This is a genomic window from Zooshikella sp. RANM57, from assembly GCF_050749885.1.
GTDB lineage: Bacteria > Pseudomonadota > Gammaproteobacteria > Pseudomonadales > Zooshikellaceae > Zooshikella.
The window spans coordinates 1-230,686 of sequence record NZ_JBOIUB010000002.1 but is presented as its reverse complement, the minus strand read 5'-3'; the positions used below and the strand labels follow the sequence as shown (position 1 = coordinate 230,686).

General features: G+C 41.3%; 156 protein-coding genes and 1 tRNA gene (1 of these 157 cut by a window edge). 78 read left to right on the top strand and 79 right to left on the bottom strand.

Features of this window, described 5'->3' with window-relative positions:
- From ACQ96U_RS05740 to ACQ96U_RS05725, 4 genes are all read left to right on the top strand, one after another.
- Positions 1–165 carry the final stretch of an OprD family outer membrane porin gene (locus tag ACQ96U_RS05740; RefSeq protein WP_431720290.1) on the top strand. It extends 1,407 nt beyond the left edge of the window, so the window shows 165 of its 1,572 coding nt (coding positions 1,408–1,572); its start codon lies beyond the left edge, outside the window; it ends in the stop codon at positions 163–165.
- A 168-nt stretch (positions 166–333) separates the two neighbouring features.
- Positions 334–600 (top strand): MoaD/ThiS family protein, encoded by a 267-nt coding sequence (locus tag ACQ96U_RS05735; RefSeq protein ID WP_431720289.1) that lies wholly within the window; start codon positions 334–336, stop codon positions 598–600.
- Positions 601–604: 4 nt separating this feature from the next.
- Complete coding sequence (locus ACQ96U_RS05730) at positions 605–1,381, top strand: HesA/MoeB/ThiF family protein (RefSeq protein WP_431720288.1); 777 nt, start codon at positions 605–607, stop codon at positions 1,379–1,381.
- Between the two features lie 329 nt (positions 1,382–1,710).
- Positions 1,711–2,337: a type II secretion system protein N gene (locus ACQ96U_RS05725; protein WP_431720287.1), complete on the top strand. Its 627-nt coding sequence runs from the start codon at positions 1,711–1,713 to the stop codon at positions 2,335–2,337.
- Between the two features lie 144 nt (positions 2,338–2,481).
- On the opposite strand, the gene ACQ96U_RS05720 is transcribed toward ACQ96U_RS05725, so the two are convergent.
- The 5 genes from ACQ96U_RS05720 to gspD all read right to left on the bottom strand — a co-directional run bounded on the left by ACQ96U_RS05720 (position 2,482) and on the right by gspD (position 8,114).
- Positions 2,482–2,877: a hypothetical protein gene (locus ACQ96U_RS05720; protein ID WP_431720286.1), complete on the bottom strand. Its 396-nt coding sequence runs from the start codon at positions 2,875–2,877 to the stop codon at positions 2,482–2,484.
- A gap of 145 nt (positions 2,878–3,022) precedes the next feature.
- The gene (gene gspM, locus ACQ96U_RS05715; RefSeq protein WP_431720285.1) at positions 3,023–3,493 is read right to left on the bottom strand and encodes a type II secretion system protein GspM; all 471 of its coding nucleotides are present in this window, start codon (positions 3,491–3,493) and stop codon (positions 3,023–3,025) included.
- The gene (locus tag ACQ96U_RS05710) at positions 3,490–4,632 is read right to left on the bottom strand and encodes a type II secretion system protein GspL (RefSeq protein WP_431720284.1); all 1,143 of its coding nucleotides are present in this window, start codon (positions 4,630–4,632) and stop codon (positions 3,490–3,492) included. Before ACQ96U_RS05710 ends, gspM begins: the two co-directional genes overlap by 4 nt.
- A gap of 6 nt (positions 4,633–4,638) precedes the next feature.
- Entirely contained in the window at positions 4,639–6,171 is a 1,533-nt protein-coding gene (gene gspE / locus ACQ96U_RS05705) for a type II secretion system ATPase GspE (RefSeq protein ID WP_431720283.1), read from the bottom strand.
- A complete protein-coding gene (gspD, locus tag ACQ96U_RS05700) occupies positions 6,168–8,114 on the bottom strand; it encodes a type II secretion system secretin GspD (RefSeq protein ID WP_431720282.1) in 1,947 nt (648 codons plus the stop codon). The genes gspE and gspD overlap by 4 nt, the downstream gene beginning before the upstream one ends.
- A gap of 136 nt (positions 8,115–8,250) precedes the next feature.
- Between gspD and ACQ96U_RS05695 the strand changes: the two genes are divergently transcribed.
- From ACQ96U_RS05695 to miaA, 4 genes are all read left to right on the top strand, one after another.
- Positions 8,251–8,922, top strand: a complete 672-nt coding sequence (locus ACQ96U_RS05695; RefSeq protein WP_431720281.1) for an expansin EXLX1 family cellulose-binding protein — start codon at positions 8,251–8,253, stop codon at positions 8,920–8,922.
- A 47-nt stretch (positions 8,923–8,969) separates the two neighbouring features.
- Positions 8,970–9,374: a nuclear transport factor 2 family protein gene (locus tag ACQ96U_RS05690; protein ID WP_431720280.1), complete on the top strand. Its 405-nt coding sequence runs from the start codon at positions 8,970–8,972 to the stop codon at positions 9,372–9,374.
- Positions 9,375–9,720: 346 nt separating this feature from the next.
- Complete coding sequence (locus ACQ96U_RS05685) at positions 9,721–10,461, top strand: MIP/aquaporin family protein (RefSeq protein WP_431720279.1); 741 nt, start codon at positions 9,721–9,723, stop codon at positions 10,459–10,461.
- Between the two features lie 371 nt (positions 10,462–10,832).
- A complete protein-coding gene (miaA, locus tag ACQ96U_RS05680; RefSeq protein ID WP_431720278.1) occupies positions 10,833–11,807 on the top strand; it encodes a tRNA (adenosine(37)-N6)-dimethylallyltransferase MiaA in 975 nt (324 codons plus the stop codon).
- 839 nt (positions 11,808–12,646) lie between these two features.
- On the opposite strand, the gene ACQ96U_RS05675 is transcribed toward miaA, so the two are convergent.
- Together ACQ96U_RS05675 and ACQ96U_RS05670 are read right to left on the bottom strand one after the other, a co-directional pair.
- On the bottom strand, positions 12,647–13,300 hold the full coding sequence (locus tag ACQ96U_RS05675; protein WP_431720277.1) for a DNA-3-methyladenine glycosylase I: 654 nt from the start codon (positions 13,298–13,300) through the stop codon (positions 12,647–12,649).
- On the bottom strand, positions 13,278–13,727 hold the full coding sequence (locus tag ACQ96U_RS05670) for a hypothetical protein (RefSeq protein WP_431720276.1): 450 nt from the start codon (positions 13,725–13,727) through the stop codon (positions 13,278–13,280). Before ACQ96U_RS05670 ends, ACQ96U_RS05675 begins: the two co-directional genes overlap by 23 nt.
- 109 nt (positions 13,728–13,836) lie before the next feature.
- Between ACQ96U_RS05670 and ACQ96U_RS05665 the strand changes: the two genes are divergently transcribed.
- On the top strand, positions 13,837–14,226 hold the full coding sequence (locus ACQ96U_RS05665) for a SirB2 family protein (RefSeq protein ID WP_431720275.1): 390 nt from the start codon (positions 13,837–13,839) through the stop codon (positions 14,224–14,226).
- Positions 14,227–14,288: 62 nt separating this feature from the next.
- Here the strand turns inward: ACQ96U_RS05665 and ACQ96U_RS05660 are convergent, their stop codons facing one another.
- The gene (locus tag ACQ96U_RS05660) at positions 14,289–16,997 is read right to left on the bottom strand and encodes a collagenase (RefSeq protein WP_431720274.1); all 2,709 of its coding nucleotides are present in this window, start codon (positions 16,995–16,997) and stop codon (positions 14,289–14,291) included.
- A 455-nt stretch (positions 16,998–17,452) separates the two neighbouring features.
- Here ACQ96U_RS05660 and ACQ96U_RS05655 point away from each other — a divergent pair, with 455 nt between their 5' ends.
- The 10 genes from ACQ96U_RS05655 (at position 17,453) to ACQ96U_RS05610 (ending at position 27,607) form a co-directional block, all read left to right on the top strand.
- Positions 17,453–18,181, top strand: coding sequence for a WbqC family protein (locus ACQ96U_RS05655; protein ID WP_431720273.1), 729 nt, complete (start codon positions 17,453–17,455; stop codon positions 18,179–18,181).
- The gene (locus ACQ96U_RS05650; protein WP_431720272.1) at positions 18,165–18,902 is read left to right on the top strand and encodes a class I SAM-dependent methyltransferase; all 738 of its coding nucleotides are present in this window, start codon (positions 18,165–18,167) and stop codon (positions 18,900–18,902) included. Before ACQ96U_RS05655 ends, ACQ96U_RS05650 begins: the two co-directional genes overlap by 17 nt.
- Before the next feature lie 17 nt (positions 18,903–18,919).
- Complete coding sequence (locus ACQ96U_RS05645) at positions 18,920–19,780, top strand: NAD-dependent epimerase/dehydratase family protein (RefSeq protein WP_431720271.1); 861 nt, start codon at positions 18,920–18,922, stop codon at positions 19,778–19,780.
- Positions 19,773–20,759, top strand: a complete 987-nt coding sequence (locus ACQ96U_RS05640; protein WP_431720270.1) for an ATP-grasp domain-containing protein — start codon at positions 19,773–19,775, stop codon at positions 20,757–20,759. The genes ACQ96U_RS05645 and ACQ96U_RS05640 overlap by 8 nt, the downstream gene beginning before the upstream one ends.
- Complete coding sequence (locus ACQ96U_RS05635; protein WP_431720269.1) at positions 20,737–21,426, top strand: metallophosphoesterase family protein; 690 nt, start codon at positions 20,737–20,739, stop codon at positions 21,424–21,426. Before ACQ96U_RS05640 ends, ACQ96U_RS05635 begins: the two co-directional genes overlap by 23 nt.
- Before the next feature lie 3 nt (positions 21,427–21,429).
- Positions 21,430–22,401 (top strand): hypothetical protein, encoded by a 972-nt coding sequence (locus tag ACQ96U_RS05630; RefSeq protein WP_431720268.1) that lies wholly within the window; start codon positions 21,430–21,432, stop codon positions 22,399–22,401.
- 17 nt (positions 22,402–22,418) lie between these two features.
- Positions 22,419–23,378: a hypothetical protein gene (locus tag ACQ96U_RS05625; RefSeq protein ID WP_431720267.1), complete on the top strand. Its 960-nt coding sequence runs from the start codon at positions 22,419–22,421 to the stop codon at positions 23,376–23,378.
- 53 nt (positions 23,379–23,431) lie between these two features.
- Positions 23,432–25,174, top strand: coding sequence for an ABC transporter transmembrane domain-containing protein (locus ACQ96U_RS05620; RefSeq protein WP_431720266.1), 1,743 nt, complete (start codon positions 23,432–23,434; stop codon positions 25,172–25,174).
- Positions 25,164–26,951: an ABC transporter transmembrane domain-containing protein gene (locus ACQ96U_RS05615; RefSeq protein WP_431720265.1), complete on the top strand. Its 1,788-nt coding sequence runs from the start codon at positions 25,164–25,166 to the stop codon at positions 26,949–26,951. The genes ACQ96U_RS05620 and ACQ96U_RS05615 overlap by 11 nt, the downstream gene beginning before the upstream one ends.
- 143 nt (positions 26,952–27,094) lie before the next feature.
- Entirely contained in the window at positions 27,095–27,607 is a 513-nt protein-coding gene (locus ACQ96U_RS05610; RefSeq protein WP_431720264.1) for an N-acetyltransferase family protein, read from the top strand.
- Between the two features lie 105 nt (positions 27,608–27,712).
- Here the strand turns inward: ACQ96U_RS05610 and ACQ96U_RS05605 are convergent, their stop codons facing one another.
- From ACQ96U_RS05605 to ACQ96U_RS05590, 4 genes are all read right to left on the bottom strand, one after another.
- Positions 27,713–28,324, bottom strand: a complete 612-nt coding sequence (locus tag ACQ96U_RS05605; RefSeq protein ID WP_431720263.1) for a hypothetical protein — start codon at positions 28,322–28,324, stop codon at positions 27,713–27,715.
- Between the two features lie 382 nt (positions 28,325–28,706).
- Positions 28,707–29,738, bottom strand: coding sequence for an asparaginase (gene ansA / locus ACQ96U_RS05600; RefSeq protein ID WP_431720262.1), 1,032 nt, complete (start codon positions 29,736–29,738; stop codon positions 28,707–28,709).
- A gap of 143 nt (positions 29,739–29,881) precedes the next feature.
- A complete protein-coding gene (locus ACQ96U_RS05595; protein ID WP_431720261.1) occupies positions 29,882–30,391 on the bottom strand; it encodes a hypothetical protein in 510 nt (169 codons plus the stop codon).
- A 65-nt stretch (positions 30,392–30,456) separates the two neighbouring features.
- Entirely contained in the window at positions 30,457–31,170 is a 714-nt protein-coding gene (locus ACQ96U_RS05590) for an SDR family NAD(P)-dependent oxidoreductase (protein ID WP_431720260.1), read from the bottom strand.
- A 621-nt stretch (positions 31,171–31,791) separates the two neighbouring features.
- Here ACQ96U_RS05590 and ptsP point away from each other — a divergent pair.
- The 7 genes from ptsP (at position 31,792) to ACQ96U_RS05555 (ending at position 41,919) form a co-directional block, all read left to right on the top strand.
- Positions 31,792–34,323: a phosphoenolpyruvate--protein phosphotransferase gene (ptsP, locus tag ACQ96U_RS05585; RefSeq protein ID WP_431720259.1), complete on the top strand. Its 2,532-nt coding sequence runs from the start codon at positions 31,792–31,794 to the stop codon at positions 34,321–34,323.
- 63 nt (positions 34,324–34,386) lie between these two features.
- Entirely contained in the window at positions 34,387–36,165 is a 1,779-nt protein-coding gene (gene ptsG, locus ACQ96U_RS05580; protein ID WP_431720258.1) for a PTS glucose transporter subunit IIBC, read from the top strand.
- Between the two features lie 273 nt (positions 36,166–36,438).
- The gene (locus tag ACQ96U_RS05575; protein WP_431720257.1) at positions 36,439–37,092 is read left to right on the top strand and encodes a 50S ribosomal protein L11 methyltransferase; all 654 of its coding nucleotides are present in this window, start codon (positions 36,439–36,441) and stop codon (positions 37,090–37,092) included.
- A gap of 422 nt (positions 37,093–37,514) precedes the next feature.
- Entirely contained in the window at positions 37,515–38,510 is a 996-nt protein-coding gene (locus tag ACQ96U_RS05570) for a penicillin-insensitive murein endopeptidase (protein WP_431720256.1), read from the top strand.
- A 93-nt stretch (positions 38,511–38,603) separates the two neighbouring features.
- Positions 38,604–39,692: a HEAT repeat domain-containing protein gene (locus ACQ96U_RS05565; RefSeq protein ID WP_431720255.1), complete on the top strand. Its 1,089-nt coding sequence runs from the start codon at positions 38,604–38,606 to the stop codon at positions 39,690–39,692.
- 112 nt (positions 39,693–39,804) lie between these two features.
- Entirely contained in the window at positions 39,805–40,662 is an 858-nt protein-coding gene (locus ACQ96U_RS05560) for a substrate-binding periplasmic protein (protein WP_431720254.1), read from the top strand.
- A gap of 96 nt (positions 40,663–40,758) precedes the next feature.
- Positions 40,759–41,919 carry a tyrosine-type recombinase/integrase gene (locus ACQ96U_RS05555; protein ID WP_431720253.1) on the top strand — a complete coding sequence of 387 codons (1,161 nt, stop codon included), beginning with the start codon at positions 40,759–40,761 and terminating at the stop codon, positions 41,917–41,919.
- A gap of 132 nt (positions 41,920–42,051) precedes the next feature.
- Here ACQ96U_RS05555 and ACQ96U_RS05550 read toward each other — a convergent pair whose 3' ends face one another.
- Genes ACQ96U_RS05550 through ACQ96U_RS05535 form a run of 4 tightly spaced genes read right to left on the bottom strand, consistent with a single transcriptional unit; the run spans position 42,052 to position 44,423 of the window.
- On the bottom strand, positions 42,052–42,516 hold the full coding sequence (locus tag ACQ96U_RS05550; RefSeq protein WP_431720252.1) for a DoxX family protein: 465 nt from the start codon (positions 42,514–42,516) through the stop codon (positions 42,052–42,054).
- A gap of 19 nt (positions 42,517–42,535) precedes the next feature.
- Positions 42,536–43,306, bottom strand: a complete 771-nt coding sequence (locus ACQ96U_RS05545) for an HvfC/BufC family peptide modification chaperone (protein ID WP_431720251.1) — start codon at positions 43,304–43,306, stop codon at positions 42,536–42,538.
- Positions 43,303–44,160 (bottom strand): MNIO family bufferin maturase, encoded by an 858-nt coding sequence (gene bufB, locus ACQ96U_RS05540; protein ID WP_431720250.1) that lies wholly within the window; start codon positions 44,158–44,160, stop codon positions 43,303–43,305. Before bufB ends, ACQ96U_RS05545 begins: the two co-directional genes overlap by 4 nt.
- Positions 44,160–44,423, bottom strand: a complete 264-nt coding sequence (locus ACQ96U_RS05535; protein WP_431720249.1) for a BufA1 family periplasmic bufferin-type metallophore — start codon at positions 44,421–44,423, stop codon at positions 44,160–44,162. The genes bufB and ACQ96U_RS05535 overlap by 1 nt, the downstream gene beginning before the upstream one ends.
- Positions 44,424–44,614: 191 nt before the next feature.
- Here ACQ96U_RS05535 and ACQ96U_RS05530 point away from each other — a divergent pair, with 191 nt between their 5' ends.
- Positions 44,615–45,541 (top strand): tRNA-dihydrouridine synthase, encoded by a 927-nt coding sequence (locus tag ACQ96U_RS05530; RefSeq protein ID WP_431720248.1) that lies wholly within the window; start codon positions 44,615–44,617, stop codon positions 45,539–45,541.
- A gap of 84 nt (positions 45,542–45,625) precedes the next feature.
- On the top strand, positions 45,626–45,922 hold the full coding sequence (locus ACQ96U_RS05525) for a DUF2970 domain-containing protein (RefSeq protein ID WP_431720247.1): 297 nt from the start codon (positions 45,626–45,628) through the stop codon (positions 45,920–45,922).
- Positions 45,923–46,108: 186 nt separating this feature from the next.
- On the opposite strand, the gene ACQ96U_RS05520 is transcribed toward ACQ96U_RS05525, so the two are convergent.
- Entirely contained in the window at positions 46,109–46,249 is a 141-nt protein-coding gene (locus ACQ96U_RS05520; RefSeq protein ID WP_431720246.1) for a hypothetical protein, read from the bottom strand.
- Between the two features lie 372 nt (positions 46,250–46,621).
- On the opposite strand from ACQ96U_RS05520, the gene ACQ96U_RS05515 reads away from it, so the two are divergent.
- The 4 genes from ACQ96U_RS05515 to ACQ96U_RS05500 all read left to right on the top strand — a co-directional run bounded on the left by ACQ96U_RS05515 (position 46,622) and on the right by ACQ96U_RS05500 (position 52,301).
- Positions 46,622–48,280 carry a nitrite/sulfite reductase gene (locus ACQ96U_RS05515; RefSeq protein ID WP_431720245.1) on the top strand — a complete coding sequence of 553 codons (1,659 nt, stop codon included), beginning with the start codon at positions 46,622–46,624 and terminating at the stop codon, positions 48,278–48,280.
- Positions 48,264–48,758 (top strand): DUF934 domain-containing protein, encoded by a 495-nt coding sequence (locus ACQ96U_RS05510; protein WP_431720244.1) that lies wholly within the window; start codon positions 48,264–48,266, stop codon positions 48,756–48,758. The genes ACQ96U_RS05515 and ACQ96U_RS05510 overlap by 17 nt, the downstream gene beginning before the upstream one ends.
- Before the next feature lie 244 nt (positions 48,759–49,002).
- Complete coding sequence (locus tag ACQ96U_RS05505; protein WP_431720243.1) at positions 49,003–50,172, top strand: cation:proton antiporter; 1,170 nt, start codon at positions 49,003–49,005, stop codon at positions 50,170–50,172.
- A gap of 146 nt (positions 50,173–50,318) precedes the next feature.
- On the top strand, positions 50,319–52,301 hold the full coding sequence (locus ACQ96U_RS05500) for a cation:proton antiporter (RefSeq protein ID WP_431720242.1): 1,983 nt from the start codon (positions 50,319–50,321) through the stop codon (positions 52,299–52,301).
- An 84-nt stretch (positions 52,302–52,385) separates the two neighbouring features.
- Here ACQ96U_RS05500 and ACQ96U_RS05495 read toward each other — a convergent pair whose 3' ends face one another.
- The 3 genes from ACQ96U_RS05495 to ACQ96U_RS05485 form a co-directional block, all read right to left on the bottom strand.
- A complete protein-coding gene (locus tag ACQ96U_RS05495) occupies positions 52,386–53,135 on the bottom strand; it encodes a substrate-binding periplasmic protein (protein WP_431720241.1) in 750 nt (249 codons plus the stop codon).
- A gap of 50 nt (positions 53,136–53,185) precedes the next feature.
- Positions 53,186–53,959: a substrate-binding periplasmic protein gene (locus ACQ96U_RS05490; protein WP_431720240.1), complete on the bottom strand. Its 774-nt coding sequence runs from the start codon at positions 53,957–53,959 to the stop codon at positions 53,186–53,188.
- A 127-nt stretch (positions 53,960–54,086) separates the two neighbouring features.
- Positions 54,087–54,887, bottom strand: coding sequence for a substrate-binding periplasmic protein (locus tag ACQ96U_RS05485; RefSeq protein ID WP_431720239.1), 801 nt, complete (start codon positions 54,885–54,887; stop codon positions 54,087–54,089).
- A gap of 241 nt (positions 54,888–55,128) precedes the next feature.
- On the opposite strand from ACQ96U_RS05485, the gene ACQ96U_RS05480 reads away from it, so the two are divergent.
- A complete protein-coding gene (locus ACQ96U_RS05480) occupies positions 55,129–55,617 on the top strand; it encodes a GNAT family N-acetyltransferase (protein ID WP_431720238.1) in 489 nt (162 codons plus the stop codon).
- Here the strand turns inward: ACQ96U_RS05480 and ACQ96U_RS05475 are convergent.
- Entirely contained in the window at positions 55,600–56,256 is a 657-nt protein-coding gene (locus ACQ96U_RS05475; RefSeq protein ID WP_431720237.1) for an OmpA family protein, read from the bottom strand. The genes ACQ96U_RS05480 and ACQ96U_RS05475 overlap by 18 nt on opposite strands.
- Positions 56,257–56,589: 333 nt before the next feature.
- Positions 56,590–56,982 carry a hypothetical protein gene (locus ACQ96U_RS05470; RefSeq protein ID WP_431720236.1) on the bottom strand — a complete coding sequence of 131 codons (393 nt, stop codon included), beginning with the start codon at positions 56,980–56,982 and terminating at the stop codon, positions 56,590–56,592.
- Between the two features lie 312 nt (positions 56,983–57,294).
- Here ACQ96U_RS05470 and ACQ96U_RS05465 point away from each other — a divergent pair, with 312 nt between their 5' ends.
- The 4 genes from ACQ96U_RS05465 to ACQ96U_RS05450 all read left to right on the top strand — a co-directional run bounded on the left by ACQ96U_RS05465 (position 57,295) and on the right by ACQ96U_RS05450 (position 60,585).
- Positions 57,295–58,074 carry a substrate-binding periplasmic protein gene (locus tag ACQ96U_RS05465; RefSeq protein ID WP_431720235.1) on the top strand — a complete coding sequence of 260 codons (780 nt, stop codon included), beginning with the start codon at positions 57,295–57,297 and terminating at the stop codon, positions 58,072–58,074.
- Positions 58,075–58,458: 384 nt separating this feature from the next.
- On the top strand, positions 58,459–59,025 hold the full coding sequence (locus ACQ96U_RS05460) for a DUF4360 domain-containing protein (protein WP_431720234.1): 567 nt from the start codon (positions 58,459–58,461) through the stop codon (positions 59,023–59,025).
- Between the two features lie 220 nt (positions 59,026–59,245).
- A complete protein-coding gene (locus ACQ96U_RS05455; protein ID WP_215819292.1) occupies positions 59,246–59,878 on the top strand; it encodes a DUF4360 domain-containing protein in 633 nt (210 codons plus the stop codon).
- A gap of 74 nt (positions 59,879–59,952) precedes the next feature.
- Complete coding sequence (locus tag ACQ96U_RS05450; RefSeq protein WP_431720233.1) at positions 59,953–60,585, top strand: DUF4360 domain-containing protein; 633 nt, start codon at positions 59,953–59,955, stop codon at positions 60,583–60,585.
- 172 nt (positions 60,586–60,757) lie between these two features.
- Here the strand turns inward: ACQ96U_RS05450 and ACQ96U_RS05445 are convergent, their stop codons facing one another.
- The 12 genes from ACQ96U_RS05445 to dhbC form a co-directional block, all read right to left on the bottom strand.
- On the bottom strand, positions 60,758–61,534 hold the full coding sequence (locus ACQ96U_RS05445) for a 2,3-dihydro-2,3-dihydroxybenzoate dehydrogenase (protein WP_431720232.1): 777 nt from the start codon (positions 61,532–61,534) through the stop codon (positions 60,758–60,760).
- Positions 61,535–61,863: 329 nt separating this feature from the next.
- Positions 61,864–63,834 carry a TonB-dependent receptor domain-containing protein gene (locus ACQ96U_RS05440; RefSeq protein WP_431720231.1) on the bottom strand — a complete coding sequence of 657 codons (1,971 nt, stop codon included), beginning with the start codon at positions 63,832–63,834 and terminating at the stop codon, positions 61,864–61,866.
- A 194-nt stretch (positions 63,835–64,028) separates the two neighbouring features.
- Positions 64,029–64,811: a 4'-phosphopantetheinyl transferase family protein gene (locus ACQ96U_RS05435; protein WP_431720230.1), complete on the bottom strand. Its 783-nt coding sequence runs from the start codon at positions 64,809–64,811 to the stop codon at positions 64,029–64,031.
- Complete coding sequence (locus ACQ96U_RS05430) at positions 64,811–65,608, bottom strand: ABC transporter ATP-binding protein (protein WP_431720229.1); 798 nt, start codon at positions 65,606–65,608, stop codon at positions 64,811–64,813. Before ACQ96U_RS05430 ends, ACQ96U_RS05435 begins: the two co-directional genes overlap by 1 nt.
- On the bottom strand, positions 65,608–66,702 hold the full coding sequence (locus ACQ96U_RS05425) for a FecCD family ABC transporter permease (protein WP_431720228.1): 1,095 nt from the start codon (positions 66,700–66,702) through the stop codon (positions 65,608–65,610). The genes ACQ96U_RS05430 and ACQ96U_RS05425 overlap by 1 nt, the downstream gene beginning before the upstream one ends.
- Positions 66,702–67,853 (bottom strand): FecCD family ABC transporter permease, encoded by a 1,152-nt coding sequence (locus tag ACQ96U_RS05420; RefSeq protein WP_431720227.1) that lies wholly within the window; start codon positions 67,851–67,853, stop codon positions 66,702–66,704. Before ACQ96U_RS05420 ends, ACQ96U_RS05425 begins: the two co-directional genes overlap by 1 nt.
- Before the next feature lie 10 nt (positions 67,854–67,863).
- On the bottom strand, positions 67,864–68,934 hold the full coding sequence (locus tag ACQ96U_RS05415; protein ID WP_431720226.1) for an ABC transporter substrate-binding protein: 1,071 nt from the start codon (positions 68,932–68,934) through the stop codon (positions 67,864–67,866).
- Between the two features lie 8 nt (positions 68,935–68,942).
- Complete coding sequence (locus tag ACQ96U_RS05410) at positions 68,943–70,406, bottom strand: MbtH family NRPS accessory protein (RefSeq protein ID WP_431720225.1); 1,464 nt, start codon at positions 70,404–70,406, stop codon at positions 68,943–68,945.
- Entirely contained in the window at positions 70,403–74,410 is a 4,008-nt protein-coding gene (locus tag ACQ96U_RS05405; RefSeq protein ID WP_431720224.1) for an amino acid adenylation domain-containing protein, read from the bottom strand. Before ACQ96U_RS05405 ends, ACQ96U_RS05410 begins: the two co-directional genes overlap by 4 nt.
- 8 nt (positions 74,411–74,418) lie before the next feature.
- Positions 74,419–75,357 (bottom strand): isochorismatase family protein, encoded by a 939-nt coding sequence (locus ACQ96U_RS05400; RefSeq protein WP_431720223.1) that lies wholly within the window; start codon positions 75,355–75,357, stop codon positions 74,419–74,421.
- Between the two features lie 150 nt (positions 75,358–75,507).
- Positions 75,508–77,256, bottom strand: a complete 1,749-nt coding sequence (locus ACQ96U_RS05395; RefSeq protein WP_431720222.1) for a (2,3-dihydroxybenzoyl)adenylate synthase — start codon at positions 77,254–77,256, stop codon at positions 75,508–75,510.
- Positions 77,256–78,491, bottom strand: a complete 1,236-nt coding sequence (dhbC, locus tag ACQ96U_RS05390; protein WP_431720221.1) for an isochorismate synthase DhbC — start codon at positions 78,489–78,491, stop codon at positions 77,256–77,258. Before dhbC ends, ACQ96U_RS05395 begins: the two co-directional genes overlap by 1 nt.
- A 339-nt stretch (positions 78,492–78,830) precedes the next feature.
- On the opposite strand from dhbC, the gene ACQ96U_RS05385 reads away from it, so the two are divergent.
- Positions 78,831–80,075, top strand: coding sequence for an MFS transporter (locus ACQ96U_RS05385; protein ID WP_431720220.1), 1,245 nt, complete (start codon positions 78,831–78,833; stop codon positions 80,073–80,075).
- Positions 80,076–80,142: 67 nt separating this feature from the next.
- On the opposite strand, the gene ACQ96U_RS05380 is transcribed toward ACQ96U_RS05385, so the two are convergent.
- The 3 genes from ACQ96U_RS05380 to ACQ96U_RS05370 form a co-directional block, all read right to left on the bottom strand.
- Positions 80,143–81,864 carry a methyl-accepting chemotaxis protein gene (locus tag ACQ96U_RS05380; RefSeq protein ID WP_431720219.1) on the bottom strand — a complete coding sequence of 574 codons (1,722 nt, stop codon included), beginning with the start codon at positions 81,862–81,864 and terminating at the stop codon, positions 80,143–80,145.
- A gap of 242 nt (positions 81,865–82,106) precedes the next feature.
- A complete protein-coding gene (locus ACQ96U_RS05375) occupies positions 82,107–83,846 on the bottom strand; it encodes an acyl-CoA dehydrogenase family protein (RefSeq protein WP_431720218.1) in 1,740 nt (579 codons plus the stop codon).
- A gap of 144 nt (positions 83,847–83,990) precedes the next feature.
- Positions 83,991–84,761: a substrate-binding periplasmic protein gene (locus ACQ96U_RS05370; protein ID WP_431720217.1), complete on the bottom strand. Its 771-nt coding sequence runs from the start codon at positions 84,759–84,761 to the stop codon at positions 83,991–83,993.
- 274 nt (positions 84,762–85,035) lie between these two features.
- Here ACQ96U_RS05370 and ACQ96U_RS05365 point away from each other — a divergent pair, with 274 nt between their 5' ends.
- The 13 genes from ACQ96U_RS05365 to ACQ96U_RS05305 all read left to right on the top strand — a co-directional run bounded on the left by ACQ96U_RS05365 (position 85,036) and on the right by ACQ96U_RS05305 (position 107,972).
- Complete coding sequence (locus ACQ96U_RS05365) at positions 85,036–85,332, top strand: hypothetical protein (RefSeq protein WP_431720216.1); 297 nt, start codon at positions 85,036–85,038, stop codon at positions 85,330–85,332.
- A gap of 534 nt (positions 85,333–85,866) precedes the next feature.
- Complete coding sequence (locus tag ACQ96U_RS05360) at positions 85,867–86,580, top strand: ricin-type beta-trefoil lectin domain protein (RefSeq protein WP_431720215.1); 714 nt, start codon at positions 85,867–85,869, stop codon at positions 86,578–86,580.
- A gap of 471 nt (positions 86,581–87,051) precedes the next feature.
- Positions 87,052–87,648: a transcriptional repressor LexA gene (lexA, locus tag ACQ96U_RS05355; RefSeq protein ID WP_431720214.1), complete on the top strand. Its 597-nt coding sequence runs from the start codon at positions 87,052–87,054 to the stop codon at positions 87,646–87,648.
- A 45-nt stretch (positions 87,649–87,693) separates the two neighbouring features.
- The gene (locus ACQ96U_RS05350) at positions 87,694–88,725 is read left to right on the top strand and encodes a tripartite tricarboxylate transporter substrate-binding protein (RefSeq protein WP_431720213.1); all 1,032 of its coding nucleotides are present in this window, start codon (positions 87,694–87,696) and stop codon (positions 88,723–88,725) included.
- A gap of 18 nt (positions 88,726–88,743) precedes the next feature.
- Positions 88,744–89,565 (top strand): substrate-binding periplasmic protein, encoded by an 822-nt coding sequence (locus tag ACQ96U_RS05345; RefSeq protein WP_431720212.1) that lies wholly within the window; start codon positions 88,744–88,746, stop codon positions 89,563–89,565.
- Between the two features lie 159 nt (positions 89,566–89,724).
- Positions 89,725–94,086: an amylo-alpha-1,6-glucosidase gene (locus ACQ96U_RS05340; protein ID WP_431720211.1), complete on the top strand. Its 4,362-nt coding sequence runs from the start codon at positions 89,725–89,727 to the stop codon at positions 94,084–94,086.
- 145 nt (positions 94,087–94,231) lie between these two features.
- Positions 94,232–94,540, top strand: a complete 309-nt coding sequence (locus ACQ96U_RS05335) for an isoamylase early set domain-containing protein (protein ID WP_431720210.1) — start codon at positions 94,232–94,234, stop codon at positions 94,538–94,540.
- 46 nt (positions 94,541–94,586) lie between these two features.
- Positions 94,587–97,139, top strand: a complete 2,553-nt coding sequence (glgP, locus tag ACQ96U_RS05330) for an alpha-glucan family phosphorylase (RefSeq protein WP_431720209.1) — start codon at positions 94,587–94,589, stop codon at positions 97,137–97,139.
- Between the two features lie 310 nt (positions 97,140–97,449).
- Positions 97,450–98,964, top strand: coding sequence for a glycogen synthase (locus ACQ96U_RS05325; protein WP_431720208.1), 1,515 nt, complete (start codon positions 97,450–97,452; stop codon positions 98,962–98,964).
- 13 nt (positions 98,965–98,977) lie between these two features.
- Entirely contained in the window at positions 98,978–101,050 is a 2,073-nt protein-coding gene (locus tag ACQ96U_RS05320; protein WP_431720207.1) for an alpha amylase C-terminal domain-containing protein, read from the top strand.
- A gap of 4 nt (positions 101,051–101,054) precedes the next feature.
- Positions 101,055–101,429 (top strand): hypothetical protein, encoded by a 375-nt coding sequence (locus tag ACQ96U_RS05315; RefSeq protein WP_431720206.1) that lies wholly within the window; start codon positions 101,055–101,057, stop codon positions 101,427–101,429.
- A gap of 960 nt (positions 101,430–102,389) precedes the next feature.
- Positions 102,390–106,892, top strand: coding sequence for a glycosyl hydrolase family 18 protein (locus ACQ96U_RS05310; RefSeq protein WP_431720205.1), 4,503 nt, complete (start codon positions 102,390–102,392; stop codon positions 106,890–106,892).
- A 126-nt stretch (positions 106,893–107,018) separates the two neighbouring features.
- On the top strand, positions 107,019–107,972 hold the full coding sequence (locus tag ACQ96U_RS05305; RefSeq protein ID WP_431720204.1) for a sulfotransferase domain-containing protein: 954 nt from the start codon (positions 107,019–107,021) through the stop codon (positions 107,970–107,972).
- Positions 107,973–107,996: 24 nt separating this feature from the next.
- Here the strand turns inward: ACQ96U_RS05305 and ACQ96U_RS05300 are convergent, their stop codons facing one another.
- Complete coding sequence (locus ACQ96U_RS05300) at positions 107,997–108,350, bottom strand: cupin domain-containing protein (protein WP_431720203.1); 354 nt, start codon at positions 108,348–108,350, stop codon at positions 107,997–107,999.
- Between the two features lie 231 nt (positions 108,351–108,581).
- Between ACQ96U_RS05300 and ACQ96U_RS05295 the strand changes: the two genes are divergently transcribed.
- Positions 108,582–109,604, top strand: coding sequence for an acyltransferase (locus ACQ96U_RS05295; RefSeq protein WP_431720202.1), 1,023 nt, complete (start codon positions 108,582–108,584; stop codon positions 109,602–109,604).
- 107 nt (positions 109,605–109,711) lie between these two features.
- On the opposite strand, the gene ACQ96U_RS05290 is transcribed toward ACQ96U_RS05295, so the two are convergent.
- The 3 genes from ACQ96U_RS05290 to ACQ96U_RS05280 all read right to left on the bottom strand — a co-directional run bounded on the left by ACQ96U_RS05290 (position 109,712) and on the right by ACQ96U_RS05280 (position 113,921).
- Positions 109,712–111,592, bottom strand: a complete 1,881-nt coding sequence (locus ACQ96U_RS05290) for a putative Ig domain-containing protein (protein ID WP_431720201.1) — start codon at positions 111,590–111,592, stop codon at positions 109,712–109,714.
- Between the two features lie 449 nt (positions 111,593–112,041).
- On the bottom strand, positions 112,042–113,322 hold the full coding sequence (locus ACQ96U_RS05285; protein ID WP_431720200.1) for an HD-GYP domain-containing protein: 1,281 nt from the start codon (positions 113,320–113,322) through the stop codon (positions 112,042–112,044).
- Positions 113,323–113,708: 386 nt separating this feature from the next.
- Entirely contained in the window at positions 113,709–113,921 is a 213-nt protein-coding gene (locus ACQ96U_RS05280) for a hypothetical protein (protein ID WP_431720199.1), read from the bottom strand.
- 713 nt (positions 113,922–114,634) lie between these two features.
- Here ACQ96U_RS05280 and ACQ96U_RS05275 point away from each other — a divergent pair.
- Positions 114,635–115,429 carry a cupin domain-containing protein gene (locus ACQ96U_RS05275; protein ID WP_431720198.1) on the top strand — a complete coding sequence of 265 codons (795 nt, stop codon included), beginning with the start codon at positions 114,635–114,637 and terminating at the stop codon, positions 115,427–115,429.
- Positions 115,430–115,675: 246 nt separating this feature from the next.
- On the top strand, positions 115,676–116,242 hold the full coding sequence (locus tag ACQ96U_RS05270; RefSeq protein ID WP_431720197.1) for a PEP-CTERM sorting domain-containing protein: 567 nt from the start codon (positions 115,676–115,678) through the stop codon (positions 116,240–116,242).
- A gap of 112 nt (positions 116,243–116,354) precedes the next feature.
- On the opposite strand, the gene ACQ96U_RS05265 is transcribed toward ACQ96U_RS05270, so the two are convergent.
- The 3 genes from ACQ96U_RS05265 to ACQ96U_RS05255 form a co-directional block, all read right to left on the bottom strand.
- A complete protein-coding gene (locus ACQ96U_RS05265) occupies positions 116,355–116,720 on the bottom strand; it encodes an SH3 domain-containing protein (RefSeq protein ID WP_431720196.1) in 366 nt (121 codons plus the stop codon).
- A gap of 174 nt (positions 116,721–116,894) precedes the next feature.
- Positions 116,895–118,847 carry a M48 family metallopeptidase gene (locus ACQ96U_RS05260; protein ID WP_431720195.1) on the bottom strand — a complete coding sequence of 651 codons (1,953 nt, stop codon included), beginning with the start codon at positions 118,845–118,847 and terminating at the stop codon, positions 116,895–116,897.
- A gap of 34 nt (positions 118,848–118,881) precedes the next feature.
- Complete coding sequence (locus ACQ96U_RS05255) at positions 118,882–119,475, bottom strand: LemA family protein (RefSeq protein ID WP_431720194.1); 594 nt, start codon at positions 119,473–119,475, stop codon at positions 118,882–118,884.
- A gap of 254 nt (positions 119,476–119,729) precedes the next feature.
- On the opposite strand from ACQ96U_RS05255, the gene nhaD reads away from it, so the two are divergent.
- Entirely contained in the window at positions 119,730–121,133 is a 1,404-nt protein-coding gene (gene nhaD, locus ACQ96U_RS05250; RefSeq protein ID WP_431720193.1) for a sodium:proton antiporter NhaD, read from the top strand.
- A gap of 111 nt (positions 121,134–121,244) precedes the next feature.
- Here the strand turns inward: nhaD and ACQ96U_RS05245 are convergent, their stop codons facing one another.
- The 11 genes from ACQ96U_RS05245 to ACQ96U_RS05195 form a co-directional block, all read right to left on the bottom strand.
- The gene (locus tag ACQ96U_RS05245; protein WP_431720192.1) at positions 121,245–121,550 is read right to left on the bottom strand and encodes a hypothetical protein; all 306 of its coding nucleotides are present in this window, start codon (positions 121,548–121,550) and stop codon (positions 121,245–121,247) included.
- A gap of 50 nt (positions 121,551–121,600) precedes the next feature.
- A complete protein-coding gene (locus ACQ96U_RS05240; RefSeq protein ID WP_431720191.1) occupies positions 121,601–121,966 on the bottom strand; it encodes a hypothetical protein in 366 nt (121 codons plus the stop codon).
- Between the two features lie 58 nt (positions 121,967–122,024).
- On the bottom strand, positions 122,025–123,179 hold the full coding sequence (locus tag ACQ96U_RS05235; protein ID WP_431720190.1) for a hypothetical protein: 1,155 nt from the start codon (positions 123,177–123,179) through the stop codon (positions 122,025–122,027).
- 62 nt (positions 123,180–123,241) lie between these two features.
- Positions 123,242–125,281: a hypothetical protein gene (locus ACQ96U_RS05230; RefSeq protein ID WP_431720189.1), complete on the bottom strand. Its 2,040-nt coding sequence runs from the start codon at positions 125,279–125,281 to the stop codon at positions 123,242–123,244.
- Between the two features lie 27 nt (positions 125,282–125,308).
- Positions 125,309–125,836 carry a hypothetical protein gene (locus ACQ96U_RS05225; RefSeq protein ID WP_431720188.1) on the bottom strand — a complete coding sequence of 176 codons (528 nt, stop codon included), beginning with the start codon at positions 125,834–125,836 and terminating at the stop codon, positions 125,309–125,311.
- Positions 125,837–126,064: 228 nt separating this feature from the next.
- Complete coding sequence (locus ACQ96U_RS05220) at positions 126,065–127,042, bottom strand: hypothetical protein (protein ID WP_431720187.1); 978 nt, start codon at positions 127,040–127,042, stop codon at positions 126,065–126,067.
- Positions 127,043–127,356: 314 nt separating this feature from the next.
- Positions 127,357–129,573 carry a hypothetical protein gene (locus ACQ96U_RS05215; protein WP_431720186.1) on the bottom strand — a complete coding sequence of 739 codons (2,217 nt, stop codon included), beginning with the start codon at positions 129,571–129,573 and terminating at the stop codon, positions 127,357–127,359.
- 320 nt (positions 129,574–129,893) lie between these two features.
- Complete coding sequence (locus ACQ96U_RS05210; protein ID WP_431720185.1) at positions 129,894–130,229, bottom strand: hypothetical protein; 336 nt, start codon at positions 130,227–130,229, stop codon at positions 129,894–129,896.
- 672 nt (positions 130,230–130,901) lie between these two features.
- Positions 130,902–133,037, bottom strand: a complete 2,136-nt coding sequence (locus ACQ96U_RS05205) for a transglutaminase TgpA family protein (RefSeq protein WP_431720184.1) — start codon at positions 133,035–133,037, stop codon at positions 130,902–130,904.
- Positions 133,030–134,016, bottom strand: coding sequence for a DUF58 domain-containing protein (locus ACQ96U_RS05200; protein WP_431720183.1), 987 nt, complete (start codon positions 134,014–134,016; stop codon positions 133,030–133,032). Before ACQ96U_RS05200 ends, ACQ96U_RS05205 begins: the two co-directional genes overlap by 8 nt.
- Positions 134,016–134,936 (bottom strand): AAA family ATPase, encoded by a 921-nt coding sequence (locus ACQ96U_RS05195; RefSeq protein WP_431720599.1) that lies wholly within the window; start codon positions 134,934–134,936, stop codon positions 134,016–134,018. Before ACQ96U_RS05195 ends, ACQ96U_RS05200 begins: the two co-directional genes overlap by 1 nt.
- A gap of 615 nt (positions 134,937–135,551) precedes the next feature.
- On the opposite strand from ACQ96U_RS05195, the gene ACQ96U_RS05190 reads away from it, so the two are divergent.
- The gene (locus tag ACQ96U_RS05190) at positions 135,552–136,013 is read left to right on the top strand and encodes a carbohydrate-binding protein (protein WP_431720182.1); all 462 of its coding nucleotides are present in this window, start codon (positions 135,552–135,554) and stop codon (positions 136,011–136,013) included.
- Positions 136,014–136,121: 108 nt separating this feature from the next.
- Here the strand turns inward: ACQ96U_RS05190 and ACQ96U_RS05185 are convergent, their stop codons facing one another.
- The 3 genes from ACQ96U_RS05185 to ACQ96U_RS05175 all read right to left on the bottom strand — a co-directional run bounded on the left by ACQ96U_RS05185 (position 136,122) and on the right by ACQ96U_RS05175 (position 137,751).
- Complete coding sequence (locus ACQ96U_RS05185) at positions 136,122–136,292, bottom strand: hypothetical protein (RefSeq protein WP_431720181.1); 171 nt, start codon at positions 136,290–136,292, stop codon at positions 136,122–136,124.
- A 158-nt stretch (positions 136,293–136,450) separates the two neighbouring features.
- On the bottom strand, positions 136,451–137,146 hold the full coding sequence (locus tag ACQ96U_RS05180; RefSeq protein ID WP_431720180.1) for a B3/B4 domain-containing protein: 696 nt from the start codon (positions 137,144–137,146) through the stop codon (positions 136,451–136,453).
- On the bottom strand, positions 137,143–137,751 hold the full coding sequence (locus tag ACQ96U_RS05175) for a LysE/ArgO family amino acid transporter (protein WP_431720179.1): 609 nt from the start codon (positions 137,749–137,751) through the stop codon (positions 137,143–137,145). The genes ACQ96U_RS05180 and ACQ96U_RS05175 overlap by 4 nt, the downstream gene beginning before the upstream one ends.
- A gap of 170 nt (positions 137,752–137,921) precedes the next feature.
- Here ACQ96U_RS05175 and ACQ96U_RS05170 point away from each other — a divergent pair, with 170 nt between their 5' ends.
- Complete coding sequence (locus ACQ96U_RS05170; RefSeq protein ID WP_431720178.1) at positions 137,922–138,830, top strand: LysR family transcriptional regulator ArgP; 909 nt, start codon at positions 137,922–137,924, stop codon at positions 138,828–138,830.
- A 197-nt stretch (positions 138,831–139,027) separates the two neighbouring features.
- Positions 139,028–139,309: a hypothetical protein gene (locus ACQ96U_RS05165; protein WP_431720177.1), complete on the top strand. Its 282-nt coding sequence runs from the start codon at positions 139,028–139,030 to the stop codon at positions 139,307–139,309.
- A gap of 279 nt (positions 139,310–139,588) precedes the next feature.
- Here ACQ96U_RS05165 and ACQ96U_RS05160 read toward each other — a convergent pair whose 3' ends face one another.
- The 3 genes from ACQ96U_RS05160 to ACQ96U_RS05150 all read right to left on the bottom strand — a co-directional run bounded on the left by ACQ96U_RS05160 (position 139,589) and on the right by ACQ96U_RS05150 (position 141,992).
- A complete protein-coding gene (locus ACQ96U_RS05160; protein WP_431720176.1) occupies positions 139,589–139,879 on the bottom strand; it encodes a hypothetical protein in 291 nt (96 codons plus the stop codon).
- Positions 139,880–139,954: 75 nt separating this feature from the next.
- Entirely contained in the window at positions 139,955–140,542 is a 588-nt protein-coding gene (locus ACQ96U_RS05155; protein ID WP_431720175.1) for a DNA-J related domain-containing protein, read from the bottom strand.
- A gap of 1,009 nt (positions 140,543–141,551) precedes the next feature.
- Positions 141,552–141,992 carry a hypothetical protein gene (locus ACQ96U_RS05150; protein WP_431720174.1) on the bottom strand — a complete coding sequence of 147 codons (441 nt, stop codon included), beginning with the start codon at positions 141,990–141,992 and terminating at the stop codon, positions 141,552–141,554.
- Between the two features lie 822 nt (positions 141,993–142,814).
- Here ACQ96U_RS05150 and trhA point away from each other — a divergent pair.
- A complete protein-coding gene (gene trhA, locus ACQ96U_RS05145; RefSeq protein WP_431720173.1) occupies positions 142,815–143,432 on the top strand; it encodes a PAQR family membrane homeostasis protein TrhA in 618 nt (205 codons plus the stop codon).
- Between the two features lie 138 nt (positions 143,433–143,570).
- Here the strand turns inward: trhA and ACQ96U_RS05140 are convergent, their stop codons facing one another.
- Positions 143,571–144,050: a YfbM family protein gene (locus ACQ96U_RS05140; protein ID WP_431720172.1), complete on the bottom strand. Its 480-nt coding sequence runs from the start codon at positions 144,048–144,050 to the stop codon at positions 143,571–143,573.
- Positions 144,051–144,407: 357 nt separating this feature from the next.
- Positions 144,408–144,854: a DUF1842 domain-containing protein gene (locus ACQ96U_RS05135; RefSeq protein WP_431720171.1), complete on the bottom strand. Its 447-nt coding sequence runs from the start codon at positions 144,852–144,854 to the stop codon at positions 144,408–144,410.
- Between the two features lie 1,171 nt (positions 144,855–146,025).
- On the opposite strand from ACQ96U_RS05135, the gene ACQ96U_RS05130 reads away from it, so the two are divergent.
- Positions 146,026–147,723 (top strand): pre-peptidase C-terminal domain-containing protein, encoded by a 1,698-nt coding sequence (locus ACQ96U_RS05130; RefSeq protein WP_431720170.1) that lies wholly within the window; start codon positions 146,026–146,028, stop codon positions 147,721–147,723.
- A gap of 117 nt (positions 147,724–147,840) precedes the next feature.
- Here ACQ96U_RS05130 and moaB read toward each other — a convergent pair whose 3' ends face one another.
- Positions 147,841–148,383 (bottom strand): molybdenum cofactor biosynthesis protein B, encoded by a 543-nt coding sequence (gene moaB, locus ACQ96U_RS05125; protein WP_431720169.1) that lies wholly within the window; start codon positions 148,381–148,383, stop codon positions 147,841–147,843.
- Positions 148,384–148,633: 250 nt separating this feature from the next.
- Here moaB and ACQ96U_RS05120 point away from each other — a divergent pair, with 250 nt between their 5' ends.
- The 6 genes from ACQ96U_RS05120 to ACQ96U_RS05095 all read left to right on the top strand — a co-directional run bounded on the left by ACQ96U_RS05120 (position 148,634) and on the right by ACQ96U_RS05095 (position 156,577).
- Entirely contained in the window at positions 148,634–149,392 is a 759-nt protein-coding gene (locus ACQ96U_RS05120; protein ID WP_431720168.1) for a substrate-binding periplasmic protein, read from the top strand.
- A 210-nt stretch (positions 149,393–149,602) separates the two neighbouring features.
- On the top strand, positions 149,603–150,577 hold the full coding sequence (locus tag ACQ96U_RS05115; RefSeq protein WP_431720167.1) for a hypothetical protein: 975 nt from the start codon (positions 149,603–149,605) through the stop codon (positions 150,575–150,577).
- Between the two features lie 125 nt (positions 150,578–150,702).
- Positions 150,703–151,455, top strand: a complete 753-nt coding sequence (locus tag ACQ96U_RS05110) for a (Fe-S)-binding protein (RefSeq protein ID WP_431720166.1) — start codon at positions 150,703–150,705, stop codon at positions 151,453–151,455.
- 75 nt (positions 151,456–151,530) lie between these two features.
- The gene (locus ACQ96U_RS05105; protein WP_431720165.1) at positions 151,531–153,018 is read left to right on the top strand and encodes a LutB/LldF family L-lactate oxidation iron-sulfur protein; all 1,488 of its coding nucleotides are present in this window, start codon (positions 151,531–151,533) and stop codon (positions 153,016–153,018) included.
- Between the two features lie 21 nt (positions 153,019–153,039).
- A complete protein-coding gene (locus ACQ96U_RS05100; RefSeq protein WP_431720164.1) occupies positions 153,040–153,750 on the top strand; it encodes a LutC/YkgG family protein in 711 nt (236 codons plus the stop codon).
- Positions 153,743–156,577, top strand: a complete 2,835-nt coding sequence (locus tag ACQ96U_RS05095) for an FAD-binding and (Fe-S)-binding domain-containing protein (RefSeq protein ID WP_431720163.1) — start codon at positions 153,743–153,745, stop codon at positions 156,575–156,577. The genes ACQ96U_RS05100 and ACQ96U_RS05095 overlap by 8 nt, the downstream gene beginning before the upstream one ends.
- 135 nt (positions 156,578–156,712) lie before the next feature.
- Here ACQ96U_RS05095 and ectB read toward each other — a convergent pair whose 3' ends face one another.
- The 6 genes from ectB to ACQ96U_RS05065 form a co-directional block, all read right to left on the bottom strand.
- Positions 156,713–157,999, bottom strand: coding sequence for a diaminobutyrate--2-oxoglutarate transaminase (gene ectB, locus ACQ96U_RS05090; RefSeq protein WP_431720162.1), 1,287 nt, complete (start codon positions 157,997–157,999; stop codon positions 156,713–156,715).
- A gap of 49 nt (positions 158,000–158,048) precedes the next feature.
- Positions 158,049–159,428, bottom strand: coding sequence for an MFS transporter (locus ACQ96U_RS05085; RefSeq protein WP_431720161.1), 1,380 nt, complete (start codon positions 159,426–159,428; stop codon positions 158,049–158,051).
- A 169-nt stretch (positions 159,429–159,597) separates the two neighbouring features.
- On the bottom strand, positions 159,598–169,827 hold the full coding sequence (locus ACQ96U_RS05080) for an amino acid adenylation domain-containing protein (protein WP_431720160.1): 10,230 nt from the start codon (positions 169,825–169,827) through the stop codon (positions 159,598–159,600).
- A gap of 11 nt (positions 169,828–169,838) precedes the next feature.
- Entirely contained in the window at positions 169,839–198,626 is a 28,788-nt protein-coding gene (locus tag ACQ96U_RS05075) for a non-ribosomal peptide synthase/polyketide synthase (RefSeq protein WP_431720159.1), read from the bottom strand.
- Positions 198,627–199,986: 1,360 nt separating this feature from the next.
- Positions 199,987–202,179, bottom strand: coding sequence for a M64 family metallopeptidase (locus tag ACQ96U_RS05070; RefSeq protein WP_431720158.1), 2,193 nt, complete (start codon positions 202,177–202,179; stop codon positions 199,987–199,989).
- 373 nt (positions 202,180–202,552) lie between these two features.
- Positions 202,553–203,200 carry a class I SAM-dependent methyltransferase gene (locus tag ACQ96U_RS05065; RefSeq protein ID WP_431720157.1) on the bottom strand — a complete coding sequence of 216 codons (648 nt, stop codon included), beginning with the start codon at positions 203,198–203,200 and terminating at the stop codon, positions 202,553–202,555.
- Between the two features lie 207 nt (positions 203,201–203,407).
- On the opposite strand from ACQ96U_RS05065, the gene ACQ96U_RS05060 reads away from it, so the two are divergent.
- From ACQ96U_RS05060 to ACQ96U_RS05050, 3 genes are all read left to right on the top strand, one after another.
- Positions 203,408–205,642 (top strand): M4 family metallopeptidase, encoded by a 2,235-nt coding sequence (locus ACQ96U_RS05060; RefSeq protein ID WP_431720156.1) that lies wholly within the window; start codon positions 203,408–203,410, stop codon positions 205,640–205,642.
- A 318-nt stretch (positions 205,643–205,960) separates the two neighbouring features.
- A complete protein-coding gene (locus tag ACQ96U_RS05055) occupies positions 205,961–207,412 on the top strand; it encodes a C10 family peptidase (protein ID WP_431720155.1) in 1,452 nt (483 codons plus the stop codon).
- A 199-nt stretch (positions 207,413–207,611) separates the two neighbouring features.
- Positions 207,612–209,030, top strand: a complete 1,419-nt coding sequence (locus tag ACQ96U_RS05050; RefSeq protein WP_431720154.1) for a S28 family serine protease — start codon at positions 207,612–207,614, stop codon at positions 209,028–209,030.
- 106 nt (positions 209,031–209,136) lie between these two features.
- Here the strand turns inward: ACQ96U_RS05050 and ACQ96U_RS05045 are convergent, their stop codons facing one another.
- Both ACQ96U_RS05045 and ACQ96U_RS05040 read right to left on the bottom strand, forming a co-directional pair.
- Complete coding sequence (locus ACQ96U_RS05045) at positions 209,137–209,664, bottom strand: hypothetical protein (RefSeq protein WP_431720153.1); 528 nt, start codon at positions 209,662–209,664, stop codon at positions 209,137–209,139.
- Positions 209,665–209,772: 108 nt separating this feature from the next.
- On the bottom strand, positions 209,773–210,183 hold the full coding sequence (locus tag ACQ96U_RS05040; RefSeq protein ID WP_431720152.1) for a MerR family transcriptional regulator: 411 nt from the start codon (positions 210,181–210,183) through the stop codon (positions 209,773–209,775).
- A 180-nt stretch (positions 210,184–210,363) separates the two neighbouring features.
- Between ACQ96U_RS05040 and ACQ96U_RS05035 the strand changes: the two genes are divergently transcribed.
- Positions 210,364–211,476 (top strand): AAA family ATPase, encoded by a 1,113-nt coding sequence (locus ACQ96U_RS05035; RefSeq protein ID WP_431720151.1) that lies wholly within the window; start codon positions 210,364–210,366, stop codon positions 211,474–211,476.
- A 20-nt stretch (positions 211,477–211,496) separates the two neighbouring features.
- Here the strand turns inward: ACQ96U_RS05035 and ACQ96U_RS05030 are convergent, their stop codons facing one another.
- From ACQ96U_RS05030 to thiD, 3 genes are all read right to left on the bottom strand, one after another.
- Complete coding sequence (locus ACQ96U_RS05030; protein ID WP_431720150.1) at positions 211,497–212,447, bottom strand: T3SS effector HopA1 family protein; 951 nt, start codon at positions 212,445–212,447, stop codon at positions 211,497–211,499.
- Between the two features lie 172 nt (positions 212,448–212,619).
- A complete protein-coding gene (locus tag ACQ96U_RS05025; RefSeq protein WP_431720149.1) occupies positions 212,620–213,342 on the bottom strand; it encodes a glycosyltransferase family 25 protein in 723 nt (240 codons plus the stop codon).
- 123 nt (positions 213,343–213,465) lie between these two features.
- Positions 213,466–214,287, bottom strand: a complete 822-nt coding sequence (gene thiD, locus ACQ96U_RS05020) for a bifunctional hydroxymethylpyrimidine kinase/phosphomethylpyrimidine kinase (RefSeq protein WP_431720148.1) — start codon at positions 214,285–214,287, stop codon at positions 213,466–213,468.
- Between the two features lie 297 nt (positions 214,288–214,584).
- Between thiD and ACQ96U_RS05015 the strand changes: the two genes are divergently transcribed.
- Complete coding sequence (locus ACQ96U_RS05015; protein WP_431720147.1) at positions 214,585–216,063, top strand: FAD-binding protein; 1,479 nt, start codon at positions 214,585–214,587, stop codon at positions 216,061–216,063.
- A 332-nt stretch (positions 216,064–216,395) separates the two neighbouring features.
- On the opposite strand, the gene ACQ96U_RS05010 is transcribed toward ACQ96U_RS05015, so the two are convergent.
- Positions 216,396–216,878 (bottom strand): hypothetical protein, encoded by a 483-nt coding sequence (locus tag ACQ96U_RS05010; RefSeq protein ID WP_431720146.1) that lies wholly within the window; start codon positions 216,876–216,878, stop codon positions 216,396–216,398.
- A gap of 213 nt (positions 216,879–217,091) precedes the next feature.
- Here ACQ96U_RS05010 and ACQ96U_RS05005 point away from each other — a divergent pair, with 213 nt between their 5' ends.
- Positions 217,092–217,673 (top strand): hypothetical protein, encoded by a 582-nt coding sequence (locus tag ACQ96U_RS05005; RefSeq protein ID WP_431720145.1) that lies wholly within the window; start codon positions 217,092–217,094, stop codon positions 217,671–217,673.
- Positions 217,674–217,818: 145 nt separating this feature from the next.
- Positions 217,819–217,909, top strand: a tRNA-Ser gene (locus tag ACQ96U_RS05000).
- Between the two features lie 102 nt (positions 217,910–218,011).
- On the opposite strand, the gene ACQ96U_RS04995 is transcribed toward ACQ96U_RS05000, so the two are convergent.
- The 3 genes from ACQ96U_RS04995 to ACQ96U_RS04985 form a co-directional block, all read right to left on the bottom strand.
- Entirely contained in the window at positions 218,012–219,550 is a 1,539-nt protein-coding gene (locus tag ACQ96U_RS04995; RefSeq protein ID WP_431720144.1) for an NINE protein, read from the bottom strand.
- A 208-nt stretch (positions 219,551–219,758) separates the two neighbouring features.
- Positions 219,759–220,208, bottom strand: a complete 450-nt coding sequence (locus tag ACQ96U_RS04990) for a DUF4399 domain-containing protein (protein ID WP_431720143.1) — start codon at positions 220,206–220,208, stop codon at positions 219,759–219,761.
- A 281-nt stretch (positions 220,209–220,489) separates the two neighbouring features.
- Positions 220,490–225,367, bottom strand: a complete 4,878-nt coding sequence (locus ACQ96U_RS04985) for an NAD-glutamate dehydrogenase (protein ID WP_431720142.1) — start codon at positions 225,365–225,367, stop codon at positions 220,490–220,492.
- A 454-nt stretch (positions 225,368–225,821) separates the two neighbouring features.
- Here ACQ96U_RS04985 and ACQ96U_RS04980 point away from each other — a divergent pair, with 454 nt between their 5' ends.
- The 5 genes from ACQ96U_RS04980 to ACQ96U_RS04960 form a co-directional block, all read left to right on the top strand.
- Positions 225,822–226,784 carry an AAA family ATPase gene (locus ACQ96U_RS04980; protein WP_431720141.1) on the top strand — a complete coding sequence of 321 codons (963 nt, stop codon included), beginning with the start codon at positions 225,822–225,824 and terminating at the stop codon, positions 226,782–226,784.
- Between the two features lies 1 nt (position 226,785).
- Positions 226,786–227,718: a DUF58 domain-containing protein gene (locus tag ACQ96U_RS04975; RefSeq protein ID WP_431720140.1), complete on the top strand. Its 933-nt coding sequence runs from the start codon at positions 226,786–226,788 to the stop codon at positions 227,716–227,718.
- Positions 227,715–228,230 (top strand): DUF4381 domain-containing protein, encoded by a 516-nt coding sequence (locus ACQ96U_RS04970; RefSeq protein ID WP_431720139.1) that lies wholly within the window; start codon positions 227,715–227,717, stop codon positions 228,228–228,230. Before ACQ96U_RS04975 ends, ACQ96U_RS04970 begins: the two co-directional genes overlap by 4 nt.
- Positions 228,200–229,225, top strand: coding sequence for a vWA domain-containing protein (locus ACQ96U_RS04965; protein ID WP_431720138.1), 1,026 nt, complete (start codon positions 228,200–228,202; stop codon positions 229,223–229,225). Before ACQ96U_RS04970 ends, ACQ96U_RS04965 begins: the two co-directional genes overlap by 31 nt.
- Positions 229,225–230,686: vWA domain-containing protein (locus tag ACQ96U_RS04960; RefSeq protein WP_431720137.1), on the top strand; the 1,462-nt coding region annotated here is incomplete at its 3' end. The genes ACQ96U_RS04965 and ACQ96U_RS04960, both read left to right, overlap by 1 nt.

Sequence of the window (230,686 nt, the reverse complement as noted above, 5' to 3'; positions counted from 1 at the left end):
GAAAAGAATACCGAGCAAGAAGTGGGAGGTTATATTGCCTATACCTTGCAGTCAGGCTTACTTGAAGGGTTAACGTTGGGCTGGCATTTTGCTCGATGGCAGGGCTTTGAAAATAATGAAAACAGCAGTCGTTTTCTGCTGACCTATAATTTGGCTAATTTTTAGACGATATTAAAAGGGGAAGACTTTAACTTGCGATTGGACAAAGATTTGCCTAGCATATAAATCCTTCACATTATGTATGCCCTTCACGAATTATTTTGTAGCTGTCTCTGCTATGAGTGATGCGAGAAGGGTTAATTGTTTTGAGGCTCACATGGATAGGTGCATAGCATGAAGTTAACGGTCTTTTTACAAGGACAACTACGTCTTTTAGTTGGTAAAGATCAAATTGTTTTATCACTCACTAAGCCTTCTCTTTCAGCTGCATTGCAAATGCTTAGTGAATTTCCTTTTGGTCATCGTTTATTAGCAAAAGATGGTTCAATTTCTCCAAGCATTCTTTTTTTTCTGGGCGATCAACAGATAAGGGCAACAGATGATGTGTCTTTTGCGGAAGGAGACACTCTGACTTTACTCTCGCCGATTTCTGGGGGCTAATGCGATGCAGCAAGAAATTATTGATATGCCGCCACTTAAGCATGACACACTGTCCCCGCTTACACCTGAAGAACAAGCTATCTATGAGTGGCAGATGTGGACACCAGGTTTTGGTGAGCCAGGACAACAAAAATTAAAGTCTACCTCTGTGCTGATTTCCCGCGTGGGAGGATTAGGCTCTATTGTTGCCTACCAACTTGCGGCTGCAGGTATCGGCAAATTAGTGCTGGCGCATGGGGGACAAATTAAACCTTCAGATCTCAATCGACAGATTTTGATGACTTATGAAGGACTTGGTCGATCTCGGGTAGCTTCAGCGAAAGAAAGGTTGCTGCAATTAAACCCTAGATTAGATATTCAGGCTTTTGATGAAAATATTAGTTCAGAAAACTGCACAACAATTATGGCTGAGGCTGACTTGGTTATTGATTGTGCGCCACTGTTTGCCGAACGATTTGCCATGAATGATGGTGCACTGGCCAAGGGTATTCCCCTGATTGAGTGTGCAATGTATGAGCTTGAAGCACAATTGACCACAATTATTCCTGGACAAACCCCTTGTTTACGCTGTATCTACCCTGAAACGCCCCCGTTGTGGAAACGTGAGTTTCCAGTTTTTGGCGCTGTATCAGGTACAGTCGGCTGTATGGCGGCCATGGAGGCGATAAAACTCATTAGTGGTTTGGGTACGCTGCTGACCAATACCCTGCTCACCATCGATTTACGTACTATGTCTACACGCAAGTTACAGCTCAATAGAAATATGCAGTGCGCTTGCTAACAGTCCACTTTGTCCAAAGGATAAGTTAAACACATCTATGATGTCGTTCAATTTTCTGAAGGATCAGATTCTCCCCTTAGCCACGGTGGTTTAGCCTACCGTGGCTCTTGCTTGCTTTGTTAAAGCGTTCTAACCGGTGATGTAAGTATATTAGAATTTGAAATATAAAAATAATTTTTATATTTCAAATTTATTAGTAATGGTGGGTGACTAATTTCACAAACGAGTGAATTACGCATTTTAGGGCGCTTTATTAAACCGTATAGTGAGCGCCAATCACTTATGACGGGAAATGTCATATCAAAAAGACTTGTAGAGGTTGATGGATCATGTTCATAGCATCAAAAAAACTAAAAATTATAGATTATATTACTGCTTTGACCGTTTTTTCACTTGCCCTCACCTTTGCTTATTCTGCTATATCTATTAACGCTGAACAGTCGCCCGTACTTAGTATTAGCTCATCACTGGATACGACTTCTTTCCAGGAAACAACCATTCAAGCTCCGAACTACAGCAATACTGAAATTCCAACCAATTTATTTGGTGTAGTCACACAAGACAAAAAAGTAGTTATGCCTAAAGTAGAGCCTAAAGAAACGAAGCTTGCGATTACATTAGAGGCTGTTTTTCACTCTTCAAAAGAAACGGATTCCGTTGCAGTCGTTAAAGTTAATAAAAATGATGAAAAGTTAGTTAAAGTGGGTGATGAAATACAAGCGGGTATCATTATTAAAAATATCAATAAAAGTCAGATCGTTTTTTCCCATAATGGCAGTCTGGAGCGTTTAGCAATGGCAGATTATGACCAAAGTGGAAAAGCAGGCTCAATGTTAGCCTATCAGTCAAGTGCAGATTTAAACAGAGCAAATCAAGGGTCACTTAATCTTGCAGGTAAAACAACGCAGGAAGATAAAATAAGAGCTCGATTACTCAATCTTCGCTCAAGTCTTTAAATGACTTTCCCTTTAAAATCACATTAAAAATCATACTAAAAAAGCCAGCTATAAACTTAAAAGCTGGCTTAATAAAGAGCGTTTTTATAGTCATGGATTGAATACAAAAACACTCACTGTCACCGTTATTGTTATGGGTATAGATTACCCTTTATTTTTAAAAACGATTATATCTACATATAAATCGTTGAAGTCTTTATCTCCCGCATTAGCCCCACCATCATTTGTTGCAAAACTATAAGAGTGAATATAAGGAGAGCCTTTATAGACGCAGGCTGACTCACAAGGAAGTATGCCTGCATTGGGTGTTAATTCTACGGTATATGTCCCATTTCCTCCAGAAAGGAACGAACCTTCACCAATTCGGGTTATTTCACCGCCACTGCTGCTTTTACCTTTAGCTTCAAAGACTGAACGGCCATTGGAATCCTTAATAACAACTGATTGAACACCACTGGACTGAGCATAAGCAATAACTTGTACCAGTTTATCTTGTGGATCAATGTTAATTATTTGATTGCCTGTAACTGGGTTTGGCATGATACATTCCTTCCTTGTTTACAATAGTTATCATTAGGAAGGTAGTATGGTATTCGGCGGATATGACACTTTAGATAATTAATAAATAATATTGTATTAATAAAAAGCAGACAGTTGATGAAGTAATAATCTCCTTTTTGTTAAGTTAATATAGCACCACTCGAATATTTACTTTTCCGCTTTCCTGACGGCCTACAGAAAGACTTTTAACCATGAGCATATCTTGCTGTGTTAATTGTTGAAGCCAATTCATACTCGCATTAAAAGGGATGTTATTAAACCATACGGTGAGCTGCTCTTCTGATGGCTCAACCCGTTGAATCGTCAGCTTTAACGCTTCAGCCCGTTTGATAATTCGTTGTCTTTTTTGGGGCAAACTAACCAACTGTTCTGTTGACTGTAATTGTTGACTTATTTTTACTAACTGCTGTTTGTGCTGTAAAACATAATTAGCGTTTTCTTGCCAGTATTGCCACTCCTTATTAGCGGTATCAACAGCATTAAATGATGGCATAATAATATAATCAATTAAAACATAAATAAAAATAAAAGCACCTAAGAGTTTTAAGGCATTTTTTTCTTGTTGAGAAAACCCTGCCCAGTACGCTTTAATCATAATAACATACTCATAAAAACGATGGCTTTTACACCTTCATTTTGTTGGTTAGCCGACTTTAATTCAATAGAGATATTTTGTTGCTTGCTGGCGTTTTCAATAAACTGATCAATGGTGTTAATAGTACTTGCTTGTAATACTACATTAATGCCTCGGTCTTCATGGAAATTTATTGATTGAAGTGAAACACTGGTTTTAGGAAGTTGCGTAATGGTTTGTTGAATATGCTTCAACAGGACAAAAAGGGGTTGCTTCTTGGGACTTCTGCGGTTAAGAAGTCGCTCTAGCTGTAACTTTGGCTCTGTAAGCTCAAGACCAGGAAAAAGTTTTTGGGTAAATTGTGTGATTTTATCTTGTAGGGCGGCTGTTTTTTGTCCAATTTGATGCGCTTGCCAGTAATTAAAACCCGTAATAGCGATCAAAACAATGAGTGTAGCGACCAGTGATGCACGAAACTGACGTATAAGTGATGGTGCTACAGTACTCTCACCGCTAAAAGGTTTAATTAACGTTGATCGGTGCCTAAAGTACATTTCCACTAGCTGTTGGAAATACTCATGATCGTCAAGAATAACTGGAACTGTGTTTTCTAATTCACCAAACAAGCTTAAGAGCTGTTTATCATTAGGTAAACAGGTAAACCCTTTACTGCAGTTTAAAATATAACTGTTATTTAATTGAATCAGCTGCCACCCTAAAAGACAGGTAAAGGGGACCTCAGGTAATACTGTGCAGTTTGGGAGTGTAGTCAACAAGGATAAAAGTTGTTCGAGGGTATTTTTTTCGATTGCACAGATACATAAATAGCTTTTATTTTCGGCATAATGTATGGCGAAGGCATATTGTTCAAGTGTGCCACATAATTTTTCTTCAATTAAAAAAGGTGCTGCTTGAATATTGTGCTTTATGTTTTTGGAGGGAGGTTCACTAAACCAGACAACAGTATGCACTAAGGGAAAAAATACAATTGTTTCTTTAATGACGGTTAAGTTTATGTTTTCATTTATTTCGGTTAACCGGCATTGGCTAGATTGTAATTGTTTATCATGTCGATCATAAATAGCGTAAGATATGGGTTGTTCAATGAGTTCATTGAATGGCTGTGTCTGCGAAGAAAAACGAATAAAAAGCCTGCTCATAATACATTAACGGTCCTGTGTTACTCGCATAACTTCTTCAAGCGTTGTAATTCCCTGCTGTACTTTACCTAAACCATCATCTCTGATTGATAGGCTATGTTGATGCGCATAAGCTTGCATTTCTTGTTCTGCAGCTTGTTCGTAAATCATTTTTTGCAGTACATGATCAACTACAATAACTTCGTAAATAGCGAGACGTCCCCGGAAACCTGACATATTACACTGATCACAGCCTGCAGGAGTGAAAAGTAAAAAAGGTGCCGCATTATCAGTAAGACCAAACTGTTCTCGTGCCAAAGGCGATGCCGGCTGTTGTTGCTTGCAATGATCACACAACCGTCTCACCAGCCGCTGAGCGATTAAGCCAATTAAACTGGTCGCCAGTAGAAATGATTCAATACCCATGTCTCGTAATCGAGCAATCGCACCTACTGCCGTGTTAGTGTGTAAGGTTGATAACACTAAGTGTCCTGTTAAGCTGGCTTGGACTGCAATATGTGCTGTTTCGCCATCACGAATTTCACCCACCATAACCACATCAGGGTCTTGCCGTAAGATTGAGCGTAATCCCCGCGCAAATGTCATATCCGTTTTTGGATTCACCTGGGTCTGACCTACACCTTCAAGATAATACTCGATAGGGTCTTCCACGGTTAAAATAGTCCGGCTTTCAGTATTGAGTGTGCTCAGAGCGGAATAAAGTGTCGTTGTTTTACCTGAACCTGTAGGACCTGTTACCAGAATAATGCCATGTGGCGCATGCAGTAATTGACTAAATGCCTGAAAGGGTTGTTTTTCTAAGCCAAGGTTATTGATATCTAACCGACCTGCCTGTTTATCCAGTAAGCGAAGAACAATACGTTCATTGGTGGTTGCTGGTAGCGTTGAAACCCGGATATCAACTTCACGCCCTGCGATTTTCAGCGAAATACGGCCATCCTGGGGAATTCGCTTTTCCGCTATATCCAACTTAGCCATGACTTTGATGCGGGAAATGAGTAAAGGCGCTAACTGTCGTTTAGGCTCAAGAATTTTCCGCATGACGCCATCAACCCGAAAACGAATGACAACTCTTTTTTCAAAAGTCTCGATATGAATATCGGAGGCTTGCTCATGTATAGCTTGAGTTAATACTGCGTTTATTAAACGAATAATGGGTGCATCATCTTGTTGCTCAAGAAGATCTTCACTTTCTGGCACTTGATCTGCCAGCTGAGCTAAATCGACATCATCACCCAGCTCTTCCATGGCTTCACGGCTTTCCGCAGGACCTTGGTATAGTTGACTCAGTAGTGCAGTGAAATTGGCTTCTGAAACCTGTGCATATTGTAAGGGGTATAGCTTTAATTCGGTGATAGCAATACGCAGTAGTTCACTGTGTACAGCAGGACATAAAAAGGATTTATAAGTACATAATAATGGTGGTGCTTCGTTTTGTGGAATAAGCAACACGCCATGTCGTTTCGCATAGCTGTAAGGTACAACGGGATCTTGAGTGCTACCAGATAGTGTTTCTAGATCGATATTACAATGAATCATGGCTTATTATTCGGTTTAACGGCGGAATCAGGATAACTTCTATGGGCATTACCAAACCGGGATGCTTCAAAACGTTTAAACACCTCATTTAGCCGCTGTTGAAAAGAGCGGTTGTTTGATTTCAGATTGTGATAGCGCGTATGAGTTATATGACTAACCTGCTGTTTGTTTTGAATAATCGTTGGTCGAAGAAATACCATCAGGTTACGTTTGGATTTTTTGGTGCGTTCGCTTTTAAACAAATAGCCAATGATGGGCAGATCACCTAAAAAGGGTACTTTGATTTCGTCCTCTTCCTGTTCATCACTGATTAATCCCCCTATGACGAGAATAGTGCCACTTTCGACCAACACACGAGTTTTAATGGAACGTTGATTGGTAATAATATCGGACGCTTGAGTGGAGTCCGTGACACTGGAGATTTCTTGAAATACCTCAAGGGTTACTGCATCACCTTCATTGATTTGGGGGGTGATTTCCAACTGAATACCCACATCCTTACGTTCGATTGTCTGGAAAGGATTTGTCGTACTGGATGATTCACTGGTTGAACGGCCTGTCACAAAAGGCACGTTCTGCCCCACCGTGATTTTAGCTGTTTCATTATCCAGCGTTGATACTGTTGGCGTTGATAAGATATTTACGGCGTCATCAGTTTGCAGTGCGCGAATAAGGGCACGCAGTGAACCATTATGATAAATGCCTAGTGATAGCCCGGAACGGAGGCTAACAGGATCGCCAGGAAAAGCATCTAAGGATTCAATATTACTGAGGGCATTACGTATTCCGCCAAACACGCCTTCATTATTTAAAGCGCCAGGTGCCGTATTCCACTGAATACCTAATTCATGACTGGTTTCTTCTCCCACCTCAACAATAAGGGCTTCGACCATAACTTGGGCGCGCCGAATATCGAGCTTACGTACAACACTCTTGAATTTTACCATTAAGGGAGGAGGTGCGGTGATGATTAGTGCATTAGTGCTGTCGTTAGCCTGAATAGATATTTCCGCGCGTTCAATACCAATATTTTTTTGTTCTTTTTTAAAACCACCTGCCAGGTTTTGCAGTATAGGGGCGACTTCTGAAGCTTTAAGATAATAAAGATACACCACTTCAGTATCACCACTCCCCGTTTGGGGTTTATCAAGCAAAGTAATCACATTTTTTAATTGCTGCTTTTTAACTTGTTCACCTACAAGCAGAATACTATTGGTTCGGTCATCTGCAGCAAAACTGACCCCTAATGCCTTGGATGTGTTAGGCCCTCCCCCTTTAGGCACTAAATTAGTTAATATACCCACAATAGCCTTAGCTTCAGCATGTTTCAGTGTAATAATCTCAACATCAAGTCCACCTTCTTGGTCAATATGCTGAATAATTTTGAGTAGCTGGTCGATATTCGCCATTCTGTCAGACAGAATTAACGCATTGCTTTCTGGGTAGGCGACAAGCAGACCAGATTGGGGAATAAACGGTTTTAGTAAACTGGCAAGTTTATCGGCGGCGATATTTTTAGGTTTGAGTACACGTACTACCATCTGATCACGTTGAGGTGTGGCAGGTAGTTTATCAATCATGGGAAGCGCAGAATGTTTGGCCTGTGTATCAGGAATAATTTTTATCACTTGTCCTGATGTTACAGCAGTAAAGTTATGTACTTGTAGGACAGATAAAAAAACTTGATAGGCTTCTTCTGGCGTTAATGCCTCATGAGAAATAACATTTATTTTGCCTTTTACTCTCGGATCAATGACAAAGTTTTTAGCGGTACGCTCAGCAATCCACTTAATAAATGTGCGTATATCGGTATCTTGCATATTGATGGTCACCGCTTCACTACTGTTTGCTTCATCAGTATCTGCAGGAAACACGACTGAAGGGTTGATCACAAAAAATGCAACAACTAACACGCAAAAAAACTTCAAAATACACAACTTCATAGCACTACATACCCTTTACCAGTAACATGCTGCACTTCATTTCGTCAGGGTATTGCCTGGATAAGCCATTGTTTTCAGGTTAGCAATAAGGTTCTGGTATAGCCAATAAGTCAGTGTTGGTGTTGCGGGGTATTGAATGTTTGGAATACGACAGTGTTTGAGCTACGTGTCACTACTATTTTTGATGTTTACTGTAAATCAGTCACAGGCAAATGCTTGGTTTAATCAATCGTATACAGGCCAAGCAAGTTATTATCATGCGAATGGTACTGGCAATTGTGGCTTTTCCCCCTCCCCTCAGAATCTCAATGTCGTTGCATTAAATAACCGTGATTATCAGCGTTCAAATAGTTGTGGTGCCTTTATTGAAGTGGAAGGCCCAAAGGGAAAAGCGATCGTGCGCGTGGTTGATCGTTGCCCAGGATGTAAGCCAGGAGGGTTAGATTTAAGTAAGCAAGCCTTTCAACAGGTAGCAGAATTGCGACAAGGGCGAGTACCAGTACGTTGGCGGTTCATTCCTGGTAATGTCATTGGTAATATACAAGTTAAGTTTACAAAAGGTACGGGGGGACGTTTTTTAGCGTTGACTGTACTAAATCATAAGTTCCCTGTTCACTCAGTTGCTTTACGTAATGGTCAGGGTCAATGGTTTGAGTTACAACGAAAACCTTACAATATATTTGTTCGCCGTGCCCGCTTTGGTCAAGGTCCTTTTACTTTAAGATTAACGGATATCCGTAATGAGGTACGATTGGCCCCTATCCACATCAAACGTGGTCAACATGTGACAACGGATGTACAATTTTAGGTATACTGTATAAATATACAGCTTAATGGCTAGGAGGTAGAAAGATTATGGAAGTGACTGATGAGAAGTCTCTTCAACCATTCAAGCAGCTCATGGATGAGTATGATCAGAGTTTTTATAATAGAAATATTGATAAGTTTCGGTCACTACATGTCTCTGATAATGGCGTCGTTTTCTTTGACAATCACGCTAACTGTGACTCCAGTAACTACAAGGCTCATGAAGATAAGGTCGCTAATTTCTTTCAACATGGCGATATTGGGAGCTTGATTCGCGAAAATGTTCGTGTGTTTATTACCAGTGATATGGCGTGCATTACCGCAATGCTTCGGTATTCCTCAAAACCCTATCCAGGAGTAAGAACGACGTATGTTCTAGAGCGTGACAGTGGAGCGTGGAAAATTCGTCACATGCATCATTCGTTTGATCCTAATGAACTCAGTGACTCATAACAGTACTAAACTAAATACATAATAACTGAGAACATAGCCCCTCTGTTAGATACAAACACTAGGCGCTTTTCACTTTAAATAAGCCATCTTCAATCAATGAAAAATTAGTAAAGCACATAAATACTAAATCCAGTGTATTGAAGTGACTAACACACTTCGTAGGTTTTTATTCTCCTGAAACTTCAGCTATTCGCTAACGATCTCTTCAAGAAAATATTGTTTCTCACCGCATTTGCAGGTTAAATGTGCGTTGCATGGATTGACGATAATTGTCGTATAAAAGTTGTTCAATAATAATAGCCCCGTATTAAAAGAATAATGGGCGATCCTGCTTGGGAGAATAATAATGACACCATTTATTGCAGAGTTAATAGGAACGTTTTTTCTTATATTATTAGGTGCAGGCGTAGTTGCAAATGTCTGTTTACAGAAAACGATTGGCCATAATGCGGGCTGGATTGTTATTACATTTGCGTGGGGGTTAGCCGTTTTTACAGGTGTAATCGTTGCGGGTCCCCATAGTGGAGCACACTTAAATCCTGCTGTAACAGTCGGTTTAGCCATTGCGGGGTTATTTCCCTGGACATCTGTTATTACCTACTGTGTGGCACAAATGTTAGGTGCTGCTTTAGGGGCATCAGTTGTCTGGTTAATTTATAAAGACCACTTTGATGCTACAGATGATCATCAAACTAAACTTGCTGTTTTCTCGACAGGGCCGGCCATACGTAACCTTCCCAGAAACTTTTTATCCGAGTTGGTGGGTACCTTTGCTTTAGTCTTTGTCATCTTGTATATGGCAGGACCCAGCCTCCAGCTGGATGGTTTGAGTCAGGCGAAGATTGGCCTAGGCTCTATCGGTGCACTACCTGTGGCGTTGTTAGTGGTTGCCATTGGTATGTCACTGGGAGGCACCACAGGTTACGCTATCAATCCCGCCAGAGACCTGGCGCCACGTTTAGTGTATTCAGTTTTACCCATTGCGGGGAAAGGCAGTAGTAACTGGAGTTATGCTTGGGTGCCTGTGTTAGGACCGTTAACCGGTGCAGGGATTGCCAGTATGCTCTATTTGCTGCTTTCTCATTAAACTAAGTTAAAGTTAAGCCTTATCTTCTAACAGTAACCTCTGACTTCTGTAGTCAATATTAATCGTTAGAGGTTACTTATTCTCCTGCAACTTTTTCTCAAAATCTGCATAACGCCCATCGAACACGCCGTGAATCCATCCCTGGAGGCTTGGTTGCCGCTTCCTTGCGGCAAACAGTTCGACGAGCGTTATCCAGACTTTGTCTACCATTGATATACATTGGAATATTAAACACGCGGGCTATTGGTATACTCTTTATCTGTAATTAACTCTTTCGATAGCACTTGCTTCAGTATAAATAACTTTGTTAAGTTAGCCGGCGCAGTACACTCTGTTTATTAAATTGACTTTGATAGAGATTTTTCTGGTCCATGTCTTCTTCTCTCAACTCAACCCATATTGCGGCTGTCAAAAGCAATCCTGATCAAATCAATCTTATTGTAGTTTTAGGGCCTACCGCTTCAGGTAAAACCCATTTAGCTGTGCAGGTTGCGGATTGGTTAAAAGGCGAAATTGTTTCGGCTGATTCACGACAAGTGTATCGAGGAATGGATATTGGCTCAGGTAAAGATCTTGAAGAGTTCGGCTCATGTCCCTACCACTTAATTGATATTGTGAATCCTGGTGATGAATACAATGTTCATCGCTATCAGCGGGATTGTTTTAGTGTCATACAAACCTTATGGCAAAAAAACACCTGGCCTGTAGTGGTTGGCGGAACAGGTTTGTATATTGAGTCAGTGATCAATGGTTATCGCTTTGTTGATATTCCAGAAAATCTTGAACTTGATGAAGAGCTTGAGGGGCTTTCAGTTGAGCAGCTACAGCAACGGCTTTTGACATTGAGTCAACATCGTCAGCAATCATTACATAATTCATCTGACTTACAGCATCGCGCCCGCCTGGAACAAGCAATAAAAATTGCGGAAGCTGAATTAGCGGGGATCTCAATACCTAAGTTACCCACCATTAATCCGCTATTAATTGGTATACGCTGGGATCGGCCTTTACTCCGTAAGCGAATTACTGAGCGTTTAATGCAACGGCTTAACAATGGCATGATTGAAGAAGTGGAAGGTTTACTGCAACAGGGGGTGACCCACGAAATGCTGGACTGGTGTGGCCTTGAGTATCGTTTTGTCAGTTTATATTTGCAAAACCAGCTGAACTTTAATGACATGAAGCAAAAGCTCAATTCTCAAATTCACCAATTTGCTAAACGACAAGATACCTGGTTTCGTCGTATGGAACGTCAAGGCTGGACGATTCACTGGCTAGATGCCAAGCAGGATATTACCCAGCAGGCGCAGTCTGTTTTAACACAAAATCACTTATTTATGCCTTGAGCATTTGCTTTACACATAAATTCAACCATTGCAAATCGATTTTGCAATACCTAAATCATTATTAAGTGAGCGTTTGGGATATTTCAACGTATATCCGTGGCAGATAAAGGCTGGATAATGCACATCGAACTATTTGCCGCATGAATGCGGTAATCAAGCCTCCAGGGAAGGATTCACGGCGTGTTTGAAGGGCATTATCCCGACTTGGACAAGGGACGCGATTGTTCTGGTGTTTACGCTATTCATGCTCTTCAATTAATAGTCTGCACACTAATAAATATATTACTTGTTTTTTCTATACAATAACTTTGGAAGTAACCAAACCCATTGTACTGTTCCACCTATGAAATAAGGTAACCAAATCGAAAAAATATCAATATAAAAACTGTTGGCTGAGTTGATTGATACAGCAAGTGAATATATGTACACAAAAATAAGTCCAGACGGAAATGAAATAATAGTCATTATTCCTGCTATTAAAAGTCCAGCCTCAAAATGGTATATAGTTCCACTCGGTGGAGGATCATGAAGCACATAATATAAAACAGCACTATTTAAAATAATCCACACAGTAAGGATGTTTTTTCTTAATGCCTTCATATCATGATTTTATTGAATAATATTTGAAGAAATGCTTTCATATGCCGATGATTTATTTAACATTCTTTTTATTGATTCCCAAGAAAATAAAGACACATTATATAATAATAACTAACAATAAAAAAATAAGAAACTCGATATTGATTATGAATCATATTGGCTGTTGCATACTTATCTACTCAAAAAACATCTTACAGTGTAATTCATGTGATTATTAAAAATGATAGCAACTATTCAAGTTAAAAAAAGAATGCTTGTCCCAGCGATTCACACTCCTGATGTTGTGGACATATCACCAAATGGTCGTTGACCATACCTACTGCTTGCATAAATGCATAACAAATGGTACTCCCGACAAATGAAAAGCCCGCTTTTTTGAGTGCCTTGGACATGGCATCAGACTGGGGCGTATTCGTGGGTGCCTGGTCCAGGCTTTGCCAATGGTTTTGAATGGGACGGCCATCAACAAATTGCCAAAGAAACTCACTGAATGACTGCGAGTTGCTGGATTGAATAGCCAAAAAACCACGAGCATTTTTGATGATTGACTCAACTTTAAGACGGTTTCTAACAATGCCTGGATTTTGTAAAAGTTGTTCAATTTTTTGTTGATTATATTGAGCGATTATTTCTGGGTTAAATTGATCATATGCTGTTTCATAATGCTGTTGTTTACGCAAAATAGTAATCCAGCTTAACCCGGCTTGTTGTCCATCCAGGCAGAGTTTGGCAAAGAGCTCTTGATCATTTTTAACTGGACGTCCCCAAACTTGATCATGATAGCTGACATAGAGTGGATCTGTACCACACCATGGGCAACGTTGTGCTTCATTATTCACTGCAACAGATGTTTTTGAAACTTTGGATTTTTTAGGCGTCGTTTGCTTTTTCATTCTGCTCATCAATTAATTGATTACTACAATAGTCACCTAATTGGGTCAATGTGGAGATACACCCCTGCCCTGACTTGTTTTGTTCTGCACAAAATACCGTTGCCCAGGTTACCATGGCGACATTTCCTTCTTTGTAAGGCGTTGCTTGGCAAAAAGCCAATGTATCCTGGGTGTTATCAAAGCATACCTGCATAAATAATTGTGCTTTTATTAAACAACTCATACTAAATGAGCTACAGTCACCCGCACGTTTCGCTGTTTCTTCTGCACACTCAGTTGCAGTATGCGTTTGGGCAAATTGGGAGGCATAATCCATTGTCTCAGTGAAATCGCCTTCCTGACTTTTTATCCAGGAGGTAAACCACCAAATGCCAATACCTGCTAATACCGCTACAACAACCAAGATACCAAGAATCCATTTAATCATATTGTCTTGCATACCTGTTTGGATGAGTTTGACATATTAAGCATGAATATGTTGTATACGGCTAACTAAAAGCGTTTTTATATCAATAAAATGAAGATAAGGCGAATTAATGAGTTATCTTTTGTGGAAACACGTTCATTTAACCTGTGTGGCTCTCACCTTTATTTCATTTAGCGTTCGAGCCTATGGCATGCTGACCGTTTCACCTTGGCTCAATAGCCGTGTAGCACGTATTTTACCACATATTATTGATACCGTGCTGTTAGTGAGTGCAATCGTTTTGACAATAATACTCCAACAGTATCCTTTCGTTCAGGGTTGGTTAACGGCTAAAGTCTGTGCGTTAATTGTTTATATTGTACTGGGAACAGTGGCGTTAAAACGAGGTAAAACCTATCAACGACGGCTGTTTGCGCTTATTGGGGCTTATTTAGCCTTTTTTTATATCGTGGGTGTGGCATTAACACGTAGTCCTTATTTAGGTCTATTATCTCTTTAAAATAAGAAAAAAGGCGATTGCAGATAAACTACAATCGCCTAATCGTTTTGCCTTAAAACCTTTTACTTGCGGAGAGGCGGTCTTGCCGTACTATAACGACGTTGTTGCAATGGTGAATGCGCTAAGTTATCACGAGGGTTAGAAACTGATGCAGGTTGAACATCGCTTGCCACATAACGATCAGCTGCAATCATGGGACTTGTTTGTGTTAACTTGCTATCGCGCCATGTGGTGAATTTATCACCAAAGTGCTCACCCAGTTTTTCCAAACGTTCTTTGTAAATGGATGAGTCTTTTTCACGTAAAGCACTGGCCAGATCCAAGTATTGTGTGGGTGTATTTTCGTCTAAATACCAGTGTAGTAAGTAAGACCAGCGGTATACCATATCATCACCTTTATCATATGACGTTTGTGCAATATCGGTAAAACCTGGACGACGGGCTGGCGTGTAGCCTCGCATAACGCTCATACCACGTTTGTTGCTTTTACCATGCGCCATATACTCCGCTAAGCCTTCTGCCCACCATGTGGTCAGTTGAAGTGGGTGGTGACCAAAACGACCATATTGATTAAAACGGCTATCCAGGTAGTGGACATATTCATGGCGTAAATTCCACACTTGCCACTCACTTAAATCATGGCGTTCATAAGCATAGAATCGAGCCTGATTACCTTTTTTCGAAGGATCACCTTCAATATAAATTCCACCATTGTCCGTAGAGACCTGGAATAACACGCCACCGTATTTATGCCAGTCTTCTGGACTATTGAAAATCACCAGTTCAAGATTTGAATTATTGTCATCAGCAACAGGTTGTTGGTTCGTCGCACTCGTGAACTTCTGGTGGAAGGTAGCTTCCATATCTTTTAATTCACTACAGATATAACCAAGTTGTGCCGTTGTTAACTCCTGGGCTTTCACCTTAAGTGTTGAACTACAGGTGTGTTCAACAGGTAATACCTCATCTACTTTGTAGATATGGCACAAGCCTGGAAAATCTTTTTCACAGGCTTGTTCAGCGGTGGTATTACGGTCGTAGTAACGTGTTTTGTTTACGTAGTAGACGTAAAAGTTACTCTTTAATTCTTCTTGATCGGCATAGTGTTGATATTGTCGTACTAAATCTGCCGCATAGTTATCGAGCTGTTTATTCCAGTCTGCATCGTCGCGTAAATATAAATTACCCAGCGCTTCAATAGCGTTAAAAAGTACGAAGGCATCTTTACCCTGCCACAGTCCTTGCTCACTCGCGCCTAGTTTAGCAACACGCTCCGCTAGGTTGGCTTGCTTAACTTTATCCTTGACTGACTTATAAGCATCTTCACGAGTATTTTTGGCATGATAACCCATTTCGTCGACGATATTCAGGGTTTCGAACATGCTATCCGCATGACGTTTGATATCACTGATGCCATCCTGCTGATAATGCGTTAATAATTGTGCTACAACATCGATATGTGATAACAGTTGCTCTGCAACCCTTGCCTGACGGAATAAGCCACTTATAGCAACCACATAGCCTTCTTGGACTGCTGCGGCTTTTTCCTGCATAGCATAAAAGTCCGACATTTGAGTTACAGTCAGTAATGCGTTATTCAGTAGCACTAAATCCGCGACAGGGATTTCTTTCATATTGCCATAATAATTGAAGGCGCGGATGTAATAGAGCAGCTTGTCTAAATCACCATCGGCGATATCTCCACTACGGGCAAGAAAATCAATCGCCAGGGCTACATCATGCAAGCGGTTAGATGCACCATGATTAAATGTTGGAGAGAAAAAGTCATTACTTAAAACTTCTTTTACATTGGCAGAGAAATCATCTTTTGACTGGTAATGATCAACAGGTTTTTCAGGTGTTTTTGCAGTAGGGGTTGATGGTTTATTTGGAGACTTATTATCAACCTTTGGTTGTTTTGGCTTTGTTGTTGGATTTTTATCAACAGGTGTCACAGGCTGTTTTGTTGTTGGATTGTTGTTAACGGGTGTGGTGGGTTGCTTAGGTGTACTTGGGTTGTTGGTGGTGGGGGTAGTTGGCGACACTGGTTGTGTGGGCTTGTGGTCTATAAAGTTAAGCATTAATTGCACGGTAGCCACTTTAGATGTGCTGCGGCCATCAGTAGCCTGGAATTTAAACTCATCGTAGCTGGCTTGGTTACTTTGAGGCGTATAAGTATAGCGCCCTGTTTTGCTATCAAGTTTAAGTTTCCCATGTTTAGGGGCTTGAACAACCTGAAAGGTAATTTGATCCCGATCTTTATCTTGAGCCCAAACATGGCTGTGGTGAGGTGCAAAAGATGTCAGTTGTTCAGCCTGACCTCTTGCTTCTGGCGCCTGATTGTTACTGTGGCTTGAGTTGTTGGTATTTGTGGGCTTAGTAGGTTGTACTGGTTGTTTCGTATTTGTGGTTGGATTAGACGTTTGTTTAACCGTAAACCTTAATTGCACTGGCGCTGGCGTAGACCATAATTGCCCATCAAATACCCGAAAAGAAAACTCATCATAGTCAGTAGATTGCGTGGGCTGGTAAGTATAACGTCCTAGCTTAGGGTCTAATGTAACCTTACCGTGTCGAGCGGGCTTAACAATTTCAAAGGTTAACGTTTTACCTTCTGGGTCTTGACCCCAAACCCAGCTTTGGTGTTGGCCGGCTTGACGAATGGTTTCACTTTGGCCGCGTACTTCTGGTGCTTGGTTTGCGGCCCATACAGCTACAGATAGCTGACTGAGACCCACTAATAATACAGTGGACAATGATTTATATACCATGATGCAATTCCCGCTAATTCTATTTATACCCTTTTGAACGATGGACTACATCGTTGAGAGTATTTTTGACTTGTAAATATCTAGAAAAGCGTGCCAACCTACGTACATCCGGGCTGGAGCTTGTCCAGGCAAGTAGGCGACACTGGTTGTGCAAGTTAATCAAATCACAAAAAAAATGTAATCAAGCTTTTATTAATAATGTGATGTTGAGCAAATTTATTAAGGGGCAACCATACTAGCCTGAACAATAGTGCTTTTGAATTCAGAACCTCATAAAGCATTTGCTGGATTTAAATGGTCATGGGTGGGCAAATATCAGGCACGAAAATTACAGCTAAGCACAAACTTACGCTGACATACAGGTTTAACAGGAATGAACTATAGTATTAAAAATAGCGGTTATACTTTAACCATATTTAGGTTGTTTAATATATGCTTAATTAATGAGCACGGTAATGAAAGTAGCCATAATGCAACCATATCTGCTACCTTATATTGGTTATTTTCAGCTAATTAACGTTGTAGATCAATTTGTGATTTATGATAATATTGAATTTACCAAAAAAAGCTGGATTAAACGTAATCGTTTTTTATCAAATGGTCAGGCAAAGTATTTTTCTATCCCTATAAAAAAAGATCATGATCACTTACCTGTTATTGAACGACAACTTACTCCAGACGCACAAGGTAATTTAAATAAGTTGGTGCGTCAGTTTGAGCAGGCATACCATAAAGCCCCCTATTTTTTGCATGTTTTACCATTACTTAAAGATATTTTTACGATCAAAAATTATAATTTATTTTGGTTTATTTTTTATTCTTTAACTAAAACGCTTAGCTATTTACGCATTACGACACCAGTGGTTGTTTCTTCAACCATTGACCTGGCTGATCATAGCTTACGATCAGAACAAAAAGTAATTTCTATTTGCCAAGCATTAGGCGCTTCAGACTATATTAACCCAATAGGTGGAAAACTGCTCTATAACCATTCTGATTTCAACAAAGCTGGCATCGGACTAACTTTTTTAAAACCACATTCAATAGAATATGCACAGTTTGGAGGTGATTTTCTACCGTGGCTATCGATTTTAGATGTAATGATGTTCAATTCCGTTGAGCAAATACAACAATTGTTGCAACAGTTTACTTTGGAAGCAGCATATTATGACCAACCCACTTGATCAACTTGTTGCAGCCTATGACGAAAGTAACCCATATTCATTTGATAATGAGATTATGTTGAGCTGGTATGCTCATCGCATTTCCCTGCTAATCGGGGTTGTGCCTAAACTTTTAGAGCTTGGCATTGGACACGGCATTGCTTCATCAACGCTGTCTAAACAGGCCGATTCTCATACGATTATTGAAGGTTCAGAAACCATTATTGATCGGTTTAAAAAACAATTCCCTGAGTGTAAAAGCAATATTATACATAGTTATTTTGAAGACTACTTACCTGATAATGACACATTGTTTGACGTGATTATTATGGGGTTTGTGTTGGAACATGTGGATGACCCTCATGTTATTTTAACAAAATATAAACGATACTTATCACCTAAAGGAAAACTCTTTATTGCAGTGCCCAATGCTGACGTATTAAATCGGCGATTAGGCTTCATTATGGGGATTCTTGATGATTTAAAAATGCTCTCTCCTAATGATGTTGCCCTTGGACACCAAAGGTTTTATAACATAGACAGTATTTGCCAAGAAATCCAACGAGCCGGTCTTTTGGTTACGGCTAAAGAAGGCATTTACCTAAAGCCTTTTACCAGTGAACAAATGAGATCACTCACGTTAAATCGCTCAGTTTATCATGCACTTTGTCAAGTAGGTATCGATTATCCTGACTTATGTTGTGGTATACTGATAGAAGCCTGTGCAGACCGAACCACATAAAAGGAGCTGTATAGAGTATGAAGATTCTACTTGTAGGTGGAAGCTCTTCGTTAGCACAACAGCTTATCCCCCATTTGTCATGCTATGCAGATATTATCACTGCAGGTAGGCACAATTGTGATATTTATTTAGATTTACAAAACCCTGAAGAAAAAGGTATAGCCCATAAAATAGGTGACATGACCGTACTTATACATATAGCGGCTTATTTTGGCAAATCACTGAAAGATGATCAAGAAGATGTACTAAAGGCTGAGACAGTCAATGCGCTGGGCACCTATAAGGCATGTTTACTCGCTGAAAAATTAAAAGCACAGCATGTTATTTATATATCAACTATTTTTACTCAGCTTGATGACCATTCTCCTTTTTTTAACAGCTATGCCTTATCAAAAAGACATGGTGAAGAGCTTGCAGCATTTTTTTGTGCTCAATATAAAATACCATTAACTATTTTACGTCCTGCTCAGTTTTACGGGAGTATCCTGTGTAAAAGACACCAGCCTTTTTTTTATAAACTTTTAGATGATGTTTTTCTAGGTAAAACCATTACGCTTTATGGTACTGGTAAAGCAAAACGTAATTATATTCATATTGATGATGTCGTCCAGGTTATTGACAGAGTGGTAAAACAACGTGTAACTGGAACGTATCAATGTCTTTATCCTCAGAATATAAGTTATAAAGAGCTTGTTCAAACAGCTATAAATGTATGCCAAAGTAACAGTAGACTCATTTTTAATACCCAAAAAGCAGATGGATTTGATAATACATTTTGTTATACCCCTTCTCTCTATCAGCAGATTGGATTTGAACCACAAATTACTTTAGCTGATGGAATTAAAGACTATCTAATAAATCATAAAAACTATGGATGATCAGACCGCTATCTTAGTCACAGGTGCCAGTGGCATTGTGGGGTATGGTATTCTTAAAACGCTTAAAGATGCACCTTTCCCTCTGAGGTTATTTGGTTCTTCTATTTATACAATGTCAGTTGCTTGTCAATTTTGTGATACTTTTTTAAAGGCACCTCGTACTGAGGATAGTGGATATTTGGACTGGCTGTTAGCGATGATCACGAAGCTTGATATTCGTGTCGTGGTGCCAGGAATAGAGGTTGATATGTTTTTTTTAAATAAACACCGTCAACAACTCTCCAAAATCAATTGTTTTGCATTACTCAATCAGGAAAAATTAATTGACCTTTGTCGTGATAAATGGACGTTTTTTGACTTTCTGAGTGGTTATAAACTTTCATGTCTTATTCCTACCGAAACATGGAATGGTAGTATAAATTCATTAACCCAAGTCTCTTATCCTTTATTATTTAAACCCAGACAAGGTTATGCAAGTAAGGGGCATAGACTGGTTAAAAGTAAGGCTGAGCTTACTGCTTTACCCTCCTCGTTTGTTGATACATATATCGTTCAACCTTATATCGGTAATAAGGAACAAGAGTATAGTATTGCAGTGTTTGGTGATGGAAAAGGTGGTTTCTTTAATAAATTGTGTTTAAGACGTACATTATCGCCCATGGGCTATACAGACTTCGGTCAATATGTTGAGCTGGATAATATTGATAGTACATTAAAAGAACTATGTGCCATTTTAAAACCACTGGGTCCTACAAACTTTCAATTCAGACTTCATGATGGTGAGTTTAAGTTACTTGAGGTCAACCCCCGCATATCATCTTCAACGTCTATACGTGCTTTATTAGGCTATAATGAGGCTGTAATGGCACTCTCTTATTTCCTTAAAGGGCAAGCGCCGTCATTACCCGTCATAAAACCCGGCTATGTTGTACGTTACATAGAGGACTGTGTTTTTTATGAAGATGGGCATCATTTCTGACATACATGGTAATTATGTAGCATTACAGCTAGTACTTAATACATTAGATACTGAAGGTGTTGATGCTATTTATTGCTTAGGTGATATTGTGGGTTACTATCCCCAAGTCAATGAATGTTGTGCTGCTCTCAGAGAACGACAAGTCCAGTGTATTATGGGAAATCATGACTGGTATATGATCGATGGATATTGTGCACGCTCTAAAAGTGTTAATGAGTGTATCAATTACCAACGCTCAGTGATCGATACTGATCATTTAAGGTGGTTGGGATCTTTACCAATATATAGAACGTTTGATGATATACATATGCTTCATGGGGGATGGAGTAACCCTTTGGATGAATATTTAAAACCTGATGCAACTTATTTTAAAAAACTGCAAGGACGATTTTTTTTCTCTGGTCATACTCATAAGCAAATACTGTGTGACTATGATGAATACGTTTATTGTAACCCAGGTTCAGTTGGTCAGCCCAGAGATGGAGACCCCAGAGCGGCATGCGCTATTTGGGAAAATGGAGAGGTGAATTTACTCCGTATCGATTATCCAGTAGATGATGTTTTTCAGTTGATGGAAAACGCAGGGTTTAATGATTATTACTATGGGTGTTTGTTAACAGGTGCTGCTCATTTATGCAAGTTACCTCCTGATTATAAAAGAACATAGGTTATGTTTGTTTGGCAAAAGCTTGGACGCATTTTTGACCCTCAACAGGCTAAAAATATCATTTGGCTAAAACATTTTGCTCAATCCCCTACACTTTTGAAACTAGATAGTACCTATCGTATTTTTTTTTCGGGCCGGCCAACGCCAGATCGCCAAGGTAATTATGTTAGTTACACGGGTTATTTAGACTTAAATAAGCATGATTTATTTGATATCCAATGTATTTCAGCTCAGCCTGTACTGAGTCTTGGCAAGCTAGGTTGTTTCGATGAGTTTGGTATTTACCCTGCCTGTATTATTGCTCATAACAATCAGTATTGGCTTTATTATGCAGGTTGGACTCGGTGTGAGGCTGTTCCATTCAACGCAGCTATTGGTTTGGCCGTAAGCCATGATGGACAACACTTTGAACGTTTAGGCGATGGCCCTGTTATCGGTTATACCATTGATGAGCCTTTTGTCATTGGTAGCCCAAGAGTACGAATCTTTAATAATCGGTGGTATATGTGGTATAGCGCAGGTGTTGAGTGGTTACCAGCTTCATCACTGTCTGCTCGGCCTGAACCCATTTATAAGGTTCGTATGGCGACATCTGACGATGGTATACACTGGCAAAGGCAAGGTAAGTCAATCATTCCAGATGTACTGGACGAACACGAATGTCAAGCCAGTGCAGATGTCACTTTCTTTAGCGGGTTATACCATATGTTCTTTTCATATCGATATACCCTCAATTTCAAAAATGCAGCACGTGGCTATCGGATAGGTTATGCCTATTCAACAAACTTAGTTGATTGGACTCGGGATGACTCGCAAGTGGGTATCGAGCCTTCCACAATAGGTTGGGATTCAGAAAGTGTAAGTTATCCGCATGTATTTAAACATGACAATACACTGTATATGTTGTATCAGGGTAATGATATTGGCAAAACAGGGTTTGGACTTGCAAAGTTAAGTCACTATCAGGCTTCATAATCAATAATTAAGACGGTATGAAATGGCGTAAATTAGGGTTAATTTTTAACCCAAATCATCATAAGTTACCTTTTGGCTGCTTTGGCTATGCACAAGCACCACAAGTATTATTATTTGAAAATAGGATTCGTATTTATTTTTCAACTCGAAAAGTTGATCATAATGGTAAGTACTTAAGTCATATTGCATTTATCGATATGGATAAGTCACTAACATCAGTCATACACCTTGCTCAGCATACAGTGTTAGAACTTGGAAGTTTAGGGTGTTTTGATCAACACGGTATTTTTCCACTTAATGTACTTCATCATGGTAATAGAATTATTGGTTATACCAGTGGTATACATCGAAAACAGTCGGTACCAATCGATACCGCAATAGGTTTTGTTGAGAGTTTTGATGGCGGTGATACTTTTCAGAGACTTGGCCCTGGTCCAATTTTAGCGTCAACACTTCATGAGCCGTGTATTATCGGGGACCCTTTTGTAAAGGTTATTAATGGTCAGTTTCATATGTGGTACATTTTCTCTCCTGAATGGTTACCGGCATCAACACAAGGTACAACGCCAGAAAGGGTCTACAAAATAGCCTATGCATCGTCTGTTGATGGACTTACCTGGCAGCGTAATGGACAGCCAATCATAGCCGATAAGATTAATAAACAAGAATGTCAGGCCCTTCCTTCACTGATTTTCTTTGATCACCGATTCCATTTATTTTTTTGTTATCGTCATGCTATAGATTTTCGTTCTAACCCGTTGAATAGTTACCGTATTGGTTATGCTTATTCAGATGATCTTATCCATTGGCATAGAGATGATGAGCATGTGGGGATCGATGTATCCAAATCAGGTTGGGACGCTCAAATGCAATGCTACCCACATGTTTTTGCCGCTAATGGAAATATATACATGCTGTATAATGGCAATGAATTTGGCCGGCTGGGATTTGGTCTGGCTATATTAGAACAGGGTTAATGTGTTTTGTTTTTTGATATCGAATAAAGTCAACTCATCTAGGTTGCCTGGTAATGCTTTTATTTTGGAAGTTACGATGGTTTTTTCAACAAGAGCGTAAACGTTATCTTGCCGCGATCAGTGCCCTCCTTGTTATTTCTGGTTTAGTGATGATTCCGCCTAAGTTGGCTGGGTATATTGTAGATCAGATCAACCAACAACAATTAAATGCAGATCAGTTAATACATTACTGTGGAGGCTTAGCCTTATTAGCAGTGCTTATTTATGGACTACGCGTACTATGGCGGATTTGGCTTTTTGGAGCCTCGCATCACTTAGGCGCCATACTACGCCAACAGCTATTTAATCGATTAGTCTATTGTCCTCCTGTTTTTTATCAACAACATCAAAGTGGAGACTTACTTGCGCATGCCACTCAAGATGTGGATGCCGTTGTTATGACTGCCGGTGAAGGCGTTTTGGCGATGATTGATGGTCTTTTAACAGGCATCATTGTGTTATTTATCATGTCATTTTTTATCTCGTGGCCGCTAACGCTTGTTGCTCTTTTACCCTGGCCTGTAATGGGCTTTTTTATATACCGTATAAGCCAACAACTTTTTTCTGCTTTTCATACATCACAAGCAGCATTTAGTGACTTGAATGATTGTGTTCAAGAACAATTGTCGGGTATCAGGTTAGTTAAAGCCTGTGGGCAAGAACAATATGCCCAGCAGCTTTTCAAACAACAAGCACGTAATGCTACAGAGGCTTCTTTTGCTGTTGCTAAAGTTGATAGTCAATATGATCCTGTTATTACATTAACCATTGCAAGTTCTTTTTTATTATCTGTGGCTTTTGGTGGCTGGTTGGTTGCGAACAACAAGATAACACTGGGTGAGTTGACCAGTTTTACAATGTATCTTGGCTTTTTAATATGGCCTATGTTTGCTTTTGGATGGTTATTGAACATTATGGAACGTGGAGCCGCAGCCTACGAACGTGTTCAAAGCTTATTAGATGACGCAAAACCAAGACCTGAAGGTAAAGTATCTTTTTCTGCTGATACGATCAGAATCAATCTTGAGCTACATGATTTTCATTATCCCGCCAGCAATACATGTGTTTTACATGCACTTAAAATTCAGGTCGTCCCTGGTCAAACTCTAGGCATTTTAGGCCCAACAGGTTGTGGAAAAAGTACCTTGTTAAAGCTTATTATGGGTTTATATCCATGTGATAACTTACAGCTGAACTTTAATGAGTACAGTTATCGTGAATGTACGACACATAGTTGGCGTAAGCATATTGCCTACGTGCCGCAAGACCCCTTTCTATTTTCAATAAGTATTGCTGAAAATATTGCGTTGGGAAAACCTGATGCATCATTTGAAGAAATACAACAAGCTGCTCAAATGGCTGCAATTCATGAAGATATTTTGCTTTTTCCACAAGGCTATAATACACAAGTGGGTGAACGAGGTGTTACGTTATCGGGGGGACAGCGGCAACGATTAGCCATTGCTCGAGCATTATTATTAGACGCTCCATTGCTTATTTTAGATGATGCATTATCTGCTGTAGATGTAAAAACAGAGCAAGCGATTCTGTCTAGTTTAAAACATGTACGACAAAATTGTACCACCATTATTGCTGGACATCGGATCAGTGCCATTGCCGATGCTGATCAGATTATTGTTTTACAGCATGGTAAGTTAATAGAACAAGGTCAACATGATGCATTATTGGCTCATCAAGGGTGGTATGCGCAAGCATTCCGATATCAGCAATTAGAGCAACGGATTAATGCCGGCTAAACAAAATACGACCTCCCTTTCTCTTTGGCTCGTTATTATACGGTTACTCAGTTTTAGCCGGCATCTCAATCACCATTGGAGATGGGCTGTAAGTTTGTTATTCCTGGGTACAGTGGCCCAGGTGAGTGGCCCTATTCTGGTCAAAATATTTATAGATGATTATTTAACGGTGGGTCATTATCCGTGGTTACCTTTAGTTTTACTGACCACTGGCTATATTGTGCTTCATATTACAGGGGCTGTTGCTGCCTATTTTGAAACAATCACCTTTCATCAAATAGCACTTAAAGTCATTGAGCGAATTCGGCTTGAAACATTTGCCAAGGTGTTGGATTTGCCTTTACGTTTTTTCGACCAAACATCCACGGCTTGGGTCATTTCAAGGGTAAGTAACGATACAGAGGTAATAAAAGATTTATTTGTTCATGTGCTCGCAAGCATGTTGAAAAACACAGTTTTAGTCATAGGCATATTTATTGCCATGGCCATATTAGACTGGCAACTGATGCTTATTGCTGCAACAATTTTACCCGTAACTGTAGTGTGTATGGTTACGTATCAACGGTTAAGTGCACCCCTCTTCCAACGAGTAAGAAGTTTATTAAGTGACATAAACACTCGGTTGAATGAATCCATTCAAGGAATGACACTAATTCAAGTGTTTAATCAACAGTCTCGTTTTAAACACTACTTTTCCAATACGGCACTTGCGCATTATCAAGCGCGACTAAAAACAGTTTTACTTGATGGATTGATGCTTCGTGCGGCGATTGATTTACTCGCAATGCTCGTGCTTGCAGGATTATTGTTTGGCTTTGGTTATCAAGCACTGTCATCCGTCGCTGAAATTGGTGTGATTTATGCGTTTATAAACTATGTCAATCGTTTTACAGAACCACTAATAGAAATGACACAGCGACTGAACTTGTTACAACAAGCTATTGTAGCCGCTGATCGGGTTTTTCAATTATTAGATCAACCAGGTATTATTACTCAGCAATTACCAAAAACAAATAACACAGTCAAAGAAATAATCCATCATACCCATATTGAATGTAATCAGATTTCGTTTGCGTATGAGTTAGATAACACTGTGTTAGATAATATAAACCTTTTTATTCCAGAAGGAACATTTTGTGCGATTGTTGGCCATACAGGTAGCGGTAAAAGTACTTTGGCTAGTTTGCTTTTAGGTCTTTATAACCCAATCAGGGGAGATATTAAGATAGGTGGACATTCATTATTGGCGATTAATAAACAGGTTTTGCACCAGTACATTGGTATTGTACAGCAAGACCCTTTCTTATTTAGTGGAACAATTCGAGATAATTTAAGTTTTGGCATAAAAGTAGATGAACATGATTTAAACATGGTGATCAAGTCTGTTGGTTTACAGGAAACACTGAAACAATTACCGAATGGTCTTGAAACTCATATTGGAGAACGAGGACTCAATCTTTCTACAGGACAACGCCAGCTTATCTGTTTAGCTCGAGTATTATTGAGAAAGCCCAAAATACTTATTTTGGATGAAGCAACAGCAAATATTGATAGTGAAACGGAACAGCAAGTTCTGGAAACACTACAGATGCTGCATGGTAAAATCACCATAATTGCGATTGCACATAGGCTATCCACAGTAACACATGTAGATAAAATTTTTGTATTAGCCAAAGGCAAGTTGGTACAACAAGGACATCATTTTTGTTTACTTAAGGAAAGAGGGGTTTATAGGGATATTTATGAATTGCAGCAATTTGGCGATATTGAAGTTTGAAATTTTTATTGATGTTAGGATGGTCTAAATGCTGATTTATGGATTCCGTTGTCACTTGTTATATTTTTAATGTAAAGCTTTAAACAGGGTGCAACAAAGCGGTAATATTTAAATAAAGAGAAAGAATAGTTAGGAGTCTACTTGTGAGTTCAGCTTTTCAACTTGATGATTCTCAAATGTTACTTCGTTGGGCTAAGCCAGAGGATATTCCTCTTATCCACTCGATGATTAAAGGATTAGCCGACTATGAACAACGCCCCCATGATATGGTCGCTAGGCCAGAAAACTTGCATGATTGCTTATTCGGTAATTCTCCCCTTGCGGAAACTATTCTTGCGTTTTATCAGGATCAGCCCGCTGGCTTTGCTTTATTTCAAACTTTATACAGTACCTTTTTAGGTAAACGTTATATTTACTTAGAAGATATTTTTATTCTTCCTAGATATCGAGGTAAAGGTATCGGAAAACACCTTTTTACTTCGTTAGCTACTATCTGTCTATCACGTGGTTATGCTGGTCTAGAGTGGAGTGTACTTGACTGGAATGATCCTGCAATTGGCTTTTATAAAGCGATTGGGGCTACAAAAGCATCAGGGCATTTGTATTATGCTTTGACAGGAAATGCACTTCGTCGCCTAAGTAATAAAACAAATTAATAAACTCGGGTAATTATCTGAAATGTAACAGCTTACTAAGATAGCAAAGTGCATTCGTGATGCACTTTGCTGCCGTATTTTACATAATAAAGCGTTTCTTCTTCCTTAGATCATTCGCTTAATAAGATTCTCATTACGCTTAGGGCGCCACAATAGTAGAACCGATATCATCAGTCCTAAGCTAAAAGGTTCACTGACGACACTAGCGGCGAGTAACTGTACATCATCAATAAGCAAATGGCCTTTACCTGGAATACCAAACCCTTGAAAACCAAATGCTTGATTTAAGGGAATCCCATCCACACCAAAGGTAAATGTAAATGTATGCCACTTACCTGCCTCTCCTGTGAGGCTTAAATGGTCAGAAACTGATATGCCGTTTTCCATCATAAGAAATGTGGCTGCCACATTCTCATCCGTAATCAACCATTTAAACTGAAGTTTATCCCCCGCATGCCATGTCAGCATATTATTTAATAAAGCACTGCTTGTTGGTAAGCTAGCCATATAAGAGCCTTCCGAAGCTTTGTAATGTCTTCCATCTTGTGACACTACATCTTTTACAGCTTCAACGGGCTTAGGATTAGCATCATAATACCAACCATCATCAATATCAGCTGACTCAAACCCACCATTTCGAATAATTCCAGCCTGCACCGCCGATATACTCAAAAATGCCATCGCAAAAACCGCAAAGCTGGCAAGTTGTTTTTTCATGATCCTCTCTCAAGGTAAAAAGTCCATATTTAGTACATGAAACCAACTCAGGTAAAATGCCACCCGCACCTGCCAGCATTTAATTTTTATCATCGTCCTTGTTGGCAATACAGTGTGTGGCTCCATCCCTGATGTTGAACATGTCACCACGCAGCTTTTCACTACAACTGAATCACATATGAACACACAAGCAACTTTTATTTACTTTTACAGAGCCTAATAAAGGCCTGCTGGTGTTAATATGTACAATTACACTTCAGTAGTAGTACTACGCGTAACAGTATTTCACATGCAGTAGAAAAAAACTGTCGTAAATTCCACATTTTAGCCCAGCTACTTTATATATTGCTTAATTATTCACTTTGACTGTAATTGCATGTTATTAGGACTGCGCGGTTAACTCACCTCTTAAATCTTGTTGGATAAGCTGTTCCACTTGCTGAGATGAATAGCCTTTACCAAATAAATAAAATAATTTAGTGAGCGCGGCTTCAGGGGTCATATCATAACCACTGACCACCCCCGCAGCGGCCATACCCGTTCCAGTCGCATACCCCGTAATATTGACTCGTCCAGACCAACACTGTGTACAATCCACTAATACTACACCTCGCTGATGAGCCTCTTGTAACGCGGCAACAAATTTAGGATCAGCACTTGGTCCATTACCCACCCCATAGGCTTGTATCACAGCACCTTTAAGTGGAGCCTGTAAAAAGTTGCTGACGACTTCAGCCGTTATTCCAGGAAAAAGCCATAGAATACCCACATAAGGATCCATTTCTTTATGTAAGCTTAACCCGCCATGTTCTGATGTAGGCTCAGCACGCTTCAGTGGGTGATTGACTTCTATATTGATACCGGCAACAGCCAAAGGGGGAAAATTAGGCGATGCAAAAGCAGATAAATTATCGCAATGTGCTTTTACTGCACGACAACCACGGTATAAATTTTGGTCAAAATAAAGCGATACTTCAGGAATTGATTCATGAGCGGCAATAAGTAAGGAGTTCGTTAAATTTCGAATGGCATCAGTCCTAGGCTCAAGCATGGGAATCTGAGACCCCGTAAATACGACGGGCTTATGTAAATTCTCCAACATAAATGATAATGCCGATGCGCTATACGCCATTGTATCTGTGCCATGAAGCACAATAATGCCATCATATTCATCTATTCGCTGAGCGACAACTTCAGCAATCATCACCCAGTTACGTGGTGTCATATTGGATGAGTCTAACAAGGGCGAAAACTCATAGATGTCATAATCTGGCATGATATCGCTATGAAACACTGGGTTATTTTGCATCATTTCAGCTAAAAAACCGGGTGCAGGAGCCCAGCCATCAGCTGTTTTTTTCATACCAATGGTGCCACCCGTATAGGCGATAAAAACTTTCTTCTTGCGAGACATGCATTGCTCCACGATTAATGGCTTACCATTGTGTCAGTGACACAGTAGACATAACCTTGTCACGGTTATTTTGACGCGCATTGTAAAGAGGCTGAAAATAAATTCCTACCCCACTAAATACTCAACAATGGCTGTGTAATCATTTACACCTGAACAGCACGTCCTAGATAAACAGAGCCTTCATTTACACGAATAGCCAATTCCGGCAAAATTTTTAACAATACGGCTTGCGGTGATAGGTTATTTTCTCGGGCATGGTCCAGCCGATGAAACAAATCCTGCAACTCACCTTCCAGAACATGGGCTCCATCCCCTGCCAGTGTAAAGAAAAAATCATTGCCATACTCTTCGTGCTCGTATTCCACAGCATTAAAGTATGAGAAGAAACGCTGAGCACCTGCCTTCGCGAGAACATGAATTAAGTCACTTGACGCAATTCTACCGCTGTCTAACTCCCACCAAATACAGGTTAAACCACTGTCTCCCACGGACTCTATACAATCAGGGCTGGGTACTTCAGCAATTTCAAGAGGCCGAGGATTGGTTTTTTCCAGCGAGGTTTCACTCTTTAACTGGTTTAACAGCACTGCTACCCGGTTACGGGTAGCATCATCATTAAAGAGCGCATGTAGGGCCACAGATAGTGCAGACATAATGAGTGTCTTCCCAAATATCAATTTTAGCGTTTATTACATATCCCTGTTAGATTATTAGGAATTTATCGTTTTATTTTATTAATGACTATATCTGCCGTATAACAACTGTCCATCTCCTGTAAATTTAACAGTATTATTTTTGCGACTTCATCTGGATGCATGTATTGCTCATACTGATCATGAGCAACCGCATTATTTTGCCAAAAGGCTGTTTGCATACCACTGGGATACACGCCGACTACTTGTATGTTAGTTCCTGACAGTTCAACACGTAAAGCTTCCGTAAAACCTCGGCATCCCCATTTCATTGCACAATACACGGTTTCGTTCGCTTTACCTACCTGAGCAGCACTAGACATAACATGAATTAATGCTCCATTTGTATCTTTATTGTGATTACGCATTAAACCTATAGCGGCTTGAGCAACTAACATCATACTAAGCAAATTATCATTCACCATATGCTGTATAGTTGACTGATTATAACTTGCTAAGGGGCCAAACTGACCAGAGCCTGCACAGCAAAATACCTTCGTAAAAGGTGCTTCCCAAGTAGCAAGCTTAGAAAATACTTGGCTTACTTCTTCTTCACAAGATAAATCCACGACAAAAGGCGTAACCCGTTTATACTGTGTCACTAACCGCTCAAGCTTATCAGCACTCCGACTCAATGCTGCAACGTGATATCCCTGTGATGCCAATTGAGCTGTCAAAGCAGCCCCTAGCCCACTGCCTGCCCCCGTAACAATAACATTTTGATGTAATTCAGCTAACATCAGCGCCTCACTAATATATACATTCAAGCCTAATAGGCTTTGGACTTTACTATTGCTTCTTGTTCTACGCTATGCCACAGATTATGTATACTGGTTTTTGCATGCACTAACAGTTATAGAGCCTCTTCTCTTTATATCAGTAGATCTACATTACCGTCTTGCGAAGATTGACAATAATGCTGCGCTATTTCCGTATTGTGTTAGTGAAGCTAGGTCCATTACTATAAACCACGTTTCCCTATTCCATCATCTGTTACCCAAAGGACTTTTTTCGAACCAAGCACTTTAAAAGTACTCATATCATTTATATTTAAATTAAATATATCTTTACAAATCCCCCGCCTTTTTTACGTAAGTATCTTTTAGGCAACACAAATCATAGTTTGTCTTCCTTTGTAATACTCCTGTTACAAAGCTGAGTTTTGTTACGTATATCCTTACACTTTGTTGCCTACCTCATCCTGCTTAATTGCGATAAATCAAGTATTTTAAGAAGCACGGTGCCTACACTGAATTTACTAAATTAAGCAGCATTTAAAAGACTGCATATAACAATATCCGCAGCATGCCTTGCCCAAAAATGGCTTTTAATCCGTGTGGGTATGGAAGGAGATGTTAATAATGCCCCAAGCAGTTTCTGCCAAGAAAATTGTCCTTAAAGCCCCCTTTACGGGATATTTACTTCCCATAACTGAAGTACCTGATCCAGTGTTTTCACAAAAAATGGTGGGTGATGGTATTTCTATTGATCCTGTCACTAGTTGCTTACTCGCACCTTGTAGCGGTGAAGTAAGTCAACTTCATTCAGCTAATCATGCGGTAACTATTGCTACTCCAGATGGTATCGAAGTAATGATACATATTGGATTAGAAACCGTAATGCTGAAAGGAGAAGGCTTTAAACCCCTCGTTAAAAAAGGGGATAAAGTAAATACTGGTGATGCACTGATTGAGTTTGATATGGATATTGTTGCCACAAAAGCAGCAAGCCTGCTCACTCAAATTGTTATCACTAATAGTGACCAAGTTGCTAAATTCCAATACGCCGAAGGCCCAGTTGAAGCCAGTCGCGATACAGTATTAACCCTGCACTTAGGTGAATATACTGAATCTGCGACTGAGGCATCTAGCCAGACAGTGACTACCGAGTCTTTTGCTATTCCTAACCCCTCTGGTTTACATGCCCGCCCAGCTGCAGTGCTCAGCAGTATTGCCAAAAAGTACAAATCAGCTGTTCACCTCCATAAAGGAGATCAACAGGCTAATGCTAAATCTGTTGTGGCTATCATGGGTTTGGATGTAGGTCATAATGAACAGGTTTATCTTTCTGCTGCTGGTGAAGATGCTGAAGCAGCCTTAGCAGAAGTCAAGAATGCCATGCTAGACGGGCTGGGAGAAAAAGGTGCGGAACCCGTTAAGAAAAAGCGGGTACCACATGGTGTCAAACCTCACCCTGAAACCAGCGATGATCCTAACCTGCTATGTGGCGTAAGCGCCTCTCCAGGCCTGGCTCATGGCTTTATTGTACAGAAAAAACAACAGCAATTTGATGTACCAGAAACAGGTGAAGCACCTGCTATTGAACGTCAGATGCTGCAAACCGCTATTGAACATAGCAAGCAACAGCTTTTAGCCCTTCAACACAAAATGGCCGCTGACGGTGATGCAGAAAATGCCAAAATATTTGAAGCCCACTGTGAGTTACTAGACGATCCAGACTTACTTGATATTGCTAATGACGCCATTGACCAAAACAAAAGTGCTGCTTTTGCTTGGCAAGTTGCTGTCAACACGCATGTTAAAGTCCTGTCTTCTCTCAGCAATGATTTAATGGCACAGCGTGCTAACGACCTTAGAGATGTTGGCCGTCGAGTATTGGGTTGTTTGTTGGGCGAAGAAGAAAGCCACATGGAGCTTCCAGAGAATGCAATCTTGGTCGCAGAAGATTTAACCCCTTCCGACACTGCTAATCTGGACCGTAGCAAAGTCATTGGCTTATGTACTGTACTTGGTGGCACCTCTTCACATGCAGCCATTATTGCTCGCTCTTTAGATGTACCCTATGTTGCAGGACTTAATGAACATTTACTTGAAGTTGCTAACAATACACCTGCCATTTTAGATGGTGGCAAAGGCGAGCTTCGCTTAAATCCTGATCAAGCTACCATTGATGAGGCCATTGCCCGCAAAAAGGCAATTGCTAAAAAACGCCAAGCGGATTTAGCAGCGGCTAATAATCCAGCTGTAACTGTTGATGGTCACCGTATTGAAGTCGCGGCCAACATTGGTAATGAGCAAGAAGCCGTTGAAGCCGTCAAGATGGGTGGTGAAGGTGTTGGTCTGTTACGTTCTGAATTCCTTTACCTTGACCGCACTACTGAACCCAGTGAAGAAGACCAGTTTGCTATTTATAGCAATATAGCGAAAACCCTTGGAAAGAATCGTCCACTGATCATCCGTACGCTGGATGTGGGTGGTGATAAACCCCTACCCTACCTGCGCTTACCTGACGAAGAAAACCCATTTTTGGGTCAACGAGGTATCCGGATTGGCCTTGCCTACCCCGATATTCTCCGTACTCAAATTCGGGCAATCTTAAAAGCCGCAAATGGCTGCAAGATGCGCATTATGTTTCCAATGATTGCCAACCTTGATGAACTCCGTCAGGCAAAAGCCATCATTCGGGAAGAACAAGAAAAACTGAATGTTGGTTCCGTTGAAATAGGTATCATGGTTGAAGTGCCTGTTACTGCAGTGATGGCAGAGCAATTCGCCCGTGAAGTTGACTTCTTCTCAATTGGTACTAACGACCTCACTCAATACACCCTTGCGATGGATCGGGGACACCCTGAACTGGCTGCAAAAATTGATAGCCTCCATCCAGGTATTTTACGTCTCATCAAGCAAACCGTTGAAGGCGCTCACCAGCATGGCAAATGGGTAGGAGTATGTGGTGCTGTTGCTTCTGACCCTCAAGCAGTACCTCTTCTTGTCGGGCTGGGTGTTGATGAGTTGAGTGTAAGTGTTCCTTGTATACCAGAAATAAAAGCTCAGATTCGAGAGCTTAAGCTGGCCAGCTGCCAACAACTGGCTGAAAAAGCGCTCAATCTAGAGTCTGCAGCCGAAGTAAGAAAAATTAATTTAGAAAAATGAAGTGAGCAGTACAAAACAAATTAAATAAAAAAGCAGTTTCCTTGAAAAAGGAAGGAGGACACGATGATCGACTTCAAGTCTTCTTTTGCATTCTTGCAAAAGATCGGTAAGGCGCTGATGCTACCCGTATCAGTGTTACCGGTAGCAGGTATTCTGTTAGGTGTTGGTGCAGCCAACTTTCCATGGCTTCCTGAATTACTCTCTCACGTAATGGAGCAAGCGGGTGGCGCTATCTTTGGTAACTTGCCACTCATCTTTGCGATTGGTGTTGCCTTAGGCTTAACCCAAAATGACGGTGTTGCCTCTCTAGCAGCAGTCGTTGGCTATGCTGTACTGTTGGGTACTATGGGTGTAATTTCTGCCGCTAATGGTGTTGATACCAAAGCAATTATGGGTATCAACTCAATTGATACCGGGGTATTCGGTGGTATTGCCATTGGTGGTATTGCGGGTGGCTTATTTAATAAGTTCTACCGTATTAAATTACCTCAATACTTAGGCTTTTTCGCGGGGAAACGCTTTGTTCCCATCGTTACTGCATTTGCTGCGATTTTATTAGGCGCCGTATTAAGCTTCATTTGGCCCCCTATTGGTGGCGCCATTAAAAGCTTCTCTCATTGGGCTGCAAGTGAAAGTCCTGGACTTGCTTTCTCCATCTACGGGGTTGTCGAGCGCTCATTAATCCCATTTGGTTTACACCACATCTGGAACGTACCTTTCTTCTTTGAAGTAGGTGAGTTTGTTAACAGTGCAGGTGAAACTGTTCGCGGTGAAATCCATCGTTATATCGCTTACGATCCAACTGCAGGAAACTTAGCCGGTGGCTACCTGTTCAAAATGTGGGGTCTACCTGCTGCAGCCATTGCGATCTGGCATACTGCTAAGCCTGAAAACCGCGCTAAAATCGGTGGTATCATGGTGTCTGCTGCATTGACTTCATTCCTGACTGGTATCACTGAACCCATCGAGTTTGCCTTCTTGTTTGTTGCTCCTGTTCTGTATGCTATCCATGCATTATTGGCAGGTGCTGCTTTCTATACCTGTATCGCACTGGGTATCAAGCACGGCACAACCTTCTCTCACGGTTTGATTGATTACATCGTACTATTTAATCAATCTTCTAATGCGCTGTGGTTCTTGGTAATTGGTCCTATCTGGGCTGCCGTATACTACTTCGTATTCCGTACAGTAATTGTTAAATTCAACTTGAAAACGCCTGGCCGTGAAGATGAAGTAGAGCACACGCTGGAAGAAGCACATGCTGATGGTGCCTTTGCCTTCTCTAAGCAGCTTGTTATCGCTTTCGGTGGCAGAAAAAACATCACTAGCCTTGATGCATGTATCACTCGTTTACGGATCTCTGTCGAGGACGTAGCTAAAGTAGACCAAGCAAAACTGAAAGCACTGGGTGCTGCAGGCTGTGTTGTCGTGGGTAACGGTGTCCAAGCGATCTTTGGCCCTCAATCTGAAAACTTCAAAACAGATATGGAAGAATACCTGAAAAGTTCATCAGGTGATGATGAGGTCGTTGCACCTGTAGCCAACTCTGCTACAGCTACTGGAGGAGTAAGCAACAGCCCAAAGGCGCTTGACCCCAGCGTAGCAGAAAAAGTTAAAAACTTTATTCTAGCGTTGGGGGGAGCCTCAAATATCCGTAACGTCGAATGCTGCGCAACAACACGTCTACGGATGGAAGTAAAAGATGGCAGCGCTGTAGATACAGCCGCCCTTGAACAAGCAGGTGCAAATGGAGTTGTTAAACTAGATAACAACAGACTGCACTTACTTGTTGGCTTAAATGCTGAAGCATTTGCCAAAGAAATGAGTAACCAACTCGCATAACTACTTGGAGCATTAACCTTTGAGGGGCATTAGCCCCTCTTTTTTTTGTTTACAGATTTTTATATCAACTGATTTGTAATTCTCAAGTAAATGTGATTACATAATGATGTTCATTTGTTAGGTCAAATATATTAAAGCGGGTGAAGTCTATTCTCCATCCGTTATTTTTTTATTCTCATTTTATCTTTCCCTGTTTAGCCCCTTTCCCCTAATCTTACCCAAGTAAGTCAGAATATAAGTGAAAAAAGACCTGATTAAACACAGGGAACAGCCATGCGTATTCCTGAAAATATTTCGCAAGAGACTTACTGCCAACTTTGGCTTGCGGCTAACCAACAGCGTTTTACCAACAGTTATACTGTTGCCAATATACCTATCATCGTTTACCAACAGGTTTTTTGCCCTAGTACTGAGTTAACCCACTCCACAAGTTTCCTCTTAAGTAAATTACCAGATCTTTCTGAAAAAGTTGTACTCGATATCGGAACAGGAAGTGGTATTTTAGCGCTATATTCAGCATTCCAAGGAGCGAAAAAAGTCATTGCGAGTGATCTTGATCCTGTAGCCATTGCAAACTGCAAAGAAAATATTGCTAGACATCAATTAGATAACATTAGTGTTTACCAAGGCTATCTTTTCGAAGCTCTTTCAACAAATAACAAACTGTTTGATGTAATTATTGCTAACCTTCCAATCCTTGAAGGCGGCTGGGATTACTTAATGACTAACATAAAAAAACTATATGATGACTTCTTAAATCAGGTTTGCTTCTATCTAACCCATAATGGTCAATGCTATTTTAGCTTTGCAAGCTTTGGCAATCATCAAGTGTTAACTGCATTAGACTCTTCTCCCCTAACCTGGCATATGCATCAAACCCACAGATTTGGTTGCTGCTGGCAAGTATTTGAAGCAACAAAAGCTTAATGATTAACATTAAAAGCTTAACCAATATCAACTTTCTTCTTTTACTCCAAACCTGCTTTCACATACATTGATACTCATTAGAATACTGTGATTACACAGCTCAAGTGAGACTTAGCTTTCATAATTTTAGAGATATTAATAACAAATCAACTAACCAGTTTTATAAAAAAACAATAATTTTATAGTCTGTTACATACTTCATATACATTCCTTTATTTTCTTAGCACTCTATACACCTACCAACTCTATTAACACTGCACATATCAGTAAAAGCGTGCGTTAACCCTATATGACAAAAATCACAAACTATTTAAAACCAATAGACAATATTATGGGTGATTTGTCGTATCGTTTTTCTCGAGTGTTTGCGATTCTAATGATTTATTTAACCATGAGTCGCTGTTGGCAATAGGTCTTAATTTATGCAATTGAAGTTAACAGCGGGCAGAGCATTACTTAAAAAAATTACCCTGGTATTGCTGTATGCTTTTAGCTTAATCGGTTTTAACGCATATGCTGGCCAGAGTATTAAGGTCAATGCTACTGCGCTTAATGTGAGAAGTGGACCAGGCACTCAACATAAAATCATTGGTCGAGTCAGTCAGGACCAAGTTTATGTTTCCATTGCTAAAACCAGTGGCTGGCACAAAATCTGGCTCAATAATCAAGCAGGCTGGGTTTATAGCCAGTATGTTGTTTCGAGCAGTTTGCCAAATGGCGTTGTTACAGCAACACAACTAAAAGTACGGAGTGGCCCTGGTACTTCTTATCGTGTTGTAAACCTAACCAGTAAAGGTGCTGAGTGGGCTTATTCAATAAAACGAGGCTCTTGGTTTAAAATATTTTTTAACGGTAATGAACGCTGGGTTCATGGCAAATACCTGAATGGTGTTAATAGCGCTCGTCCAAAGTCTAAAACCAGCTTTATTCAAATGCCTACAGGTGGCAGAGGCTTTTACACTTATACTGCAGCCAAACGTGCTTGGGGAAAACCGCGTTTAATCTACGGACTACAGCGTGTTGCCGTGGCTTGGAAAAAAGAAAAGCCTACCTGGGGAGAGATAGGTATTGGTGACATTTCCTTTCAAAAGGGCGGCCTGCTTCGAGGCCATGCAAGTCATCGCAAAGGGATTGATGTCGATATTCGACTTATAAGAAAAGATGGACTGCGCCAAGGCTCAAGTATTTATAAAGACAATTACTCGTATAAGCGAAGCAGAGAATTTCTAGACAACTATCTTAAGAAATACTTCAAAGTTAACTTAATCTTTTTCAATGATCGCAATATGTTCAGCATGTTACCAAGGTATGCAGGTAAACGTCGGGGAGAATGTCGACAACAACCTGGTAAGTCTGGTTTATCGTACGTCATGTGTTGGCCAAACCACCACGATCATTTTCATCTAAGAATAAATTAAAGCTATGACATTTTTCCGGGTGAACAATCAACAAGGGTTCATCGTAAACATGTATTTTAAAGGAAGAGAGTGTCTCAGTAGTAGGAGAGTAACATGAACCTGAACATGAAGCTTAGCGCAACTGTGTTATGCTCTTCGTTGATCAGTACTGTAGTTGGTTTTTATTTGGGACATTCAAGCTCTGCAACAACAGCAACGGAACAGGTGCCTGCTCCACTGGTTCAATCAGAGACAAATGCTAACGCATGTTCTGAACCTAATTCAGCCACTATTACATTGGCAGAAAACAAACCTGATGTATCAACGCCCGATGCCCCTCCTGAAAAAGCAGCACAAACAACAGAAGTTACAGAGCCACCCAAGGCGTTAATGGCTAAAGATTTATTTGGTCAATTAGAAGAAGCGCTTAACCAGCCATCACCCTATGCAGAAAGTATTCAAAGCGCTCTACAAGCACAACTGCTATATGAAATGAGCCATAACCCTGCAGCATTAAGCTGGGCCATAACACAGTTTAAAAATGGGTTAAGTACTGAAACAGGTCAAATTTTAGGTGCATTACTTGGCGTTATCCAAGATCCTGAAGTTGAAGCGGCATCCATAGAGCTTGTAGAGGGAAGCTCCTCAGAAGAAAAAATTGCAGGACTTGAGCTCATGGCGCGTTTAGGTATCTATGGGGAGAAGCAGCGCAGTCACGTTATGAAACTTCTTTCAGGTGAAACAAATAAAAATGTTATGGGTGCTGCCCTTTATGCACTGCCTAAACACCCGACAAGTCCTCAAGAAACGACTCAAATAATTAATACGTTAAAACCATTAACACAGAATGACGATCCAGAACTGCGTCGGCGAGCAATGATTGCTGTCGCTAACTGGGCAAATGATCGAGAAAAACTTGATCCTGTCGTTGATGCATTGAAAGACAATTCTGCAGATGTTCGTGCTGGAGCAGCATTTGCACTTGCACAATCGCGATACTCCGATCAATCTGTAGCCAGTGCTCTTGTAGATCTTGTTAAAAATGATGAGGAAGATTGGGTTGTGCGTGAAATTGCTTGGCAAACACTAGCAGACCTTCCTATGTCTGAGTCTCACTATAAAATCTTTGAAAAGTTTCAGGCTGAGTTAGATGCTTCTGCTGAAGTAGAAACGGCATCAACCACTGAGCCTGTAGCGCCTTAAGCAGGTAAAACAAGCTACGACTATAATTAACTGCTACTCTGATAACTCATGGAGGAGGAGTCATTGTTAGTATATTTAGTTAATTTGAAGCCGTTAATAATTGAACCCCTGAATGAGCACTCATTGGCTTTCCATAGTTTTATTTCTATTAACTACATCTATAGGTAGTGCAGCAGAAACTGACAAGCCGAATACAATTAGTTTTTGCTACATCCCTAAAGCTAATTTCCCTTTTGTGCTCAACACACAAGATGAGCCTATCGTTACCTCACACCCTGGTATCAGCATACAAATTATCCGACATCTAGCACAGAAGTATCATTTTAAAGTGATCCATGTCCGCTCACCATGGAAACGCTGTTTAATGCAATTAAAACAAAATAGCGTTGATGCTAGCTTTCACTCTGTTTATCAAGCTAAGCGTTTAGAGTTTGGGGTTTATCCATTCAAAAATGGCCACATTGATGTTTCGAGGAAAATGATTAGTAACAGTTATCACCTTTTCAAACTTAAAGATGCATCAGTTACATGGAATGGACATTCTTTCCAAAACTTAAATGGACCTCTAGGAGCAACTTTAGGGTTTTCAATTGTTGATACACTCAACGAAATGGGCATCGATGTCGTGGAAGATTTCAGTCTGGAAAGACTGTTACTGCGTGTAAAGAAAGAACACTTAGCAGGCTTTATCGGTTTTTATACCATAGCAAAACCACTGTTAGAGGAAGATGATCGCTTCAAAGATATTGTCATGGAACCCATCCCTATCGAAACAATCCCCATGTACTTAATGTTTTCAAAACAAATGCAAATAAACTACCCTACATTTGTTGAGCAACTTTGGAATGAGTTAAGCGTAATTCATGAACAAGGACTATACCGACAATGGATGCAAAGCTACTTTGATTATGATGCATGCAGTGACCCTGACTCAGTCAGTAAGTGTGTCAAACAAGCTGGCGAACATTAAGTAGTTTAACAATTATTTATCGTGTTCTTGTCGTTCGGCTCACATCTCCCTAATATAGAGCACTTTGAGGATTAAATGAGTTAACGCACGAAACGAATGAAGCCACTTGAACTTAGCATCACTGCTTTAGCAGAAAGCTCTACCCTATCCCCTTTACCCACTAAACCATCGTTAAATAATGGAATTGGCGCTAATAATGATGTAGAAGCCATTACAATTTTTCTTCAAGCACGGGCTGGTCGCTCAGAACACACTCTGCGCCGTTACCAGCGGGAGTGCCAGCGTTTCTTAGCTTGGCTCAATTGGCAACAAGGTCTTACGCTCAAGCAACTTACTTTAAAAGATTTGCAACAGTATCACCATTTCTTACAAGACCCACCTTTACGTTGGCAATACTGCACGAGCCAAACGGCATACACTATTGCAGAACTTTTTCCATTTTCAGTCAAAAATGGCAGTGGCTTTGACAATATTATGCGTGTTGTTGCGTCACTATTAAGTTTTTTACATCAGCAAGGTTATTTAGATCGAAATCCTGCTTCAGGGATGCAAAAGCTTGGCGATAAGTATGCCCGAGGGCATGGTACACAAGGTGCCTACAGCTTAGATGAATGGTCTTTTATTTGCCATGCAGTGCAGCAGCTGCCTAAAGCCACTCAACGACAACAGCTGTATTATGAGCGTGCTCGCTATTTTATCAGTATTGCCTACGGTACTGCCGCAAGGGAGCATGAGTTATGCACTCACACTCATGACTCTATTTACAAAACTGACTTTGGTTATACATGGGAAGTGTTGGGCAAAGGATCATCTCGGCGAAACATCCCTCTTAATGAGATGGTGATGGAAAGTATCTATCGATTTCGACGGATACATGGCGCACCAGAGCAATTAACCGCATTTGATACATTCCCTTTTGCACCATCAGTTAAACCTATTAAACAGCAGTCACCACTCCTCTATGGAAACAATATCAGCACACGCCAGTTAAGGACCTTTTATAAATCATTAATCATTAGCCTAATTGAACAACAAGCCAATGTTGACTCTCATATGGCACAGTCGATTATTAGCAAGGGATTTCATGCTTTACGACATACAGCGCTAACCCACTTACTGAACCAGCATAAGTTGGATTTGGAAAAAGTTAGAGTGTTTGCTGGTCACAGTAATGTGAATACGACTGCAGGGTATATATTAACTGAGCGTGAAGAACTTGCGAAACAAACTCAATATCATGGCTTAGAATGGATATAACACATTCACTGGCATGAACCTTAATGCTCCTATTCATTAATAAACCTACTCCATAACAAATATTGTTCATATATCTAAATATTAAAAATGTTAGGATGGTCTAGATTGAGTTTATGTAAAAAAGGCGTCTCTTTACGCCTTTTTATAGGTAAACACATTCTGATTCTGCCCAAAACGTCGAGTAAGTAAATAATCCAACGATAAAACACCACCCCCTCGACTCCACAAACTTGAGAGTATTAGCAACCAAAAGTAATGTTCTGTGGTATTAGGGTAGACAAATATCTCTATAATAAGTGTCATCATGGTTAACCCTATTGCCGCAAAGCGAGTACCTAGTCCAAGCCATAGTAATATCGGTAGTGCTAATTCTGCAGACATAGCTAAATAGGCAGCAATATCAGGAGACAGCAGAGGCACATTATATTCGTACTCAAACAAGAAAATAGCTTGGTCAATGCCTTCAAATTTGGTTATGCCAGACTTCCAAAAAACCCAACCAACAAACAGGCGCATACTCAAGTCTATGACAGGTACCACATATGTATTACTTTTTTGGCATAACCAACAATAAGCACATACCCACTTATTTGACATTTCTTACACTCCCCTTTTCTTATGCCACTACAGGCAATACTTCAGAAATAATTCCAGATCTCACATACCTTTGTAGGCTTCCAGCCAAATCAAAATCAATACTACTTAGAAGGGCATATTCATAAGCTTGATTTAATGAGGCTGTATGGCTAATTTTTTGTAAAAAATACCACTCACTGGATGTTACAGGTTCAATAACAAACTGCTCATTTTCTCTAAAAACAATTAAATACTCCTCCTGTTCCATCAAGAGCACTGTAGGTGGATCAACAACAGCAGGCTGATTCGCCTGCCAGATGGCCAAAATAGGAAACTTAGACATCACCAGCTGTACACTAGGCGCTAAAGACAAATGAATATCCAATAAGTCCTTTTTTTCAAATGAAGCTAATAAGTCAGTATTAACCGGTTTAACTTTTGCGAGTAAAAAGGCAATGTGTGCTGCCCATTCAAGATGTGCAACATCAGGCAAATAGGGATACTCATTAAACGCAGCTTGAAGAGATATAAAGTCAGCAAGCTGTTCACCATAATGGTTAAGAGCTGGTTCTTGGGGCGGTTTTTGTTGAATAAAGCGATGACATAAAGATGTAAAACACGATGAGCCAATAAGCCTTTCCAGCACAGGAAATATACTGTGTAATGATTGCGTAATATTAGTCAGGACATTATTACGATAAAGTCCTAACCTCTCAGTCCTATCTGTAATTACCTGCGAATTGAGTAACTGCGTATCACCGGTCAACAGCCATTTAGCAAATTGACATTGCCAATCATGAAGCGCAGTCATAGGCTTTTATCCAAGATCTGTTGTGCTTTTTTGGCTTCAGCCAGCAAACAGCTTAAAGAGGGCAAATCCGTATCCCACTCAATTAATGTGGGTATAGGCCCCCATTTTTTGATGGCATAATGATAAAGCTGCCAAACCTCATCACTCACAATATCACCATGGGTATCCACTAAGACCGTTTCTGATTCCAAAGTTACCGCGGTATGCCCGGCTAAATGAATTTCCGCAACCCATTCTGCTGGAATGGCATCAATATAAGTCTTGGCAGAAAAACCATGATTTTTGGCATTCACATAAACATTATTAATATCTAATAAGATTAAACAACCCGCTTGTTTCACCGTAGAAAGCAAAAACTCCCATTCAGTCATTTCATTACCTGTCGGTTGCAGGTAACTGGATACATTTTCTATCGCAATGGGTTGTTTAAGATAATCCTGTACTTGACCAATTCGCTGAACAAGATGAGCAATTACCTCGTGATTTTGCGGCAAAGGCAGTAAGTCTTGAAAATACACCCCCTGTTGTGAAGTCCAGCATAAATGCTCTGAAACCAGTGCAGGCTCGTAAATAGTTATTAATTGCGCCAGCTTAGCTAGATGAGCCTCAGACAGTGGATCAGTTGATCCTAACGACAACCCTACTCCATGCAAACTTAAAGGATACTGCTGACGTACTTTTTGTAACCAATGCGCTGGTGGGCTATCAATATCAAAATAATTTTCAGGATGTACTTCTATCCAACCAATATCCGGAGGTTGACGAAGAAAGTCTTCATAATGAGGTTGTCTTAAGCCAATGCCCGCCATTGCAGGAAGTTTCCTGCAATGGTCTTGCTTAGGTGCCCTATCCATTATTTGTCTTTAGGTTCAGTACTTCCCCCAACGATTTTATTACAGGTCCCTTTTGGTACCAGTAACCACTCGTTAGGATCACTATCTTTAGTCGCTGAACCTGCACAAGAGTGTCCATTAGCACCACAATCATTCTTGCCCGCTTTGACTACACCATAACACTTTTCCATCTCTGGTTTTGCCGCTAAAGCAGTCGTTGAAGCACCCGACATCGCAACCAATGTACCCACGGCTAAAGACAATACAGCTGTTTTCTTCATCATAAGACCCCTATTGAGTAGCTACACAAAATACGGTGTAACTGAGCAACTATGTATTATTGACTGATATCAATAAAACTCAGAACTAAGGACCTGCCTTGATGAGCAAAGCTTTCATAACAAAAAAAATTTTGTTCTGCCATTGCTTGCTTTACCTAATAGGTTAAGATCCCCCTTTTTTTATGGGCTTGTTTATGCGTGTATTTCTCGCCCCAATGGAAGGTGTTGTCGACTATTTGATGCGTGACTTGTTGACTTCACTGGGTGGAATTGATTTGTGTATTACTGAGTTTGTGCGAGTGGTTGACCAACTCCTCCCTGCACGTGTGTTCTATCGTTTATGCCCCGAACTGCATCAACATGGAAGAACCCATGCTGGTGTACCGGTTAGGGTTCAATTACTTGGGCAACACCCCGAGTGGTTGGCAACCAATGCACAACGTGCTGTCGAACTTGGCTCTCCTGGTATCGATTTAAATTTCGGTTGCCCAGCCCGAACGGTAAACAACAGCCGTGGAGGAGCTATCTTGCTGACTGAACCCGAAGGGCTTTACCGCATTGTTGCTGCGGTACGTAGTGCTGTTCCAAACGGGTTCCCAGTTAGTGTTAAAATGAGACTGGGCTACGAAGATAAAACACTGGCCTTAGAAAATGCCTGTGCAGTGGCTTCTGCAGGCGCAACCGAAATCATTGTCCATGCACGAACCAAAACAGAAGGTTACCGTCCTCCTGCACACTGGCATTGGCTAGCAAAAATTAAATCTGTTATCCAAATCCCTTTAATCGCCAATGGCGAAATATGGACCGATGAAGATGCTAGACAGTGTCAAATACTCTCCCACTGTCATGACTTAATGATAGGCCGCGGAGCCTTAGCACTCCCCAACCTGCCAGCCGTGATAAAAAAGCAACAATCGCCTATTAACTGGTCCCAAATCAAAGATCTTTTATGGCAATATACAACGTATGATCTGCAGCATGAAAAAAGCCGCTACTATCCTCATCGTATAAAACAGTGGTTGGGTTATTTACGTCTTCAACATCCAGAAGCACAGTGCCTATTTGAACGTATTAAGCGGCTAAAAACGACAGATGAAATTGTTGAGATCATCAAGGGATAAATTATAGGTTGACGCCTCATATACTATTTGGATAAAAAAAGTAAATGATTAACGCTCTTCAAAAAAACAATGGATAGTAAATTGATGCACACGGAACGTCATACAATGAAGGCTACAGAAAATTCTCCTCCATCAAACTCAAACCAAAAACCAGAAAAGCAATCTGCAAAAAACAACATAAATCAGGATAAGCCCATTAGCTTTCTTGAAGTATTACAAAGTGTGTTTGCCGCAGCATTTGGTGTACAAAGCCAGAAAAAAAGGCTAAAAGATTTTAGTAAAGGTAAACCCATTCATTATGTGCTGGTAGGTATATTATTTACCACACTATTTATTCTCATTATGGTAGGGTTGGTTCAGATTGCACTGAATGCGCTGTAGGCAACATATAAAAATAGAACCAAAAATATTCATTCAGAAAAATAAAACTATGACTTAACAGCTGTCATTAAGAAAACGACTATCGCCTCTCATCGGCAGCTGTTTTGACATAACGTAGACAACGGCTTATCACTTCACCAAATTATCATTGATGCTTAACAAATACTTGAAAATAATGGAAAAATGTTATTGTCCGCTCACCCAATAAACCATGGCTGTAACAGCAATGATAATCAACGCAATGACGGCAATCGCATCAATACGGCTATCAGTGTGCTGCGAAGTTTCCTCTTTCATCGACTCTTCTCCTTGACTTATTTTTTTCATTATTTTTATACCCTCAACCTTGGGTATGCTTCTTCCTTAAAACCAACAACAGTGTATCTTAGATATACGCCACATGTACACTACCTGAATATTGATTGATTTAGCTTCACTGTATTGTCAGAAACTGTTCCATATCCACGCTAACCAAGTAGCCCCCTCACTTAACTTTTTTGCTATACATCACTATCTATACCAATTAATTCTAGATATATAGAAAAATATTCATTTATAGAATATATCGGTTCTGCTAAGTTACTCATATTATTTTGACTGCCGCCTTGTAACTCGTTTGGTACTAATAACGCTTTAGGCAAGAACGCCTTGGCTTGTTATACCCATTCACCAGATTGTACAGGCTGAAAAGCGAGCATTATGTATAAATACGACGCATACGATAAAACCATCGTCGCTGAGCGAGTCGCTCAATTCCGTGATCAAACCCAGCGTTATCTAGAAGGAAAACTGACTGATGCTGAGTTTTTACCTTTACGCCTGCAAAATGGTCTGTATATCCAGCGCTTTGCACCCATGCTACGTGTTGCCATTCCCTATGGTATGGTGTCAGCTCGGCAGATACGTAAACTGGCTGAAATTTCTCGTCAATATGACAAAGGCTATGTCCACTTCAGCACACGACAAAACGTGCAGTATAACTGGCCAAAGCTAGAGAAAGTCCCCGATATTTTAGCCGAGTTGGCAACGGTTGAAATGCATGCCATCCAAACCAGTGGTAACTGTATTCGCAACACAACCACCGATCAGTTTGCTGGTGTGGCGGCTGATGAACTGGTTGACCCTCGTCCTTATTGTGAAATCATTCGTCAATGGTCAACCTTTCACCCAGAGTTTGCTTATCTGCCGCGTAAGTTCAAAATTGCTATCAATGGCGCTAAACAGGATCGTGCAGCCGTTCAAGTCCATGATATTGGTTTGCATGTTCAGCAAAATGATCAAGGCGAACTGGGGTTTCGGGTACTGGTGGGCGGAGGCTTAGGTCGAACCCCGATGATCGGCACTGAAATTTGTGATTTTCTACCTGAGCGACACTTGCTGACTTATTTAGAAGCCATTTTACGGGTTTATAATCGCTATGGTCGCCGCGATAACAAGTATAAGGCGCGGATAAAGATTCTGGTTAAAGCACTTGGTGCTGATGCTTTTCGTGCAAAAGTCGATGCAGAGTGGCAACATCTGAAAGATGGACCTCAAACCTTGACTGAAGCTGAAGTAAAGCGGATTAGCCAGCATTTCAGTACCCCTGACTACGCAGACTTACCCGTAGAAAGTACACAGCTTCAACAGTACCTGCAGCAAGATCCGAACTTTCGCCATTGGTATGAACGTAATGTGACTGCCCATAAAGTGTCTGGCTATGCCATCGTTACTTTATCACTCAAAGCAACAGCCCAGGCTCCAGGTGATGCCTCTGACCAGCAACTTGAAGCCGCTGCAGACTTAGCCGAACAATATAGCTTTGGTGAAATCCGTGTCAGCCACCAGCAAAATCTAGTGCTGGCGGATGTCCAACAAGATCATTTATACACACTGTGGCAGGAAGCCTTACGATTTGGTTTTGCAACACCGAACATTGGCCTACTTACTGATGTGATCTGCTGTCCTGGTGGCGACTTTTGTGCGTTAGCCAATGCCAAATCACTGCCCATTGCCGAGGCGATTCAGCGTCGCTTTGATGATCTGGATTATTTACATGACATTGGTGATTTAGACCTTAATATTTCGGGTTGTATGAATGCCTGTGGTCATCACCATGTAGGTCATATTGGTATTTTAGGGGTTGATAAAAAAGGCGAGGAATTTTACCAAGTTCAATTGGGTGGATCAGCTTACAATGATGCCAGCTTAGGTAAAATTTTAGGTCCCTCCTTTGCCCGCGATGTCATGCCTGATGTGATTACTTCCATTATCGATGTTTATCTTGCACATCGTACATCAGAAGAATTGTTTATTGACACCTATCGTCGTATTGGCATCCAGCCTTTTAAGGATCGTGTTTATGCCAGTAATAATTAAAAATCAAGAAGTTATCAGTGATACTTATACCTTTTACTCAAGTTATACCTCAGGAGACGTACTTGCTGAACGCAGTATTATTCCCATTGATGACTTTTTAGCAAATCCTACACAATTTGAGCAACACTCAGGTTCAGTCGGTGTTTGGCTTGACAGCCACCATGAGCCAGAGGTACTTTCACCTTATATTCATCAACTTGCGGTCATTGCGATTAATTTTCCATCATTTACGGATGGCCGTGGCTATTCTATTGCCCGGATATTACGTGAACGCCTAGGCTATCAAGGAGAGTTAAGAGCAGTAGGCGATATCCTCCATGATCAGCTGTTTTATTTAAAACGCTGCGGTTTTGATGCATTTAAACTTCACGCAGAAAAAGATCCAGAAGAAGCGCTACGGGGACTTAATGCCTTCTCAGTCAGCTACCAAGGTGCCAATGATCACCCCCAGCCATTATTTCGCCGCCGTTTACACTAAACACTAACACACTCATTTCTCTACACGATTAAGAGCCATACTGAGTATGGCTCCATTATCAACTACAGTTAAAAATGCCTGCTAAGTAGTAGCAACTTTATGTACATTTTGTTATTAAATAATTTCCTATATGCTAGAAAAAGACGACAGGCTATGGCTACCATACGCTTTTAAAAACAGCAGCTGAGCACTATGGTTATGGTTTTAGTGCAAAGCCGATAATGAACAAGGCGAAGAGGCAGGTATGGAGAACGGCTCGCTAGTATTTTCTTTTTTCCTCATTTTTTCTGGTGCTGCACTGTTCGCAACGGTTGCCCTCTATACTCGACAACCACTACTCGTGGCGTATATTGTACTGGGTGCGCTATTAGGCCCCTATGGACTACAATGGGTTGGTGATACCCGCCTTTTATCTGACATCTCACATATCGGCATTATCTTTCTGCTCTTTTTATTAGGGCTGGACATGCAGCCGAGTCATCTGGTTGGCATGTTAAGTAAAAGTTCTGTTATTGGAATAGTCAGTTCGATTATTTTTGCTGCTAGTGGCTACTTAGTTGCCATTGCTTTTGATTTTACAACCCTTGAAGCCATTATTATTGGTACTGCAATGATGTTCTCCAGCACCATCATTGGCATCAAATTACTTCCCACCACCGTCCTCCATCACCGCCATACAGGTGAACTTGTGGTAAGCATTTTATTACTGCAGGATGTCATCGCCATTATAGTGTTGCTATTTTTATACAGTCACCAACAACAAGACAGTAGTGGTGCACAATTAGCCATTGCGCTGGCCGCATTACCCGTATTAATTCTTGTTGCCTGGTTGGCGGTCAAGTTCATTATACTGCCAGTCATGCAACAGTTTGACCGTATTCATGAATACTTATTTCTAGTGGCTATTGGTTGGTGTCTTGGCCTCGCTGAGCTTTCAAGTTATGTTGGACTGTCTGCAGAAATTGGTGCATTCATTGCTGGCATCACTATTGCGACCAGCCCTATTGCTCAATACATCGCCATCAGTCTCAAACCATTACGTGATTTTTTCTTGATTTTGTTTTTCTTTTCCGTTGGCGCGAGTTTCAATCTAACCCTTTTAGATGATGTGATCATACCTGCATTAATCCTCAGTATTGTTGCCTTATTACTAAAACCCTGGGTCTTTCGCTACCTATTACAATGGCTCAAAGAACCACTACACACCTCATGGGAGGTAGGATTTCGTTTAGGGCAAGTCAGTGAGTTTTCCATACTCATCGCCTACATCGCGGCAAGTACCCAGCAAATAGGTACAGAAGCCTCCCATGTCATACAAGCAACGACCATTATAACCTTCTTGGTTTCTTCCTATGTGGTTGTCTTTAACTTTAAAACGCCTATTGCCGTTTCTGATCGATTACGCCGAGACTAATAAAGTCATTATGATTGAGTAACTTAGGAAGTATTTATTCAACATTTGTAGTCTATATCCTAAATCCAGTGTTAACGTGTTAGCTTCTTCTTTTCTTCGGAAGATTTCCTTTATTCGCCTAGGGTAAATTGGTTAGCGGAAATATTATGGACTTTTCACTCTTGAACCAGTTACTGGTTATTTTTATCTGCTCTGTTGTCGCTATTGCTGTTTTTCACCGATTACGATTACCCGCGACCTTAAGTTACCTTATTGTCGGTGTATTACTTGGACCCGCCGCCACTGACACCATTGCCGAATCGGAAAATATCGCACTATTAGCTGAAATGGGGGTCGTATTCCTACTCTTTTCTATTGGTTTGGAGTTTTCTTTTGCCCATATGTGGGCATTACGGCGAATTGTATTTGGGCTTGGCGGCAACCAGGTTTTACTTTGTGGAATAGGCATTGCCATTATTGCTTTTATACTTGGTTTACCCCTCCCTATCGCATTGATTTTAGGTGCAGGTTTAGCGCTTTCATCCACAGCCATTGTATCCAAAGAGCTAACCAGTCGAAATGAACTTAAATTACCCATTGGTCAACAAACAATGGGAATATTAATTTTCCAAGATATTGCTGCCGTATTTTTTCTTATTCTTATCCCCGTTTTAGCAGGCAACAGTGAGCAAAACTTATGGGTAGCATTAGGTACAGTACTCGTTAAAAGCACCTTGCTTCTGGTAACCATGCTATTAATTGGCCGCTGGATTCTACCTCACCTGTTTCATGAAATCGCCAAAGTACGCTCTGAAGAACTCTTTGTGTTAACCGCACTGGTCATTGCCCTATTAGCGGCTTGGGTAACCCATTCTATGCACCTTTCTATGGCACTGGGCGGCTTTCTCGCTGGTATGATGCTTGGTGAAAGTCATTATCGCCACCAGGTAGAGCATGATATCCGTCCTTTTCGCGATGTACTGCTAGGTCTATTTTTTGTATCTGTGGGTATGATGCTGGATCTGTCTCTGTTTCTACAGCATTGGTTACTGATTCTCCTATTAACCACACTGTTACTGGTCTTTAAAGCCAGCATTATTACCTGGCTTGCTCGAAAACATTCAGATGCTCCAGGAACAGCATTAAAAACGGGACTGTACCTCGCACAAGGTGGTGAGTTTTGCTTAGCCTTAATCGCCCTTGTCAACCAACATGATTTATTAACCAATACCCAAAGTGCTGTTGTATTATCAGTCACCATTCTTTCTATGTCTGCTACACCTTTTATTATCCGCTATAGCCATTGGTTCATTCACAAACTATCCAGCCAAAAAACACCAACGACCCAAAGTGAACCCAATGCTATTGCGGCCGCATTAGAGTCAGTCACCAATCACACCCTAATATGCGGCTATGGTCGGGTAGGTCAGTCTATTGGCCGCTTTTTAGATAAACAAAACTTACCTTATGTGGCGATGGATGATGACCCCGTTCGGGTAAAAGAAGCCTGTCAGGCTGAAAGAAAAGTCTTTTTTGGTGACTGCCGCCGCCCTGATTTATTAGAAGCCGCAGGACTTGACCGCGCTAACTTGGTTGTCATTTGCGTTGATGTTAATGAGAATGCCGAAAAAATTACCCAGGCCATCCGCTTAAAGAACCAACAAATCCCTATTATTGTGCGGACACGTGACGATACAAGCTTAGAGGCACTTCGTCATGCTGGAGCCACAGAAGTTATTCCTGAAATATTTGAGTCCAGCTTAATGATGATAAAACACGTTTTAGTGATGCTGGGCACCCCTTCAGAACAAATTCGTGAGCAAATAGATGCGGTTCGTCAGGAACGCTATCAAATGCTCCATGGCTTATACCAAGGTGAGCGTACATCTATAATTGACAAAAAAGGTCTGCCCCGAACATTCCTACATGGTATTCAGCTACCTACGGATGCAAGCAGCCTTGGCAAGACGTTAGAATTCGTTGATTTAGAATCGCGCTGTGGTATCGAAATTCACCACCTGAAGCGACATGATATGGAATTAGATGATTGGCGAAACCAGCCGCTTTTGGTTAACGACATCGTGGTTATCTCAGGCAATCACGAACAACTAGAGCAGGCAGAAAACCTGTTACTCACCGGTTATAGCTAATCTACACCGCATCATATTACACCAACAGAAATCCCCCCAAGATGATATATGGGGGGAATACCAGGTCATAACAAATTAAACGACTTATGGGCGATATTTTCCTAATAATACATCTTCCATGATTTGATCATGTCTACCACTGGCAACCATCTTTTTTAAGCCTTTATTGAATTTCTCTAACCAGTATGCTGCTTTTGGGCTTTTTTTGGAAATAAGCAAAAACCAATCTGCTTCTCTTATAGGGCGAGGATGATTGGTCAACAAATCACGGCTAGTATGTGGAAAGTTTTCAGAAAGTATTTCATAACCAACCTCAGGCTCAATGACAAAGAGTTGTATACGCCCTGCCAGTAGCTTATGAAAATTTATAACATCCGAGTTTGCAACATCTATTCGTAGTATATTTTCTTCAATCGCTTTTGTTAACCCTTCTCCATAGTAATAACCCCGTGTGACACCTAGTTTATAACCACTCAAATCCTTCCACTTTTGCCAATTAAATGGCATGTCTTTACGATGAAAAAAAACAGTTCTCAACGTTAAAACGGGGTCACTGTATAAAAAATACTTCTCTCGCTCCTCATTTTTCCCCCACAGTAATGTGGCATCCCAGGTACCCTCTCTCGCCTCCTTCATGGCCCTTTTCCAGGGATAAAACCCATATTTTACTGTAATGTTTTCCTGAGCAAATGCTTCCGTTACAATATGAGAGCCCGCACCATAGTATTTATATGTTTGCGACATAAAAGGAGGCCACTCACCATTGGTAATACGAATAACCTCTTGCCCCCAAATACGTTGAGTACCAATGGCTAAAGCTAGAATAACGCTCAAATAAAAATACTTTACTATTCCCATATTCAGTGAGTTAAAAATCATGCTTGTTACGGGCGATATTTACCATCAATACTATCACTTAACATCTGATCATATTTCCCTGACTCTTTAAGTTTTTTAAGTCCACGATTAAATGCATCAACATATTTTTGTGCATCTTTGATATTTTTATTGATGATCAAATGATAATTGGTTGTTCTTATTGGACGAGGGTGATTCGTGAGTATATTTTTAGTGCCCTCAGGAAGTTTATCCGCTATTAACTCATAGCCTACCTCCAAGGTTGAGGGAAATAAATCTATTTTTTCTGCCACTAACTTTTTAAAATTATTTAAATCTTTAGAGGTACGAGACACATTAATTTTCTTTCTTTTCTCCGCTTCTTCAAACTCATCACCATAATAGTAGCCAATAGATGCCCCAATTTTATAGTTCTTCAAATCATCCATTGTTTTCCAGTCAAATTGCAGATCTTTACGGTGAAAAAAAACATCTTTTAACTCAATAATAGGATCCGTATAAATAAAGAAAGCTTCACGTTCTTTATTTATACTCCATCCGACAGAACCGCTCCACTCTTTACCAAGCTCGGCCTGTTTAATCGCACGCTTCCAGGGGAAAAAACCATATTCAACCGTCATCCCTTCATTTTTAAACGCTTCTACAACAATATGAGAAATCAGCCCTTTGTGCTTGTAGTCCTCTGACATATAAGGAGGCCACTCACCATTAGTCAGCTTAATAACATCTTGCCCATAGGCCAACCAACTCAACGATAATAAAAAATAGCTTAAAAATGCAATTTTTAATACTGAATACATACTCACTGACTCCACATAAGTTAGCTATCTTCTCATTTTAGCTACCTTTTAAGTTTAGCGTGGAATAACCAAGTATTTAGGAATTTTAAATACTTGTAGCTTTCTTGATTTAATCTTCTTAAATTAACTAGTTATTTTTTTGAGGAAGCCGATAAGCTCCTTGAATAACATCATCTAAAATACGATCATACTCTCCTCGACTTTTTAACTCCTTAAGCCCCTTATTGAATAATCGCATCCATTGCTGACTGTATTTTACCTTTTTAGAGAGTAATAAATGAAAGCTCGTTTCACGAAGTGGTTTGGGGTGGCTGGTCACTAGTTGACGAATCCCCGGAGGGAAATGTGTATTTAACAGTTCATAACCAATTTCCGTATCGATTACAAATAAGTCCATTTTCCTTCTTAACAGTTTCTTAAAATTATCTAAATCGGTGTCCTGACGAATAACCTCAATCAGTTGACTTGATTCAGCTTGTTTAAAATCTTCACCATAATAATAGCCACGAGTGGCGCCCACCCTTTTTCCTTTAAGGTCTGACCATTCTTTCCAGTCAAATACAGTATCAACGCGATGAAAAAAAACCGTGCGTAAAGTAATAACGGGATCACTATAGTAGAAGAGTCGCTCGCGTTCCTCATTCCATGTCCAGACTAACGAACCGTCCCATTCTCCTGCAGCGGCCAAATTCATGGCTTTATCCCACATGAAGAAACCATACTGAATATTAATGCCTTCAAGCTCAAAAGCCTGTGAAACAATATCAGATGCGGCACCGTAGTTTTTATAATGCTCAGACAAAAATGGCGGCCATTCACCGTTCGTCAAACGTACTACGTTTTCTTGAGACGATGCAGCATTGGCAAAAGCGTAGAGCAGTCCCCAACCACAACAAGTCAACACAATGACCTTATACAACAACTTCACAGGTAGACCCCGGTTCGTTGAAAGATATACAGAAGTATATACCCCCCAACAGATCATCATTTAGGTTTGACAAAACTCTTTGAGCCCCAGGAATATAATGCCCTAGAGGTATAAAATTGATTCGTAAAGGGTATATGCTAGTGTTTATAAAGTAACCTTAGCAGTAGCACCCAATTGAGAGAACAAAAAAACAACAAGTAATCTGTTCTTTTTGTGGGTAAACAATGAAGTATTAACGTGAATGAGTGAGCCATTAATAATTCGCCCTATTGATACCACCAGGGCAGAAGTGAAAAATACGATCTGCTCACTGATTGACAATAGCTTTGCCAGCTCACAGTCATTTTCTTCTCAAAGAGCATCTGCTTGCTTATTAGCCAATAGCTTGGGATGGGGAATATTCCGTAAACAACAACTATATGGTGCTATTTTTTGTGAACATGTAGCACCAAGGGTTATTTATATTCCCTTACTGGTCGTATGGCCACTCTATTTTCGGCAAGGAATAGGCAGTGCGTTATTTTTCTTCTTATTAAAACGCTTTCCTACCTGTCAGTTTTATGGAGATGTCGCTCAGCATAATATTGCAGCTATGCGCTTATATACCCGGCAGTTTAACTGCCAGGTTTTATCAACATGGGGAAATACCGCTTCAGGTCAAATGACCACACTCTGGCATCCTCCCCGTATTACAGCTGATAAGTATAAGCGACTAGTACTGAACACCTGACATTGGCAGTAGGTTAATCTCAACACGACGGTTTTGTGAACGTCCCTGAGGGTTTCCATTACTGGCAATAGGTCGGTCTGGTCCCACACCATAGTAACGAACACGATTAGCCAGCACTCCCTGATTAATCAAGTAGCTGGACACACTACGCGCACGATTTTCAGAAAGTTGCATATTATGCGCACGTCCGCCTGTACTATCAGTATGACCAACCACTTCAACAATTGACTGATCAAATTCACGTAAAACCATACCCACAGAGTTTAAGGTACGATAAAAGCCTGCTTGGATATTGTAAGAGTCAGTATCAAATGTAATGTTGCCAGGCATAATCAACGATAACTGATCACCATTTCGAACGACTCTCACACCTGTACTTCTAAGATGCTGACGCAATGCATCTTCTTGACGGTCAGCGTAATATCCCCAACCAGCACCTGCAGCAGCACCTATAGCTGCTCCAGCTAAAGCACCACGTTTACCGTTTGCCAGAGCACCTACAGCAGCACCTGCCAACGCACCAATACCACCGTACTTGGAAGTTTTATTAAACTCAGCTTCACCAGTATAAGGGTTTGGTGATTGACAGCCTGTTGTAAACACAGCAGCAGCCGTTAGTGCTAAAACAGTTTTCTTCATTGATATTACCTAATTCATTTAATGCACGTTATTTATATCAAACTTTTGGGCTTAGCGAATAGACCCCAAATGATAGCAAAATGCGAACCTGTAACTTACAAAACGTGTAGTAGTTCGCTTAACTATTAACATGCATATACTGCAAAGTGTTCCAGATAAAAGTAAAACAACTGTATCAAAACAGTATAAGTATAGCGGGTTAAGTATAAGCATCCGCCAATTTACATGACATATTTATAAATACAAGCCAATGTCGATATATCCCCTAATAGTTAACACTTTAACAGTTATATCACCAGCATTGTCGCCTTGTTTAGAAAAAGAAAAGATAGACTACTCTTGTGACCGTTTAACACAAATAGCCTGTGCATCTACAAATGCCTGCCCTAAAGACCGCTCTATGCTCGCTTGTAAGTCATTTGTAGTCTTCCCTGTTGTTTTGGCCAGCTGCTCCAGCATTGCTTGATGGCTGATCGAAGGCTGTTGTTGTCGGATGATAAACGCCTGCTGTAGCCACTCATGGGTTTGTGCAGGGAGATCATTCAGCATACGATTGGCGACACAGGGACAAACCCTGGGATCACCCGCATTATCTGCAGCGCGTTGACATTGTCGCTGATGGTCCTGCAGAAAATAGGCTCTATACTTCGGATCCAAGTCAGGCTGTGGTGAAAATAACTGACATCCCGAAATCACAAACGCTATAACAGCACTCATCCACTTCATCGTGGTATTACTCCATCAATGTTAAATCATATAAAGGTTACTATGAGTCAACAGTAACCTCACCAGGCTATTCCATGCAAACTGCCTTATAATTACCTAGTATTCCAAACAATGTTTGTTTACGTAGTTAAAGCAAAAAAGTAACACTAACCAATAGGCCTCTATTGTGGTCAATACTAAACCATCATTCATCATCTGTATTTGAGAACAGATACCCAATACAGTCATAATGAATGAAAGCCATGCACTACCAACAGTAAAATACAAACATTTTAAGTAACACGATTGAAATAATGATTTAATGATTCGCCAATGAATATACGCATAGGCCTGCATTTGTGGTTATTACTTATACTCTTTAGCAGCTTTCCTCTTTTTGGAGAAACGATCAGCTTAGCTATCGCAGCATGGCCACCTTATTATAGTCAACAGCCTCCTTATGGGCTTCACGCTCAACTACTCACTAAACTACTCGCCTCTGAAAACATTGAAGTCAATTTTGTTTGGTACCCTGATTGGAAAGCCGCGCTTAGCACCAGTCGTGCAGGGCGACATCATGGAACGCCGTCTTGGATTTGCACCCCAGAGCATGCCCAGGATTTTATAATCACCAATCCTGTCTTCGTTGATAATATTGTGCTGATGCATTTAAAGGATGTACCTCTGGAATGGCATAATTTGGCTGATTTGCAGTCACTTAGTCCTTTTGGTGTCACAAAAAGTTACGCCTATAGCCTCGATTTTCAGCACGCGATTAAACGTTATAACTTAAAACTCCATGAAGTCCGAAGAGATGAATTATTATTTAATTTATTACTTAAAAAGCGTGTTAAGGCCGCACTATTCAGTGAGGAAAATGGAAAAGCTCTACTTAATAGGCTCCCCTCTAAAAAACAACAGTTGTTTGAATTTCATCCACAACCCATTGCTCAATCATTTTTTCATATTCTTATTAGTAAAAAGGTACAAGGTAGTAAACAACTTGCAGATAAAATTAATCGACAAATTAAAGCTCAAGCTTATTTATTACCCAGGGTCATCAATGAAACAGACCGTTTTAAACTTTGTCCTTTTTTACAAAAACAACATTAAGGGTATAAATACATATTTAAATACCGCATTATTGTCTAACAGTAAGACTGCTTACTAATATAAATAGCTTCTTCCGCTTTTTATACTATTTTCTTTTATTACCGCAGATAAACACCACCCATTCATTTTTAACTTTACGTTACTTCATAGCGTTAAAAATGCCACATATAAATCTATACATCATTAGATGTATTTTGCAATTTTTCTTGACACAAATCACAAAACAATTAGGCTACATGCTCTGTAATAACACTCATCGCAGCTTTTATTAAAAAATAGCTCGATAGGTGCATTAATAAACAATGCACTCAGAGTCAACTTACAACCTCTGTATACACTGGATTATGTATACAACATAGGGTTATAAAAACAAGGAGTAGCAAAATGAAAACGCTAGCTTTAATTTCTGCTTTAGCACTTTCAACTTCAGCGCTTGCGTTCGATGATGGTATTGGGATTGACCCTGGCCAAGTCCGCTTTCTTGGCGGCTGTTCTGGTATTGTTGATACCAACCCTGATCAATCATTTGATATTATTTTTGATCAACAACCCTTAGCAGAATCCTATACATCAAGTCACATGCGTAAAACATGTGTCATTAAATTTCCCATTCGCGTTCCCTCAGGCTTTCAAATCGCCATCAGTAAAGTAGGTCTGGAAGGTACTGCAGATATTAAGTCTCAAGGAAAAGGCTTGATCACTCTACGTCACCGTCTTGCAGGCACAACGGGTGATGCCGCCATTCAAGAATTTTATCCTGCACCTTTCACCCAAAACCTTGTCATCAAAAAAGACTTTGTAGGTTACACTTACAGCCCTTGTGGACAAGATGTCACCTTCAAAACTTCTGTTACAGTAGAAGCTAAAAATGGACGCGTAGTTATTGACGAAGCGGCTGGCAGCAATGCAGTGGTAACCTATGGTTATCAAATGGTTCAATGTCAATATTAATGTAAAAGGATAATATAAACACATATCGGATACTCATAGCGACTGTTTTAACTTTTTACAGGACAATATAAATTGAAGACATGCTCGCAAAAGGTATCCTCTATTGGCTAGCAACTGCTGGCCAATAGTGTAAAACTCTACTCATACACTACTCTTACCTACCCCCGTCTATTTACATAGCGGTGTGTAGAACACAGGGATACTAGGAGGATATAGGGCAATGCGTTATAAGGATTTAACTCTTTTCAGTTGTGTTTTCCTTGCTGCATTAATCACTAGTGCCCAAAATCAAGCTTATGAATTAGCCAACTCAGACGCAACGCATGGATTGATTAGTGAATTTAAACTGCTTGGTAAAGGTTGTGAAACTGGAACAACAATAAATTATGATGAATCAACAGGCATAACACAGTTAGCGTTATCTCAGCTGCACACCACGATTAATTCAGAGAAAAAAGAAGACAGAACAATCTGTCTGATAAAATATACCGCAGAAATTCCAGCTTATAAACAGGCGATAATTACTCCTGCCATCATCAAAGGCAACATCAATATCAGTGAGTATAGCAAAACAACCATAAGTGTTAGATATCGATATGCTGGTACAGTGGGACCCGCCTCTATCTGGGAATTTAATGGCACAGCTAATGGCGAAGTGGTACTAAAAAAAGGTCTAACCACTGAAAAAAGTAGCTGTGGCCAACCACAATACTTAAAACTATCCATTGTACTTGAGTCACGCAGTCTTGACCCAAATTTAACACTAACAACACCTCAAACAACAACTATTAATGAGGTTCTCATACCACCGATTACGTTAGAAGACTGTACACCTGATTCAGAAAATATTTAATCAACGATCCAAGATAATAATAAATTGTTAACTAGGCATTGTGTGTAAATTTAGTCGTAAAGGAAAGCAGTTCAATGACCTTTTACAAAACACTTCTTATGTGTACCCTCACTACCCTATCGCTCACTGCTAATGCGATAACGCCTGAAATTGGTGATGTATCAATAGAAGGCGAAAATACGGGCGACCATGCAGAGCCCCCACCTTCACCTGATGGCGCAGCAAGGTACCAAGTGACTTACTGCTCAAAAAATGGAACTATAATTGATGCCAACGATGATGGAAGCATTGATATTATTTTTAACCAGTTTTTTGCACAAGCTGCTGGTCGAAGACCAGCCATCAGCAATTGTACCATCAACATTCCTATTAAAATCCCTGCAGGTTATCGTGTAGGGTTTAAAAGTTTAGGGGTTGAAGGAACAGCACAATTTAATCGTCATGGTGCAGCCAAAGTCGATATCCGTAGACAACTAAATCATCGTCGTATGCCTAAAACACAACGCACCTATTATTATGACTATGGCAGCACCCAAGACATTGTGTTGACTTCTGAAGGTAGAACCCCTTACACACAGTGTGGTGAACAGTCAGCCAATTTAAAAGCTAAGCTTCAATTGAGTATTAAAGGCAAAGACTCAATTATTCATATTGATGAAGGTGCCGCTAATATTACCTATAAACTGGATTATAAACGTTGCCGTTAATGGTATTTTGAAGGGCACCACTGGCAAGACAAAGGCTGGTTAATGTTCGTCGAACTGTTTGCCGCAAGGATGCGGCAAACTATCTTAATAAAAAAAAATGGCCTCCAGGGAAGGGTTCACGGCGTGTTCGTCGGGCGTTATCCAGACTTTGGACATCGGTGATTTTGGTTTTTTAACATCCTAAAGTTGCCCCACCATCAACACGTAAATCATGCATGGTAATATGACTCGCATGGTCAGATAGTAAAAATAAAATTGCCTGTGTAATATCATCCACAGTTGCAATCTTTTGTAATGGAATACCCAGCCGATAGTTCGCTAAATCCCCTTCAATCACCCGTTGAGGGCCCGAATCATCTGTCCATAATTGTCGTTGCATTTGAGTATCCGTAGACCCTGGTGACACAATATTACAACGGATATTATCAGCGGCTAATTCTAAGCCTAAACATTTAATTAAACTGGTCACCGCTGCTTTTGATGCTGCATAAGCCCCCATGTTAGCTCTAGGCACTGAGGCGGCGTTAGAACTCACAGCCACAACCGCACCTTGTTTACGTTGCTGCATCCGTAATGTTACGGCACGGCAAAGATGAAATACTCCGGTTGTATTAACTGCAAATGTTTTATACCAATCTTCGTCACTTAGCGTATTTAATGCTCCCATTCTTAAAATGCCTGATGAGCACACTAATTTATCAATAGCACCAATAGAATCTTCAATATGCTGAATAACCTGCTCAACTTCATGACTGTTGGCAACATCAACCTGATAAGTAGAAAGGTTTATCTTGTTCAGCCATTTTTTTTCAGAAAGTACATCGAGTGCGACTTTGTCATTGTCTAATGCAATAACCTGTGCACCTTTATCCAGCAAGTGATTTACCGTAGCTAAACCAATACCATTGGCTGCTCCTGAGACAACAATAATATCTTTAGAAAAGTTCATAGTATTTTTACAATTCGGAAATATACTTTTTTTATACCTAATACAATGAAGATCAGAGTAGCGTGGAAACAGCGTTCACAGAAAAAGTGTATTATTAGAGGTGCCATTAAGCATGATTCCAAAGGCAGGAATATCTCTACTGAACACGCCGTATATCCTTCCCTGGAGGCTCGGCTGCCGCATCCTTGCGGCAAACGGTTCAGTAGAAATAATTCAGCCTTTTCCATCCCAATAAACATTTTGCAATAGCAAACGCATTTAGGAATGCCGACATAAACCAGCCTGTAAAAGGTATAAGTTAGAATTCATACCCATCGCGAAGGGTATAATTAAAACGATAAACTCACTCCAGCATAAATCGTTCTACCCCGCTCAGAAAATCCATAATCTGAGTCATAATCCTGGGTTTTATCTTCTATATTGGTAATGCCAGTTCTTAACTGTAAGTCTTTGGTTAGTTGATACGTCATACCAACATCCGTCAGCGCATATCCTTGTAGATCAACATCACCTTTGCCTTTAATAGAATCTTCCTGCTCGCCCACATAATGGGTTCTCACAAAAGCTCCCATGGCATCCGTTACTTGCCAATCCAAACGCACATTGGCATTTTCACGAGGGCGTTTATGAAGTATTTCATCCGTATTTTTATCGCGAGCATCAGTGTAAGTGTAATTTGCACTTAAAGACACAGTACGTGTTAAATCCACCCCAGCACTTAACTCTAAGCCATCAATGCGGGCCGCATCTACATTCTCATAAGTTATAGTATCATTCACTATTTGTGAGCTGGACTGGCGTTGAATCAGGTCATCAATATCGGTTCGGAATATTGTCGCCCCCACGTGCCAGCCTGGCTGCTGGTAATTAAAACCTAACTCATAACTGGTAGCCACTTCTGGATCTAAATCTGGATTACCACGTAAATAACAACTACCACCGCAGCTTAATAATCGATATTCCTCAGTTAGCTGCAATAATGAAGGCGCCTTAAAGGCTTTACCCACCCCACCTTTAATCGTTAAGGCTGTTGTTGGCGTATAGACTAAATAACCACGGGGTGAAAAGTGAGTGCCAAAATTTTCATGATCATCTAGACGGCCACCTAAGGTGAAAGACCATTCTGGGTTAATCAACCACTCATCTTGTAAAAATACGGCTTTTTGAGAAACGGTGGCTTCACCCGAAGTTTTAAAATCCCTAGCATTTTCTAACTTAGTATGACGATATTCAGCCCCCGTTGTCACCAAATGATCACCAAACAGTTTAGAAACAAAACCATCCACGGTTTGGTTGGTTTGCTCCATTTTACCCGCACCTGAAGCACCACGTTCGGTAAAGTTCATATCCTCTCGATAATAACGCAGTTGTGAGTCACCCCATGCCCATTGACCAGAGTGAGTTAAACCATAAGTATAACGACGAATTTCCTGGTCTGTTATACTGCTTTTACTACCTTGTAAAAATTCGCCATCACGCTCATCCTTATTATGGGTGATATCCAAGTCTAATGTTTGCTGATCATTTATTTTCCAGTTTAAATTACCCGCTACACTGTATAATTCTTTTTTCTCAATAGGTGATAGCTTATCTTCCTGTGCATTCGCGGTGGTGGGGTCATCCTGATAAGGTGTCCAGGCATCACGATGCTGGGCATCGACACTCAAACTGTAGAATAATTTATTTTCAACCAATGGACCTCGTAAACTGATGCTATTCCGAGTTTCATTGCCACCATCACTGCCAAAAGGCGATGAAAAATCAATACTGGCATTACCTTGAAACTGGTTTGTGCCCTTTTTAGTAATGATATTAACCACACCCCCTAATGCTTCTGACCCATAAAGCGCCGACATGGGTCCACGCACAATTTCGATACGATCAATGTGATCAACAGGAATAGTTGATAAATCAAAATCATTACCACGAATCAATGACACATTAGAATCAACACGGCGGCCATTCACCAATACCAGCGTATAAGCACTGCTAAGCCCACGGATATTGATTCCACGACGACCATTACTTCCCTTTTGTTCCAGGTGAATACCTTCACTATGTCGTATGGCATCACTGATGTCTGATACTGGTGTTTCCTGTAATTCTTTGCCCGTAATCACTGACATCGATGCCGGTGCAGTGGTTAATTCATGGGATGTTTGGGTTGCTGTAACAACATACTTATCCAACTGCAAAGCATCTTCAGTAATCTCTGCAGCCACTGATTGATTAGCGATCGCCGCAACTACCGCGAGCGCGACGGGAGATATACGAACTGAGTTACCTGTTTTAGACGACATAAGCACCATCAACTTCTTTGATATGAGCCTTTATCTCGCATTGCTACCTTTTGTAATATTAAATCACACAAGGCGGTTGCGACCCGGCAATTAACTGCTAAAAAATGTCTGTAACTCAGGCTTTCACGGATACATTATAATGTTTTTAATACCCCAATTTTTTTCAGGGCTTCTTTTTATTAGCCATAAATAGGTTAACCACTATTTATACACATAATCAACGTACAAATAAAACCTTCTTGGTATGAATATGTACCTCGAAAACAATCACCGGCTTTATAATTTCCAGATAAATCTTCTGTTAACTGCAGTCGAAAAGATTGTTCTATCGTATTTAATTCAATAAGCTCTGCGGCTTCAAAACCAAAAAACTGTTTTACGTGTGGGTATAATGCTTTATAAAGGCTTTCTTTGGCGGAAAAAGCCAGGGTTAAAAACCAATTAAATGGACAGCCCCATTTTGCACAATTGTTTTGTTCCGTCAATGAGATAATTTGCTTAGCGATATCCTTGGCGATTGTTGGATTAATCTCTTTTTCTAAGTCAACCCCTAACGCAGTCACATTTTTTTGGTCTGCCACCACAGCCAGTGCAAGATGATCACTATGGGTAATAGCGCCAACAATGCCATCAGGCCAGTGTGGACTACGATCTTTATTCACGGGGATCATCACTGGTGGGTTAACGCCAAGAGTATACAACGCTTGTTGTGCACTGTAACGGCCTGCCATAAATTCAACTTGCCGTTTTAATACCGCCTTTTTTTGACTCTCAGGTAATTTGATACCTAACTGGGAAAAAGCAGCCAAATAGACTTCTTCTGTTTTATAATAGCAGCCCCCCGAAAATAAAATATTTGTTGCCGTTAAAGATATAAAATCAACAAATATTGGTTTTTGTTGGGCTTCGATCAACGTCAATGCTGCGGATTGTTGCAATTGCTCACTTATCACAGGTTCAAGCGTTTCCCTGATCATTAAGCCACCTCTTTTACCGCAAGCGATTTAGCCACAACAACAGGAACATCATCCTCTGGAGATAACAGAATATCGGCTTCAATATCATAGAGTTGCCTGACTAGCGCTGACGTTAATATTTCTCGGGGAGCACCACTGGCCACCACTTTTCCATCACGCATTGCCACCAGATTATCCGCAAAACGAGCCGCAGCAATCAGGTCATGTAATACCAGCACCATGGCTTTGCCCTGTCTAGCCAAAGTCCTGACCAGTTGCAGTACCTCTAGCTGATGACCCGGATCTAGCATGCTCGTTGGTTCATCCAGTAATACAACGGGTGTTTGCTGTGCTAAAACCATTGCCAGCCAACAGCGCTGACGTTGTCCTCCAGACAAAGCCTGTAATGAACGATTAGCCAGGTCAGACACGCCCGTTTTTGCCATAGCCTCCTGCACCGCTTGCTCATCATCAGAAGACCACTGCCGAAATAACCCCTGGTGAGGATGACGCCCAAATTGAATCAACGTTAACACGGACATCTCTCCAGGCGCTTCAGGAGACTGTGGTAATAAAGCCAGTTTTTTTGCTACTTGTGCTGGGAGGAGCTGCCAAATGTCCTGTTCATTAACCCATATCTGCCCCTGAAAAGGGCGATGTAGTCGCGCCATACTTTGTAATAATGTTGATTTTCCACAGCCATTAGGCCCAACAATGACCGTCACCTCTCCTGCCTTAAGCTGAAGATCAACATTATCGACGGCAAGGTAGCTACCGTAGTTAACCTGTAACTGTTCTACTTTAATCGCAACGGTCATTAGTGTTTTACTTCCTTCTCCTGCAATAAGACCCATAGCAAAAAAGGCCCGCCTAATAAGCTGGTAATCACCCCAACAGGGATTTCATTAGGGGCCAGCACCACACGCCCTAAAGTATCAGCAACAATCACCAAAGTAGCGCCCAACATGCAGCTATTACCTAACCCCAAAACCTGAGGTGGCAACCACCGAGAAATCAAAATAGGTGCCGCAATAGCGACAAAGCTAATTGGCCCACCAATACCAACCCCAAGCCCTGCCATCACTAATGCAAGGGCCAATGCCGCAAACTGTACTTTACGGACCGCAATACCCAAAGACTGGACATGCGATTCCGTCAGCTTAAATAAGCGCAAATGCCAAGCCACCCCAATAGAACTAACAAGACAGATGATCAACAGCAGGCTGGCAGGCATCAGTTCGGTGTAATCACTATTGGCTAAATTACCTAAGGTCCAACTATGTACTGCACTGGCATGCTGCGCTGTTGCTCTGGAAATCAGCAAGTCATTCATCGCCCGAGTAAAGTAGGCTAAAGCAACGCCAACGAGCAAGATCTGATAACCACGGCCACCAATACCACCCGCCAAAAATGCCAATATAATTCCTACCAGTACTGCACCTAAAGGTGCCAGCCACCAAGGCCCCAGCATATTCACCGGGCTTAACAGTAACCCCAGCAACAGCAAAAATGTGGCACCTTCATTAACACCTAATACTTCTGGAGAAGATAACCGATTTTGAGTAACTTGCTGTAATAAAGTACCCGCAGCAGCCAATGCAACCCCTGTTACAACTCCCGCTAATAACCTGGGCCAGCGTATCTCCCACACTAATAACTGCTGAGCAGATTGTCCCTGCCCCTGACACAGTAACCAAAAGTCATGAACACCAATCGTGACTGAACCCTGTGTCAAAGTGAAAACCGCTGCAATCAACAGTACCAGCCACAGTAGCAGGTGAAGATACAACGCTCGCCTGGAGAAAATAACAGTCCATTGCGCCAATTGAAGATACCCACAACCGGCCTTTTTAAGCCTTGGATAATGGAAGTTGCTTGTATCACGCGCGAGAACATTATGTGGCTGAGTCATTAACGTCTCCCCCCTGATCCCATGGGCTGTAATCGTTGACTACGTACCAACCAGATCAATAATGGCGCACCTACCGCCACCAGCATACTGCCAACAGGTGTTTCAAAAGGCTGCATGACCCAACGGCCAAGAATATCCATCGCCAGTAATAAAGCACTGCCTAAGCCAAAGGCCATTAACAGCAACCCATGGGTAGACTCTCGCACCAACAACCGCGCTAAAAAAGGGGCTAATAGCCCTAGAAAAGCAATAGGCCCCGTCAATGCCACTGCACTCCCTGCTAACAAAGCAATGACCACGGATAAACCCAGCCGAATCCGGCTTGGGTGATGACCTAGCGCCATCGCGCTCGCATCCCCCAGCTGCAAAGCCGCCAATGGTCTTACCAATAACAGTGCTATCATCATGCCTATTACGGTAAAGGGCAAAACAGCCAGTACCCTAGCCAATTCAACACCGGCTAATGAACCCAAAATCCAAAAGCGAAATTGATCAAAAACGGTTTGTTTAGTCAGTAGCAGCATGGCCGTTAACCCCTGCCCTGTTGCATTCACAGCAATCCCCACTAACACTAAACGTAATGGCGATAATGAGGCTTGCACACGATGGCTGGCGATAACAATCACCATATTGCCAGCTAGCGCCCCCACTAAGGCACCCACCATATAGGGCAATCCGGCTTCTGCCGAAAAGAAGACAATGGCCGCCACCACACCTAAAGCTGCACCTGCATTAATGCCTAGCAACCCCGGCTCGGCAATGGGGTTACGGGTAATGCGCTGCATCAGTGCCCCCGCCAAACCTAAACTACCCCCCGCCAGCATGGCTGCCAGTGTTCGCGGCCAACGGATTGTCTCCATCACCATTGTGACGGTTGGTGAAACTTTCACCACCGACTGTTCATAACCAGGGACTGCCACCCATGACCAAAGCCATGCCATGCTATCCTGCATACTGATATAGCCCGCCCCCACTAACATGGAGGCAACGATAAGTAATACATTGACGACAAAAACCAATAGCAGCCGGTTTACCCACGTACTATGGCTTTTTCTGGATAAACCCAGAAGATGCTTAATAACTAAAAAACAGCGCCAGAAACCTGAGCGCTGTGTCAGCAGAGAACGATCAACTACTTTTTCTGTGGACATGGATGAATCCTTATGACCCTGCTGTCATGCTATCCGCCACATCCTTGAGTACCGCCATTGCCGCTAATGGTCCACCCACACTGGTCCATAGAGAGCCGTCCACATTGACCACGTGCTTATTTTGTACCGCTCTTAACGACTGATAAACCGGCATTCGCTGCATTGCTTGCATCGCATCTACCGCTTTTCCGGATACCGTCAGTGTGCCAACAAAAAGCCAGTCACCATCGATCAATGACAGTGCTTCCAAGCTCAGCGGTGGTGAATGCCCAGGTCCAGGCTGACGTTGAGCTTCAGGGCGTTTTAACTGAAGATCAGCCAATACCTGGCTGACAAAGGCACCCTGCAACATATAACCGGGTCCTTGGGGATTCCAGCGTACCACGCTGACCGTTGCCTGTTGCTGGTCTCCTAGCTGCTGCCGAATAGACTGAACCTGCTGTTGATAATGCTGAATAAACTGCTCAGCCGAAGACTCTTTTCTTAGCCATCCTGCCACACGCTGTAATGCTGTCTGCCAGTCTTCCGTAGCGTGATAACTCACCGCCGTTGGTGCCACTTTTCTCAATTGTTTTAATAACTGAGGGTTATTCAATCCCCCCACTAAAATAAGGTCTGGCTGCAATTCAACCAGCATATCCAAACTGGGTTGACCTAAGCGACCCACCATACGGATATCGTGTAGCTGCTCATTGTCAGCCAGATAACGAGGAATTCCTGGTTGACCACGGCCTGCGGTGGTACCAACAGGACTGATACCTAATGCCAGCAACATATCCAGGTCCATCTCACTGAGCACCACCAGTCGCTGAGGCGCTTTTGCTAATGTCACCTCATAACCTGTTACATCGGTAAATGTGTGCCATATCTGTTCATTATCAGCTTTTTGTTGGGAGGTTGATTGACTCACCGTCGATGATGCGGACTCTTCTTGCTGGCAACCAGCCAAGACTAACCCAATGAAAAGCCAACCGAGTGTTAACATAGCACGTAAGGCTGTTAGTAATGGGCTGCCTTGATGGCTCCCTCCCATTGATTTAAAGCTTTGTTGAAAACATACCCCTTGCATCACATCTCTCATTATCAGGTTCATTTTGATTTTTTTAAGGGCTTATCTGAAACACTATGGGCTTCATCTTGTAAGGTTTCAGTCAACGCGGCTTCAGGCAACAACGACTGCAAACGCTGACGAAACCCTTTAGGTAACTGTTCCGTACGCTGCCACATCGTTTTTAACCATGCTTTATCCGCCAGAACGCTATCAGGCAGTTTAACCTCACGTTGCAAACCTGAAAGAAACAGTACCCCGTCCACCATTCGCTTAACTTGAGGGGGCTGCCCCTTACTCACCACCGTTTGTTGTTGATGCCCCGCACTGATGGCAGCAAAGGGCATTGCCCCCAGCCAACCTTGCTGTGCCGTGATAACTTGCGGCCATTTTGGGAATGATTCCTTCGTATTTTCGAGGGAATCCAGTAACCGATGTTGTGCAGCAAACTGAGTGATATCGGTAGTCCACAGCATATAGCTACGCCCTGGCTGGTGTTCGGCCAATAGCTCACCCAGTGTGGCCTCATCAAACGAGGCTTTTGTTTGCTGTAACGGATTTTGGGGATTACTAACAGCAGCGTCTTGTTTCGTTCGTTCACGCACCACGGGCTGCCGGGTAAGATGGTAACCACCAAAGATCAACAAACCTTTGCGCCCTTTCTTCAGCACTTCAGATTCAATGCGTTGGTAATAACCTTGATCCCGCTGTGCTTGGCGCACACGCCAGTCATCAGCCTGTTTAATCTGCGTCCAATCAAAGGCTGGTTCCGCAAGGACAATACGAAGTTGCTGGCTTTTTGGCCGCTGCTGGTTAAGTTGACGTACTGTTTTAAATAGCTGCTGATAACCCGTAGGCTGCCATACCACAAAGTTCAGCGAGTTTCGCCAGGCTTGTGCTAACTCAGCGTCGGTTACTACAGCTCCTGCCACATAATCATCAACCACAGACTGATAGGCCGCATTACCAAACTCCACCACAATGTCATCAACAACCGTAGCCAGCTCATCTGCACGTAACAGGTCGATAAACGCAGCAATCACATCAGAATGCCAGTGCATCTCAGACAATCCAACCAAGTCATAATGATCAAATAACGTTGCTATCCCCTGTGCGGCGGGTTGAAGGGATGACAAGGCAGTCTTCTCCGTGTTGGTGGGTAGGTTGGCGGATGATATGTGCTCTGGTGAGCCGTTGAGTTCAGCGTCATCTTTAGCAGGGTTACTTGAACCTTGCTCAGCAATAAACTTCATACAACATGCTTTATGAGTCGTCGTTCGAGTATCTTGACTGGCGACGGCATCCTGCCCTCGCAAACTAAGCATCTGTCCCGCATCATTTGAAGCTCCTTTGAGTGGAACCTGGGATAAGGCAGCGGTGCTATCAGAACTAAAACGTACCTGCCAACCTTGAGGTAACACGAGCGATACTGGCCAAATAGCTAAATCCCCCTGCTGATTTTCCACAACTTGATAGTGGGCCATAGGTAAGTCAAACACGCTCATACCACATCACTCCCTGGTAAGCATTTTGTTAACGTCTTCCCTATCAGATCGACCATCGGCGGCTGCAACATCATGCCATGGGTACAAGGAATATCATGGCAATTAAGCTGCCCTGTCACATAAGGCTGCCACCCCCTGTAATCCACATTGATTTCTGGGCGAGGCCCTGTTGCCCGAAAAAAGACGATGTCGCCGTTAAAAACACGGTGGTTTGAACTTCGGACCAGATAACTGTTTTCAATCACTACCTGGGTAATGGCCTGCCAGGTTGATTCCGACAAACTCGCTAGGGCGCTACCCTGCTGCTTTAATAGCGTTCTGGTTTGGCTGGGTGTTAAGCCTTCAGGAAATCCTGCGTCTGGCTCATAACCTGCTATGCGTAACAGCGCTTGCAGTGCCTCCTGTTCTCCCACTGCCAACATATCACGCCATTGGTCTGAAGGATAAGCATCGACCAACGCCAGTAATGAAACCTCTTCTCCTTGCTGCTGTAGCTGCGCCGCCAATTCATGGGCCAGCATGCCACCAAAAGACCAACCCATTAGCTGATATGGGCCTTCAGCTTGTACCGTTTTAATCATAGCCAGATAGTCACTGGCCATAGCCGCTAAAGAGCGCTCATTTTGAGGCTGATTACCCTTTGTCGAGGACAATAACGGTGCTTGTAATCCATATACTGGAATATCTGCTGGCAAATGGGGTAACAGCCCGCTATAACACCAGCACAATCCACCTGCTGGATGAATAACAAATAATGGGTATTCTGTGCCTTGTGTCCGCAAGGGCAGCAACATTTCCAAACCATCATTCAGTGGTTTGTTGTCAGCCAGTGCAGAAAGCAATCCTTTCGCTGTAGGTTTGGCAAACACCGTACCCAGCGGAATCTCTATACCCAACTCCTGTTGCAGGCGATTAATTAACTTCACCACTGAGAGTGAATTCCCGCCAAGCGCAAAAAAGTTATCGTGAGGACCTACAGCTGATATACCCAAAACTTCAGCCATAACGGTTATGAGTTGCTGCTCTTTGAAAGAAACCGGCGCATCCTTTACCTGTGCACTAAACTCAGGATCGGGTAGCTGCTTGCGATCAAGCTTACCACTGGGTGATAGCGGCAATGCAGAAATGGCGCTAATGATGGGAGGCACCATATAGTCTGGCACCTGATTCGTTAATTGATTGCGAACCTGAGTAATCAACTCATCCAGATCCGTCTCAATCGCTGCGGTTGGCACAACATAACCCACCAACATAGGCTCATTACGGGGTGAATATTTGATGGCAACAGCAGCCTGCCCCACCAGAGGGTGTTGTGCCATTACCGCCTCAATTTCACCCAGTTCAATCCGTAATCCCCTTAACTTAACCTGTTGATCCATGCGACCAAAATATTCCAGCTCACCTTGTGGATTCCAGCTCGCTAAATCACCCGTACGATACATTCGCTCGCCCTTCTCTACGAAGGGGTCTGGTACAAAGCGTTCCGCCGTCAGCTCTGGTTGACGCAAGTAGCCTTCAGCCAGATTGCGACCAGCAATATACAGCTCACCTTTAACCCCAATAGGCGTTGGTTGTAACTGTCGATCTAGAACATACAGTCGGGTATTCCAAATGGGTTTGCCAATAGGTACCGATGAGGTGTTCTGCTGTTGTGGACAGTCCCAATAAGTCACATCCACGGCCGCTTCTGTCGGGCCATAGAGGTTATGTAATGTCGCTTGCGGCAAGCATTGATAAAACTGGGTAATGGCTTCGCGGGGTAATGCTTCACCACTACACATAACCTTTTGCAAACTCGGACATTTGTGGGCATCAGGACAGTCTAAAAAGGCTTGCAGCATAGAAGGCACAAAGTGCATAACATGAATAGATTGCTGCTGAATCAGTGATGCTAAACCCTGCGGATCTTTGTGTAGTTCTGGCGATGCGACGACTAAGGTTGCGCCTGTCATTAACGGCCAAAAGAACTCCCACACTGAAACATCAAAACTGGAAGGTGTTTTTTGTAAGACCCAAGTACCAGCGCCAATAGCATATTGGCCTTGCATCCATAACAACCGGTTAACAATCGCACGGTGAGAAACAACGACCCCTTTAGGCTTACCTGTTGAACCTGAGGTATAAATTACATAGGCAGGATCGGTTGCCTGTAATGGCTGAACCATTTCCTCAGCCTGGGGCCAGTGACTTGGTAGATTGTTTACACCATCATGCAATACATCATCGACATAAACACAAGGAAAACTGAATAATCCTGCAAGCGATTGACAGGTCAGGATGAGCACTGGCTGTGCATGTTCCTGCATGTAATTGATACGTTCAGCGGGGTAATCGGGATCAATGGGTAAATAGGCACCACCGGCTCGAATGATGGCTTGTTGAGCCACAATAAGCTCCAGACTTCTGGGAATCGCAAGTCCGACAAACTTACCCGGCCCTACCCCTTGTTGGATAAGGAAGTGGGCCAGCTGATTAGCCTGTGCTGACAACGCTTGGTAACTCAGCTTTTGGTTTTCAAATACGACAGCTGTATTACTTGGCGAAGCATTTGCTTGTGCCTGTAATAAATCAGTCAGTGTCGTTTCAGGCACCTCCTGTGCGGTCTGATTAAAGCCATTAATCAGTAAGTCAAACTCACCAGGTAACAGCATACCCAGACTTGCCAATGGCTGAGAAAGATCAGCCCGGCACATGTTTTGTAGAAACAGCTGAAATCGCTTCAAAAGCAACGCCAGGTCAGCGTCACTATAACCACCAGGGTTACCTTCTAAGACCAACTGAAAGTGTCCATCCCGGACAAACAAGTAAATGGATAAATCATCTACAGGTCCGGCCGCCACATTATGTAAAGTGGCGGTCTCCCCTAAAAAGTCACTATCCCCTTCAAAAGGCAATACATTCACCAGCGTATTAAATAACGGCCGCCCTTGTTGTATTAAACCAAGGTCATGCTGAATCGCTTCGAATCGATAGCGCTGATGACGACGTGCCCCCATGAACTGTTTAGCTACTGTATTCATCAACTCAGCGAGTGAGGTTTCAGCTGTTAATGTGATGCGTAAGGGGACAACATTCACCTGCATAGTGGGGGTTCTTAAACTCACAGAGCCAAAACGCCCCATCATCGGCACGCCAAGTACTAAGTCTTCAGTATCCGTCATACGCTGCTGAAAACCTGCCACAGCGGCATAAAATACAAACTGCCAATTGATATCTGCATGCTGACTGAGTGCTTTTAAGTGCGTGACCAGCTCATCTGGAAGAGTTACCTGCTGGCGATGTGCACGGGAATGGGCATCTGCGGAATAGCGACGTACACTCAACGAGCTTGGCGCTGGTAAAGTCGCAAACTGTTGTTGCCAGTAGCGTTTATCCTGTTGGCACTTTGCTGACTGCCAGTAATCTTGGTCTTCCTTTAACAGGGCAGAAATTGGCTGAAACAGGCAGGGTTTAACTACTGATGAGGTGACTAAAGCACGGTAGATTTCCGCAACACGCGCAATCAGTAACGAAAAACCATAGCCATCAATAGCAATATGATGGATCCCTTGATACCAGAAGTAGCGATCTGGAAATACTTTAATAATGGCCTGCCTAACCAGTGGCCCCTGCTGTAAATCCATGGGTGTTGATACATCACGTTGCATCCACTGCAAAGCGTCAGCAATAGGATCAGCCGCACAACTACAGTCAATCACCACCACATCAACCTGACGACAAGGGTCAACGGTTTGCTGTGGCATTTCATCAATTAATTGAAATCGACAATGAAGCGAGTCGGCTTCCATCACTGCGGACTTGATCGCCTGCTGTAGGTAGTCCAGATTTAATTGCCCACGAATATCAAGGTACTCTCCTGTATTGTATACAACACTTTGAGGGAAACGCTGTTGAGCATACCAAATCCCAGCCTGAGCACGGGTCAGGGGTTGCCACTCCTCCCTCGTCATAGGTTTGGTATGGGTGTTGGACAGTACTGTGGCTGCTTCTGTTGTCGACGTCATCTTTTACCTCACACAGAAACGGCTGGTGAACCTGTGACTAACTGCTCCCAACCCGATAAGGTAGGGTTTTCTGCAAGGTCAAGGAGCGTGGTTTTTACCCCTTGTTGTTGCCACTGTTCTAACAACGTCATTACCCGTATGGAGTCCAACCCTAATTCAATTAAATTATCATCAGGTGCCAGCTCATCCAGCTCAACATCTAACCATTTAGCAACTTGCCGTTGCCAGTTATCCATGGTTTTTGTGGATATTTTCTGCTGGGTTATTACTGTACTTTCTCTTTCAATATTTTCTTGCTGTGCACTGTGTACAGTGACATTTACGTTATGTGATCGCGCATTATGCGCATCATCTGTCGTATGATCAATATTATTTTCAACTAAACTATCCAACAAAGAAGCCGTAGATAACGTGTAACCACAACGTTGTGCAACATAATTAATTGCATTGAGATGCTCATCGTAAGAAAAATCCGCAATCGCATCTGTAATAAAAAATGCCTGAATATCGTTCATAAAAGCATCTGCTGCAGTCAGCTGACAACCAATATGAGCATAAACACCACAAATAATAAGTTGATTCCGTCCTTGCTCATGCATTTGTTGCAATAAATCTGTTCGCTGAAATGCACTGTAGCGCCATTTAGTTAATACATGATCATCCGCCTCTGGTGCTAGCTCGCTAATAATCGCTGTCTGGCTAGGATCATCCGTTAAACCTTTACCCCAAAAATCTTGCAATAAAGCACGCTGTTGTGGTGTTTGGTTACCCGGTTGAGCTGAATAATAAACAGGCACCCCCAGTGGTTTTAATTGCTGTTTTATATGTTGGATATGCTCAATAACTGATGCAATCAATGACGAGTTTTCGCCATAAAAATCAAGAAAATATTGCTGCATATCATGCACCAGCAATACAGCACGTTCTGGGTCAACAGTCCATTTCACTTTATTTGCTTTATAGCAATCTGGTGAAGGAATTTTATATGTGTTAATGCGTGGAATAGCCACAACAGCCAGCCTCCAACTATCAATAATTTTTTACAAAAAAAAGAAGAACAAGCAACCTGGAAAACACAAAGCAATAGTAATCAATACTTATCCCAGCACTAACGTATTTTCAGTTTCAATCAGTGTGCGTAATTGTTTTTTGTTTACTTTGCCTACAGGTGTTTTGGGAAATTGTTTAATAAAAACAAACTGATCGGGGATTTTGTAATTAGCAACACCTTGTGCCAATAAAAATCGCTTTAATTCAATTTTTTTGGGAGGAGCAATGGGTTGATTATCTTCTGTCATCTCAGACACAACAATAAATGCACAACTTGCTTCTCCCAATACATCATCAGCCACTGCAACTAACGCCGCATCTTGCACAGCAGGATGTGTCATTAAATAATTTTCAATTTCTTCGGCAGCAATTTTTTCACCACCGCGATTTATTTGATCCTTAGCACGCCCTTCAACCACTAAATAACCGTGTTCAGTTAAACGAACACGATCCCCTGTACGGTAATAACCATCATCAGTAAATGCTTTTTGGTTATGTTCTGGTGCCTTAAAATAACCTTGAATGGTATAAGGTCCCCGGGTTTGTAAATGACCGATTGTGCCAGTAGGAACTACCTCATCATTATCGTCAACAATACGAATCTCATCCGCCAGAGACATCGGCTTTCCTTGTGTATGAATAATGACATCATCACTATCATCCAGACGCGTATAATTCACCAACCCTTCCGCCATACCAAACACTTGTTGTAATTTACAGCCTAAAACAGGCTGTATCTGTTTGGCTACTTCTGGACTTAATCGAGCGCCACCCACCTGTAAAACCTCAAGACAACTGATATCCCACGACAATTGTTGTCTAGCATTTAACCAGACATTTACTAAGGGTGGCACTAAGGCCGTCATCGTAACCTGCTCTTGCGCTATCCATTGCCAACAATGGTCAGGCTGAGTATCTGCCGCTAAAATAACGGTTCCACCCGCATAAAGTGTTCCCAACGTACCAGGCGACGATAAGGGAAAATTATGAGCTACAGGCAACACACATAAATATTTACTTTGGGACGTCAGCCGACATACATCAACACTCGCCTTTAAGCTATAAATATAATCATCGTGTGTTCGGGGTATTAATTTTGGGGCTCCCGTGGTACCACCGGATAATTGCAATAATGCAGGGGTACTAGGATCAGGTTCAGGTAAAGCTTGAACAGCCGATATATTCCCTGTATTTAATAAATCATTAAAAGATAAAAATTCTTCTGCTTCACCCACCACGATGACATGTTTGACAGTTGCCGCTTTAGCCATAACCTTTCTGGCTAATACACGATAGTCAAAACCATGACTTTTATCGGCAATAAAGTAGGCTTTAGCCTCGGCAAACTCACAAAAATAACTTATTTCTGCCAAGCGATGACCGGGTAATGCCATAATAGGCCAAGCCCCTAAGCGAAATAATGCAAAACAAATAACAAAAAACTCAGCCCGATTGGGTAATTGGACAACAACGCGATCACCTGCTTCGATACCAAGCTCAATAAGTCCTGCAGTCAATTGATCAGCCAATTGATCCAATTGTTGATACGTCCAACGATGGTTTGCATCAATAATAGCTAATTGATGACTTTGGCACTGAGCATGTTTTCGTAACAACTGACCAAACGTCATTCCCTGCCAATATCCAGCCTGGCGATAACTATCGGCAACCTCTGGCGACCAAACAGGTACCGCTTTTAAACGCCTATCCATATATGTGCTACCATTTTTTTGCAAAAAATAATGTGAGTCTTTTACAGCAGAGGCTTTTGTTTCTCTCAGCCCAACAATTTCCATCAAGCAACCTCAGCTACATGAGACAACCCCACAGCATTGAGCATCGTTTTAAATTTAGTGGCCGTTTCATTTAATTCATGTTGTGGAATTGACCCTGAGACCACACCTGCTCCCGCAAATAAACGCAAATGTAATGCCTCTACTTCAGCACAACGAATCGTTACCACCCACTCACCATTACCTTGGCTATCCATCCAACCCACCATGCCAGTAAAGAAACCTCGATCAAAAGGTTCAATTTCAGCAATCGCATCCCGCGCATGGTTCGCGGGGAATCCACATACGGCAGGTGTTGGATGAAGTGCTGATGCCAACTCCAAAACCGTTGTGGTTGAATTCGCTAATTCACCCGAAATATCGGTTGATAAATGCCAAAGTGTTTCGGTATGAATCAATGATGGCTGTTCAGGTACTGAAAGTTTTTTACAAAAAGGGGTAAGCGCAGCATGAACCGACTGAATAACCAGTGCATGCTCATGTTGATCTTTTGTTGACTGCAGTAATGTATTAGCACGATGCTGGTCTTCATTTTTATCAGCACTACGTGCTGCAGAACCGGCAAGAGGATTAGTCCGAATCGTGGCACCTTGCTTATTAATCAACAATTCAGGGCTGGCACCGACAAGTGTTTTATAATGAGCACTGTGTTGTTGCTGATCAGCAGGTAAGGAAACCGCAAAGGTATATCCCGCTCGATTATGTTGTGCAAGCTTACTTAACAGTTGAGGCATATCCAACTGTTGAGATAATGTAATATCCAGTGCACGAGATAATACCACTTTGCTTAAATCCGACTGTTGAAAGCGCTGTAATGCACTTTCAACCCCTTGCATATACATTTCAGGCAAGGGCGTATGTTGAATTGCATAATGATTATTTGCACTTGAAACATGACTCTTTACATCTACATCATCTGCCGTATGGTTAGCGACTTCAGGTAAAGGTTTACCCCAGCTAACCGTTTCCGGTACCCATAACTGCATTGGCGCATCCACAGCAAAGGGAATTGCGCCCACAATGATTGGATTTTCATGACCACGTGCTTGTGCATCAGCCAATACCCCCTGTATGGTTGAAAGCACAGCATGATCATTTAAGGCCAAATTTACAGTGGCCTGATTACCCGACGTTAACAACGAGTAATTAGCCGTCGTAAAGAAAAATGGGGTTTGTTGCTGATGAAACTGTGCAATTAAATCAGCCCCAGTTTTTGTGGAACGCTTACTCTCTTTCATGGAAACCTCTTAGCATACAACGACGATCTGTCTTATTTATCCCGTCTAGCGCTGAGGGGGAACACAACAGTGTGTACCATGAATATTATTGCAAATGATAATGATTATCAATAAAATTTTACGACTGAACTGTCCTCTTGTTGCTTAAATGATGATATCGCCTTCAATGACGACAAGTAGCCTCAACTAAGAGTCCAATATTTACAATGATAAGAATCCAATGGCTAAACATGTCATTAAAGCAAAGTAAACGTTGCCTAAAGAGCACCTACACTTATGTATTTAGAGAACAGTCGTTACCCTTTTTCGATAAGGTATACAACAGATAGCAGGTAGTTAATGGATAATAAAGCGTCTTTAGCCGCACCCTCAGAGCGAGTCATTATTTTGCTGATGGTGCTTGTACAATTTATTAATATGGTTGATTACATGATGGTCATGCCTTTGGGTCCAGACTTTGCCAAGGCATTGTCTATCCCAGTGGATGAGGCAGGATTTATTGGTGGTGTCTATACGTTTGCGGCAGCCTGTATGGCACTGCTTTTAGCCAATCGGCTTGACCGCGTGGACCGCCGCTTAGCACTTTTATGTTGCTTAGCGGGATTAGCCATCAGCACCTTTTTAGCCACACTGGCCACAGGTTTTTATTCACTCATTGCCACACGTATTGCAGCAGGCTTATTTGGGGGACCCGCTGCGTCCCTGGCAATGGCTATTGTTATCGATCATGTGCCAGATGAACGCCGTGGTAAAGCAATGGCTCTGCTAATGAGTGCATTTCCTACCGCCGCCGTTATTGGTGTGCCATTAGGGCTGGAACTGGCCCATTGGTTTAATTGGCAAGCGCCCTTTTATCTTGTCAGTATCAGTACACTTTTTGTAATGATGCTTATTTTCTGGGTATTACCACCACAAAGTGCACATTTGGCTGCAGCCCGAAAAACACCACCCTTTAAAATGACCACAGCCTTAACAGACCCCATCATGAGACAAGGATTGAACATTACAGGCACCGCCATTTGTGCCAGTTTTTTATTTATACCTCACCTTTCGCCTTATATACAATTCAACTTGGGCTACCCCCGAGAAGAAATTGGAACCTTATATATGATTGGCGGGCTTGCCACCTATATCATTATGCACGTCACGGGTCGTTTAGTAGATCGTTTGGGGCCAGTGTCAATCACCTGGTTGGCCGCAGCCGGTTCTTTAACCATCATCTTCACTGGATTTATGCCGCCAGCCGTTTGGCCTGTTATGGTCACCTTTGCAGGCTTTATGGCGTGTAATGCGATGCGAAATGTAGCCGTACAAACAACGAATAGTCGAATACCAGCCCCCCAGCAAAGAGCCGGTTATATGGCCGCCCAATCAGCAGTACGCCATTTAGTCAGTGGTTTTGCGGTTGCCATTTCGACACTGATATTAACCACCAATGAAACTGGGGCATTAGAACACATGACAAATGTCGCATGGCTTAGTGTTATATTAACCATTATGCTACCTTGGCAAGTCAGCCGCCTACATCGATCATTAACATTGCGCAAACAGCAACAAGCAGAGAAACGCGCTTTAGCTACATAATTTATAACGCCCTTAAACACGCCATGACTCCTTTCCTGCAATCCTGGTCGCGGCGTGTTAACAGGCCCTAGTTTGTTTTAAACTGTTTAACCACTGACTGGAGTGTCTCAGCTAACGAAGAAAGATCATGACTCTCTTTTGAAATTTGATGTGTCCGGTCAGCATTGAGTTGCGTTTTATGACTAATATCTTCAATAGATTGGTTAATTAACTCTGCAACACTGCTCTGCTCCTCTGCCGCACTGGCAATTTGCATATTCATACTATTAATTGTATTCACCGCATTGGCTATATTTTTCAGTGATTCTTCTGCTTTTGTCGCACGTTGAACCGTTTCGGCCGCATAGGAACATCCTTCATCCATTTTACTTACCGAATGGGTTGCTTGTTGTTGAAGGTTGCGAATCAATGTTTGAATTTGTTGTGTAGATTCATGGGTTCTTAAGGCTAAGCTTCTTACCTCATCGGCAACCACCGCAAATCCCTTACCTTGTTCACCTGCCCGAGCCGCTTCAATGGCTGCATTTAATGCTAATAAATTTGTTTGTTCCGCAATACTACCAATAACGTCTAAAATTGATTCAACGTTAGCTGTTTCTTTGGCTAACTGTTTTATCACTTCACTGGTATTTTCAACACTGGTCACCAGTGTTGAAATCGATTCAGTGACACCAGAAACAATATCATGCCCTTCTGTTGCCTGTTGATCTGCATGTTGGGTAGACTCTGCCGCTACATGAGCATTTTTTGATACTTCCTGTATAGAACTCACCATTTCTGTAATGGAAGATGCAATTTGCTCGATGCCACTCTGTTGCGATTCAGTATCTTTCGCTGTCTCAGAAGTATTACTGGACAACGTAGCGGACAACTGGGCAATATGCATGGACGACTCAGTCACTTTACCAAGCACCTTCCGAAAATGCTGGCTCATTAACTCAAGTTCTCTCAATAACTGACCAACCTCATCCTGTTGCTCCTTATTGGCAACAGATACTGTTAAATTGCCAGCCCCCAATTGCTGAGCAGATTCAATAGCCCGGTTTAAATTTTGCCGGATATTCTGTGCAATAAAAAAGGCTAAGACTGTTCCAATTAACACAGCAAGTGTTGAAACAAAGACAGCACGTATAATCGCATTGGTTTCAATTTGTTCTGATTCACGAATAATCTCAAGTGCTAAGCGTTCAACACCGCTCATCAACCCCACAATATGCTTATCAATAATGTCCTGTGTACCCTCTAATTTGTGTATTTCTGTTTCCATAACGTCTTCTGAAGTCTGCCCATCGGCAAAGAAGACTTGTATTTTTTTATCAAAATCTGTTACTTCCAGCTTTAATTTTCCGAACTCTTCACGAATATTTTCAATATTTCGTTCTACCGGCTTTGACCAGTTTTGTTCCTGAAGTTTAACAATGACAGCATCAATTGCAGCCAAACGTTCTCCCATATCCACTGTTGAGGTTTTGATTAATTGCTGATTACGCTGCAGTGACGCTGCTGACTCTGGTGCTTCCTCCAAGACAAAGGAAGTCACCATTCTGTTTTCTATTGCTAATCTTAGTGCTCGCTCTAAGTAAATATTTTTTTTCTGCTGCAAAGAAGACACATCGTTTGCAGCACTTAATAATGAGACTTCTTCTCTAGCAATCGCTTTCAACTTATCGGATAACATCATCATTTGCCTTAAGCTATAACCCGCAACACTCACTACAAAAAGCAATAATAATGTAGATAACGACAGTATTTTGGTGGATATTTTAAGATTTCTAAAAAAATGTAACATAACCGTCTTCCCTGACGTGACTTAGCTGCAGACCTACTGTTCCAAAAGTTGGCATTGTGACTGAAAGTATAGTTCGCATTACTCAACGATGTTTTTATAGTGCAGGATTTTATCAACTAACGCTAATTAGCAAATTAGCTTCCTATTATACAAAACCTCTCTAAATACTTTTTATAAAACACAATGTCCGGTATTCGGGGAAGAACCGTTAATCAATCTATCGAATCCTCCAATACGGAAAACTAATCCTTTATATATAAAGCATTCTCAATAATACGTTTGGCTTCGACACCATAAGGTAATGTCCCATACTGATGATGACCTTCAGTCAGTCTGCTTTTCAAAAATGCGTCGGCAACATAAGTTTTTCCATGCTGCAGCAATAAACTCGCTTGTAATAAAATGGCCATTTGCTCTACAACACTACGTGCACAAAACTCAGAATGTTGAGCTTCTTTTAGTTGAGACTTCAGTTTTTTTAACATCAAATCAAAACGTAAGTCACACCCTTTTGCCTGGGAAACAATATGCAAAAATACATCAAGTACTTTGGGTTGCTTGTTTATTGCACGTAAAATATCAAGGCATTGGATATTTCCAGAACCTTCCCAAATTGCATTGACAGGTGCCTCACGATACAACCGTGGCATAATGGTTTCTTCAACAATACCCATGCCACCAATACATTCCATGGTTTCATAAGTATGCTGCACAGCTCGTTTGCAAACCCAGTATTTACCAATAGCCGTCACCAGACGAATAAATAATTGCTGCTCTACATCATCAGGTTGGTCTAACGCAAACGCTAAGCGCATGCCTAATGCCAATGCCGCTTCAGACTCAACGGCAAGATCAGCGAGCACATTCATCATTAATGGTTGATCTACCAACAAGCGGCCAAATGCCTGACGCTGTCGAGCATAGTGGATAGCCTGCGCTAACCCCTGTCTCATTAATGCAGCTGATCCCATAATACAATCAAAGCGAGTGAGTGATACCATATCAATAATGGCATTTACCCCCCGCCCCTCTTCGCCAATCATCCAGGCAAAAGCTCCGCGAAACTCTACTTCGGAAGAAGCATTGGATAAATTACCCATTTTATTTTTGAGTCGCTGAATATAAAACTGGTTTTTTTCGCCATCAGGACGCCATCTCGGTAATAAAAAACATGATAATCCAGACTGACTTTGTGCTAACACTAAAAAAGCATCACTCATCGGTGCAGAACAAAACCACTTGTGGCCTACTAACTCATAGGGTTGACCAGATCCCCCCTTATTCAAGGGCTTGGCAATTGTTGTATTAGCACGTACATCAGAGCCACCTTGTTTTTCAGTCATGGCCATGCCAATCGTCACCCCTTTTTTCATAAAATAAGGCTTGTTATCAGGATCATACTGTTGCGCATACACTTTAGGTAACCATTCAGCCGCAATATTTGGCTGTTTTTTTAACGTAGGAACAGCAGCAAAGGTCATTGTTAATGGACAACCACTGCCAGGGTCAGCTTGTGTATGTAAATAGGCTATTGTGGCTCGAATTAAATTTGCGTTTGAATAATTGGACTGCCATGGTAAAACATGGTGTCCATATTTGATGGCTGTCGTCATCAATTGATGATACGCAGGATGGTAATTAATCTGATCAATACGATACCCATATCGGTCATGAGATTGAAACTCTGGTGTAAATTTATTTGCCAAAAAACCCGCTTGTTGTAATTCCTGGCCCACCTTGGCACCATATTCCAAACAAATAGATTCATTAATATCTATATCTTTGTTTGCTATTAATGATTGACTGAACAAACAAAACCAATGTTTTAAGGCGGGGTCAGCTGAATAAACATTATAGTTTTCTAGCGGTGTAGCTTGATTAAGCACCTCATGAGTCTCTGCACACCTTCGGAATTCAGATAATTCATTTTCCTGATGAGTTTCATCCATATTTATTTGTGCGTCCATAGTTTGACTCGTCATGATTACCCATACATCCCTGATAATAAATTACTTTTGCTCATCGGTTCGTCGATTATTTTAACGCAGTTGTCTTATTCTAAGTCTGCTTTACGAACACCTGATGACAATCCAGTGCAGCAAATCAATACAGCTATAATTAACTGTCTACTGCTTATCCCTCTTATCCTTCAGTAGATAATCTCCTTGGCGAGAGCCTAAAATAAACTGATCAACTTTACCTTCCTTCCGTAGTAAACCTAACCCTTTATTAAACGCTTTAATTCTGTAACTATTTTGCTTATTTTTCTTAGATAACAGCATATGATAAACATAAGTGGTAATTATTTTGGGGTGATAAGTAATTTTGTTGCGAGCCGATTTATCAAAATGAATATTAAGAAGGTAAAGACCGAGGTTAAGGTCCATCGTTGTTACTGGAATTCGTTCATTAAGCAATTTATCAAAATTCATTTTATCCAAAGGCACTCTTTCCATTTTTAAATGAACGCCATTATTCACAGCCTTATCAAACCATGTATATGAAGCAGCAAGTACGCCACCAATGGTTATATCTTCTAAGTCTTTCATCGTTTGCCATTCAAACGAAGTTGAGGTCAAATGAAAAAAAACAGCGGGTCCCTCAATAATAGGGGCACTATAGTAAAAGTCTTTGGCCCGTTCTTCAGTGTATACCCAAATAATCGTACCATCCCAGCGACCAGACTTTGCATACTCATAACTACGTGCCCATGGAAAAAAACCATACTCAACGTTGATGCCTACCTGCGCAAAAGCCTCTTGTACTATATGGGCTGCTACGCCATTATACTTTAACTCTTCATCCAGATAAGGAGGATACTCACCTATTTTTATTTTTTCAGCCATAACACCATGGTTTACAATCAAACACATGATAATAAGTAACACTTTTGACATGTAGACATCCTAAAGCATTAGCAGCCCTTTTCCCTTGGTAGATTTATTGTTGCTACTTGATTATGGTTAGTATAACCTCTTTCTAATTGAAGATCTGTTCATCAAGAACAATCGCACCAAGTTAAATTCAACTAGTCATCAAAAGATTAAATATATATAATAAAAACTGCTAGTATTACTTTTTTACCAACATTAAATATACTCTACATTTTTAATTATTATGGATACCCAGCAACAATTTAATAAAAAATCACCTATTCGGTGCTTAAAACTAGTGACACTACTAGTCATATTATTTTTACCCTTTCATAGTAGTGCCACCTATGCTGATAGCAAATGTGTAACCATAACCAAAAATCTATGGGCTATTAGCCTTAGCTGTCGAGGATGGACTACCGAATGTTATGTCACGTCTAGTGGGGGATACAGTCATCGAAGCGCAGCTAAAACCTTTGACTCGGCTGACAGTGCACAACGCTTTATCAATCAGCTCTCTAAATCCATTCGTCGTATGAGTCCACAAGTAACACCGCTTGATTCTGAACAGCACACACCTTGTACGGATGATTAATGAGGGCTTAGCGCCCTCAATTTTTTATATGCTCTTAACCTATGTAAACCCTCATTATTCTCTCTACGCAACAATCCAACTACACAATAATTCAAAAATGTCTTATCAATGAGACAATTTAATACAAACAAAACACACAATTACAGCACTAACGTTTTGTTAATAAAAGTAACAGCTATAACCAAGAGAAAAATTAGTAAAAAGTTGACCATAAAGGGAACTTTTCTAACAACCTATACTACCGTAAAAACACGGCTAAACATATTTTATGTATCCATATAAATTTATTCAAAAAAGCACGATTGATAATAATATCATTTCGTATAATTAACTTATTTCCTATTTATTCCCCCTTCGATAGGTATAAATCACTAGCATTACAGCAAAGTAATGCGTAATATTACGTATTCCACTTACAAATAATATTCCATACATTTAATTGTGAGTTCAAATCACCAAAAAACAAAAATAACAAATTATAATTTTTAATATTTTTTTATAATTTGTATTATTTATATAAGTTGAAGATCGCCTATGCATAAAAAAGAAAACAACGCTCGTTTATCCTTTTATTCTATCTATACATTGTTTGTATTACTTATCACGCATACTGTTTCTGCAGAAGCCCGGGATTATTTTCAAATTGAGTCAAATAACGGTTACTGCCTTGATGTTAAAGGCAACGGTACAGGAAACCTAACACCTGTTATCCCCTACAACTGTCATGGACGAGACAATCAACTCTGGTTTTCGGACCGCCGTGGACGTATCCATCCTAAGTCTGCTCCTCATATGTGCCTTGAGGCCGGCAATCCCAGACAAGGTAATACCACATTCATTTACACATGTAATAAAGAGAAACACCAACGCTGGTACTGGAGCGGTCCTTACCTACATAACCGACGAAATTCTGATTTTGTGCTTGATCACTTTGTCAGCAGAGGACAAGTCGGTATATGGCAATTTCATGGTCGGTCAAATCAAAAGTGGCGAATGATTAGACAACGGGTAAACGATGGTTATCCTTATAATAGATTTCCTGAAGATCGTTATCCTCCTCAGAAACGATTCAAACCACACTATAGCTGCTACAACTATGATATTAATGCAGGACCTATTTGGGATAACCAAGATGCTCAATATAAGTGTCCACGTGTCTGTCAACAACAAAGAGGCAAGTGGACAGGTCACTGGCGAACCACTCAATGGGGACAAGCATCCGTTTGCTCGTGCAAAATTTGTGACTAACCTGAGCGGGTCGTACTAATACCTCATATTTATCCCCTACTTTTTCATTTTTGCTGGCTACTCTAGTGAGTAGCCAGTCACATCCCAAACAAAAGCCAATACCACCTTACCGCTATATACCCATAGCTTATAGATAACAGCGCTGCAGAATAGCTCAAAATGTCCTGAAAAGTCTTTCTGTATTTTTTGCGTGTTTTAACTTTCACATGATACACCCAATCTGTAGTATAATCAGACGCGCTATGTCTTAATAACAAGGACTGCCTCTCGCGCATTGGCTTGCAACCATTTTCACTCTGTATATAATCACAGTAACTGTATAAAATACCAGGCGAATGGAGTAAGGTTATACCATTAAGCAAACACTTGATGTATATGCCTTTTCACTAGGTATTGGATATTAGAGATGCCCTTTAGTGGATATAAACAAACACACTTTGTTGAGCAAGCCTTGTTAATCAGGACAGTGTAATGACCAAACTAACAGCGCGGCAAGCTGAGATTCTGCAATTTATCAAAGAGCATATTGAAGCAACCGGTTATCCACCTACACGAGCAGAAATTGCTAAGCAACTGGGTTTCCGTTCTCCTAATGCTGCTGAAGAACATCTAAAAGCCCTTGCGCGTAAAAGGGCAATTGAAATAATCCCTGGAACGTCTCGAGGTATTCGTTTACCTGAGGGTAACCTGTCAGGTCTGCCTATTGTAGGGAATGTCGCAGCAGGAAGTCCTATCCTGGCGGCTGAACATATCGAAAATTACTGTGCCATAGAACCTGGTTTTTTTAACCCTAAAGCAGACTACTTCTTGCGTGTAAAAGGCATGAGTATGAAAGATGCGGGAATTTTTGAAGGTGATTTAATCGCCGTTCATAAAACCCATGAAGCACGCAATGGCCAAATCATCGTGGCACGCATTGCCAGTGATGTGACGGTAAAACGCTTTCATCAACTGCGTAATAAGGTCACGCTTTACCCAGAAAACGATGACTTTACCCCCATTGATGTTGATTTGAAGCGCGATGAGTTCACGATAGAAGGGCTGTGTGTAGGCGTTATACGCCACTAACTCCTGCTATGCTTAGAGGGTGATCATAACAGGCAGGTTAAAGGTATGCTGTCATTAGTCACTCTCAAGCGACCTACACAACCACCGCAAGCTAAGGCCTTTTTTGCCAAAATTACAACCCCCCTTTGTACCCAATATCCTTATCTCTGTGTCTGTTTAAGCTTACTCATCTCAACAACGAACTTCGCGCTTGCAACAAGCAACATTCGTATTATTGTTCCTTATGGTGTTGGTGGAGGCTCAGACCAACATAGCCGGGCCATGGCTCAAGCATTGGAACATACCAGTGCACTGAAAGTGTATGTTACAAACCGTCCCGCTGATGGCGGAGCGGAAGCATTTAAAATTTTTTTTAGCCAAACACCTGATGGTACCAATGTTCTTCAAGCCACTGATAACCTTGTCAGTAACTATGTAGCTGGCTATATCCGCTACCATCCAACGAAAGATCTAATCCCTATTGGCATTACCCAGCTTACCTACAACCAAATCTATGTGCGTAGTGATGATACCCGTTTCAGTAACTGGGAAAGCTTTGTAACGTTTGCTCAAAGTCATGCGCCTATCACTGTAGCAAACGTAGGTAATACGGGTTCAATGGAATATTTAATGCTTAATCAGCTTCAACAGAAACTTCATCTTTCCATTTTTCAAGAAAGCTATGACCGCCCTCAATTACGCTATCAGGCACTATTAAATAAGTCAGTGGATGCATTAATTGAACAGCCAGGTGATGTTAAATTTTTACTTGAAAAATACCAGATAAAGCCAATTATCAGTTTGGTGAAACAACGACCTTCAGGATTCCTCGATGTACCCGCCTTAGGTGATATGAAGCTTGCCATTACCCCTATGTTTCGGTTTCGAGGATTTTTCCTCCACGCCACCACACCGCCAAAGATAGTTAAACGCATAACCCAGCAGTTTCAAAAAGCATGGGCTTCACCGTCCTTTCAACAGTTCAATAAAGATAATTATATGGACCTAATACCACACTATATGGAACACCACTCAGCCGTGCAATTTATTGATCAACTTATTATTCAATATCAACAAAAAACACAAAAGACCCCATAAAATTAATGGCTATATGTAATGACTTCAACCTTGAATTTTTATATACAACTTGTCAGTAAAAAAACGAAGCTGCAAAGGTCCTTAATTAAGCTTATTGTGCTCTATTGGTTTCTGAGTTTAGCTAAACCTATATGGGCAAAAACAGTTGTACTGGGTGCTGAGGAATGGTATCCCTATGTATCTCCCACACTTGAAGACAAGGGATTTACTGGACGCATCATTAAAGAAGCTTTCGCACTGTCTAAAATTGATGTAGAACTCCGCTTTATGCCTTGGGCCAGAGCATTAAAAATGGCACAGGAGGGTGTAATTGATGGAACCTTTCTCTGGTATAAAACCCCTGAGCGGGAACCCTTTTTTTACTTTAGCCAAGAACCCGTTACGACGATTACAGCGGTTTTTTTTCATTTAAAAAAATTCGAATTTACCTGGGACTCTCTTGATGATTTAAAAAAATATCGTATTGGTGCTGCGATTGGCTACCATATTTCTGATCAGTTTGATGAGTATGACAAAGCCGGTAAAATTAATGTACACCGCATTAAATCAGACACCCAAATATTACAAATGATGGTTCGGGGCCGGTTAGATCTATTTCCTCAGGATATTTTGGTCGGATATGGTCAAATATACCAATCATTTCCAAGACATATCGCTTCGCTCTTTACCAATAATTCAAAACCACTTACTTCCCGCCCTGCTTTCTTGTTGTTAACGAAACAAAACCCTGCCAATCAGGAATTAATAAAACTATTCGATAAAGGCCTTAAAACATTGAAAGACAATGGCCAGTACGACGCTTATTTTGACAAACTTATCAGTGGCAATAGTCTTCCCTGAGCCTCCTCCCTTTTGCTCACCATTACTTTATTCTCGTCATGATACCGTATCATTACTTTTAAACAGACTGCCCTATACTTAATCTGCCCTATAGTAAAAACAGTCACCCCCTCGGAGTGATTCGTTGAGCCAAGGATGCTTAGTGAGCATTCAATAATCATGAATGAACGACAGTTTGGGGATAAATACAGCGTTATGATTCAGTCTGAGGAAATTATTCAACACCCATCGCCAGGTGAACATATCGTCCACTATACAGGCGACATGATGACATTTCGTTTATCTGTACCCAACCATTGGCAAGGAACGGCCTGGCTACGCACCAATATTGGTCATGCTGATATCAAGCGTCTAGAGATTATTAATGAAGTCGACTATCAAGAAACCTCATTAGGCCGTGACTGGTTTGATATTCCCATGAAGCAATGTGCCAATGGTGAATACCAACTTATCTTGGGTTTAACTGAAGTGGGTCACTTTGAGGCTAAAGCCTACTTCCTCCCAGGCAAGAAGAAAGATCCCCTATGGCCTACCGGGCATAACACCATTATCAATGTCGATACGGCTGAAGCCTGCTGTGCCAATATCATTTACAACGCCTTCGTCCGTCAATTTGGTCGTAATAAATCTGGCCTCGGTTTTGGTCATCCTATCTCAGATAAACAGCTTAATGACTTTGACAAATCTGGATTCACCGTCATTCCCCCGTCAGGCACTTTCCGTGATTTACGGGGTGAACTGGACTTCATTATTAACGAACTGGGTTGTCGTCATATTTTACTGCTCCCCATTCACCCTACCCCGACAACCTATGCCCGTATGGGGCGCTTTGGTAGCCCCTATGCTGCGCTTAGTTTTACTGCCGTTGATCCAGCGCTGGCAGAATTTGATCCCAAAGCCACCCCACTTGAGCAGTTTATTGAGTTAGTTGATGCCATTCATGCCCATCAAGGATCACTGCTACTTGATATTGCCATAAATCACACTGGATGGGCGGCTGGTTTGCATGAAAGTCATCCACAATGGGTGGCTCGCTCCCCTTCAGGTAAAATCGAAAACCCTGGTGCCTGGGGAGTTATTTGGGGAGACCTGACAAGACTTGATTACGGCCATAAAGATCTTTGGCAGTATATGGCTAACATCTTTCTAACCTGGTGCCGTCGCGGTGTTGATGGTTTTCGTGCCGATGCAGGCTATATGATTCCGGACGCTGCATGGCGATATATTATTGCCAAGGTGCGTCAACAATATCCCGATACCATCTTTTTATTGGAGGGACTCGGAGGCCCTATTGCCAGTACTCGGCAACTTTTAAATCACGCTAATTTTAACTGGGCCTACTCTGAATTATTCCAAAACTATGACCGTAACCAACTTGAACACTATCTACCTGAAGCGCTGGACATTTCTCAACGAGATGGTATCACCGTCCACTTCTGCGAAACCCATGATAATAATCGCCTTGCGGCAACCTCTCCGCTTTGGGCCAGACTACGCACCACGCTATGTGCAATGCTTTCTCCCCAGGGCGCCTTTGGCTTTGCAAATGGTGTTGAGTGGCTTGCGACAGAGAAAGTGAGTGTTCATGGCTCACCTTCACTGAATTGGGGAAGTATCGACAATCAGGTAGCCCTAATCCATCGTTTGAGTGCTTTACTTAAACACCACCCTGTGTTCAATCAACAAGGTCAACAGCATATGCTGCAAACAGGGCCTGGAAACTTTATTGTGGTACACAGGCACCCAAACAATAACAGTCATCATCTTCTTATTGTGGCCAATTTAGATACTGAAGCATCATGTCAGGCTTGTTGGCCGAAAGACAGAGCCCTCATGGAGGCTCCCCCCTGGTATGATTTACTGTCAGGAACAACGTATCATCCTATCAATGATCGGGACTTACAAAAATTAGATCTTAAGCCAGGACAAGTGCTCTGCCTGACCGATCAGCATGCCATGATTACCCAGCTCAGACAGTATGAAAAAAACAGTCACCTGCCCTCTTCTCAGTTAATCAAACAACGTATACAAAGCAAAGTACTGAAACTGTATCAGCATTATCATGGTTGTCAGGACCTGCGAGAATTTAATCTGGATTACTACTGCCAGTTACTGCAAAAAGACCCTCGAGCATTTTGTACTGCTATTACTCCGTTTACCGAAGAGCCCTATGTCATCACCTGGCAGTACCCTCAAGATCAATGGCGTGAAGTCATGATTCCCCCACAGCACATGCTACTCGTTCGCTGTCCTTATCCTTTTCACCTGACCATAAACGAGTCAAACAAAACTGTATTTATCAAAGAACGAAGCTTTGCTTTTGGCGCACATTACATGACGGTTATTGAGCCACTCAATACACCAACACATCACCAGCAACGTACACTCAAAATTAAACTGTATACGACAGATAATGTTATTTCTTGTGAGGTCCCTCTCTGTTATTTAGCTGAAGGACAACATGTTAAAGCCCGAAATATCTTTTTCCGCAACCAGCTCCTTGATCACCCTCACTTATGGCTAGGAACCAACAATCGTGGTGGGATGTCTCGTGCCAGTAGCCAATGGGGATTTCTTCGTAGCCGCTATGATGCCGCTTTAGCCGCCAACTTACATCCAGAACACCCAGATGATCGTTGGATTATGCTGGCCAGGATACGCGGTTGGCTGAATTATCAAGGCTATACCCAAGCTATTAGTCAGGCGTGTCTTGATGCCTTTGGCTGTCATCACAGCCATGGTGGCTATTGGTTATTTCATCTCCCTGTTGGCCAAGGCCAGCATGTCTTATTGAAGATTGGTATGGCAATGATCCCTGAGCAAAATGCTGTACAGTGGGTCATATATCGCTGTCACCAGGATGATCACCATGATCGCCTTGCTGACCAATCGGTTATTGATTTAGTGCTGCGTCCTGATATCGAAAACCGTAATTTCCATGAAACGACGAAAGCCTATACCGGTCTGGAATCCAGCTTTCCGAAAGCCATTCTACCGAACTCGCAAGGCTTTCGCTTTACCCCTGATCCACACCATCAGCTCACACTACACAGTACTCAGGGTAAATTTCATGTATCCCCTGAATGGCACTATATGGTGTATCGACCGCTAGAGGGTGAACGCGGTCTGGATGCCGTTTCAGACTTATATTGTCCAGGATATTTCGCTATTCCTATGGCTGGAGGTGAAATGGTGACGATCACCGCTCAAATTACCTCAACGGATGAGTCACCCAAACCGTACGATACATTGCCTGTGTTGCTTGAAACCATCACTGGCTGGACTAAACAATTTCCAAGTACCGAACCTTTGCCTAATGTGTTAAAGCCCTCCCTTCAACAATTCATTGTTCGACGCGGCAAATTACAAACGGTTATTGCTGGCTATCCGTGGTTTTTAGACTGGGGACGTGACACCTTGATTGTAGTGAGGGGAATTATTGCTGCAGGGGATTGGGCCACAGCAGAGTCTATTATTTTGCAATTTGCTCAATTTGAAGACCAGGGTACATTGCCCAATATGATACGCGGAGGCGATGCCTCCAATCGAGATACCTCTGATGCCCCACTGTGGTTATTTGCAGCGTGTAACGACTTGTGGCAAGCCTCTGGCCGAGACGATATTTTTGGTCGAGATTGTGCGGGTCGCTCGCTTCATCAAGTACTGGTGGATATGGCAAATGGTATTATCCAAGGTACCCCCAATCAGATAAAAATGGATGAGCAATCAGGACTCATTTTTAGCCCCTCGCATTTCACCTGGATGGATACTAACTTCCCTGCCGGTACCCCAAGGCAAGGCTACCCTATTGAAATACAGGCATTATGGTTTGCCGCATTACAGTTATTAGCTCAAATTGCCCCTAATACACCACGCTGGGCAACATTAGCTGACCAAGTGAAAAAATCCATTACCCAATATTATTATTTTCCAGATGTAGGGTATTTAGCAGACTGCCTGCATTGTGTGCCTGATACCCCAGCGGCAAAAGCCGTAGCCGACAATGCCTTGCGGCCCAATCAACTTTATGCCATTACACTGGGCGCTGTTAGTGACTCAGACATCACCCGTCGTATACTTGAAGCCTGTGAGCAGTTACTGGTGCCTGGTGCAATTCGAACCTTAGCTGATCAACCGGTACATCCGCCCTTAGCCATTACCTTTCATGGCAAACCTATCAATAATCCTCAACATCCTTATTTTGGTCACTACCGTGGAGATGAAGACACTTGCCGAAAACCGGCTTACCATAATGGCACAGCCTGGACGTGGGTATTTCCGGCCTATGCTGAAGCCTGGGTTGAGTGCTATGGTCCTCAGGCTATTCCTACGGCATTTGCCTGGTTAGGGTCAGCTTCCTTATTAATAGATGAAGGCTGTGTGGGACAGTTACCTGAAATTATTGATGGTAATCGTCCCCATCAACACCGAGGTTGTGATGCTCAAGCCTGGGGTGTGAGTGAACTTTTGCGCGTGTGGCGAAAACTGGAAAAGCTTATGATTGAAAATAAATCAAAATAACCCAGCAGAAATTGATTATTTATTCACTATTTATCCATCGCCAAATGTTAAAAATTTTGTTGTATAGCCCAAGGTATAATCTACACTCTTTCATTGAGTCATAGACAAGCCAGTCATACCTGGGTTGTTATTGGGGAACGCAGCAATGAGTTTAAAAAAACAATATTTAAAATCTAAGCCCGTTTGTAAAGTTACATTTCGTATACCTAAAGACGCTATGTCAGATGCACATAATGTATGCATCGTTGGGGATTTTAATAATTGGTCAACCAACAATACACCAATGAAAAACCTCAAAAATGGCGACTTCACAGCCACACTTGAGCTACGTCCAGGTCAAGAATATCAATTCCGTTATTTTATCGATAATCGCCGCTGGGAAAATGACCGAGAAGCTGACAAATATATTTTTAATGCTTACGCCAATTGTGAAAATTCTGTGGTGATTGTATGACATTGATTATTCTTTCTTTGTATGTGTCACACAAGGCTATTACCTCATGAAAATGATCACCAGCTATCAGGTTTACCCTCAAATTCCAGAGCCACTGGCCTTTCTGGAAACCCTTTCAAGAAATCTCTGGTGGTGTTGGACACCTGAAGCCATTGAACTCTTTCGTCGTATTGATCCTCATCTTTGGAGTAAAGCCCAACATAACCCATTGGCCTTTTTAACCTATATAGAACAAGATCGATTAAATGCACTCGCTAAAGACCGTAGTTTTCTTGCTAATTTAAATAAGGTCAAAACAGAGTTTCATGAGCGTGTCATTACGCGTCAAACGCCACAAGAAAGCCCATTTGGTGAAGAAGGTTGTATTGCCTATTTTTCAATGGAGTTTGGTATTCATGAGAGCCTCCCCATTTTTGCAGGAGGCTTAGGTGTACTCGCGGGTGATCACTTAAAAGCCGCCTCGGTAAACGATATTCCCTTGATTGGGCTGGGTTTAATGTACCGCTATGGTTACTTCCGCCAATATCTCAATCAGGATGGCTGGCAACAGGAAGATTACCCGCAAACTAACTTATTTCACCTGCCAATGGAAAAAGTCAAAGGTAAAGATGGCCAAGACCTGGTTATCAGTATCCCTGCACCTAACCATCCCATTCATTTTCAAACCTGGAAGTTACAGGTTGGTCGTGTCACTTTATTGTTAATGGATACCTATATCCCAGAAAATCCAGCCGAAATAAAAGAAATCACCAACCGTTTATATGCCGCCGAACACAATACACGACTTACCCAAGAGGTTGTGTTGGGTATTGGTGGTATGAAAGTCCTGGATGCAATGGACATTAACCCTTCAGTGGTTCACCTGAATGAAGGACACTGTGCCTTTGTTAATCTTGAACGCATCAGTCAGGTCATGCAAAAAGAGCAGGTTGATTTAAAAACCGCTATGGAAATAGTACCCCGCACTACCGTGTTTACCACGCATACACCGGTTCCTGCGGGTCACGATAAATTTTCTCCAGAACTTCTTGCCCCTTATTTTAAAGTGTACAGTGAGCTGTTTGGTTTACCTGTTGAACAATTGATTCGTTGGGGACAAGAAAAAGATGACCAGCAACATGAACCCTTTTGCATGTCCTTATTTGCCTTACGTATGGCGCAATTTTGTAACGGTGTCAGTGAGCTTCATGGCCATGTGGCCCGCCACATGTGGACCCACATTTGGCCTAGCCGTGCAGATGAAGAAGTTCCCATTGGCTATGTAACCAATGGTATTCATGTCTCCAGTGTGCTCTCCCCCGAAATCGTTATGTTGTTTGAGCGACACTTAGGGCCACAGTGGTACCTTGCCTCCCAAATGAAAGAAAATATGGCCCGAGTGGATGATATTTTTGAAGAAGATTTATGGCGTGCCCATGAGCTTAGCCGTTCACGACTCATACGTTCTGTACGTGAGCACATGTCACAGCAATATGGTCGTCGTAATGCCTCTCGCCGAGTCATGCGTGCCGTAGAATCAGTGTTGGACCAGGATGCACTGACCATCGGTTTTGCCCGTCGTTATGCAACCTATAAACGCGGTAACCTTATTTTTCGTGATCCAGACCGGTTACAAGCCATTATCAACAACACGGACCACCCTGTACAATTTGTTTTTGCCGGTAAAGCACACCCCAAAGATCATGAAGGGAAAGAAGTTATACGACAGTTAATTCACTTTGCAGAACAGGAACGTTTCCGCCATAAAATCGTTTTCCTTGAAGACTATGACATGCATACTGCACGACTGATGGTGCAAGGCTGTGATGTTTGGCTGAATAACCCAAGACGCCCCATGGAGGCCTGTGGCACATCGGGAATGAAAGCAGCCGTTAATGGGGTGCTTAATTTAAGTATTTTAGATGGCTGGTGGTGTGAAGGTTTTACCGATGACCGTGGTTGGCGAATTGGTAATGGTGAAGAATATCATGACCCCGATTATCAAGATGCAGTTGAAAGTCAGGCGCTTTATAATGTTTTAGAAAATGATGTCATACCTTGTTATTATGATCGTAAACCGGGTGGCATTCCTAACCAATGGGTTTATAAAATGCGTGAGTCTATAAAAATGGCCATGGCTGATTTTTGTAACTTACGGATGGTGAAAGAATATACCGAACGCTTTTATATCCCAGCCCATCAGCGCCTGCAATCCTTACGTGAAAACCAGTGGGCTGAAGCTAAACAATTGGCTGTCCAGCATTCTCGCTACTTACAACACTGGCAGCATATTCATATTGAGTCACCCACCTGCAGCTCCAGAGGTCCGTTTAGGGTTAATGATACATTTAATGTGTCAACTGTCGTTCACCTGGGTCAACTCACTCCTGATGAGGTCGAAGTCCAGCTTTATTATGGACTGCTCCATGGTGCAGATGATCTGTGTGCAGGACATGAAACCCCGATGATCGTTGCCGAAGACCGTGGCGATGGTTCCTATCTGTATCGTTGTGATATTACCTGTGATGGTTCCGGACAATATGGTTTTACTGTTCGAGCAGTTCCCCAGTTTGATGATTGGCTGCGGTTTCAACCCCACTTACTGACATGGGTTAACTGAGACTAAAGATTAACTACATAACATGTTATGAGACATTGTCAGTTAGCACGCGCTTTAAAAGTGCTTTTCATTCCGCAGTACTGACTATGTTTCATAACTGACTATGTTTCATAACGGTTAAAATGCCACAGAATAGCAATATTTCTTTGCTAGGATACCTATCAGTCAGGTAACACTTTTATAGCCACACAGTCACACATGAACTGTTGTCTATTATTATACCTAGACACTTAATTCTGGATAATTAACTTTTTTTCATGATGAAACGTGCACACGAAGTGATCCCGCAGATGATGCCATGGAGTTTTGAATGAACGGCGGCAGGAAAAATCCCCGTGTTTTAATTGTCACACCGGAGGTGACCTATCTTCCTGATAGAATGGGCAGCTATGCACAGTATCTGACCGCAAAAGCGGGTGGTTTGGCTGATGTGTCAGCAGCCCTTATCAGTGCTTTATTTAATCAAGGTGCTGATGTTCATGTAGCCCTACCTGATTATCGCGCTATTTTTAAAGATCGTTTGGCACCTTTTTTACAAAAAGAATACCACAATTTACGACAGACTGTGCCTGATAATCGTTTACATTTAGCAGAAGACCGAGTCTTTTACTATCTAAATCGGGTTTATTCTGCGTACTATTTGGAAAATACCAAGTTATCATTAGCCTTTCAGCGTGAAGTCATTAATAACATTATTCCTCGCGTACAACCTGATCTTATTCACTGTAACGACTGGATGACGGGGCTTATTCCTTCCTTTGCCCGAAAAAAAGGCATTCCTTGTTTATTCACCATCCATAATATTCATAGTGTAAAAGCCACAATGTCACATATTGAAGATCGTGGTATTGATTCGGCCGAGTTTTGGCAACATTTATTTTTTGAAGATTATGCCGATTGTTATGAGAATGCACGAGAATCAATCCCTGTTGACTTTCTGACCAGTGGTGTGTTTGCCGGTCACTTTGTAAACACCGTTAGCCCTCGATTTTTAGTGGAAATTGTTGAAGGTTATCATCACTTTGTCCCTGACAAATTGCGTCAAGAACTCATTAACAAATACTATGCAGGTTGTGCTTATGGTATTTTAAATGCACCAGACCCAGCGTTTAATCCCCGCACAGATAACAAGCTACTTTTACAGTATGATGCCGCATCACATGTAGCAGGAAAACGTCATAACAAGCAGCATGTACAACAGCAACTAGGACTACTTGTTGACCCCAAAGCTCCGCTTTTATTCTGGCCATCCCGCCTTGATCCTATTCAAAAAGGCTGTCAACTGCTAGCCGATATTATTTACCATTTGATTTCTGATTACTGGCCACAACGGCTACAAATTGTTTTTGTCGCTGATGGCGAATACCAACGAGTATTTCGAGATATTGTTCACTTTCATGGGTTTCAGGAGCGTGTTGCTGTTTGCGACTTTAATAATACCCTTGAACATCAGTGTTATGCTGCTTCTGATTTCGTATTAATGCCTTCTTCTTTTGAACCTTGTGGATTGCCACAAATGATAGGACCCATCTATGGTTCTTTACCGATTGCACACGACACAGGTGGTATTCATGACACCATTACGGATTTAAATACGCGTAAAAATAGAGGTAACGGTTTTTTATTTAAATATTATAATCCCGAAAGTTTACGTTGGGCTGTTGACCAAGCGATGCGTTTTCATAAACGTTCCGTGGATACCAAAGCCAAGCAAATTCACCGTATCATGGAAGAAGCAATCACCTCCTATAACCATTCCAATACGGCTAAACAATATATCAATCTTTACGAAAAGATGTTACGTCGTCCACTCATTAGTAAATAAGTAGATTTCAAGGATGAATACGATCGTCAACGCACCCTCAATGTCTATACATCATTTAATTGATACGATTATTCACAATGACCCTTGGTTAGCGCCTTACCGTAGTCAATTAACGCATCGCTTAATTGCCATTGAAGCCAGGCGTCAACAACTATGTCACAACCAAAACGAGTTGATGGATATAGCCAGTGGCCATGAATACTTTGGCCTGCACTTTCGCGATCATAAATGGCAATTACATGAGTGGGCTCCCAATGCCACCGCTATTTTTTTAGTGGGAGATATGAATCAATGGCAAATATCTTCTGAATTTCAATTTCAACGTATTGATGATCATGGTCATTGGGCACTACACCTCCCTGAAAATGCCCTGCAACACGGTCAACATTATCGTTTACATATGGTGTGGTATGGTGGTGAAGGCCCCAGAATTCCTGCTTATGCTCGACGCGTCATACAAGATAACCAAACCCTTATTTTTACCGCGCAAGTCTGGCATCCCAAATCCCCCTATCAATGGCAACATCCATTCAAGCGCCCACAGACTGCCCCATTAATCTACGAAGCCCATGTCGGCATGGCTTTAGAAGAGGGAAAAGTAGGCACTTATCGCGAATTTACCGAACAAACATTACCTCGAATCCACGCGGCTGGTTATAACACCATACAACTTATGGGTATTCCTGAACATCCCTACTATGGTTCCTTTGGTTATCATGTTTCCAGCTACTTTGCCCCCTCATCACGCTTTGGTACACCTGAAGAGTTAATGGAACTGATAGATACTGCCCATGGGATGGGAATTGCGGTACTCATTGATTTAGTTCACTCCCATGCTGTCGCCAATCATGTAGAAGGCTTAGGCTTATATGATGGGACAGCCTACCAGTTTTTTCATGAAGGGGGACGGGGACGGCACCCAGCCTGGGACTCTTGCTGCTTTAATTATGCCAAACCTGAAGTACTTCATTTTTTACTCTCAAATTGTCGTTATTGGCTGGATACGTTCAACGTGGATGGTTTCCGTTTTGATGGAATTACCAGCATGCTTTACCACGACCATGGACTCGGCCAAGCCTTCACCTCATATGATCATTACTTTAGCCACAATGTTGATTTGGATGCCCTAGCCTATTTAGCCCTAGCCAACCAGGTTATTCATAGCCTCCGTCCTGATGCGATAACCATTGCAGAAGACATGAGTGGTATGCCGGGTCTTGCCCTTTCCACAGCACAGGGTGGAATCGGCTTTGACTATCGCTTTGCCATGGGCATTCCTGATTTATGGATAAAATACACTAAAGATATACGTGATGAAGACTGGTCAATCGTTCATTTATGGCATGAGCTTATTAACCGTCGCCATGACGAAAAAACCATAAGTTACACAGAAAGTCATGACCAGGCTTTAGTCGGTGACAAAACACTTATTTTTCGTTTAGCCGATGCGGCAATGTACTGGCATATGAATCGAGATGATGAGCATTTACTCATTGACCGGGCAATGGCATTACATAAAATGCTTCGACTGGTAACCTTGAGCACTGCAGGTCATGGTTATCTAAACTTTATGGGTAATGAATTTGGTCATCCAGAATGGATAGACTTTCCTCGCGAAGGTAATCACTGGTCATATCATCACGCACGCCGACAGTGGTCACTAGCCGATAATCCCAATTTAAAGTACGGTTTACTCAATAATTTTGATCGTGCCATGATAGCAGTTTGTAAAACTTATGATGTACTACGTTATAGTACTGTCCATATCCTGTGGGTTAGAGATGATGATAAAGTCCTGGCATTTGAACGCCAAGGGTTAGTTTGGGTATTCAATTTTCACCCTGAAAAGTCATTTACCGACTATTCAATTCCTGCCCCTGCAGGTGAGTATGAAGTTATTTTAAGCAGTGATGATGCTGACTTTGGCGGACATAACCGTATTGATACCCATGTTATTCATCTGACATTGCCTGTTGAAGATTCATCCATTGAAGGCCATCCCCAAAGACTTCACCTATACTTACCTACACGCACTGCCATCGTGCTTAAAAATCGTCAGTATTGGTCTACTCAAAAAACAGGGTGAGAAAATGTTTCTCAATCGAAAAATAACGCCCTATGTTGAAGAACGCAGTAATAAGCTGTTACTTACAACAGAAGAATTACCAAGCTGTTATCGTATTAAACACATGTACAATATGGTGCAAATTACCCGTGCAGTTGAAATATCCAAAAAAGGACTGATTCGAGGCTTTTTAGAACGCAAACGTAATGAATATGAAGAAACCCTTGATGAGTTAATGTTAATGGCACCTGAAGATGCAAATGCCATCATTGGTATAAGAGTATCAACAACCACTCAACAATATGCTAAAGCGACTTTTTTATATATTACCTACATAGGTACACCCGTTTTTTATATTAAACAACATAAACTGCCATCAAAAGCAATTAATCCTGTTTAAACCAATAACGTTTATTTGTACCTTATCACTCTAGTAGAGCAAAAAAATAATTATTCAACAAGCTAATCGCATAGCAGAGATTATTTATAGTCTCTGTTTTTTTATGCCATGAAAGCAACAACCCATGTAATTACACATAAAGATTCACGGTGTATTCGAAGGGCGTTATGCAGCCGTTAGACAAAGGTGCTTTAAATAATGACTTTTTTAAAGGTAAAGTTATATGCGACTGCCCTGAGTCCAAAATCAAAAAATACGACAAAAGGCGTTTTTTATCGAACAAAGTGAATTATTTTGATCTTTATTTATCTTGAATTATTCCAATTTATTATCAAAATATAGCCTACCTACATATACTCAGTGCGAAATGCTTAACAAAACTACGCGTTAACCATTAGCACTTATTATTCAATTCCTGCCTGTAAATTCATATTCAATACCGCCCTTTATTTGATTATTTATTAAATTTGGAACTGGTTTACCATTTTATTTAACAAACCTTTGCTAAACTTTAAAAACAACTATCCACCAGTCGTCGTGTGTCTTATTTGGCATTTGTGGCTTTCTCGTTCGTGTCATCCAATACGTCTTTTTTTGTTTGGCTAGTTTTTTTGCGACGCATAAAAAGACCACAAATGTCACATACCCGTTGTTATACCCCCAACAAAATAACGGGGAAAACGCAACGAAAGACGATGACATACGGATAGTTAGGGCAAGCGGATCAATAGTCGCTTAAACACAAACAATGAGATATTAAAAATCTTTTATTTATCTGACTTATGTCTAAAACCAGTTAACACATATTACTCAACAACTAGCTTATTTGCCTGATTGTTCAGCATGTCATTACCGCTGGGTTATCAGGTCTTGCGTGTACTTAATGTGTCATAACAGTCACTCATTGGGTGATTGACCACACAAGCACGCCTTTAATAAATGCATTGAGGAGAACAGATTATGCATACCACGCGATTACGCCGCTGGTTGCCTAATAAATTGGCCATTGGTGTCGCCATAGGGCTGGGTTTATCTGGATTGTCCCACGCAACCATGTTGAATAATGATTCAGCATTATTCCAAAATAATGCCAACAAAGTTGTTGGTACCTATTTTGTTGAATGGGGTGTTTATGGCCGTAACTTCCATGTTAATGATATTCCCGCAAAAAACCTCACTCACGTGTTGTATGGTTTTATTGCGGTCTGTGGTCCTAATGAATCATTACAAAAAGAAAACCCCCAGGGCTATAGTGCCTTAACCCGGGAATGTGCAGACCAACCAGATTATACGGTAACGATTCATGACCGCTTCGCCGCATTAGAAAAAAGTTATCCTGGTGATAAATGGGACGACCCTATTCGCGGAAACTTTGGACAGCTCATCAAACTAAAAAAAGCGAATCCTCATCTTACCGTACTCCCTTCTATTGGCGGTTGGACACTGTCTGATCCCTTTTACTATTTGGCAAAAGACACGCAAAAACGCGCCACATTTGTTAAGTCGGCCATTGAGTTTCTAAAACAGTATCCGTTCTTTGATGGTTTGGATATTGACTGGGAATTTCCTGGCGTACCTGGCGCTAATTCAAAATTAGGCTCACCTGAAGATAAAGCCGCTTTTACGGCATTAATGCGAGATTTACGACAAGCACTGGATGCATTAAGCCAAGAGACGGGAAAAAAATACCAGCTCACTGCCGCCACAAGTGCAGGTCCTGAAAAAATTGATAATATTAATTACGCTGAAGTCAGCAGTTATGTCGATTATATCTTTGCCATGAGCTATGACTTTTATGGTGCCTGGGACAGTACTCTTGGTCATCATTCAGGATTATACGCGGCTTCTCATGAAAAAATTCCTGAATTTAATGCACATGATGCCGTACAAAACCTGACCCAAGCCGGTTTACCCGGAAATAAACTGGTATTAGGTGCGGCCATGTACGGTCGCGGCTGGACAGGTATTCAAGGTGGACAGGAAAATGATCCTTGGCAAGGTACCAGTGGCAAGCCTATAAAAGGTTCCTGGCAGCCTGGCGTTATTGATTATAAACACATCGTGTCCAAGTACTTGGGTGGTACGGATGGTCAAGGTTCAGGAGGCTTTAAATATTTTTATGATGATACGGCACAAGCTCCCTACTTATGGAATGCCAGTAAAGGTGAGCTGATCACCTACGATAACCCTCGTTCAGTGAAAGCTAAAGCCCAATATGTAACGGCAAATAGTTTGGCGGGTGTTTTCTCTTGGGAAATTGATGCTGATAATGGCGAGATACTCAAGGCGATTCATGAAGGGTTGGGCAATAAACCGGGCGATAATCCCAAACCACCCGAGCCGCCTACGCCACCGGATGATGGTGACCAACCTAAGCCACCCACACCACCAGGTGATGGCGATGATGATATACCTCCACCGCCCCCACCTCCGGGTGATCCTGGCGATGGAGACACACCACAACCACCTAATCCACCCGATGATGGTAATAAACCTGTCCCCCCCGCTAATACATGGCAAGCAGAGCAAGTCTATACCAAAGGTGATCGAGTAACCTACCAAAGCAAAACCTATGAAGCCAAATGGTGGACCCGTGGGGATGAGCCTGGTAAAGACCAATGGGGACCATGGAAACAGGTTCAAGGCAATGATAACCCTCCACCCACAAAGCCTGGTGATGGCGACAAACCCGATACGGATAAACCCGGGAATGGCGACAAACCAGGTGATAATGGTCAACCTGGTGACGATAAACCTGGCAGTGCCCAAGCCTGGCAGGCCGACAAGGTATATGTCAAAGGCGATAAGGTCAGTTACCAGAATGTGCTTTACCAAGCTAAATGGTGGACCCGTGGTGATGAGCCTGGCAAAGACCAGTGGGGACCTTGGGAACGACTAAACGACACCCCCGATGATCCAGATGATGGTGACGATGGTCAAGAGCCACCTATTCCTCCTGATGATGGCGATGATGACGGTGATAACCCTAACCCACCTACACCCGGAGATGGCAGTCAATATAAGGTTGTCGGCTACTATATGTTAGGGCCAGATGAAATTAACACGTATCCCAGTGTTGATTTCCCAATTAGCAACATCTCTCCCGAAAAAGCACGCATGTTGACGCATATTAACTTTGCGTTTATTGGTATTAACCAGCAAGGTCAGTGTGACTTATTGGAAGGAACGGATGAAAATAAAGCGGCAGAAGTATTTAAGCAATTAAACACACTGAAACAATACAATCCAAAACTGAAGCTGATGTTTTCCGTCGGTGGTTGGGCATTTTCTAATGATGCCAGTCCAACAGCAAACCGTTTCAGAGATGCCGCAGCAACAGATGCTGCTCGAAAAACCATGGCCAGCTCTTGTATCAAACTGATGAAACAACACAAGTTTGATGGTATTGATTTAGATTGGGAGTATCCACGTAAATCGGATACCAATAATTTTATTTCACTACTCAGTGAGTTTCGTCAGCAAATAAACGTACAAGAGCAACAAGACTCCGCAGATTATCACCTGACGATTGCGGGTGCAGGTGGTGCGTTCTTCTTGTCACGTTACTACGCTCAGCTTGATAAAGTTGTTGCCCCATTAGATTTTATTAATTTAATGACCTATGACTTTAATGGACCATGGCAAGGAGTAACCAAAACCAACTTCCATGCCCATTTATACGGCAGTCAAGATGAACCTAAGTATTATAATGCGTTGCGTGAAGTTCAGTTTAACCCACCTAAAACCTGGGAAGAAATCAAAAAGCTGTTCCCCAGCCCCTTTGCACTAACCGCTGATGCCGCCGTAAAACAACACCTGATTATGAAGGTTCCTCGCGAAAAAATTGTCATGGGTGTGCCTTTCTACGGTCGAGCCTTTAAAGAGGTAGGCAAAGCGAATCATGGCCTTTATCAGTCGTTTAATACACCTGGTGGCGATCCTTATCAAGGCGACCCTACCTGGCTCGTAGGCTGTGATAAATGTGTTGAGCGGAAAGAACCACGTATCGCGACTTATGCTGATATCAAAAAAATGCTTGCAGGAAACTATGGATACCAACGTTTCTACCACCCTGAAGCTAAAGCGCCTTGGCTGTACAATGCAGAGCATGATCTGTTTGTCACTTACGATGATGCTGAGTCATTAACTGTCAAAACCCAATACATTAAGCAGGAGAAACTGGGTGGTGTGATGTTTTGGCATCTGGGTCAAGATGATCAAGAAGGAACGTTGCTACGCAGTTTACATAATGGCTTGAATAGCAACACAACGCCCGGTGATGGAGATACCCCTAACCCTCCTCAGCCACCAGTACCACCCGATGGTGATACACCTGACGATGGGAGCGATATTCCAGCACCACCTACACCACCCGGTGATGATGGTGATAACCCAAAACCACCCCAACCTCCCGTACCACCTGGTGACGGTGATACACCCCAACCACCCAAACCACCACTCCCCCCAGGTGATGGCGATAAGCCTGGCGATGGTGACAAACCAGGAGATGGCAAACCTTTAACAGGTAATGTGTTTGTGGGCTATTGGGAAAACTGGAACAGCAATAAATATGTACCCATGAGCCAGGTAAATGATAAGTACAATGTACTTATTGTTGCCTTTCCAAGTATCAACAGTGATGGCTCAGTGGTGTTAAGTGATAAACCCACCCCCGCTGATATCAAAGCTGCACAGGCCAAAGGCAAAAAAGTCCTGCTCTCCATTGGAGGTCAAAATGCCTTACTGCACTTGGATAACCAACAGCAGGAAGATAATTTTGTAAACTCATTAATCGCTATTTTTGATCGCTATGGCTTTAATGGTATTGATATAGATACTGAACATGGCCTGCTAGCATCAGGCAGCCCTGACAAGCCAACAGGTAGCGTTTTAAGAATGATTAATGCCTTGAAGCGTTTGAAAAAACACTATGGGGCATCCTTCTTAATGACTTTTGCTCCAGAAACGGCCAATGTGGTGGGTGGACTTTCTGCGTGGGGCAATGCCTTTGGTAACTATCTACCTATTTTCAATGCATTGAAAAACGACATTAGCTGGGTACATATGCAGTACTACAACTCCGGTTCAATGTTAGGGTTAGATAAAAAACCGTATCGTCAAGGCACACAAGACTTCTTGGTTGCACTGTCTGAAGCGGTGATTAAGGGCTTTGAAATTGGCAGTACGGGCGTCAACTATACGGGACTCAAACCCAGCCAGGTTGTCATTGGTCTACCATCCACCCAAAGTGCTGCTCCTGCTGGGGGATATACCGCACCTACTACCGTAAAAGCAGCGATTCATTGTTTACGTACAGGCCAGTCTTGTGGAAATTACAAACCCCAACAAACCTACCCCGGCTTCCGTGGACTAATGACCTGGGATGTTAACTGGGATTCTACAAATAATTACAACTTTGTGAATACACTACATAGTTGTGCTGTAAATAACCAATGTCAATAATATTACAATTATTTTATTTTTTTTATTGCCCGGCTTTTGCCGGGCTTTTTATTCGAACAGAAAAAAATGCAATGCTATATTATTAAATAACAATAAAAAGCGTGGGCATATAAAAGGACTTTACTCATGCCATTGCAACCTAGAGTTCTTCATTCCTATCACAACCACCTCCTTGATAGCTCACGTTGGGAATTATACACGCCTAAAGACGACGATATTATCGTCTGCTCATCTTACAAATCAGGCAGTATATGGTTGCAATATATCCTTAAAAATCTTGTTAATTATCATCAAAACAATAATTTAAAAAGTCCATTATTCCTGTCCTGGATTGACTATCGAGGCAATGCACCAGAATCGCTAAGAAATTTCTTAGCTAAGCCTGAACGCCGAGTTCTTAAATCTCATCTTCCACTTGATGGTATTCCTTATTTTCCTCAAGTTAAATATATTGTACTTGCCCGAGATCCAAGGGATGTATGCATGTCATTGTGGGATTATTACACAACCATTAGCCCAAGCTTTTTACAGTTGATTAACGAATCCATACCTTCAACTTATCAACCCCTGCCTTCTCCACCAGCCAGCCTGAGTGCCTTTTGGCAACAATGGCTAATAAAAGGTGCTTTTCCCTGGCAGCATGAAGGATACCCCTTTTGGGGAAATATGTATCATACGCAAAGTTGGTGGAATTACCGTCATTTAGAGAATATTCTTTTTGTTCATTATAACGATTTACTCGCTAATTTAGCGCAAGAAATAAATGTACTTGCACGCTTTATTGATACTGATACTAAAAAAGTCGCTCATGTCGCTCAACGCTGTACATTCAGTGTTATGAAAAAAAATGCACGCTTCATTATCCCTGAAGCTGAACACATTTTTGCCAATGGCGCAGAGTGTTTAATTCATAAAGGGCGAAATGGCCGCTGGTTAGGCCGGTTAAGTGAGGATGACCTAGCGCTGGTTGAGATAGCCAAAGTGGCTAATTTAAACCAGGAGTGTGGTCTGTGGATCGAAAAAGGGCGAACAGCGCTCACCCCACACCAACATCGCAAACCTCGGGTGCCTGCCACTTAACCTTTTGCTTTTTTTAGCACGCACTCACAGCAATGATAGATCTCCCACTTTATCTATTGTCAAATGAATAGCAAGCCATAGCGTTTCAGTTGTTTGAGATGTCCATTCCACTCGGTGTTTGACACCTGCTGGAATATACAAATAGTCACCAACGGCCAGGACATATGGTTCAGTATCATCATGAAACATGACACTTGCCTCACCTTGCAACAGCAAAACCCACTCATCATGATCTTGGTCGTACCATGACCCTTTTGGTGTCGTATGTCCCTTGGAAATAATCCGTTCAATAGAAACCCCAGGTTTATCAAGAATAACTTCAAAAAGTTCCTGAGGAATATCATGTGGTATTTCTTGAAAAATGTTTCCTGACAGCATCTGCCCCCCCCCTCCCTAACGGTGCTTATCGGTATTACTGCTAGCGCCTTAACACTATTGTGAGTCATAAAAACGTAAAAGTGTGATTATAGCCAAGCAGCCTCCCTTACAAGCCTATTATAATTGTCATCGTAGTATTACTGATATTTTACCCAGTATAAGGGCAATTCAGTTCTATTTTTTTAATTTAGATGAGTTCTTTAGACTTTCGTCCAATAAACATGGGTTAGTATGAGTCAACCTTTACGTCATGTTTTTTATATTGATGTGCTTCGCTGTCTTGCAGCACTTGCGGTTGTTGCCATTCACGTTTTAGGTCCATTACGCGAACTCTACAATATTATCCCCTTACATCAGTGGCTTGCTGCGGTGGAAATAAATGCCCTTACTCGATGGGCGGTTCCAATTTTTATCATGATTAGTGGCGCTTTACTTCTACAAGAACAACGCCCTTTTCATCTCCATCATTACTTAACTCGTCGTGTTGTCAAAGTTGTCATTCCCTTTCTAGCCTGGTCTGTAATCTATGCCTTGATTGGTGGCTATTCAGAACAGAATGGTTCGTTAGCCAACGTCATCACTATCATTCAAAATGCTAATAATAAACCGACCTGGTATCACTTGTGGTTTTTTTATGACTTTATTCCGTTATACTTTGTTATCCCATTTCTAATCCCACTTGTTCACAAAGCTGGCCATGAGCGAATTAAACTTCTGTTAGTTGGCTGGTTACTCCTGACGCTGATTAATTGGCTTAATATCGAAACACCACTACGCATCAATATTGTCCTTTACTCAGGTTATTTAATCTTTGGTTGGTACCTTGCGGAACATACCCCAACACTCAAACGCTGGCTTGTATGGGGTGGGCTGTTGGCTATTATTGCTAATCTATTGGGTAGCTGGTATTGGTCGGTATTAAAGGATGGTTACAGTTCGTTCTTTATGGGCTATAAAACACTCAATACTGTGTTAATTGCAGGGATGATATTCATTTTGTGCAAACAATACAGTGAACGACTACCTTCTACCCTTAAAGCGGTCATTGCTCATGCTGCACGTTACAGTTTGGGCATATACTTATTACACCCCATTATTTTGATTCCCATTAGAGACTTAAATAATGGCGTTTACGATTGGTTTGGTCACAATTTACTGGCTATACCTGTACTGACCTTGGTTGTATTTGTTGTCTCTTATGGTGCTACACGCTTGTTATCGGCGTGGTCAATTACCCGATGGTTAGTACCTTAGGTAACATATCATTGCCACCAAACACCCAGAATATTATCCATCCCTAACCGTTATCTTCATCTGCCGTCAGCATACAGCAGATGAAGATCATATCCATCAACTATCTTTCAATCAAGGATCATTTGAGCTTCACAAGACTCCGCGCCAATATCTGAACCATCACTGGCTGCACCACAAACAGGTGAACCTAGACGCGGCGTAAAATCGTTATTTGCTGGGTCCGTTAACATAGGATCTAAAAATAAACTATGATTATCAAATCCCATCTTACGCCATTGATCTGCTGTAAATTTGCTACCCCATTTCCCAGCAACAAAGCGATCATTTAACTGAAAAACATTAAAGTCTCGCAATAAAGTATTTGTTGCCCAAGAACCTCCTGACAAGCCATTGCAACAAAAAAAAGCGGGATTGACGTAGCCTTTATTACTAATGATATTATCACGTATTTGAATACTATTAACCCCACCCACAGGTTTTCCTGCTCGGTGCTCTATACTGCCAAAAATTGTATTGTGCTGTACCAGAATATTGCCTAATTGACCATTATTTTGATGCCCTATCCGTAATCCAGTATGCTGCGCACCAACCAATGTATTATACAATACATCAATATTTGAAGCATAATATTGATTAGATAGAGAAAGTCCTGTTTCCCAAACATTGTAGGCCAGGTTATTTCTATAAGTGTTTTTAAATGATTGGTCCTTATCATGATAGCCGAAACCATCAATATTATAAGCAATATTATCTTCTACTAGCGCATAATGTGTATCAAATAATACCATTGCAGAACCCGCTTTATTTGCCCAAAGATCACCATGTTCTCCTGATGCACGATCAAATAAATCGTGAAATATATTATCTTGAATAACATAACGAAAACTCGTAAATGCATTCGCATCTTTAACAAGCAAAAAGGCAGGATTGTTATTATTGGGTGAGTCATCATATAAATGATGCATATGGTTTCGTCTAAAAATCCAATCTGATGCTTTTCCAGTCATTTCAAAGCAATAACGTCGGCAGTTTTTAAACTCAAATCCATCAATTATTCCAAAGTCATTTTGAGGATAAATAAAATTGTTGGCTCCACCTGGATTAAAGTTAACATCCACACTAGGCCTTTCACCTGGAAACGCGAGTAGCTTATTAGTTTTTCCTGGGGCAAATTGAATGACTTCAGTGTAGTTACCTCCTCTAGCATACAGCATTGAGGTTTCATTTCCTTGAGAGACACCATAGGAGATAGACTGCCAAGGCTTCTCCAACGAACCATCACCAGACTCATCAGAGCCATTAGGAGCAACAAAACTAAAACCCGTTTTAGTGACCTTTAAGGTAAATACTTGAGTTATTTGTTGCTGTAAATCATCATAAATAGCGATTTTAACAGGGAATGACTGTCCCTCTAATGTCATTGATGGCGTCCAGGTTATTTGACCTGTTTTATGATCAATCGCCATGCCTGCCGGAGCTTTTTTTAAGTAAAACGTGTAGGGGTATTTACCACCAATGATCCCTAAACGAATATTATACTCAATGCCAGGATAGGCGACACGGATTGGCCAAGACACGACCTGTGGTGTAGAACTTACCATTGAATATTTTGACTCTGATTGACCCAAAGGACCTGAAACAGCCACCAGTGCATTCTCACTTATCCAACCATCAATCCCGATCGTAAAATCGACATGCCACCAAGTACGCCCATTAATAACCACAGGACCTTCAATAACCGTTCCAGCCATATCGACAAGCTGTTTTCCCATTGCCTGTATAGCATTTAACTTAGGAGGAATAGCATATACTTCACTAGCTAACTGGGTCATTACTGGTACATTTAAACCAATCTCATGTTCACTCTCCAAATGTGTGAGGCCCATTGTATTTGAGAAGCTTATTTGAGCTATTAAGCATAAAGGCATCCCCCAAAGGAATGGTTTTAAAACATTAAAAATAGGTACACGTATTTTTTTTACTAACATAATATTTTTTCACTTCGTGGTACTAAATAATATACCCAACGCAAGGCTATTTTTAGGAAACATAGTCTGGTTTTATACGCAACGTGATGATAAGAAGTCAACATAAATACTATAAATTAGGTACTAATTATATTCATAATAACTAAATTTCAAGTTTTTTATGATAACTAAAACACCTATGGAGCCCAAGAAGAAAAAACGTGTGCCAATGGCTACTTGCCCATTTTTTTAAGTAAGGGACTGCCTGGCGATAAGTTACACAAATGACACACATAAGTGTCAAGAAGAAACTCATCAGCAATAACAGCAAACAGTTCGATGTGCATTATCCAGCCGGTGTCTACCACTGGCGTACTTTGAAATACCACAAGTGTTCATTTAATAATGATTTAAGTGGGTTTACAGTACTTAAATGTGTTCGTGAAACAAGTGCTAATACATTTTTGTGACTATTCAGCAATATTCTCAATAGTCACCCTTGACCCAGGGCCGGTATAAGATGGCTGCAGATTTGAAAACCGCTCCTTATTACGTTTTAAAAATTGTTTAATCGTGTTACTTAGCTTTATACCATAGGAGCCGCACGGCAACTCACGAGCAATAGTGTATGACTGCCCCGAAGCATCAAGATCTATTTTTTTTAGGTCTATAAGTTTTATTCGCTGTAAGTTTTTTCTTTCGTCAAGCAATAGTAATACATAAGGTTTTAAACGGGTTAATGGTTCACTGTAAGCTACTACCCCCACTTCACCATTAGTCATTTCTACCAACGCGCCAGGAGGATAAACACCAATACACTGAATAAACTCATCCACTAATTCTGTATCAAAGTGACTACCCTTTTCTTTATTTAATATATGTAAAGCGGTAATAGAAGATTGACTTGATTTGTAACAGCGTGTACTTGTTATCGCATCATAAGTATCGGTAATCGCTACAATTTTCGCATAAAATGGAATTTGATGTGCTCGTAAGCCCCGAGGATAGCCTTTGCCATTGAGTCGCTCATGATGAGCATAAGCTACATCAATAGCAATGGCTTCCTCAATACCTGCAGTCATCAGTAACTTTTTACCCAACGTTGTATGAGATTGCATCACACGCAATTCTTCTCCATTAAAAGTACCTGGCTTATTGAGAATATGATCAGGTATTTTTGCCTTACCCACATCATGTAATAAACCGCATAACGCTATCTTTTCAATTTCATATTTGGGAAAACCTAAGTGACGAGCAAATGCTGCAGATAAAATGCAAACATTCATGCTATGCTCTGCAGTATAATCATCCTTTCTTTTAATATGCGATAACCATTTAAGCGCATCATCATTTCTTAATATACTTTCAACACATTCATTAACAACATATTTTGCCTCCTTAATATTAATCGTCCGCCCAATGCGTACATTTTCCATGATTTCCTGGGCAGTACTACGAATATGTTGAAATTGTTTTTCTGCAATTTGTAATTCAGAATCAAATGATACTTTATTAATATACTGAACAGGTTGTTTAGGGATACCTGTTAACGCTTTATTAACTGGAGCAGTTCGACCTTCGATATAGACATAGTGGCAATACGAAGATAACAAATGAATATCTTCCTGGGTTTTAATGGTAAAACCCTGCAATAAAAAAGGTGTTTCTAGCCAAGAACGGTCAAGACGTACAACATACATCCCCACTTCTAGCTGATCAACTGAAACTTTTTTTTCAATACGTTCTAACATATTAATGAATTAAGCTTAAGTATATCTTATCTATAAAGTGGTAGAACCAGAGAGAATACTTATCAATTGTATTATAGTCACAGATGGTATAAACAACGCGCAAAATTTATGCTTACTAAAAAATATGTTCCTTTTCTTACGCTCAGATATATATCGTTAAGTGAGTAATTTAAAGTAAAATATTATGAAATATAATTTCAATACAATTTTAACTAAATGACATTTTTTGTCACAATAGTTGGCCGCGTCCTTGCGAGAAATAGTTCGACCTGCGTTATTCAGCCTTTGAATAGAGTTGTGAAACTGGTGCTGGGAGCACCATGAGTATTAGATGCCAAAGAGGATATTAGTTATCCAAATTGGGTATTGATTATTTACTTTTCAGACTAGCATTCGTTTACGGAGGGGGTATTTGACGAAGAGAAAAAATGCGATTGTAGATTTACCTTGTGTTCAACTCGCTCCTTTATAGCAACCATAGCTTCTCGACGAGAGCTTCCAAATGCTTCAATTTCAGGAAATTCTGAGCAACGGCCAATAAAGATCTCCTGATCTGTAGCCCAAACAATTTGAAAAGAATAACACTTAATATCTTTCATATCCGCACCTTTTTTTTGTGCTAAGATTAATCATTTTGCGAGATACTTTTAAATAAAAAATAGCAATCAATTACTATTTTTTTATCTCCAATAGGCTTTCAAGCAAATAAATTGATTTAGATCATGTAAAAAATCAATCTATATTACACAATCATATGAATCCCTATTTCAATATTCATATTTAGTTCTTTTAACTGACAAAGATTTCATAGCATCCGGCTTCATGCTGAACTTCGCAAGCAACATCAACTACTAACTCTATTCTTGACAAAAAAATCATATTTTTAGTAAAATCACCATCAGACACATTCAATATTTCAATAATACAACCCAAGAAATTAACACTTAAATACAAATTCACTCACTACAACCCTGTTATAAAAGCAACGCATAAAAATAACATACTAACCTATTCACATATACACTATTTGTGTTTTATAATCCACCCGACTTATGAGGGTTACTAATAGTGCTTTATTTGCGCTATTTCATATAAAGCGAACGTATTAGAATAAGCATTATCCCCCATAGGTATGCTCAAGCTCGTTAACACGATCTATAGGACTCCTATATTAAGTTAAATACGAATTATACCTGTTATAGCTAAGCAAACATCTTAAAGGACTAAAACCTACCAACAGTAACATAGGCATAGAATTTTTAGGTACTCTGTTTGCTAAAAGGTATTTAATCATAACATGGAGGTTATGCTAATGGCTGTTAACACGTTAAAAAGCCGTATTTCTACATTCTCTATTGAAGATGCTGATATTTATGTTTCAAAAAATGGCTGTTCTTTTCGTCGCGGCGAAAAAAACATTAATTTTTCAAAACTACCCTCCTCTTTACCCTGTCAACCATTAAGTATTATCTACCTCAAACCTGAACAAACCCATTTGTTACCCAAAAATAAATCATTTGCAATTCACTGCCTTAAAGGGTCTATTAATATTCATGGCACAACAAAATGTCTCTCATTAACCGAAGGTGATTTTGTCACATGGGAATGCGCCTCAACTAAAGCAAGTGTTATTCAATCAACGCGACACTATCAGCACGTTATCGCTATTACAGATCTACAGAGTGCTCCCCAAATAACCCAGAAACTGGATGAGACCTTTAACCCTATTAATATTAATTCGTTTAATTATGCTCAACGACCTAATGGCATCATTCTGAAATCACTGTTAACCGGTACCTGTTACGAACAAACGACAGGCTATGAATACGTAGAAATGCCACCTAACCAGTTGATAACACCTCATGTCCATCCTAAATCAGATGCGATTGTCATTGTCACAAAAGGTCGCGGTCGTTTTATAGCTGGAAACGAAGCCGTTCAGGTTCAACCATGGACACATGGCATTATACCCCAAGGAAAACTGCATGGTGTTATTGCTGATGCTTGTGGAATGACATTTATTTCTGTTCAGCTTCCACCCATTGGTGAAGATGGGTACATTTTCTTTCCTGATTTTTCAATACCAACAGAAACTGTAGAACTTTAATAGTCTTAACAAAAAAAGGGGGGCTTTTATAAGTTCCCTCTCTCCCTCTTGATTCTCAATATAATTAGTTAAATGATTACTCAATATATGTCAGTGTAATTATCAACATTTAATTACCAACCTTTTTTTTCTTATTTACTCCTTAATTTACCCCTTTTTTATAAGCTTAAATCTACCTGGCATGTTATTCGCTAATTATTAATCGAAAATAGCAAAGCAAAGCCAACTATCACTACGGAATACAACATGAAAAAACTATTAAAAATTAGCGCACTGACTGCATCAATATTAACCATTAACTCAGCTTCCGCAGTACCTATTTTCTTTCCTACAACAGGCCATTACTATGAGTATATTAGCTCACCGTTAATTTGGACTGCTGCACGCACTGCAGCCCTCAGTATGAGTCACTTAGGTTTACCTGGCTATCTTGCCACTGTGACTTCTGTAGCTGAAAATACTTTTTTGACTGGGCTTGGAGCTACTACCGGTTGGTTAGGTGGATCTGATATGGCTGTTGAAGGTGATTGGCGTTGGATGGATGGCCCTGAGGCTGGCACCCAGTTTTGGTTGGGCGGCCCAACGTCAGCCTTTGCAAGCTGGGGACCTGGTGAGCCTAATAATCTTGGTGGAGAAGATTTTCTTGAACTGTCCAGCGGTACTTGGAATGATTTAGGCTCTGGCAGCCGGCTTGGTTATTTTGTTGAATATAGCGCGACTACACCGCTACCTGACCCCATTCCTGTACCTGCAACAATTGCTCTATTTGGACTTGGCTTATTAGGTTTATCTACACTGCGTAGCAAACGCTAAATAGTTTTCTCTCAGTAAGCTCTCAGTTTTAAAATTACCTGTTGTATTCCTTATGGTGTAATAAGTAACTGAGAGCCTACTTCCTATGTCTACTATCTAAAAGTTACAACGTTCACTGGTAACAATGGTCACTTGTACTCTCTCTTAAATACTTAGCCGCAACCCACCCTGTTATGTTTTGATAGCGGATTTTACACCACCTGGGACGCTGTTTGCGTAATGCATCCTGCTCGGCTTCAGAGAGTGTTGTGGTTTCCTCAAAGGTCAGACCACCCGTGCATTGAATATTGGGTAAACATTGCGCATTGGGGGGTATAGCCCCCAACTTATTTGATTGCCAGCCAGGCTGCTGACGTATGTTCAAAGTATCGTTTACTGCAACGCCATGTACTTTCCAAAAATCAGGTCCATCAGCTTCAGCCCAGGCATTCAATACACCACAAGACAAGCCTACAGTGATCAGTACTTTTTTTAACATCAACCCCTCATTTTCAATTTAATCACTATATTACATAACCTAAATAATGCCTTTTTATCAAGGTATCATTTAGACAAACCAAGAACTGAGTCAATAAGAGACTAGTTTACAACAGAACCAAATAGTCTGTACTTTAAAGCCTCACAGAATCAAGCTTGTATAAACTTAACCATTTCATAGTTGAAGCTCTTTCACAGACTCATGTAAGAAGATTACAGGAGGAATTGGACAATCAAGTATCACCGCTATCACACGCATCAATTGTACTTCTTTTAAGACAACGGACTGATCAAACATAACACAGTCACTGCATGTTTTAATCAACGTCTCTTTATCTTTTATTTTAAGTTGAGTACACCTTTGTAATGCTTTATGTAAACGACCAAAGGATAGTGTCGCAGGGAAATTTGCTTTAATCGACAATTGTTGCATTGCCGCTGCAAAACATGTCAATTGCTGTGACGTTGGCATGTGTGAAACCTGACATAATGCAGCAATAATAACTTGAACATCGTCAGCAACACTTGCGAAATCTAATGATTTTTTTAGACTGCCCGCGCGATAAGTCTCTGACCACTTATTATCATAGTGTTTAACCATGGCTAATAGTGCCCATTCAAATAAGCATAACTTACCGTCCGCTTTGCCTAATGCAAATAAACAGCCATTGAGTTGTGTGCGCTGCTTAAGTGACATTAACTTTAATACGGGTTTTGCTATTTCCAACAGAGATAGCAGATCTTGAGATGAATAATTAATCAAGTGTGAGGCCATCTGTTGAACTGCCACAGCAGTTGTATTATCCCCATAGGCTTGTGCAACCAATGCTAACTGTTTAATTTGCTCATCTTCATCATGCGAAAACAACAGAGCCATCATTACCAAGTGAACTTGTTGAGGATCATGAATTGCCATCGTCACAAGCTTAGGTAACGAATTCAATAATGCTCTCGCATAGGAGATGTGGTCATGTTTAATCTCCCCAACCTGCATGACAGCCTGTTGAGTATGTGGGTGTTTAGCGATTGATGGGGATGACTGCCTTGAAACAGCCATCATAACGGTATCATCTAGTGTCAGAGACTGTTCTGTAGATGATGTTCCAGATTGAGGTTGATCTAAAGTGGTCTTTAATGGACTTAAAAAATGGCCATCCCATTTGGGCTCTAATTTTCGAATTCTATCTTCTAAAGGAGGATGTGAAGCAAACATCTCAGCTGCAAATCGAGATGTACAGCGACCAAAAGTCATGTGGGTGACTTCTGTAGCTCGTTTCGCATTTAAGAATGTGCCAACCTGGCTACCACCAATGCGCTTCAAAGCGTGAGTAATTCCATCAGGGTTACGGGTATATTGCAGTGCAGAAGCATCGGCAAGGTATTCACGGGTGCGACAAATTGATGATTTAATCCAACTTGCCGCCATCATGCCCATAAAGCCTAAAAGCAATAATCCTCCACCCAACAGCCATGAGCGATTACGATCATTTCTGGCATACAACAAATGTTCACCAAACTGAGAAATCATGGTAATGCCAAACACGATCCCAATCAGTCGTATGTTAAGACGCATATCACCATGAATAATATGACTAAACTCATGGGCAATCACACCCTCTAACTCATCACGTGTTAGGCTATGAATACAACCTTTGGTGACACCAATGACAGCGTCGTCTAACTCATAACCTGCGGCAAATGCATTGATACTGCTCTCACTATCGAGCAAATAGACTTCCGGTACACCACACCCAGAAGCAATTGCCATTTCTTCAACAACATTTAACAAACGTTTCTCATAAAAATCCTCTGTGGTAGGCTCAATCAGTCGTCCGCCCACAGATTCCGCTACAGTAAAACCACCTGCCGCCAACTTATGCAGCTTAGTCAAACTGCCCCCAGCAATCACCGCTGTTACAACGGCCAAGCAAATCAAATAGAATTCCCAAGAAAAAAACCAGGGCATTCCCCCTTGAAGGTGCGCTAAATGGGTATCTGCAGCGAACCAAAACACTAAAAAAATTAGAAAATAAATTCCAACGGATAATAGCACGACCGTAATACACATCAGCAGCAACAAACGCTGTGTTTTACGTTTTGCATCACGCTGCCACTGAAAAAAATTCACGAATAATTATCCACTTATTAATAATCAGCACATATTAAAAAGAGACTTTAGGTGCTTGTTGAATAACCGCAGAATCTTCAAACTCTAAAAGCCCTGCATCTTGGGTATGACCAAACATATTCGCGAAAAAAATAGGGGGGAATGACTGTCGGAAATTATTATAATCTGTTACTGCATCATTATAAAACTGTCTTGCTCGCGAAACTTTATTTTCAGTACTGGTTAATTCTTCAGCAAACTGCATCATATTTTGATTCGCTTTTAAATCTGGGTAATTTTCCACCACAACATTAAACTGCCCCATAGCACTGCCCAATGTTTGTTCCGCTTCACTAAACTTGCGTACCTGGTCAGGGGTTAAATGTTGCGCTAAGTCTTTCAACATATTTGCAGCAGCATTCCTTGCTTCAATTACTTTAGTTAGCGTTTGCTGTTCGTGCTGCATATAGCCCTTAGCTGTCTCAATCAGATTAGGAATCAAATCATATCGACGCTTAAGTTGAACTTCTATTTGTGCAAAGGCATTCTTATAAGTATTTCGTTTACTCACCAAGTTGTTATAAATGCTAATTACATAAACAACAACACCAATGACTATCACAAGTAGTATTATTGTAGAAATATCCACGGTATGCCCCTTACTATTTACTGGCAAACGGTTATTAGCCTTAACTATAGCCAAAAGCTTACGTTGTGTAAGGTATCACAAACTCAGTTATACAAACTTTCAGGGCGTGAGAAGTGCCTGTTTGACAAACCAACAACCACAAAAAAACTATCACAAAGTTGAAAAGTCATTCCATGAGAACTGACCAAGTAGTATAATCCTGGCACAAAATTATAAGTGAACCATTAGGAACGCCAAAAAAGGGGATACAAACTATGAAAATAACCCTAACGGGCTTCTTTTGCCTGTATTTATCAACTTTTAGCATACCCGCATGGAGCCAGGCTAATGCCTCAGACATCCTCGATCTTACAAGCCATTGGGTAGGCATCACTGCACTTTTTATCTTCGGACTTGCTTATCTATTTGTAATTCTTGAAGAAAAAATACATTTAAGAAAATCTAAACCAGTACTACTTGCCGCTGGCCTCATTTGGATTCTCATTGCTATTATTTACAATAGCGAAGGCACCACCGACCTTGTTGAAGAGGGAATAAAACATAATTTCCTCGAATATGCTGAATTATTTTTCTTTTTATTAGTCGCCATGACCTACATAAATTCAATGCTAGAACGTGGTGTATTTGATGCGTTAAGGAATTGGCTTGTTAAAAAAGGCTTCAGTTACCGTACCTTATTCTGGTTAACCGGTAGTTTAGCGTTTGTCATTTCTCCCATTGCAGACAACCTAACGACAGCCTTGATTATGTGTGCTGTCGTACTGGCCGTAGGAAACCATAAACCTGAATTTGTTGCCCCCAGTTGTATTAATATCGTTGTAGGTGCTAATGCAGGTGGCGCATTCAGTCCTTTCGGTGATATTACCACGCTGATGGTTTGGCAAAAAGGTGTGGTTGATTTTACCGAATTTTTTCACCTTTTTTTCCCTTCCCTCGTTAATTTTATAATACCTGCCGCTTTAATGCACTTTGCGCTTCCTCATGGAAAACCAACCATAAGCGATGGCGAGAAAGGTGTTGAAGTTAAATTTGGTGGATTAATTATTGTAGGTTTATTTTTATTAACCGTTATTACCGCCATTTGCTTCCATAATTTTCTTCATATTCCCCCTGTTTTTGGGATGATGATGGGGCTTGCATACCTTAAATTTTTTGGTTTTTATTTACGCAAGAAAGGACATTCTCAAAAAGATCATACTGATGTTCCTGGTGGGCACCATACCGGTGAATTTGATATTTTTGATAAGATAGCACAGTCTGAGTGGGATACATTATTCTTTTTCTATGGTGTCATTTTATCGGTGGGCGGTTTAGGTTTTATCGGCTATTTAGGTCTCGCCTCCAACGTGATCTATGGAGATCTAGGCGCTACTACCGCCAATACCCTAGTTGGTATTTTATCTGCCATAGTGGATAACATTCCTGTTATGTTTGCAGTATTAACCATGAACCCAGACATGCCTCATGTTCAATGGTTGCTAGTAACCTTTACTGCCGGTGTGGGTGGCAGCTTATTATCAATTGGCTCTGCGGCAGGTGTAGCACTTATGGGGCAAGCACGTGGACAGTATACATTTTTCAGCCATTTGAAATGGACACCCGCTATTGCATTAGGTTATGCCGCTGGTATTTGGGTCCACTTTCTTATTAATGGATAATGCTATGAGTTAGAGGCCTATTAACTAGGCCTCTAACTTAACATATACAAAACATTCCACAGCTGAATAATGCAACAAAGCACTCACATTTAATACCACTAACCCAAAAATTTACTTTGCTATAATTCTGTGTAATTTATGAGCTGACTCAATTCCGCCCATAATAGCTTCCGCATTATCATAACAATGAATATCTGCTCTTCTTCCAGAAGCATAGACTGTTAAAATTAACGAACGGATACTTTTTTGATCTGCGGGAACATAACACATCACATTATCTGAACGTTTAAAATACAATGGATTATGGTTATCATCTTCCCATAATATTACATTTGTTATGGTAACATTATTTCCAAATGTCCATGCTTTACATATAAGCGGAGACGATAGTAAAATGATTAAAAATATTTTTTTCATTTAGCACAATAACCTAACAGTAGATACAATTAATCTTTAAATAGAAAGTATTAGTTACTTAGATCAAATATCTGACTTGTATAGCAGTTGTTTTTACTATCTCGTTCCAATGCGACACGCACATAGCTTTTTGTTTTAAATGCTGATATTGCTACCGAAAGCATTCGATCAACAAATCGTTCATCAATAAGCTGTCCTTTCGCATTTTTGTGAAAATAAATCCAGTTCCCTTTACATGCCACCCACTGAGTACCTCTTGGTATAGGTCCTGATGGTTGAAACTTACCAGTATTTAATGCAGCCGCCCCTTGAGAGCTGGTATGAATTCCACCATCGATTCTAACAGTCCAAAATTGAGTGGCATGAGTAAACCCAGACAACATCAACACAAAATAAATAGCCGTATAAAACTTCATATATACTCCATATAATCAATCAAACAATACCACTCAATAAATAATTATAATATATACATTAAATATGTTTTTTTCTAACCGACCAGATAAATCCATCATACCAAAAGTGCAAAATAGAAACTAAAAGCAACAGTGCATAAATATAGTCATTTTCGGCCATAGTAAACTCTGCCCAGATACCATAACTAAACGCTAGAAGCAAATATATTAATAGTGTTATCATTTTTGAAAATGGAATGTTACTCACACCAAACAGTTTACTCATATTTCCTTTTTCATTATGCCAAACAATAGCAAAATACTGCACAGCATGAAAAAAATTCATAATAAAAAATGCTTCACCAAAACTATTAAATCCCCAACTATAAATAGAACATATACCTGTTGAGACAAGTAACATTACTTTTTGAGATGATACCTGATACCCTTTGTTGCTATAATAGTAATAAGTGTAGAGATAATAACAAAAAAATGGAATACCTGTACCCAGTACAAAATAAACAAGATAACATTGATAGCTTTCAGCGTAAGCAGGGATTGATGTAAAAAACACACTACCAACAGCATTAAACTCGTCAAAATCTTCAACATGATCAAATAATGTTATACCAGCCAATATTGGACCAGCGTACAAATACAGGTTTAAAAAATAATCTAGCCGTCTACCTACTTCTGCATTATTACCTGTTTTTGCATCGTAAATTCTGCCCAACCCAAACGTCTGCAACCCTGAATGATAAACATCCCACCATGTTGCCAAAACACTCATACATACCAACACCCATAACGAAGATACCATTCCAACATAGAGCAGTATGGGTACCAAGAAGAAAGGTATTGGAAATTGTTTATTAATTACTCTATTTCCATGGCTACGAAAAAAAACAATGACTAAATGCGCCATAATCAATGAACCAATGAATACATTTGTTATTGATTTTTCTTCACCATGATAAATAAATGTTGCCTCTCCCCATCCTGTCTTATAAATAAAATACCCTAACACTAACGCGATTATTGGCGAAAAAATAAAAAAAATAGAATCATAGAATGGGCTTACTATAAATGTCTTTATGTATTTATCTTTTGCATCACTTTTACTTACAACAAGCGTAGAAGTCATTTTCCCCTCAATATAGGACAGTATACAAATGTAAAGCGCCAATTCAAAATTTGAGATTAAAAATAAAAGGAGAAAATGACAACTTGACATTTTCTCCTTTTATAAAAGCAACACGTTATCCAAAATATGACTATTGCTAGATAGAATGTATTTTACTTATTATTTGAAGACCCAGGAATAAATGTTATCGATGTAGCACGGTCAACAAAGCTAACACCATTCACTGTTTCAGAAACATCTATATTTAACGTATCCTTATAATGCAATTCTGAGGAAGAGGAACCAAACATGCTGGCCACTGCGGCAATTGCAGCAATATAATAATTACCTGTTGTAGCCGCTAATGTTGCAAGTCCACTTGCAGCACCACCACCGCCAGCAGATGAACTATCACCCATCCCAACACCTGCGCCACTGGTAAACATACAAGCTAAATTCATACCAACTTTATACTTTGGATCATCTGTAATATCCGCTACATTGGCTGTAGTCGAATCAGTATTTTCTGTGTTGGTTTCATTAGCATTTGCTTCTGAAGTAGCACCACTACCAGCCGAATCTGTAGCAGGATCTGTGGTAGCCACTTCACCTGAAGTTTCGGTAGTCGTCCCCTCTCCTGCTGCAGTACCAGCATTTGGCGTATCAGTCGTTGAGCCAGTTCCTGAGGTATTTGGCTTACCACAACTAGCTTCTAATGCTGCAGCTAACTTACCAGTACCCGTTAAAGGAGCCGCTTCTAATTGAGGAACTGATTTACCTATACCTGAAAACGAACTAACTTGCTGTAACACACGATTCAGCAATGTATTTAGAACGTCTTGTGTAATTTTATTTTGTTCTTCATCACTATAACTAAATTCGCCCGAATCACCATCAAACGTTATAGCAAAGCCTTCATTACCATCTTTATTTTCAGTGATCTTAGTTTTTTTCTTAGATTTAAATAAACCTCTTTTTGACTTACTCTTCACAATTTTTTCATACATTCTGTAAAGATTATAGTTAGCTGTATAGCCCCGTCTAACTTTAACTTCGTACTCTAAAAAGGCATTTGGTGCCATATACGCATGCAACTGTTCTGTTACATCTGGCTTAACATTTCCTTGAATATCAAGCAAAGGACAAGCGCCAACTAGACTTAAGCGTACCTGACCAGAAAAACTTGTTCCAAACATGACTTTTTTGTTTGAAGGATCTTTAAGTCGCTGGGGTTCAGTACCATCGCCACTAGGTTTTTCTAACACACCCGAAGTAATACCTGCCGCTCTCACTGATAAAGCAGCTGGTAACCTTGCGGCAATATCCCCTAACTCTGCATTAAATGTATGAACATGGAAGGATGCATTCTTGATAGGCATCTGAACAAAATTCACACCCGGATTCAATTGCTGATAATCATCAACTAATTTCATCCATGGCATATAATAAGCCAAACTAGCTGTCATACCTTCCAACCCAGCATAGTTTTTATAAGCGGTTAATAGATAACCTTCTAACTCATTTAATTTATTGACAATCGCCGTCTGTGAAGCAGTCAATTTTTCTACTTTTTTATCTTCTGCTTCAATTTGTCTCATGATTGTTTCGTATTCACGAGCCGTCTTAAAGTACTCCCTACTTTTCTCATTCAGCAAATTGGAAACTTCAGCGTATTTTGCTTTACCTTCTTTATACGCATCATACTCCTCTGCACACTCTGTTAGCGGTTCAACCGCTATTTTTTTACAGGTAAGATAATCATTTTTTGCGGTTACAACGCCTTCTAATGCGAGTGACTCTCTTTGACTCAACGCTGCTTTTTCTTCCTCAATGATTTTCTTAGAAGCCTCAATAGGTGCCAAATCAGTGTATAGTTTTACAACTCGCTCATAAACCTCTTGTTGAATCTGTAGATTTATTTCATCAAGTCGTTTAGTATAATTTTGTAAACTAGCGCTAATGGCTTTAGTTCCCTCTTGGGTATTCTTTAAGTTTGAACAAAATCCTACATTCATATTTGGCGCAATGCCTGAAACCTTGACATCGCCAAATACAGGAGGTAATACATAAGCGGTATTACAGCCTTCATCAAAGAGGACACCTGTACCAAGCTCTGGTGCTTTTATTTTTTGACTACATGTTTTGAATGTTGGCGCAGCCCATGAAACCTGGCTCACAGACAAAATAACTGATGCTAATAGTATTTTTTTCATTTTTTACATCTTCCGGATAATAAATTATCAAATATCTTCATCCACACCTAATGGACTATTTTTATATTTTTCTAATCGTGCTTTATGTTCTTCTTCATACTGAGCCATTTGTTGTTCAAAATCAGACATTAAAATGGTAAGTTCTGACTTTCTTAACTCAGTCAATCGTGAAAACAGCAAGCTTGCCTGCTCTCGGTCCTCCTCTGTTGCTAACCCATTATTTAATCGGTTAATTAAATCGTAATCTTCAACTGCACGTTCCAGCGATTTAATTTCATAGCGAAGAGTTTCAAGCGACATGTCCGCCACGGGTGTAGATATATCTTGACCAAAAACCTGTTTATCACGAGCAATATCAACTTGATCTGTCTGATGTTGTTTCAGATTATCATTCCCCTCGGTATTCTTATCTAAAACATCATTTTTTAACACCAAACTTGTCGTCAGATTTTTATCTAAAGCGATTGTCTCATTCGCTGCAAACTCAGTATAACCAATAATGCCTATAGCTAGCCCTATAATTATAAAGCCACAGATGATAAATGATTTATTCATGTCGTATTAAAACCTAAATTAACTGTATACTTTAAAATTTATATAATCTCAGCAATTATTGTTAAGCGCTAATTTTCAGCATTAACTGACCATTAGCAACTCAAACCAATTTAACCAATAGTGGTTGCATCCTTGTGGAAATCAATATTAATAAACCTGAGATAAAGACAATGACGTAGGCTCATCACGCTTGTTACATGATGAGCATTCCTTCAAATCATTTTTTAATTAGCGATACTGTAATACAGCATTGCCTTCATAATCTGCTGCGGGTAATTGGCGTGTTATACCTTCAGATAACAACACTTCATCATTAAGCTTGAGTTCATCCAGCGCTTTATCAACCAATGCATTAAATACAAATAGTACTTTTTCTTTTTCAGGAAGAGACAGTCCTACTCCGGCAAATGCTTGACCTAACTGAAAATAAATTTTCGCCTTTTTGTCTTTAATACCGTCTACTGGATGTGACTCTATATAATTCTTCAATGTATAGATGTCAGAAGAACTCAAAATAACTTCTTTTAGATTTGGATTCTCTTCATACCCTTTTAGTCGAATAGATACTTTAACTTTACCACTATAGATATCACACCCAAGATCAATCGCATTGAGTTGAGCTATATTTTCTCCACCGAGTAAAATACTTTCATTAATACTGGCTTTAAACTTTTCAAGTACCTCTTCCTCATCACCTAACTGTTTAATAAATGCACTATCATCCACATCAAAATCGACCATAAAATCATTTAATTTTATTGTGTTTTCGAAGTGGTAATTTGATCTAATCACACCAGCTTTTACAACAGCGTTCTGTAATTGTTCCACAAAACCTTTTTCAGTGATAAAAGGTACAGGGTTAAGATGTACTGTTAACGAGTTATTTTCCCGTACATTAGCATAAATGTGCTTTTGTAAAATGGCAGCGCCAGAAAACTGCTTATACATCGAAAGTTTTTCATCAACTTGCTTACAAGTTTCCGTTGTTAGTTCACCTTTTTTAAAAAGCGGAGAGTTCACCACTGTATAATGAACATTGCCAACTAACTGTTGAGGAAACTCAGTAAATGTTATGGTTCCATAAGCATCAACTGAAACCTTAATCGGATCTTGAAAATCTTTGTATGAAAAAACGACCTCTTCTGCTTGAGTCGAAGACGAAATCAATGCAACAAAACAAGCAGAAAGTGCTAACACATGTTTCATTATTAATCCTTACCTTAAAAAATAAAAATCTACTCAACCGATAGGCTTTACATATACTACCCTTCGTAAATGGATTTTAGGCTGTGTTATCGTTGCTCTTGACCACTAAAGATAGCGGGAATGCAGTACATGTAGGAGCATTAAACAGTTGTTACCCCAGTCATTTATTGCACATAAATGACTGGAGCTTCATCACTCGATGGTCTCACCTAAAATGCCCTTCAGTAAGGGTATTTTGATTATTGGTCTAACACCTAAAAATGATGAGCAATCGGTATAAAACTAATTGTCTAGAACCTTTCACTCCAACAATATTATTTACTAAAATTTACCCATCCTTCACGAGTGATATAGCCGATGCCATAAACCCGCTCAGTTACCCAAGTATTATTTTTAGTTTTAAAGTTTGCAATTGCTTTTGAGTCGCCATTAGGCCCTGATTGCTGTCCTAGCCAAAAACCGGCTGAACAGTCGTCCATAGTTTCTTTTGTACATTGAGCGCCAGGCTGACCATATAAAATACCGATTTTATTAGACGCCAACGTCATCAGCCTATTTCTAACTTCCTCTCTAATTTGTTGCTGCTGTAAAGGCGTATAAGCAAATTCACCCGTATTTTGACTAAAATCTACTTTAGACCAATCCAAGGTTTTTACATGACGAATAATGGTGACTTTTTTCTTTTTCTTAAACCATTTACGCTTTTTCTTTACTTTAACCGTTGTTGATATAAGCTCATACAAGTTATAACGTGCTACATACCCTCTTCTTGCCTGAACTTCATAATCATATTTTACATAGGGTATTAAATGGGCTGCTAATCGTTGTTTATCTGCTGGATGAGCTTGACTTTCTGAATAAGGACAATAACCAGCCAAGCTCAAACCTACTTTTCCTGAGTAGTTTTCTGCTGCATTAACATGTGCAGCAGGTGTTTTGGCTATATGCTCTTTAATAGCCTTATCACCCCCAGTTAGATCTTTAGCTTGATAATTTGCAATATTTCCTTGAAGTTCACTAAACAATACAGCAGGTAGTGTTAAATTACGGTCCGCAACAGTCGTTTCAATGTCTTGATCATTAACACTTGAAACTAACTCTAAGCCTGTTAAAGGTAGCTTTTGCCAACTAACACCTAAACGATTATTTCGTTGGCGATATTGCTCAAGGATCTTTCCCCAGTTTAACTGGTAATCGATCTGAGCATATCCCCCTTCCAGTGCTGCAAACTCTTTGTATAAATTTAACTCTTTATCCTGAATTTCATCATATTTTGTTACTAACGCGGATAAATCGTGATCACTATCGACTAAAGTCCCAAGTTTCTCGAGGTAATCAGCCAAAGCAATGTCATACTGTTTTCTTGCACTCAAACGTGCATTTCCTAAATAGTTATATTTTACTTCCAACGTTTTAATCAGATCTGATAACTGTGCAAGCGCTGCACTTTGTTGTTTACAGTCTGGAAGCTGTGGTGGCTCAACCTTCATTACACACTCATCAAGATCCAGTTCTGCCAATACTTGTTCACGAAGTTTATTTTCCCATGCAAGCTTCGCTTCATCCTCATATTGCTGAGCGACTTGAAGTAGGTTGTCAGCATCGAGTAAACGCTTAGCAAATAATTCCAACGCTGTAGTGACATCTAATGAACTGATGGATGTATTATACCGTTTGACTAAATCGACTAGCGCTTTTGTCAACGAGTTTGTACTCTCTTGGGCTTGCTCTAGTTTCTGGCACATACTTGCATTAGCAGAAGGAATCAGTTTTTGAACCTTAGTTGTTCCTAACACTGGTGGACTGACATACGCTGTTTGGCAAACGTCATCAAAATACACTTGAGATGAGGTACCAGCAGGATGCTCAATGGCAAACCCCTTTTTACAAAACTTACTTGGAGATACAGAAGGACCGTTATAGATGCCTATATCAACATCAAGTTCTGCCCTTGGAAAATTTCCAGCGTCATCAGCAAAAGCGACGAGTGGTGACCGTCCAGGCAAACGAATAATTAAATCATCTTTTCCATCACGATTGCGGTCTTGTACCTGTATGTAAGCTTTAAATAAATCTATGCCTCCATTCACTTTCAGATGATTAAGTGACTTAATACTAGGTACTTGACTATTTGGTTTAGCATACATTACAAAAGCGTAAAAGTTTGATATATAAATGGCATCGCCATATCCATCTCCATTGAAATCACCATAGATTTTTTTGGATAAATTATCATCATTTAAACGTACACCATGTAATCCTGCTTTAGGAGGATAATCCAACCAAGGCATATACAGAAAGTGGTCCTTTCCTTGAATATTCAGCGGAATTGATATATCACCATGAATCAGAACAAACTTGTCCTTTTCTTTCGCTTGGAGCCATGGCCAATAAACATTATTGTGCGACTGAATATTTGCCCAGTAGTACTCATGAGAACCATTGTAAAAACTTACAGCATAAGCACTATTCACTACAGCAATGAATAGCCCTACAATCAAAACTGATCGCCACTTTTCTTTTATATTCAAAACCACTTCCATCCCATTATTCTATAAACCCAACACATAAAACCTCTACCTAAAAAACGCTTCTTATTGAGCATAAAATAAACTATTTATAGGGGCTCATTTGACAAACTAGCGCCGAATAAAAGACAGATACATGTGATCTCACAAACACTATTCATTTTATAACGTAAGACCCGTTAACTTAATACTCCATCATTTGAATATTGATCGTTTGCTACTGACATACTGCGTACAACCGATTAGCCATAGCTAACCAACTGGCAACAGATCTCAAAACCATTCATCTACTTTTATTCGAAATAGCTAAGCTACTACCAAAATCAATTGATATATATATCTAAAATTTTAAACCACTCCCCTTCACACCCTTGGGTAGTGACTGTCACGTTTGACCCTGCACTTTTCGCCATTAAAATAGCGGATTTTAAAACAGAATCAGCCTGAAAATGCCCTACCCATCCATTCGATGAAACACACGGGTATTTTGCAACAGCCTGAGGTATTCCAGCCCTTCCCCCTCGCATTTGAAGCGCAACCGTACCGGTCGCTGAGACATAAACTTTACTGATTATCCCTACATCTTGGGCATAATTTGAGGCACTTGATGGTAAAGTCCATAGCAACATGATAAATAGTACTGTACTTTTCATCCACATTTATTAACTACCCTGTCTATTTAACAAACCGACAAAATTATTATTTTCTTCACTAATTAATATACGTTTAGAACTGTTTATTTTTTGTTCTCAATTTTAAAGAAAATGATCATACATATCTTAAATATGCTACATTAGCGTATATCACAAAGTACTTAAATTACCTTAACTAGAAAATATGGTACAAAATATATACACTAAAAAGATTTGAAACTAAAAATACATTACTAGAAGTATAAAATATTATATGTCGCACCTTATTGAAACCACATACGACTTTAGTCGTAAGTAGTTATACTATAATAATCATCAAAACGACCTACTAATTATCATTACCTGTGCTATACAGTACAACGCAAATGCAACTGACTTGACTACTCATTGAGGAATAAAAAACCTTTTAATATTACTGACTGTCCTTTTAAAACATGTTAACCAATAATATTAGCTGGGTTATATAAGATGATAAGATAGGTCGGCAATATTAAATTTAAAGGATATACGGTACTTCTTTGTCAATTTAGGCATACAATCCAAAACAACCTGCACCAAACGTTGCATTTATGATGCCGGATCATACCACATTTAATGTTTAAAGCTATTCTCGAAATAGCTTTAATTTAAAAAATGTTAAACTAAATATACATCATTAACCACACATACTATAAGTGTTTAGCTTAACACTTGAATTGATTTAATGGGCCGGAGAACTAGTTTTTTCAGACGAAGTAACTCCACACGATATTCTTGTGGCTTTTCTCTAAGTAAAGGATCGTATTGTAAATAGACAAAACTATCAGTAATACGCTGTACCCAAGTTGCATACTGTGGCACATGTTGCTGCAATCGGGCTAAATAACTTGACGGCGTCTCCCCTACTTGACGTGGGCAACCTTGTTTTCTCCCCCACTGACAAAACTTTAAATACAATCTCGTTGCAGGGTCATACTTAATGGATTGGCGGCGTAAAATAATCCATACGCCCAACATAATAATAATGGACCCGATCCCACCACCTAATGCCAGTGCCAGTTTATACCAGGAAAAAGAGCCAAATAATTGATTGAAAAATTCCATTTGCTGATCTTGATTATAATTGAGCACAAAACGTTGCCATCGATATTCCAATATATCCCACTCAAGACGCAAACGATTGATCCAACCAATATGTTTAAAACGTATAGGTGACAGAGGGGTATCCTCTAAAAAACTCCCCTCTTCTGCCAGCGCGGCTTCAAGGCCATCTTGAATACGCTCAGGGGCGACAGAAGCAGTTGGGTCTACACGCACCCAGCCTTTACCTTCCAGCCAAACCTCAGCCCATGCATGCGCATCAAACTGCCTTACCTGAACATAATTATTGGTTGTATTACGCTCGCCCCCTTGATAACCCGCAATCACCCGTGCAGGAATGCCTGCTAAACGCATCAAATAAACAAAGGTACTGGCATAATGCGCACAAAATCCACGTCGACTCGTAAATAAAAACTCATCCATGGAGTTGAAGCCTAAGGTAGGTGGCTTTAGCGTATAATAAAATGGTTGACGATTAAAATACTGTAAAATCCGGTCAATATACAATTGCGGTTGTTGTTTGACATCATCCCACAGTTGTTGTGCAAATGTACGTGTTTGTGGATTGCCAAATGCAGATAATTGCACATTTTGCCGGCGTAACCAATGAGGTAACTCGATATCAACTAAAGACGAGGGATAAGAACGGACTTCATATTGTTGACGTAATCGAACTGGCTCTCGAGCAATTAACGTAAAATCACGGGTGACACCAATATCCACATTACTTATTTGAGGTACCGCCAATGCATAAAGCCAGTTTTGCTGTGTAGGCTCTAAAATAACGGTGTAATGAAGTGCCTGTCCTTGCTTTTTTACTGCATTTGGCCAACGTTGAAATTGATCTCCCCAAGTAATCAGCGGATTACCAGAAAGTTTCAAGTCTTGCCCCGTCCGCCCAGCCAATGCCAGTTCCCGACTTGCTTGCCGCCAGGTTCGCCCCATCAACTCAGCCAGTACCACACCACGCCAATAGAGTTGATCCTGTGGTGGAATAGTGCCTGAAAATGTGGCTCTAAACGCCAGCGCATCAGATTTACTTAACTCCGCGATATCTCCTGGCGTCATCTGGTCACTCACCCCACTTCGGGCTTTTTGACTGGGCAATTCTACAGACCAAATGGGGCCTAAACGTGGAATAAAAATAAATAAGAGCACCATCAATGGCACAGACTGCAGCATCATTACAGCGCCTTTACGCAATGTCTTTTTGAGCTGTAATGTTCCCTGTTGTTGATGAAGTCCTACCAATGCCGAGGTAATTACAACAAGCGTAAAAAAGGTATACGCTGCAGAAGGAATTGCTTGAGAGTACAATAGCTGTGTGACAATCACGAAGTAACTTAAAAACACCACAAGATAAGCATCTCGCTGGTTCTTCATTTCCAATAATTTAAGCAGAAAAGTACATAATAAAAGAACAACCCCTGCCTCCAACCCGACAATTGTTCCATAATTTAAAAATGTCCCTGTCACCGCCCCAATCACCAACAGCGCTTTTAGCCAACGAGCAGGATAAGACCAGCGCCCATTGAAAATCATAATACGCCAACACCCACAAGCCACGGCCAAAATGCCTACCCAATAAGGTATACGCAGTAAGTGGGGTAATAACACCAATGCCTGGGTGGTAAGTAACCAAATTAAACTGGTGCGCGGTATCGATGCAACAGCGATAGTACGTTTACTATTAATTGCACTTGACTGGCTTGAAGACTTTTTTTTCCTAAACATTGTCGGTCCCTTGACCTGGTGTTATCCCTGGCTGATTCACACCAAATAAGGCCAATGCCGTTAAGCAGCGTGTTAGATGCTGTCGTCCACGAGCAGGTTCAAGCGTGATGTTTGGAATTTTAAGCCCATAATCCTGTTGATGTTGTTCACATTGTAAACACCAGTAGCACAAAAAACTCAACCGTTCTTCTGTGGAGGCACCAGAAAACTGTTCCCAGTCGAGCCACAATCGCATATCAGTGTAAGCACTAAACTGCTTGGTGAGTAAATCATCAGATTTCCAAAAGTGCTTCCAGGCAATATGGCGTAATCCATCACCAGGCTGATAGGATCTAAGCCCTGTAAAATCCTCAACCCCCTCTTTGGCTAACGTATCACCTTCACTAGAAGCAATATGACACGCAGGTAACGGACAAGCGATAGGTTTTGGGTAAATCAATGCCTGACTATCCAGATCAATCCATGTCCAGGCTCTTAACAACCCTAATGGATAATGGGTTTCTATACATAAGCGTCCAGGCCGAAAATAACCACGTCGAGAAGCCAATAAAAATACAGAAGTCGATTTTTTTTCATGCTCGATTAACGACACCGTTGAAACCTGATAAGGCTGCCAAAAAAGCCTTATAGACTCGTGAGGTTTACCGACAATATCCTGCAACTGAATAGTAAATCCGACATCATCCCCCACATGCACTTTTGACGCAAATAAAGCAGTAATTTCTAATCCCGCCAAATTGGCATAAGTATGTAAAATACATACTAAAAACAAGCTGGCTAAAAAAAAAGCAATCATAAAACTCATGCTATTTTCATAATTTACTGCTGCAAAAAAAACTGCCAATCCAATTAAAATAAAAAAATAACCGGTTTTTGTCGGTAAAATAAATATACGCTTTTGATTCAAAAAAATAGATGTACTAGGTGGAATCCGCTGATCAAGCCAACGACCAAAATAGTTCTTAATCAACGTGCGCATTACACAACCACATCCACGGCTGTCAGTAATCGCTGACTCAATGCAGCCCCCGTTGAGCCTAAATGATCATTAGGTTCTCGTAGACGATGTTGCGTTACCGACGGCAATACAGCTTGAATATCTTCGGGTAACACATGCTTTCTACCATGCATCAATCCCCATGCTTGTGCTGCACGCAATAATGCCAGGCCTGCTCGTGGTGATAAGCCGTAAGCAAAATCCTCTTGCCTACGGGTGTATGCCAATATTCGCTGTAGATAATCTAAGACCGCTGATGCAAGCTTTACCTGCATGACCTGTTGCTGAAACATCTTAAGCTCTTCCTGGGTCAGTACAGTTGAAATACTTTCCAGCTTAATACGGCCTGATTGACCTAATAATATCTGTCGCTCCGCCTCTGGATTAGGGTAACCTAAGGATATCCGCATTAAAAAACGATCAAGTTGTGATTCTGGTAAAGGAAAGGTTCCGGCCTGTGAAAATGGGTTTTGCGTGGCTATGACAAAAAATGGCTCAGGTAAGGGCCTGGTTTCACCTTCAACAGACACCTGACGTTCTTCCATAGCTTCCAACAATGCACTTTGACTTTTAGGGGTGGCTCGGTTGATCTCATCAGCAAGCACAATATGTGAAAAGATTGGCCCTGGGTGAAAGGTAAACTGTTGCGTTTCTTTAGTATAAATCGATACCCCTAAAATATCGGCAGGTAATAAGTCACTGGTAAACTGAACTCGGTTATAGGTCAACCCTAAGACTCTGGCCAAGGCATGGGCTAATGTCGTCTTACCCATACCCGGTAAGTCTTCAATCAATAAATGTCCCTGGCTGAGTAAACAACAAAGTGCGAGCTTAATTTCCTGTTGCTTGCCTGCCAAAGCATGTTGAACGGATGATACACAGGCATCCAGTTTTTGCTGCATCATGCTCCCTTATTTCAATACTGGCTTAGTACTATCTTAGTAAGTGGTTAAAACTTAGTCATTCCGAACTTAGTCTTTAGCCCATTAGGCTTAAGGTTAGCTTTTTTAGAGTAGCGAATGGCCTATAAGTTTGCGAACTTCAGGCCGTATCCTGACAGAACACGTAATTTGACTCGCGTTGAGCATTATCAGCCCCCTGCTACCCATCCTATCAATCCATAAGTAATTCTTTCATTAAATACTTTAGTTAAAAAAACAACATTTACTCGTCTTAACAAACCAAACTAGTTCCATGAAAAATCCTTCGCTGTAGGTATAGCCAACCCAACAAACAAGACATAATACTCACTAAAACTAAGAAATACTTATTATTTTAATTATTTTGCCAAGGATTTTTTACGGTTACACTGATTTTTTTCATTATCATGAGCTCTAATACAAGTGATAAATTAATTCTTATACCCAACGTTAGGAACACATACACTTTGTAGCACTGTTTAAATCCCGCTATTAAAGCTAAGTACGAAGGATTATGCACAATGGGTATACCTTATTCGTCCTCTAGTAACACAGCTTCTGATGTACAACGTTAGGACGCGAGGAGGTTAAATAAATATGAGCCACATTAAACACCTTTGTATAAGTGCAGCCTTAGCCAGCGCTTTATTGTCACCTATGTCTCAGGCACTGGAAATCAGTGTTCGGGCAGGAAATGTTTCATTCTCAAGTGGCTATTATCAGCCCAGAGTGATTGAAGTACATCACCGTCATTATCGTCCACACCGCCACCATAGACGTTGTGGACACTGGCGTCCTAAACATCATAGAAGGCATCGCTACTATAGGGAACAGCAGTATTACAACTCTGGTTACTATAATGAGCCTCGTTACTCTCAAAACGTCAATGTGAATGTCCATTATCCCCCACCTCGTGCACTACCTCAGTGGCACCCCCACCAGTCTTATCGACAAGGACAGCGCATTTTTTATCGCGGTGTCAGTTATCAGGCTAAATGGTGGACACAGGGAGAGGAACCAGGATCAGACCGCTGGGGTCCTTGGCAGCCGGTTTACTAAGAGATGAAAAATGAAATTCTATTAAGTAATGATAGATAAAGCGTTAATGCTGCCAACTCACATAAGTCATTACAACATATAGGCAAAAAATTAGGGTATGTTAATACCCTAATTTTTTTTAGATTGTTTAGTTTTTTTCTTACGCTTTTTCTTTGCCTTAACGGCTAGAGGTAAACAGTCTTCAAAGCGCTGACGCATTGCTTTTACTTTGGCATCCTTACGTGCATGCACATGTGGGTCTTTTGCTGTAGAGAACACGATTACATTATCTTTTGGCATTAACTTGCCCTCCGTCAGCTGTAATTACCACCACTTAAAATTTCAAAAAGTCAATGGACCCTATAGCTAACGGTTATAGTAAGCCACTTTCCGCTGTGGGTCTACTCATGCTTAAACGTTGAACATAGCACTTTCTTTTGATTCATCACTCCCTCTCATTACGACTCAGCCTGGGTAGGCTTAGTGAATAACGATGACTCAACCACACCACCACAATACTCAGAAACCAATTCGACCAAGGCCTCAAGGCAAGGCTGCAACGATGCCTCCTGTAATGACTCGACCACCAAAATTGCGTCTTTCGTGGTCGCTGTCAGTTTGGTCCTTTCAGCTTCTTTCCAATTCCAGCGTCGACATACAGCACCCACATTATCACTATAAATCACCTCACCTGGTTTAGGTGCCCTCGCCTCCGGCTCCCCAAGAAGCTGAATAGATGGCTCGTTTTCAGTCGCAAATCGCAACCATAAATCACCTTGAATTTTTGCTATATCTTCCCCTCCAACAGGAACACGATATTGCAGTGAAACAATATTATAGATATCCACTAAAGGATTAATTGCACGAGGAAACTGTTCACGTTTTAGTCGCTGTAACAAGTTCTCCAAGCTGCAAGGATAGCGTTTAGGCTTTGCGCCAAATAAACGATAAGCTTCACGCCAGGCAGCCACTTCTGGTAACTCACTGATAGTCACGCCTTGAACCTGCCTTGCAGTGACTTCCTGCACACTACGTAAGTGTTCTGCCGTTGCTGTAGCAGCACCCTCATTATCAACACCCGTCACTTTAACAACACCCAGCTGCAGCGTTGACCAGTAACTCCATATCGCAGGATCCACGTTTAACTTGATCATAAAACTAAATACCCCGCAAACCAGCACATAATACAACCAGTAACAACATCTATCCCCCGCTGATAGCGTGGGTGGTTTAGCTTAGCGGCTAGAAATGATGCGCCAATAGTCAAACCAAAAAACCAGACGAAAGACGCAAAAACAGCGCCTCCAGTGAAAGCAGCTCGCGCTTCACTTGGATATTGAGCCCCTAAACTACCTAAAAAGACTAATGTATCTAAGTAAACTTGTGGGTTAACTAAGGTGATGATTAACGTGGCTAAAATAACCTTAACAGCTGATCTTGAAGCATTTTTTTCGCCAAGCACCGTCATTGCATACTGGTTACGCCATGCTTTTAACCAGGCAAAGCAGGCATAACAGATTAAAAAAGCAGCACCAACATATTTGGCGAGTAACATAAGCGCTGTATGTTGACTTAATAAGCTTCCAACCCCTGTCACGCCCACCGTGATTAAAACCACATCACACAAGCTACACACCAGTGCGACTAAATAGGGATATTGTCGTTTTAACGCATGGTTAAGCACAAATGCGTTTTGTGCTCCAATCGGAATAATCATTCCCAAACCAATTGCAAACCCCTGACTAAATGGAAACCACATTGCCAACCTCAACAACAAATACTCAATAGGAGTAATAACCGTAACAACACCCTCTCTATAAGTGAAATTAATTAATTTTAATATCCATTAATTATTCTTATAATAGGGTAAAATGGCTTGTTTACTTGGTGTAGTCATGTGCTTAGTAGTTTGGCAAGGAGATTTGCTTCATGAAACTCGACTATAAATTGCTTGAAGCCCTGGCTTGGGTAGCAAAACTTGCAAGCTTTGAGAAAGCCGCTCAAAAACTGTTTATCACGCAGTCTGCAGTATCTCAGCGCATTAAACAACTTGAAGAGCGCATTGGGGAACCACTTCTCATACGATCGGCCCCTCCCCAATTAACACCTCGTGGTCAACGCTTAATTTGTCACCTGCAACAAGTTCAGTTGCTTGAACAAGAATTATTGACTGAATTCAATATCCTGGACAAAGAAAGTCACTTTTTACCTATTAATATTGCGATTAATGCTGACAGTCTCGCTACATGGTTCTTACCTTGTATTGAATCCTTATTATCTTCCCACCAAATTCTGCTTTCGATTCAAGTCGAAGATGAAATCAGAGCCTTACAACTTCTTAAGCGAGGCGATGTGGCGGGTTGCATCAGTTGTCAGCCTAATCCCATCTCTGGATGTGAAACTCATTATTTAGGTGATATCCATTATCACTGTGTTGCCAGCCCTCAATTTATAACACGTTATTTTAAAGACGGTTTTACACTCGAAAATACTAAAAAAGCCCCTGCGATTATTTTTAATCAGTTTGATACGCTACACGAGGACTTTCTTATTCAGTTTTTTGATGTGCCACAGGTACACTATCCCACACATTTAATTCCCTCGTCAGATGCGTTTCTGGCGGTAGTAGAAAACAGCATTGCTTATGCACTCATACCCCATATGCAAGTAAATACTGCCATTGCAGCGGGAAAACTTATTAATCTCACACCTCAACACTACGAAATTCGTTCATTATACTGGCATACTTGGCACAGTCCTTCTCAAGCCATTCTATTACTGACAAAATCCCTAAAACGACAAGCACACCATTTTTTATTTAGTAAAAATATTAAATAACAATTAACTGTCAGACAGTCCATAAAAACGTCACAAAATAATACGCTTTTATTAGCATAATTTATCGATAACCTGCATTATCATTTCTAGCCATAAACAATATTCTTTGAATTTATCTTCCTTGTTTGTTATAAACGCCTGCAGTACGCAATGTACTGAAAAACCAAAACTGTAACAATTTAAACAAGGATTGTTTTATGTTAAAAGCTATGGGTGCACTTTTATTAGCAGCTATTAGTTCTCACGCGTTAGCTGATATGTCCAATGCTGATAACGCAGCTGACTCACTGATGAATGCCGCTAATGAACTACGCAAAGCTTATTATTTTGATACTGATAAAGTTACGAATGTTTGCACTCAATTATTTTTGGAAAATGGCGTAACTGTTGGTGATATTTTATGTTCAAAAGACAGTGATAAAAATCTGGTTAAATTATTAGAAGAAGCAGCAAATCGTGTTGGCGCAATGAGTCAATAACTATAAATACAACCCGAAAAGAAGTTAGTAGGCCGCTGGTCAGTGAAGTAGTTGCTATACCCTTTTTTGCGTGGGCCTGTGTATTTCATGGCCCACGATTAAAAAATGAATACACTCAAAAAACCAACAATGATTAGAAGACATTTTTTCACAGTTTTTTGTTATAAATGATTTAAACAGAAATAACCAATCAATAAAGTCTGGACAAATATACTCAGCATATTGAATGGTTAATTTTTGAACTCAATATTCTTGCCATTATTAATGAGCAGGAAGAGTTTACTGACCGCCCTTCTCCCTTTCCTCATTTTCCAAGGCTTTATCCATAATGGCTTTGTAAAGTGCTGCAGCCTTTGCAGCTAAATCATGATACTCAGGATGCCGATCGACATAGCCTCTCATTTCATTAGCATCAGTAAAAACTTCTTCTAAAAATGCAATATCATACTCTGACAGCCTTTCTCCTTGATCAACTCGCTCCTTTATTGATAAAGCCCGTGGTAAACGTTGCTTATCAAATCGCTCAATCAATGCCGCAATAATGCCTGCTTCTTCAGCATTTTGATCCATATTTATACCCCGTTCTGCTATAAAATTACTGTTATCCATAGACTATAAGTGTTTTGCTATGGAGTTAAGATTAATCTACAAAGGTCTACCTTTTTTATAAGTTCTCGCTAACACCTCATAAGCCGTACGAATCTCCCTGAAGCGTTCTGCATCTCCACCTTTATCAGGGTGCAGCTCAGTGGCCTTTTTCCGATATGCCAACTGTATATCCTGCCATTGTGCCGTACTGGAAAGACCCAATACCATTAAAGCATCTGAACGCTGATCCCAAGCTGCAAATCGACACCAAAACTGATCCATCAACTTTTGCAAATCCTCACGACTAACACCTTCCAGATTGCGCCAATCCAAGTAATACTCTCTTAGTAAACAATCACCACCATCTTCAGCTAAAGCATTATCAACTGACGATGAACATACACGTAACAGATTTATTTCAAGAGGCGATATAGACAAATACCACGCTTGGTCTAGGAGTTCAGTTTGTAGCTGATAAAGCGCATTCATCACCAGAAAGTGGATATAATACAAACTATCAAGTGTTGAGGTATCACTGATCAACTGACGGGCTTTCAGCTCACAGATCAATTGGTGCTCCGATATCGGACCTGAGCATTGATATAATATCGTTTGAATGGTTGCTTTCAGTGGGTTATCAGGCATCCGTCTTAAACACTGCTTTTTTAAAGTGACATAATTAAAAATGATCTAAAGAATGGATATTTAATCAACTTTCTTTACCTGAAATACACTACAACACCACTATGTCACATAGTATGCGTATAAATAACATTAATACTGGGTATAGACCACAAAAATACTTGTCAGCTTAATCAGTACTGCAGTTGGGGAAACACGTCACTGAATGCCCCGCCATAAAAAGGTATAAAGCAGTCCTCTAAGCCTTTGATTTATAAAGTATACTCTTTGCTAAGAACAAGCCATAGCTAAGCGCAAGTCAAAACAGGCATCAAATACCACTTTAGCCATGGTTATAACATCGCTTCTAACATGCTTCACCTACAAGTTTACACAGCAGTTTACGCCATTTGCTGAGTGACTGTTTTTTATATCAACACTTGGTTTTGCTAATTGTATGAGTGTCATAATCAACATAATAGAACAGTTTATCTTGTATAACTTACACCTTGTAACCCTTACAATCATATTAATTAGTTGCAGCTTTTTATATTGGCGTAAGCTCAAAAAAACAACAACTTGCTTCACATACATGCTTAGCCACTTCTGGCTTATACCAAGCATCATAATGATAGCCTGCAGTACACTTTTTGCACTATCAATGTCAGCCAAAGCTCAATGTTCAATGGCTATTTATTACTGTTACCCATTAAGTGATATCTCCTCCAACTTACAGCTGATCACTCAACTTTACACCTTACCCGCCTTATTTATCTGGACTACTGTCTTTTGGGTAGGACAGCTATGCTCAAAAATCAAACAAAAAATAGCCCTTTAACCTTATCAATTTATAGACAAAATATTATGCAACAGATAAACAGAATCACTGGTTTGCCCTATGACTGCAAACCAGTTGACGTATTGACAATCAGGTTATTTATATACCTGAAGATAAGGACATATACTTATCACAAAGCGTATTCCACCTTATTATTCAATAACAGATGAGAAATAAGTAAGTGATTAGAAATGATTAATTTAACGGTTGTTTAACCACTTTTAAGATAGCGCGTGGGTCATCCTCCTGACCAAACTCACTCACTGTCTTAAACTCTCCAGTCTTAAGAATTTTCCAGCCATCATCCTGATTAAGATATAGAGAACCTTCTTCATCAGGTGCTTGAGATGCATCACCCAGCATATATAAACGTTGCACTTGACCTTCTGCCTCTGCAAAATACTGTGCTATATCGTCAGGCTCAGCAGAAATCGTTTCCCATACAACAAAAAGTGAAAAACGACCATCAGCAACAACTAAATCAGGGGTTGTCATCATGTCTAGTGCATTAAAGGCTTTTACCTCCCATGGCTCAAATTGTTCCGCGTCATAGGGGTCCGTCAGCACTTTCAAAGCAAAGTCACGATAGGCAGGGGTATTAAAGTCAACCGCTAAACCAATGGTATGGTAACTCATTTTTGAAATCTCAATCGCTATCTACTTTATATTGTGTATTTACAAATCACACGTTAATAATATTGTTCAAAATAAAAACATAACACACTTTTTACAGTGATTGCTGTAAGCCGATAACGCGTCCTCACCTCCCTCAAAGCCTTACTATATAAAGGGATATCACCAGTATCGGAGGGTGCCAGAGTCCTTTGTCGAGCGCACATCAATGCTATTTAAGTGTGCAACGTTGGAGTTTTATCACAACATCAAACCTTTTGCCATAAACAGTGTATAAAACATACCCTCATTTTGTATTTTGGTTTTTTATCAAAAAGCACACGTCCAGAAATACTACAAACAGACGTTTTACTTGAAAGCAAATTTGTTTATTGTTTAGTTCAAAACAACATCATGACTCAATGATAGAGTTACTGGGTGGGATAATCAGCAAAAGTTGTTGTCTATATAAAAGATTGCGTTAAAAATGAATAAAATTATACAAATTTTTTCTATGACTCACGCTTAGCGCAATCAAACGATATGGACAATACCGCCTTAATATCAAGATGTTGGGCTAAAACTTGCTATGGATAACCATGACTACTAGGTGGCATTACAATACATGCCATGCTTTTCAATGAATCACAATAAAGAATGCAGTCTTGTTCATTTAAGAAAATACTAATGACACTTACTGCTAACCAAAATGTAACTTTGTCTAGACTTAATGAGACTTCCAACCATACTTAGTGAGGTTAAAGACAGGTGCAAATTTACGCATTTCAATCTCATAAGACATCAAATGGTAGTGTTCGTTTATTCTGCATTCGAGGTCTGTAGATTATGTATAAAGGTGAACGATTTAATAGCATCACGCACCTTATTGGCGCATGTGCTGCACTTTATGGACTGGTAGTGCTCATTCTCGTTGCAGCAGAAGAAGGCGATCCTTGGAAAATAGTCAGTTTTAGTATTTATGGTTCAACCCTTTTTTTACTGTATCTGGTCTCTACGCTCTATCACAGCACAAGTGGTCGTTTAAAAAATATTCTTCGCAAAATAGATCACAGCTCGATCTACTTACTGATTGCAGGTACCTACACCCCTTTTACACTAATCACCCTTCGAGGCCCTTGGGGCTGGGCTTTGTTTGGGGTTGTGTGGGGGCTTGCCATTTTGGGCATCATTATTGACTTATGGCCCCAGAAAGGAGAACGAATTTTACCGATTATCATTTATCTTGTCATGGGCTGGTTAGCCATTATTGCCTTAGACCCGTTATTAACTAACTTATCAACATCAGGCTTCATCTGGTTGTTAGTCGGTGGACTATTGTATACAACAGGTATTTTGTTTTATGCATTTGATGAGCGCATCAAACACTTTCATGGAATATGGCATTGCTTTGTTTTAGGAGGAAGTATTGCCCACTATTGCACTGTATTAATCTATGTTGCCTGATTGCCTGATTGCCTGATTGCCTGATTGCCTGATTGCCTGATTGACATATGTTACATACTCCTTACGACTCTTAGTCATGTTGTCGACATAAAACAATACAAACTATAGAACCAACGCCTCTTTTATAGTAAACATCCGTTATATAATAACCGTAATAATCCCTTCTCTATTATAAGCAGCAGTCATATAAAATGACTTTAAAGAATCAAAGTTACAACTGATATAGGATCTATCTTCTGCGGTGTCTGATAGCTTTGCATAAATGCCTGCACGAGATAGTTTTTCCACAGAGTAATGACGCATCAACTGTTCAGTATCAATAGGGGCCAATTCATCCGCAAGCAATGCTACTTTAAGTGGCTCAAAATAACGCGCCGGACCACAGCCTAAATCATCGGTAGACAGTGGCCTACCACCCAATATTGTTTCGCTGATCAGTTCATCTGTAGTCTGAGCAGAACCACAGAGTAAGTAGTGAATAATATGCCAGGACTTATCAATATCGAGTGTCGTTTTATCACACTCAGTAAAAATCACTCGAGGCACCCATTCCGGGGCTTTCAATAATTTGTGGATCGCGCCAGAAGACATTCGACGAAAATAAGCATTCATACACATGAGTAATACGTAAACTCCTCTCCTTTCGTATGAATCATTCGGGACTTAAATCAAAGCGAACGCCCACTGATTAATTGGTCCCTATAAAACAATAATACATGGACACGGCTTCAGCGAATGTTTCATGCTTAAAAAATCTGGACAGGATTACTTACTCAAAAAGCAGCAACTTATTTTTAAGACGATTAATATCATGGATCCGCTCCTCAAGTGTACCTGTTAAGCAACCGCTTGAGGAAAATCTTTCAGGAAAAAGCATGGTATTCCACTATGAGTGGAATACCATGAACCCCAAAACACAAAAACACATAGATAGATCACAAAATCACACGACCCCTTTAGACCAGGGCGCTTTTATCAAGGCAATTTTTGACAAGGCTCCATCTGCACAGGCACATCAGATACCTCATGCCATTCACCTTTTGTATCTTGATATTGGAAATATGCAATCCCTTTCTTAAAGGTGTCGTCAAGCAGTAATCTGGCTTTCAACGTCACTGGAAGTTGAGGGCCAATCCCCGCTTGAGCAGGCCAAGGTTTCAATAAGGGCACCCCTTCTATCACCATTAAAATGTGACAATCTTTCATTGTGCACAAATAATTGTATTCTCCATTAACCCTATACACATTTTGGTTTGGTTGATCCAAAAATAACTTGCCTTCACCATGAACAACATGTTGTACCGTATTAACAACAACATTCAAATTTAATTGCGGCGCACCTCTTTTTTGCTCTCCAATGAGATAGCACGCATGAAACAAACCAAACTCAGCATACTTTTTATTTAAATCTACACTATTCACAATTACACTCCCTGTCGTCTATTTTCTAAAGAACGATAACCCCTGTACATAGCGAATAAATCAATGCACAGCCAATAATCTCCTTATCAACCTCATTCAATATTTCACCTACATGAGTTAAATGCATTTGAGTTACTTGAACCCTGTCAAATATTTTAGAGACAAAATCTTTGAAAGCGGTATATTTACCGTCAAGAATAAGAATTCACGCACCCTCTCAAATAATGCAGGTATAAAATACACTTTTCTAAACGGGGCTGGTGACTAACAAATGTAAAGTATTTATACCTAACAATAACGACAATTGAGTTAACCTTTAATGCCGGTTAAGTGACCAACATATGTCACCCCTAATTTAGCAACCTCCACATCAATAGCGCTTACCATTAACTAACAGCATAAATTGACGTTGTATATCAGCACAAGACATTTGCCAAATAGTTCCTTTTTTATTTTCACTATTTCTTCATTTTACCGCACTGACACCGTTATCAAAAAAAGTGCATATTAAAGGTACCTGCAGACTCTGCTCCAATTATTTTGCCGACAAATATCTACAAAAAAAATAAATATCCCTCATTTTTTAATATACTTATAAAAACCCACCATTGTGTTAACTGGTTTTTAGCACCACGCTATAACAAATGCAATAATGCATAAGTCAAATAATCAACAGATTATCTAAGCTTTCAGCATAGGTATTTTTTACTGCAAATGCATTTACAAACCATACATGCATTTCAATAAAACTGCTTACCTCCAACCTACTTGCAAATACTTTAAGGAGAAAGATCACAATTTATATTTTTCACAAATAGTCATCAGCCAACACTGATGATCCAATCTTTTCGAGATATCTGTCACGCCTGGTTTTGCCAGATTATATCTTTTCTTATTAGGACAATAGATATTAATCAATTGGAGGATAACAAAGTAAACGAAATCTGATTTCAATCATTATAAGAATACTTAAACAATATCAGATGTTATACCCACAGTGATATTTTTAAGAACGGCCAATCAGCGAATAAACCAACGACTTACTTTAATAAGTATTGAAAGTAAAAATCGCTGACGAGCAATACTTAACATAATTCACCAAGGGTAATTTTCACAAGCGACATGACACTGTTAATCTTTTATGCATTACGAGAAGAGGATTTAAACACTTATGAGTTGCCACAAGCCGTATAAACAGAAGTTATCAGAAGTTTCATTAGGCATCATTTGTACCTTTGGCATACTATCAACCCCACAACTTATTGCTTCAGAAGCAAAGTTTGCCCAGTTTTCCCAGGCTAACCATTTCAGCGAAGCGCAACTAATTTATAGCCATGCCGAAATGTTTAACTTCGATATTGAAGCCTATTTAAAACATAATGCTCCCCACTTAACAGACTACGCTGAAATCATTTCACATTGGAGTGGCTATACCAGTATTAGCCCAAAAGTATTGATTGCACTAATGGAGACACAAACAGGCATTATTTCCCAAAAAACGCTTACTAAAAAGCAGTTAAACAATCCTATGGGCAATCTTTCACACGCGAATGACTTTTCAACCCAAGTAAAAGATGTTGCGACAAAATTAGCCAAACTACATTATCAGCATATTGAAGCACTTCACCAACAAAAAGAAGACGGAGCGTCTCTTTTTTATAATGAAGATGACCTGCCACCCTTTTCAACCATTGAATCACTGTTTACACAGACGCAACAATCAAACAAAACTGCCACCAAAAAAGATAACACCATCGAGCAGGATGATGCCATTATTATTGCTGATGATGACATAGATAATTCCACCACTCAGCCAACGGCAGATAAGTTCTACCAAACTTATCAACGACTATTTCCCTCTGCAGAACAAGCCAATACAGCACCTGAAGCACAGTTTTTTACCAATAACCCAAATAACAATACATACCCCTTTGCCCAATTACCTCCAGACAATCTTCTGCAACTTCCCTACCCAAAAGGTGAATACTGGCGTATTGGGGGAAGCCATACCAACACCGGAAGTGGTAGCTATCCTCAATCATCACTTGACTTAAATAATGGCGGTAGCTGGGGATCTGACACATCCAATAAATGGGTCACCGCCTCAGCAGGAGGGAAGATTAAAAAACACTCTTCATGCTTTGTTGAAGTCATTCATGAAGGAGGATGGTCCACCACCTACTACCATCTTGGCAATGTCATTGTTCAAAGTGGTCAGACGGTAGAACGAGATCAGCGGCTGGCAAATTACGCTAATAATAAACCGCAAGCACTGTGTAATGGCGGAATGTCCACCGGACCTCACCAACACTTTAGCTTAAAGTACAATGGCAGTTTTATGCACTTAAATGGCGTAAAATTTTCTGGCTTCAAAGTCCATACAGGAAGAGACAGCTATGACTCTGATTGTAATTACTTCTGGGTAGAAGGACATGGACAGCGCTATTGTGCTTGGTCAAGAGTAAGCAATCCTGGTGTTCCTGACTCAAATCCAAATCCAAATCCGAACCCGAACCCGAACCCGAACCCGAACCCGAACCCAGATCCTGATGTAGATAGTCTAAGTAATGGCAAGCCTATTACTAATATTTCTGGTCGAAAAGGTGCTAAGAAATACTACGTTTTCAAAGTCCCTCAAAATGCCAAAAATCTATCCATCGTACTTGACGATGGCACTGGTGATGCTGATCTATACGTTAAAATAGGCAGTAAACCAACATTAACAAGCTGGGCATGTCGTCCTTACATGATCCAACAACAAGAAATTTGTTCGCTCAAAAACCCTTCAGCGAACAACTATTACATCATGATCAATGGTTATTCAAATTATGAGAATATTAGTATTAAAGCTTCGTACGATGCTAAATAAAAGTTTAATGCATGTAATAAGGTACATGTAGATAACTACCCTGCTAGCACCTGACATTTATCAGTCGCTAGCAGGATATTCCCCTCATTGTTAGCTTCAGTTCAAGGATACGAACGCTTACTGCCGAGTGTCACACTGTGCGACAGCAAGCTTTAAGTGTGGAATAAAATTACAAGGCCCATGACGCGCATCAAGTTGTTGCTGTAAAATCCCGTCCCATCCAGTCCTACAGGCTCCTGTTGAACCTGGCAAACAACAAATTAGGGTATGGTTTGCCAAACCCGCTATTGCACGAGATTGAAGCGTTGAGGTACCAATTTCTTGAAATGAAATATGTCGAAATAACTCTCCAAACCCATCAACTGTTTTATCAAATAAGGGTAATAGTGCTTCAGGTGTGGAGTCTCTGTCTGTAAAACCAGTTCCACCCGTTACAAGAATGACTTGTACTGTATTATCTGCAATCCAGGCAGAAACGATAGCCCTTAATTGATAAATATCATCTTTACTAATGCACCTGCTGTGTAATGTATGACCCGCTTGTTCAATTGCATTAACCAAATACTGTCCTGATGTATCAGTGGTCTCATCTCGAGTGTCAGAAACAGTCAAAACTGCGATAGAAAGTGGAACAAAGTCTTTTTGTGAGTGCTTACCCATACCTAGAGTACCTTTAGCCTTATTTTGGCCATCAATATTTCTCAGATAGATCCCCAAGTGAAGAGATATACCCAAGGCGAAGAATATCTATGCGCTTAATAATATCTTCAGTCTCTAGCAACTACAAAGCTTTATCCGCTTAACAGCAAGCAGGTTAGGATATTTGTGTACCAAACAGCAGCTAACAGGCTAGTTATAGTGTCATAAGCTATTCTATTGCATGGAGGATATCATTACGTTGGTATTGTATATGAAGTTCATATTACTGTTTTTTTTATTGAGTCTTTGCTTGCAAGTTTTAGCCAAAAGCTGCTTAAAAGACACGCTAATCGTTGGCTGGGATATTTATCCTCCCTATGGTTATTATGATAAAAATAAGCAGCTGGTAGGATTGGATATTGCTTTTCTACGCGCAGTACTACAACAGGCCAACTGCCATTACCTTATTAAAATGATTACATTCAAACGCTCATTAATAGAGCTTAAAAAAGGTAATATTGATCTTATGCTCACGGTAAGTAAAACAGCAGAGCGGGAACAATATGCCTATTATTCTCCTCCCTATCGAAACGAGCAAATGAGAATGGTCATTCGTAAAGGAGAAGAAAAACGCTGGCCACTTCAACATTTACACGACATCAAAAAACTAAAAATGTCCTTAGCGGTCAGACTGGGCTCTTATTATGGTAAAGAGTTTGCCGAGTTATTATCAGATCCTGAGTTTCACGACTTACTCATTGATGTCGAACAAACAATTCAGGGTATTAAGATGGTCGCAACAGGGCGGGCTGATGCGGTATTACAGGATGTATACAATCTTAAATACCGAGCCACTAACTTAGGAATATGGCATAAACTTTCGCTACACCCTTATATTGTTTCAAGCGATCAAGTACATGTTATGTATAGTAAACGTTCTGTTTCTCAACAAGATGCTCAGTATATAAACCAGCATATTTTGGCGTTTAAAAAAACTGAAGCCTATAAAACAATTTATACGCTGGACTAGACTCAATAGAGTGGCATTTATTGATACTATACGTGTTCATTAGAAATCATTAAGCAATAAGTTCCAAACTACAAAAATAATCACTCGCTAAAGATATAACAATAAAACTGATCAATTTGCTAATAATGGGCACCATTAAAAATAGTGATTTTTAGCGGTACCTTAATGATTAAGCGGTAAATTATCTAGCACTAAAACGCATGGACCTCTATGGGAAAACTTAAGTTTTATAGTCCTATTGGGCGCAAACTGCTGGTGGTTGTCATCAGTGTAAGTACCATGATTGCTGTTGGTACCACCGCTATTCAGTTAAGTTATGATTATTTCGAAGATATTCAACGTGTAAATAAAATATTCGTACAAATTGAAAAGTCAAGTTTACCCAACCTTAATCGTTCTCTATGGTCTTTTGATGAAAAGCAAATCAATACCCAGTTAGAGTCTCTACTACAAATCCCTGAAGTTGTTTTTGTCAAACTGACGCAGTCTACCGATAAAACGCAAACGATAGGCCAGCTACCCGAATCATCCCGTTTTTTTACTGAACAAACATTCCAGTTAACCATTACCCCTTGGAATTCAGAACAAGTTGAACTGGGTCAACTCACTGTTGTTGCAGACCTCAGTGAAACATATCGGCGTTTATGGGAAAAGCTTATTGTTATTTTTATCTCTAACTGCACTAAAACCGCCATTGTCGCTTTCGTGCTGCTTATTGTTTTTTGGCAACTGGTCACCAAGCATATCATTACTATTGCTCGTTACATTAATGAACAAGAAAATGCATCCATCATAGAACCATTATCATTATCTCGTAGTTCAACAAAAGCCTACGATGAACTTGATTGCTTAGTTGATGCCGTCAACAACTTATATCAATTAGCCGCTGAAAATAAGGCTCAAACACCATCGCTCAATGATTTCGCGCTTGCATCACAATTACAGTCACTGGATATTCCTTTTAATAATGCCTTAATCAATAATATTGACGCTGAATCAATAGCAACTGAAAAAAAACCAAGTTCCGTAACAAACCATGTTGAGAGCAGTTTTAAAACAATTGAACAACAATTGGATATTTTAAGCTACTATAAAATGCATTTATCCTCTCACTTTCAGCAAAGTAAAAAAGAAATTGATCACTTACTCCGTCGTATTCAACATATCAAAAAAACCCTTGAATAATTGAATAGTAAAATAATATCCACATTAACCACCCTTTACGTTATTATAATATTCGTTTAGGGAACACTCTAAGCTGACAGTATATGGAATAAGTCACGGGAATTAACGAAAAAGGAGTTTTTGGCGTGACCACGACTAAAAATATCTATCTCTATGGCACTTGTACCATTGATTTATTCTTTCCTGAAGCCGGTATTGATGCCATCACCCTCCTTGAAGCTCACCAAATTCAAGTCCATTTTCCCAGTGAGCAAACCTGCTGTGGACAGCCTGCTTATACCAGTGGTTATCCTGAACAAGCACGTCAGGTAGCCCTTTCACAGCTTGCAGCATTTCCTGAAAACTGGCCAATTGTTGTATTATCCGGTTCATGTGCAGGTATGATGAAGCACCATTACCAGCACCTTTTTCCTAAAAATCACCCACAATACATTCAAGCGCGTCAATTTAGCCAACGCATCATTGAATTTAGTGAGTTTTTACATCACCACTTAAAGGTTACGCTTACCGACCATGGTAAGCCTGTGCACGTTGCACTACACACTGCCTGTAGTGCACAACGGGAGATGGATACCCTGCAGAGTAGCCGGCAACTGTTGTCTCAATTAAACAATGTTTCAGTGGTTTCCCCTGCCCATGAAGAAGAATGCTGTGGTTTTGGTGGTACATTTTCAGTCAAGTTTCCAGACATTTCGGGAGCGATGGTAAATGATAAGTGTACGGCCTTAGAAGCAGTCAACATACAGCACCTCATCAGCGCCGATTGTGCTTGTTTACTCAATATTAATGGCTGTTTGGCCAAACGACAGAAAACTTCACTTCAGGGTGAACATATAGCCAGTTTTTTACGACACCGATGTTTGCCTAACACTCATTAGCAATCACGTAAAAATGAACAATTATTCTAACCAATAGCATTACAAAAAATATCATCACAGAAAGGACGGTGATAGATGACGTTATCACAATTCGAAGCCAAAGCTTCCTCAGTGCTACAAAACATGAAATTACAGCACAGTTACCGTAATGCTATGGATTATTTAGTTGAGCGCCGCCAGCAACAATTTAATGACCCACACGAGTGGTATACATTACGAAAAACAGGCACCTCGATTAAAACAAAAGCGCTTTCTCGATTACCAGAATTATTGTTACAACTTGAAGCCAAGCTAATTAATAATGGTATTCAGGTCCACTGGGCTGAAACACCTGGTGAAGCTAATCAAATCGTTCTTCAATTGATTAAGGAGACAACTGCGTCAACGCCGCCAGACGCACATGCGCCCGTTGTAAAGGGTAAAACCATGGTCAGTGAAGAAATTCACCTCAATCAGTACCTTACACAGCAAGACATACCTTGCTTAGAAACGGATATGGGTGAATTTATTGTACAGCTCGCCAATGAAACGCCCTCTCATATCATTATGCCAGCCATTCACAAAAGCAAAGCAGATATTGCCCAACTTTTTAAAAAGCATGTTTCTGGCCAATATCAAGATGATGTGGATACACTTATTCAACAGGCACGCCAGCATCTTAGACAGCGTTTTCAAAAAGCCATGGTAGGTATTAGTGGCGTCAATTTTGCGGTGGCAGAAACAGGCACACTAGTGCTTGTTGAAAATGAAGGAAATGGGCGAATGTGTACCACATTACCCAAAGTACATATTGCGCTGATGGGTCTTGAAAAAGTTATTGCATCAATGGCAGAGTTGCCTCCCTTATTAAGCTTACTTACCCGCTCAGCCACCGGCCAATCCATTACAACCTACATTAATATGATCTCAGGACCAAGGTGTACAGGGGAAAAAGACGGACCTGAACAAGTACACGTTATTTTATTAGATAACGGACGCAGCCAACTTTGGGAAGATCAAACATTTCGGGATGTACTACGTTGTATTCGTTGTGGGGCTTGCATGAACCATTGTCCAGTTTATACCCGTGTTGGGGGGCACACCTATGGTACAACCTATCCAGGCCCAATTGGCAAAATATTAGCCCCTCAACTTGAAAGCCAAAGTAGTCGTGCCAGTGAACTGCCTTTTGCTTCCAGTTTATGCGGCGCCTGTGGTGAAGTTTGTCCCGTTAAAATTCCCATCCCCCAATTACTACTTCGTTGGCGCCAGGAAGCTACAGGACAATATCGTTCGTATCATGATAGTCATTTTTCAGCTACACATACCCAACTAACACCCATTACGGGTCAACAATATTCGCGCAGGCAACACTTTATATGGAAGACATGGAGTTGGCTAAACTGCCACCCTAAGTTGTATCATTTTATCACCCACTTAGTGACTAAATGTCGTGCATTATTTCCTCACCAATTAGGTGGCTGGACGTCTTATCGAACACCACTTGTTCCAGCGTCGAACACATTACATCAACGATTAAAAGCACATCGACGTCATACTGCTTTGTCCAAAAAACAGGTATAAACTTTAATCGAGAAAAATGTCATGGATGCGCGCACCAAAATACTCAATCGACTGCATCAAGCTAAATTGAAAAACTCAATAAATAAAGCGGCAAGTGATGATGAAAAAAATGACACCATTAACGATAAATCAACGCATTTAGTAACCCATAGCCATGATCAAGCCATTAAGATTTTAATTGATCAACTAGAAATGGCACATGCTCATGTTGTTTTAGGATCATCACAGTATTGTCAACAACAGCTTTTCACATTCCTTTATCAACAAAAAGTTAACTGCTTACTCACAGGAGATCCAATTCCTGACAACATTAACCGTTTATTAGCCCCCTCTTCCCCTGCAACTGAACAGCCTCCATACAAAATTGAGCCTTATAGACAACCTATTGAACAATGGAAAACCCGCTTATTTAATGAGGGTAATGCCGCTATCACCAACTGTCTTGCAGCAATTGCCAACACAGGCACTTTAGTTATTCAGCCCTCATCCGTGGAACCTCGAACCTTATCCCTTGTTCCACCTACTCATATTGTCGTCCTTTATACCCAACAAATTATTCATACTTTTGACGCACTGCTTAATCACTCGTGTTGGCCACATAATATGCCTACAAATATCGTATTTATATCAGGCCCTTCCAAATCCGCCGATATTCAGCAAACGTTAGCGTATGGCGCACATGGTCCCAAAATACTTGCCGTTTTTATCATTGATGACTTAAAAAATGAATAACTGGAATGTATTCACACAACACCTGGCTTCTATTTTCAGTAAAGAACAACTCATCACAGATGAAGTATTACGTTACGCTTATAGTACGGATGCCAGCTGTTACCGACTTGTACCTAAATTAATTGTACAAGCAAACCACGAATATGAAATGAGCCAATTATTACAACTGGCTAATCAATATCAAGTGGGTATCACATTTCGTGCCGCAGGAACGAGCCTTTCTGGACAGGCAATCACAGAAAGTGTTCTGGTTATTTTAGGCCCAAACTGGAATAACTGTCGAATTGAACAGGAAGGCAACGTTATCCAGCTACAGCCTGGCATTATTGGCGCACAGGCAAATCGCTTATTACAACCCTGGCAACGTAAATTAGGTCCTGATCCTGCGTCAATTAATAGCTGTAAAATGGGTGGTATAGTCGCTAATAATGCCAGTGGTATGTGTTGTGGAGTAACCGCCAATAGCTATCATACATTACGCCATATGCGTTTAATATTGGCTGACGGTACAATATTGGATACGGCTGATGGCAACAGTATAAAAGCTTTTAAGCAACATCATCAACCACTGCTTGATAAACTTCAGCAATTAAGCCAACAAACGCTTGCTAACACGTCCTTAACGAAGCGTATTAACCATAAATACCGCCTTAAAAATACGACAGGTTATGCTATTAATGCACTGATTGATTTTACTGATCCTATCGAAATTTTAATCCATTTACTGGTTGGGTCAGAGGGTACGTTAGGTTTTATTTCTTCAGTCACACTCAATACGATTAAGGATTACCCATACAAAGCAGCAGCACTCGTCGTATTCCCAACCTTGACTAACGCCTGCCAAGCCGTAGAAACATTACAAACAATGCCTGTAGCCGCTGTCGAACTCATGGATAGTCGTAGCCTGCACGCTGTCGCAACACACCCCACTATGCCTGATACACAGTCCTTATCAGCACAAAGTGCAGCATTACTTATCGAAACACAGGCTGATTCTGAGGTCCAATTAAACCAATCTATAAAAGCAATTGAACAATGCCTCTCCCACTTTCAACTTTTAACACCAGCCAACTTCACGACAGATCAAGTTAATATCGATCAACTATGGGCTATTCGTAAAGGCTTGTTTCCTGCTGTTGGTGCACAACGTAAATCAGGATCAACAGTCATTATTGAGGATGTTGCTTTTCCCATTCAGCACTTAGCAACAGGTGTACAATTTATTCAACAACGCTTTACTGAGTTTGGCTACCATGATGGCATTATTTTCGGACACGCCCTTGCTGGTAACGTACACTTCGTATTTTCTCAACGTTTTGATAGCCCAAAGCACATCCAACAATATCAACAATTTATGGATGCAATAGGCCAGGGTGTCACGACAAAATTTGATGGCTCACTAAAAGCAGAACATGGCACAGGTCGTAATATTGCACCTTTTGTTGAACTGGAGTGGGGCTCAGCTGCCTACCAGCTTATGAAAGCGATAAAGCAGCTACTCGATCCAAATCATATTTTAAATCCAGGGGTAATTCTGAATAACAATCCACATGTGCACCTGGAAAATTTTAAGACCATGCCCTCATCTCACCCACTGATTGATAAGTGCATAGAGTGTGGTTTTTGCGAAGCGATTTGTCCATCCAAACAACTCACTTTTACACCAAGACAGCGGATTGCAGTATGGCGAGAAATTACCCGACGTCAGCAGCATAATGAACCGGTTAAACACTGGCTACAACAATTCCATTTTTACGGTAACCAAACCTGTGCAGCAACAGGGCTTTGTGCAAATCGTTGCCCTGTGAACATTAATACTGGCGAGTTTATCCGTTCTTTACGCGAACAACAGGCTAAACAGTTTCGCTTAGCACAGTGGACCGCCAACCACTTTGATGTATGTCTGGCGGGAATTAAAATGGGTCTCAAATTAGCGGAATGGAGTAGCCAATGGGTGGGTAAAGCGCGTCAATATCACCTCAGCCAAACAATACACAACTTGTCAGGTAAACGTCTACCACTATGGCCATCAACCTTGCCTTTAGTTGTTACTCAGCAACGCTTGAAAAAATATCATCGATCCCCCACGCAGCAAGGTATAACACCGAAGAAATTTGATCCATCAAAAACCGTTGTTTATTGGCCTAGCTGCATAACTAAGGTAATCAGCGGAACTCCGTCTCTACCACCACTGACCACACTCATCCCTGATATTCTTATACAGTTGGGATTCAATGTCTTAACAGTAGAAGATAATGCGCTTTGTTGTGGGCAACCTTATTTAAGCAAAGGTTATAAAACATTAGCGGAACACAAACGTCAACAGTTACTCAATACGTTAAACCTTTACTCCAATAATGGTAAATGGCCAATTATTTCGGATACAAGCCCGTGTGTACTGCAAACCAAAAATTCCCATCTAACGATTTATGAGCCTGTTAATTTTTGTCTACACTATATCGTTAACTCAAATAAAGGCTATCTATTTACCCCAATCAAAGAACACATTGCTTTGCATATAACATGTTCTACTCATCGTATGGGACTTGCAACACAAGCCCAACAATTAGCTGAGCAGTGCGCACAAAAAGTGATTATTCCACCAGACATCAGTTGTTGTGGGTTTGCAGGTGATAAAGGTTTCAATTTACCCGAATTAAATGCAAGTGCCTTAGCGACATTAAAATCACAGGTTGCTAGTTGCTCCCGAGGCTTTAGTACCAGTGTCACCTGTGAAACAGGCCTTAGTTTACACAGTGGCATTCCGTACCAGTCTATCTTTTATCTCGTGGCAGAAGCACTGGGTATTAACACTCAACAGATTTAAATAATGATGTTTTTAAATGGTGCCAGTGCATAAACTAATTTGGTAAAAAATAACCCGAAAACAAGGTATGCATCCAGACAAGTTCACGGGTTATTTTCTTGATAATGCTATATCTGTGAAACGTTATATTTACACTTAAACAGCAAGCTTTCTGTCATGATGTATAGGTGTTACTTCACTATTCACTAACGCTTCAAGCCCAAAGCCAATTTTTCTTAAGCCTACTTCTAACTGAGCAGACTCAATTGTAAGTGGGGGTAGTAATTTAATAACATGATCATCTTTACCGCATGTTTCTACAAGTAAATTATTTTCAAATAAAACTCGCGACAACTGTTTTGCCAAACCTGGTTGTGGTATATCTAACCCCCAGATCATTCCTCGACCTCGAACAGACATTTCCAGTTCTGGAAAAGCAGATACCAACTGTTCAAGATATTCCTTTATGATGCAACCTTTTTTATGTACTTTTTGTGATAGGTCATCTGTAGCCCAGTTTTTTAATAATTCCGTCGCGGCTACAAATGCTAAATTATTACCTCTGAAGGTACCTGTATGTTCTCCTGGCTGCCATTGATCCAGCTCGGGTTTGATTAATGTGAATGCTAATGGCAAGCCGCCACCAATGGCTTTTGACATACAAATCATATCAGGTTTAATACCTGCAAATTCAAAACTAAAGTATTCTCCAGAACGGCCATTTCCGACTTGAATATCATCAATAATCAAAATAATATTATGAGCTTTACATAGTTTTTCAATGTCCTGTAGCCATTCTTTAGAAGCAGCATTCACACCACCTTCACCTTGAATTGTTTCAAGAATAATCGCAGCAGGCATTGAAACACCACTACTGGAGTCTTCAATCAGTTGTCTTAAATATTCAGCGGTATTAACACTTGCCCCAAAGTAGCCATCATAAGGTGCATGGTATACATTTGCCCGACCACCATAACTTTGGTTCTGGTAATAATCATTCGCGGTTAGGGCTAATGACCCCATAGTTAAACCATGATAACCTCGGGTAAATGCAATAACATTAGTCCGTTGTGTCACTCGGCGTGCCAGTTTAACTGCTGCTTCTACAGCATTAGTACCTGTGGGACCCGTAAATTGAATTTTATAATCCAGATTTCTTGGCATCAAAATAGTTTGGTAAAAAGCTTCAATAAATCTTTTTTTCGCCACCGTTGCTTTATCCAAACTGTGTAATATTCCTTGATTACTGAGATAGCTAATAAGTGCTGTATTCACTAATTTAGGATTATGTCCATAATTTAGTGTACCGGCACCAGCAAAAAAATCCAGATACTCATCGCCCTGTTCATCCCAAATAATCGCATTTTCAGCACGCTCAAACACTGTTGGAAATGACCTTACATAGCTTTTTACTTCAGACTCAAATTCCATAAAGTTAGTCATACTTTATCCCTTAAACTGCAAATAGCGAGTAATCTATTTAAAATAATAATTATTCAGTAGCGTTTTTAACCACTTTATCTAAGCTGTCAAGATCAGAAAAGCATTTAAATACAGCAATATTTAATAGTACAAGAAAACCACAAATACTATAGAGTAATAAAATACCTTTACCCTGACCTACTCCAATAACCGAGCCCACAGTACCTGCAAGCAACCCGTCAACCGCCATAAGCGGCTCAAATATATGATCAGCCAGCGGCCCTGCGACTAAAAATGATATAGGTACTGCCAGCTGAGCAAGCAATGTTTGAATACCAAATACTCGTCCCTGAAGCCCAGTAGGCACAACCGTTTGCCAAACGACCTGGTCGCAACTATCAACAGTGACAAAACAAAGCGTAACAATAAAGCCTATCGCACTTAAAATCATAATAGTGTACTGATCAAAAGCAAATGCGCCACTGATAAGCATTATTGATGTTCCCATAAGCGCTAGAAATAAATACATTCCTTGGACACGTTTTTTTGGCCCGCCCCAAATACTGAGTAATATCCCTCCAGCCAATGTTCCCAGACCCGAAATACTTAAAATAGTACCAAGTTCAATTACATCATAAAAACTTAAAATCAATGGAGTAAACAGAATCTCAACCATTCCCATACTGAAATTTACGATAGAAAAAAACAGTAATAATTTCAAAAGTGAGGGTTGCGTTTTAAGGTAGAATAAACCATCACGTATATCTGATTTCCAGCTCCTTTTATTTTCTTTTACATCCTCTTTAATTTCTCGCCCATCCCCTCTCTTCAACAATGGGTTGATTGAGAGTAATACTAAGATAACCACAGAAAAACTACATATATCAACAATAAAAATACCCTTCAGATCGATTGCAGCTAGTGCAAATGCAGCTATTGCAGGTGCAGCAATTTGAATGATACCCATACCTCCCTGTATAAACCCTTGTGCTCTTCCTAAATGTTCCTTTTTTACCAGTACGGGTATCAACACAATAAATGTTTGGTTAACCAGGCCATTAAATACTGAACTAAAACACGCAAGAATAATGATCTGCCAAACTTGAAGACTATCTGTTGCATATAATACCAATAATAATAAGGTACAACAGCCTGCACCCCCATGTCCCAAAATCATCAGTAAATTTCGCGGATAACGATCAATAATCGTTCCTACAAAAGGTGCCAAAATCAACTGTGGGGCCAAGGCAGCAAACCCTATCAGACTATAGGCTGTTGTTGAGTTTGTTGTTTTATAGACCCACTGACCTAACGCAAAATCAGTAATCATAGTACCTAAAACAGATACCATGGTAGCCGTTAATATTAAACCAAAATAATAAATACTCATATTTCCCTGGTTAATATTAACTGGCTTTTCAACCCTCATATCAATCGATGAAGAATCCATAATACGGCAGCCATATTTATCAGACAACAGTGCCATTTTAAACTAAAACGACACCATTACCTACAATATTAAATTTTTTATTGCATTAACCCTGCTAATTTTAAAACCCCTAAAATTAGCAGGCATAAGGTATCTCAAACCTATTAAAACATCTCACACCATATGTCTATTAGTTTGAAATAAAACACCTGATTTTATTAGCCAAATCATCCACAAAATCAGGCTTTAACATGGTAAAGTGATCTCCACTGACTTGTATTGGAGTTTCCAGTTGATGATAGATTCCTTTATAACGGCTAATGACTTCACTGAAAAATGTTTGATTGGTAAACGAGTTTTTACTGAACAGAAATGCTGCTTTTGTTGTAAGTAATTTGCTTGGTTGATAATTAACATACAACGCCATCTGGCGTTTACTTAAATGAATAAAGTCGTTGGTAAAGTCCTCCGGAATTTTATTTTCACAACAAATGGTTCGTAATACACCTACAGGACACTCTGCGCCATTAATCGTAGTGTTTACTTGTTCTGTACTCAAACCAAAAAACGACTTTAGTCCAAGCGAGGCAATATAGTGATCTATGACGAAGGTATCTCGTTTCTCTCTTTTCGCCACCATAGAAGCCTCTAATAATGTGTCAAGCAAGACTATGCGTACGTTCTTATTTTTTCGCTCCAATTGAGCCGCAAGCTCTGTGGCTATGCACCCCCCAAACGAGTGGCCTATAAGCGTATACTCTTGGTCATCAACAAAGTTTTCGAGATACATTTCAGTTAAAGAAGACCAGTCAAGACATATATCTTGTGTCTTAAATACCTCGGGATCAACTACGGTAAGATTTACATCATTTTTTAGGCTATTGGCCAAATGATAAAAATCAATGCCTGTACTACCAATGCCAGGAAAACAATAAATCGTTTTCTGATTTGCATTATGAGTCGTTAGCTTGATCATTATATCCCTTGTTGCCTGTTTGTTTGTAACTTTCCCTTTATTTTTATTATTATGGATCTGCTCAGACGTACTCCTACTTCCTTTCTGTGATAACCCATTGAGAGTATCACTTTCTTCTAATGTCATACTATGCGCTTCTTGCTCATTATTTTTACCCAGGCAGTGATCAATAACCTTCTTTAAATTTTGAATGTAACTATCTGCTAAACGTTTAATGGTTTTTTCTTTGTATTGATATTTACTAAAATCAAAAACAACTTGTAAGCAGTTACTCGAAACAACCGCATTTATACCTAGTTTATACGGTCTTTGTCGTCTTGAACTTATCCATGCTCCCGTATTTCCAAAGACATCACTCTGATCTGAATGTTTATCATCTCTCGCACTTTCAAATTGACCTAGATAATTAAACAGTATCTCAGAAGGCGTATGAGCATTTATGACTTCCCTATCCTGCTTAAGGTATCTAAGCAGACCAAAACCTAAACCTTTCTGTGGGATTGCACGTAACTGTTTTTTCACTGTCTGAATATGCTGAGCAATATCCGTAGCGCTTCTTTGTAAACACACAGGAAATACACTGGTAAACCAACCTACAGTATCGTTTAAATTAATCTCTGGGAAAATCATTTCCCGACCGTGCCCCTCTAGTGAAAAGCGTGTCGTATTACTTTTTGTCCAGTCTGTTAGCGTCAACATAAGTGCTGTAAGCAACAAATCATTTACTTGAGTGTTATAACGTTGATTCGCCTTTTGGAGCAATGCGATTGTCGTATCACTATTCAAGTAAACACTCACATCACTGCTTGCTTCAAAACTTTTATCTTGCTGGAAGTATGATGCGGGATAGTCAGTAGGCAATGGCGTTACTTGCTGCCTCAACTGTTTTAGCCAATACGCTTTTTGAGCCTGAAGCTCATTAGACTGACTGTAGGTTAAAAGCTGGCTACTCCAAAGTTGATAGCTCGTTGTTTTAACGCCCAGATCAACAGACTGTTTAGCCAAAAGCTGTTGCAGTGCCAGCAATAGATGCTGTGTTAATAGCCTTAATGAAACTCCATCAACAATTAAATGATGCAATATCCAAATAAGTTGATCGGCTTGTTGATCGCCAAACTGTAGCCAAATAATTTTAGTTAAAGGGGCTGACTGTAGCGATAAACTTGCCTGAGCTTTATTAGCAAAACGTTCAATAAGCGATTTCTGATCTACCATAGCAACCTTGGTCAGATCATATTTCAGCACACTCTCTTTAATGGGTATATTATCCTGATAACTACTTTTCCATAATCCCTGTGTTTGAAAAAACGTTAACCGAAAAACATCATGATGCAGACAAACTTCAGTAAGCGCTTGTATCAATAGTGTTTCATCTAATCCTTTTGGTAAGGATATCCTTAGTGCCTGATTAAAATGATGCAGATCTGTAGGATCACCTTCAAGAAAGGATTGTTGAACAGGCAGCAAAGTTTGCTCACCAGTAACACGCTCTACAGAAAACTGCTTTTGGTTCACATGGCCTTTTACCACTTTTTGGGTTACTGCTTTTTTGGCTAATCCTGCAATTGTTGGGTATTCAAATAAATCACCTACAGAGTACTTCAAACCCTTTTTAAGACTTTGAGAGGCGATTTGCATTGCAATAATTGAGTCACCACCCTCAGCAAAAAAATTAGCTTCTGTGCTTATCCTTTCTTTTTTTAGTACACTTCGCCAAATTTCGTGTAGTAATATTTCATTTTCGGTTTCTGGTGCTCTATAGGCGTCCTTCGTTTCTTCAAACACATAGTGAGTGAGTAATTTTCTGTCAACTTTACCATTCGCATTAACGGGTAAATTTTTTATTAAAATAATTTTCTGCGGACGCATATAGTCAGGAAGCCGTTGATTCAACTGCGCATTTAAGATATCAACCAATCCCTCTAACGCTTCAACTTTAGCCGAAACAAATGCAATAAGCTGCCCTGACTTATGGTAAACAACCGCTGTTTCTAACACTGAATCATCAGCGTCAATGACAGCTTCAATTTCTTTGAGTTCTACTCTAAAACCTCGAATTTTAATTTGATCATCATGTCGTCCAACAAAGGCTAATTCACCATTATTCAGCCTGCGAACATAATCACCCGTTCGATAGAGTTTAGCCCCGATTTTATTGCTAAAAGGATCATCTTTAAAACTATGTTGTGTTAACTCAGGCTGTAAATAATACCCTTGGGCAACTCCCTCTCCACCGAGCCATAACTCACCCACAACATCCACTGGACATAATTGATGATAATCAGGATTACTTTCAGGAAAACAAACATAGGTTTTAATATGTCCTACGGGTTTACCAATGGTAACTTGTGTTTTATCACACTCAAGTTTTTTGGCCGTTGCCCAAACTGTCCCTTCTGTTGGTCCATATTCATTGACTAAATCACAGTTATTTGTCTGTGTATAATGTTGTTTAACAACCTGTTCCGAACAAGCTTCACCCGCTACAATCACTACATCAAGAGAGTCTGGCAAACTCATATCATCAGCAAAAAGCAATTGTGAATAATATGAAGGCAACGCTAATAAATGGCTAACCTGTTGTTCACTTATTAACTTTCTTAAGTTTGCCAAATCCATTATATCGGTAGGTAAACATAATTTACCCCCTGTACATAACGTCCAATAAATACCTGCTACAGAACTGTCAAAAGCAAATGATGAAAGTAATAAGTAACTTGACACCGGGGCTTTGTAAAATTCATAACGGGCTTGGGTCGAAACAGCCAGGTTATATTGATTAACCGCTACACCTTTAGGTTTACCTGTAGAACCAGAGGTATAAATAACATAAGCCAAGTTTTCTGGATTCGTTTTAATATTTAGGTTTGTTACAGGTAACGTTTCAATGTGTTTTTTGACTATAAAATCATCCAAGAGAATTAATTGTTGTTTTTCCACGGTTAAATGGCTTAAACAATCATTTTTCGTTATCACGATACCTGCTTCACTAGCCGCTAAAATATGCTGATTTCGTTCAGCACTGTAGCCAGGATCCATAGGTAAATAAGCCCCACCCGCTTTAAATACCGCCAACATAGCTATTACAACTTCAGGTGAGCGAGGCAAACAAATGGCAACGAGATGATTGATTGAGATACCCATAGAAACTAACTGATGTGCTAACTGATTCGCTTGTTTATTAAGCACTTCATACGTCAGTTGTTGATTATTATGAGTAATCGCTACGGCATGGGGAGTTAAACTAACCTGCCGCTCGAATTGCTCAAGCACTGAGGCAGTATAAGTTGATTTAAAATCAGCTTGGCTCACTATTTGAGAAATATGCTGTTGTTCTGATACAGACAATAAACTGAGTTGAACAACTTTTTTCTCTAATAAATGTAGCTCAGCAGAAGTCATTGCAATTAACAGCTGCTGCCATTGCTCACTGAGTCGTTTGACTGCAGCATCATCAAATTTATCATGTTGATAGAGCATTCTGACATGACAGGTTTTGCCTGGGGTAATTGTAATACTCAGTGGTAAGCTACTTTGTTCGATCCCATCTAAATCCGTTATGGGGAGTCCTGCATCATCTTGGTTAAGTTGCTGTAGTTTTTCCTCCATAGGAAAGTTCTCAACCACAAGTAACGTATCAAATAATTGACTACCAGGGTCAAGTTCACTCCACTTCTGAATATCAACGAGTGGTGCATAACTATAACTATCATGTCGTGCTTGCGACTGTTGCAACGCCTGTAACCAATGACCTAACACACTTAACTCATCAAACTGCACTCTTAAAGGCACACTGTTGATGAATAAACCCACCATTTCCTCTACACCCTCAATGGTTTCTGGCCTACCCGACCGCGTCACCCCAAATACTACATCACGATTCCCACAATAACGGCTCAGTAATATGCCCCAAGCACCCTGAAAAACAGTACTCAGGGTCACTTGTGCTTGTTTAGCTAGTTGCATCAACTGCCCTGTTAAGTGCTCACCTAAGGTAAGCTGAAGCTCCCCTTCAGATCGCTCTGTATGAACATCTACGTGGGAAATAGCCAATGGCGATGGCTCAGAAAAGTCTTTTAAGTAACGTTGCCAATAATCCTTTGCAGCATCCACACTCTGTTGTTGCAACCACTGAATATACTGACGATAAGGCTCTACAGGGGATAACTGTGCAGGAACCCCTTGTTGTTGAGCACAGTACAATGCCTCCAAATCCTGAATCAATATGGGGACCCCCCAACCATCCAGCAAAGCATGGTGATGTGTCCAAATCAGGTGATGCTGATCATCAGCTACTTTCACTAACACCAATCGCATCAGAGGTGCTTGATCTAGCTTAAAAGGTGTTTCTCGCTCAGACTTCAGCAGCGCAGCCCACTCAGTTTGGTATACCTCCGCAGCAAGTCCTCGCCAGTCCATTATTCGCCAAGGCAGCTCAACTTGTCTTTGTACCAATTGAAGTGGTTGTGCCTGATCTAAATGAACAAATGCAGTCCTTAATATGGCATGCCTTGCGACCAGTTGTTGCCAGCTCTGCTGTAAGTGATCCGGATTGATTGCTGCAAAACTAAGCATGAGCTGAGTGATATACACGCCAGAATCTGGCTGCATCTCACTATGAAACAGCATGCCCTGCTGCATTGGAGTACAAGGATATAAATCTGCTATCGGCGGATAGTCAGCCTGAAGCTGATCAAGCTGTTGTGATCCTATTTTTGCCAGAGGAAAATCACTAGGCGTATAAACACTGGGGGATTTTATGCAATGCTCGACAATTGTCGTGAGATGCTTGAAGAAATTATCCGCCAGATTTTGAATCGTCGAGGCATTATATTCATGACGGTTATAGTCCCAGACTAACTGCAGATGCCCCTCACTGACTAACCCACTAATACTCAAACGATGACTTCGTTGCCGACGATGGCTAACCCATGGACCCGTATTATCAAAGCTACCATTTAATACAACACCGGTATGTTGCTGTGATGAAGACAATGCCTGCTCAGCATGGCTATCAAACTGCCCCAGATAATTAAACACCAGTTCGATGGGTGTCGCAGGCTTCAATGTTTGTTGATCATCATTAAAGTAACGAAGAATGCCATAGCCAATCCCTTTATGAGGAACGGCTCGTAACTGTTCTTTAACCGATTTAATCAATGAGCCTAACTCATCGGTATCTCGATTGAGCGTTACAGGATAGGTACTGGTAAACCAGCCAACGGTTTCATTAAGATCAACGTCATCAAATAACGCTTCTCGCCCATGGCCCTCCATCTCCAAGCGAATAGCCTGCCCACTATTCCACTCCGTGACCGTCAACAGTAACGCCGTTAATAATAAGTCGTTAATTTGGGTGTGATAGCTTTGATTGGCTTGTTGCAATAGTGCCTGAGTCGTGGCGCTATCCAAACTGACGGTCAACTCTCCACTGGCTTGATAGGTATCATCTGCCTCAGAGGTGAGTGGTTGATCCACAGGTAAAGCCGAAACGGGCTGACGTAATACCTGTTGCCAGTAGGCTTTTTCTTGCGTCAAAGCCTCAGACCGGCTGTATTTGACCAAGCGCTGCCCCCATTGCTGGAAGCTACTTGTACCTAGCCCCAGGTCAATAGGCTTATCTTGTTGCAACTGGTTTAGGGCATACTCCAGATCCTGTAGCAAAATACGCCAGGACACACCATCGACGATTAAATGGTGAATCACCCATAACAGTTCACTTTCTCCATTTTCCGTTAGAGGAAACTGCTTCCATACCAACAAACTTAAGGGTGCAGGATTCAGTTGCAAGCTTGTTTGTGCCTTATAGGCCAGCGTATCCCAGTCAGCCTCTGAATTAACTAGGCAGATGCTTTGCTGTATCGCCTGCTCACTTAATTTCTCTTCATACATGCCCTGCCATGACAAAGGTTGCTTTTGAGACAGCTGTTGAAAGGATAAACGAAACACAGCATGTCTTTTATAAATAGCTTGAACAGCCTTACGCAGCTGATCTTCTGTGACACTTGCAGGCAGGGTGATACGCATAGCTTGGTTAAAGTGGTGTAAATCAACCCTATCACCACTCAAAAAGGCTTGCTGGATAGGAAGTAAGGGCTGCTTTCCAACGACAACATGGTCAACATGTTTATGGATTTGACTTGCTTTGAGTTGCTTGGCCAGTTCAGCAATCGTTTGATACTCAAAGACCTGACGTGTACTCAACTGATACCCGGCTCGCAAGGTTCGAGATGCAACTTGAATGGCTAAAATCGAATCCCCACCGATAGCAAAAAAGTTATCGTTCACACCAACAGGATTAACACCCAACACCTGTTGCCAAATTTCACTGAGTACGGTTTCTGCTGCAGTGGTGGGTGCCACATAGCCCTGTTGTGACTCATACTGTGGCTCTGGCAAGGCTTTTCGATCCACTTTTCCGTTACTGGTTAACGGAAAGCTGGCCAATACAACTATCGCGCTGGGTACCATATAATCTGGCAACTGCTGTTTCAGACTATCTCTTAAGTCACTCGCGAGTGGCTCACTTGTCGTATAATCAGCCAGTGATGCTGAATCCACAGGCACCACATAAGCCACAAGTCGTTTACTTCCGGTATCTGTGGTCTTTACTACGACTAACGCTTCTGCCACATGGGCCTGACTCAGCAACGCATTTTCCACTTCACCCAGCTCAATCCGAAAACCACGGACTTTGACCTGATTATCCGTCCGGCCCATAAATGCCAAGGTGCCATCGGTACACCACTTCACCAGGTCGCCTGTGCGGTAAAGTCGTACATCCGTGTTTTCAAAAGGGTGAGCAACAAACTTTTCTGCGGTCAGCGCTGAATTATTTAAGTACGCGAGCGCCACACCATCTCCACCCGCATACAACTCACCCACAACACCGATAGGCACAGGTTGCTGATAGGCATCTAATACATACACCTGAGTATTACCAATCGGTCTGCCTATGGGTAATGGCTGCTCCACAGGCCAGTCTTTGGGAATGGGGAAACAACAGGTAAATGTCGTATTTTCTGTAGGACCATACCCATTAATGACAGTGACCTGGGGATACTGTTGATAACAACGCGCCACCGACTGTGGCGAGACCACATCACCGCCCGTCAACACATAGCGTAAGCTTGGCATTGCAGGCAATTCAGCCGCCACCCACTGATCAAAAAGACCTGAGGTCAACCAGATCGTATTGACCTGATGTTGGTTAATACAAGTAGCTAACTGAGCTGGGGCCACCACCTCTTCCGGGTACAACACCACCTGACCACCATTAAGGAGTGGTCCCCATAGTTCTAAGGTTGCGGCATCAAAAGTCACTGAAGCAGACTGCAACATCACAGTGTTTTGATCGACGGGCACCTCAGGGTTATTCAACACCAACCGCAAGATACCGCGATGTGGGACCACAACCCCTTTCGGCTGCCCTGTTGAACCCGAGGTATAAATCACATAGGCCGGGCTGTGCTCATCTACTGATACCACAGGAGCAGTTGTCGGATAGGTCGCCATCGTGTTTTGCACATCAAGACTATCTAACACTACCGCCTGTTGATCCGTCAGTGGTAATCGCTGCTCCAGACCACTTTCGGTCAATACCCAACTGACCTGACTGTCACTGAGCAAATAACGTAACCGGTCTTCCGGATACTGGGGGTCTAACGGTACATAGGCACAATCTGCTTTTAAAATCGCTAATGTGGCCACGACCATATTCAATGAACGGGGTAAACAAACACCCACCAAGCTACAAGGTGGAATGCCTTGGGCAATTAAGTAATGGGCAAGCTGGTTGGCCCGAGCTTCTAACGCCTGGTAGCTCAGTGTTTCATTATCCATCAGCATAGCAGTAGCCATAGGCGTTGCTTGAACCTGAACAGAAAACTGTTGGGCTACTGATAGAACAGGAAAGTCAAGCGACGGAGGATTCCAGTCCTGCAATAATTGTTGCCGTTCCTGATCCCTTAACAAGGGCAACTGAGAGATCGGTACGGTTGGCAATTCCAGTGCAGCAATCAGTAACTGATTAAAATGAGCTGCTAATCGATTGATGGTGGTGGCTTCAAACAAGTCAGTGTTGTATTCCCAGTCCAGTGCTAATCCATTGGGCTGTTCATCCACATTCAGCGTTAAATCAAACTTAGCTGAACTGGCCTTAACTGGAGCTTCAGAGATCCTAAGCCCCGCCATATTAATCTCAGCCGCTTGATTATTTTGCACCGCCAGCATGACTTGAAAAAGCGGGTGATAACTTAAGTCTCTGGGCAGTTTAAGTTCATCCACTAGCTGCTCAAAAGGAACTTGTTGATGTGCAAAGGCACCTAAAGCCACAGACTTACATTGAGTTAATAACTCAGCAAACGTAGGGTTCTTAGATAAATCAGTGCGCAAAACAAGGCTATTGATGAAAAAGCCAATCAGGTTTGAGACTTCACTTTGATCTCGGTTTGCCGCCGTCGTACCCACCACCACATCCACTTCACCACTATAACGACTGAGTAGCATTGAGAGTCCAGCATACATTCCCATAAAGAGGGTGGCATTTTGCTGTCGACACAACATTTTTAGCTGTTGAGTCACATAGGCAGGCAGTTCAGACTTTAAAATAGCCCCCTGAAAACGCTGTTGAGCAGGTCGAGGCTTATCCAGTGGTAAATTATGTAGACGAGGTAAACCTTGCAGCTGTTGCTGCCAGTAGTCCAACTGTTTTTTTAATCCCGGTCCAGCTAAGAATGTTCTTTGCCACACGGCATAATCAATATACTGAATAGTCAGCGGAGGCAAAGGATTCTCTTCACCTTGCACATATGCCTCATAGAGCGTACTCAATTCGTTAAACAGCACACTCATTGACCAGCCATCCGCCGCTATATGATGAATCACAATCAGCAGCATGGCGGTATCACTATCCAGCAACCACAAGTTGGCTTTCAGCAATAACCCTGCGGTTAAATCAAACGCATAATTTGCTGCATCATCCATTAAGGGTTCTACAGCTTGTAATGCTTGTGGCTGGCCCAACGGTGTTAAATCATCAACATCCAGTCTAAATCTATTGGCGATAGGCACCACTTGTTGAACGCCGTGTCCATCCTCAACACTGAATGCCGTACGGAGGCTTTGGTGACGCTCAATAATCGTTGCTAAAGCTTTTTCAAGTGCCGCTTGGTTTAAGCGGCCACTCAGTTTTAAGGCAACGGGTATGTTGTAGTGACTGTTTTTTCCTAATAACTGATCAATCGACCACAAACGTTGTTGAGCATACGACAGTACATGCTTACCAGATCGATCCTTAAGGGGAACTATCCGTGCTGTTTGAAGCTTTTCTTGCTTTTTCTTAGCAAGTAACTGCTCAACTAATGCCCTCTTTTCTGGCGATAGACTTTCCAATTTACGCTTTAACTGAGCGTCAGCAGATACACTGTTACTTCTATTATCCATCCGTGTATACCTTATTGTTCGCTGGTTTCAAGGAGTTGAGCAAGTTCATCAATGGCTAAGTCATCAATCTGGTCCAAAATATCACTCAGCAGTTCATCATCTTCAGCGTTAAGCTGCTGGTCCAAGAGACGACTTAATTGGCCAATGGTTGGTTGTTCAAACACGGCGCCTATCGCCAAATCAACTCCAAATGTGGCTTTCACCATCGCATTTACCCGCATAATCAGTAGCGAGTTACCACCAATATCAAAGAAGTTAGTTGTGGTACTAATGGGCTCCTCAATAGCCAGCAACTGTTGCCAAAGCGCCATCACTGTTTGCTCGGTTTCCGTGGCAGGTGCAACAAACTCAACCTGCTGTGTATAGACAGGTTCAGGTAGTGCTTTGCGATCCACTTTGCCATTAGGAGTAAGCGGGAAAGAAGCCATTAACACAAAGGCATCAGGTGTCATATAACGAGGTAACTGCGCACTGACAAAGTCTTTTATGTCAGCAGTCACTTCTTCGCTTTGCGTTCTCGTCACCAGATAAGCAATGACTTGTTTACGACTGGCACTGTCTGCCCCATGATTTTTAATCATCACCAGTGCACTACTCACTTGTTCATGACCCAGTAAGCAGTTCTCAATTTCACCTAACTCAACACGATAGCCACGAATTTTGACTTGGTTGTCGGCACGACCCACAAACATTAAGGTGCCATCCGCTTGCCAACGTACTAAGTCACCCGTCCTATACAACCGCTCATGCTCCGCAAAAGGGCTGGAAATAAAACGCTCAGCGGTTAGCACTGGTCGATTCAAATAACCAAGGGCTACACCATCACCGCCGGTATACAACTCACCTACGACACCAATGGGCACAGGCCTTAATTGGGCATCTAGGACGTAAACCTGGGTATTAGAAATAGGCTGACCTATAGGAATAGGCTTATCCTCTGGCCAACTTCGAGGAATGGTGTAACAGCAGGTAAAGGTGACATTCTCTGTAGGCCCATAGCCATTAATCAACGTGACATTAGGCTGCTGTTGGTAGAATCGCGCAACGGACTGAGGATTAACCACATCCCCCCCGGTAAGCAAATAGTTCAAGCTAGGCAAAGGCTCCCGATTGATCGCCACAAACTGATCAAACAGCCCTGAGGTAAGCCATAACATATTCACCTGAAACTGATTGATGACTTCCGATAGCTGCTGTGCATCAACCATGGGCTCAGGGTATAGAACAAGTTTGCCACCATTCAGTAATGGCCCCCAGATTTCCAGTGTGGCCGCATCAAAGGTCACAGATGCACAGTGCAACATCACTGTATCTGCAGATAACGGCACACGCTGATTATTGTTCACTAGTCGTGAAATCCCTTGCTGTGTTACCCGTACTCCTTTCGGCAAACCTGTAGAACCTGACGTGTACATCACATAAGCAAGCTGATCAGCAGGGTTGATTGCCCTATCCAGTGCTGGACTGGTCTTGGGCTGCTCAGCGACAGTTGCCTTAATGTCTGTGCTGTCCAGGCAAAGAGTGACACCCTCATACGCAGGCAAGCGATCATGCAAGTGCTGCAGAGTAAGTACCAGGCTTAGCTGGGTATCACTCAGCATATGGGTAATGCGTTCAGCAGGATATTCAGGATCAAGCGGAACGTAAGCAGCTCCCACTTTAATAATCGCCAACAGTGCAGCCACCATATCCACGGACCTATCCATGCATAACCCAACCAATTGCGCAGGCTCAACCCCTTGTTTCATCAAGTAATTAGCAAGCTGATTGACTCGCTGATCAAGGGTTTCATAACTCAGCTGCTGATCCCGATACACCAAGGCTGTGCTATCAGGCGTATTGGCTACAACACTTTCAAACAATTGGGCTAAGCTCAGGTGCTTAGGATACGGCTGGGTTGTTTGATTCCAACGTTGAAGTTGCTGTTGTTCTTGTCTTGTTAATAAAGACAGGTTTGCCAGTGGCTGATCTGCAGATGCCACCATCACCGACAATAACTGCTCAAAATGTTCAGCCAATCGACTGATCGCAAGCCGGCTTACCTGTAGCGGTTGATAGAGCCATTTCACTTCAATGACATCATCAGGCATAACCGTTAGGGTAATAGGATAATTAGTCTGTTCTTCACCCACTGACTCAATCAGTTTTGGCAACTCAGACACCATCTCACCATGTGCCTGAGCGCTCTCCTGGGTAAGGGCTTTATCGACAGGGTAATTTTCGACCACGACCAGCGTGTTGAATAATGCCTGGCCTGGATTGAGATCACTCCACTGCTGAATATCAGTTAATGCACTATGGCAGAAACGATCATGGTCTTTTTGTGAAAAATGAATAACTTGCAGCCAGTTCTTAAGAGATTGTGACAAGTCATCTACAGCGACCCTGACAGGCAAGCTATTGATGAACAGCCCCATCATTTGCTCGACACCGGGTAGCGGTATATTCCGTCCAGAGCGGGTACAACCAAACACGACCTCCTGATCACCACTGTACCAGCTAAGCAGGAGTGCCCATGCACCCTGCATAACCGTACTTAGCGTAACCTGCGTTTGCTTGGCGAGTTGGCTAAGTTGATGACTCAGTTGCGGACTGAGGAGACAGCTCAATGCGGCTTCATGATCAACTGCATCTTGAGCTGCCTGTTCATTGAATAAACCAAGCTGGGCTGGCGCAATAAAACCTGCTAAGTAGCTTTGCCAGTATGCCTTTGCTTCCGCCTTCGACTGTTTGGATAACCAGTCAATATAGCGTCTATAAGGCGCAACCCCAGGTAGTTTCGCAACGTTGCCGTTACTGAGTGCCTGGTAATGGACGAATACCTCCTCAAAGACCATTGGTAAGCACCATCCATCGAGTAAAGCATGGTGATTCGTCCAGATAAAACGACAGCGATGGTCAGTGTCTTGAACCCAGGCAAAGCGCATTAAAGGGGGATTATCCAGAGCAAAAGGCGTTGTTCGCTCCTGAGCCAATAGTTCATTCAACTGTTGTGCGTATTGTTCAGGGGCTACCTGCTGCCAATCCAGTTCCTGCCAAGGCAAAGCAACATGCTGGTGAGCAACCTGTAATAACTCACCATTATTAACCTCAGTAAACCCTGTTCGTAAGATGTCATGACGCGCAACCAACTGCTCCCATGCTTGCTTGAAGCGCTGAGCATTGAGTCCTTCAAAGACCAGTTGCAACTGACACATATACATCCCAGATGCCGCATCCATGCTACTGTGCATCAGCAACCCTTGCTGCATAGACGTACTGGGGTAAATATCCAACAGGTTAGGATAAGCCTGATCGAGATCTACGACTTGTGCTGCACTTAGGTCAACCAAATTGAAGTCTGATGGTGTATGCCCTCCCTCACTGTTAAGACAGTGATCAACCAGATCGATTAAGCATGCTTGATAAACATTAGCCAAGTGCTCAATGTTTGCTGTGGGTAATACCTGGGGATCAAACTCGAAATTGAACTCAAGCTCACCATTAACTGCAATTCCTGTGATTTCTAAGGGATGCTGCCTACCTCTGGCGACACTCTCCTCTTTACCCAGGAAGCTAAAGGTGGCTGTCTCTAATGACTCATCAACGTCTGATGCAAATTGATCCAACCCTGTAGAAAACTGACCTAGATAGTTAAATACAACTTCAGCATTAGCATGACTACAGATAATTTCTGGGTCTTGAGCAATATAGCGCAACAAGCCAAAGCCCAGCCCTTTATTAGGCACTGCCCTGAGCTGTTCCTTGACCGCTTTAATAATCTCAGCCCAGCGCCTCACACAATGCGCTTCAGCATCAGGCTTAGTAAGCAGCACAGGGTATAGACTGGTAAACCAGCCCACAGTCTGGCTGATATCTAAATCCTTAGCCAGATCGGGAAGATCAGACTCACGACCATGCCCCTCCAGATCAATGCGAATAGCCTGAGCCTCTTGATCAGCCGCAAGTGCTTCCAGTAATGCTGATAGCAGTAAGTCATTTATTTGTGTGTGATAACACTGGTTTGCTTTTCCTAGCAGCTGTTTAGTAAGGGCTTTATCAAGCTTAATACTGATCGTTTGTGGGTCAGTTTCCAGTGACGAGGTCAAACGTTGCTCACTGGATAGATGCTCTTCATTAGAAAACAGCGACGCAACAGGTGCCTGCAGAGTATTCAACCAGTAGTCACGCTCACCCACCAATAAATCAGCAGCACAGTATTCATGCAGTAACTGCCCCCACTGTTGATAACTACTGGTTTTAGCTGGCAGTGAAACTAACTGCTGCTGACTTAACTGAGCAAGCCCCTGCTCCCAGTCTTGAATTAACACCCGCCACGAAACACCATCCACAATCAAGTGATGCATGACCCAAAGTAGCTGATCAGGCTGCTCTTCTGGTAACTGACACCAAACCCAGCGACACAATGTGCCTTCGTAACCTAGGCTTAGGCTCGCTTGTGCCCTTTCGGCCAAGGCCGCGATATAATCAGTCAATGCACTTCCCGTCAAATGACGGCAGTCTTCTATCCATAACGATGCTGCAACACGAGCTTGATCATCATCCAGATAATGTCCCTGCCATTGCCCTTCTTGCTGGACAAAAGCCAGACGCATCACATCATGGCGTTGGTATAACGCAGCCAATAACTGGCGAAGTGCAGACTCATTCACATCACGGGGAATTGTCAGCCACTGAGCCTGATTGAAGTGATGTAAATCAGTCTGATCACCCATTAAAAACCGCTGCTGAATGGGTAATAAGGGTTGATTGCCTATAATCGGCTGCTGCGAAATCGTACTGGTGACGGCTTCAACATACAGTGCCAGCTCAGCAATTGTCTGATGCTCAAACAACTGCCGTGTCGCCAGCTGATAACCTGCCTGTTTAGCTTGAGATGCCACTTGAATGGCAAGAATAGAGTCTCCACCCAAGGCAAAGAAATTATCATTTACTCCGACCTGGCTGATCCCTAAAACATTTTGCCAAACCTCACAAAGCGCTACCTCAGCGGCTGTTTGTGCAGCCTGGTAGTTATCACTCATAAAGTCATAACTTGGTTCGGGCAATTGTTTGCGATCTACTTTGCCATTTGGGTTCAACGGTAAGCGATCCAATTGAACAAAGGCTGATGGGATCATATACCCTGGTAATAGCTGCTTAAGTGATTGACGTAAAATAGAAGTAGTATCATTTTCTGCCAGACTTTCATCCACAAAACCTCCAGTACTCACCCAGTAAGCCACCAGTCGCTTATCACCAGCCTGGTCCTCTCTGACCATAACATAGGCTTCACTTACCAGTGCCTGTTTCAGTAAGGCCGAGGTCACCTCTTCCAGCTCAATCCGGAAGCCCCGCAACTTCACTTGATGATCAACACGGCCTTGGAATTCCAACTGCCCATTAGGTAACCAGCGAACTAAATCCCCAGTCCGATAAAGTATGATATTTGAGTCAAAAGGACTTTGAATAAAACGCTCTGCGGTCAAATCCGGTCTATTGAGGTAACCTCGTGCAACCCCAACACCACTGATATACAGCTCACCAATCACTCCAGGGGGAACCAGCTGCTGGTGAAGGTCTAAGACATACACAGATTTACCAGGAATCGCTTCACCAATAGCAACTTGAGCACAGTCTGACGAAATTAGCCCTGTCGTAGTACAAACCGTTGTTTCTGAAGGGCCATAACCATTAAACATATAACGATCTTTAGCCCACTTCCTTGCTAGCGGGAGCTGACATTGATCCCCAGCCACACTAAGGTGGGTTACATTCGGCCATTTATCTACATCAAGAACGGCAAGCAAAGCTGGTGGCAATGTCACATGAGAGATACGATGTACATTCACCACATCAGTTAAGAGCGTTTCTGACAACACGGCTTCTTGTGTAAGTAAAACAAGTTCAGCCCCAGCACAAAGTGCTGAGCTCCACTCGGCAACAGCACCATCAAAACTGAATGAAGCAAACTGTAACAGGCGACTATTAGCGGTAACCATAAAGCGCTGCTGTAAGCCGATCGCAAGGTTTACCAAGCCATCATGTTGCAGCATCACCCCTTTGGGTTTACCTGTTGAGCCAGAAGTATAAATAACATAAGCCAAGTGATTGGGCTTAAGGCCTATACTGACCGGGTCAATATTTGTTTGTGGGTATTGCTCCAGCTGACCCGCTATATCGACATTATCAATGACTAACAACTTAAGAGGTACTTCCCCTGAGGGTAGCGCTTTAATGAGGTGCGACTGAGTAATCACCAGCGATAGTTCACTGTTACTGATCATGTATGACAGTCGTTCTTGAGGATAAGTAGGATCAAGCGGTACATAGGCACCACCTGCCTTCAAAATACCCAGCAGCGCGATAATGAGGTCAATCGACCGGTCACAGCAGATACCGACTAAACTATCTGGCTCAATACCTTGAGCTATTAAGTAATGAGCTAACTGATTAGCCTGGTGATTCAGCTCTGTATAGCTCACCGTTTTTTCACCAAAACGTAGCGCTGTGGCCTCAGGGTTAGCATTTACCTGTTGCTCAAACAGCTGCTGAATACACAATGCTTGAGCTTCAACATGCGCTTCAGTAAGCGGTGTATGACCCTGTATTAGCAGCTGTTGCTGAGCCTCAATGCCTAAGCACTGCAACTGATACCCAGGTACAAAAGGTGCGTCGACAATGTTCTCTAACAACACAGCAAAATGCTCAGCCATTCTGGCAATCGTTGCCTTTTCAAACAGGCTGGTGTTGTACTCCCAGCTTAACGCCAATCCTTGACTGCTCTCCTCTACGTTCAAGGTCAAATCAAATGCGGTCACTGTAGTGTTAGCTGGCATGCTTTCCCAGTCGACCTGATTCAATTCCAGCTTACCTGCAGGGGTATTTTGCACCGCCAGCATGACCTGGAATAAAGGATGGTGACTCAGGTGTCGGCTCGGTTGAATCGCTTCTACTAAATGCTCAAACGACACATGCTGATGCTCATACGCCTCTAATGCCGTGGCCCGGGTTTGTGCTAAAAGATCAATAAAGGTGCTATTGGGTGCTACATTGGTACGAATCACCAGGTTGTTAACAAAGAAGCCAACCAGCGCTGACAGTTCCAGATGGTCCCGGTTAGCTACAGGCGTTCCTATCAGGATGTCCTGATCACCACTGTAACGACTGAGTAACAGTGAAAGTGCTGTATTCAGCCCCATAAACAACGTGGCACCTTGCTGCTGGCACAATTTGATAAAGCGATTTGTTAGCTGACTGCTCAGCAAAGCCTCAACCACATCACCGGTATACACCTGCACCGCCGGTCTTGGCTTATCAAGGGGAATACTATGAATATCGGGCGCGCCTGACAATTGTTGACGCCAATAGGCCAAATGCGCTTCAAGATGGTCGCCCTGTAACCATTGCCGTTGCCAGATAGCATAATCTGCATATTGCAGGGGTAAGGGCGTTAACTGCGGCTGTTCGTCTAAACAAAGTGCGTTATAACACTGACTCAGCTCTGTAATAAGCACATCGGCAGACCAGCCATCTGAGGCAATGTGGTGCATGACAAGCAGTAACACTGACTCGTGCTCACTGAGTTTCAAACAGCTTACCCGGAGCATCAGGTCTTCGCTTAAATCAAAGCCTTTGGTGATAAATGCCTGTTGGAAAGCGGCGATCTCTTGTGCTTGCTCTGCATCAGAGCATTCTGACAGATCAACTTCAGCAAGAGGAAATACTGCAGGTGCTGAGTTTACTTTTTGATAGGCAATACCTTGATCATCGTTGTGGTATGTCGTCCTTAAAACTTCATGACGTTCAACCAACAACGTCAGCGTAGTCCTTAAGTGACCTAAGCGAGTAACGCCTTTCAGCAGCAAAGAAGCTGGCATGTGATATTGCTGACTGCCACCCTCCATTTGATGAATAAACCACAAACGCTGTTGTGCATAGGATAGTGGAAAGCATAATGGAATATGCTGTGGACGTTGCTGAGGTTCAATTTTAGCCAGCACAATATCGGTATCAGTCTGTTCAATGATGGACTGGGAGGCTTCACTATCAATCTGTTTTGCCAAGTCACTTAACACAGGTGCGGTAAATAAGCATTTCACAGAAAGCGCTTTACCAAACATCTCCTTAATAGTGGCTAAGACTCGGATGGCCAACAATGAGTGTCCACCCAGTTTAAAGAAGTTTGCATGAACACTGACGGGATTATTGAGCTCCAACACCTCCTGCCAAATCAACGCTAGCTGTGCCTCCGTTTCTGTGGTGGGTGCCACATAGTCATCACCTGCAGTATATTCAGGCACCGGTAACGCTTTGCGATCCAACTTACCGTTCGCATTCACTGGGAACGCGGCCAACACCACCCAAGCGGCTGGGATCATAAAGTCCGGCAACTGCTCTTGAAGCGCCTGACGTAATGGTTCAATCAATAAGGCGTGATCTGCGCTAGCCGCCTCAGCATCCGTTGGCACCACATAAGCCACTAGCTGTTTATCGCCAGGCTCATCTTCTCGCACCAGCACCACCGCATCATGCACCGCGTCCTGATGACGTAACGCGGTTTCAATCTCTCCCAACTCAATGCGGAAGCCTCTCAGCTTGACCTGGGTATCTAGTCGTCCAAAGAACTCCAACTCACCATTGGCGAGCCAACGCACTAAGTCACCCGTGCGATACACCCGTGCTTCAGCATCCACACTGAATGGATGCGCAATAAACTTTTCCGCAGTCAGCTCAGGACGATTCAGATAACCTCGTGCTAAGCCAATCCCACCAATCAGTAACTCGCCGGGGACACCCACAGGTACTAACTGTTGCTGGCTATCCACGACATACACTTCCGTGTCTAAGGTAGCGCTACCAATCGGCACACTAACCCCACCACTCACCGCTTGACCTGTGCTTCCAGCGCCTAACCAGTACAGGGTGGAGGAAATGGTGGTTTCCGTGGGTCCATAGTTATTGATTAACTGACAATGTTGCTGAGCTGGTCCTGTCAACCAGCCTTCAGCAAAGTCGGGAGGTAACACATCACCACTGACCACTAACCGGCTCAGTGAGGTCGACTGCCAAAAGGCGGTATCCCCAAGCACAGGCTCCAATAAGGCCTTGGCATACAAGGGGGGGAATTCCGTAATGGTGATAGGGTTGGCTTGCAACCAGCTGACAAACTCCGCCGAAGTCCACAACTCAGCAGGACGAATATACAAGCTGGCTCCGGTGGTTAAGGCCTCAAACACCTGCTCTACTGCCGCATCAAAACCAATGTTGGAGAACTGCAACACCCGGTCTTCCGCCGTGATGCCATAGGCCTGAATAATACTTTGGATATGACTGACTAATGCCTGATGCTCAATCATCACCCCTTTGGGCTTACCCGTAGAACCCGAGGTGTAAATCACATAGGCCAAGTGCTGAGGTGTGACACCCGTTGCGGTCACTGGCAAGTTAGTGACTGGCTGTGCAGACAGCGTGCTCTGGAACGCAGGATCATCCCAATACTTACAGTCAGCATCCACTGAAGCCAGTTTTGCTTGCTGGGCCTGCTCCGTGATAATCAGCTGACAACCACTGTCACTCACCATATAGTTCAAGCGATCAACCGGATAGCTGACATCCAGTGGCACATAACCCCCACCGGCTTTATGCACGGCCAAAATGGTCACGATCATGGCCATGGAGCGCTCTAAGCACATCCCCACCAACACATCGGGACCAACACCCTGCTGGACCAGCCAGTGTGCAAGCTGATTAGCCTGCTCATTTAATGTCGCATAACTCAGGCTGTCCGTACCCAATACCAGTGCGGTCGCCTCTGGGGTTAATGCAACCTGCTGCTCAACCTGCTCATGAATACATTGCGTCATGGCGCATTGCCTAGCGTCTCGTCCTTGAGTAAGCGCTTGGCCTTGAGCAAGTAGTGCCTGCTGTTCTGCGGAGGTCAGCATCGACAACTGCTGAATGGCTTGCTCAGGCTGCTGAATAATACGTTCCAGTAAATTCAGCAGATGTTGCGACATCCGTGTGATGGTGTCTGCCGCAAACAAGTCTGTACAGTACTCCCAATAGAATGCCAGTTGTCCGTCAGCCTGGTTATCCAGCACATTTAAGGTCAGATCAAACTTAGCGGTGGGGCTGGTTTCCGCCAGCGCTTCAATCACTAAATCCCCCAGCTGTTGCTGAGTAACATCTTGGGTCTGCACTGCCAGCATGACCTGAAACAGTGGATGATGACTTAAGTGACGATTCGGCTGCAGGACCTCCACCAACTGCTCAAATGGTACTTGCTGATGTGCATAAGCATCCAGTGCAGTTTCTCGGCAACGCGCCAATAGTTCAGTGAATGAGGGGTTACCACACAGGTCGGTGCGCAACACCAGGGTATTCACAAAGAACCCGATGAGCGCTTCTATCTCCAGCTGTTCCCGATTTGCCACCGGAGTACCCAGCACGATATCAGTCTCACCACTGTAGCGACTGAGGAGTAAGGCAAAAGTCGCTTGCAGTCCCATAAACAGGGTCATGCCCTGCGCTTGGCAGAAATCTCTAAAGGCTACTGCTAATTTGGTAGGTACGGCTTGCTGATACACCTCTCCCGCATAGCTTTGTTCTTTAGGACGAGGCATATCCAGTGGCAGACTGTGTACATCAGGGATATCTGCTAACTGCATTTGCCAGTATTGCAGCTGTTTCTGTAATACCTCACCTTGCAACCAGTTCCGCTGCCAAACCGCATAATCAGCATACTGAATAACCAATGAAGGCAATGGATTCGACAGACCTTGGCAATACGCCTGATACAGTGTTGTTAACTCATTGAACAGTAAATCTGTAGACCAGCCATCGGAGGCAATATGGTGCATGGTCAGCAGCAGGACATGCTCACTGTCTGTTAATTCAACCAGCTGACAACGCAACATCAGGTCATGGCTAAGATCAAAAGGTGTTTCCGCTTCAGCGTTCATCAGTGCATTTAACTGTGAGTCACGCTGAGTAGCCGTCAGTGCTTTTAGGTCTACAGTGGCTAGCGGTAATACAGTGGGAGCCGCTTGAATTAGCTGATAACTCTGGCCATTTTTTTCAATATAACAAGTTCTTAGTACTTCATGGCGCGTCACAATGGTTGACAATGCCTGTGATAGTGCTTGTTTATTTAGATCGCCTGTCAGTTTAAACACCCCAGGCATGTTATATGAGGCTCCGCCTTCCAGTTGTTGCAGGAACCAAAGCCGTTGCTGAGCAAAAGATAATGGTAAAGAGGCTGAGCGGTCTGCTGGCTTAATAGCAAGTGCCTGATCACCTGCCAAACTGGCAATTTCTTTTGCCATACTGGCTAACGTTGCACTTATAAAGACCTGTTTAATGGACAGCTCTGCGCCAAACTGCTCTCTTATCTTCGCGACCAATCGAACAGCTAATAACGAGTGTCCACCCAGTTTAAAGAAGTTTGCATGAACACTGACGGGGTTATTGAGCTCCAACACCGCCTGCCAAATCAACGCCAGCTGTGCCTCAGTTTCTGTGGTGGGTGCCACATAGTCATCACCTGCGGTATATTCAGGCACCGGTAATGCCTTGCGATCCAACTTACCGTTCGCATTCACCGGGAAGGTGGCCAACACCACCCAAGCGGCTGGGATCATAAAGTCCGGCAGCTGCTCTTGAAGCACCTGACGTAATGGTTCAATCAATAAGGCTTGATCTGCGCTAACCGCCTCAGCATTCGTTGGCACTACATAAGCCACTAGCTGTTTATCGCCAGGCTCATCTTCTCGCACCAGCACCACCGCATCATGCACCGCGTCCTGATGACGTAACGCGGTTTCAATCTCTCCCAACTCAATGCGGAAGCCTCTCAGCTTGACCTGGGTATCCAGTCGTCCAAAGAACTCCAACTCACCATTGGCGAGCCAGCGCACTAAATCACCGGTGCGATACACTCGTGCCCCAGCATCCGCACTGAATGGATGTGCAATAAACTTCTCCGCGGTCAGCTCAGGACGATTCAGATAACCTCGTGCTAAGCCAATCCCACCAATCAGTAACTCGCCGGGGACACCCACAGGTACTAACTGTTGCTGGCTATCCACGACATACACTTCCGTGTCTAAGGTAGCACTACCAATCGGCACACTAACCCCACCACTCACCGCTTGACCCCTGCTTCCAGCGCCTAACCAGTAAAGGGTGGAGGAAATGGTGGTTTCCGTGGGTCCATAGTTATTGATTAACTGACAATGTTGCTGCGCTGGTCCTGTCAACCAGCCTTCAGCAAAGTCGGGAGGTAACACATCACCACTGACCACTAACCGGCTCAGTGAGGTCGCTTGCCAAAAGGCGGTATCCCCAAGCACAGGCTCCAACAAAGCCTTAGCATACAAGGGGGGGAATTCCGTAATGGTGATAGGGTTGGCTTGCAACCAGCTGACAAACTCTGCCGAGGTCCACAGTTCCGCAGGACGAATATACAAGCTGGCTCCGGTGGTTAAGGCTTCAAACACCTGCTCTACCGCTGCATCAAAGCCAATGTTGGAGAACTGCAACACCCGGTCTTCCGCCGTAATGCCATAGGCCTGAATAATACTTTGGATATGACTGACTAGCGCCTGATGCTCAATCATCACCCCTTTGGGCTTACCCGTAGAACCCGAGGTGTAAATGACATAGGCCAAGTGCTGAGGTGTGACACCCGTTGCGGTCACTGGCAAGTTAGTGACTGGCTGTGCAGACAGCGTGCTCTGGAACGCAGGATCATCCCAATACTTACAGTCAGCATCCACTGAAGCTAGTTTTGCTTGCTGAGCCTGCTCCGTGATAATCAGCTGACAACCACTGTCACTCACCATATAGCTCAAGCGATCAACCGGGTAGCTGACATCCAATGGCACATAGCCTCCGCCGGCTTTATGCACAGCTAAAATGGTCACGATCATGGCCATGGAGCGCTCTAAGCACATCCCCACCAACTCATCGGGACCAACACCCTGCTCGACCAGCCAGTGCGCAAGCTGATTAGCCTGCTCGTTTAACTCGGCATAACTCAGGCTGTCCGCGCCCAATACCAATGCGGTCGCCTCAGGGGTCAATGCAACCTGCTGCTCAACCTGCTCATGGATACATTGCGTCATGGCGCATTGCCTAGCGTCTCGTCCTTGAGTAAGCGCTTGGCCTTGTGCTACCGCTTGGCCTTGCGCCAGCAGAGCCTGTTGTTCTGCGGAAGTCAGCATCGACAACTGCTGAATGGCTTGCTCAGGCTGTTGAATAATACGTTCCAGTAAATTCAACAGATGTTGCGACATCCGCGTGATGGTGTCTGCCGCAAACAAGTCTGTGCAGTACTCCCAATAGAACGCCAGTTGTCCGTCGGCCTGGTTATCCAGCACATTTAAGGTCAGATCAAACTTAGCGGTGGGGCTGGTATCCGCCAGCGCTTCAATCACTAAATCCCCCAGCTGTTGCTGAGTAACATCTTGGGTCTGCACTGCCAGCATGACCTGAAACAGTGGATGATGACTTAAGTGACGATTCGGCTGCAATACCTCTACCAACTGTTCAAACGGTACTTGCTGATGCGCATAAGCATCCAGTGCAGTTTCTCGGCAACGCACCAATAGTTCAGTGAATGAGGGGTTACCACACAGGTCGGTGCGCAACACCAGAGTATTCACAAAGAACCCGATAAGCGCTTCTATCTCTAGCTGTTCCCGATTAGCCACCGGAGTACCCAGCACGATATCGGTCTCACCACTGTAGCGACTGAGCAGCAAGGCAAAGGCAGCTTGTAGTCCCATAAACAGGGTCACGCCCTGCGCTTGGCAAAAATCCCTAAAGGCTACTGCTAATTTGGCAGGTACTGCTTGCTGATAAACCTCCCCTGCATAGCTTTGTTCTTTCGGCCGAGGCATATCCAGTGGCAGACTGTGTACATCAGGGATATCCGCTAACTGCGTTTGCCAGTACTGCAGCTGTTTCTGCAGTACCTCACCTTGCAGCCAATTCCGCTGCCAAACCGCATAATCGGCATACTGAATGGGTAAGACAGGTAATGAATCTGTCTCTCCTTGGCAATAAGCCTGATAAAGACTATCAAGCTCATGCATCAAGACTTCCAGTGACACAGCATCGCCAGCGATATGATGTAGCGTCAACAACAGGACATGTTTTTTAGGGGCAAGGATAACCAGTTGCCCTCTGATCATAAGTCCTTGCTGTAAATCAAACGGTCTCTCTGCCTCCAATAGTCGCAACTGGGCTAGCTGTTCAGCTTGAAGTGCTTCTCCTGTCTGCTGAAGATCAACCTGGGTGAGGGAAAATACTTCAGGGACAGTCTGAATAACTTGATAGGCTTCACCACCCTCAACAGCAAAACACGTTCTTAAGCTTTCATGTCTACTGATAAGCTGATTGAGCGCTTGGTTTAGGGCAGTGACATTCAAATCACCCACCAGCTGAATCGCCAGTGGCATATTGTATAGGCTGTTTTCTCCCTCCAGCTGAGTTAAGAACCACAAGCGCTGTTGTGCATAAGACAAAGGCAACTGCGACTGTCGATCCACTTGCGTAACAGGGGGAACCTGGCTTTCATCAGCCAGCGCATTATCAATAAACTGCGCGAATGAGGCTAAAGTGGGGTGGGTAAAGATGGAGCGAACATTAATATCTTTATTAAACCGGTTTCTTAACTCTGCCACTAAACGAATAGCAAGCAGTGAGTGCCCTCCCAGCGCAAAGAAGTTAGCATAGCGCCCCACAGATGCTTCCGTGTTAAGCAGCTCTTGCCATAGGGCTGCAAGCACTGCTTCTGTGCTGGTTTCTGGTGCTACATAATGAGTGGAGGTTTGCAGCTTAGGTGCAGGCAGCGCTTTACGATCTACTTTGCCATTGGGAGTGAGTGGTAAAGCATCCAGTACGACCCATCCCACTGGCACCATATAATCTGGCAGTTGTTCAGCTAAGGTTTGTTGTAGTGAGGCAATCCATTCGGTTTCTCCTTGGCCAGGTGCTTTTACTTGAGCTCTGGGTGATTTTGACTGGGCTGTAGGCACTTTTGACTGAGCTGTGGGCACTATATAAGCCACCAGTCGCTTATCTCCTGGTTGATCTTCTCGGGCAATAACAACACAACTGCTCACACCAGAAATATTGCCGAGTTGGGTTTCTATTTCACCCAGCTCAATTCGAAAACCACGCAATTTAACTTGATGGTCAATACGACCTAAATATTCGATATTGCCATCAGGTAACCAACGAGCCAGATCACCCGTTCGGTATATTTTTGATTCCTGACCAGCGTCTGCTTTGGCAAAGGGGTCTGGTAAAAATCGTTCAGCGGTGAGTTCATCACGATTAAAGTAACCTCTGGCTAAACCAACACCCCCTATAAAAAGCTCACCGACAACGCCAACAGGTACTGGTTTCAACTGATTATCCAGCACATAGAGCTGGGTATTATCAATGGGCTTACCTATGGGCACAGAACGTCCCATAAAACTCGGTTGGCACTGCCAGCAGCTGACATCAATTGCCGCTTCAGTAGGTCCATACAAGTTGTAAAGCTTGGCATGATGGTTCGCCAAAAAGCGGTTTTGCACATCCACTGCCAGAGCTTCACCACTACACACCACCAGTCGTAAACTAGGAATTCTTTGCTGATAGCGCCCATCAGCAATAAAGGTGGCTAACATGGGAGGCACAAAGTGCATAACCGTGATGCCCGCTTGCTCAATAGTATCCAGCAAGTAGTCCACATCTTTATGCCCTTCCGGTCTTGCCATTACCACTGAAGCACCCGTTACCAATGGCCAGCAGTATTCCCAGATGGATACATCGAAACCAAATGGGGTTTTTTGCAGGACATTATCAGTGCTTTGTAAACCAAACTGCTTCTGCATCCAGTGAATCCGGTTAACCAGACCCCGGTGCTGGTTCATAACCCCTTTGGGTTTACCTGTTGAACCCGAGGTATAAATCACATAGGCCAAATGTGTTGCAGTGACACCCATATGCTGGGTATCAAGATTTACAACTGGCTGCTGGGCTAACTGTTGCTGAACATATTCATCATCAACACAAAGGAGCTGATCTGCCGATAAACTCAGCTTACTCACCAAATGTGAGTCTGATATCAACACGCTAGCCTGGCTATCTTCAAGCATGTACGCCAAACGCTCGGCAGGATAACTCGGGTCTAGTGGTACATAGGCCCCACCTGCTTTTAATACCGCAATTATTGCAACAACCATATCAATGGAGCGCTCAAGGCATATGCCTACTAACTGATCAGGCTTAACCTCTCGTTGCACTAAGTAATGTGCTAACTGGTTAGCACGCTCATTAAGCCCTTGATAAGTAAGTGCTTGCTGTTCAAATTGAATGGCTACGGCTTCAGGAGACTGCTCAACCTGTTTTTCAAATAGCTGATGAATACAGCTATTGTCGGGGAAATCAGCGGCAGTATTATTCCAGTCTTTTAATACTTGGCTGGCTGCAACGTCCGTTAATAATGAAAGCGACAACACGGGCTGCTCAGGGGTCTGAATAATGCTTTCAAGTAAGCGATTAAACTGTTCTGCCATTTGTTCAATCGTCTCAGCATGAAACAGATCAGTATTGTATTCCCAAGCCAGCGCCAAATTATCTTCCTGATCTTCCACTGTCAGCATCAGATCAAATTGTGCTCGACTGGTAGTCAGTGCCATGGGTGTACAGCTAATGTCTTCTAGCTGCATAGTCTGTTGACGACTATTCAATACCAGCATAACTTGGAAAAGCGGGTGATAGCTTAAATCCCGAGCAGGCTGTAACACTTCCACCAACTGTTCAAAAGGCACCTGCTGATGAGCATAAGCCTGCAACGCACTTGTTTTAGCATGTTCAAGTAACTGCAAATAACTTGGGTTATCGTCTAGTTCCAAACGCAATACCAAGGTATTAACAAAAAAGCCAATCAGCTCAGCAAGACGTTGTTGTTCACGGTTAGCAATTGGGGTTCCAACAACAATGTCACTATCACCACTATAACGGGCAAGCAACACTGAAAAAGCAGCATGTAATCCCATAAACAAGGTGACACCTTGCTGCTGGCATAATTGCTTAAATTGCTCAGTCACCTGGCTATTTAACTGCAAATAATGCCATTGACCACGATACTGTTGTGTAACTGGACGAGGCTTATCTAATGGTAAATTATGTACTGCAGGTAAACCCGCTAATTGTTTTTTCCAAAAACTGAGTTGTGTATCCAGTAATTGACTAACCTGAGCACTACGTTGCCATAATGCATAATCACGGTATTGAATAGATAACGCAGGCAAATTGACTGCTTTATTATTGTTAATCCCATGATATAACTGACTGATCTCATCCATTAATATTCCCAGGGACCAGCCATCAGACGCGATATGATGCATGGTGAGTAATAATACAACGTCTGTAGTATCAAGTTTTATCAATAACCCTCTTAGTAACAAGTCCGTTGATAAATTAAAAGGCTTATCTGCTTCCTCTTGTTGTAATGCAGAAAGCATTTTTTCTTGCATGTCCTTATCAACACTCTGCAAGTCTTTCAATTGTAACTGCCAGTTTTCAGGCATTGCCTGGATATACTGATAAACTTCTCCTGACTTATTAATAAAGCACGTTCGCAACACCTCATGCCGCTCAATAATTGTGGCTAATGCTTTATTTAATGCTTCAAAGTTCACATCACCTTTAAGTCGAAAAGCCAGCGGCATATTATAGTGGGCACTACCATCCTCCATTTGATCAATAAACCACAGCCGTTGTTGAGCATAAGAGAGTTGAGAAAAATCCTGACGGGTATTTGCCTGAATTTCAGGTAAACACGTTTTCTGCTGCGAAATGAATTGATCAATTAATTTCGCCTGATCGCAAAGAATCGCGTACTCAAAAATATGATGCATGGCTATTTCAATAGCAAACTGCTTACGGACAGCGGCCACTAATTGCATAGCAAGCAACGAATGTCCACCAAGCTCAAAAAAGGTGGCATTCCGGCTTATCGCGTGTGCAGAACCTAAAATAGCCTTCCATATACCTGCTAAAGCCACTTCAGTTACTGTTGAAGGTGCAACATAATATTCAGAAATAATATCTGGCTCGGGCAATGCTCGACGATCTACCTTACCATTCGCTGTCAGCGGAATTTCAGGCACAATCATTATTGTGCTAGGCACCATATAGCTGGGCAACTGCTCTTTTAATTTAATTTGTATATCGGTTGTTATTTCTGTATTACTGCTTTCTACTCCATGAGATAAAACAACATAAGCAACAATACGTTTATCCTGGTGTTGTCGACCGTTATGAATCAGTACCGAGGACTCGGATACTTCAGCACAATGATTAAGCGTGGACTCAATCTCTCCCAGCTCAATACGAAAACCTCTTAATTTAACTTGCTGATCAGCCCTTCCTTCAAATGCAATATTGCCATCAGGTAACCACCGAACTAAATCACCTGTACGGTATAACTTGGCATTTTTATCTTTGCTAAATGGATTAGTTACAAATCGGCTGGCCGTTAATTCATCCTGATTTAAATAGCCATTGGCTACACCATCCCCGCCCGTAAAAAGCTCTCCTGTGACACCTTCAGGTACAGGGTTCAGCTGTGCATCAAGCACATAGACTGTGGTATTCGATATTGGCTTACCAATAGGAATTCGTTGATGTGTTGGCCAATCCCTAGGAATTTTATAGCAGCAGGTAAAGGTGACGTTTTCTGTTGGGCCATAACCATTAATAATTGTAAGCTGGGGATGTCTTTTATAAAACTCAGCAACAGATACGGGATTAACGACATCTCCCCCCGTCAATAAATACTGCAAACTAGGTAGCGAGTGTGAACAGTTTGCAACAAACTGATCAAATAACCCAGCAGTTAACCATAATGTATTAATGTTAAACTCATTAATCGTTTTCGCTAAGGTAAGCGGATCAATTAAAGGCTCTTTATATAATACTAACTGCCCACCATTAAGTAATGCCCCCCAAACTTCAAATGTGGCAGCATCAAAAGTGACTGAAGCACATTGCAACATCACAGTAGCAGAAGATAATGGCAAACTGCTGTTGTTAATAGCCAGCCTGACAACACCTTTTTGGGTAGCTTTTACCCCTTTTGGCTGACCTGTAGAGCCAGAGGTATACATTACATAAGCTAATAGTTTTTTAGGCTTATTACTCAGTGAAATAATTAGATCTGAGCTTAATTTTGCTAACTCAGTTTGTAATGCAAAATCATCTAGACAAATAGCAACTTGCTGATTAAGTGGTAACTGACTCACTAAATCGGTATGGCTAATAATTAAATTTGAATTGGTATCAGCTAGCATATAAGCTAGCCTTTCAGCAGGATACTGAGGATCTAGTGGTACATAGGCTGCACCCGCTTTTAAAATTGCCAACATCGAAACAATTAAATCAATTGACCGATTGAGGTAAATCCCTACTAAATCGCCAGTAGTTGTTCCTTGTTCAATTAAATAATGAGCAAGTTGATTAGCCTTAGCATTCAGCTCAGCATAAGTTAATTGTTCTTCACCTAAAATAATCGCTACTTTATTGTTATTGTCTGCAACCTGTTTTTCAAATAGTTCAGCAATCGATGTTTCAGCGGGGTATTGTCGAAAGGTATCATTCCATTGAAACAACAATTTATTTTTAGTTTCAGTTGATAGCAAAGATAAATCATTAACACATTGATTAATATCCTTCGTTAACGACTCAAGCAATATGGTAAAACTTACAGTCAGGTGTTCAACAAAGGCTTTACTCAATTCAACTGAATTAAATAACACCTTAATTTGAATTTGTTTACCTGGAATAATCGCAACCGTAATTGGAAAGTTGGTTTGTTCAATGGCACTAATACCATTAAAAGTAAATACCTGTGTTGCATTATCAACATCACCATCCCGCCATCGATCTTCAATGGGATAATTTTCAAATACCACTAATGAATTAAATAATTTTTGACCTGCATCCACCTCACTCCAACGCTGAATATCCACCAGAGAAGCATATCCATATTGGTCAAGTGCTATTTGTGATTGATGAATGATTTGCAACCATTGGCTAATTGGTTGCTCGTCAGAAGGAATTTGCAAACGCAGAGGCACACTGTTAATAAACAGCCCTACCATTTCTTCTACACCGACAACCTCTTCGGGTCGACCTGACCTTGTTACACCAAAGACAACATCATTACTACCGCAATAGCGATTCAACAATATTCCCCAGGCCCCTTGAAACACCGTATTAAGTGTCACTTTTGCGTGCCTGGCAACCTGTTGCAATTGCTCAGTAATGGTAGAATCTAATGTCAGTAAATGCTCTTCAATGGTATTCTGTTTTGGCTCATGACGTTGATAACTGATTGCTTGAGGATCAGATAATAAGGTAGGTTCAGTAAACCCTTTTAGATAATCCTGCCAGTACGTTTTAGCCGCTTGCTCACTCTGTTGCTGTAACCACTGAATATATCGACGATAAGGTGCTACAGGTGATTGCGTAATCGCTGATCCTTGTACATTAGCACAATAGAAAGCCTCTAAATCCTTAAATAAGACAGGTACACCCCAACCATCTAACAAAGCATGATGATGCGTCCAAATCAAATGTTGTCGATCATCTGCCTCCTGCACTAACATTAGTCGCATTAAAGGAGCCTGACCGAGGTTAAAATCTGCACGCTCAGATGCAAGCAAACTATGCCATTGTTCTTGATAAGCTTCTGCAGATAGCGTTCGCCAGTCCCTCGTTTGCCATGGAAGTTCAACGTGGCTTTGCACCAGTTGCAACGGCTTGCCCTGATCTAAATGAACAAACGCTGTCCGTAACATGGCATGCCGGTCCACTAGTTGCTGCCAGCTACACTGAAAATGCTCTCTGTCAATGGTTCCAAAACTTAATATCAGCTGTGTAATATACACACCGGAGCCAGGCTGCATTTGACTATGAAACAGCATACCTTGCTGCATGGGGGTACATGAATATAAGTCTGCAATTGCAGGGTAATCTGTTTGTAGCTGATTGAGCTGCTGTGCGTTTATTTGAGCAAACGGAAAATCACTTGGCGTATAAGCACTGGGTGCATCCAGACAATGCTTAACAATGGCCATCAAATGGTTGATATAGTTGTCTGCCAGTAACTGAATCGTCGATGCATGGTATTCGAGGTGGTTATAATCCCACTCCAGTTGCAGCTGACCGTTACTGACTAAGCCACTAATACACAGTCGATGACTTCTTTGCCGTTTGTGGCTCACCCAACTCCCTGTTTTCTCAAAACTCCCCGTTAATACGCTAGCAGCATTATGATCTTCAATATCAGGTTCATCACCGTCAAACTGACCTAAATAATTAAATACGATATCCAATGCTTCTGTCGTACTTATTAAATCATTATCTCGACTGAGATATCGCAATACGCCATAACCCAATCCCTTATTGGGGATTGCTCGCAAATATTCTTTAACTGTTTTAATTTGAGCATCAATTTCACCATCAGCACGTTGTAAAACCACTGGAAATGTCGTGGTAAACCAGCCAACGGTTTCATTTAAATCAAACTCATCATTGATAGCTTCTCGGCCATGACCTTCCAACTCAATGCGAATGGCCTGACTATTTTGCCATTCAGTCACTGTGAGTAATAATGCCGTTAATAACAGATCATTTATTTGGGTGTGATAACAACGATTTGCTTGCTGTAACAATTCCTGACTAATTTCCGTATTTAATGTCACCGTTACGGTTCGGCTATTTTCCCGGATATTATCTTCAACATTAACAGGCTGATCAGTGTTTAAACGTGGAACTGGACTCTTTACTATATCTAACCAGTAATCATGTTCAGCCAATAATACTTCAGATTGACTATACTGCTGTAGCCATGCCCCCCAAGATTGATAGGTGCTGGTTTTTCCCCCTAAGTGAATGGACTGCCCCTGATGCAATTGGTTGAGTGCCAACGATAAATCTTGCAACAAGATACGCCATGAAACACCATCAATAATTAAATGGTGAATAATCCATACCATTTCTCGCCGATGTTCACTTTCAAGACCCAGCACAACATGACTTAAAGGTGTATTGGCTAAATCAAAACGACGGTGTGCTAAATCTATTAACTGCTCAAAATCATCACCTGTTTTCTGAATGGTTAAGCAAAGTTCATAATTCTTTTCGTTGCTTTCATCATAGTGACCTAACCAGTTATTTTTTGATTTTTTAAAGCTTAAGCGAAAAACATCATGGCGCTGATATACTGCAGTTAAAGCGCTTTTTAACTGCTCATCTGTTACGCCTTTTGGTAATTTAATACGCAATGCCTGATTAAAATAGTGCTGGTCAATATCGCTGTCATTTAAAAAAGCATACTGAATGGGTAATAATGCTTGCTGACCAACTACATATTGATCCTGTATTTGTTCAGATTCTCTTTGTTTAATTTGCTTGGCCAGTTCAGCAATCGTTTGATACTCAAAGACCTGACGTGTACTCAACTGATACCCAGCTCGCAAGGTTCGAGATGCAACTTGAATGGCTAAAATCGAATCCCCACCGATAGCAAAAAAGTTGTCGTTTACACCCACAGGATTAACACCCAACACTTGTTGCCAAATTTCACAGAGTATGGTTTCCGCTTCAGTGGTGGGTGCCACATAGCCCTGTTGTGACTCATACTGTGGCTCTGGCAAGGCTTTTCGATCCACTTTTCCGTTACTGGTTAACGGAAAGCTATCTAATACAACTATCGCGCTGGGTACCATATAATCCGGCAACTGCTGTTTCAGGCTATCTCTTAAGCCACTCGCGAGTGGCTCACTTGTCGTATGATCAGCCAGTGATGCTGAATCCGCAGGCACCATATAAGCCACAAGTCGTTTACTTCCAGTATCTGTGGTTTTTACCACGACTAACGCTTCTGCCACATGAGGCTGACTTAACAACACATTTTCCACTTCACCCAGCTCAATCCGAAAACCACGGACTTTGACCTGGTTATCTGTCCGCCCCATAAAGGCCAAGGTGCCATCGGTACACCACTTCACCAGGTCGCCTGTGCGGTAAAGTCGTGCATCCGTGCTTTCGAAAGGATGAGCAACAAACTTTTCTGCCGTCAGCACTGGATTATTTAAGTACGCGAGCGCCACACCATCTCCACCCGCATACAACTCACCCACAACTCCGATAGGCACTGGCTGCTGATAGGCATCTAATACGTACACCTGGGTATTACCAATCGGTCTGCCTATGGGTAATGGCTGTTCCACTGGCCAATCTTTGGGAATGGGGAAACAACAGGTAAATGTCGTATTTTCAGTGGGGCCATACCCATTAATGACTGTAACTTGGGGATACTGCTGATAACAACGCGTCACCGACTGTGGTGAGACCACATCACCGCCTGTCAACACATAGCGTAAGCTTGGCATAGCCGGTAATTCAGCAGCTACCCACTGATCAAACAGACCTGAGGTCAACCAGATCGTATTGACCTGATGTTGGTTAATGCAGGTGGCTAACTGGGCCGGGGCCACTACCTCTTCCGGGTACAACACCACCTGACCACCATTAAGGAGTGGTCCCCATAGTTCTAAGGTTGTGGCATCAAAGGTCACTGAAGCAGATTGCAACATCACGGTGTTTTGATCGACGGGCACCTCAGGGTTATTCAACACCAACCGCAAGATACCGCGATGTGGCACCACAACCCCTTTCGGCTGCCCTGTTGAACCCGAGGTATAAATCACATAGGCCGGACTGTGCTCATCCACAGATACCACAGGGGCGGTTGTGGGATAGGTCGCCATCGTGTTTTGCACATCAAGACTATCTAACACTACCGCCTGTTGATCCGTCAGTGGTAATCCCTGCTCCAGACCACTTTCGGTCAATACCCAACGGACCTGACTGTCACTGAGTAAATAACGTAACCGGTCTTCCGGATACTGGGGGTCTAACGGTACATAGGCACAGTCCGCTTTTAAAATCGCTAATGTAGCCACGACCATATTCAACGAACGAGGTAAACATATGCCCACCAAACTACAAGGTGGAACACCTTGGGCAATTAGGTAATGGGCAAGCTGGTTGGCCCGAGCTTCTAACGCCTGGTAGCTCAGTGTTTCATTATCCATCAGCACGGCCGTAGTCATGGGCGTTGCTTGAACCTGAAGTGCAAACTGCTGAGCTACCGTTTTAACGGGTAAATCGACAGGTTGTCGGTTCCAATCCTGCAATAACAGTTGTTGTTCTTGTTCTGTCAACAAGGATAATTGAGAAATCGGCACAGTTGGAGATGCTAATGCCGCCACCAGAAGCTGGTTAAAATGCGTGGCAAATCGATCAATGGTGGCCGCCTCAAACAGGTCCGTGTTGTATTCCCAATCCAGTGTCAAACCATCATCATGCGCTTCAATATTAAGTGTTAAATCAAACTTTGCTCGACCGGTTTCTGTTTTCAATGGTGTTACATTCAGATCTGTCAGCTGGTACTGCGCTGGCCTGTTATTCTGCAGCACCAACATAACCTGAAATATGGGGTGATAGCTTAAACTGCGTGTTGGCTTCAATTCATCGACCAATAACTCAAAAGGCACATGCTGATTAGCAAATGCATCCAGTGAGGTATTTCGACATTGCAAAATTAATTCATTAAATGATGGATTACTTGCTAAATCAGCCCTTAATACCAAAGTGTTAACAAAAAAGCCTATTAATTCAGACACATCAGACGATTCACGATTCGCCGTGGGCGTGCCCATCGTTATATCTGTTTCATGGCTATAACGACTTAATAATGCTGAAAATAGCGCAAAGATCCCCATAAATAATGTTGCACCTTGCTGTTCGCAGCGCAGGTGCAGAGATTGTGTGAGTTCTTTGGAAATGTTAAACGTCGAGATACTACCACGATAATCTTGTTGACTTGGTCTGGGTTTATCCAGTGGTAAATTATGTAACTCAGGAATCCCAGCCAGTTGTTTTTTCCAATAGCTTATTTCTGATTGAATCGTATTTCGATCATTTAATTTTTGGCGTTGCCATTGTGCGTAATCTGCATACTGAACAGGAAGCTTAGAGAGTGAAGACGGTTGATTTAAATAAAAACTATTATAAAGCTGATTGAGTTCATTAATTAAAATACTATATGACCAACCATCAGCGGCAATATGATGCATCGTTAATAATAATTGAGCTTGATTTTCTTCTAACAAAATCAAGTGTCCACGTAACATTAAATCCTGTTGTAAATTAAATGCTGTTGACGCTTCTATTTGTTGTATTTCGAGAATAGCATGTTGCTGTTTTATTTTTTCAAGACCACGCAAATCAGTAGTCGGCAAGTCAAATTCTACGGGTAATGATAATATTTTTTGATACGCTTGCCCGTTATCACTTGGGAATACCGTCCGTAAACTCTGGTGACGTTCAATGATCGTTCTGAAGGCATTGACTAAACTTGTTGTTGATAATTTCCCATCAAGCTGCAAAATTAAGGGCAAATGATAGTGGTTACTTCCCCCTTCCATCTGATCTATTGCCCATAACTGCTGCTGCGAATAGGACAATGCTGTGGGCTTCGACGTATCAACGGGGTGAATATGATCATCCCAGTCCGGCTTTACGCTTTTATCTACACAAGTTTTATCGATATTTTCTGCGAGAGAGCGTAAATCATTTGCAAAAAATATATCTTTTATTGATAACTTTACCCCAATTATTTTATTAATGAGTGACAGCAACTTCATGGTTAACAGCGAGTTTCCACCTATTTTAAAGAAGTTAGCTGCTATACTAATCGGCGTATTGATACCCAAAACCTGTTGAATCAAACTAACAACTTTTTCTTCTGTGCCTGTTTGAGGAGCAATATAGTCAACATCCATGTCCACAGACAATAAACTGAACTCAGGTGTTAGCAATGATTTTTTATCAATTTTACCATTAGCGGTTAATGGAAACGCATCAAGCACCACGACCTTGCTGGGCACCATATAACCTGGTAAAGATTTATTAAGAGAATCTATCACTGTTTCAGCAAGTTGATTTTTCTGTTCCACCGTAGCATATGTTTGTTTATCTACGGCCATCACATAACTCACCAAATGCTTTTGGTCGTTGTTACTTTCTGTGATAATGGTTACCGCTTCAGCCACTTTTTGATGTTTACGAAGGGTGTTGTCAATTTCTCCTAACTCAACACGGTATCCTCTAATTTTAACTTGGTCATCAACCCGGCCAATAAATTCAAGCTCACCCATTGACGACCATTTAACTAAGTCACCAGTGCGATACAAAATAGAATCATCGACAATATATTCAAGTTCAGTAGGCTTTTTAATGAATTTAGTATTTGTTAGCGGTTCGTTATTAATATAACCTTTTGCCACCCCAGGACCGCCAATAAGCAGCTCACCTGCAACGCCTATTGGACACAATTGATGATTAGGTAAGCAAACATATCCATTAATATGAGGAGCAATTCGCCCAATAGTAATAACCTCGTTATTGTCATCAAATAATTCTGCTGACGTGCTCCATACAGTCCCTTCCGTGGGCCCATATTCATTAAAAAGTCTACTGTTTATCTTCGAAAAGTGTAATTTCTTTAGGTCATAGCCAAAACTCTCACCACCAACGATAGAGACTTGTAATGATCTCATTTGGTTGGTTTCTGCTTCTTCTAATAACTGACGATACAGTGTAGGTAAGACCAATAAGTGGCTAATGTGCTGCTGCTCAATGGTATTCACCAAATACGACAAATCATAGACATCTTGGGCTATAAATAACTTACCGCCATCAAGTAAGGTCCAGAAAATACCAGCAACAGTACAGTCAAATGAAAAAGAAGATATGAGTAAATGTGCACTGACTGGATGTTGATAAAAAGATTGTCTGGCGAGAATTGAACTCACTAAATTTTTATGTGAGACAGCAACACCCTTTGGTTTACCAGTCGAACCAGAAGTATAAATAATATAAGCTAAATGGTCAGAATCACAAGCAGTGCTTGCTTCTGAAACCCTACTATCCTCAGACATATTGCGGATAGGAAAGTCATCCCGTTGCTGCAAAGCCTTATTAAGAAATATTGCATCTGTTATTGATTGTTCAGCGAGATTTAACCGTTGCCAAAGTACGTTTTCTGTAATCACACATGAAGCTTGGCAATCCTCAATCATGTAAGCTAGACGGTCTGCAGGGTAAGAGGGATCAAGCGGCACATAAGCTGCACCTGCTTTTAAAATACCTAAAATAGTAGCAACATAATTTACAGAACGGTCTAAGCAAATACCAACACTATCCCCTGGTTTTATGCCTTTTTGTACAAAATAATGAGTAAGCTGGTTAGATAGCAGATTAAGTTCATTGTACGTGAGCTGTTGGCTATCATCTGCTACCGCTATGGCTTGTGGGGTTCGTTTAACCTGTTTTTCAAATAACTGATGTATACTTATCTCTTGTTGTTCGTTTACCGTTGCTTCACTTACATACTTACTCTCATTATTCCACTGTGCAAACAGTGCTAACTCTTTTTCAGTGACAAGATTAGTGTTTGAAGCTAGTAACCCTGTATCCTCAATTAAATTTTTAATGATATTTATAATTCTGCTAAAGAATAACTCAGCCTCAGTACGATTAAAAACATCTGATCGATAACAGATATTAAGCTCTGTGCTTTGTTCACCACTTGTCCAATTCCACTGTAACTGCAATGGTAATTCACTATTGAATGTACATCTATTGACTAATTCAACATTTAAACTTTGACTAACATGCGGAAAAAGCTCACTTGTTTCGAACACTATCGTATCAAAATGTGAGTAATTTTCTTTAATATCATCAAATGTTGTATTTACTATTTTTACTGCTAATGTTTGAATATCATCTGCATGCGTGATATCCAATGTTAAAGGTACTATTTCCTCATTATTTTCATATATTCCATTCGTTGAGAGCTGATTGATTATATTACTTTTATGTACACCTATCGTAATGGATTGCTTATTACCTATGTTATATAAATAAACAGCTAACGCGAGCACCGTTAGATGCTGAATATCCAATCCCAACTCACCTATTACATCTTGTATTTTTTCATAATCTTCACTATTTAACGTCTCACGTAATACATTCATTTTTTTATCATTTGAAAATGATTTATAGTGAAGAAATTCAGGTTTCATTCTGTCCTGATAGGCAAATAGTTCATTGAATGACATCTTAGACATACCATGTACATTTAGCCAGTCGTATAATTTTTTACAACTATGATCCAATCCCAGATTGATTGAATTCATTATCTGGTTACATTTTTTATCTTGTACAGTACTTTCATATAGCGCAAATACATTCTTAATATAGTAAGCACATGCTTCATCAGAAAATAATGTTGCACTCCCTTGAAATATCAGTCGACAACCCTCAACATCAGTCTTCAACACATATACACAAAGAGATATTCTTGTACTGTCTTTCTTGTTGATCTCGTCTTCAATAAATTTTTCAGTCACGCGAAGTGGATTTGTATCTTCTGAATAATCAAGTATTTCGAGTCTTACTGGAGCAATTTCACAGATATTTTCTTGGTTATTCTCATCAGTGTATGAACTCTCAATACATTGAAACACTTTTTCTGCTGCAGTAAAAAAACTATCGATACACAGCTTTCCATAAAATTGATAACAATAGCTTCTTGTAAAACCACCGACAAACAGACTGCTATCTTTTTCCATATGGCGCACGATTCCCTGAGAAGACAAGTGATCCCATACTAATTTCATGTCAATCCCTAAAAATTTTAATCTAATACAAGAAAGTTCAGTATTTTATTTGGTAAAGTAGATTTATTTAAATATAGATAATAACTATTCTATTATTTTTAAAATTCAAATTAGCTGCATAGTCATCTTTTACGAATATATTTATTACACTACACTTAAGGTAGACATTAAAAGCTGGAACAGTCAGCCCTGATTGATCATTTTTCAAACAACCATATACCTTGTAAAATTATCAGCACCTAATAATTAGGTTAAAAAGCACCAACTTAGTACTTTGATAACTATTTTTCTTACCTTAATGATTCAATCATCATAATTCAGTAATATAATATTTATACATTGAGTGTTTTTTATCCCAAGGCCATATCTATTACTCAATCCCGTATGTTTGATATTCAGCAAGACTAATATATGGATAAGACAGCCTGATTCTACCTAGCTTACATTTTCAGAATAGCGCTATGGATACTATCAGATAAGTCGCGGCAACGAGCTCCTATATACAAAAAACAAAGAATACCTTCTAAAACGCTGCGATGATTATAAAGGCAAGGACTGCTAGCTCCTTTTTGAGCAACCAGTTTGAATAATTAATGCGTTAAAAATTTTATCTGCTTGTTGATCACAGGCCATGTGTCTTCTTCTTTCACCATTAAAAACTGCTTACACATCATTATATTAATAATTACTTATACAGCTACTTCTTAGTAAAAATTTATATGTACATTATAACTTATTTGCAACAAATTCAAATACAGAAATGATTGTTATTTTATTCATCTATTCGTACAGAGAATATTCAACAGCACTACTTTGTCTAATTTTCACCCACCCCATCAAAAGAGTTTACATTGATTTATTTATTGAAATTTAATTTAGAATACTCGAAAAATCAAACAATAAGCACCTATTACGGAAACTTACTCAGCTGATCCAGGTTCATTAAGTTTAGTTAACCAACGTCACTTCATGTATGATTAGCAATCACTTTTTACCTATATTTACCCAAACTTTATATAACATATGTTGTATATTATTTAATCTCTTCATTAGTATATCTCTTACAATTACATGATGACTCACTTTTTCAACATAATGAAAAACTTCACTTCTCGTTGTTAGTGCTATGAGTACACTGGTGATGATTCATTAACTTTGTTCAAACTATCACCATCTAAACGTTTGATAGATTTTCGAACAGTTCAAGCTAAATTAAAATTTCATAACGTAAGCATCAGGAAACCACTGTGCCATTTATTCATATTTAGTAAAAATTTTATTGCTTTAGTTTTATTTTTAGCATAAAAAAATGCTCAACTGGCTAGCCAGTTGAGCATTGCGGTTTGCGTTTTTTTATAAACTACATTGTTACTTCTAACGTTAGGCCTTTATAAGGTGTTTCTGCTTGTATCTGAATAAAGTAATCACTACCTCTTTGCGGATTAGCAATGACAATACGTTCATTATTACCTTTGTTAACTGAACGGAAGTCACTGTTGTAGCCATTCGGCCAACCCTTGCTACTATGGTTTACAAACAAGTTTGCATCACCGCTGCCACCTCGAACAGTAATTTCTAATTGAGTAATAGAGGCATTATTAGGTATACGAACCCAATACCAGTTAGACCAGGTTGACGCAAGTCCTGTCATAGGAGTACAAGCTTGCAGTTCATCTCGGCTTTGCGTGATTTTGTTATATTGACCGCTGCACTGCTTTTTATTAACCGTCGTCACGCCTTGTTTACTCATACTCCACTGCTGATTGAAGTAGCCATGCTTAGGCCAGATACCTACATAAGCACCATTACCGTATGGGTATGAGTAGAAAACATCCAACACCGCATCGCTTGTTCCTGTGTTCTGAATAAACTTACCGCTGACTTGCCAACGTTGGCTAGCACTGTTATTACATTGATTCAGTCGAGCCAACTGTTGAGGGTTTGCATCTAAACACAGTGAAGATGATTGCTTAGGACGTAGTGTCCCATCGTTAAATACTGCCCATGCTTGGCTATTCTTACTTTGACACGTTTGTACAATAACAAAAGCACCCGCTCTTGCTTGTTCTCCACGAATATCCAAACACAGATTTTTGTTACTCTCAGTAATAATCGCTTGATAATTGTTACTAGTGGTTGTAGTCGGTGTCGTCGGCTTAGTGGACGTTGTTGTTCCTGGGACGAACCCTGGCGCAAACTCTTTAATGCGATCAACCAAAATTTGTTCATTCACCTTATAGAAAGGCTTTCCTAAAGAACGCATCATAGAGTCTTTCGTGGGTCGATAAATGCCACTTTTACAGTAGCGTCCACCTTCAAATAGACCTACTGCGCCTTCAGTCAAAGCGTTATAAGTCGGCAGTTGAACACTATTATTAATATAAGATGCCCACTTAATTTGACTACGACTATATTTCGAGGTCACATTCCGTTCTACAGGTTCAGAATAACTACACCGTTCGCTCTGATAATCATATTCATCAGCTAGCTTACCAAACGAGTGACCAATCTCATGTAAGGCAAGATCAACGGCTGCGGTATCTGTCGAGATAACTGCAATAGAACCACCAGAACCACCATACTCATCGTCATTCACGACAACCAAAACAATATCTCGTTCGTTACTATTAACCGTTTTATTTAAGATACCGTTTACCGCTGCTGTGTCAGCACAAATAAGTCGCTGCACCCCTGCACAGGCATACTTTGAGTTTAAAGTCGTATTTTTATAAAGACCTTTTTCAGGATGATCAACACCAGACTCAGCACTGGTTACATCAATACGATGGACATTAAAAGCACCTTTATAACGTTTAAAAGGCTCTTTTTTAAAAAAACCATCGACTATTTTCTGAGCATCACTTATCCATTTATTTTGATCCGCTTGAGTATAACCATCACCCAATAATACTAAGTCGACTCGTTGAGCAGCACTGCCATTATTTAAAATAGTTGTTTTCGGATAATACTGGCTGTCTCCCTGCGCGATAGGCGCATCAAAAGGGGCTTCTGTGTCAGTTTGCGTTGATACATCATATATTGCCAGCTCATTTAAGTGGACACCATGAACATCAAACTGAGGCTCCAGAATCTGAACTTTTACTAGCTGCGCATCAGCTTTAACTACTACATCAAGTTCACTCACCATATGTTTTAAAGCATCGGAGTATTCAATTTCTTTTGTATGAGGATTAAAAATTTCAGCTCTAATAAAACGAGGATCAGTCACGACTGTGCGATTTAAGATAGCGCCCTTTGCATCTAAACCCAATACCACTAACTCGCCTTCTCGCAACTGACGATTAGGCTTATCCGGCATAGGCGTTTGATCAGTGGCTTCAGCACTATTCACAGAAGGGGTCAGTTCATCCAATTGTGGCATATCATAAGCCATTGCCGCTTGATACTGCCCACTACTGGACTGAGGTAACGGCAGTGTAAGCTTGACACTGTCCGCTTTTGCTATAGTCCACCCTGCCATACTTGCTGTTATTCCACTGACAAGACATAGTGTTTTAACAGCCTTATCTGAAAATAAGTCTCTAATTTTCATGCAACTGCCTCTGCATATATAAAGCCCTATGGCTCCATGCTAGAAATCCGTCCATTCCGCATGCCATATACTGACTGGGCTTATTGTTTTAATTATCTCGATCCATCAACAAGAACTTTTGTGATGAACGTTTCTTAACCAATGGGAATGGTTGCACAAAAAATAAGCAGATTTAAGTTGAAGGGATAATATATGATTACTTTTTCACATTGCCACAGAAAAAAATAATTCACACTTTACAAGTGATATAGGTATCAGTTAAAGCGTTTCTCACACAATGAGTTCAAATAAAAAATTATTTTTATCATTAATAAAAAACCATAGTACCAACTATAGACATTTGAGAGCAGTTAATCTTATTTCAAAATGGGACCTATTGCTTTTGAATGAGGATTACATCATTCCCAACAATTTCAAACTCAATTGGATAATAGTGACTCAGGTACTCAAAAACTTGAGGGCTAAAAAAGGAGATATGCGTTAAATCCCGAATATAATGCCAATTTGCAAAATCTCGCTGATTTGTCACAAGTTTTGTCATCAAACCTAGCCATCCTCCTGGCTTTAACAGTGCTAGCCATTGTTTAAAATAAAATAACGGATCAGCTAAATGTTCGATAACTTCGGTTGCAATAATAAAATCATAATTCTGATTAAGCACTGACTTATCAGGGTAATAAAATAAATCATATTTGTTAACCAAAAATCCTTTTTCCTCCAGCATGGCTGCTAATGCGGGTCCTGGCCCACAACCAAAATCAAGTCCTTTAGCACTAACCGCTAATTTGAGTAGCAAGGGATCCATTACTCTTGACAAAAAACGGCGATAACCTTGATCGTAAATGTCATTCTGGTGTTGATCATAGATTTGCTTTTCTTCCTCAGTTGTTAAATGGTAAGAAGCAGGAACAAAAATAAAATTACACGTAGCACATTGCATGTAAGCCCGATACTTATCTTGGTGATACAGCTGCAAACCTGTTGCTGTGCATAGCGGACAGTAAGGAATTGACTTACTCAAATTATTTATACTCATTGTTTTATGGAACTTTATTTAAGTGCAAATAATACAGCACATGCACATTTTAAGTTAATGCTAACAACTAATAGCTATTAATATACATTTACAATATCGCGAACCATAAGCCACTTTTGTTATTTGGCAACTCAAAAATACAGGTCTACATTTTTTAGCACATGGACACTACCTGTCAGGGAGACAAAATACATGCTATTTAATCGTGTACAGCCCCATTCCTGTGCTATCAACAAAATAAAACAAATCACATATAACTCACTCTATTTTTATGCACTATCGTTCAGTTTTTATGCACACAGCGCAACAATGGAATTCATTCCAACAACCAAACCAGCTTCCACTCACTCACTTACAACATTAGCCCATTTAACACGATCAGAAAGCTTACAACTAATCACTAAGGTTAATGTAAGTAAACAGCTCATTAAGCATCGTTACCAACAGTACTATCAAGGCGTTCCAGTGTGGAACTCAAATCTCGTTGCAAGTTTCAATCATCAGCACCAACTACTGAATATCTCAGGCTTTTTGCTAAGAGATATTCAATCCGATATTCAATCGATAAAGCCTTCGCTTTCAGCATTACAGGCATTAAATATTGCATTTGAGGCAGAAAAAATCCCTCATATACTGTCGCCCCTATATACTTCAACAGATGAAATAAACCGCCCTCTTATTACTAATAAAAAAGTAGACCTATACATCTATCTTGATACACGAGGAAAAGCACGGCTCGTTTACATTGTATCGTTTATGGCTCACACCACAAAACCAAAACGACCGTACTATATTATTGATGCACACGATAAAACGATTATTGATTATTGGCAAGGATTAACCACTCGCCAAGCAACAGGTCCAGGAGGTAATGAAAAAACAGGTATTTACCATTATGGCACTGATTATGATTACTTAACTGTTAGTGACGACTGTCGTATGACAGGTCCCTATATTGACACCGTTGACCTTAACCATAATACAACGCGTGGCAAGGTTCACCAATTCCCCTGTGCAAACAATACTTATAAGGCTATAAACGGCGCATTTTCACCACTCAATGATGCCCACTTTTTTGGTACAACGATCCTCACTATGTATGAAAAGTGGTTTAACATTATTCCTTTGCAAATGCGCTTAACTATACAGGTTCATTACCGCCGATATTATGAAAATGCCTTTTGGGATGGACGCAATGTCACATTTGGTGATGGCTACCAATCGTTTTATCCTTTAGTCAGTCTTGATGTCGTTTCTCATGAAGTAGCACATGGTTTTACTGAACAGCATTCAAATTTAATATACCGAAAGCAGCCTGGTGGGATTAACGAATCTTACTCCGATATTGCAGGTGAAGTTGCAGAATACTATCTCAGTAAGAAAAATGACTGGATGGTTGGCAGCACCATTACTAAGACGACAGGTGCCTTACGTTATTTTGCAGATCCCACACTTGATGGTCGCTCCATTGACCATGCAGATGATTATACCTGGGGCTTGGATGTTCATTTTATCTCGGGCGTTTTTAATAAAGCATTTTATTTGTTAGCCACCACACCAGGCTGGGATATCAAGAAAGCCTTCACTCCCTTTATGTTGGCAAACCAAATTTATTGGCGGCCTGAATCTCAGTTCAATGAAGCAGGCTGTGGGGTTGTTCAAGCTGCTAAAGACCTTAAGCTTAATGCAGATGATGTCGAATCAGCATTTGCTCAAGTTGGTGTAAATGCCAGTTGCCAGTCCCCTAATGACCCCATCATAAAAATAGAACATAAACAAACTGTCTCAGATTTGTCCGCAGACAAAGCACACGCTTTATTTTTCCAAATGCCTGTTCCTTTTGGCATGCATAATTTGACATTTAAAGTTTGGGGAGGCTCAGGAAACGTCGATCTTTATATGCGACATAAAAATAAACCAACCCGCTTCATGTGGGACTGTCGTCCATTCAAAAATGCAAATGATGAACTCTGTCAAATTGACCAACCTAAAGCAGGCACCTACTACGTGATGCTTTATGGCCGCGAAGGTTTTCAGCAGGTGTCTCTTCAAGGTAGTTATGAAATGCGGGTTATTGACTACACGAATAATACAACGGTTGATATACCTGACCGAGATTTTGAAGGGGTTAATAGCGATATAAAAGTGGGTTTAGGTAATACCGTTATTCGTGCCAGAATAACGGTTGATATTACGCACCCCGATATTGGTGATATTGCCATCAGCCTAATTCCACCTAACGGACAACGCTTTTTACTAAAACAATACATGTCTCAAGAAGGTCAACGAGATCTGAAGGCTCGCTATGAAATTAAATTAGACAACTTACAGCAAGGAGGCATTTGGCACCTGAATGTAAAAGATGTATTTTCACGGTATACCGGAACACTAAACAGTTGGCGTTTAGAACTGTTTGATGACGAATAATTTTTTCGTTAATACTTCAGTGCATATCTGTTATGTTCTTTATCAGGTATGCACTGTCCCTTTTCTAGCGACTTTACATTATTCTCTTCTCACCATTAGTCGTTTTTCAGGGTAATTTTATTAGCAATTTGCCTCCCCTCCTAACATTATTTTCAAAATATCTAACTCATCATTTTTGATGATTTTATTAATACCATTTGATACATTTATGTTGTTAATATTTATTTAAAAAGTACATGAGTACCTATTCGTTGTAGTTAATGTACTCATTCAATACATCATTCATCACTTATGATGTATCTTCCAAGGAAAGGCATTATGTTCAAATTAATACCAATCAGATTTACGAAAAAAGCAAAGAACACTTATCCTATTACCACATTAACGAGTTGTATTTTATTTTCTGTTACATCCACTGCTTTTTCGGCAGATATCACTCATTCTAAAGCTCAAACACTTGCCACCCAGTTTTTTAAAAACAAATATTCAACTGATAGCGCAACGATTACACATGAACAAACGAAGTATGATAAAAATAACAAAGCGAAAGCCTATATTTTCCAAATAAATCGTCATGGCTTCGTAATTATCGCTGCACAACAACAGCGTAATCCAGTTTTAGCTTACAGTAATTCTCATGGGGAAATGAATTATTTGGAGAGTCACTCTCCATTAATGAATTGGCTTGCTGATTATACTCCGCCTACCACAAAGTCACCTTTCCGCAATGCTATTAGTAATCGATCCTCACGAACAAATACGGCAGTTGCACCCTTAACAACCACACGTTGGTCACAAAATGGGTTTTATAATGACTTAGTCCCCAATGAATCCCTGACAGGCTGTGTGGCTACAGCTATTGCACAATTTTTGAAATACCATAACTACCCTGAACATGGTTATAGTTTCAATAGTTACGCTTACCCTGATCAAGAAACTATCTCAACAGATTACAGCTCCACCTATTATCAGTGGAATGATATGCCTGATCAGCCCTTAGCCGCAAATAACGCGCTTGCAACCCTTATGTTCCACAGCGGCACTGCTGTAAAAACACTGTATGGTTCAAAAGTCTCTTTAGCCCCTATGCGCTTTATTCCCAATGCCTTAGAAAAACACTTTAACTACATTACCCATGGTTTTGAGTATGTGAGTCAGTTTGACAACCTTCAAGCCTGGCAAGACTTAATCATTCAAGAGCTTCAGGCAAGACGTGTCGTCATTTTAACAGGGTTAAGTGGTAGAGATGGTCATGCCTGGGTTGTCGATGGTTATGATGGCAATAACTACTTTCATATGAATTGGGGTTGGGGTGGTAATATGAATGGTTATTTTCAGCTAACATCACCAGCACCACGCGGTAATTATAATTTTAATCAACGTATGGCTTTTGTGAGGGCTGCACCTCGCACCACGTTGAATCATATTCCTTTTTGCCAAAATACCCAGTATCTTACCGCAAACCAAGGAGAAGTCAGCGACGGCAGCCAACAATGGAATTATCCTGTTAACAGTGACTGTAAATTTATTATTCAACCTAATGCAACTGGTCAGTTAACACTACAATTTCAATCCTTTAATACAGAAAGAAGCCATGACTTTGTCACCATCTATGATGGCAGTACAACTGCAGCGCCAATGATTGGTCAATATCATGGTTCTTCTCTACCCGCATCAATTTCCAGCCAAAGTGGTAGTTTATTAATTCACTTTACCAGCGATGATATTGTCAGTGACAAGGGCTGGTCAGCACGCTACTGGGTACAATAAGGTAGTCTTCGGATACTAATGATACCCAATCGAGAAAGCTTCCCTTAGACTCAACGAATACCTGCAAGGACAACAAGTGTTGTCCTTGCATTAAAATTATATTTTTGGGAATCTACTACCCGTAACTATTGTTTTCGCAATAAAACAAATAATTATTCCAATAAACCATTCTTTACCATGGATTAAGGTAACTCACTCAATGCTTACAAATAGAATAATAATACGCCTATTTCTCCTCTACTTGACGCTAATTGTTTCTACCTGGAGTTCAGCGCAATCCCACCTCGCCAGTCACACTGAAAATATCGATATATTGAGCTATTTACAGGGCATACCTGGTATGGAAGCCGAAGAGCTCGATAATCCTCCATCTGGTTATCGATATATTTTAATACGGTATAGTCAACCTATTGACCATGATCGTCCTTGGCTAGGTAGTTTTAAACAGCGGATGGTTTTACTTCATCGAGATAAAAGTGCGCCCATGGTCTTAGCCACCAATGGCTACACTATTGCCGTCAACACATATCAATATAATTTAACGCAAATACTCAATGCCAACCAATTGAAAATAGAACATCGTTTTTTTGCAGACTCCACCCCCGAACCGAAAGACTGGCAATATCTGACGATTAAACAAGCCGCTGCAGACCACCATCGAATAGTTTCAGCCATACGTCCTTTTTATACAGGAAAATGGGTTTCTCGAGGCAGTAGTAAAGGTGGAATGACTGCCATTTATCATCGTCGTTTTTACCCTGACGATGTTGATGGTACGGTAGCTAATGTAGCACCACAAAGTTTTGGACGTCTTGATCCTCGGTATGTCACATTCCAACAACAGGTTGGACCTGCTAGCTGTCGTACAGCATTAAAAAACTATCAGCGGGAGCTACTAAAACGACGTGACATAATGAAAGTCTATATTCAACGTTACAGCAATGAAAAAGGGATTAATTTTAGTCTGCAAGGCGGATTAGACCAAGTTCTGGATATGACGGTAGGCGAACTGTATTTTCAATTCTGGCAGTACGGTGATATTGCTTACTGTAAAGATATACCCGCAACTGATGCCTCTGACACCGACCTCTTTAATTTTATGACCGAATGGGGACCACTTTATTTCTTAAGTGATATCGGACGGGAAACATACGAGCCATACTTTTATCAGGCCATTACACAATTTGGTTACCCACGTCTCCTCACACGTCATTTATTAGACTTACTTCAATATGACCCTAATGATTATCGCCCTTATGTCTCAAAGTGGCCTACTCAACCATTTGACCATCGCGCCATGTGGGATATCGCCAATTTCGTTGTATTAAAAAGTAGCAACCTGATGCTTTTTTATGGTGATATTGACCCATGGTCAGCAGGTGCTTTCTTTTTACCTAACTCAACTAAACGGAGCACTCATACTTTTTGGGTTAAGGATGGGAATCATGGCACCAATGTTTTAACGGTCAATGAAGAAGATCAGAAAAAAGCCTTTGCAATGTTAAAACACTGGACAGGTGTTGAACCTAAAGTACCTTCCGTTATGTTACGACATTCTGCTCAGCCAGATGATAAGCAAGAACAACTCAATGAAGATTTAATTAGACATCCTCTGTAGTCCAGTTAAACGCGTCCAACTATTCACGTTTTTAATTCAATTTTTAGCCCCAGCATGAGGTCTTAACTGACCTCTGCTGCATAAACATATCACTGAAAATAACCCATTAAACATGACATGACCCTACAATTTCAAATGTAAGCTGCCCTGAAAACTGGCGTACCGTTAATTGACCATGATATTCCATATAATTTAAGGCGTTACCAGATTTCGTTTTTATCAATTCAACACTTATCGTTGGCTCATCCCTTACAGTAAATTTTTCAAACTGATCCCGAATTTCAGCTAATTGCAAAGTCCTTAATCGACCATTAATCACCATTTTGGCTTCTGAACCATTGGCAAAGCGCGTAAAAATAAATTTCCATGTTTGTGGCTGTCTCGGGTTAAAATAATTTGCATCGTTTTCCAGCATAAAATTACAAAAGTTACTATATTGTTCTCCTGTCATCACCCCAATAGCCAGAGGGGTCTTTGGCTCTTCAATACTATTCTTATCAAAAAATGACTCGCTCGTATTACATCCCGAGAGTTGTATAGCAACCACGAAAAGCGAAATAGGTTTACTGCAACATAGAAGAGTCGTTAACTTTTTTTTCACCCATAATAATAAAGTGATAACATTGACCAACATGATTGCCTTCCTGGGCCTTCTTCATTTCCACTTATATTGATTTTTAACAAGCAAACACAATCGTCACGCACAATAATCACTATAGTTGAACAACCGCGAAACAAACACTCACCCCTCCTGGTGCCAATGATCAATCAACTGGCAAACGGAATCACCACTAGGCACACCATCAGGTAAGTCCCTCCACTGATCCAGCGCCGTTTCCATACGGACAAGTAATCCACTTAACTCGGCTATTTGTTGTTTAACTTGAGGGATATGCTGAGCTAATAAATCCCTCACCATAGGGCATGGTGAATCACCTTGCTCAGCATGTTGTAATATTTGCTTTATTTCTTTCAAACTGAAACCCAATGTCCTTGCCTTCAAGATAAAGTGTAACTGCCGTTTATCTTCTTCATTGTATACATGGTAACCATTTGCAGGATCACGATGTGGCCACAACAATCCTTGCCGAGTATAAAATCGGACTGTCTCCGTAGTAACACCTACCCGTTTTGCTAACTGGCTTGCTTTCATGTCAAAGGACTCCTACTAACGTACTGGTGTATTGGTAGCGTTACGTTCCTTAATACGTACGCCTCTCTTCCACGCCACCTTAAAACTTATGTGCCACATATAGGTCAAGCCCAGTTGCTTATTCAGTGCTAAGCTAAAGAGCATCTTCTCGAATTTGATGTAGTCATTAACGCTAAGCTGATGATCAAACAGATACATATAGAAGGCTACCGTTCTATTCGTGAGCTTTCACTGCCGCTGCACCCAGTGAACGTATTGGTGGGTCCTAATGGGTGTGGTAAGACAAACTTATACCGAGCTTTACTCTTATTATCAAAAGCTGCTAAAGGAGAGTTTGCTCAGTCCATTATCTATGAAGGTGGTATGCCATTAGCACTTTGGGCTGGAGAAAAACGACACAATGATACAAAGCGAACACTTCGAAGAATTAAGCTTGCCGTTTCATTTGAAGAGCTGAGTTATGAGTTACATGCCGGACTAACCCCTAAAACCCCGGCCAATACCTGCTTTGAATTTGACCCTGCATTTAGAGAGGAATATGTTTGGCTTAAAGAAAAGCGGCGTCAAAGCAACACACTATTAGCAAGAAAGTCTACATCAGTGTGGCTAACGCATGCTGATAGAAAACGTTATGAATATCCCGTGACCTTGTTACCGAGTGAGTCAGTATTATCACAGCTACAGGAACCCCATTTATATCCAGAACTTTTCACACTTCGTGAACTGTTATTACAATGGCGCTTTTATCACTATTTTGATACAGGCCCCCCTGCGGCTGTTCGTCAACCTCAAGTTGGTACACTGACCCCCGTACTCAGTCATAATGGCAATGATTTAGCGGCTGCTTTGCAAACTATCATCGAAACGGGAGATGAATCCACTTTACATGAAATTATTGAAACAGCTTTTCCTGATTCAAGGCTGCTGATTGAACCTAATCATGGCCGATTTGCCATTTACTTACAGAAAGATGGTATACGCCGTCCCTTTGAAGCCCGAGAGCTATCTGATGGCACATTAAGGTTTTTATGCCTAACAGCAGCATTACTGAGTCCAAGACCTCCCAGCCTGCTCGCCTTAAATGAACCTGAAACTACACTTCACCCTGATTTGTTGCCTGCTTTGACTTTACTCATTAGTCATGCGGCTAAATACTCACAACTTTTTATTACAACACACTCATACTCACTCGCAGAGGTTATTGCAGATTTATGTAATACCCAGCCTATCATTTTAGAAATGCTGGATGGAGAAACACGCTGGGTTAATGAGCCTATGGCTATGAATAAATAAGTCAGATAGTTGCTTTACCGTTACCTTAGGCCATGAGCCCTCAGTACTCGTTGCGCAAAGGCATCAGCTCTTAGTGTTGAGGTACCTGTAATTCTTGCAATATTTGCATTACGCTTCTGTGTCGGATAATCACGAATGCTCTGTAATAGCCGTTTGTGAGAACGCTTGACGACAAAGGCTGGGGCATTGGGATTAAAGCCCATTCGATAAGCATGATAACCAATATGCCCAGCCATATTTTCCTGGTCTGTATCTCTATGTCCACCTAGCGTACGAAACGATTCAACTGCATTAGCAATAATCTGCTTACGTGCTGTGCCATGACTACTACTTAATGCCGGGTGTGCTTCAGAATACGACATACCCGGCATACCTGGAATAGGCTCCATACCATAAGGTGTATGTTGTACAAAAGCTGTCGGATCATTAACACGCTGAGATATACGGCGAGCAGTTCTTTGTGCAGTACGAAAGCTATGATGACGCATATACATAATGGCATCATCGGTTCTTTGACCTAAACGATCTGGCCCCATCATTTTGGTCTGGCGAACGCTCCGGTTAGATACCAACTCTCTAGCCATAGCCTGAGATACTTGTTGAGACCGTTGAGGGTTAATGTTTAAGGTTATGCGTGCTCGACTATTAATAGGCCCAGTAAGTGGCATAATACGATAAGAAAATTTGTGAGCCGCTCTTCGAAACCCTCGCCTCAACATATACTGAGCGGGTGACTCTCCTCGATTTCCTTGTGGGTAAACCTGTACAGGAACAGTGGGGTCAGCATGAAGCTGTTGCAGTGAAAGCAAATGATTCATCTGCTGTGGTTGACTCAGCTGAGTAGAACCTGGAGAGTGGGTATCATATAGCGTACGTGCTCGCTGTTGAAGCTGAGCATTGGTAGCTCCCCCAGCTGACGACGTATGAGTTTGTGTAGCCCACTGCGTCATACTTTGAAGTGAATCAGGCATTTCCTTTCACCTTACTTACCTTCCATGGTTTAGCACCCTTAGCTACAGGTACCCATAATACTATTTCCAACCGTTATGATAGTAACCATAGCCAGTAATAATCAAAGCTGCCAGATAAAAGCAAAATACACTGTCATTCAAGTGCAGTATGAACTTCTTCTTACTCGATCCCTCAGTCTGTTACTGCAATGATAGGCTTATCACCTTTTCTTTGTCGGTTTCGCTTCCAGTAACTCGGGCGGTTCAACAAAGTATATTTAATATTTTTTAATGCTGACCAATATTGATAACGCTGATTCCACTGCCAGTGTTCATCGGTAAAGTCAGCGTTATCTTTTTCCTTACGGTGACTGGCAATATCACTTGCCACCACTGAATAAGGCAATTGTGAGGTAAGCATAGGAAATGCTGAATAAGAATCAAACTCACGCTTATAAATAATATCAATAGGCTCGTGGTGATATTCAATAGCAGCCAGTTTTTCCAAACCACTTCTTTGTAAAATATAAGAATGGGTACAAAACAGCTTACATCTTGCAATATTGGGACGATACGTTAACCAAAGACGCCCTAAAAACCCCCCTAAATAAAACACATCACCTTGATTTGAGCATAAAAAATTATTAATACGTTTAAGTTGTCTTGATGATGGTTGCTTATGAAAGACAATATCATCTTCAAAAATCAAAACGCGCTGATAACCTTGGGCAAGGGCATAGCGGGCAATATCGCGGTGCGAGTTATAGCACCCTCGCTCCGGATTTTCTTTATCTTTTTCAACTAACCAGAATTCAACAGGATTTTCTAAAACACTCAGATTCTGTTTAGCTATTTCCTGCCTATCTGTACGTTCCTTAAGGCTAATACAATACACCTTATCAACGGCAAACTGCATACTACTCACCGACTACTGAAAAGGAAAATCGGCGTGTAGATTAACTGAAATACGTTGAAAAATCGAGGTTACTCATATAATCAACGCATGTGAATCAATAATTCTTCCATTATACAGTGGTACTCATGAACCAATATTTTTAAAAAAGTGATTTACCGGACCATAGCCTTGACCAAGTCGCCAAGATGAAGCAGATTTCAATGCACCAGTCAAATAACACTTACTTCTTTCAACAGCCTCTTCCAACACCAAACCCTGCCCCAAATAGCTGGCCAATGCGGCAGATAGCGTACACCCTGTACCATGAGTATTCGATGTAATAATTCTTGGTGTAGAATAAGTTTTAGTTTTATTAGGTAAAATCAGAACATCAGTGCAATTTTCTTGATCAGATGAATGCCCACCTTTCAATAGCACTGCTTTCGAGTTTAAACTCTGCAACTTTTTAATCAGTTTGGGTTGATGTTCATCTAAATAATCATTTTTCTCCTCACCAATAAGGATATTTGCCTCAATCAAATTAGGCGTCACCACATCCGCTAAAGGAACAAGCACATCCAACATCGTATTAATAGCATCTTTTTGTAGCAGCGTTTTACCACTCGTAGATGCAAGCACAGGATCAACCACAACCCATTTCGGGTTATATTCGCAAAGTTTAGCGGCTACTGTTTTAATAATGTCTGTATTCAATAACATCCCAGTTTTAACAGCCCTGACCGAAAAATCAGTAAATATCGCATCAAGCTGTTTGGCAACGTGGTTCGATGAAATAGGAAATACATCTAATACACCACACGTATTTTGCGCCGTGACCGCTGTTAATACTGTACAAGCATAGCCTCCCGTAGCACTGATCGCTTTTAAATCCGCTTGAACCCCTGCACCAGCACCACTGTCTGATCCTGCAATGCTCAAAATAACGGGGGGTTGATGTCTACTCACACAACTATCCTCATTTATGTCATTCCTCATTCATTTCATTTACTAGAAACAAAACAGGCAGTGAACGTCAGGAAAAGACTATGCTGTCAGAGTTAGTCATTGCCTTCTTTCTTTTAAATTTTTTATGATGATATTCTTCACCTTGGGTATATATATTCGCTTCATTGGCTCATAACAAAATCATAATTTAGCCATTAACACTGCAATGAAAAACACATAACCCATAGTGATAAGAATAAATATACCCACAGCGAGGAGTATTCGCTAATAATCTTTCCAACGTGGAGTAATCAGTATATGAAACAAGGATTGTCTCGCAGAAATCTGGTTAAAGGTGCCCTTACAGCAAGTGTCGTACTTGGTTTTAATACCATAACCCGCACCTGGGCTACAACGGCAACCTACCCTGAAGAACATGCTGAGGGCGCATTAGCAACCGATTTTCCGGACTTTGAAGGACAATTACTCACAGATCCAGACTCTCTCAATCAAGCCGCAGAAGACTTTGGTCATATTGAACATAAAGTCCCACAGGCCGTGCTTCTCCCTGCCTCTAAGCAAGACATCATCAAACTAATGAAGTTTGCCAACCAGCACATGATTGTCGTCAGTGCCAAAGGGCAAGGTTTTTCAACTGCAGGTGAAACACTGGCAGATGCGGGTGTTGTTATCGATACATCATCGCTGAACACAATTCAATCAATCACAAATACAACACTACACGTCGATGCAGGTGCCCGTTGGTTAGATGTTATGCCAACCTTACTTGATCATCAAAAAACGTTACCTGTCGTTGTGGACTTTCTAGAAATCACTGTTGGTGGCTCAATTTCTGTGGGAGGTTTTGGCGCCCAATCTTTTAAGCATGGAGCCATGACTGATATTGTTGATTCTATAGAAATAGTGACCAGCCAAGGGCAGCTTTTACAATGCTCTGCCAAAAGCAATGGCTGGTTATTTAATGCTATTCGAGCAGGTTTAGGTCAGTTTGGCATTATTGTGAGTGCCTGTTTTAAACTTGAACCTGCTTTTTCAATGGCAAGATACTTTCAACTGGTGTATACCGACTTTGCTAGCTTTAGTAAAGATAATCTCTTCCTCATAGAAAGTAGTCGCTTTGATGGTATTCAAGGTGGTGTTCAACCTAGTGAAACGGGAGGTTGGTTATTTATCCTGCAAGCCACAAAATATTATAATTCTGATGAATCCCCAGATAATGCAGTACTCTTGAAAGACTTGAATTATAATCCTGATGCATTGACTGTACAGGATATGCCATTTTTAACTTTCCTAAACCGTCTGGCCCCTATTATAGAATACCTCCGCAGTACTGGCTTATGGGATTATCCACATCCCTGGTGTCCTTTATTAATCCCTGCATCTAAAGCAGAAAACTTCGTTAATAATACATTGCAATCCCTAAAACCTGAAGATTTAGGCGGTGGACCTATCCTACTATCAGGCTTTAACCACTGTAAGTTATCAACACCACTATTAAGAAAACCGGACGAAAAGCACTTCTTCTATTTCTCTCTTATGCGCAATGCCACCCCACCAACAAAAGAACGCGCAAAAGAGCTCATGCTACTCAATCGGGATATTTACGAAAGTGCACGACAATTAGGTGGGTATTACTATCCTGTAGGTGCAATGCCTATGGAGCAAAAAGACTGGAGCCAACACTTTGATCGTTACTGGCGCCCCATGAAAATGTTGAAACAATGGATGGACCCTAAACATATCCTTAATCCAGGCAGAGCTATTTTTAATAAGTAGAAATTATATCTAAATATATATGTTGATGCCCTCTACCTTAATGGCATTAGGGCATCAGATTTTCAGCACTCATCCCCAAGTTTAATAAATCAGGTAAACACATACTCAATGTTTTCACTTTTCATTCATGATTTTCAATACTCACAAGAAATGGCGGGAGATGAATGACTGAAGGTAACAGACGCTGCCTGTTGTTGTTTGCGAAATATGTGTTAGGAGCACTCTAAGCAGCAGCCAAGGATGGCCTTCTATTTAGGAGGAACAAATAACAACTGACAGCGTAACTTACCAAATGAGCTTTTTTGGGGTCTTTTATTCAATGAGTTAAGCCACTAAATATTGTTTAATGATAACTCTATTGCTTCTTTTAATTTAGCGAGAGCGCTTTTACCTATAAAGCAATATTCTAATGAACCTCCCAAAGGAACACCCAACATTCTTGTTTCTACTCTATAAATCACGTATTTAATGTTTTCAATGACCTTATACTCAACTAACTCCGTAACTTTTAACGCTCCCTCGTTGTACTCTTTGACAATAATACTCTTCTGTTTTTTGGCTTGGCTAGATAATGCATAATTTACTAGCCTATTAACTGATTCAATCTCTTCTCTCCCTTTTAGTGAGAAAGATTTAATACTACAAGGAAAAAATAGTAGCTTAATAAACATGTAACCTGTCAAATATACTTCACTGTTTTTTTCACATAATAAGTATATATCTCTTCTAAAAATATCATGCTGGTATGAACTAACCAAACCAAAACTTTTTATTATATTACTACTATATACTCTGCTAATAATTTCAAAAAGCATACAGTTACCGAAAGAACATTTTACCGCACTTCTATACGGTGATTAAACTAGGTTTCTAGTAGATTATATACCAAATCTCAAAATTGATTATACTGTAGCTATATAAAAAGTTACATGATAGTATTTTCTATTATGTTCATTTAAGCGATAAGTGCTACGAAATATACTATTATGAAGATAGAAGTCATTTTCCTTTTTATAATTATTACTTTGATGTCACAAGTAACTTATAGTGCTGAACCATGTTTCACCCCATCCCCCCTTAAAAAGAAGTCAGGTCAAGCCTTTGAAGAGATAAAACCTGTTAAACTTACTAACAAGCAAATCCACAACATTCGCAACATGTTTAAAAATTTGCGCGGTAACTGGCGAGGCACAGCGACAGGCTTCTTTTGTTTAGGGACAGAAAAAAAACCTCGACAAAAACCAGATAACTATAGCCTTAAAGCTGACATGGATGTCTTTAGCCAGCAAGATATTGAAATCACGGCAGATATGGAGTCAATAGCTCAAAGTAAACAACGCACAGAAACCTTCCGTCTTTTTTCCAGTAATGGTTTTTTACGCTATAACAGAAATCACCCTGCGGGAGATGTAAAGGTAAACAGCATCAGTCGAAATGAGATTTCCTTTGTGCAGCACAGTCAAATACGACTGGGACCAAAGGGTGGTACGGCAAGAAGAGAAATTATAACAACCCTCAAACGGACTTATAAGAATTTACAAATCGAGTACAAAGTGTATTCAAACGGGGTACTAGGCTCTGTTAGTACATGGAAACTACAAAAGCTGTAGCTCTAAGCCATCAACTTATGATAGATTTTACACATCAAACAGTCAAAATTAACAGATAAAAACTATAAATCAATTGCATTTGCCTTTTACCCGTATTTGTTATACATTAGCGCGCCGTTGCCCAACGTCATTGGGCAGCGCGTCTGGTGAGGTGTCCGAGTGGCTGAAGGAGCACGCCTGGAAAGTGTGTATACGTTAACAGCGTATCGAGGGTTCGAATCCCTCCCTCACCGCCAAATCAAAATTTTCTGATAGTAGCTCTCCCTAGCAGCATAACAAGCTAAATCCCCTTATTTGCTATTTTTCCCTCAGTTTTCTTGAATTGCTCAATGCAAAACCTATTGAACCTTAAAACTTTTAATAACCTGCTGTAAGGTTGGTTTATTTCTATTCATGCGTGACTTAAGTGTCCAACTGACCAGTTGAAAATATTCTTCATCACTTTGTGCCACGACTAAATAGTAATAGATATTAACCCGTTGAGTTCGTCCCACAACTTCATAACTAACTGCGGGGTGTCCATTAACCTCAAGACTCATTGGCCCAGCAATTAACTCTGATTGCTCCAGGCTGCTTAAAATAATATTGGAAACAAGCTCTCCATACTCCTGAACACTAACCGACGTTTCAAAATCCATTTTAGATTCTGCTAACACAATCAGATAATTCTCATCCCTAAGCTGAGCAACCTGCAGTACCGCCTCTTCATTTAATTTCTCAATCACGTTCCAATGGGAAGGCACTGTCACAGATAGGCGCCCATCAGTAGAAATAATGTCCTTTACCCCTCCTCTGGAATCACTAGAAGCTCGGCATGCACGAGGTCTAAACCTAGGTCCTAAACTACCTCCAGAGCAATCCCATTCGACCTGCCCATTAACTAATGAGGGACGATAAACAATCGTTTGCCTTGGTTGATGAGTGATTTCTTTACGAAATTGAATCGTTAATAATCCACCTTTCGAGACACGAATGGACGATACAATTTCATTGTTAATGGTTTCAGGCAAACCTGCTTGCGTATTACTATCTGGAAACACATTATTTGCCCGAATAAACAGTGATAACTGCTCTCGTGCTTGTTCAGAGAAAGCTAGTCCATCACTAATTTTAGCTCGTATTGTGTAGTCATGATAAGCAGGAATCGCAATGGCTGCTAATATACCAACAATCACAACGCCCCCTATTATTCCTCCAATAATTGCACCAATAGGGGTTGAAGCTGTCACGTTGCCATAATGTCGTAACCAACGCTGTTTGGGTGTACATAAAAAAACAATACCTTCTACCAGCGAAATAATTACAGGCAGTCCAGTAAATAATAATAAGGTATAAAAAATTCCCCACCATTGCCCTAAATAAAATCGGTGAATACCTAAAAAGCCAGTAAAAATCGCCAGTATCCCAGCCACATATTTATTTTTGGCAATACCTATCATTTGTCCAGCACCGCAGGCAGGACAATAAGGCACTTCTGTACTGATTTGTGTACCACACTGACGACAAAAAGCCCGACGACGGGGATCGGTATCAACTTGTGGTGAGCGATAAACATTTCCAGTATCAGATTGATGCTCATCAGGCTTAACGGCCGCGCTTTCTGAACGTTCTTTTTCAACCAGAGAAAGGGAGGGAGCAACGGGGGGTACTTCTTCCTTAATAGAAACCATAAATCCTGTTTGGCTAAGACTATCACTGTACTTTTGAGCTGCGCTCTTATCTAGTTTGCGCTTAATAACAACCTCTTGCTTTGCCAGTAGACGATCGAGTGTTTGCTTATCTAATTTAAGCATACCCGCCAGCTTAACTTTAGCGGTAGCCACGTCAACGCCAGGATAACACTTATTCAATAAAACAAGAGAGTAAAGTGCATGCATAACACAACACTACCCCAAACAAAGAAAATTGTGCGATGAGTATAGCATAGTTACCCACCAAAATTGGGTGAGAAAAACGTGAGAGCCATATGGGTAAGCTTGAGAGACAGGAGATTATTGCAAGATTAATGATAATAAATGAGTCTTTATTTACTATCTTCTAGCGATTAAACAAGTAATCGCCAGAAGTTTTTAAACGCTAAGCGTTTTACTCTTTAACGGTAACCGTTATTTTTTTTGACATAATGGGTTTATCATGAGGTATGTGTAGATAATTACCCAATAAAAGTTGTAACGTATGTTTTCCAGGTTTTAAAGTAATTGTTGTTTCTGTTTGGCCTCCCCCAAAATGCTTAATATGCTCATTTGCGGGTAATGGCTGTTTCATATCAGGTAATTTATCAACATCAATCAATAAATGATGATGTCCTGTAGCCTCTTTTTTTATTCCTGCTGGCGCAACCCCCATCCCCTTCAAACCAAATTTTACAGTCACTGTTTTTGAAACAGTTTCACCATCCTGAGGACTAATAAAATAAACTTCTGCTCCCTCTGGTGCTTTTGAAATCAAGCTTTCTGTACTTGCAAAAGTAGATAATGAGACTAAGCCCAATGCTAGACCAAACAGGGCCTTTTTTGAGTTTACAATCAGACGCATAAGGTTCTCCATGTTGTTAAAATAACGTTTATAACTATCAACGTGTCCCAACAAAAAATTTATAATTAAAATATGCTGAGAAATTGTGTACTCTTGCTCGCGCTTCTTTTCCACTTATTATACCCACAAGTCAAGTGGGTATTAACTTTTTGAGCACTCACAATAACAAATTTTACTGAATAATACCTCCATAGAAACACATTCGTAAAAATAGATATTTGTGAATAAGAAAAAGGCAGCTAACGCTGCCCTTTCTTGACTCAATATAATTGAGCACTCTGTTAACTTTCTAATTGGCCACTACGTGCAATATCCGTCAACTCTCGATTCGCTACCGTAAACATAGCCAACTCAGAAGCACCCTGACTTCGTAAGTCTTCTAACATGGTATCCCAACGTTTGACTAATATTTCATTAGCATCAACCCACTGTTGTATTAATGCAGGGATATCGACAGCTTCAATCGGTGTATCTTTGAGCGCATTATCCGTTAACAACACACTTACGGTTAAGGCTCTTTGCAATGAATACAGCTCATCGCGGATACTTTCACGGGCGAGTGATTGCCAATGGTTATCGACGGGTAATTTACCCAACTCCTGAGTAAACCAGTTTAAGTGTAAACGCTCCGCCATGGCAAAATAAACACGCGCAACCAGAGGTAAAGGACATTCTGTTTGGTCCGCTGCCTGAATAATGGCTAAACCACTCACCACATGACGGAAACCAATCACTACACCGGCTAATGTATCTGCAACGCCTTGACTGATTAGTTCATTCGTTTCCCCTTGCCAGCGTTGACAGGTTTCTTCATTAAGTAACGATGGAAACACTTGAATAAACTCACGCATACGTGGTCCATAATGGGCAACACATGCATTTGGCGACAAATCTGCACGATGATTGCGGATAAACCAACGAGATGCCCGACGTAATAAGCGAATTAAATTTTGCATCATTTGTAATTGCAGTTCAGCTGCAATGTGGTTATCTAATGCTTCAATTTGCTGCCAATAATCACTGACCGCAAAAACATCCCGAGCAATGACAAATGCCTGAGCAACCTCGGCTGCATCGCCTCCCGTTGATAACTGCATACGGTGCACAAAGGTAATACCCATCATATTGATTAAATGATTGGCTAATTGCGTAGAAACAATTTCACGGTGAAGTCGATGTTTGGGAATTTCCTCACCAAAGCGCTCAGCAAGGACAGCGGGAAAAGCGGTTAATGCTTCCTGAGCTAAATAAGGATCATCAGGTACAGACGAACTTACCAGCGCATTTTTTAAATCGGACTTACTATAAGAAATTAATACCGACAACTCAGGACGCGTCAGACCTTGATTTTGTGTCATACGTTCTGCCAGCGTCTCATCATCAGGCAAGTATTCAATGCGACGATTTAATTTACCTTGTGCTTCCAAATGATGAATAAAACGCTGATACTCATCAATCTTTTGTTGTGCTTGCCGAGCTTCAAGAGAAATAGCCTGCACCTGTCGATAATTATTCAACAAAACCAGCTCTGCAACTGAATGAGTCATGCTCTCAAGCAGTTGATTACGTTGTTTAATGGTCATATCACCATTAGTGACAATACTGTTTAATAGAATTTTGATATTCACTTCGTGGTCAGAACAATCGACACCACCTGCATTATCAATAAAATCTGTATTTATGGCCCCGGTATTAAGTGCAAACTCTACTCGACCCAGTTGGGTCACACCCAGATTTCCCCCCTCACCGACCACTCTGCAACGAAGGTCAGTCGCATTAATACGTAGCGCATCATTTGCTCTGTCACCCACCTGATTATGCGTCTCTCGTTGTGCTTTAATATACGTACCAATGCCACCATTCCATATCAAATCAACAGGTGACTTTAACAAGGCATGAATTAATTCATTAGGGGTTAACTTAGATGAGGTTATAGCAAAGCGTTGCTGCATCTCAGGTGAAATAACGATAGATTTAGCATCTCTGGAGAAAATACCACCACCTGAAGAAATCAATTGCTGATCATAATCGATCCAGCTGGATCGAGGTAAAGCAAACAGTCGTTGCCGTTCAGCAAATGACGCCTCCACATCGGGGTTAGGGTCAATAAAAATATGCTGATGGTTAAATGCAGCTGCTAACGCAATTTGCTCTGACAGTAGCATACCATTACCAAATACATCACCTGCCATATCTCCGATGCCAAGCACGGAAACTGTCTCACGTTGAACATCAATACCTTGTTCTCGGAAATGACGCTGTACTGATACCCATGCACCTCGCGCCGTAATGCCCATTTTTTTATGGTCATAACCTACACTACCACCAGAGGCAAATGCATCTCCCAGCCAAAACTGATATTCATTAGCAATGGCATTGGCAACATCAGAAAAAGTGGCTGTACCTTTATCCGCCGCCACTACTAAGTATGAATCCTCATCGTCATAACACACCACCTGAGGTGGTTTACTTAATTCGTTAGCCACTAAATTATCCGTTAAATCCAATAACCCACGAATAAATAGCTGATAACAGGCAATCCCTTCTGCCATGATCGCTTCACGATCGCCCGTGGGTAACCGTTTAGGCACAAAGCCACCTTTTGCACCCACAGGAACAATCACGGCATTCTTGACTTGTTGCGCTTTTACCAATCCCAGTACTTCAGTCCGATAATCTTCTAAACGGTCAGACCAACGTAACCCGCCACGCGCCACTTTTCCACCACGCAGGTGAACACCTTCAACGCGCGGTGAGTAGACAAATATTTCATACATAGGATGAGGTAACGGCATCTCAGGGATATGCGTAGGATCAAATTTATAAGAAATATAAGTCTTAGGCTGTATACCACTATTCGAAACATTTGTGCCCTGAGACTGAAAAAAGTTTGTGCGTAATGTGGCACTAATCACTTCAACGTATCGGCGTAATGTACGGTCCTGGTTTAAGACATTAACCTCATCCAGTGCAGCATAAATTTGGTATTCAATATCCTGCTGCTGTTGTTGCCGGTGTGCTAATGTACCCTTAAATTCCGGATTAAAACGAATATTAAACAGTTCAACCAATAACTTAGTAATGACAATGTTTTGAATTAATGTTGACTCAATATAAGGCTGACTCAAACTAAATCGAATCTGTTTTAAATAACGCGCATAACCACGCAACATGGCAACCTTGCGCCAATCTAACTGGGCACCCAATATTAATCGATTAAAGCCATCATTTTCTGCACGCCCAAACCAAATTTCTCGAAAGGCTTCCTGAAAAATACGATTAACCTGCTGTACATTGATAGTCTGTTGACCATTACCTGACGGCTCAAGCGCATATTCCAAGGTGAAATCATGGGTCCAAAAAATTTCACCTGATTTCTTACGGATTTTATAAGGGTGTTCACTCACTACCCTTAATCCTAAATTTTCAATAATCGGTATTAAATCAGACAGCGGCAAAGGTTGATTATAATGGTAAACCTTAAAGTGTAATGTGGTTTCCACATCATCAATGGACTGATAAAAACTAATCTCAAGTGGATCATCCGCACTTAATGATTCAAGATGCCCAACATCAACGACCGCCGTTCGTGGTGAAAATACTTCACGATAACCTGCAGGAAAACCGTCAGCATATTGCACAATAAGATGATTCCCTAACACCTCACCTTTTGCTTCAAGTAAGGTATCCCTAAACTCTTCTTCCCAGGAATACGCCACTTGTATTATTTCGTTCGTCAACGTTTGTAAATTATAATTATGTTCATGATCTGGGTTCACTCTTAAAATAAAGTGGACACGCGCTAACACTGATTCGGAAAAATAGGTGGTAAACTCTGCATCCTGCACATTCAATCGATCTTCCAAAATTTGCTGCATTTTTATTCGCAAACGTGTGTTGTACACATCACGAGGAATATAGACTAAGCATGAATAAAACAGCTGGTTTTTATCCTGACGAATAAACAGCCTGATTTGACGACGTTCCTGAATTTGTAAAATCCCTAGCGCCGTTTGGTATAGCTCATCAAAGGACATTTGAAAAAGCTCTTCTCGCGGCAAAACCTGTAATACTTGGTTCAGTTCTTTACCATGATGCGACTTGGGATGAATGTGTGATTTTGCGATGACTTGCTTGACTTTTTGACGTAGCAACGGAATATGATGAGGGCTTTGATGGTAAACCGGCGAGGTATAAAGGCCAAGAATTCTCGCTTCCCCAACCACTTCTCCCTGCTCATTTAATTGTTTAATGGAAATGTAATCGGGATACGCAGGTCGGTGAACCGTTGAACGCTCACCTGCTTTTGAGAAGCTGACAATCGCTTTGTTACTATAAAAATCACAATCAGCTTGAGATGATAACCGGCCCGATTTTAGTAAGCCATAAGTAGTGCTTTTTACAGGTTTAATGGTTTTTCGTTGCGCTTTTGGCTCTACGGTAAGCTCTTCATAACCTAAAAAAGTAAAGTTATCCTTAATTAACCACTGTAAAAAGGCTTTAATCTCTTGAATATCATCATGCTTCCCCACTGGACGCTGAGTTATTTGCTCAGCCAGCGTTGCTACGCGTTTTGTAATTGCTTTATGATCTGTCACCACCAAACGAACATCCGATAAAACGGCCGTTATTTCTTCTTGTAACGCCTCCAGTTCGCATTGACTATCCAGTCGATCAATCTCAAGGTAAAGCACTGCTTCTTTATGTTTAACGGCATCTGTTGCATTTTCACCCGATAACATTAAATGATGTGAGGGATCTCGCAGGTGATTAAAGACACTATTTTGTAAATAATGAATCGTTGACCCACGTTGATTAAGTGTCATTCGTACTGAATCAACGATAAAGGGTAAGTCCTGATGCAATATTTGAATAATTGTGTGAGTAGAATGCCAACCTTGATGCTCATACTCAGGGTTGATAACCGTAATCTTTGGCTGTGAGGGATTATGATATTGGATATATCGCCAAAGTGATAATGTACTCCCCACGACATCACTTTTATGAAAACGAGCCAGGTCTTCAAATGCAGTTACTGAAAAAAACTGCTGAGTAAATGCCCTAAGCGGTTCATATTGTTCCTTAGGTACATGATGCTCCAGTTCAACGACTAATTTGGCCAAAAAGTCCGCTTTGTTATCCGCAGCAATATAGCCCATACCACTCACTCCAAGAAAAGCTAAACACTACACAAGGTAGCTCAAGGATTAATAACTGGTGCGCAAGGGATAACGAGAGAAGTCCAACTTCAAACAAATCATGATTAATGCGTTGTGTTATCTCTGTTTTTTGATTGTTTATACCCCTTACCTTCTTAACTTTGAGATCAAGAGATTGAGGAGTATAGTTGGCGCCGTCACCCAAACCAGCCAGCTTTTTCTAGTTTATCTCGGAATTATAGGGGAACTTTCAAAAGCCTCTTAAGTCGTATTTTCCGAACACAACCGGCTATAAAGCAAAGAAACCCTAAAAGAAGAAACTAAAGTTTGATCCTATTGAAAAACCATAGCATAACCCCCATAGCAAGAAGGATTAAACGCTAAAGATATAATTCATTACACGACACCCTGGTTGACATAATGTGTCGTATTAGTATTACAAAGAGAAAGGTGTATGAGTCATCGAGCCGCTATAAATGCTTTACGTGACTATTTAGCTACCGTCATCATTGGACAACAGCATCTCATTGAACGTCTTCTTATTGCCTTACTGGCTGATGGTCATTTACTGGTAGAAGGCGCACCAGGCTTAGCCAAAACCAAAGCAATCAAAATGCTTGCTACTGGGCTTGAGGCTAATTTTCACCGTATTCAATTTACCCCTGATTTACTGCCTGCGGATGTAACGGGTACTGATATCTATCGTCCAGAAAATGGCACGTTTCAATTTCAACAAGGCCCCATATTTCATAATTTAGTGCTTTCCGATGAAATCAACCGAGCACCTGCTAAAGTTCAATCAGCCTTACTGGAAGCGATGGCTGAACGCCAGGTTAGTGTGGGTAAACAGACCTACTTACTGCCTGAACTGTTCCTGGTAATGGCAACCCAAAACCCTATTGAACAGGAAGGAACTTACCCCTTACCAGAAGCCCAGCTCGATCGTTTCTTATTACATGTATTAATTGACTATCCAGATGCTGCAGCTGAAAGACAAATTTTACAACTGGCACGAGGTGAAGCTAAAAGCCATTCACCAGCCCCTCCCGCCGAACCCGTTTCCCAAGCTTCTATTTTTGCCGTCCGCCAGGAAATTCTTGATTTACATATGGCGGATAGTGTTATGGAATATATTGTGCAGCTTATTCAAGCCAGCCGGCACCCTGCCGAATACGATAAACAGATCGCTGATTGGATTGAGTATGGCGCCAGCCCGCGCGGCACGATTGCCCTTGACCGTTGTGCCAGAACATATGCCTGGTTAAATGATAAAGACTTTGTGAGTCCTGATGATGTACAAGCTGTTGCTCACGATGTATTACGGCATCGGCTACTTCTCTCTTTTGAAGCAGAAGCTGAAGGTATCAGTCCACAGCAAGTAATAGACAAGCTCATTTCTGTGGTGCCAATAGCTTAATATGACTTATCGAGCCTATTCTTCATTAGATGATCTAATACAGCTACGACTACATAGTAAAGAACTAAGCCTGTTTAGGCCACGCATTGCCAAAAGTGCACTGAGTGGCCAATACCGTTCCAGTCGTAAAGGCCGAGGTATTGAGTTTGCCGAAGTTCGAGTCTATCAACCAGGTGATGATGTTCGCACTATCGACTGGCGGGTCACAGCTCGAAGTCAGGAGCCCCATACCAAAGTATTTCAAGAAGAACGGGAACGTCCTGTATTTATTTTGGTCGATCAAAGTCAGTCGCTGTTTTTCGGTAGTCAAGGTGACTTCAAATCAGTCATTGCAGCAGAAGCAGGCTCTGCCATAGCTTGGGCGGCTTTGGCAAATAGTGACCGTGTTGGCGGTATTGTCTTTTCAGAAAAAGGCCATCAGGAAATTAAACCCCGACGTCAAAAGAAAGCCGTACTGCAGCTGCTTCATAATATACATGCTTATAATCATGAATTGAGTATGACGGCACAGCTTACAAAATCGTCAACTCACTTTGCTGATGTGCTTGGACATGCCTGTCGTTTAATAAAACCAGGTTCCACTGTCGCTATTTTTAGTGACTTTCAGCAGTTTTCTGAGCGGGCTCGTCAATACTTATCTCGGCTTGCCAGCCATAATGATGTGCTCATGTTTCCTATTCAGGACCCATTGGAAAGTCAGTTACCCCCCCCAGGTAACTATACCTTTACCGATGGCCAACATCGCTGCTCATTGAATACGCAACAAAAACAGTTGCGTCAGCGCTTTGCTGAACAAGCACAACAACACCAGCAAACCCTGACGGCGTTCTGCCGACGCTATCGGATGGCATTTCACCCCCTGACAACACAACAGTCCGCTGTTGATCAACTCAAACAGGTCTTTCACTCGCCCTGGAGCAAGCGTGTTGTATGAGTGCTTTAAACCCCCAACTAGCGCAGGTGCTTTCGGACTTAAAACCTTTACATGAGCCCCCTCCTATAAACTGGTGGCCGTTATCACCAGGGTGGTGGGTATTAGCTGTGCTGACCATTGGTGTTATTGTTTTCTGTGTTTGGTTTCTGCTTCGTTTTTGGCAGCGTTATCAATACCAACAGCACCTTCTTGATGAGCTCAATCAAATCTGGCTGCACTATCAACAATATCAACAAACAAGCACTTACTTACATCACGCAAACCAGTATTTAAAGCGAACCCTTTTACAAACACAGTCTCGTGCAAATATAGCCTCGCTTTGTGGCCAACAGTGGTTACAAGTCCTTGATCAGGCAAGTCAGTCAAATGCCTTTACTGATGGTGTTGGACAAGCCCTCGGGACAATGAGCTACCAACCGAACCCGCACTGTAATACTGAGCGGCTACACGCGCTATTAATTAACTGGACCAAAAAAGCATCATGGTTGAACTACACTGGCCCTGGATACTAGTTTTATTACCTTTGCCCTGGCTTTGTTATCAGCTGCTCCGACCAGCACCACGAGAGGAGTCAGCATTGCACGTACCTTTTTACCAAACGATTACTGAGCTAACGGACAGCTCATCCTCTTCCACAGCTATAAGACGACGCTGGTCGTTGTTTTTTTTAATACTGATTTGGGTTGCTTTACTACTGGCCGCTAGCCAGCCTCGCTGGGTGGGTGATCCTATACCTTTATCCAGTAATGCACGTGATCTCATGCTTGCTGTAGACTTATCTCGAAGTATGGAAAGAAGAGATTTAACACTCAATGGACAGCATGTTGACCGACTGACTGTCGTTAAGTCCGTGCTGGATGACTTTTTAACACGCCGGAAAGGGGACCGCTTAGGACTCATCCTATTTGGTTCCCAGGCTTACTTGCAAGCACCGCTCACCTTCGACCAAGACACCTTGCGTATTTTATTAGAAGAGTCTTTTATTGGCATGGCTGGAAGCAATACAGCCATTGGTGATGCCATTGGTTTAGCCATTAAACAATTAAGAAAACGTCCAGCAAAAAGTAGAGTACTCATTCTGCTGACTGATGGAAAAAATACAGCAGGTCAGGTAACACCGCAGCAAGCTGCACAGCTTGCTACCAAGGAAAAGGTCAAAGTCTATACCATTGGTGTAGGTGCAGAGGAAATGATTCAGCCCGGTATTTTAGGCTCCCCTTTTGGGGCAAGACGGGTTAATCCCTCTCAAGACCTGGAAGAAGATACTCTAAAAGACATTGCCAAAATAACAGGTGGCCGCTACTTTCGCGCCAAAAACACAGAACAACTTGAAGATATTTATCAACAACTTGATCAACTGGAACCTGTTGAGCAAGAGGCACAGTTATTCCGCCCAATTAAAGTACTGCACTACTGGCCACTAGGCTTTGCATTATTGATTAGCTTGATATGGGCGGGCCTCATGCTAGCCCAGTCAAAACAGTGGTGGTCAACGAGGAAGTATTGATGGAACTACTCACCCATTTTCACTTTTTACGTCCTGCCTGGCTACTATTGCTTGTTCCCTTAATACTTCTGGCGATAGCGCTATGGTATGCCAAACAGCAACAGGGCGCCTGGCAACACGTTATTGCACCTGAACTACTGCCCTTTCTGGTAGGCAAGCAAATGCAACATTTTCAACAGCGCTGGCCACTTATCGGTCTATTTATTGGCTGGTTACTCGCCACCTTAGTCCTTGCTGGTCCAAGTTGGAAGCAAATCAGTGTCCCTGTACATCGCAGTGAAACACCCCTGGTGATTGTGGTTGATCAAACCCTGTCAATGTACGCTGAAGATGTTAAACCAAACCGACTGGTCGCCACTAAACGGAAGCTTCAGGATCTTTTCAAATTAAGAAAAGAAGGTCTGACTGGACTTGTCGCCTATTCAGGGGATGCATTTGTTGTCAGTCCATTAACAGAAGATACGAAAACTGTCGCCAACTTAACCAAAGCCCTTCAGCCAGAAATTATGCCAGCAGTAGGAAGTAATGTCGTTGCAGGTATCAAGCAGGGACTGACTTTGTTACATCAAGGGAGTAAAGGCCAAGGACATTTGTTATTAATTACAGATGGTGTTACTCAACAGTCATTATCGCAAATTAATCAGATCCTGGCAGAGCAATCCGTATCACTCAGTGTTATTGGTGTAGGTTCTGACCAAGGAGCACCTATCAAGCTGGGTAACCAGGGATTATTAAAAGATGACAATGGCGCCATTATTATTGCCAAACGAAACAGTAAAATGCTTATTCAATTGGCTGAAGAAAATAACGGCACCTATAGTCACCTAACGCTGACTGATGATGACTTACTCAAAGTGCTTCCTAAAAATAATCGCCAGCAGCATCACCAGGTTGCTCGACAAGGGTTTGACCAATGGCAAGATCAAGGCGTATGGCTAACACTATTGCTACTTCCTATTGCCCTTCTTGCTTTTCGACGTGGCTGGTTAATCACACTGCTATTTTGCTTTTATTTACCCTTACAGTCGCCGTCTGCACAGGCTCTTAGCTGGAAAGATTTATGGCAAACACCTGATCAGCAAGGCGCTAATGCCCTACAACAAAATGATCCTAAACAAGCACAGATGTTATTTGAAGATCCTGCTTGGAAGGCAACAGCAGCCTATAACGCCAACGATTATAAGACAGCAGCCGAATTATTTGGTCAACTGAATACAGCCTCAGGCTATTACAATCAAGGCAACAGCCTTGCGAAACAAGGCCTGCTGAAGCCTGCCATTGAAGCCTATGAAAAGGCTTTAAAACTCAATCCAAACCATAAAGATGCACAATACAATAAAGATTTGCTTGAAAAACTATTGCAAAAACAGCAACAGCAACAGCAACAGCAACAGCAACAGCAACAGCAACAGCAACAGCAACAGCAACAGCAACAGCAACAGCAACAGCAACAGCAACAGC

Coding starts and splice junctions, on each gene's coding strand:
- ACQ96U_RS05735 (WP_431720289.1), top strand. CDS start 334: ATGAAGTTAACGGTCTTTTTACAAGGACAACTACGTCTTTTAGTTGGT.
- ACQ96U_RS05730 (WP_431720288.1), top strand. CDS start 605: ATGCAGCAAGAAATTATTGATATGCCGCCACTTAAGCATGACACACTG.
- ACQ96U_RS05725 (WP_431720287.1), top strand. CDS start 1,711: ATGTTCATAGCATCAAAAAAACTAAAAATTATAGATTATATTACTGCT.
- ACQ96U_RS05720 (WP_431720286.1), bottom strand. CDS start 2,877: ATGCCAAACCCAGTTACAGGCAATCAAATAATTAACATTGATCCACAA.
- gspM (WP_431720285.1), bottom strand. CDS start 3,493: ATGATTAAAGCGTACTGGGCAGGGTTTTCTCAACAAGAAAAAAATGCC.
- ACQ96U_RS05710 (WP_431720284.1), bottom strand. CDS start 4,632: ATGAGCAGGCTTTTTATTCGTTTTTCTTCGCAGACACAGCCATTCAAT.
- gspE (WP_431720283.1), bottom strand. CDS start 6,171: ATGATTCATTGTAATATCGATCTAGAAACACTATCTGGTAGCACTCAA.
- gspD (WP_431720282.1), bottom strand. CDS start 8,114: ATGAAGTTGTGTATTTTGAAGTTTTTTTGCGTGTTAGTTGTTGCATTT.
- ACQ96U_RS05695 (WP_431720281.1), top strand. CDS start 8,251: ATGTTTGGAATACGACAGTGTTTGAGCTACGTGTCACTACTATTTTTG.
- ACQ96U_RS05690 (WP_431720280.1), top strand. CDS start 8,970: ATGGAAGTGACTGATGAGAAGTCTCTTCAACCATTCAAGCAGCTCATG.
- ACQ96U_RS05685 (WP_431720279.1), top strand. CDS start 9,721: ATGACACCATTTATTGCAGAGTTAATAGGAACGTTTTTTCTTATATTA.
- miaA (WP_431720278.1), top strand. CDS start 10,833: ATGTCTTCTTCTCTCAACTCAACCCATATTGCGGCTGTCAAAAGCAAT.
- ACQ96U_RS05675 (WP_431720277.1), bottom strand. CDS start 13,300: ATGAAAAAGCAAACGACGCCTAAAAAATCCAAAGTTTCAAAAACATCT.
- ACQ96U_RS05670 (WP_431720276.1), bottom strand. CDS start 13,727: ATGATTAAATGGATTCTTGGTATCTTGGTTGTTGTAGCGGTATTAGCA.
- ACQ96U_RS05665 (WP_431720275.1), top strand. CDS start 13,837: ATGAGTTATCTTTTGTGGAAACACGTTCATTTAACCTGTGTGGCTCTC.
- ACQ96U_RS05660 (WP_431720274.1), bottom strand. CDS start 16,997: ATGGTATATAAATCATTGTCCACTGTATTATTAGTGGGTCTCAGTCAG.
- ACQ96U_RS05655 (WP_431720273.1), top strand. CDS start 17,453: ATGAAAGTAGCCATAATGCAACCATATCTGCTACCTTATATTGGTTAT.
- ACQ96U_RS05650 (WP_431720272.1), top strand. CDS start 18,165: ATGACCAACCCACTTGATCAACTTGTTGCAGCCTATGACGAAAGTAAC.
- ACQ96U_RS05645 (WP_431720271.1), top strand. CDS start 18,920: ATGAAGATTCTACTTGTAGGTGGAAGCTCTTCGTTAGCACAACAGCTT.
- ACQ96U_RS05640 (WP_431720270.1), top strand. CDS start 19,773: ATGGATGATCAGACCGCTATCTTAGTCACAGGTGCCAGTGGCATTGTG.
- ACQ96U_RS05635 (WP_431720269.1), top strand. CDS start 20,737: ATGAAGATGGGCATCATTTCTGACATACATGGTAATTATGTAGCATTA.
- ACQ96U_RS05630 (WP_431720268.1), top strand. CDS start 21,430: ATGTTTGTTTGGCAAAAGCTTGGACGCATTTTTGACCCTCAACAGGCT.
- ACQ96U_RS05625 (WP_431720267.1), top strand. CDS start 22,419: ATGAAATGGCGTAAATTAGGGTTAATTTTTAACCCAAATCATCATAAG.
- ACQ96U_RS05620 (WP_431720266.1), top strand. CDS start 23,432: ATGCTTTTATTTTGGAAGTTACGATGGTTTTTTCAACAAGAGCGTAAA.
- ACQ96U_RS05615 (WP_431720265.1), top strand. CDS start 25,164: ATGCCGGCTAAACAAAATACGACCTCCCTTTCTCTTTGGCTCGTTATT.
- ACQ96U_RS05605 (WP_431720263.1), bottom strand. CDS start 28,324: ATGAAAAAACAACTTGCCAGCTTTGCGGTTTTTGCGATGGCATTTTTG.
- ansA (WP_431720262.1), bottom strand. CDS start 29,738: ATGTCTCGCAAGAAGAAAGTTTTTATCGCCTATACGGGTGGCACCATT.
- ACQ96U_RS05595 (WP_431720261.1), bottom strand. CDS start 30,391: ATGTCTGCACTATCTGTGGCCCTACATGCGCTCTTTAATGATGATGCT.
- ACQ96U_RS05590 (WP_431720260.1), bottom strand. CDS start 31,170: ATGTTAGCTGAATTACATCAAAATGTTATTGTTACGGGGGCAGGCAGT.
- ptsP (WP_431720259.1), top strand. CDS start 31,792: ATGCCCCAAGCAGTTTCTGCCAAGAAAATTGTCCTTAAAGCCCCCTTT.
- ptsG (WP_431720258.1), top strand. CDS start 34,387: ATGATCGACTTCAAGTCTTCTTTTGCATTCTTGCAAAAGATCGGTAAG.
- ACQ96U_RS05575 (WP_431720257.1), top strand. CDS start 36,439: ATGCGTATTCCTGAAAATATTTCGCAAGAGACTTACTGCCAACTTTGG.
- ACQ96U_RS05570 (WP_431720256.1), top strand. CDS start 37,515: ATGCAATTGAAGTTAACAGCGGGCAGAGCATTACTTAAAAAAATTACC.
- ACQ96U_RS05565 (WP_431720255.1), top strand. CDS start 38,604: ATGAACCTGAACATGAAGCTTAGCGCAACTGTGTTATGCTCTTCGTTG.
- ACQ96U_RS05560 (WP_431720254.1), top strand. CDS start 39,805: ATGAGCACTCATTGGCTTTCCATAGTTTTATTTCTATTAACTACATCT.
- ACQ96U_RS05555 (WP_431720253.1), top strand. CDS start 40,759: ATGAAGCCACTTGAACTTAGCATCACTGCTTTAGCAGAAAGCTCTACC.
- ACQ96U_RS05550 (WP_431720252.1), bottom strand. CDS start 42,516: ATGTCAAATAAGTGGGTATGTGCTTATTGTTGGTTATGCCAAAAAAGT.
- ACQ96U_RS05545 (WP_431720251.1), bottom strand. CDS start 43,306: ATGACTGCGCTTCATGATTGGCAATGTCAATTTGCTAAATGGCTGTTG.
- bufB (WP_431720250.1), bottom strand. CDS start 44,160: ATGGATAGGGCACCTAAGCAAGACCATTGCAGGAAACTTCCTGCAATG.
- ACQ96U_RS05535 (WP_431720249.1), bottom strand. CDS start 44,423: ATGATGAAGAAAACAGCTGTATTGTCTTTAGCCGTGGGTACATTGGTT.
- ACQ96U_RS05530 (WP_431720248.1), top strand. CDS start 44,615: ATGCGTGTATTTCTCGCCCCAATGGAAGGTGTTGTCGACTATTTGATG.
- ACQ96U_RS05525 (WP_431720247.1), top strand. CDS start 45,626: ATGCACACGGAACGTCATACAATGAAGGCTACAGAAAATTCTCCTCCA.
- ACQ96U_RS05520 (WP_431720246.1), bottom strand. CDS start 46,249: ATGAAAAAAATAAGTCAAGGAGAAGAGTCGATGAAAGAGGAAACTTCG.
- ACQ96U_RS05515 (WP_431720245.1), top strand. CDS start 46,622: ATGTATAAATACGACGCATACGATAAAACCATCGTCGCTGAGCGAGTC.
- ACQ96U_RS05510 (WP_431720244.1), top strand. CDS start 48,264: ATGCCAGTAATAATTAAAAATCAAGAAGTTATCAGTGATACTTATACC.
- ACQ96U_RS05505 (WP_431720243.1), top strand. CDS start 49,003: ATGGAGAACGGCTCGCTAGTATTTTCTTTTTTCCTCATTTTTTCTGGT.
- ACQ96U_RS05500 (WP_431720242.1), top strand. CDS start 50,319: ATGGACTTTTCACTCTTGAACCAGTTACTGGTTATTTTTATCTGCTCT.
- ACQ96U_RS05490 (WP_431720240.1), bottom strand. CDS start 53,959: ATGTATTCAGTATTAAAAATTGCATTTTTAAGCTATTTTTTATTATCG.
- ACQ96U_RS05480 (WP_431720238.1), top strand. CDS start 55,129: ATGAGTGAGCCATTAATAATTCGCCCTATTGATACCACCAGGGCAGAA.
- ACQ96U_RS05475 (WP_431720237.1), bottom strand. CDS start 56,256: ATGAAGAAAACTGTTTTAGCACTAACGGCTGCTGCTGTGTTTACAACA.
- ACQ96U_RS05470 (WP_431720236.1), bottom strand. CDS start 56,982: ATGAAGTGGATGAGTGCTGTTATAGCGTTTGTGATTTCGGGATGTCAG.
- ACQ96U_RS05465 (WP_431720235.1), top strand. CDS start 57,295: ATGAATATACGCATAGGCCTGCATTTGTGGTTATTACTTATACTCTTT.
- ACQ96U_RS05460 (WP_431720234.1), top strand. CDS start 58,459: ATGAAAACGCTAGCTTTAATTTCTGCTTTAGCACTTTCAACTTCAGCG.
- ACQ96U_RS05455 (WP_215819292.1), top strand. CDS start 59,246: ATGCGTTATAAGGATTTAACTCTTTTCAGTTGTGTTTTCCTTGCTGCA.
- ACQ96U_RS05450 (WP_431720233.1), top strand. CDS start 59,953: ATGACCTTTTACAAAACACTTCTTATGTGTACCCTCACTACCCTATCG.
- ACQ96U_RS05445 (WP_431720232.1), bottom strand. CDS start 61,534: ATGAACTTTTCTAAAGATATTATTGTTGTCTCAGGAGCAGCCAATGGT.
- ACQ96U_RS05440 (WP_431720231.1), bottom strand. CDS start 63,834: ATGTCGTCTAAAACAGGTAACTCAGTTCGTATATCTCCCGTCGCGCTC.
- ACQ96U_RS05435 (WP_431720230.1), bottom strand. CDS start 64,811: ATGATCAGGGAAACGCTTGAACCTGTGATAAGTGAGCAATTGCAACAA.
- ACQ96U_RS05430 (WP_431720229.1), bottom strand. CDS start 65,608: ATGACCGTTGCGATTAAAGTAGAACAGTTACAGGTTAACTACGGTAGC.
- ACQ96U_RS05425 (WP_431720228.1), bottom strand. CDS start 66,702: ATGACTCAGCCACATAATGTTCTCGCGCGTGATACAAGCAACTTCCAT.
- ACQ96U_RS05420 (WP_431720227.1), bottom strand. CDS start 67,853: ATGTCCACAGAAAAAGTAGTTGATCGTTCTCTGCTGACACAGCGCTCA.
- ACQ96U_RS05415 (WP_431720226.1), bottom strand. CDS start 68,934: ATGAGAGATGTGATGCAAGGGGTATGTTTTCAACAAAGCTTTAAATCA.
- ACQ96U_RS05410 (WP_431720225.1), bottom strand. CDS start 70,406: ATGAGCGTGTTTGACTTACCTATGGCCCACTATCAAGTTGTGGAAAAT.
- ACQ96U_RS05405 (WP_431720224.1), bottom strand. CDS start 74,410: ATGACGTCGACAACAGAAGCAGCCACAGTACTGTCCAACACCCATACC.
- ACQ96U_RS05395 (WP_431720222.1), bottom strand. CDS start 77,256: ATGGAAATTGTTGGGCTGAGAGAAACAAAAGCCTCTGCTGTAAAAGAC.
- dhbC (WP_431720221.1), bottom strand. CDS start 78,491: ATGAAAGAGAGTAAGCGTTCCACAAAAACTGGGGCTGATTTAATTGCA.
- ACQ96U_RS05385 (WP_431720220.1), top strand. CDS start 78,831: ATGGATAATAAAGCGTCTTTAGCCGCACCCTCAGAGCGAGTCATTATT.
- ACQ96U_RS05380 (WP_431720219.1), bottom strand. CDS start 81,864: ATGTTACATTTTTTTAGAAATCTTAAAATATCCACCAAAATACTGTCG.
- ACQ96U_RS05375 (WP_431720218.1), bottom strand. CDS start 83,846: ATGACGAGTCAAACTATGGACGCACAAATAAATATGGATGAAACTCAT.
- ACQ96U_RS05370 (WP_431720217.1), bottom strand. CDS start 84,761: ATGTCAAAAGTGTTACTTATTATCATGTGTTTGATTGTAAACCATGGT.
- ACQ96U_RS05360 (WP_431720215.1), top strand. CDS start 85,867: ATGCATAAAAAAGAAAACAACGCTCGTTTATCCTTTTATTCTATCTAT.
- lexA (WP_431720214.1), top strand. CDS start 87,052: ATGACCAAACTAACAGCGCGGCAAGCTGAGATTCTGCAATTTATCAAA.
- ACQ96U_RS05350 (WP_431720213.1), top strand. CDS start 87,694: ATGCTGTCATTAGTCACTCTCAAGCGACCTACACAACCACCGCAAGCT.
- ACQ96U_RS05345 (WP_431720212.1), top strand. CDS start 88,744: ATGACTTCAACCTTGAATTTTTATATACAACTTGTCAGTAAAAAAACG.
- ACQ96U_RS05340 (WP_431720211.1), top strand. CDS start 89,725: ATGAATGAACGACAGTTTGGGGATAAATACAGCGTTATGATTCAGTCT.
- ACQ96U_RS05335 (WP_431720210.1), top strand. CDS start 94,232: ATGAGTTTAAAAAAACAATATTTAAAATCTAAGCCCGTTTGTAAAGTT.
- glgP (WP_431720209.1), top strand. CDS start 94,587: ATGAAAATGATCACCAGCTATCAGGTTTACCCTCAAATTCCAGAGCCA.
- ACQ96U_RS05325 (WP_431720208.1), top strand. CDS start 97,450: ATGAACGGCGGCAGGAAAAATCCCCGTGTTTTAATTGTCACACCGGAG.
- ACQ96U_RS05320 (WP_431720207.1), top strand. CDS start 98,978: ATGAATACGATCGTCAACGCACCCTCAATGTCTATACATCATTTAATT.
- ACQ96U_RS05315 (WP_431720206.1), top strand. CDS start 101,055: ATGTTTCTCAATCGAAAAATAACGCCCTATGTTGAAGAACGCAGTAAT.
- ACQ96U_RS05310 (WP_431720205.1), top strand. CDS start 102,390: ATGCATACCACGCGATTACGCCGCTGGTTGCCTAATAAATTGGCCATT.
- ACQ96U_RS05305 (WP_431720204.1), top strand. CDS start 107,019: ATGCCATTGCAACCTAGAGTTCTTCATTCCTATCACAACCACCTCCTT.
- ACQ96U_RS05300 (WP_431720203.1), bottom strand. CDS start 108,350: ATGCTGTCAGGAAACATTTTTCAAGAAATACCACATGATATTCCTCAG.
- ACQ96U_RS05295 (WP_431720202.1), top strand. CDS start 108,582: ATGAGTCAACCTTTACGTCATGTTTTTTATATTGATGTGCTTCGCTGT.
- ACQ96U_RS05290 (WP_431720201.1), bottom strand. CDS start 111,592: ATGTTAGTAAAAAAAATACGTGTACCTATTTTTAATGTTTTAAAACCA.
- ACQ96U_RS05285 (WP_431720200.1), bottom strand. CDS start 113,322: ATGTTAGAACGTATTGAAAAAAAAGTTTCAGTTGATCAGCTAGAAGTG.
- ACQ96U_RS05280 (WP_431720199.1), bottom strand. CDS start 113,921: ATGAAAGATATTAAGTGTTATTCTTTTCAAATTGTTTGGGCTACAGAT.
- ACQ96U_RS05275 (WP_431720198.1), top strand. CDS start 114,635: ATGGCTGTTAACACGTTAAAAAGCCGTATTTCTACATTCTCTATTGAA.
- ACQ96U_RS05270 (WP_431720197.1), top strand. CDS start 115,676: ATGAAAAAACTATTAAAAATTAGCGCACTGACTGCATCAATATTAACC.
- ACQ96U_RS05265 (WP_431720196.1), bottom strand. CDS start 116,720: ATGTTAAAAAAAGTACTGATCACTGTAGGCTTGTCTTGTGGTGTATTG.
- nhaD (WP_431720193.1), top strand. CDS start 119,730: ATGAAAATAACCCTAACGGGCTTCTTTTGCCTGTATTTATCAACTTTT.
- ACQ96U_RS05245 (WP_431720192.1), bottom strand. CDS start 121,550: ATGAAAAAAATATTTTTAATCATTTTACTATCGTCTCCGCTTATATGT.
- ACQ96U_RS05240 (WP_431720191.1), bottom strand. CDS start 121,966: ATGAAGTTTTATACGGCTATTTATTTTGTGTTGATGTTGTCTGGGTTT.
- ACQ96U_RS05235 (WP_431720190.1), bottom strand. CDS start 123,179: ATGTCAAGTTGTCATTTTCTCCTTTTATTTTTAATCTCAAATTTTGAA.
- ACQ96U_RS05230 (WP_431720189.1), bottom strand. CDS start 125,281: ATGAAAAAAATACTATTAGCATCAGTTATTTTGTCTGTGAGCCAGGTT.
- ACQ96U_RS05225 (WP_431720188.1), bottom strand. CDS start 125,836: ATGAATAAATCATTTATCATCTGTGGCTTTATAATTATAGGGCTAGCT.
- ACQ96U_RS05220 (WP_431720187.1), bottom strand. CDS start 127,042: ATGAAACATGTGTTAGCACTTTCTGCTTGTTTTGTTGCATTGATTTCG.
- ACQ96U_RS05210 (WP_431720185.1), bottom strand. CDS start 130,229: ATGTGGATGAAAAGTACAGTACTATTTATCATGTTGCTATGGACTTTA.
- ACQ96U_RS05205 (WP_431720184.1), bottom strand. CDS start 133,037: ATGTTTAGGAAAAAAAAGTCTTCAAGCCAGTCAAGTGCAATTAATAGT.
- ACQ96U_RS05200 (WP_431720183.1), bottom strand. CDS start 134,016: ATGCGCACGTTGATTAAGAACTATTTTGGTCGTTGGCTTGATCAGCGG.
- ACQ96U_RS05195 (WP_431720599.1), bottom strand. CDS start 134,936: ATGCAGCAAAAACTGGATGCCTGTGTATCATCCGTTCAACATGCTTTG.
- ACQ96U_RS05190 (WP_431720182.1), top strand. CDS start 135,552: ATGAGCCACATTAAACACCTTTGTATAAGTGCAGCCTTAGCCAGCGCT.
- ACQ96U_RS05185 (WP_431720181.1), bottom strand. CDS start 136,292: ATGCCAAAAGATAATGTAATCGTGTTCTCTACAGCAAAAGACCCACAT.
- ACQ96U_RS05180 (WP_431720180.1), bottom strand. CDS start 137,146: ATGATCAAGTTAAACGTGGATCCTGCGATATGGAGTTACTGGTCAACG.
- ACQ96U_RS05175 (WP_431720179.1), bottom strand. CDS start 137,751: ATGTGGTTTCCATTTAGTCAGGGGTTTGCAATTGGTTTGGGAATGATT.
- ACQ96U_RS05170 (WP_431720178.1), top strand. CDS start 137,922: ATGAAACTCGACTATAAATTGCTTGAAGCCCTGGCTTGGGTAGCAAAA.
- ACQ96U_RS05165 (WP_431720177.1), top strand. CDS start 139,028: ATGTTAAAAGCTATGGGTGCACTTTTATTAGCAGCTATTAGTTCTCAC.
- ACQ96U_RS05160 (WP_431720176.1), bottom strand. CDS start 139,879: ATGGATCAAAATGCTGAAGAAGCAGGCATTATTGCGGCATTGATTGAG.
- ACQ96U_RS05155 (WP_431720175.1), bottom strand. CDS start 140,542: ATGCCTGATAACCCACTGAAAGCAACCATTCAAACGATATTATATCAA.
- ACQ96U_RS05150 (WP_431720174.1), bottom strand. CDS start 141,992: ATGAGTTACCATACCATTGGTTTAGCGGTTGACTTTAATACCCCTGCC.
- trhA (WP_431720173.1), top strand. CDS start 142,815: ATGTATAAAGGTGAACGATTTAATAGCATCACGCACCTTATTGGCGCA.
- ACQ96U_RS05140 (WP_431720172.1), bottom strand. CDS start 144,050: ATGTGTATGAATGCTTATTTTCGTCGAATGTCTTCTGGCGCGATCCAC.
- ACQ96U_RS05130 (WP_431720170.1), top strand. CDS start 146,026: ATGAGTTGCCACAAGCCGTATAAACAGAAGTTATCAGAAGTTTCATTA.
- moaB (WP_431720169.1), bottom strand. CDS start 148,383: ATGGGTAAGCACTCACAAAAAGACTTTGTTCCACTTTCTATCGCAGTT.
- ACQ96U_RS05120 (WP_431720168.1), top strand. CDS start 148,634: ATGAAGTTCATATTACTGTTTTTTTTATTGAGTCTTTGCTTGCAAGTT.
- ACQ96U_RS05115 (WP_431720167.1), top strand. CDS start 149,603: ATGGGAAAACTTAAGTTTTATAGTCCTATTGGGCGCAAACTGCTGGTG.
- ACQ96U_RS05105 (WP_431720165.1), top strand. CDS start 151,531: ATGACGTTATCACAATTCGAAGCCAAAGCTTCCTCAGTGCTACAAAAC.
- ACQ96U_RS05100 (WP_431720164.1), top strand. CDS start 153,040: ATGGATGCGCGCACCAAAATACTCAATCGACTGCATCAAGCTAAATTG.
- ACQ96U_RS05095 (WP_431720163.1), top strand. CDS start 153,743: ATGAATAACTGGAATGTATTCACACAACACCTGGCTTCTATTTTCAGT.
- ectB (WP_431720162.1), bottom strand. CDS start 157,999: ATGACTAACTTTATGGAATTTGAGTCTGAAGTAAAAAGCTATGTAAGG.
- ACQ96U_RS05085 (WP_431720161.1), bottom strand. CDS start 159,428: ATGGATTCTTCATCGATTGATATGAGGGTTGAAAAGCCAGTTAATATT.
- ACQ96U_RS05080 (WP_431720160.1), bottom strand. CDS start 169,827: ATGGATAATAGAAGTAACAGTGTATCTGCTGACGCTCAGTTAAAGCGT.
- ACQ96U_RS05075 (WP_431720159.1), bottom strand. CDS start 198,626: ATGAAATTAGTATGGGATCACTTGTCTTCTCAGGGAATCGTGCGCCAT.
- ACQ96U_RS05070 (WP_431720158.1), bottom strand. CDS start 202,179: ATGAAAATTAGAGACTTATTTTCAGATAAGGCTGTTAAAACACTATGT.
- ACQ96U_RS05060 (WP_431720156.1), top strand. CDS start 203,408: ATGCTATTTAATCGTGTACAGCCCCATTCCTGTGCTATCAACAAAATA.
- ACQ96U_RS05055 (WP_431720155.1), top strand. CDS start 205,961: ATGTTCAAATTAATACCAATCAGATTTACGAAAAAAGCAAAGAACACT.
- ACQ96U_RS05050 (WP_431720154.1), top strand. CDS start 207,612: ATGCTTACAAATAGAATAATAATACGCCTATTTCTCCTCTACTTGACG.
- ACQ96U_RS05045 (WP_431720153.1), bottom strand. CDS start 209,664: ATGTTGGTCAATGTTATCACTTTATTATTATGGGTGAAAAAAAAGTTA.
- ACQ96U_RS05040 (WP_431720152.1), bottom strand. CDS start 210,183: ATGAAAGCAAGCCAGTTAGCAAAACGGGTAGGTGTTACTACGGAGACA.
- ACQ96U_RS05035 (WP_431720151.1), top strand. CDS start 210,364: ATGATCAAACAGATACATATAGAAGGCTACCGTTCTATTCGTGAGCTT.
- ACQ96U_RS05030 (WP_431720150.1), bottom strand. CDS start 212,447: ATGCCTGATTCACTTCAAAGTATGACGCAGTGGGCTACACAAACTCAT.
- ACQ96U_RS05025 (WP_431720149.1), bottom strand. CDS start 213,342: ATGCAGTTTGCCGTTGATAAGGTGTATTGTATTAGCCTTAAGGAACGT.
- ACQ96U_RS05015 (WP_431720147.1), top strand. CDS start 214,585: ATGAAACAAGGATTGTCTCGCAGAAATCTGGTTAAAGGTGCCCTTACA.
- ACQ96U_RS05010 (WP_431720146.1), bottom strand. CDS start 216,878: ATGCTTTTTGAAATTATTAGCAGAGTATATAGTAGTAATATAATAAAA.
- ACQ96U_RS05005 (WP_431720145.1), top strand. CDS start 217,092: ATGTCACAAGTAACTTATAGTGCTGAACCATGTTTCACCCCATCCCCC.
- ACQ96U_RS04995 (WP_431720144.1), bottom strand. CDS start 219,550: ATGCATGCACTTTACTCTCTTGTTTTATTGAATAAGTGTTATCCTGGC.
- ACQ96U_RS04990 (WP_431720143.1), bottom strand. CDS start 220,208: ATGCGTCTGATTGTAAACTCAAAAAAGGCCCTGTTTGGTCTAGCATTG.
- ACQ96U_RS04985 (WP_431720142.1), bottom strand. CDS start 225,367: ATGGGCTATATTGCTGCGGATAACAAAGCGGACTTTTTGGCCAAATTA.
- ACQ96U_RS04980 (WP_431720141.1), top strand. CDS start 225,822: ATGAGTCATCGAGCCGCTATAAATGCTTTACGTGACTATTTAGCTACC.
- ACQ96U_RS04975 (WP_431720140.1), top strand. CDS start 226,786: ATGACTTATCGAGCCTATTCTTCATTAGATGATCTAATACAGCTACGA.
- ACQ96U_RS04970 (WP_431720139.1), top strand. CDS start 227,715: ATGAGTGCTTTAAACCCCCAACTAGCGCAGGTGCTTTCGGACTTAAAA.
- ACQ96U_RS04965 (WP_431720138.1), top strand. CDS start 228,200: ATGGTTGAACTACACTGGCCCTGGATACTAGTTTTATTACCTTTGCCC.